General features: G+C 47.9%; 234 protein-coding genes, 3 tRNA genes and 34 pseudogenes (3 of these 271 cut by a window edge). 117 read left to right on the forward strand and 154 right to left on the reverse strand.

Annotated elements, in window-relative coordinates:
- Positions 1–38, reverse strand: partial view of a hypothetical protein gene (locus GKO28_RS00320; RefSeq protein WP_247646231.1) — the 5' end (the start) only. Its footprint begins 361 nt before the window's first position; 38 of the gene's 399 nt are visible here — the first part of the coding sequence; it begins with the start codon at positions 36–38; its stop codon lies off the left edge, out of view.
- Positions 1–249, reverse strand: partial view of a helix-turn-helix domain-containing protein gene (locus tag GKO28_RS22065; protein WP_307838917.1) — the 5' portion only. The gene continues 3 nt to the left of window position 1, outside the view; 249 of the gene's 252 nt are visible here — the first part of the coding sequence; its start codon is at positions 247–249; its stop codon lies beyond the left edge, outside the window. The genes GKO28_RS00320 and GKO28_RS22065 overlap by 41 nt, the downstream gene beginning before the upstream one ends.
- A gap of 109 nt (positions 250–358) precedes the next feature.
- Between GKO28_RS22065 and GKO28_RS00325 the strand changes: the two genes are divergently transcribed.
- From GKO28_RS00325 to GKO28_RS00375, 12 genes are all read left to right on the forward strand, one after another.
- Positions 359–1,639, forward strand: coding sequence for an NAD(P)/FAD-dependent oxidoreductase (locus tag GKO28_RS00325; RefSeq protein ID WP_182074985.1), 1,281 nt, complete (start codon positions 359–361; stop codon positions 1,637–1,639).
- Positions 1,636–2,451 (forward strand): DUF1365 domain-containing protein, encoded by an 816-nt coding sequence (locus GKO28_RS00330; RefSeq protein ID WP_182074986.1) that lies wholly within the window; start codon positions 1,636–1,638, stop codon positions 2,449–2,451. Before GKO28_RS00325 ends, GKO28_RS00330 begins: the two co-directional genes overlap by 4 nt.
- Positions 2,448–3,659: a cyclopropane-fatty-acyl-phospholipid synthase family protein gene (locus GKO28_RS00335; protein WP_182074987.1), complete on the forward strand. Its 1,212-nt coding sequence runs from the start codon at positions 2,448–2,450 to the stop codon at positions 3,657–3,659. Before GKO28_RS00330 ends, GKO28_RS00335 begins: the two co-directional genes overlap by 4 nt.
- Before the next feature lie 4 nt (positions 3,660–3,663).
- On the forward strand, positions 3,664–4,197 hold the full coding sequence (locus tag GKO28_RS00340) for a chalcone isomerase family protein (RefSeq protein WP_182074988.1): 534 nt from the start codon (positions 3,664–3,666) through the stop codon (positions 4,195–4,197).
- Positions 4,194–5,153 carry an MFS transporter gene (locus tag GKO28_RS00345; RefSeq protein WP_282099182.1) on the forward strand — a complete coding sequence of 320 codons (960 nt, stop codon included), beginning with the start codon at positions 4,194–4,196 and terminating at the stop codon, positions 5,151–5,153. Before GKO28_RS00340 ends, GKO28_RS00345 begins: the two co-directional genes overlap by 4 nt.
- Positions 5,101–5,478: a hypothetical protein gene (locus tag GKO28_RS20790; protein ID WP_282099183.1), complete on the forward strand. Its 378-nt coding sequence runs from the start codon at positions 5,101–5,103 to the stop codon at positions 5,476–5,478. The genes GKO28_RS00345 and GKO28_RS20790 overlap by 53 nt, the downstream gene beginning before the upstream one ends.
- On the forward strand, positions 5,475–5,999 hold the full coding sequence (locus GKO28_RS00350) for a DUF3833 domain-containing protein (protein WP_182074989.1): 525 nt from the start codon (positions 5,475–5,477) through the stop codon (positions 5,997–5,999). Before GKO28_RS20790 ends, GKO28_RS00350 begins: the two co-directional genes overlap by 4 nt.
- A 2-nt stretch (positions 6,000–6,001) precedes the next feature.
- Positions 6,002–6,784: an SDR family NAD(P)-dependent oxidoreductase gene (locus GKO28_RS00355; RefSeq protein ID WP_182074990.1), complete on the forward strand. Its 783-nt coding sequence runs from the start codon at positions 6,002–6,004 to the stop codon at positions 6,782–6,784.
- Positions 6,781–7,206 (forward strand): nuclear transport factor 2 family protein, encoded by a 426-nt coding sequence (locus GKO28_RS00360; RefSeq protein ID WP_182074991.1) that lies wholly within the window; start codon positions 6,781–6,783, stop codon positions 7,204–7,206. The genes GKO28_RS00355 and GKO28_RS00360 overlap by 4 nt, the downstream gene beginning before the upstream one ends.
- A gap of 117 nt (positions 7,207–7,323) precedes the next feature.
- Complete coding sequence (locus tag GKO28_RS00365) at positions 7,324–7,752, forward strand: response regulator (RefSeq protein ID WP_182074992.1); 429 nt, start codon at positions 7,324–7,326, stop codon at positions 7,750–7,752.
- Positions 7,753–7,825: 73 nt separating this feature from the next.
- Positions 7,826–8,347 (forward strand): tetratricopeptide repeat protein, encoded by a 522-nt coding sequence (locus GKO28_RS00370; protein WP_247646653.1) that lies wholly within the window; start codon positions 7,826–7,828, stop codon positions 8,345–8,347.
- 91 nt (positions 8,348–8,438) lie between these two features.
- A complete protein-coding gene (locus tag GKO28_RS00375) occupies positions 8,439–8,939 on the forward strand; it encodes a hypothetical protein (RefSeq protein WP_182074994.1) in 501 nt (166 codons plus the stop codon).
- A gap of 3 nt (positions 8,940–8,942) precedes the next feature.
- On the opposite strand, the pseudogene ybaK reads toward GKO28_RS00375, so the two are convergent.
- Positions 8,943–9,427: pseudogene (gene ybaK, locus GKO28_RS00380) on the reverse strand (Cys-tRNA(Pro) deacylase).
- Between the two features lie 63 nt (positions 9,428–9,490).
- On the opposite strand from ybaK, the gene GKO28_RS20795 reads away from it, so the two are divergent.
- The 5 genes and pseudogenes from GKO28_RS20795 to GKO28_RS00390 all read left to right on the forward strand — a co-directional run bounded on the left by GKO28_RS20795 (position 9,491) and on the right by GKO28_RS00390 (position 12,543).
- On the forward strand, positions 9,491–10,102 hold the full coding sequence (locus GKO28_RS20795; RefSeq protein WP_282099184.1) for a protein adenylyltransferase SelO family protein: 612 nt from the start codon (positions 9,491–9,493) through the stop codon (positions 10,100–10,102).
- The gene (locus GKO28_RS20800; protein WP_282099185.1) at positions 10,086–10,310 is read left to right on the forward strand and encodes a protein adenylyltransferase SelO family protein; all 225 of its coding nucleotides are present in this window, start codon (positions 10,086–10,088) and stop codon (positions 10,308–10,310) included. The genes GKO28_RS20795 and GKO28_RS20800 overlap by 17 nt, the downstream gene beginning before the upstream one ends.
- A complete protein-coding gene (locus tag GKO28_RS20805) occupies positions 10,279–10,626 on the forward strand; it encodes a protein adenylyltransferase SelO family protein (protein ID WP_282099186.1) in 348 nt (115 codons plus the stop codon). Before GKO28_RS20800 ends, GKO28_RS20805 begins: the two co-directional genes overlap by 32 nt.
- Positions 10,623–10,958, forward strand: a complete 336-nt coding sequence (locus tag GKO28_RS20810) for a protein adenylyltransferase SelO family protein (RefSeq protein WP_282099187.1) — start codon at positions 10,623–10,625, stop codon at positions 10,956–10,958. Before GKO28_RS20805 ends, GKO28_RS20810 begins: the two co-directional genes overlap by 4 nt.
- Before the next feature lie 255 nt (positions 10,959–11,213).
- Positions 11,214–12,543 (forward strand): annotated as a pseudogene (locus GKO28_RS00390) (inorganic phosphate transporter).
- A 106-nt stretch (positions 12,544–12,649) separates the two neighbouring features.
- On the opposite strand, the gene GKO28_RS00395 reads toward GKO28_RS00390, so the two are convergent.
- The 14 genes from GKO28_RS00395 to gluQRS all read right to left on the reverse strand — a co-directional run bounded on the left by GKO28_RS00395 (position 12,650) and on the right by gluQRS (position 27,103).
- Positions 12,650–13,822 (reverse strand): O-succinylhomoserine sulfhydrylase, encoded by a 1,173-nt coding sequence (locus GKO28_RS00395; RefSeq protein WP_182074995.1) that lies wholly within the window; start codon positions 13,820–13,822, stop codon positions 12,650–12,652.
- 91 nt (positions 13,823–13,913) lie between these two features.
- Positions 13,914–15,458, reverse strand: a complete 1,545-nt coding sequence (gene purF / locus GKO28_RS00400) for an amidophosphoribosyltransferase (RefSeq protein WP_182074996.1) — start codon at positions 15,456–15,458, stop codon at positions 13,914–13,916.
- A gap of 37 nt (positions 15,459–15,495) precedes the next feature.
- Positions 15,496–15,987 carry a CvpA family protein gene (locus GKO28_RS00405; protein ID WP_182074997.1) on the reverse strand — a complete coding sequence of 164 codons (492 nt, stop codon included), beginning with the start codon at positions 15,985–15,987 and terminating at the stop codon, positions 15,496–15,498.
- Positions 15,987–16,775, reverse strand: a complete 789-nt coding sequence (locus GKO28_RS20815; RefSeq protein WP_182074998.1) for an SPOR domain-containing protein — start codon at positions 16,773–16,775, stop codon at positions 15,987–15,989. The genes GKO28_RS00405 and GKO28_RS20815 overlap by 1 nt, the downstream gene beginning before the upstream one ends.
- A 15-nt stretch (positions 16,776–16,790) precedes the next feature.
- Complete coding sequence (locus GKO28_RS22070) at positions 16,791–17,330, reverse strand: glutamate ligase domain-containing protein (protein ID WP_307838918.1); 540 nt, start codon at positions 17,328–17,330, stop codon at positions 16,791–16,793.
- Positions 17,300–18,073 (reverse strand): Mur ligase family protein, encoded by a 774-nt coding sequence (locus GKO28_RS22075; protein ID WP_307838919.1) that lies wholly within the window; start codon positions 18,071–18,073, stop codon positions 17,300–17,302. Before GKO28_RS22075 ends, GKO28_RS22070 begins: the two co-directional genes overlap by 31 nt.
- Positions 18,074–18,940: an acetyl-CoA carboxylase, carboxyltransferase subunit beta gene (gene accD / locus GKO28_RS00420; RefSeq protein WP_173533911.1), complete on the reverse strand. Its 867-nt coding sequence runs from the start codon at positions 18,938–18,940 to the stop codon at positions 18,074–18,076.
- A gap of 21 nt (positions 18,941–18,961) precedes the next feature.
- Complete coding sequence (gene trpA / locus GKO28_RS00425; RefSeq protein WP_182074999.1) at positions 18,962–19,765, reverse strand: tryptophan synthase subunit alpha; 804 nt, start codon at positions 19,763–19,765, stop codon at positions 18,962–18,964.
- Between the two features lie 61 nt (positions 19,766–19,826).
- On the reverse strand, positions 19,827–21,032 hold the full coding sequence (trpB, locus tag GKO28_RS00430) for a tryptophan synthase subunit beta (RefSeq protein ID WP_182075000.1): 1,206 nt from the start codon (positions 21,030–21,032) through the stop codon (positions 19,827–19,829).
- 32 nt (positions 21,033–21,064) lie between these two features.
- A complete protein-coding gene (locus GKO28_RS00435; protein ID WP_182075001.1) occupies positions 21,065–21,682 on the reverse strand; it encodes a phosphoribosylanthranilate isomerase in 618 nt (205 codons plus the stop codon).
- A gap of 19 nt (positions 21,683–21,701) precedes the next feature.
- Positions 21,702–22,493, reverse strand: coding sequence for a tRNA pseudouridine(38-40) synthase TruA (gene truA, locus GKO28_RS00440; protein WP_203563800.1), 792 nt, complete (start codon positions 22,491–22,493; stop codon positions 21,702–21,704).
- Positions 22,484–22,966, reverse strand: a complete 483-nt coding sequence (locus GKO28_RS00445; protein ID WP_203563801.1) for a hypothetical protein — start codon at positions 22,964–22,966, stop codon at positions 22,484–22,486. The genes truA and GKO28_RS00445 overlap by 10 nt, the downstream gene beginning before the upstream one ends.
- Positions 22,967–23,136: 170 nt before the next feature.
- Entirely contained in the window at positions 23,137–25,962 is a 2,826-nt protein-coding gene (locus GKO28_RS00450; RefSeq protein ID WP_203563802.1) for a FimV/HubP family polar landmark protein, read from the reverse strand.
- Between the two features lie 178 nt (positions 25,963–26,140).
- Positions 26,141–27,103 (reverse strand): tRNA glutamyl-Q(34) synthetase GluQRS, encoded by a 963-nt coding sequence (gene gluQRS / locus GKO28_RS00455; protein WP_182075003.1) that lies wholly within the window; start codon positions 27,101–27,103, stop codon positions 26,141–26,143.
- A gap of 71 nt (positions 27,104–27,174) precedes the next feature.
- On the opposite strand from gluQRS, the gene fdxA reads away from it, so the two are divergent.
- From fdxA to rplI, 5 genes and pseudogenes are all read left to right on the forward strand, one after another.
- Complete coding sequence (gene fdxA / locus GKO28_RS00460) at positions 27,175–27,498, forward strand: ferredoxin FdxA (RefSeq protein WP_182075004.1); 324 nt, start codon at positions 27,175–27,177, stop codon at positions 27,496–27,498.
- Between the two features lie 120 nt (positions 27,499–27,618).
- Complete coding sequence (gene rpsF, locus GKO28_RS00465; RefSeq protein ID WP_173533902.1) at positions 27,619–27,984, forward strand: 30S ribosomal protein S6; 366 nt, start codon at positions 27,619–27,621, stop codon at positions 27,982–27,984.
- Between the two features lie 10 nt (positions 27,985–27,994).
- Positions 27,995–28,300 (forward strand): primosomal replication protein N, encoded by a 306-nt coding sequence (priB, locus tag GKO28_RS00470; protein ID WP_282099189.1) that lies wholly within the window; start codon positions 27,995–27,997, stop codon positions 28,298–28,300.
- 9 nt (positions 28,301–28,309) lie between these two features.
- Positions 28,310–28,537, forward strand: coding sequence for a 30S ribosomal protein S18 (gene rpsR / locus GKO28_RS00475; protein ID WP_173533900.1), 228 nt, complete (start codon positions 28,310–28,312; stop codon positions 28,535–28,537).
- 20 nt (positions 28,538–28,557) lie between these two features.
- Positions 28,558–29,011: pseudogene (gene rplI / locus GKO28_RS00480) on the forward strand (50S ribosomal protein L9).
- 51 nt (positions 29,012–29,062) lie between these two features.
- Here rplI and tcdA read toward each other — a convergent pair.
- Together tcdA and phaR are read right to left on the reverse strand one after the other, a co-directional pair.
- Positions 29,063–29,844 (reverse strand): annotated as a pseudogene (gene tcdA / locus GKO28_RS00485) (tRNA cyclic N6-threonylcarbamoyladenosine(37) synthase TcdA).
- A gap of 106 nt (positions 29,845–29,950) precedes the next feature.
- Complete coding sequence (phaR, locus tag GKO28_RS00490; RefSeq protein ID WP_182075006.1) at positions 29,951–30,607, reverse strand: polyhydroxyalkanoate synthesis repressor PhaR; 657 nt, start codon at positions 30,605–30,607, stop codon at positions 29,951–29,953.
- Positions 30,608–30,806: 199 nt separating this feature from the next.
- On the opposite strand from phaR, the gene GKO28_RS00495 reads away from it, so the two are divergent.
- On the forward strand, positions 30,807–31,376 hold the full coding sequence (locus tag GKO28_RS00495; RefSeq protein WP_182075007.1) for a phasin family protein: 570 nt from the start codon (positions 30,807–30,809) through the stop codon (positions 31,374–31,376).
- A gap of 86 nt (positions 31,377–31,462) precedes the next feature.
- On the opposite strand, the pseudogene pnp reads toward GKO28_RS00495, so the two are convergent.
- The 8 genes and pseudogenes from pnp to rimP all read right to left on the reverse strand — a co-directional run bounded on the left by pnp (position 31,463) and on the right by rimP (position 40,368).
- Positions 31,463–33,616: pseudogene (pnp, locus tag GKO28_RS00500) on the reverse strand (polyribonucleotide nucleotidyltransferase).
- 218 nt (positions 33,617–33,834) lie between these two features.
- Positions 33,835–34,104 (reverse strand): 30S ribosomal protein S15, encoded by a 270-nt coding sequence (rpsO, locus tag GKO28_RS00505; protein WP_173533895.1) that lies wholly within the window; start codon positions 34,102–34,104, stop codon positions 33,835–33,837.
- 82 nt (positions 34,105–34,186) lie between these two features.
- A complete protein-coding gene (locus GKO28_RS22080) occupies positions 34,187–34,525 on the reverse strand; it encodes a tRNA pseudouridine(55) synthase TruB (RefSeq protein WP_307838920.1) in 339 nt (112 codons plus the stop codon).
- Positions 34,501–35,100, reverse strand: a complete 600-nt coding sequence (truB, locus tag GKO28_RS00510; RefSeq protein ID WP_307838921.1) for a tRNA pseudouridine(55) synthase TruB — start codon at positions 35,098–35,100, stop codon at positions 34,501–34,503. The genes GKO28_RS22080 and truB overlap by 25 nt, the downstream gene beginning before the upstream one ends.
- A 95-nt stretch (positions 35,101–35,195) precedes the next feature.
- On the reverse strand, positions 35,196–35,471 hold the full coding sequence (gene rbfA / locus GKO28_RS00515; RefSeq protein WP_374220698.1) for a 30S ribosome-binding factor RbfA: 276 nt from the start codon (positions 35,469–35,471) through the stop codon (positions 35,196–35,198).
- A gap of 152 nt (positions 35,472–35,623) precedes the next feature.
- Positions 35,624–38,377 (reverse strand): annotated as a pseudogene (infB, locus tag GKO28_RS00520) (translation initiation factor IF-2).
- Positions 38,378–38,395: 18 nt separating this feature from the next.
- Positions 38,396–39,868 carry a transcription termination factor NusA gene (gene nusA / locus GKO28_RS00525; RefSeq protein WP_173533891.1) on the reverse strand — a complete coding sequence of 491 codons (1,473 nt, stop codon included), beginning with the start codon at positions 39,866–39,868 and terminating at the stop codon, positions 38,396–38,398.
- 64 nt (positions 39,869–39,932) lie between these two features.
- Positions 39,933–40,368 (reverse strand): annotated as a pseudogene (rimP, locus tag GKO28_RS00530) (ribosome maturation factor RimP).
- Between the two features lie 197 nt (positions 40,369–40,565).
- On the opposite strand from rimP, the gene GKO28_RS00535 reads away from it, so the two are divergent.
- From GKO28_RS00535 to GKO28_RS00545, 4 genes are read left to right on the forward strand one after another with little or no spacing between them, the layout of a single operon-like run.
- On the forward strand, positions 40,566–42,227 hold the full coding sequence (locus tag GKO28_RS00535) for an AMP-binding protein (RefSeq protein ID WP_182075008.1): 1,662 nt from the start codon (positions 40,566–40,568) through the stop codon (positions 42,225–42,227).
- Positions 42,228–42,245: 18 nt separating this feature from the next.
- The gene (locus GKO28_RS00540) at positions 42,246–43,148 is read left to right on the forward strand and encodes a PilT/PilU family type 4a pilus ATPase (RefSeq protein ID WP_247646233.1); all 903 of its coding nucleotides are present in this window, start codon (positions 42,246–42,248) and stop codon (positions 43,146–43,148) included.
- Positions 43,114–43,392 carry a hypothetical protein gene (locus tag GKO28_RS18880; RefSeq protein WP_247646235.1) on the forward strand — a complete coding sequence of 93 codons (279 nt, stop codon included), beginning with the start codon at positions 43,114–43,116 and terminating at the stop codon, positions 43,390–43,392. Before GKO28_RS00540 ends, GKO28_RS18880 begins: the two co-directional genes overlap by 35 nt.
- 52 nt (positions 43,393–43,444) lie before the next feature.
- Positions 43,445–43,792, forward strand: a complete 348-nt coding sequence (locus GKO28_RS00545; RefSeq protein WP_203563803.1) for an ArsC family reductase — start codon at positions 43,445–43,447, stop codon at positions 43,790–43,792.
- Between the two features lie 55 nt (positions 43,793–43,847).
- Here GKO28_RS00545 and GKO28_RS00550 read toward each other — a convergent pair whose 3' ends face one another.
- A complete protein-coding gene (locus tag GKO28_RS00550; protein WP_182075010.1) occupies positions 43,848–44,030 on the reverse strand; it encodes a hypothetical protein in 183 nt (60 codons plus the stop codon).
- 189 nt (positions 44,031–44,219) lie between these two features.
- On the reverse strand, positions 44,220–45,002 hold the full coding sequence (locus tag GKO28_RS00555) for an inositol monophosphatase family protein (protein ID WP_173533886.1): 783 nt from the start codon (positions 45,000–45,002) through the stop codon (positions 44,220–44,222).
- Positions 45,003–45,081: 79 nt separating this feature from the next.
- On the opposite strand from GKO28_RS00555, the gene GKO28_RS00560 reads away from it, so the two are divergent.
- The 3 genes from GKO28_RS00560 (at position 45,082) to GKO28_RS00570 (ending at position 47,060) form a co-directional block, all read left to right on the forward strand.
- A complete protein-coding gene (locus tag GKO28_RS00560; RefSeq protein ID WP_247646236.1) occupies positions 45,082–45,858 on the forward strand; it encodes an RNA methyltransferase in 777 nt (258 codons plus the stop codon).
- 54 nt (positions 45,859–45,912) lie between these two features.
- On the forward strand, positions 45,913–46,140 hold the full coding sequence (locus GKO28_RS22540; protein ID WP_182075011.1) for a toxin-activating lysine-acyltransferase: 228 nt from the start codon (positions 45,913–45,915) through the stop codon (positions 46,138–46,140).
- A 344-nt stretch (positions 46,141–46,484) separates the two neighbouring features.
- Entirely contained in the window at positions 46,485–47,060 is a 576-nt protein-coding gene (locus GKO28_RS00570; protein WP_182075013.1) for a hypothetical protein, read from the forward strand.
- A 36-nt stretch (positions 47,061–47,096) separates the two neighbouring features.
- Here the strand turns inward: GKO28_RS00570 and GKO28_RS00575 are convergent, their stop codons facing one another.
- A complete protein-coding gene (locus GKO28_RS00575) occupies positions 47,097–47,453 on the reverse strand; it encodes a carboxymuconolactone decarboxylase family protein (protein ID WP_182075014.1) in 357 nt (118 codons plus the stop codon).
- A gap of 108 nt (positions 47,454–47,561) precedes the next feature.
- A pseudogene (gene dcd / locus GKO28_RS00580) lies at positions 47,562–48,138 on the reverse strand (dCTP deaminase).
- A gap of 236 nt (positions 48,139–48,374) precedes the next feature.
- Between dcd and GKO28_RS00585 the strand changes: the two are divergent.
- Together GKO28_RS00585 and GKO28_RS20820 are read left to right on the forward strand one after the other, a co-directional pair.
- Positions 48,375–48,836, forward strand: a complete 462-nt coding sequence (locus tag GKO28_RS00585; protein WP_182075015.1) for a peroxiredoxin — start codon at positions 48,375–48,377, stop codon at positions 48,834–48,836.
- Between the two features lie 105 nt (positions 48,837–48,941).
- Positions 48,942–50,352 (forward strand): annotated as a pseudogene (locus GKO28_RS20820) (PhoH family protein).
- 78 nt (positions 50,353–50,430) lie between these two features.
- Here the strand turns inward: GKO28_RS20820 and leuB are convergent.
- From leuB to leuC, 6 genes and pseudogenes are all read right to left on the reverse strand, one after another.
- Positions 50,431–51,496, reverse strand: a pseudogene (gene leuB / locus GKO28_RS00595) (3-isopropylmalate dehydrogenase).
- A gap of 83 nt (positions 51,497–51,579) precedes the next feature.
- Positions 51,580–52,062 carry a glucosamine-6-phosphate deaminase gene (locus GKO28_RS00600; RefSeq protein ID WP_203563804.1) on the reverse strand — a complete coding sequence of 161 codons (483 nt, stop codon included), beginning with the start codon at positions 52,060–52,062 and terminating at the stop codon, positions 51,580–51,582.
- On the reverse strand, positions 52,052–52,312 hold the full coding sequence (locus GKO28_RS00605; protein ID WP_203563805.1) for a hypothetical protein: 261 nt from the start codon (positions 52,310–52,312) through the stop codon (positions 52,052–52,054). The genes GKO28_RS00600 and GKO28_RS00605 overlap by 11 nt, the downstream gene beginning before the upstream one ends.
- Positions 52,313–52,552: 240 nt before the next feature.
- A pseudogene (gene leuD, locus GKO28_RS00610) lies at positions 52,553–53,193 on the reverse strand (3-isopropylmalate dehydratase small subunit).
- On the reverse strand, positions 53,190–53,312 hold the full coding sequence (locus GKO28_RS00615) for an entericidin A/B family lipoprotein (RefSeq protein WP_173533878.1): 123 nt from the start codon (positions 53,310–53,312) through the stop codon (positions 53,190–53,192). Before GKO28_RS00615 ends, leuD begins: the two are co-directional and overlap by 4 nt.
- Positions 53,313–53,325: 13 nt before the next feature.
- A pseudogene (gene leuC, locus GKO28_RS00620) lies at positions 53,326–54,740 on the reverse strand (3-isopropylmalate dehydratase large subunit).
- 618 nt (positions 54,741–55,358) lie between these two features.
- Between leuC and GKO28_RS00625 the strand changes: the two are divergent.
- Entirely contained in the window at positions 55,359–55,649 is a 291-nt protein-coding gene (locus GKO28_RS00625) for a DNA-binding transcriptional regulator (protein WP_173533876.1), read from the forward strand.
- On the opposite strand, the gene GKO28_RS00630 is transcribed toward GKO28_RS00625, so the two are convergent.
- Together GKO28_RS00630 and GKO28_RS00635 are read right to left on the reverse strand one after the other, a co-directional pair.
- Positions 55,646–56,515, reverse strand: coding sequence for a radical SAM protein (locus tag GKO28_RS00630; protein WP_182075016.1), 870 nt, complete (start codon positions 56,513–56,515; stop codon positions 55,646–55,648). The two genes, GKO28_RS00625 and GKO28_RS00630, sit on opposite strands and share 4 nt — an antisense overlap.
- Entirely contained in the window at positions 56,505–56,960 is a 456-nt protein-coding gene (locus tag GKO28_RS00635; protein WP_182075017.1) for a universal stress protein, read from the reverse strand. The genes GKO28_RS00630 and GKO28_RS00635 overlap by 11 nt, the downstream gene beginning before the upstream one ends.
- A 108-nt stretch (positions 56,961–57,068) precedes the next feature.
- Between GKO28_RS00635 and GKO28_RS00640 the strand changes: the two genes are divergently transcribed.
- From GKO28_RS00640 to GKO28_RS00655, 4 genes are all read left to right on the forward strand, one after another.
- Positions 57,069–57,503 carry a thioesterase family protein gene (locus GKO28_RS00640; RefSeq protein WP_182075018.1) on the forward strand — a complete coding sequence of 145 codons (435 nt, stop codon included), beginning with the start codon at positions 57,069–57,071 and terminating at the stop codon, positions 57,501–57,503.
- Between the two features lie 2 nt (positions 57,504–57,505).
- On the forward strand, positions 57,506–57,988 hold the full coding sequence (locus GKO28_RS00645; protein WP_247646237.1) for a hypothetical protein: 483 nt from the start codon (positions 57,506–57,508) through the stop codon (positions 57,986–57,988).
- Between the two features lie 159 nt (positions 57,989–58,147).
- Positions 58,148–59,941, forward strand: coding sequence for a methyl-accepting chemotaxis protein (locus tag GKO28_RS00650; protein ID WP_203563806.1), 1,794 nt, complete (start codon positions 58,148–58,150; stop codon positions 59,939–59,941).
- 4 nt (positions 59,942–59,945) lie between these two features.
- On the forward strand, positions 59,946–60,443 hold the full coding sequence (locus tag GKO28_RS00655) for a DNA-deoxyinosine glycosylase (RefSeq protein ID WP_182075019.1): 498 nt from the start codon (positions 59,946–59,948) through the stop codon (positions 60,441–60,443).
- On the opposite strand, the gene GKO28_RS00660 is transcribed toward GKO28_RS00655, so the two are convergent.
- On the reverse strand, positions 60,440–62,125 hold the full coding sequence (locus GKO28_RS00660) for an AarF/ABC1/UbiB kinase family protein (RefSeq protein ID WP_182075020.1): 1,686 nt from the start codon (positions 62,123–62,125) through the stop codon (positions 60,440–60,442). The genes GKO28_RS00655 and GKO28_RS00660 overlap by 4 nt on opposite strands.
- Positions 62,126–62,218: 93 nt before the next feature.
- Here GKO28_RS00660 and GKO28_RS00665 point away from each other — a divergent pair, with 93 nt between their 5' ends.
- Positions 62,219–63,031 carry a C40 family peptidase gene (locus GKO28_RS00665; protein ID WP_182075021.1) on the forward strand — a complete coding sequence of 271 codons (813 nt, stop codon included), beginning with the start codon at positions 62,219–62,221 and terminating at the stop codon, positions 63,029–63,031.
- A gap of 181 nt (positions 63,032–63,212) precedes the next feature.
- Here GKO28_RS00665 and astE read toward each other — a convergent pair whose 3' ends face one another.
- From astE to GKO28_RS22090, 9 genes are all read right to left on the reverse strand, one after another.
- Complete coding sequence (gene astE, locus GKO28_RS00670) at positions 63,213–64,217, reverse strand: succinylglutamate desuccinylase (protein WP_182075022.1); 1,005 nt, start codon at positions 64,215–64,217, stop codon at positions 63,213–63,215.
- A 72-nt stretch (positions 64,218–64,289) separates the two neighbouring features.
- On the reverse strand, positions 64,290–64,562 hold the full coding sequence (locus tag GKO28_RS20825; protein ID WP_282099192.1) for an N-succinylarginine dihydrolase: 273 nt from the start codon (positions 64,560–64,562) through the stop codon (positions 64,290–64,292).
- An 8-nt stretch (positions 64,563–64,570) separates the two neighbouring features.
- Entirely contained in the window at positions 64,571–65,647 is a 1,077-nt protein-coding gene (gene astB, locus GKO28_RS00675; protein WP_282099193.1) for an N-succinylarginine dihydrolase, read from the reverse strand.
- Complete coding sequence (astD, locus tag GKO28_RS00680; RefSeq protein ID WP_182075023.1) at positions 65,644–67,101, reverse strand: succinylglutamate-semialdehyde dehydrogenase; 1,458 nt, start codon at positions 67,099–67,101, stop codon at positions 65,644–65,646. The genes astB and astD overlap by 4 nt, the downstream gene beginning before the upstream one ends.
- A gap of 10 nt (positions 67,102–67,111) precedes the next feature.
- Positions 67,112–68,134 carry an arginine N-succinyltransferase gene (gene astA, locus GKO28_RS00685; RefSeq protein ID WP_182075024.1) on the reverse strand — a complete coding sequence of 341 codons (1,023 nt, stop codon included), beginning with the start codon at positions 68,132–68,134 and terminating at the stop codon, positions 67,112–67,114.
- A 107-nt stretch (positions 68,135–68,241) separates the two neighbouring features.
- Complete coding sequence (locus GKO28_RS18895) at positions 68,242–68,409, reverse strand: NlpC/P60 family protein (protein ID WP_307839067.1); 168 nt, start codon at positions 68,407–68,409, stop codon at positions 68,242–68,244.
- Positions 68,384–68,740 carry a C40 family peptidase gene (locus GKO28_RS00690; RefSeq protein ID WP_247646238.1) on the reverse strand — a complete coding sequence of 119 codons (357 nt, stop codon included), beginning with the start codon at positions 68,738–68,740 and terminating at the stop codon, positions 68,384–68,386. The genes GKO28_RS18895 and GKO28_RS00690 overlap by 26 nt, the downstream gene beginning before the upstream one ends.
- The gene (locus GKO28_RS22085) at positions 68,733–69,260 is read right to left on the reverse strand and encodes a hypothetical protein (protein ID WP_307838922.1); all 528 of its coding nucleotides are present in this window, start codon (positions 69,258–69,260) and stop codon (positions 68,733–68,735) included. Before GKO28_RS22085 ends, GKO28_RS00690 begins: the two co-directional genes overlap by 8 nt.
- Positions 69,238–69,672 (reverse strand): hypothetical protein, encoded by a 435-nt coding sequence (locus GKO28_RS22090; protein WP_307838923.1) that lies wholly within the window; start codon positions 69,670–69,672, stop codon positions 69,238–69,240. The genes GKO28_RS22085 and GKO28_RS22090 overlap by 23 nt, the downstream gene beginning before the upstream one ends.
- A 280-nt stretch (positions 69,673–69,952) precedes the next feature.
- Here GKO28_RS22090 and GKO28_RS00700 point away from each other — a divergent pair, with 280 nt between their 5' ends.
- The 10 genes and pseudogenes from GKO28_RS00700 (at position 69,953) to GKO28_RS00730 (ending at position 77,076) form a co-directional block, all read left to right on the forward strand.
- Positions 69,953–70,888 carry a MoxR family ATPase gene (locus GKO28_RS00700; protein WP_182075025.1) on the forward strand — a complete coding sequence of 312 codons (936 nt, stop codon included), beginning with the start codon at positions 69,953–69,955 and terminating at the stop codon, positions 70,886–70,888.
- Positions 70,885–71,850, forward strand: coding sequence for a DUF58 domain-containing protein (locus GKO28_RS00705; RefSeq protein ID WP_182075026.1), 966 nt, complete (start codon positions 70,885–70,887; stop codon positions 71,848–71,850). Before GKO28_RS00700 ends, GKO28_RS00705 begins: the two co-directional genes overlap by 4 nt.
- Positions 71,847–72,107, forward strand: coding sequence for a transglutaminaseTgpA domain-containing protein (locus tag GKO28_RS20830; protein WP_182075027.1), 261 nt, complete (start codon positions 71,847–71,849; stop codon positions 72,105–72,107). The genes GKO28_RS00705 and GKO28_RS20830 overlap by 4 nt, the downstream gene beginning before the upstream one ends.
- On the forward strand, positions 72,026–72,469 hold the full coding sequence (locus GKO28_RS22545; protein WP_374220752.1) for a DUF3488 domain-containing protein: 444 nt from the start codon (positions 72,026–72,028) through the stop codon (positions 72,467–72,469). The genes GKO28_RS20830 and GKO28_RS22545 overlap by 82 nt, the downstream gene beginning before the upstream one ends.
- Positions 72,361–73,215 (forward strand): annotated as a pseudogene (locus tag GKO28_RS18900) (transglutaminaseTgpA domain-containing protein); the annotation flags it as partial. The gene GKO28_RS22545 and the pseudogene GKO28_RS18900, both read left to right, overlap by 109 nt.
- 289 nt (positions 73,216–73,504) lie before the next feature.
- Positions 73,505–73,780 carry a DUF4129 domain-containing protein gene (locus tag GKO28_RS18905; RefSeq protein ID WP_307839068.1) on the forward strand — a complete coding sequence of 92 codons (276 nt, stop codon included), beginning with the start codon at positions 73,505–73,507 and terminating at the stop codon, positions 73,778–73,780.
- A 115-nt stretch (positions 73,781–73,895) separates the two neighbouring features.
- Complete coding sequence (gene hemH, locus GKO28_RS00720) at positions 73,896–74,564, forward strand: ferrochelatase (protein ID WP_307838924.1); 669 nt, start codon at positions 73,896–73,898, stop codon at positions 74,562–74,564.
- Positions 74,565–74,583: 19 nt separating this feature from the next.
- Positions 74,584–74,805, forward strand: coding sequence for a ferrochelatase (locus tag GKO28_RS22095; protein WP_307838925.1), 222 nt, complete (start codon positions 74,584–74,586; stop codon positions 74,803–74,805).
- A 215-nt stretch (positions 74,806–75,020) separates the two neighbouring features.
- On the forward strand, positions 75,021–75,719 hold the full coding sequence (locus tag GKO28_RS00725) for a response regulator transcription factor (RefSeq protein ID WP_173533858.1): 699 nt from the start codon (positions 75,021–75,023) through the stop codon (positions 75,717–75,719).
- A 22-nt stretch (positions 75,720–75,741) separates the two neighbouring features.
- Positions 75,742–77,076, forward strand: coding sequence for a sensor histidine kinase (locus tag GKO28_RS00730; protein WP_247646240.1), 1,335 nt, complete (start codon positions 75,742–75,744; stop codon positions 77,074–77,076).
- A gap of 114 nt (positions 77,077–77,190) precedes the next feature.
- Here the strand turns inward: GKO28_RS00730 and purU are convergent, their stop codons facing one another.
- Together purU and GKO28_RS00740 are read right to left on the reverse strand one after the other, a co-directional pair.
- Positions 77,191–78,045, reverse strand: coding sequence for a formyltetrahydrofolate deformylase (gene purU, locus GKO28_RS00735; RefSeq protein ID WP_173533856.1), 855 nt, complete (start codon positions 78,043–78,045; stop codon positions 77,191–77,193).
- A gap of 88 nt (positions 78,046–78,133) precedes the next feature.
- Entirely contained in the window at positions 78,134–78,490 is a 357-nt protein-coding gene (locus GKO28_RS00740) for a hypothetical protein (protein ID WP_182075031.1), read from the reverse strand.
- 88 nt (positions 78,491–78,578) lie between these two features.
- Between GKO28_RS00740 and trmL the strand changes: the two genes are divergently transcribed.
- From trmL to GKO28_RS00755, 3 genes and pseudogenes are all read left to right on the forward strand, one after another.
- The gene (gene trmL / locus GKO28_RS00745; RefSeq protein WP_182075032.1) at positions 78,579–79,043 is read left to right on the forward strand and encodes a tRNA (uridine(34)/cytosine(34)/5-carboxymethylaminomethyluridine(34)-2'-O)-methyltransferase TrmL; all 465 of its coding nucleotides are present in this window, start codon (positions 78,579–78,581) and stop codon (positions 79,041–79,043) included.
- 486 nt (positions 79,044–79,529) lie between these two features.
- On the forward strand, positions 79,530–80,348 hold the full coding sequence (gene tpiA / locus GKO28_RS00750) for a triose-phosphate isomerase (RefSeq protein WP_182075033.1): 819 nt from the start codon (positions 79,530–79,532) through the stop codon (positions 80,346–80,348).
- Between the two features lie 18 nt (positions 80,349–80,366).
- Positions 80,367–81,321: pseudogene (locus GKO28_RS00755) on the forward strand (class 1 fructose-bisphosphatase).
- Between the two features lie 63 nt (positions 81,322–81,384).
- On the opposite strand, the gene GKO28_RS00760 reads toward GKO28_RS00755, so the two are convergent.
- The 16 genes and pseudogenes from GKO28_RS00760 to ppsA form a co-directional block, all read right to left on the reverse strand.
- Complete coding sequence (locus GKO28_RS00760) at positions 81,385–81,783, reverse strand: group II truncated hemoglobin (protein WP_182075034.1); 399 nt, start codon at positions 81,781–81,783, stop codon at positions 81,385–81,387.
- Positions 81,776–82,975 (reverse strand): formate-dependent phosphoribosylglycinamide formyltransferase, encoded by a 1,200-nt coding sequence (purT, locus tag GKO28_RS00765; RefSeq protein ID WP_247646241.1) that lies wholly within the window; start codon positions 82,973–82,975, stop codon positions 81,776–81,778. Before purT ends, GKO28_RS00760 begins: the two co-directional genes overlap by 8 nt.
- A gap of 296 nt (positions 82,976–83,271) precedes the next feature.
- Positions 83,272–83,997, reverse strand: a complete 726-nt coding sequence (locus GKO28_RS00770; RefSeq protein WP_182075036.1) for an ABC transporter ATP-binding protein — start codon at positions 83,995–83,997, stop codon at positions 83,272–83,274.
- Positions 83,994–84,764, reverse strand: a complete 771-nt coding sequence (locus GKO28_RS00775) for an ABC transporter ATP-binding protein (RefSeq protein ID WP_173533848.1) — start codon at positions 84,762–84,764, stop codon at positions 83,994–83,996. Before GKO28_RS00775 ends, GKO28_RS00770 begins: the two co-directional genes overlap by 4 nt.
- Positions 84,757–85,926 (reverse strand): ABC transporter ATP-binding protein, encoded by a 1,170-nt coding sequence (locus GKO28_RS00780; RefSeq protein WP_173533847.1) that lies wholly within the window; start codon positions 85,924–85,926, stop codon positions 84,757–84,759. The genes GKO28_RS00775 and GKO28_RS00780 overlap by 8 nt, the downstream gene beginning before the upstream one ends.
- A gap of 14 nt (positions 85,927–85,940) precedes the next feature.
- Positions 85,941–86,870 (reverse strand): branched-chain amino acid ABC transporter permease, encoded by a 930-nt coding sequence (locus GKO28_RS00785; RefSeq protein ID WP_182075037.1) that lies wholly within the window; start codon positions 86,868–86,870, stop codon positions 85,941–85,943.
- Positions 86,871–87,250: 380 nt separating this feature from the next.
- Positions 87,251–88,453, reverse strand: a complete 1,203-nt coding sequence (locus tag GKO28_RS00790) for an aspartate aminotransferase family protein (RefSeq protein ID WP_182075038.1) — start codon at positions 88,451–88,453, stop codon at positions 87,251–87,253.
- A gap of 154 nt (positions 88,454–88,607) precedes the next feature.
- Positions 88,608–89,567: a DUF4434 domain-containing protein gene (locus GKO28_RS00795; RefSeq protein WP_182075039.1), complete on the reverse strand. Its 960-nt coding sequence runs from the start codon at positions 89,565–89,567 to the stop codon at positions 88,608–88,610.
- Positions 89,564–90,121, reverse strand: coding sequence for a hypothetical protein (locus GKO28_RS00800; RefSeq protein WP_182075040.1), 558 nt, complete (start codon positions 90,119–90,121; stop codon positions 89,564–89,566). The genes GKO28_RS00795 and GKO28_RS00800 overlap by 4 nt, the downstream gene beginning before the upstream one ends.
- The gene (locus GKO28_RS00805; protein ID WP_203563808.1) at positions 90,084–91,079 is read right to left on the reverse strand and encodes a hypothetical protein; all 996 of its coding nucleotides are present in this window, start codon (positions 91,077–91,079) and stop codon (positions 90,084–90,086) included. The genes GKO28_RS00800 and GKO28_RS00805 overlap by 38 nt, the downstream gene beginning before the upstream one ends.
- 49 nt (positions 91,080–91,128) lie before the next feature.
- A complete protein-coding gene (locus GKO28_RS00810; RefSeq protein ID WP_203563809.1) occupies positions 91,129–92,040 on the reverse strand; it encodes a hypothetical protein in 912 nt (303 codons plus the stop codon).
- Positions 92,041–92,111: 71 nt separating this feature from the next.
- The gene (locus tag GKO28_RS00815) at positions 92,112–93,476 is read right to left on the reverse strand and encodes a glycosyltransferase (RefSeq protein ID WP_182075043.1); all 1,365 of its coding nucleotides are present in this window, start codon (positions 93,474–93,476) and stop codon (positions 92,112–92,114) included.
- Between the two features lie 12 nt (positions 93,477–93,488).
- Positions 93,489–93,668, reverse strand: a complete 180-nt coding sequence (locus GKO28_RS22550; RefSeq protein WP_374220699.1) for a UDP-N-acetylglucosamine 2-epimerase — start codon at positions 93,666–93,668, stop codon at positions 93,489–93,491.
- Positions 93,628–93,762: a UDP-N-acetylglucosamine 2-epimerase gene (locus GKO28_RS22555; RefSeq protein WP_374220700.1), complete on the reverse strand. Its 135-nt coding sequence runs from the start codon at positions 93,760–93,762 to the stop codon at positions 93,628–93,630. Before GKO28_RS22555 ends, GKO28_RS22550 begins: the two co-directional genes overlap by 41 nt.
- Positions 93,713–94,648: a non-hydrolyzing UDP-N-acetylglucosamine 2-epimerase gene (gene wecB / locus GKO28_RS00820; RefSeq protein WP_374220701.1), complete on the reverse strand. Its 936-nt coding sequence runs from the start codon at positions 94,646–94,648 to the stop codon at positions 93,713–93,715. Before wecB ends, GKO28_RS22555 begins: the two co-directional genes overlap by 50 nt.
- Before the next feature lie 168 nt (positions 94,649–94,816).
- Positions 94,817–97,191, reverse strand: a pseudogene (gene ppsA, locus GKO28_RS00825) (phosphoenolpyruvate synthase).
- A 144-nt stretch (positions 97,192–97,335) separates the two neighbouring features.
- Here ppsA and GKO28_RS00830 point away from each other — a divergent pair.
- From GKO28_RS00830 to GKO28_RS18920, 8 genes are all read left to right on the forward strand, one after another.
- Positions 97,336–98,154, forward strand: coding sequence for a pyruvate, water dikinase regulatory protein (locus GKO28_RS00830; protein WP_182075044.1), 819 nt, complete (start codon positions 97,336–97,338; stop codon positions 98,152–98,154).
- Positions 98,155–98,301: 147 nt separating this feature from the next.
- Positions 98,302–99,021 carry a septum site-determining protein MinC gene (gene minC / locus GKO28_RS00835; RefSeq protein WP_182075045.1) on the forward strand — a complete coding sequence of 240 codons (720 nt, stop codon included), beginning with the start codon at positions 98,302–98,304 and terminating at the stop codon, positions 99,019–99,021.
- A 29-nt stretch (positions 99,022–99,050) separates the two neighbouring features.
- The gene (gene minD, locus GKO28_RS00840) at positions 99,051–99,860 is read left to right on the forward strand and encodes a septum site-determining protein MinD (RefSeq protein WP_173533837.1); all 810 of its coding nucleotides are present in this window, start codon (positions 99,051–99,053) and stop codon (positions 99,858–99,860) included.
- Between the two features lie 3 nt (positions 99,861–99,863).
- A complete protein-coding gene (gene minE, locus GKO28_RS00845; protein WP_182075046.1) occupies positions 99,864–100,127 on the forward strand; it encodes a cell division topological specificity factor MinE in 264 nt (87 codons plus the stop codon).
- A 259-nt stretch (positions 100,128–100,386) separates the two neighbouring features.
- Positions 100,387–101,196: a type I methionyl aminopeptidase gene (gene map / locus GKO28_RS00850; protein WP_182075047.1), complete on the forward strand. Its 810-nt coding sequence runs from the start codon at positions 100,387–100,389 to the stop codon at positions 101,194–101,196.
- Between the two features lie 149 nt (positions 101,197–101,345).
- Positions 101,346–101,594 (forward strand): nucleotidyltransferase domain-containing protein, encoded by a 249-nt coding sequence (locus GKO28_RS18910; protein ID WP_247646242.1) that lies wholly within the window; start codon positions 101,346–101,348, stop codon positions 101,592–101,594.
- Positions 101,595–101,631: 37 nt separating this feature from the next.
- A complete protein-coding gene (locus tag GKO28_RS18915; protein WP_247646244.1) occupies positions 101,632–102,609 on the forward strand; it encodes a hypothetical protein in 978 nt (325 codons plus the stop codon).
- A complete protein-coding gene (locus tag GKO28_RS18920) occupies positions 102,590–103,912 on the forward strand; it encodes an HD domain-containing protein (protein WP_247646246.1) in 1,323 nt (440 codons plus the stop codon). Before GKO28_RS18915 ends, GKO28_RS18920 begins: the two co-directional genes overlap by 20 nt.
- 118 nt (positions 103,913–104,030) lie before the next feature.
- Here GKO28_RS18920 and GKO28_RS00860 read toward each other — a convergent pair whose 3' ends face one another.
- Positions 104,031–104,981, reverse strand: a complete 951-nt coding sequence (locus tag GKO28_RS00860) for a rhodanese-related sulfurtransferase (RefSeq protein WP_182075048.1) — start codon at positions 104,979–104,981, stop codon at positions 104,031–104,033.
- A gap of 250 nt (positions 104,982–105,231) precedes the next feature.
- Here GKO28_RS00860 and GKO28_RS00865 point away from each other — a divergent pair, with 250 nt between their 5' ends.
- The 3 genes from GKO28_RS00865 (at position 105,232) to GKO28_RS00875 (ending at position 106,812) form a co-directional block, all read left to right on the forward strand.
- A complete protein-coding gene (locus GKO28_RS00865; protein ID WP_182075049.1) occupies positions 105,232–106,206 on the forward strand; it encodes a hypothetical protein in 975 nt (324 codons plus the stop codon).
- A 176-nt stretch (positions 106,207–106,382) separates the two neighbouring features.
- A complete protein-coding gene (locus tag GKO28_RS00870) occupies positions 106,383–106,595 on the forward strand; it encodes a hypothetical protein (protein WP_182075051.1) in 213 nt (70 codons plus the stop codon).
- Entirely contained in the window at positions 106,582–106,812 is a 231-nt protein-coding gene (locus GKO28_RS00875; RefSeq protein WP_182075052.1) for a hypothetical protein, read from the forward strand. Before GKO28_RS00870 ends, GKO28_RS00875 begins: the two co-directional genes overlap by 14 nt.
- A 400-nt stretch (positions 106,813–107,212) precedes the next feature.
- On the opposite strand, the gene yegQ is transcribed toward GKO28_RS00875, so the two are convergent.
- The 5 genes and pseudogenes from yegQ to xseB all read right to left on the reverse strand — a co-directional run bounded on the left by yegQ (position 107,213) and on the right by xseB (position 112,572).
- Complete coding sequence (gene yegQ, locus GKO28_RS00880) at positions 107,213–108,598, reverse strand: tRNA 5-hydroxyuridine modification protein YegQ (RefSeq protein WP_182075053.1); 1,386 nt, start codon at positions 108,596–108,598, stop codon at positions 107,213–107,215.
- Positions 108,599–109,115: 517 nt separating this feature from the next.
- The gene (locus GKO28_RS00885) at positions 109,116–109,331 is read right to left on the reverse strand and encodes a (2Fe-2S)-binding protein (protein ID WP_173533830.1); all 216 of its coding nucleotides are present in this window, start codon (positions 109,329–109,331) and stop codon (positions 109,116–109,118) included.
- A 174-nt stretch (positions 109,332–109,505) separates the two neighbouring features.
- A pseudogene (dxs, locus tag GKO28_RS00890) lies at positions 109,506–111,381 on the reverse strand (1-deoxy-D-xylulose-5-phosphate synthase).
- A gap of 40 nt (positions 111,382–111,421) precedes the next feature.
- Positions 111,422–112,327 (reverse strand): annotated as a pseudogene (locus tag GKO28_RS00895) (polyprenyl synthetase family protein).
- Positions 112,327–112,572: an exodeoxyribonuclease VII small subunit gene (xseB, locus tag GKO28_RS00900; protein WP_173533827.1), complete on the reverse strand. Its 246-nt coding sequence runs from the start codon at positions 112,570–112,572 to the stop codon at positions 112,327–112,329. The pseudogene GKO28_RS00895 and the gene xseB overlap by 1 nt, the downstream one beginning before the upstream one ends.
- A gap of 203 nt (positions 112,573–112,775) precedes the next feature.
- Here xseB and GKO28_RS00905 point away from each other — a divergent pair, with 203 nt between their 5' ends.
- The 3 genes from GKO28_RS00905 to GKO28_RS00915 all read left to right on the forward strand — a co-directional run bounded on the left by GKO28_RS00905 (position 112,776) and on the right by GKO28_RS00915 (position 114,646).
- Positions 112,776–113,444: a beta-1,6-N-acetylglucosaminyltransferase gene (locus tag GKO28_RS00905; RefSeq protein WP_182075054.1), complete on the forward strand. Its 669-nt coding sequence runs from the start codon at positions 112,776–112,778 to the stop codon at positions 113,442–113,444.
- The gene (locus tag GKO28_RS00910; protein WP_182075055.1) at positions 113,437–113,631 is read left to right on the forward strand and encodes a hypothetical protein; all 195 of its coding nucleotides are present in this window, start codon (positions 113,437–113,439) and stop codon (positions 113,629–113,631) included. Before GKO28_RS00905 ends, GKO28_RS00910 begins: the two co-directional genes overlap by 8 nt.
- Positions 113,632–113,692: 61 nt before the next feature.
- A complete protein-coding gene (locus GKO28_RS00915) occupies positions 113,693–114,646 on the forward strand; it encodes an SIS domain-containing protein (RefSeq protein WP_182075056.1) in 954 nt (317 codons plus the stop codon).
- Between the two features lie 172 nt (positions 114,647–114,818).
- On the opposite strand, the gene GKO28_RS00920 is transcribed toward GKO28_RS00915, so the two are convergent.
- Positions 114,819–115,565 carry a cytochrome c5 family protein gene (locus GKO28_RS00920; protein WP_182075057.1) on the reverse strand — a complete coding sequence of 249 codons (747 nt, stop codon included), beginning with the start codon at positions 115,563–115,565 and terminating at the stop codon, positions 114,819–114,821.
- A gap of 152 nt (positions 115,566–115,717) precedes the next feature.
- On the opposite strand from GKO28_RS00920, the gene GKO28_RS00925 reads away from it, so the two are divergent.
- From GKO28_RS00925 to GKO28_RS00945, 5 genes are all read left to right on the forward strand, one after another.
- Positions 115,718–115,794 (forward strand) — tRNA-Arg (locus GKO28_RS00925).
- Positions 115,795–116,894: 1,100 nt separating this feature from the next.
- Positions 116,895–117,095, forward strand: coding sequence for a helix-turn-helix domain-containing protein (locus tag GKO28_RS22560; RefSeq protein WP_203563810.1), 201 nt, complete (start codon positions 116,895–116,897; stop codon positions 117,093–117,095).
- Positions 117,096–117,163: 68 nt separating this feature from the next.
- Positions 117,164–117,361 (forward strand): hypothetical protein, encoded by a 198-nt coding sequence (locus GKO28_RS00935; RefSeq protein WP_182075059.1) that lies wholly within the window; start codon positions 117,164–117,166, stop codon positions 117,359–117,361.
- Positions 117,362–117,364: 3 nt separating this feature from the next.
- Positions 117,365–117,892 (forward strand): relaxase/mobilization nuclease domain-containing protein, encoded by a 528-nt coding sequence (locus GKO28_RS22100; RefSeq protein ID WP_182075060.1) that lies wholly within the window; start codon positions 117,365–117,367, stop codon positions 117,890–117,892.
- A 107-nt stretch (positions 117,893–117,999) separates the two neighbouring features.
- The gene (locus GKO28_RS00945; protein ID WP_182075061.1) at positions 118,000–119,358 is read left to right on the forward strand and encodes a hypothetical protein; all 1,359 of its coding nucleotides are present in this window, start codon (positions 118,000–118,002) and stop codon (positions 119,356–119,358) included.
- A gap of 570 nt (positions 119,359–119,928) precedes the next feature.
- On the opposite strand, the gene GKO28_RS00950 is transcribed toward GKO28_RS00945, so the two are convergent.
- The 4 genes from GKO28_RS00950 to GKO28_RS00965 all read right to left on the reverse strand — a co-directional run bounded on the left by GKO28_RS00950 (position 119,929) and on the right by GKO28_RS00965 (position 123,035).
- Complete coding sequence (locus GKO28_RS00950; RefSeq protein WP_182075062.1) at positions 119,929–120,390, reverse strand: Mov34/MPN/PAD-1 family protein; 462 nt, start codon at positions 120,388–120,390, stop codon at positions 119,929–119,931.
- 350 nt (positions 120,391–120,740) lie between these two features.
- On the reverse strand, positions 120,741–122,270 hold the full coding sequence (locus GKO28_RS00955; protein WP_182075063.1) for an IS66 family transposase: 1,530 nt from the start codon (positions 122,268–122,270) through the stop codon (positions 120,741–120,743).
- Between the two features lie 94 nt (positions 122,271–122,364).
- Positions 122,365–122,706: an IS66 family insertion sequence element accessory protein TnpB gene (tnpB, locus tag GKO28_RS00960; protein ID WP_182075064.1), complete on the reverse strand. Its 342-nt coding sequence runs from the start codon at positions 122,704–122,706 to the stop codon at positions 122,365–122,367.
- Positions 122,703–123,035 carry a hypothetical protein gene (locus tag GKO28_RS00965; protein WP_182075065.1) on the reverse strand — a complete coding sequence of 111 codons (333 nt, stop codon included), beginning with the start codon at positions 123,033–123,035 and terminating at the stop codon, positions 122,703–122,705. Before GKO28_RS00965 ends, tnpB (GKO28_RS00960) begins: the two co-directional genes overlap by 4 nt.
- A gap of 281 nt (positions 123,036–123,316) precedes the next feature.
- Between GKO28_RS00965 and GKO28_RS00970 the strand changes: the two genes are divergently transcribed.
- Positions 123,317–123,880, forward strand: coding sequence for a GNAT family N-acetyltransferase (locus GKO28_RS00970; RefSeq protein ID WP_182075066.1), 564 nt, complete (start codon positions 123,317–123,319; stop codon positions 123,878–123,880).
- 260 nt (positions 123,881–124,140) lie between these two features.
- Here the strand turns inward: GKO28_RS00970 and GKO28_RS00975 are convergent, their stop codons facing one another.
- Positions 124,141–125,721 (reverse strand): hypothetical protein, encoded by a 1,581-nt coding sequence (locus tag GKO28_RS00975; protein ID WP_182075067.1) that lies wholly within the window; start codon positions 125,719–125,721, stop codon positions 124,141–124,143.
- A gap of 611 nt (positions 125,722–126,332) precedes the next feature.
- On the opposite strand from GKO28_RS00975, the gene GKO28_RS00980 reads away from it, so the two are divergent.
- The 5 genes from GKO28_RS00980 to GKO28_RS01000 all read left to right on the forward strand — a co-directional run bounded on the left by GKO28_RS00980 (position 126,333) and on the right by GKO28_RS01000 (position 129,546).
- Positions 126,333–126,872, forward strand: a complete 540-nt coding sequence (locus tag GKO28_RS00980) for a hypothetical protein (protein WP_182075068.1) — start codon at positions 126,333–126,335, stop codon at positions 126,870–126,872.
- A 235-nt stretch (positions 126,873–127,107) separates the two neighbouring features.
- Positions 127,108–127,515 carry a hypothetical protein gene (locus GKO28_RS00985; RefSeq protein ID WP_203563811.1) on the forward strand — a complete coding sequence of 136 codons (408 nt, stop codon included), beginning with the start codon at positions 127,108–127,110 and terminating at the stop codon, positions 127,513–127,515.
- A 426-nt stretch (positions 127,516–127,941) separates the two neighbouring features.
- Positions 127,942–128,259, forward strand: a complete 318-nt coding sequence (locus tag GKO28_RS00990) for a hypothetical protein (protein WP_203563812.1) — start codon at positions 127,942–127,944, stop codon at positions 128,257–128,259.
- Between the two features lie 155 nt (positions 128,260–128,414).
- A complete protein-coding gene (locus GKO28_RS00995; RefSeq protein WP_182075070.1) occupies positions 128,415–128,921 on the forward strand; it encodes a DinB family protein in 507 nt (168 codons plus the stop codon).
- Between the two features lie 82 nt (positions 128,922–129,003).
- Positions 129,004–129,546: an NADPH-dependent FMN reductase gene (locus GKO28_RS01000; protein WP_182075071.1), complete on the forward strand. Its 543-nt coding sequence runs from the start codon at positions 129,004–129,006 to the stop codon at positions 129,544–129,546.
- 253 nt (positions 129,547–129,799) lie between these two features.
- Here the strand turns inward: GKO28_RS01000 and GKO28_RS01005 are convergent, their stop codons facing one another.
- Entirely contained in the window at positions 129,800–130,693 is an 894-nt protein-coding gene (locus GKO28_RS01005) for a LysR family transcriptional regulator (RefSeq protein WP_182075072.1), read from the reverse strand.
- 99 nt (positions 130,694–130,792) lie between these two features.
- Here GKO28_RS01005 and GKO28_RS01010 point away from each other — a divergent pair, with 99 nt between their 5' ends.
- Both GKO28_RS01010 and GKO28_RS01015 read left to right on the forward strand, forming a co-directional pair.
- Positions 130,793–131,548, forward strand: a complete 756-nt coding sequence (locus GKO28_RS01010) for an SDR family oxidoreductase (protein WP_182075073.1) — start codon at positions 130,793–130,795, stop codon at positions 131,546–131,548.
- Between the two features lie 188 nt (positions 131,549–131,736).
- Positions 131,737–132,105, forward strand: a complete 369-nt coding sequence (locus GKO28_RS01015; RefSeq protein ID WP_182075074.1) for a putative quinol monooxygenase — start codon at positions 131,737–131,739, stop codon at positions 132,103–132,105.
- Between the two features lie 167 nt (positions 132,106–132,272).
- Here the strand turns inward: GKO28_RS01015 and GKO28_RS22565 are convergent, their stop codons facing one another.
- The 3 genes from GKO28_RS22565 to GKO28_RS01030 are packed head-to-tail and all read right to left on the reverse strand — an operon-like array spanning position 132,273 to position 133,916.
- Positions 132,273–132,650, reverse strand: coding sequence for a pyridoxamine 5'-phosphate oxidase family protein (locus GKO28_RS22565; protein WP_374220702.1), 378 nt, complete (start codon positions 132,648–132,650; stop codon positions 132,273–132,275).
- Positions 132,586–133,290 carry a pyridoxamine 5'-phosphate oxidase family protein gene (locus tag GKO28_RS01025; RefSeq protein ID WP_182075076.1) on the reverse strand — a complete coding sequence of 235 codons (705 nt, stop codon included), beginning with the start codon at positions 133,288–133,290 and terminating at the stop codon, positions 132,586–132,588. Before GKO28_RS01025 ends, GKO28_RS22565 begins: the two co-directional genes overlap by 65 nt.
- Entirely contained in the window at positions 133,287–133,916 is a 630-nt protein-coding gene (locus GKO28_RS01030) for a glutathione S-transferase family protein (RefSeq protein ID WP_182075077.1), read from the reverse strand. The genes GKO28_RS01025 and GKO28_RS01030 overlap by 4 nt, the downstream gene beginning before the upstream one ends.
- Positions 133,917–133,968: 52 nt before the next feature.
- On the opposite strand from GKO28_RS01030, the gene GKO28_RS01035 reads away from it, so the two are divergent.
- Complete coding sequence (locus tag GKO28_RS01035) at positions 133,969–135,000, forward strand: LysR family transcriptional regulator (protein WP_203563813.1); 1,032 nt, start codon at positions 133,969–133,971, stop codon at positions 134,998–135,000.
- Positions 135,001–135,344: 344 nt separating this feature from the next.
- On the opposite strand, the gene GKO28_RS01040 is transcribed toward GKO28_RS01035, so the two are convergent.
- Complete coding sequence (locus tag GKO28_RS01040) at positions 135,345–136,712, reverse strand: tyrosine-type recombinase/integrase (RefSeq protein WP_182075078.1); 1,368 nt, start codon at positions 136,710–136,712, stop codon at positions 135,345–135,347.
- 118 nt (positions 136,713–136,830) lie between these two features.
- Between GKO28_RS01040 and GKO28_RS01045 the strand changes: the two genes are divergently transcribed.
- Entirely contained in the window at positions 136,831–137,100 is a 270-nt protein-coding gene (locus GKO28_RS01045; protein WP_182075079.1) for a hypothetical protein, read from the forward strand.
- A 347-nt stretch (positions 137,101–137,447) separates the two neighbouring features.
- On the opposite strand, the gene crcB is transcribed toward GKO28_RS01045, so the two are convergent.
- From crcB to GKO28_RS01075, 6 genes and pseudogenes are all read right to left on the reverse strand, one after another.
- The gene (gene crcB / locus GKO28_RS01050; RefSeq protein WP_182075080.1) at positions 137,448–137,840 is read right to left on the reverse strand and encodes a fluoride efflux transporter CrcB; all 393 of its coding nucleotides are present in this window, start codon (positions 137,838–137,840) and stop codon (positions 137,448–137,450) included.
- 10 nt (positions 137,841–137,850) lie between these two features.
- The gene (locus GKO28_RS01055; protein WP_203563814.1) at positions 137,851–138,243 is read right to left on the reverse strand and encodes a CrcB family protein; all 393 of its coding nucleotides are present in this window, start codon (positions 138,241–138,243) and stop codon (positions 137,851–137,853) included.
- 193 nt (positions 138,244–138,436) lie between these two features.
- Entirely contained in the window at positions 138,437–138,805 is a 369-nt protein-coding gene (locus GKO28_RS01060) for a YbdD/YjiX family protein (protein ID WP_254456621.1), read from the reverse strand.
- Positions 138,798–140,865: pseudogene (locus tag GKO28_RS01065) on the reverse strand (carbon starvation CstA family protein). The gene GKO28_RS01060 and the pseudogene GKO28_RS01065 overlap by 8 nt, the downstream one beginning before the upstream one ends.
- Positions 140,866–141,222: 357 nt before the next feature.
- Entirely contained in the window at positions 141,223–141,861 is a 639-nt protein-coding gene (gene btsR / locus GKO28_RS01070; protein WP_203563815.1) for a two-component system response regulator BtsR, read from the reverse strand.
- Positions 141,858–143,582 carry a sensor histidine kinase gene (locus tag GKO28_RS01075; RefSeq protein WP_182075081.1) on the reverse strand — a complete coding sequence of 575 codons (1,725 nt, stop codon included), beginning with the start codon at positions 143,580–143,582 and terminating at the stop codon, positions 141,858–141,860. The genes btsR and GKO28_RS01075 overlap by 4 nt, the downstream gene beginning before the upstream one ends.
- A 168-nt stretch (positions 143,583–143,750) precedes the next feature.
- On the opposite strand from GKO28_RS01075, the gene GKO28_RS01080 reads away from it, so the two are divergent.
- Positions 143,751–143,963: a zinc ribbon domain-containing protein gene (locus GKO28_RS01080; RefSeq protein ID WP_182075082.1), complete on the forward strand. Its 213-nt coding sequence runs from the start codon at positions 143,751–143,753 to the stop codon at positions 143,961–143,963.
- A gap of 690 nt (positions 143,964–144,653) precedes the next feature.
- Here the strand turns inward: GKO28_RS01080 and GKO28_RS01085 are convergent.
- Positions 144,654–145,862, reverse strand: coding sequence for an SGNH/GDSL hydrolase family protein (locus GKO28_RS01085; RefSeq protein WP_182075083.1), 1,209 nt, complete (start codon positions 145,860–145,862; stop codon positions 144,654–144,656).
- 533 nt (positions 145,863–146,395) lie between these two features.
- Between GKO28_RS01085 and GKO28_RS01090 the strand changes: the two genes are divergently transcribed.
- Positions 146,396–146,602, forward strand: coding sequence for a hypothetical protein (locus tag GKO28_RS01090; protein WP_182075084.1), 207 nt, complete (start codon positions 146,396–146,398; stop codon positions 146,600–146,602).
- A 189-nt stretch (positions 146,603–146,791) separates the two neighbouring features.
- Here GKO28_RS01090 and GKO28_RS01095 read toward each other — a convergent pair whose 3' ends face one another.
- The 40 genes and pseudogenes from GKO28_RS01095 to tpiA (GKO28_RS01280) all read right to left on the reverse strand — a co-directional run bounded on the left by GKO28_RS01095 (position 146,792) and on the right by tpiA (GKO28_RS01280) (position 179,552).
- Positions 146,792–147,253: a hypothetical protein gene (locus tag GKO28_RS01095; protein ID WP_182075085.1), complete on the reverse strand. Its 462-nt coding sequence runs from the start codon at positions 147,251–147,253 to the stop codon at positions 146,792–146,794.
- Between the two features lie 145 nt (positions 147,254–147,398).
- Positions 147,399–147,617, reverse strand: a pseudogene (locus GKO28_RS22570) (hypothetical protein); the annotation flags it as partial.
- 546 nt (positions 147,618–148,163) lie between these two features.
- Entirely contained in the window at positions 148,164–149,915 is a 1,752-nt protein-coding gene (locus tag GKO28_RS01100; protein ID WP_247646248.1) for a bifunctional UDP-sugar hydrolase/5'-nucleotidase, read from the reverse strand.
- A 324-nt stretch (positions 149,916–150,239) separates the two neighbouring features.
- On the reverse strand, positions 150,240–150,569 hold the full coding sequence (locus tag GKO28_RS20835; RefSeq protein ID WP_203563816.1) for a type I restriction enzyme endonuclease domain-containing protein: 330 nt from the start codon (positions 150,567–150,569) through the stop codon (positions 150,240–150,242).
- Positions 150,550–150,723 carry a type I restriction enzyme endonuclease domain-containing protein gene (locus GKO28_RS20840; RefSeq protein WP_203563817.1) on the reverse strand — a complete coding sequence of 58 codons (174 nt, stop codon included), beginning with the start codon at positions 150,721–150,723 and terminating at the stop codon, positions 150,550–150,552. Before GKO28_RS20840 ends, GKO28_RS20835 begins: the two co-directional genes overlap by 20 nt.
- A gap of 1 nt (position 150,724) precedes the next feature.
- Positions 150,725–150,952 (reverse strand): type I restriction enzyme endonuclease domain-containing protein, encoded by a 228-nt coding sequence (locus tag GKO28_RS20845; RefSeq protein ID WP_203563818.1) that lies wholly within the window; start codon positions 150,950–150,952, stop codon positions 150,725–150,727.
- A 195-nt stretch (positions 150,953–151,147) separates the two neighbouring features.
- Positions 151,148–151,822 carry a hypothetical protein gene (locus GKO28_RS01120; RefSeq protein WP_182075086.1) on the reverse strand — a complete coding sequence of 225 codons (675 nt, stop codon included), beginning with the start codon at positions 151,820–151,822 and terminating at the stop codon, positions 151,148–151,150.
- Positions 151,823–152,153: 331 nt separating this feature from the next.
- Positions 152,154–152,516 carry a DUF4276 family protein gene (locus GKO28_RS01125; RefSeq protein ID WP_182075087.1) on the reverse strand — a complete coding sequence of 121 codons (363 nt, stop codon included), beginning with the start codon at positions 152,514–152,516 and terminating at the stop codon, positions 152,154–152,156.
- Between the two features lie 104 nt (positions 152,517–152,620).
- Entirely contained in the window at positions 152,621–153,097 is a 477-nt protein-coding gene (locus tag GKO28_RS01130) for an AAA family ATPase (protein WP_182077365.1), read from the reverse strand.
- A 106-nt stretch (positions 153,098–153,203) separates the two neighbouring features.
- Positions 153,204–154,736, reverse strand: a complete 1,533-nt coding sequence (locus tag GKO28_RS01135; RefSeq protein WP_182075088.1) for an IS66 family transposase — start codon at positions 154,734–154,736, stop codon at positions 153,204–153,206.
- Between the two features lie 94 nt (positions 154,737–154,830).
- Complete coding sequence (gene tnpB / locus GKO28_RS01140; RefSeq protein WP_182075064.1) at positions 154,831–155,172, reverse strand: IS66 family insertion sequence element accessory protein TnpB; 342 nt, start codon at positions 155,170–155,172, stop codon at positions 154,831–154,833.
- Entirely contained in the window at positions 155,169–155,501 is a 333-nt protein-coding gene (locus GKO28_RS01145) for a hypothetical protein (RefSeq protein ID WP_182075089.1), read from the reverse strand. The genes tnpB (GKO28_RS01140) and GKO28_RS01145 overlap by 4 nt, the downstream gene beginning before the upstream one ends.
- A 171-nt stretch (positions 155,502–155,672) precedes the next feature.
- A tRNA-Pro gene (locus GKO28_RS01150) sits at positions 155,673–155,749 on the reverse strand.
- A 27-nt stretch (positions 155,750–155,776) separates the two neighbouring features.
- On the reverse strand, positions 155,777–156,145 hold the full coding sequence (locus tag GKO28_RS01155) for a MerR family transcriptional regulator (protein WP_182075090.1): 369 nt from the start codon (positions 156,143–156,145) through the stop codon (positions 155,777–155,779).
- Entirely contained in the window at positions 156,111–156,449 is a 339-nt protein-coding gene (locus GKO28_RS01160; protein ID WP_182075091.1) for an integration host factor subunit alpha, read from the reverse strand. The genes GKO28_RS01155 and GKO28_RS01160 overlap by 35 nt, the downstream gene beginning before the upstream one ends.
- Positions 156,449–157,103: pseudogene (locus tag GKO28_RS22575) on the reverse strand (hypothetical protein). The gene GKO28_RS01160 and the pseudogene GKO28_RS22575 overlap by 1 nt, the downstream one beginning before the upstream one ends.
- Positions 156,985–158,805: a phenylalanine--tRNA ligase subunit beta gene (pheT, locus tag GKO28_RS01165; protein ID WP_374220703.1), complete on the reverse strand. Its 1,821-nt coding sequence runs from the start codon at positions 158,803–158,805 to the stop codon at positions 156,985–156,987. The pseudogene GKO28_RS22575 and the gene pheT overlap by 119 nt, the downstream one beginning before the upstream one ends.
- Positions 158,806–158,819: 14 nt before the next feature.
- Positions 158,820–159,815, reverse strand: coding sequence for a phenylalanine--tRNA ligase subunit alpha (gene pheS / locus GKO28_RS01170; RefSeq protein ID WP_182075092.1), 996 nt, complete (start codon positions 159,813–159,815; stop codon positions 158,820–158,822).
- A gap of 140 nt (positions 159,816–159,955) precedes the next feature.
- Positions 159,956–160,315 carry a 50S ribosomal protein L20 gene (gene rplT / locus GKO28_RS01175; protein ID WP_173533779.1) on the reverse strand — a complete coding sequence of 120 codons (360 nt, stop codon included), beginning with the start codon at positions 160,313–160,315 and terminating at the stop codon, positions 159,956–159,958.
- A 16-nt stretch (positions 160,316–160,331) separates the two neighbouring features.
- Positions 160,332–160,529: a 50S ribosomal protein L35 gene (rpmI, locus tag GKO28_RS01180; protein ID WP_173533778.1), complete on the reverse strand. Its 198-nt coding sequence runs from the start codon at positions 160,527–160,529 to the stop codon at positions 160,332–160,334.
- A 149-nt stretch (positions 160,530–160,678) separates the two neighbouring features.
- Complete coding sequence (gene infC / locus GKO28_RS01185; RefSeq protein ID WP_203564288.1) at positions 160,679–161,203, reverse strand: translation initiation factor IF-3; 525 nt, start codon at positions 161,201–161,203, stop codon at positions 160,679–160,681.
- A 48-nt stretch (positions 161,204–161,251) separates the two neighbouring features.
- Positions 161,252–163,163, reverse strand: a pseudogene (gene thrS / locus GKO28_RS01190) (threonine--tRNA ligase).
- A 169-nt stretch (positions 163,164–163,332) separates the two neighbouring features.
- Positions 163,333–163,409 (reverse strand) — tRNA-Val (locus GKO28_RS01195).
- 63 nt (positions 163,410–163,472) lie between these two features.
- The gene (locus GKO28_RS01200; protein WP_307838926.1) at positions 163,473–163,814 is read right to left on the reverse strand and encodes a DUF2818 family protein; all 342 of its coding nucleotides are present in this window, start codon (positions 163,812–163,814) and stop codon (positions 163,473–163,475) included.
- Positions 163,777–165,114 (reverse strand): NADH-quinone oxidoreductase subunit NuoN, encoded by a 1,338-nt coding sequence (gene nuoN / locus GKO28_RS01205; RefSeq protein WP_307838927.1) that lies wholly within the window; start codon positions 165,112–165,114, stop codon positions 163,777–163,779. Before nuoN ends, GKO28_RS01200 begins: the two co-directional genes overlap by 38 nt.
- 152 nt (positions 165,115–165,266) lie before the next feature.
- Positions 165,267–166,772 carry an NADH-quinone oxidoreductase subunit M gene (locus tag GKO28_RS01210; RefSeq protein ID WP_173533774.1) on the reverse strand — a complete coding sequence of 502 codons (1,506 nt, stop codon included), beginning with the start codon at positions 166,770–166,772 and terminating at the stop codon, positions 165,267–165,269.
- A 60-nt stretch (positions 166,773–166,832) separates the two neighbouring features.
- Positions 166,833–168,869 (reverse strand): NADH-quinone oxidoreductase subunit L, encoded by a 2,037-nt coding sequence (gene nuoL, locus GKO28_RS01215; RefSeq protein ID WP_182075095.1) that lies wholly within the window; start codon positions 168,867–168,869, stop codon positions 166,833–166,835.
- A gap of 32 nt (positions 168,870–168,901) precedes the next feature.
- Positions 168,902–169,207 carry an NADH-quinone oxidoreductase subunit NuoK gene (gene nuoK, locus GKO28_RS01220; protein ID WP_173533772.1) on the reverse strand — a complete coding sequence of 102 codons (306 nt, stop codon included), beginning with the start codon at positions 169,205–169,207 and terminating at the stop codon, positions 168,902–168,904.
- Positions 169,208–169,237: 30 nt separating this feature from the next.
- Positions 169,238–169,875 (reverse strand): annotated as a pseudogene (locus GKO28_RS01225) (NADH-quinone oxidoreductase subunit J).
- A gap of 9 nt (positions 169,876–169,884) precedes the next feature.
- A complete protein-coding gene (gene nuoI / locus GKO28_RS01230) occupies positions 169,885–170,376 on the reverse strand; it encodes an NADH-quinone oxidoreductase subunit NuoI (RefSeq protein ID WP_173533770.1) in 492 nt (163 codons plus the stop codon).
- A gap of 18 nt (positions 170,377–170,394) precedes the next feature.
- Positions 170,395–171,438, reverse strand: a complete 1,044-nt coding sequence (nuoH, locus tag GKO28_RS01235) for an NADH-quinone oxidoreductase subunit NuoH (protein WP_173533769.1) — start codon at positions 171,436–171,438, stop codon at positions 170,395–170,397.
- Between the two features lie 11 nt (positions 171,439–171,449).
- Positions 171,450–173,778 (reverse strand): annotated as a pseudogene (nuoG, locus tag GKO28_RS22580) (NADH-quinone oxidoreductase subunit NuoG).
- Positions 173,779–173,839: 61 nt separating this feature from the next.
- Positions 173,840–175,126 (reverse strand): NADH-quinone oxidoreductase subunit NuoF, encoded by a 1,287-nt coding sequence (gene nuoF / locus GKO28_RS01245; protein ID WP_203564289.1) that lies wholly within the window; start codon positions 175,124–175,126, stop codon positions 173,840–173,842.
- Positions 175,126–175,615 (reverse strand): annotated as a pseudogene (nuoE, locus tag GKO28_RS01250) (NADH-quinone oxidoreductase subunit NuoE). The gene nuoF and the pseudogene nuoE overlap by 1 nt, the downstream one beginning before the upstream one ends.
- Positions 175,615–176,871: an NADH-quinone oxidoreductase subunit D gene (locus tag GKO28_RS01255; protein WP_173533765.1), complete on the reverse strand. Its 1,257-nt coding sequence runs from the start codon at positions 176,869–176,871 to the stop codon at positions 175,615–175,617. Before GKO28_RS01255 ends, nuoE begins: the two are co-directional and overlap by 1 nt.
- On the reverse strand, positions 176,861–177,436 hold the full coding sequence (locus GKO28_RS01260; protein ID WP_210768919.1) for an NADH-quinone oxidoreductase subunit C: 576 nt from the start codon (positions 177,434–177,436) through the stop codon (positions 176,861–176,863). The genes GKO28_RS01255 and GKO28_RS01260 overlap by 11 nt, the downstream gene beginning before the upstream one ends.
- Positions 177,437–177,468: 32 nt before the next feature.
- Positions 177,469–177,941 (reverse strand): annotated as a pseudogene (locus GKO28_RS01265) (NADH-quinone oxidoreductase subunit B family protein).
- Positions 177,942–177,946: 5 nt separating this feature from the next.
- Positions 177,947–178,314, reverse strand: a pseudogene (gene ndhC / locus GKO28_RS01270) (NADH-quinone oxidoreductase subunit A).
- Between the two features lie 194 nt (positions 178,315–178,508).
- Complete coding sequence (gene secG / locus GKO28_RS01275) at positions 178,509–178,805, reverse strand: preprotein translocase subunit SecG (RefSeq protein ID WP_182075098.1); 297 nt, start codon at positions 178,803–178,805, stop codon at positions 178,509–178,511.
- Positions 178,806–178,841: 36 nt separating this feature from the next.
- Entirely contained in the window at positions 178,842–179,552 is a 711-nt protein-coding gene (gene tpiA / locus GKO28_RS01280) for a triose-phosphate isomerase (RefSeq protein ID WP_173533760.1), read from the reverse strand.
- A gap of 309 nt (positions 179,553–179,861) precedes the next feature.
- Between tpiA (GKO28_RS01280) and pstS the strand changes: the two genes are divergently transcribed.
- The 7 genes and pseudogenes from pstS to GKO28_RS01305 all read left to right on the forward strand — a co-directional run bounded on the left by pstS (position 179,862) and on the right by GKO28_RS01305 (position 185,393).
- Positions 179,862–180,656 (forward strand): phosphate ABC transporter substrate-binding protein PstS, encoded by a 795-nt coding sequence (gene pstS / locus GKO28_RS01285; RefSeq protein ID WP_307838929.1) that lies wholly within the window; start codon positions 179,862–179,864, stop codon positions 180,654–180,656.
- The gene (locus tag GKO28_RS20850; RefSeq protein ID WP_374220704.1) at positions 180,644–180,904 is read left to right on the forward strand and encodes a hypothetical protein; all 261 of its coding nucleotides are present in this window, start codon (positions 180,644–180,646) and stop codon (positions 180,902–180,904) included. The genes pstS and GKO28_RS20850 overlap by 13 nt, the downstream gene beginning before the upstream one ends.
- A gap of 112 nt (positions 180,905–181,016) precedes the next feature.
- A complete protein-coding gene (locus GKO28_RS22105) occupies positions 181,017–181,499 on the forward strand; it encodes a hypothetical protein (RefSeq protein ID WP_247646255.1) in 483 nt (160 codons plus the stop codon).
- Positions 181,500–181,610: 111 nt separating this feature from the next.
- Positions 181,611–181,973, forward strand: a pseudogene (locus GKO28_RS22110) (ABC transporter permease subunit); the annotation flags it as partial.
- Between the two features lie 9 nt (positions 181,974–181,982).
- Positions 181,983–182,834, forward strand: a complete 852-nt coding sequence (pstA, locus tag GKO28_RS01295; protein WP_182075099.1) for a phosphate ABC transporter permease PstA — start codon at positions 181,983–181,985, stop codon at positions 182,832–182,834.
- Between the two features lie 26 nt (positions 182,835–182,860).
- Positions 182,861–183,630, forward strand: a pseudogene (pstB, locus tag GKO28_RS01300) (phosphate ABC transporter ATP-binding protein PstB).
- 182 nt (positions 183,631–183,812) lie between these two features.
- Positions 183,813–185,393, forward strand: a complete 1,581-nt coding sequence (locus GKO28_RS01305) for a methyl-accepting chemotaxis protein (RefSeq protein WP_182075100.1) — start codon at positions 183,813–183,815, stop codon at positions 185,391–185,393.
- Here GKO28_RS01305 and glmM read toward each other — a convergent pair.
- The 4 genes and pseudogenes from glmM to GKO28_RS01325 all read right to left on the reverse strand — a co-directional run bounded on the left by glmM (position 185,394) and on the right by GKO28_RS01325 (position 190,271).
- Positions 185,394–186,753: pseudogene (glmM, locus tag GKO28_RS01310) on the reverse strand (phosphoglucosamine mutase).
- A 6-nt stretch (positions 186,754–186,759) separates the two neighbouring features.
- Positions 186,760–187,551, reverse strand: coding sequence for a dihydropteroate synthase (gene folP, locus GKO28_RS01315; protein ID WP_182077366.1), 792 nt, complete (start codon positions 187,549–187,551; stop codon positions 186,760–186,762).
- A 126-nt stretch (positions 187,552–187,677) separates the two neighbouring features.
- Positions 187,678–189,594, reverse strand: coding sequence for an ATP-dependent zinc metalloprotease FtsH (gene ftsH / locus GKO28_RS01320; protein WP_173533752.1), 1,917 nt, complete (start codon positions 189,592–189,594; stop codon positions 187,678–187,680).
- 53 nt (positions 189,595–189,647) lie between these two features.
- The gene (locus GKO28_RS01325) at positions 189,648–190,271 is read right to left on the reverse strand and encodes an RlmE family RNA methyltransferase (protein ID WP_173534696.1); all 624 of its coding nucleotides are present in this window, start codon (positions 190,269–190,271) and stop codon (positions 189,648–189,650) included.
- A 41-nt stretch (positions 190,272–190,312) separates the two neighbouring features.
- Here GKO28_RS01325 and yhbY point away from each other — a divergent pair, with 41 nt between their 5' ends.
- Positions 190,313–190,633 carry a ribosome assembly RNA-binding protein YhbY gene (gene yhbY, locus GKO28_RS01330; protein WP_173533751.1) on the forward strand — a complete coding sequence of 107 codons (321 nt, stop codon included), beginning with the start codon at positions 190,313–190,315 and terminating at the stop codon, positions 190,631–190,633.
- 25 nt (positions 190,634–190,658) lie between these two features.
- Here the strand turns inward: yhbY and GKO28_RS01335 are convergent, their stop codons facing one another.
- The 5 genes and pseudogenes from GKO28_RS01335 to GKO28_RS01355 form a co-directional block, all read right to left on the reverse strand.
- A complete protein-coding gene (locus tag GKO28_RS01335; protein WP_173533750.1) occupies positions 190,659–191,093 on the reverse strand; it encodes a DUF4149 domain-containing protein in 435 nt (144 codons plus the stop codon).
- A 70-nt stretch (positions 191,094–191,163) separates the two neighbouring features.
- A complete protein-coding gene (greA, locus tag GKO28_RS01340) occupies positions 191,164–191,646 on the reverse strand; it encodes a transcription elongation factor GreA (protein ID WP_173533749.1) in 483 nt (160 codons plus the stop codon).
- Positions 191,647–191,745: 99 nt separating this feature from the next.
- Positions 191,746–194,968: pseudogene (carB, locus tag GKO28_RS01345) on the reverse strand (carbamoyl-phosphate synthase large subunit).
- 126 nt (positions 194,969–195,094) lie between these two features.
- Positions 195,095–196,268: pseudogene (gene carA / locus GKO28_RS01350) on the reverse strand (glutamine-hydrolyzing carbamoyl-phosphate synthase small subunit).
- Positions 196,269–196,408: 140 nt separating this feature from the next.
- Positions 196,409–196,895: pseudogene (locus GKO28_RS01355) on the reverse strand (glutathione peroxidase).
- Between the two features lie 82 nt (positions 196,896–196,977).
- Between GKO28_RS01355 and GKO28_RS01360 the strand changes: the two are divergent.
- From GKO28_RS01360 to GKO28_RS01375, 4 genes are all read left to right on the forward strand, one after another.
- Positions 196,978–197,985 (forward strand): FIST N-terminal domain-containing protein, encoded by a 1,008-nt coding sequence (locus GKO28_RS01360; protein WP_182075101.1) that lies wholly within the window; start codon positions 196,978–196,980, stop codon positions 197,983–197,985.
- Positions 197,978–198,130, forward strand: coding sequence for a hypothetical protein (locus GKO28_RS01365; protein ID WP_203563820.1), 153 nt, complete (start codon positions 197,978–197,980; stop codon positions 198,128–198,130). Before GKO28_RS01360 ends, GKO28_RS01365 begins: the two co-directional genes overlap by 8 nt.
- Positions 198,120–198,554 (forward strand): DUF1841 family protein, encoded by a 435-nt coding sequence (locus tag GKO28_RS01370; RefSeq protein WP_182075102.1) that lies wholly within the window; start codon positions 198,120–198,122, stop codon positions 198,552–198,554. The genes GKO28_RS01365 and GKO28_RS01370 overlap by 11 nt, the downstream gene beginning before the upstream one ends.
- A gap of 105 nt (positions 198,555–198,659) precedes the next feature.
- Positions 198,660–199,289, forward strand: a complete 630-nt coding sequence (locus GKO28_RS01375; RefSeq protein WP_182075103.1) for a PolC-type DNA polymerase III — start codon at positions 198,660–198,662, stop codon at positions 199,287–199,289.
- A gap of 68 nt (positions 199,290–199,357) precedes the next feature.
- On the opposite strand, the pseudogene putP reads toward GKO28_RS01375, so the two are convergent.
- The 3 genes and pseudogenes from putP to GKO28_RS01390 form a co-directional block, all read right to left on the reverse strand.
- Positions 199,358–200,880: pseudogene (gene putP, locus GKO28_RS01380) on the reverse strand (sodium/proline symporter PutP).
- A 159-nt stretch (positions 200,881–201,039) separates the two neighbouring features.
- A complete protein-coding gene (locus GKO28_RS01385; protein WP_182075104.1) occupies positions 201,040–201,603 on the reverse strand; it encodes a DUF1294 domain-containing protein in 564 nt (187 codons plus the stop codon).
- 140 nt (positions 201,604–201,743) lie between these two features.
- A complete protein-coding gene (locus GKO28_RS01390) occupies positions 201,744–201,959 on the reverse strand; it encodes a DUF1289 domain-containing protein (protein ID WP_173533742.1) in 216 nt (71 codons plus the stop codon).
- 148 nt (positions 201,960–202,107) lie between these two features.
- Here GKO28_RS01390 and GKO28_RS01395 point away from each other — a divergent pair, with 148 nt between their 5' ends.
- The 3 genes from GKO28_RS01395 to GKO28_RS01400 are packed head-to-tail and all read left to right on the forward strand — an operon-like array spanning position 202,108 to position 204,039.
- Positions 202,108–202,656 carry a UDP-2,3-diacylglucosamine diphosphatase gene (locus tag GKO28_RS01395; protein WP_247646256.1) on the forward strand — a complete coding sequence of 183 codons (549 nt, stop codon included), beginning with the start codon at positions 202,108–202,110 and terminating at the stop codon, positions 202,654–202,656.
- Entirely contained in the window at positions 202,640–202,951 is a 312-nt protein-coding gene (locus GKO28_RS18965; protein WP_247646257.1) for a UDP-2,3-diacylglucosamine diphosphatase, read from the forward strand. The genes GKO28_RS01395 and GKO28_RS18965 overlap by 17 nt, the downstream gene beginning before the upstream one ends.
- A gap of 29 nt (positions 202,952–202,980) precedes the next feature.
- Positions 202,981–204,039 (forward strand): glycosyltransferase family 1 protein, encoded by a 1,059-nt coding sequence (locus GKO28_RS01400; RefSeq protein ID WP_182075105.1) that lies wholly within the window; start codon positions 202,981–202,983, stop codon positions 204,037–204,039.
- Between the two features lie 334 nt (positions 204,040–204,373).
- Here GKO28_RS01400 and GKO28_RS01405 read toward each other — a convergent pair whose 3' ends face one another.
- The 6 genes from GKO28_RS01405 to GKO28_RS01430 form a co-directional block, all read right to left on the reverse strand.
- On the reverse strand, positions 204,374–204,970 hold the full coding sequence (locus GKO28_RS01405; protein WP_182075106.1) for a hypothetical protein: 597 nt from the start codon (positions 204,968–204,970) through the stop codon (positions 204,374–204,376).
- Between the two features lie 367 nt (positions 204,971–205,337).
- A complete protein-coding gene (locus tag GKO28_RS01410) occupies positions 205,338–205,811 on the reverse strand; it encodes an OsmC family protein (RefSeq protein WP_182075107.1) in 474 nt (157 codons plus the stop codon).
- A 409-nt stretch (positions 205,812–206,220) separates the two neighbouring features.
- Positions 206,221–206,571: a DUF411 domain-containing protein gene (locus GKO28_RS01415; protein WP_203563821.1), complete on the reverse strand. Its 351-nt coding sequence runs from the start codon at positions 206,569–206,571 to the stop codon at positions 206,221–206,223.
- Between the two features lie 234 nt (positions 206,572–206,805).
- Positions 206,806–208,335, reverse strand: a complete 1,530-nt coding sequence (locus GKO28_RS01420; RefSeq protein ID WP_182075108.1) for a multicopper oxidase family protein — start codon at positions 208,333–208,335, stop codon at positions 206,806–206,808.
- 293 nt (positions 208,336–208,628) lie between these two features.
- Entirely contained in the window at positions 208,629–208,964 is a 336-nt protein-coding gene (locus GKO28_RS01425; protein ID WP_173533736.1) for a hypothetical protein, read from the reverse strand.
- Between the two features lie 91 nt (positions 208,965–209,055).
- Positions 209,056–211,401 carry an extracellular solute-binding protein gene (locus GKO28_RS01430; protein ID WP_182075109.1) on the reverse strand — a complete coding sequence of 782 codons (2,346 nt, stop codon included), beginning with the start codon at positions 211,399–211,401 and terminating at the stop codon, positions 209,056–209,058.
- 241 nt (positions 211,402–211,642) lie between these two features.
- On the opposite strand from GKO28_RS01430, the gene GKO28_RS01435 reads away from it, so the two are divergent.
- The 8 genes from GKO28_RS01435 (at position 211,643) to GKO28_RS20860 (ending at position 217,411) form a co-directional block, all read left to right on the forward strand.
- Positions 211,643–212,455, forward strand: coding sequence for a zinc-dependent peptidase (locus GKO28_RS01435; protein WP_182075110.1), 813 nt, complete (start codon positions 211,643–211,645; stop codon positions 212,453–212,455).
- The gene (locus GKO28_RS01440) at positions 212,452–213,231 is read left to right on the forward strand and encodes a class I SAM-dependent methyltransferase (protein ID WP_182075111.1); all 780 of its coding nucleotides are present in this window, start codon (positions 212,452–212,454) and stop codon (positions 213,229–213,231) included. Before GKO28_RS01435 ends, GKO28_RS01440 begins: the two co-directional genes overlap by 4 nt.
- 82 nt (positions 213,232–213,313) lie before the next feature.
- Positions 213,314–213,727, forward strand: a complete 414-nt coding sequence (locus GKO28_RS01445; protein WP_182075112.1) for a hypothetical protein — start codon at positions 213,314–213,316, stop codon at positions 213,725–213,727.
- A 10-nt stretch (positions 213,728–213,737) separates the two neighbouring features.
- On the forward strand, positions 213,738–214,382 hold the full coding sequence (locus GKO28_RS01450) for a hypothetical protein (protein WP_182075113.1): 645 nt from the start codon (positions 213,738–213,740) through the stop codon (positions 214,380–214,382).
- Positions 214,383–214,435: 53 nt separating this feature from the next.
- The gene (locus GKO28_RS01455; protein ID WP_182075114.1) at positions 214,436–215,029 is read left to right on the forward strand and encodes a TetR/AcrR family transcriptional regulator; all 594 of its coding nucleotides are present in this window, start codon (positions 214,436–214,438) and stop codon (positions 215,027–215,029) included.
- 139 nt (positions 215,030–215,168) lie between these two features.
- Positions 215,169–216,326 (forward strand): iron-containing alcohol dehydrogenase, encoded by a 1,158-nt coding sequence (locus tag GKO28_RS01460; protein ID WP_182075115.1) that lies wholly within the window; start codon positions 215,169–215,171, stop codon positions 216,324–216,326.
- Positions 216,327–216,390: 64 nt separating this feature from the next.
- A complete protein-coding gene (locus tag GKO28_RS01465) occupies positions 216,391–217,269 on the forward strand; it encodes an NADP-dependent oxidoreductase (protein WP_282099194.1) in 879 nt (292 codons plus the stop codon).
- Between the two features lie 4 nt (positions 217,270–217,273).
- The gene (locus GKO28_RS20860) at positions 217,274–217,411 is read left to right on the forward strand and encodes a zinc-binding dehydrogenase (RefSeq protein ID WP_282099195.1); all 138 of its coding nucleotides are present in this window, start codon (positions 217,274–217,276) and stop codon (positions 217,409–217,411) included.
- Positions 217,412–217,537: 126 nt separating this feature from the next.
- On the opposite strand, the gene GKO28_RS01470 is transcribed toward GKO28_RS20860, so the two are convergent.
- On the reverse strand, positions 217,538–217,840 hold the full coding sequence (locus GKO28_RS01470) for a hypothetical protein (RefSeq protein ID WP_182075116.1): 303 nt from the start codon (positions 217,838–217,840) through the stop codon (positions 217,538–217,540).
- Positions 217,819–219,165 carry a methyl-accepting chemotaxis protein gene (locus tag GKO28_RS01475; protein ID WP_182075117.1) on the reverse strand — a complete coding sequence of 449 codons (1,347 nt, stop codon included), beginning with the start codon at positions 219,163–219,165 and terminating at the stop codon, positions 217,819–217,821. The genes GKO28_RS01470 and GKO28_RS01475 overlap by 22 nt, the downstream gene beginning before the upstream one ends.
- A 233-nt stretch (positions 219,166–219,398) precedes the next feature.
- On the opposite strand from GKO28_RS01475, the gene GKO28_RS01480 reads away from it, so the two are divergent.
- From GKO28_RS01480 to GKO28_RS20870, 10 genes and pseudogenes are all read left to right on the forward strand, one after another.
- Positions 219,399–219,548, forward strand: a complete 150-nt coding sequence (locus GKO28_RS01480) for a hypothetical protein (RefSeq protein ID WP_182075118.1) — start codon at positions 219,399–219,401, stop codon at positions 219,546–219,548.
- 293 nt (positions 219,549–219,841) lie between these two features.
- Positions 219,842–220,339, forward strand: a complete 498-nt coding sequence (locus GKO28_RS01485; protein WP_247646662.1) for an isochorismatase family protein — start codon at positions 219,842–219,844, stop codon at positions 220,337–220,339.
- 171 nt (positions 220,340–220,510) lie between these two features.
- A complete protein-coding gene (locus tag GKO28_RS01490) occupies positions 220,511–221,419 on the forward strand; it encodes an EamA family transporter (protein ID WP_182075119.1) in 909 nt (302 codons plus the stop codon).
- Between the two features lie 478 nt (positions 221,420–221,897).
- The gene (locus tag GKO28_RS01495; protein WP_182075120.1) at positions 221,898–222,839 is read left to right on the forward strand and encodes a GlxA family transcriptional regulator; all 942 of its coding nucleotides are present in this window, start codon (positions 221,898–221,900) and stop codon (positions 222,837–222,839) included.
- Between the two features lie 330 nt (positions 222,840–223,169).
- The gene (locus GKO28_RS01500; RefSeq protein WP_247646258.1) at positions 223,170–224,408 is read left to right on the forward strand and encodes a dicarboxylate/amino acid:cation symporter; all 1,239 of its coding nucleotides are present in this window, start codon (positions 223,170–223,172) and stop codon (positions 224,406–224,408) included.
- 205 nt (positions 224,409–224,613) lie between these two features.
- Positions 224,614–225,096, forward strand: a complete 483-nt coding sequence (locus GKO28_RS01505) for a SulP family inorganic anion transporter (RefSeq protein WP_203563822.1) — start codon at positions 224,614–224,616, stop codon at positions 225,094–225,096.
- 134 nt (positions 225,097–225,230) lie between these two features.
- Positions 225,231–226,022, forward strand: a pseudogene (locus GKO28_RS01510) (SulP family inorganic anion transporter); the annotation flags it as partial.
- A 25-nt stretch (positions 226,023–226,047) separates the two neighbouring features.
- Positions 226,048–226,362 carry a sodium-independent anion transporter gene (locus GKO28_RS01515; protein ID WP_182075122.1) on the forward strand — a complete coding sequence of 105 codons (315 nt, stop codon included), beginning with the start codon at positions 226,048–226,050 and terminating at the stop codon, positions 226,360–226,362.
- A 120-nt stretch (positions 226,363–226,482) separates the two neighbouring features.
- Complete coding sequence (locus tag GKO28_RS20865) at positions 226,483–226,803, forward strand: hypothetical protein (protein ID WP_282099196.1); 321 nt, start codon at positions 226,483–226,485, stop codon at positions 226,801–226,803.
- Positions 226,781–227,191, forward strand: a complete 411-nt coding sequence (locus GKO28_RS20870; RefSeq protein ID WP_282099197.1) for a hypothetical protein — start codon at positions 226,781–226,783, stop codon at positions 227,189–227,191. The genes GKO28_RS20865 and GKO28_RS20870 overlap by 23 nt, the downstream gene beginning before the upstream one ends.
- Before the next feature lie 113 nt (positions 227,192–227,304).
- On the opposite strand, the gene GKO28_RS01525 is transcribed toward GKO28_RS20870, so the two are convergent.
- The 3 genes from GKO28_RS01525 to GKO28_RS01535 all read right to left on the reverse strand — a co-directional run bounded on the left by GKO28_RS01525 (position 227,305) and on the right by GKO28_RS01535 (position 228,833).
- Positions 227,305–227,514, reverse strand: a complete 210-nt coding sequence (locus GKO28_RS01525) for a hypothetical protein (protein ID WP_182075123.1) — start codon at positions 227,512–227,514, stop codon at positions 227,305–227,307.
- A gap of 487 nt (positions 227,515–228,001) precedes the next feature.
- On the reverse strand, positions 228,002–228,463 hold the full coding sequence (locus GKO28_RS01530; RefSeq protein WP_182075124.1) for an LEA type 2 family protein: 462 nt from the start codon (positions 228,461–228,463) through the stop codon (positions 228,002–228,004).
- A gap of 58 nt (positions 228,464–228,521) precedes the next feature.
- Positions 228,522–228,833 carry an acyl-CoA thioesterase gene (locus tag GKO28_RS01535; protein ID WP_247646261.1) on the reverse strand — a complete coding sequence of 104 codons (312 nt, stop codon included), beginning with the start codon at positions 228,831–228,833 and terminating at the stop codon, positions 228,522–228,524.
- 272 nt (positions 228,834–229,105) lie between these two features.
- Between GKO28_RS01535 and GKO28_RS01540 the strand changes: the two genes are divergently transcribed.
- Entirely contained in the window at positions 229,106–229,621 is a 516-nt protein-coding gene (locus GKO28_RS01540) for an AsmA family protein (RefSeq protein WP_182075125.1), read from the forward strand.
- Positions 229,587–230,686, forward strand: the 5' portion of a protein-coding gene (locus GKO28_RS20875; protein WP_182075126.1) for an AsmA family protein. Its footprint extends 301 nt past the window's final position; the window shows 1,100 of its 1,401 coding nt (coding positions 1–1,100); its start codon is at positions 229,587–229,589; its stop codon lies beyond the right edge, outside the window. Before GKO28_RS01540 ends, GKO28_RS20875 begins: the two co-directional genes overlap by 35 nt.

Genomic DNA, 230,686 nt, shown 5'->3' on the forward strand with positions numbered 1-230,686 from the left:
TTTAATTGCGCTAAAAAATCGATCGCCCCATCGATCAAACGAATTAAAGCCTCGCCAACTAAATCCTCTTTTGGATTTGAAATGCTTATATAAGCTGGGTTTAGAAATACCGACTGCGTTAGCAACATCGTCCATCGTCATCAAATCGTAACCCTTGGTGCCGAGGATGGCCGTCGTCGCATCCAAAATTGCATTCTCACGCAATTTGAAGGCTTGGTCTTTGAAGCTTAATTTGCTAAAGATACTCATCGGTAAATTTCCGCTACTAATTAGTAGATATTATTTTGAATTAGTAGTAATGTTAGCACTTAAGTAGCAAAACACAAACTACCCATGATGATGAACGGCAGGAAGAACGATGAATTTAACTCGGCAACGCATCGCAGTGATTGGCTCTGGCATCTCCGGCTTAGCCAGCGCTTATTTTTTAAGCCGCAGCCACGATGTGGTGCTATTTGAGGCTGGGCGCTATTTGGGTGGCCACACCAATACGGTCGACATCACTGTTGAAGGACAAACTCACCCTGTTGATACTGGATTTTTGGTATTTAACCAAGCGACGTATCCGAATCTAATCGCTTTGTTTGCTGAGCTGGGGGTCAATACCTACGCAACTGACATGTCGTTTGGCGTATCACTTGATGAAGGCGCACTGGAATGGGCTGGAACGAATCTAAACACCGTCTTTGCGCAACGCCGCCGACTGCTCTCACCATCGTTCATCGGCATGCTGCGCGATATTTTGCGCTTTAATGCGGCCGCCAATGAAAACCTCGCAGCCAGCCTACACAGCAAAGCCACCTTAGGTGAACTTCTAAAAAGCGGCAATTACGGCAATACTTTCCGCGATGCGTATTTATTACCGATGGCTGCGGCCATTTGGTCAAGCTCACCCAATGATATTTTAGAATTCCCCGCCTCGACCTTTTTGCGGTTTTGCCTTAATCACGCGCTACTCCAAGTCAACGATCGGCCGCAATGGCAAACCGTCCAAGGTGGTGCACGAGAATATGTGCGCAAAATCGCCGCCACTTTGACCGACATCCGCCTGCAAACGCCGGTATTGCGCGTCGAGCGCCTCGCCGACGGCGTGCTAGTGCACACCGACATGGGCGCAGAACAATTTGATGCGGTCATCTTTGCTACACACGCCCCCGATACCCTTGCCATGTTAAGTGACGCTAGCGCCGCCGAAACGGCGCTCCTGTCGGCGGTACGTTACCAAGTCAATACAGCCGTCTTGCATACTGACCCACAGCAATTACCCAAACTTAAAAAAGTCTGGTCAGCGTGGAATTACCTTGGCGGCGCTAATGTTGATGGACAACGTCCCGTCTGCGTCAGCTATTTACTCAATCAATTGCAAAATCTGCCTGTTGCAACACCGGTGGTGGTCACCCTCAATCCGTTCACACCGCCAGTACCGGCAACAGTATTAGCGCAGTTTGAATATCAACACCCGGTGTTCGATCACGCGGCGATTGCCGCGCAAGCGCAGTTACACACCATTCAAGGGCAAAATCGCACTTGGTTTGCTGGCGCATGGACCGGCTATGGTTTTCATGAAGACGGCTTGAAATCGGCCTTGCGCGTGGTCGCTGATTTTGACCTCGCCCCAGCTTGGACCACCTTGCCATGAACGCTCCAGCGCAAATCATTCGCGGCCAAGTCATGCACCAGCGTTTACGTCCAGCCCAAAACCGCTTTGTGTATCCCGTATTTTGCCTGCGCCTCAATTTAGCGCGCTTGGGCGATATCAACGTAAGTGGCTTTGGCCTAAATCGCTGGCGGCCCGTGGCGATTTACACCCAAGATTACGGCCCAAAAGATGGCAGCGATTTAGAACAATGGATGCGTGATGTGTTGGCGCAAAATGACATCACGGCGGACGGCGAAATCTGGCTACACACTTTTCCACGCGTTTTTGGTTTTGTATTTAATCCAGTGAGTTTTTGGTATTGCTACGACCGCGAAGGCGGTTTGCGCGCGGTGCTCGCTGAAGTCAACAACACCTTTGGTGAAACGCACCAGTATTTAATTGCAGCCCATGATGAACAATGCATAGAAGCCGATACCCGTCTTGAATGCATCAAAATGATGCACGTATCACCATTTTGCGAAGTGCAAGGCCACTATCAATTTGGCTTTCGCGATACAGCGCAAACCACCTGGGTGGGCATTGATTATTTTGATGTCGACGGCCTACTGATTAAAACCGCCGTCGGCGGCCAACGTACCGATCTCAATCGCCAAACACTGTGGCGCGCACTCTTCGCGCAGCCCTTATTAACACTAGGCGTATTCGCTCGAATTCACTGGCAAGCATTTCATTTATGGCGCAAACGGGTGCCGTTTTTTAGCAAACCCGCCCCGCCAACTATTGAATTGACCACTGCAATCCACCCCATCGCCAACAAAGTCGCCGCGCAAGCATCGGAGCTGACATCATGAATCAAACTCAAGTTATTCAAAGTATTTCGCGCAGCGCGCCGACCGCTGCCAAATTATTTTTAAACTTACTTGGCCGTTTGCAGCATGGCCATTTACAGCTGATCACCCCCGAAGGCACACATCTGATGTTTGGCAACTTGCATCAACCGCCGTCGGCCACCTTGCAAGTGAACGACTGGCGCGCATGCAGCCGCATCTTGCGGGCAGGCGACATTGGCTTTGCCGAGAGCTACGAAGCGGGCTGGATTGATAGCCCTGACCTGACTGCGGTGCTCAATTTGGCACTACGCAATGAAACCGTGCTCGATAAAATGGTATTTGGCGGCAAGCTAGCAACATTGTGGTACCGCATCAAACATTGGCTACGCCCCAATACTCGCCAAGGCAGCCGCCGCAATATTCATGCGCACTACGATATTGGCAATGCTTTTTACCAACGTTGGCTCGATCCAAGCTGGACGTATTCCAGTGCGATTTTTCACGGCGATTACGCGCAATCACTACACAGCGCGCAAATCGCCAAATACCAACGCATTATCGACGTGCTCGGTCTGCGCGCCGGCAGCCGCGTACTGGAAATCGGCTGTGGCTGGGGCGGTTTTGCCGAACATGCGGCAAAACTTGGCATTCAAGTGCACGGCGTCACCATTTCACCAGCGCAACTGGCCATCGCCCAAGAGCGCATCGCAGCGCAAGATTTGGGCGATCTCGCGCAACTGGAAATCTGTGACTACCGCGATTTGCAAGGCGAATACGACGCGATTGTATCGATTGAAATGTTTGAAGCCGTGGGCGAGCGATTCTGGCCGGAATACTTCAAAACCGTCGCCGCACGCCTGAAATCGGGCGGCAAAGCCTTAATCCAAACCATCACGATTAACGAATCGGCGTTTGAGCGCTATCGCAGCAGCACCGACTTTATTCAGCAATATATTTTCCCCGGCGGCATGTTACCTAGCCCGGAGCGCTTTAATCAAAAAGCCAGTCAAGCAGGCCTGTCCACCCTTGATCAATATCACTTTGGCCGCGATTACGCCGAAACCTTGCGCCGCTGGCGCGCCGACTGGGAAGCTGAAAAAGCCGCCATCAGCGCCCAAGGCTTTGATGAAAAATTTATGAAAATTTGGCGGCTGTATTTTGCTTACTGCGAGGCGGGATTTGACGGTAGCAAAACCGATGTCGTGCAATTTTTGCTGAAAAAAGATTAAGGTCATGCTCATCATCAACCGTATTGCCCTATCCGCTTTATTGGCTATGGCCTGCATCGCTATACCTGCACAGGCAGCAGTTTGGCGCGATCATCTACCGCAAGCGCAAGCCATCGGTAGCGGCGATTTGCGCTGGTTTGGCTTGCGGATTTATACCGCCAAATTATGGAGCGAAAAAAAGCCATTTGATTTGAATGCTCCGTTCGCCTTGGAGCTGACGTATCACCGCAATATCAGTCGCGAGCAATTTGTTGAAACCAGCTTGGACGAAATGAAGCGGCTATTTGGTACGCGCTACAGCGCCGACACGCTCAAGCGCTGGGAAGGCGAAATGCAGCGCGCATTTACGGATGTCAAAGCAGGTGATCAGTTGATTGGCGTATTTATCCCCAATGAAGGGGTTCGCTTTTATAGCGGGAGTAAATTACTCACCGACATTCGCAACCCTGAGTTTGCCAAAGCTTTTTTTGCCATTTGGTTTGACGCGCGCAGCAAAGACAAAGATTTGCGCGCGCAATTATTAGGCAATTCACCATGAAAGCCATCAGCCCATTGGCCTACGCCAGCTACGGTTTACTGGGCCTGCCATTGGCGATGGCAGCCTTACCGGTGTACGTACAAATCCCGGCTTTTTACAGTGGCCAACTGGGTTTGGCGCTGGGATTGACCGGCTGGGTGTTATTTTTAGCGCGTTTAGTCGATACCTTTCAAGATCCGCTGCTTGGGCGTTGGATTGACCGACTCAATGGCAATATCAGTACGTGGTTTTGGGGTAGTGCCGCGCTGTTAGCTTTGGCATTTTTAGGTTTATGGCTACCGCCAGTCCCCACTGGCAATACGATGTATCTGGCGCTATGGCTTGCTGCCATGCTGATTGCTGCCTATACCGCGCACAGCATGCTCAATATCGCCTATTTAACTTGGGGCGCACGCATAGATGCCGGCGCATCCACTAGCGATCAAGGATTATTAGGCGCGGCAGCATGGCGCGAAGGCGCTGGCTTGTTGGGCGTGATTTTAGCCAGCGTGATTCCAAGCTGGATCATGAGCCGCCCCGCCGCCGCCGCACTGAACAGCAATTTAAGCTATTACAGCATCGCCTTTGCCGCTATTTTGCTACTGGCCGTATCGGTGCTACTCAAATTTGCCCCCGCATGGCAACGCGCCAAAGGCACTGCAACAGCACCAAGTTGGCGAGCCACTTGGGCTTTGATGAAAGCGCATCAAGGTTTTCGCCAACTGTTGCCACCCTACTTTTTAAATGCGATTTCAGTGGCGATTCCATCGACGTTGGCGCTGTTTTTCATCAACGATAGGCTACAAGCGCCCAGCTACGCGGGCGCATTTTTAGCCAGCTACTTTATCGCCGCCGCGATCGGCTTACCGCTGTGGGTGATGGCCGCCAAAAAAAATCGGCGTTTTATGCGCTTGGCGCTGGGGCATGGTGTTGGCGATTGTGGCATTTTGCTCCGCGGCCACCTTGGGCGCGGGTGACATCATCGCCTATCTCATCGTCTGCATCGCCGCAGGACTAGCGCTGGGCGCTGATTTGGCTTTGCCACCGGTGCTGCTGGCCAAGCTGATCCGCCACGACCACTCACCCGCCAGTTATTTCGGCGTTTGGACCTTACTCGGCAAATTAGCGCTGGCGCTGTCTGGACTGGCCCTTCCGGCACTAGCAGCGCTTGACTATCAACCGGGCAGCCCAGCTGGGCCGGCGTTGGCTTGGGTTTACGCTGGCGTGCCTTGTGCATTCAAATTGGCTGCGTTTTTGTTGCTCACTGGTATCAAAACCGAACCCGCAGGAGTTTCATCATGAAAAAATCCATCATCGCCGCCTTGTGTGGCTTACTGACCGCCTGCGCGTCACCGGATGTGGCGCAATATCAAAAGGCGGAGCCCAAACTCGATTTAGTGCATTACTTTGTCGGCAAAACCGACGCTTGGGGCATGTTTCAAAAACGCAGCGGCGAGGTAGTGAAGCGTTTTCATGTCGAAATCACCGGCACGCACCATAACGGCAAACTGGTGCTTGACGAGCAATTCAAATACGACGATGGCACCACGCAGCAGCGGATTTGGACACTAAGCAAAGCTGCCGATGGTTCTTGGCGCGGCACTGCGGATGATGTGAAAGGTGAAGCGGTTGGCAAAATTGCCGGCAACGCGCTCAATTGGCGCTACACGATGTTTTTACCGGTAGATGGCAAAACCTATGAAGTGCAGTTTGATGATTGGATGCTCCTGATTGACGACAAAGCCATGATCAATCGCGCTAGTATGCAAAAATTTGGCTTTGAGCTTGGCCAAGTGACGCTGTTTTTCAAGAAAAGAGACTAGCCATGTTTGCCCCTTTAAATCATCCGATCAAAGATTGGGCAGGGCAACGCGTCTGGTTGATCGGTGCTTCTAGCGGTATTGGCGCAGCGCTGGCTCAGCACGCTTTGGCTGCAGGCGCATCGGTGATTTTATCGGCGCGCCGTCAGCCGCAACTAGAGCAAGTCGCCCAGCAACACGCCAAAGCAATGATCTTACCGTTTGATGTGCTCGACACCGCTGCATGGCAAAGCAGCTACGGCCAAATTGTCGCCCAATTAGGCGGTGTGGATTTGATCGTCTTTTGCGCAGCCGATTACCGGCCTGAGCGCAGCTGGGACGTCAATCCCGCCACTGCGGCGCAAACTTTACAAACTAATCTTGGCAGCGTTTACAGCGGCTTAGCCACTATTTTGCCCGAACTGATTGCGCGCGGCAGCGGTGGCATTGGCTTAATCGCCAGTGTGGCCGGCTACATGGGTTTGCCCAACGCTAGCGTTTACGGCCCAACTAAAGCGGCAATGATTAATTTGGCCGAAATTTTGTATGGCGATTTGCACCCCAAAGGATTAAATGTCTATCTGATTAATCCTGGCTTTGTGAAAACGCATCTGACCGCTAAAAATGACTTCACTATGCCCGCCTTGCAAACGCCAGAACAAGCCGCCAGCGCGATTTGGCACGGCATCAGCGCAGGGAAATTTGAAATCCATTTCCCATGGCGCTTTACCCAAATATTAAAATTACTGCAACTGCTGCCCTATCGTTGCCGATTTGCACTGCTCTCTCATTTGGTAAAAAACCCATGAACACCTTAATCCCACTTTTAAACTGGTACAGCACGCTGACGCCGCAAACGCTGCAATACGCAGCCCAGTTTTACGCGCCAACGGCACGCTTTAAAGATCCATTTAATGACGTGACGGGGGTGCCTGCGATTGAAGGCATTTTCAAGCACATGTTTGCCACCACCGAAAATCCACGCTTTGTGATTGGCGAACAAATCGCCCAACATCAGCAAGCCTTTGTAACGTGGACCTTTGAATTTAACCTCAATGGCAAGCCCTATCAAATCGTAGGCGGCTCACATTTAGTGTTTAATGACGAGGGTCTGGTCACATTACATCGCGACTATTGGGATGCTGCCGAAGAATTGCTGCAAAAACTTCCCATCGTCGGCGCGCCAATTCGCTGGCTACGCCAACATTTTGCTGTGGTCAGTTCAGATTAATTTGCCGTAGTACTACAACAATCAATGTGCAGTTAAATACTAGAAACACCTGCAAGCCTTGAGCTTAGAGAAAAATAGTCGATAGTAAGCCTACTACAGCTAAAAAGTCAGATCGAAATGGCCGATGATTTCTCTCAAGCGCATGTGCTGATTGCAGATGATGCCCCCACTGTCAGGCAATCACTCCGAATGACATTGGCACAGTGCGGCATTAATCGAGTGGACGCAGCCAGCAGTATTGGCGAAACCCGTCGCCGCTTACGTAACGCGCAATACGATGTCGTTTTATGTGACTACCATTTTGGCGAAGGCATGAATGGGCAAGAACTACTTGAAGAGCTACGTCAAAGCAGCGAATTACCGCTCTACACCATTTGGATCATGATCACCGCCGAAGCTGCGTATGAAAAAGTCGTTGCCGTCGCCGAAATTGGCCCTGATGATTACCTCATCAAACCCTTCACCAGTGCATTACTAACGCAACGCCTTTCGCTGGCGTGGAAGCGCAAACGGTTTTTTAAAGCCAATCTACGACAAAATCAATGAAGATGACATCAGTGGCGCTATTACTGCCGCCAAAGAACTGATCCCCAAGGCCGAAGGCTTTCGCAGCGATTTGATGCGACTACTGTCTAGTTTGTTACTTGAAGCCGGGCAACTCGAACAAGCTCGACTGCTATTTGAAGAAATCCTCAGCCAAAGAATGATTCCTTGGGCCAAGCTGGGGCTTGCCAAAGCGCTAGTGCGCCAAGGCAAAAAAAATCAAGCTGAAGGTGCGCTGCAAGCGGCGATTGTTGAGCATGCTCAGTACGTCGATGCGTACGAAGAACTGGCATCGATGTATATGGCCGATGGCCGGCTAGACCAAGCGATGGCGGTATTTGAAAAATGCCTCGCAATGACACCCAATAATGTCAGCCGTCTGCAAAAAGCGGGCAATTTAGCCAATATGCTGGGCGACTCCGCCAAAGCCAAAAAATTACTCGAGCAAGCCGTTAAATGCGGTGGCAACTCCGCCGCACTCAGCGCCGACACAGTGTTGCAGCTGGCATTGGCCGCCCGGCGAGAAAATAATTCGTCCGATGCAGAAAAATACCTGCGCCTCGTAAAAGAAATCGCCAAAAAAGACCAAACCGTTTAAAAACAAAATCATTGATTTTATTGCTACCTCCATTTACGAAGGCAAACCACAGCTACTCAATGAAATCGAAATTCATTTAAGTCACCCGGAAATGACACAAGAAATCGCCACCAGCTTCATTATGGCGGCGGACTTAATCTGCCCCGCAACCGTAGATGGCGAAACCCCGTCGGGAGATGCTGCACCTTATAAATGGCTACAACATATCAGCCAGCGTTTCATTACCACCCGCCATATCTCCGGCCTACTCGAAAGCGCCGCCAATATGCGGCCAGCATGGAAGGCTTATATCCAACAAATCGGTCAAGACGTTAACGATCTCAATAATCGAGGCGTTCAACACATGCTGAAATCCGAGTTCACCGAAGCCATCGATATTTTACTGCCCGCAGCACAAAGCACCTGCAACAACCGACTGATGCTCTCGACCAGTCATGCCATTGTCAAATATCTTAAAACCAAACCCAATATCGATAAAAAAGAACGTGACGCCTTAATCACCGTTGCCAGTGGCATGATTGAACGCTTAAATGGCCTGATTGATGCCGGCACACAGCACAGTCTTAGCCAAGACGTGCAAACAATTGTTTGACCATTAATTGTGAATGGCCACATCCACCAACTGCGGTTGCAACACCGCAATACAGTCAGCGGGGCTCATCCCCACCAAAAAGCCTCGCCGTCCGCCATTGATGTAAATTTTATCTAAAGCCGCAATCGACTCTTGCAGATAGACCGGCATTTTTTTTCTTCGTTCCAAATGGCGAAGTGCCGCCAACGATAAAGCCACTATGTTTATTGGCCACCTCAGGAACACAAGGATTAATGGCTTTGCAGCCAATAATCCGCGCTAAATTTTTGGTCGACACTTCACAATCACCATGCATCAGCACCACCAGCGCCTGTTTTTTTTTCGTTCTCCATAATCAAGGTTTTGATTACCGCATGTTCTGGTACGCCCAATTCTCGCGCCGAAACTGCAGTCCCACCTTTTTCTTCATAATGATAAAGATGCTCGGTGTAGTTCACTTGATGGGCACGCAAAGCGCGTATCGCCGTTGTGACTGATATTTTTTTCATTCATCATCTAACTCGCTAAACTTGCGGCATAATAACCGACTAAATTACTCAACCATATTCACCATGCCCGCTCAGCTCAAGCACTTGCCAGCAGCACTTCGTTTTCAAGCTTTAGGCACGCCGTTTTATCGCGAAACACCCACTACGCCAATGCCTGAAGCCATCGTCGTGGCATGGAATGCGCCGCTGGCCAGCTCACTGGGCTTGGCACCACAAAATGAACAACTGCAATTAGCTGATTATCTAGTGGGCAATCAAACACCGCAAGACACCACGCCGATTGCCACAGTGTATTCAGGACATCAATTTGGCATCAATGCCGGTCAGTTGGGTGATGGCCGAGCTTTAATCACCGCCGAACTCACCGATCCGCAGCAGCAGGTTTGGGAAGTTCAACTCAAAGGCGCGGGCCCCACGCCGTATTCTCGCCGCGGCGATGGTCGGGCGGTATTGCGCTCAACCATCCGTGAATACTTATGCTGCGAGGCAATGCATGGCCTGGGTATTCCTACAACTCGGGCACTTGGCATCGGCGGTTCATCCCAAACCATTTGGCGAGAAACCCGCGAAACCGCCGCAGTATTGACTCGGCTAGCACCAACCTTGCTTCGTTTTGGCCATTTTGAACATCAGTATTATCGTAATAACCATCGAAGCCTTGCAGCAGCTGGCTGATTGGACTTTGCAATACCACTACCCGGAATGCCAGCGCGCAGCACAGCCCTATCTGGCGATGTTTACTCAGGTCATCGAAAAAACCGCGCGCACCATCGCCCAATGGCAGGCGGTGGGCTTTTGTCACGGGGTGATGAATTCAGACAATATGTCTATCCTTGGCCTCACACTGGATTATGGTCCGTTCGGTTTTTCTCGACGGATTTAACCCCGGCCATATTTGCAATCATTCAGACGACACTGGCCGCTATGCGTACCAGCAACAGCCACAAATCGGGCTCTGGAACTTACATTGCCTTGGGCAAGCATTATTACCTCTGATAGCAAAAACCGACTTATTGGCCGCGCTCAGTCAATATCAAGCGCAATTTGAAACCGCTTTTGCTGAGCAACTACGACAAAAACTTGGACTAACGGTATGGCACGAACCAGACTGGGCTCTAGCGACCGATTTATTTGAATTACTACAAGGCGCGCACACACCGATTGGACTTATTTTTGGCGCACATTATCGCACTGGATGACGCGACAAAACGACGCACAGCTGCGCGATCTTATTTTAGATCGAACCGATTTTGCCGCTTGGCTGGCTCGTTATCGCGAACGCTTAGCACAAGATCCGCAATCGAGTCTTGAACGTAGCCGCGCGATGCTTAGCTACAACCCTAAATTTATCTTACGCAATCATTTAGCAGAAATCGCCATTCGTCAGGCAGAAGACCATCAAGATTTTAGTGAAATTGAGCGTTTGCGTGCCTGCTTAGCGCAGCCTTTTGCTGAGCAGATTGAAAACCATCATTACGCCGATCTACCGCCAGACTGGGCCAGCACGCTGTCAGTGAGCTGTTCTTCGTAACGGCCAGCGGGCATTTTTTTCAGCTTATTCTGATCTAACACCATAAACAAGCCAACGGAATACAACAGATTCTGCGATAATTCGCCGCATCATCTTTTTGTAACAATTGAACCATGCCCGAAATTTTCACTGGTTTAGATACCATTACGGCCATTAGTTTAGCCTTGGGCACTGCTTTTTGTTTTGGCTTACGAATTCATTAATGGTTTTCACGACACCGCCAACGCTGTAGCGACGGTTATTTACACCAAAGCGATGCCAGCGAATTTAGCGGTTATTGCTTCGGGTTGCTTCAACTTTTTGGGTGTCATACTGGGTGGACTTGGCGTCGCTTACGCCATCATCCACTTGCTACCGGTAGAGCTACTGCTGAACGTCAACAGCAGCCATGGTCTCATCATGGTGTTTTTCTTTGCTCTCAGCGGCCATTATTTGGAATTTAGGCACCTGGTATCTGGGCATCCCGGCCTCAAGCTCGCACACGCTGATTGGCTCGATTTTAGGCGTTGGTATTATGTATGCCATTCTCAATGGCAATCATTGGTTACATGGCATCAACACCCAAAAAGCCATCGACATTTTATTGTCATTGCTGATTTCACCAGCGCTCGGCATGATTCTGGCCGGCATCTTGCTGATTGCGCTCAAACGCTATTTTAGCCAGTCACATATGCACCTCACACCCGACGAGCGCAAAGCGATTGATGGCAAAAAGCATCCGCCGTTTTGGACTCGCGTCACACTCATTGCTTCAGCCATGGGTTTAAGTTTTGCGCACGGCTCTAATGACGGACAAAAAGGCATCGGCTTAGTGATGCTGGTGTTGGTAGGCTTAGCGCCGGGCAACTTTGTGCTTGATCGCAGCAGCAGTATTTATGACATTGAGCGCACTCGTGATGCGGCGATTCATATCAAAGACTTTTACCTTAGCCACGCGGATAAAATCAATCAATCGCTGCACTTGGGCCCGATGGATCAGACCTTGCCAGCGCAATTTGAATGCAAGCCGGAAGTGACTTACGCCGCAATTGACTCACTCGACAAGATGCTGGTCAATGTTAAATCCTACAGCGAGCTCACAGCAGAACAACGCATTACCGCTCGCCGGATTTTGCTCTGTGTTGACGATACGGCCAAAAAAGCATCCAAACTACCAATCTGGACCTCGCACGAAAAACACAGCCTCGATAAATTCCGTAAAGACCTCACCGCCACGACCGAATACGCACCGCAGTGGGTCATTATTGCCGTCGCTTTAGCGCTTGGCTTGGGCACGATGGTAGGCTGGAAACGGATTGTCTACACCGTTGGTGAGAAGATCGGCAATAAAGGCATGACGTACTCCCAAGGCAATGCGGCACAAATTACCGCGGCATTAGCCATCGGGATCGCCAGCTGGACAGGCATGCCAGTTTCGACCACGCACATTTTGTCATCGGCGGTTGCCGGTACCATGGTTGCCAATAAGAGCGGTTTGCAATCAAGCACCGTCAAAAACATCGCCATTGCTTGGGTATTAACCCTGCCAGTAACGATCTGTATGTCTGGCGGACTATTCTGGCTCGCCAGCATCATCTTTGCCTAAAAACTGACTGAATCGCCACCCAATAAAAAACCCGCTCAGCGGGTTTTTTATTGGGTATTACCTTGTAAACGACAAACCACAAGTCATACAGAGCAATACCTATAAATCAGAGGCCAGACACTAAATCTTTAATCAAATCATCAATATGCTCTAAGCCCACAGAAATACGTACCATCCCATCTGAAATACCGGCAGCTGCTCGCGCTTCAGGGGTTAAACGGCCATGCGAAGTGGTTGCTGGATGAGTAATCGTGGTTCGAGTATCACCCAGATTAGCCGTTCGACTCATTAGTTGCACCGCATCGATCAAGGCCCACGCCGCCGCTTTGCCAGCTTTTAGCTCAAACGACAACACACCGCCCGCGCCTGTTTGCTGGCGTTGTGCCAAGTCGTATTGCGGGTGAGACGGCAAGCCGGGGTAATAAACTCGTGCAACTTGCGGCTGTACCTCTAACCACTGCGCCAATTTAAGCGCATTTTCACAATGCGCCTTCATCCGCAAACCCAAAGTTTCCAAACCTTTGAGCAATATCCAAGCGTTAAATGCCGACAAAGTAGGCCCAGCCGTGCGTAAAAACAGATAGATCGGCTCAATCAATGCATGGCTACCGACGACCGCGCCACCCAACACCCGCCCCTGCCCATCAATAAATTTGGTCGCTGAATGCACCACCAAATCAGCACCCCACTTCAGTGGCTGCTGCAAAGCTGGCGAGCAAAAGCAGTTATCAACTGCCAACAGCGCACCATGCCGATGGGCAATTTCGGCAATCGCTGCAATATCCGCAATTTCCGTCAGGGGATTATTCGGGGTTTCTAAAAAAAACAACTTGGTATTGGTTTGCGCTGCAGCTTCCCATGCACTCAAATCGGTTTGCGCGGCATAGCTCACCGTAACGCCGAACTTACCCAAATAGGTATTAAATAATTGGATGGTTGCGCCAAATAAGCCACTCGACGCAACGATATGATCACCCGACTTCAGGTGCGCCATACACAAGGCCAAAATCGCACTCATACCCGAAGCAGTTGCCACCGCGCGCTCAGCGCATTCCAATGCGGCTAAGCGCTGCTCAAAGGCCGCCACCGTTGGATTAGTAAACCGCGAATAAATATACCCCGGCATTTGGCCAGTAAACTTCAGTGCAGCTTCTTCTGCTGAGCCAACAACAAAACTTGAAGTCAGATACAAGGCATCCGAATGCTCACCAAACTCAGAGCGCATTGTTCCTGCGCGAACGGCTAATGTTTCGGGGTGAAGCTCATTTAAATTCAGCATAATGATTGACTTAATCCAATAAAAACGACCCAATAAAAACGACGCAATAAAAACGGGAGCTATCGCCCCCGTTGATTTATTTCATATACGATTAAATTAAATTTTGCTCGGCCACACCAATATTCATATCCAAAATCCGGCTATCTGCATCACCATCGGCCGCTTTAGTCGACAATGGCGAAATCCGCTTTGCCTCTAATTCATCCAGGTAGGCATCCGTAATATCACCGGTAATGTATTTACCATCAAAGCATGACGTTTCAAACGCCGTAATTTTGCCACCACTGGCATCAGTACAGGCTTGAATCAAGGCATCTAACTCTTGATAAATCACCGCGTCAGCACCAATTTCTTGCGCAATTTGCACAGCGTCTCGATCAGTCGCAATTAACTCGGCACGTGTTGGCATATCAATGCCATACACATGTGGATATTTCACTGGTGGCGCAGCTGAAGCCAAGTACACTTTATTTGCACCCACGTCACGCACCATTTGCACGATTTCTTTTGACGTCGTACCGCGAACAATCGAGTCATCCACCAGCAAAACATTCTTACCTCGGAACTCAACCGCAATCGGATTGAGCTTTTGGCGCACTGATTTTTTACGGCTCGCTTGTCCCGGCATAATAAAAGTACGGCCGATATAGCGGTTTTTCATGAAGCCTTCACGATACGGCAAGCCCAAAGCATCTGCCAACTGTAGCGCTGCATCACGGCTGGTATCCGGAATCGGGATCACCACATCAATATCCAATGCTGGAACTAGCTTGCGTACTTTATCTGCCAGCTGCTCGCCCATTTTTAAACGCGACTCATGCACCGAAATGCCATCAATCACCGAATCCGGACGGGCAAAGTAAACATGCTCAAAAATACACGGCACCAAGACTGGATTAGGATGACATTGACGGCTAGACAATTGACCATCAAAAGTCACATAAATCGCTTCGCCCGGCGCAACGTCACGCATAAACTTAAAGCCCAGCACATCCAGCGCCACCGATTCACTGGCGACAATGTACTCCATGCCTTCTGGCGTTTCATGGCAACCTAAAGACAAGGGGCGAATGCCATGTGGATCTCGAAATGCCACCATACCAAAGCCCGCGATAATAGCCACGACGGCATACGCGCCTTTGACACGCTTATGCACCGCAGTAATCGCATCAAATACAGTATCGGCATCCAGTTGCGGGCCAGACACGCGGCGCGATAGTTCGTGCGCAAAGACATTACATAGCGCTTCTGAATCCGAATTGGTATTAATGTGCCGCAAATCAGTGCGGTACATATCCTCTTTCAGCTGCTTATCGTTAGTCAAATTGCCGTTATGCGCCAATACAATCCCAAACGGACTATTGACGTAAAACGGCTGCGCCTCGGCCAAACTTGAAGCCGAGCCGGCGGTTGGATAGCGAACATGGCCGATGCCGACATTCCCCATTAAAGAACGCATATTGCGCGTGCGGAACACGTCGCGAACCAGGCCTTGGCCTTTATGCATATGAAGCACTTGCTGTTCAGCAGTGACAATACCGGCGGCATCTTGTCCGCGGTGCTGTAATACCAACAGCCCGTCGTACAACATTTGATTTACCGGAGTTTTAGCGACCACACCTACAATGCCACACATTGGTCAAGATTCCTTGCGTCTACAGCACATTAAAAAATCATTCGAAGTTAATTCGACTAGCAAAAGCAAGTGGCAACCATGGTTTCACCACGAAGGCACTTTGCTCAAATAAGGGACTAAACATTGCATTACGCCACATCGGCTCTTTGGGCAGACTCGTCAAGCCAGCCAGCATCACTAAGGTCAGCATCAATAAAAACCCGCGCATCACCCCAAAACCAGCACCCAAAACCCGATCAATCGGCTTAAATCCAGTCGCTTTGACAAATTGATTGAGCGTGATTCGCACAATGGCAGAAAGCAACCACGTCACAAAAAATAGCGCAATAAATGCCGCTAAATAACGCAGCGCATCCGTCGGAATACTTTCTGGCATCCACAATGCAACCATCGTTGCATAATGCATCGCAACCCAAAAAGCGAAAACCCAAGCCAGCAATGCCAATAACTCTTGCGTTAATCCTCGCATTACCGACAACAAAATCGACAGCCCGACAATGGTCAAAGCAATGTAGTCAAATGCCGTCATTATGGCGCCTTAGCCACTAAGGAACCCGACACGCCCAGATCACGCATGATCTTCAGCCATGCCTTAGCTTTGGCTTCATCATCGGTTGGCCCTACACGAACGCGAGTTAGCGCGCCCTTACTGGTATTAATTTGTTCGCTACTCACTCGAATCCCTGCCGACTTCAACTTCGCCACCATTTGCGCCGCTTTGTCAGCATCGGCATAAGCGCCCACTTGAATAAAATAAGTTTTTTTATCGAGTGGTTTTTCAGCTGGCTGCGAATGGCTGGTTTTTCCCGACAAAATCGCCGCCGGATCGGACTCTATGGCCGCTTTTACCTCAGGCTTTTTCTCTGGCAGTGGTTTTTTCACCAAGGGTGTTGATGTTGGTTTTACCACTTTAGGTTGGGGCGTGGCCGCATGAATCGGCGAAACGCTTGGAGCGGGTGTTACAATTACCGTGGCGACCGGTGTAGCGGTTGCAGCTGCCGCATTCACTGCGACTTGATGATTAACTAATTTGCCCGGCAAAGTCACCGCCGCCACTTGCGAAGCGTCCAATTGCGGTAAGGCCACTTCTGCAACGACCGCTGAAGCGGGAGCAACATCCAGTGGCGCCGTCTGCACAATCGAAGAAAGTGCGGGTGCACTCGAGATAATTTCTACGGGATGATTGTCGATTAAATTTTTGGGCGGTTCACCATCTAATACCGTCCACAAAAAAATCAAGGCAAACACCACTAAGGTAATTGCCCCGACCAAGCGCCGGCGAGCGCGCTTTCTAAGTTGCTGCAGTTCATCACTCACATTTGCCATCGCTATTTATTGCCCACGCGCCACCATGACTTCAGCCACAGTAAAGAAAGATCCAAAGACCAAGATTCTATCAGCTTCAAGCGCATTATTGCAGGCTGATTGATAGGCATCGGCAACTGATTGGTAGCAATTAATTTTGGCTTGCGGGTCAATTTGCAAAATAATTTCCGCCAATGTTGCCCCAGACGCAGCACGCGGCAAATTCGGCGCAGCTAAATGCCAACAATCGACTCGATCAGCCAATATGCTCACTACACCCAAGATATCTTTGTCTTGCATCATTCCCAGCACAGCATGCGTTTTGGGGTGAAAACTCATGCTATCCAAGCAAGACTTTAAAACCAAAGCGGCATGGGGGTTATGCGCTACGTCTAGCACCACCGTTGGCCTTCCGGGCAATACCTGAAAGCGTGCTGGCCATTCGACTTCGAGCAAACCGCGCTTAATATCACCCAACGTTACCGGCAATTGCGCTTGGCATGCATCAAGCACCGCCAAAACTAAACATGCATTATTTAATTGATATTGCCCACGCAGCGCTGGCAAAGGTAAAGCATGTCGGCGCGCGCACCATTTTGCTGCCACCACGACCACTGCTGCCCCTCAAGCTGCATTTGATAACCAAAATCGCGACCAATTAATCGCAGATCAGCGCCGATTTCTGCTGCGAAATCCAGCAATGTCTGCGGCGGCTGAGGATCTGCGCATAACGCAGGCACGCCTGAGCGGTAGACGCCCGCCTTTTCCAGCGCGATTTTCTCACGGGTATCTCCCAAATAACTTTGATGATCAAGACCGACACTCACCACAGCAGAGACGGTTGGTTCGAAAATATTGACGGCGTCTAAACGCCCACCTAAGCCGACCTCCATAATCGCCACATCAACGTCCTGCTCAATAAATTGATGCATGGCGGCCAAGGTGCCAAATTCAAAGTAAGAGAGGCTCGTGCTACCGCGCGCCACTTCAATCGCACGAAAACTCGCCACGATCTCGTCATCAGCGACCGGCTGACCATGAATCGCAATCCGCTCGTTGTAATGCAAAAGATGCGGTGAGGTATAAGTCCCCACCTTATAACCGGCAGCGCGCAGTATCTGCGTCAACATGGCGCAAACTGAGCCTTTGCCGTTGGTACCCGCAATCGTCAGTACTGGAAATTGCGGCTGTAATTGCATTTTATCGCGCACTTGAGTCACCCGACCCAGCCCCATATCGATGGCGATAGGATGCAAGGACTCCAAGTAGCTTAACCATTCGGGCAAGGCATCAGCATTAAACATCGTCATTTAGTTCGCCGCAGGCTGTCGGTTGAGCAAAGTCAGCACATCGGCCAAGCGTTGACGTAATTCACGACGATCAACAATCATGTCAATCGCGCCTTTTTCAAGCAAAAATTCAGAACGCTGAAAGCCTTCAGGCAACGTTTCGCGCACGGTCTGTTCGATCACGCGTGGACCGGCAAAACCAATCAAAGCGCCAGGTTCGGCCATCACCACATCACCCAAAAAGGCAAATGATGCAGAAACGCCGCCCATAGTTGGGTCAGTCAACAAAGAAATAAACGGTAATTTTTTATCAGCCAACTTGGTCAAAATGGCGCTGGTTTTTGCCATTTGCATCAATGAGCTCAAACCTTCTTGCATCCGAGCGCCACCCGAAGCCGACACACAAATAAAAGGCAAGTCATTTTCAATCGCTGCTTTCACGCCACGCACAAAGCGCTCACCCACGACCGAGCCCATTGAGCCACCAATAAACTTAAACTCAAAGGCAGCCACCACCACCGGCACGGTCAAGATTGAACCTTGCATCACCACCATGGCATCATCTTCGCCGGTTGCGGCTTGCGCAGCGCTTAAGCGATCTGGATAGCGTTTGCCATCTTTAAACTTCAAAATATCAACCGGTTTTACTTCGGCACCGATCTCAAACCGACCCTCAGTATCGAGCAACTGATGGAGGCGTTCACGCGCCGGCACCGCATTATGAAAGCCGCACTTAGGGCAAACTTCTAAATTGTTTTCTAGATCTGTGCGATATAACACGGCATTACACGCATTACATTTACTCCACAAACCTTCAGGCACGGCCGATTTACTCGCAGTCGTGCGACTTTGAATTTTCGGCGGCAATAATTTTTGTAACCAACTCATTGAACAACTCCTTAAACCTACTTAGCGACGGGCGCTATCCATTGCACTACGCACTTCAGATAAGAATGTACGTAAACGCTCAGCTAAACCCACTTCGCCTAACTCAACTTCTTGAACTAACCGTGAGCCGATCACCACTGCATCAGCAACTTGCGCTACAGCTTGCGCAGTCTGCGCATCACGAATACCAAAACCCACCCCAATTGGGATAGAAATAAACTGTTTTAATATCGCCAGTTTAGCAGCGACATCGGCAACATCTAAATTCGCCGAACCCGTCACGCCCTTGAGCGAAACATAATAAACATAACCACTAGCCAACTCAGCCACTGCCTTCACTCGCGACTCTGGCGTGGTTGGAGCCAACAAGAAAATCGGGTCCAAACCCTGCGCTTTAAATACTTTAGCTGATTCCAACGCCTCCTCAGGAGGCATATCTACGGTTAACACGCCATCAACGCCAGCGGCAACGGCAGCACGAGCAAAAAGGTCATAGCCCATGGCTTCAACTGGATTGGCATAGCCCATCAATACCACTGGCGTCATGGCATTATTTTGTCGAAACTGCGCCACCAATTCCAACACCCGCCGCAACGACACTTTATGCAATAAGGCGCGTTCAGAAGCACGTTGAATCACCGGACCATCGGCCATTGGATCAGAAAAAGGCACGCCCAGCTCAATCACATCGGCACCGCCATCGACTAAGGCGTGCATTAATTCAACGGTCACCTCTGGGTTAGGATCGCCAGCAGTAATAAATGGGATCAGCGCAGAACGATTTTGCGCAGCCAATTGTTGCATCACACTTTGAATACGAGACATAGGTATCTTTACCGCTTCATTGATTGACAATAGCTGGCGAGACATACCCCGCCATACAAAATTACAGTTGAATGCCGCTCATTTTAGCAATCGTTGGAATATCTTTATCACCACGACCCGAGAGATTCACCAATATCACCTCGTCTTTACGCATGGTCTTTGCCATTTTTGCCGCTTGCGCCAAGGCGTGACTCGACTCTAAAGCAGGGATAATCCCCTCGTAACGGCACAAATCATGAAATGCCGCCAAGGCTTCATCATCATTAATCGCAACGTATTCGGCGCGACCGATATCTTTTAAATGGCTATGCTCAGGCCCAACGCCTGGATAATCCAAACCTGCTGAAATCGAATGTGTTTCGCTGATTTGGCCATCTGGATCTTGCATTAAATAAGATCGCTGACCATGCAATACGCCATTCTTTGCATTCGATGTTAATGGTGCCGCATGACGACCCGTTTCAACACCATCACCCCCCGCCTCAACACCAATCAAACGTACGTTTGGCACATCAATGTAGGGATGGAAAATACCAATCGCATTCGAGCCCCCCCCCACACAAGCCAATACCGCATCAGGTTGACGGCCGATCATTTCTTGCATTTGTACTTTGCATTCTTCACCGATTACCACTTGAAAATCACGAACCAGCTGCGGATAAGGGTGTGGGCCTGCGGCAGTACCAATGATGTAATACGTTGAATCAACATTGGTTACCCAATCACGCATGGCTTCATTCATGGCGTCTTTTAAAGTCTTCGTGCCCGAAGTGACCGGCACCACCGTTGCACCGAGCAATTTCATTCGATAGACATTGGGCGCTTGGCGAACAACGTCTTCTGCGCCCATATACACCACGCATTCCATGCCGTAACGCGCAGCGACGGTTGCCGATGCAACGCCATGCTGACCTGCGCCCGTCTCAGCAATCACGCGCTTTTTGCCCATGCGCTTGGCCAATAGAGCCTGGCCAATGGTGTTATTGACTTTGTGCGCACCGGTGTGGTTTAGATCTTCGCGTTTCAAATAAATTTGCGCGCCACCTAATGCCTCAGACCAGCGCTCCGCATGGTAAACCGGGCTCGGACGACCAACATAGTGCTTTAAGACGTAGCGATATTCATCCATAAACGCGGGGTCTTGGATGGCTTTTTCGAACTCGACTCGCAATTCTTCCAAAGCGGGCATTAAAGTTTCAGCGACATAAATGCCACCATGAGGACCAAAGTGACCACGTACATCGGGCTGCTGATAAATTTCGCTCATGACTCTCTCACATAAACTTTAAAGCAGATTAATTAAATAACGGCACGAATAAATGACTCAACCAACACTAAATCTTTAACACCTTTAGAACGCTCAACACCACTGGACACATCAACTGCCCAAGGCTGCACACAGGCAATCGCAGTCGCGACATTCTCTGGATGCAAACCGCCCGACAAAATTAATGGCAATGGCCAATCGCTTGGCAAGGCTTGCCAATCAAAACTCTCCCCGGTGCCTCCGGGCACACCATCCACCCATGCATCGAGCAAAATACCTCGGCACAAGGGTGAAATATAACGCGAGGTGTATTCTATCAAATTTATGTCAGGTTTTACCCTAAGTGCTTTGATAAAGGGGCGATCAAATTGCACACAAAACGCTAAATCTTCATCGCCGTGAAATTGCAGCAAGTCTAGCGGCACACTTTCTAACACGGCACTGACGTTTTCCGCCGTTTCGTTGACAAAAAGTCCTACAGAAGAAACAAAGGCAGGTAATGCCGCAACAATTTCTGCCGCCAATGGCACAGAAACATGCCTCGGACTTGGCGGATAAAATACCAAACCGATGGCGTCAGCACCCAATAGCGCCACCTGACGCGCCGTAGCGACATCCCGCAATCCGCAAATTTTTATTCGAGTTCGCATCAAAAAGCCTTGTTGCTCATTAAATCATTCCGTAGCGATACTCTGGCAGAGAAGCCAATTCGAACTCAGCAGGATAGCTCACACCTGTCAAATAAAGGCCATCAGGCATAAATGTCGGCGGTGCAGACGTTCTGTTTTTTTGTGCCAATAACCAGCCCATCCATTCTGCAGAAGCCTTGCCTTTACCAACGTAGAGCAGCGCACCCATGATATTTCGGACCATATGATGCAAAAATGCGGTCGCAGAGAAATCGACGCACAGCATATTGCCATGCTCGGTAATTTGAATATTTTGTAAGTACTTAATCGGAGATAGAGCTTGACATTCAGCAGCCCGAAAACTACTAAAATCATGCTCGCCCAACAAAAACTGCGCCGCAGCGCGCATCTCTGCGACATCCAGATCGTAATGCACCCAGCCAACTCGCCCAGCTTGCAAACTAGGACGGATAGGGTGACGCAATAAGAGATAGCGATAATGACGTGCGGTGGCAACAAATCGGGCATGAAAATGCTCAGGCACTTCTTGCGCCCAAAGCACTGAGATACCTGCGGGTAAAAAACTATTTACACCGCGTACCCATGCGGTAATTGGACGCGGAGCATCACTATCAAAATGTGCAATTTGCCGTGTAGCATGAACGCCAGCATCAGTACGACCTGCCGCATGCATCCGAATTGGATGCCCGGCCATCCTACCAATTGCGCGCTCCATCTCGCCTTGGATTGTATCCATCTGAGGCTGCACCTGCCAGCCACTAAAATCACGACCATCATACTCAATCGCTATGGCAAATCGTTTCAACGCCAAAACCCGTCCATCCCCAAAAAAATAGAATACAAAACCAGAGCAGCTTGCCCAAACAACCAACCCAATTGCAGTCGATTGATCGGAATATACGACAACTCTATGGTGTGGAATGCTGCTGGCTGCGGCTGCAAAATCAGCGACAATAAAGCCTTAAATCCGAGCTTGGACTCCAGCAAGGATTCAGCCACTTGCAATGTTAAAGCAAAACGGACAGCAAATCGCACCCGTGCATTAGAAAAGTACTGCAAAGGGTATAAAAAGAGGTAAAAAGAGGAGAAAACCTCATTGCTTGTTAATCTTTTGAGCAGGATTTGCAAGCTGGCAGCAACAACTAGCAGCCTTGCAACTTGATCAAGCCCCAAGCTTAAACCAATATCGGTAGGCGACAACACGCCCAGCCAAATATAGCGACCCGGCGTACTCCAACCATAAACCAGCACGGTAATGAGTAAGAGCCACTTTAATTTTGACAAGCTCCGCTGCAATCGTTGCCGAGCATATTGCGCAGCGACAAGCACGACAACCAGAGCCAAAAACCAAAGATAATGGCGCTCAAGCCATGGCAGCAACAATAGCAACCACAACCAAAGCGCCAAAAAATTCACTGGATGTAAATTCAGGATTAATTCCAGATTCTAACAGTTTACAAATCAGCCAAAAGTGACTGGGCTAAACTCTGCTGCTGTGCACTTCCTTCTTGCAATGCCTCTTGAAGGATCTCTCGAGCACCCTCCACGTCACCCATATCAATATAAGCACGAGCCAAATCAATCTTTGTTTGCACCGGATCATCTGCAGAGAAATCCATTTCACTCGACGTTGCAGCTTCTTCCAAGCTCAAGCTAATATCATCCAACGCAATATTTTCAGTCAGGTCGGCATTCAACGGCTCGTTAGCAGAGGCCACATCCAACTCGGAACCGACTGGCACGGCCAAATCAAAATTGAAATCCAAACCCATCTCGTTTTCTGGCTCAGCACCACCCACCTCTGAAATGCTTTCAGAAAGCGGGTCAGAAAGACCTAATTCAGGCAAGCTTTCCTCAGGCATCGCCAAATCAAAAGCTGATGCTGGCGCACTTAAATCGGCGTCTAGATCCAAAGAATTCGCCAAGGCGTCAAAATTTGACAAATCAAACTCGGCATCGACATCGGCACTAGGAGAATCAGCAAAATCAAATTCAGCCAACTCATCCAGATCCGATAGCGTCTCCTCCATCGAGACGGTCTCTACAGGCAACTCAATCGGCAAGTCCAGTGCCATCATTTCACCAGCCAACGGCGACTCGCCTACCTCTACAATAGGCTCAATCGTTGGCGCTTGGACTTCTTCCATCCCAAAATCGGTGCCAACCGATTCTAACGTTGCACTCTCTGCAAGATCGAAAGATAAATCCCGATCCAAGTCCAGATCAGTACCAGCTAAGCCTTCAACAAACTCAGACTCCAAATCAGCCTCTTCAACTGGCAAATCAACAATTGGCGCTTGATCTTCAGAAAAATCGGCTTCAGCACGATCAACTGCAGGCGACTCTAAATCCAATTCAAAATCCAAGTGCTGATTCGCCACTTCAGCCACGGAGACAACGGCAGCACCACCCATAACAGCAGCAGCGACAGCCCGAGTATCAATGACCTCACTTTGCTGATACAAAGGATTTTCAGGATCAATCTCGCCGCCGGTTTGCGCCACGCGATCCCAGTGCTCACCCTTGCCACCTGTCATGGCGAACAATGCTGAGGCATGCTCTTCGTAAGAGATTAAGTCTTTTCGAGCGGCATAAATATCCAGCAACTTCATGCGGATTTCATGCCGCGAAGGATCTTTATTTAACGCATCTTTTAAGATTTCTTCTGCCTGCGCATCTCGGCCATACGCCATATACACTTCGGCCTCGGCAATTGGATCAACCTCATCAGTATCAATCGTCCCTAAGCCTTGTCGACTAAAATCAGTAAGGAACGAATTTTCGGTAGATTGGGTGCTAATCACTCCGCCCCCTGTGCTTCCCAATACCGTATTGGCCTTTAAATCACCACCCGTAATAATGCTATCTTCAAACACATTAGGGCGCTGACGTCGCCGTACCATCCACAAACCACCAACACCCAACAACACGGCCAAAGCGCCGCCACCCAATGCCAGCGGATTTTCAAATAGACTAGCCACGAAGCCAGTTTCCTCTGGCACGTCAGCTACGACTTCAACGCGTTTTTTGGTTTTGACCGCTGGCGCACTAGCAACATGACTCGCCACAACCGCACTCGCGCCCGTTGCCGGTGCTGGGGCCTCAATTTGCGAAGAGGCCGAAGCAACTGAAGCCTCAGCAACAGCCTCCGCACTAGCAACATCACTGGCCTTAGCCTTCATTGCAATTAAACGCTCCATATCACTGACGTTTTTCTGCAACTCCGCGACACGCTGATTCGCTTCATTCAGCGCTTTTTGCCGTGCGGCCACCTCTTCTTCTAAAGCCTGAACCTTGGCCAAATCACCTGATTTCTTAGCTAAATCAACCGCTTTGGATAGCTTCAAGACATCTTTATTTTTATCAACTGCACCTGCACCTTGATCTTCGACCTGAGTAACGATCTTGCCGCCAGCCGATTGCGCCGCCAGATCCCGTGCCGAAGATTTTGCGGCGAGATCACCCAGCTTACTCCGGTATTCATTCCAATTTTCGGCCTGTACTTTAACTTCTTTGCTGGCCTGCTGAGCACTCAGCGCCTTTAACTCGGCCACGGGCGGCACTCGCAAAATCTTGCCCCGTTTCAACCGATTCATATTGCCATCAAAAGCGTCAGGATTATTACGATACAAGCCAACCAAGACCTGATCCAAACTCACACCACTCGGCTGCACTGCCCTCGCTACGCCCGATAGCGTATCGCCGCCTTTTGTCTTATACGACTCAACATCACGTACCTCTACCGAAGACTCAGTAGATCGTGCATTTTCATTCAAAGGGGCTGATTGAGACTGACTTGGCTTGGCTTTAATCACACCAGCACTACGCACGCCGGGCAAAGCACTCGCAGCAAATTTGGTCGATGCCGTCGGCGAATAACCAGCTGGATCAATCAATGCAGTGTACTCTCGCTGAATACGGCCAGAAGCCCAATTCAGTTCCAATAAAAAATCAAGATAAGGCTCAGAAATCGCTTGCGATGACTTAACTGCAACATAGTGCTGACCATTGCCTCGCTTCTCAATATTAAAACGCAGCCCTAAAGCCCCTGATGGGTAAGCAATTTGCGCATTCGAAAAAGCCTCAGGCGAAGCCAAGCTCACCACCAATGAATCGGCTTCGCCCGGCAAAACTGAAACCAAATCAATCTCTCCACGAAAAGGCTGCCCCAAGCCGGATAAAACATTCAGTCGACCCAAACCCGCTGCATTAACAAACCAAGGTAACGCAGCCATCGTCACGGCCAGTACGCATGTTTTAAATCGTGGCGTCTTAAGCACAAGCAATCTCCCAATCGCGATCATTCTAAATTTTACTTCATTCTTATCTTGATTATATTCAATCAATAACAAACACGAATCAAGTACAAAGCTTTCAAATTAAGACAGCGTAATTTAATAGCCGTCAAATGATACATATTATTTACAAAAACTTTCTCGATAATACTAACAATTCAATCTAGAACAGAATTTTATATTCATTTTTTTGTTCGAGCGTAACAGACACGCTACGTTTTTTAGGGATTTTTGCCAGATCCCAAGCAGAAAACGCCCAAAGCCATAAATTTTTTAAATCGGCGCTTTGTAATTCGACAGGGGGCTGCTGACCCAAAAAATCAAGACATTGCCATAACTGCAAAACTTCTTTCTCCACCTGCAAGGAAGGCGCTTTATTTTGCTTACTTAGCTTCTCTCCGATCAAATCAGCAAGCACCGGAATATGTGCGTATTTTACAGAGGGCAAATTAAGTCCTTGCTGCAATGCAATTTGTCGAGGGCTTGAATCCAACAAGTCAGCACCCCGCACCACATGCGTCACCCCTGAAGCAGCATCATCGACGACAACAGCCAACTGATACGCCCAACAACCATCAGCACGGCGCAAAACAAAATCACCGACATCCCTTGCCAAATTTTGAATCTGCCATCCTTGAATCTCATCCAAGAACAAATAATTCCTATTTTCTGTTCGCATACGCCAAGAATGCGCGCCTCTTTTTTTTGTAACGTCAAGCCGACACGTACCCGGATAAACAACGCCATCTACACCGAGCCGAGCATGAAGCGCAATTTTTCTCCTAGAACAAAAGCAAGGGTATACATGCCCACCACCAATTAAATCAGAAAGTGCGGCACTATACATCTCATATTGACTTGATTGATACAAGACAGGACCATCCCACTCAAATCCGAATCGCAGCAATGTATTCACAATCGAGTCAGCAGCGCCAACCTCAACTCTCCCTCGATCTACATCCTCTATTCGCAATAACCATCGTCCAGAATGAGCTCTCGCCTCCAAGTAACTGGCAGTAGCTGCCAACAAAGAACCCATATGCAAGTATCCAGTAGGACTGGGTGCAAAACGCCCAACATATGGAGAAACAACAACGTCTGAATGATCACTTTGACTAAAACCCATGATTAACCAGTTAAGACCACAGTCTGCTAAAATAGTGACATTTTTACAGTCGACACAAAAAAGGACAAGCGATGACTTACGTTGTGACCGATGCCTGCGTGAAATGCAAATACACAGACTGCGTTGATGTATGCCCAGTAGATTGCTTTCGTGAAGGCCCAAACTTTCTCGTCATTGATCCAGACGAATGCATCGATTGCACACTGTGCGTAGCAGAATGCCCTGTCGAAGCCATTTACGCAGAAGACGACGTCCCCGCAGAAATGCACGACTTCATCGCACTCAATGCAGAGCTGGCAAAAACATGGCCAACAATAGTTGAGAAAAAAGAACCGCTCGACGACCATGCAACATGGGCTGCCATCAGTGGAAAAATCAATAAAATCGAACGTTGATACATATTCGTTCCATATAAAACTTGCCTAAATCTCAAAAAAGAGCTAAATTCATTGGTTCTACAACCTTGCCTAAAACCGTGGTCGCTAGCGGTAGGCTGTAACCCGTAAGGAGACTTCATGCGACATTATGAAATCGTATTTATCGTACACCCTGATCAAAGCGAACAAGTTCCAGCAATGATCGAGCGTTACAAAGCCCTGATTACTGCAGGTGCAGGCTCAATTCACCGCCTGGAAGACTGGGGCCGTCGTCAATTGGCTTACCCAATCCAAAAGATTCACAAAGCTCATTATGTAATGATGAACATCGAGTGCAGCCAAGCAACTTTGGATGAAATCGAGCACGCATTCAAATTCAATGACGCAGTTTTACGTCACTTGACACTAAAAACTGATGTTGCTGCAACCGAAGCTTCGCCAATGATGAAAGAAGAAAAATCTAAATCATTGTCACAAGCTGCTGGTGAAGGCCTAGCCGCTTAATTCGGCTAAATTGAACTTACGAAACCGAGTACTAATCGAAGGTTTTTTGATTAGCGATTCAAGTTTACGCAACACACCAGCAGGTATTCCTGTGATTGAAGGGCGGATACTCCACCAATCATCACAAATGCAGCTTGGCAGTGCTCGCAAAATTGAATGTGAAATTCCTTTTTTAGCCCTGGGCGACATCGCGCAAGCAATTGCCAATCTTGCCCCAGAACAAAAGCTAAAATGCAAAGGATTTCTCGCAGCGAAAAGCCAACGTTTTCGACATGCTCTGGTTTTGCATATTGATGCATTTGAACTTTTGAATTGAGGAAATCTCATGTCTCGCAATCTTTTCAAGCGGAAGAAATTCTGCCGCTTCTCTGCCGAAGGCATTTCGCACGTTGATTACAAAGACGTTGCCTTGCTTAAAGACTTTATCTCTGAAAACGGCAAGATTATTCCTGCACGTATCACTGGTACTAAAGCTAAATACCAACGTCAATTGTCGACTGCCATCAAATTGGCTCGCTTTTTGGCTTTGTTGCCGTACACTGACCAACACTAATCGAGCAAGGAGAACTTAACATGCAAATTATCCTACTCGAAAAAGTAGCAAACCTAGGTACATTGGGCGATGTAGTTAAAGTGAAAAGACGGTTACGCACGTAACTTCTTGATCCCACAAGGCAAAGCAAAACGCGCAAATGCAGCTAACTTAGCTGAATTTGAAGCTCGCCGTGCTGAGTTGGAAGTTAAACAAGCAGAAATCTTGGCTCAAGCACAAGCTCGTGCCGCTCAACTAGAAGGCGCAACCTTCACTATCGGCCAAAAAGCCGGTGTTGATGGCCGTTTGTTTGGCTCAGTAACGACTCAAGATATCGCTGATGCAATTGCTGCAACGGGTATCGAAATCAAGAAATTTGAAGTGCGTTTACCAGAAGGCCCATTCAAGGCTATCGGTGAATACGAAGTGGCATTAGCATTACACCACGACGTTGTAAGCACAATTAAATTAGTTGTTGTTGGTGAAGCTGCTTAATTAGCCTCAACAAGATGACACTAAAAAAGCCATGGATAACCATGGCTTTTTTTATTTTGCCAAAGCTTTTAACACCCTAGAAACTGCAACCAAACCAAATGTTGCCGTCACCGTCATTACCGCCCCAAATCCACCTTCGCAATCTAAACGCACCCCTTCACCAGCCTGAGGCTTAATTGCACATACCGAGCCATCAGCTTGTGGATAGACCAATTGTTCAGTCGAATACACACACTCAATCCCGAATTTTTTTCCCCTGCTTCGGAAACTGATAATCACGACGCAACAAACTACGCACCTTAGATGCCAAGGGGTCTTGTAACGTCCGACTTAAATCATCGACTGTAATTTGCGTCGGATCAATTTGACCTCCCGCCCCACCAACAGTAATCAGCTTTACTTTATTACGCCGACACCACGCGATCAAAGCGGCCTTGGTTTTAACGCTATCAATGCAATCGATAACGAAATCAAATTTCCCTGCCAAATATTCAGCAAAATTTTCTGTAGAAATAAAGTCTTCTATCTGCACAACATTCATTTCTGGATTGATTGCCAACATTCGTTCCGCTAGCACAGCGACTTTCATCCGGCCAAATTCGCCCGTCAAAGCTGGCAACTGCCGATTAGTGTTGGATATGCAAATGTTATCCAAATCAATCAAAGTCACCTGTCCAACACCAGAGCGCGCCAAAGCTTCTGCGGACCAAGAACCAACACCACCAACACCAATCACACAAACCCGAGCAGAATGAAACTTCACCCAAACTATCAGCGCCATACAAACGTGCAATACCAGCAAATCGCCGAAGATACAATTCCGACATAGCCATAATACATTCCCTCAAAAAACAACACAGCCCCACATGAGGCTGCGTTTAAACGTTAATTATTTTTTACTCTAACTTTTTTATGTTGAGGTTTTATCCCGCAACGATGTCATGCCTTAGGTGCCGCTTTACGCCGAACAGTAGGCTTTTTAATCACTTCATCTGCCGCAGGTGCCATCGCATCTGGGGGCGCTGTAGGTTGCACATCATCCACATCCGCACGCTGAGGGCCGCCGGGCATGCCAAAACCTGTGAAGAGATTTTTTGCACGATCTTGAAGCTGCTGCTGCATATCAACAAACATCGTAGTACTACTTTCCAAATAGTTTCCCATCATGTTTTGTATCGCCGGGCCTTGGAACTTCATAAACTCACCCCACAAATTATGATTACTAAACAGTGGATTATCAGCCAGCGTCGTTGATTTAGCTTGATCTTGCAATCGCCCCTGCATTTCAGCAAATAGCTGCATGTTTTTTTCTAGATAATTCCCCATCAGCCCCTGCATTGCATGACCATAAAAACGGATGATTTGGGTCAGAACATCATAAGAAAACATAGGCATACCACCAGCCTCTTCCTCCAAAATAATTTGAAGCAAAACACTGCGTGTTAGATCTTCACTGGTCTTCGCATCAACAATGGAAATATCCGTCCCATCTAGCACCAGCTGCTTAACATCCGCTAGCGTGATATAGCTACTGGTATGGGTGTCGTATAAACGACGATTTGGATACTTCTTAATGACACGCTTTTCGACACTCATTGACTCAACCCTCGAAAAATTGAACTACTCACCACACCAACAGAGAATAGCCCTGTGCAGAGACAGGCGCAACATGATGCACTGCACAAAATTATATTGACAACAATAAAAAGCTCTTCCAAAATGAATGCGTATTGTGCACTGCAGCAATTACCAGCTTGCGTCTGGTTTAGCCCGTTACCATTCAGGAGAATTTAGCATGACAACAGCACAGCAACAACTAAACGACTTTGCAACCGAACAACTGGAAACAGTATTGCGTTTCGCGCGCATATCAATTGATACCGCCGATCGTCTTGTTCAATTACAGATTGAAACCGCAAAAAATACGCTAGAAGAAAGTGCTCGTAATGTAAAACAATTTAGCACATTTAAAGATGCACAAACTGCATTTTCTAACCAACAAAAGCTCTCTGAAGCTGCGATTGAACAATCGCTCGCTTATGGCAAAAATTTATATGAAATCGCTTCTCAATCCCAGACTGAATTTAGCAAACTAATTGATGAGCGCAGTGTATTTTTCAACAAGAATGTTGTTTCTGGCTTAGATCGTTTTGTTAAATCAGCACCTGCCGGGACTGACGTTGCCGTAGCTGCAGTAAAATCAACAGTACAAGCCACTGCTGCTGCAGTAGACAGCATGACCAAAGCTGCCAAACAAGTTGCAGACTTCGCCGACGCCTCTGTAAAAGCTGCATCAACAGCCACTGCAGACGCGGTAAAAACTGCCAGCAAAAAAACCAACAGCGCAGGCTCTACAGCTCAATAACAGCTCAAATACAACCCAAACAAACGGGCACTTAAAAGTGCCCGTTTTTTATTTATTGAAGCGCCTTCGGCGCCTCACTCTTACTCTTACTCTGGCGTTGATTCAGTCACAACTTCCACCACTGTAGGCGCAGCAACGGCAGCTTCATCATTCAAAACAGCCTTGATTGACAAACGAATACGACCTTTTTCGTCTTGCTCAATCACTTTAACACGAACAATTTCACCTTCTTTTAGGTAATCGCCCACGTTATTGATACGCTCATTCGCGATTTGACTAATGTGTACTAAACCATCCTTACCAGGCATGATTGAAACAATCGCACCCACGTTTTTATCCAAAATCTTAACGACTGGACCTTCGTAGATACGACCAATTTCAACTTCAGCAGTAATTTCCTCAATACGACGACGCGCTTCAGCCGCACCTTCTGCCGAAACAGAAGCAATCGTAATTGTGCCATCTTCAGTAATGTCGATTTGCGTGCCAGTTTCTTCAGTCAACGCACGAATAACCGAACCACCTTTACCAATCACATCACGGATTTTTTCTGGATTGATTTTCATGGTGTAAAGACGTGGCGCATGCTCGCTCACTTCTTCACGGGCTCCATCAAGAGCACCTTTCATGATGCCGATGATGTGAACACGACCTTCTTTGGCTTGATCAAGCGCAACGCGCATGATCTCTTTAGTGATACCGGTGATTTTGATGTCCATTTGCAGCGCAGTGATACCGTTTTCTGTACCTGCAACTTTAAAGTCCATATCACCAAGGTGATCTTCGTCACCCAAGATATCAGACAATACGGCGAATGCATTACCTTCTTTAATCAAACCCATTGCGATACCCGCAACATGGTTCTTCATCGGCACACCCGCATCCATCAATGCCAAGCAACCACCGCAAACCGAAGCCATTGAAGATGAGCCATTTGATTCCGTGATTTCAGACACAACGCGCATTGAATACGCGAAGTCTTCTTTGTTTGGCAGCATTGCAATCAAAGCACGTTTAGCTAAACGGCCATGACCGATTTCGCGACGCTTTGGCACACCAACACGACCCGTTTCGCCTGTCGAATATGGTGGGAAATTGTAATGCAGCATGAAGTTATCGGTATAACCACCATGCAATGCATCAATTTTCTGCTCGTCCAGCTTAGTACCCAAAGTTGCCGCAGCAATGGCTTGAGTTTACCACGAGTAAACAATACCGAACCGTGTGCGCGTGGCAATACGCCAGTGCGAATCGAGATCGGGCGTACAGTGCGCGTATCACGACCATCGATACGTGGCTCACCCGCAAGGATTTGGCCACGAACGATTTCGCCTTCTAAGCCTTTGAAGATGCCTTTGATTTCATTAGCCGCTAAAGTCCCTGTTTCTTCAGTAATCAGCGCGTCTTTAACCAAAGCCCAAGTTTCATTGATTTTTTGTGTACGAGCTTGTTTTTGACGTAGTTTAAAGCCTTGCGCCAAGCCTTCAGCAGCAATACTACGAACTTGTGCAATCAATTCTTCATTAGCAACAGGTGCAGTCCAGTCAAACAATTCTGGGTTAACTTCATCCGCCAATTCATTGATTGCGTTAATAGCCACTTGCATTTGCTCGTGGCCAAATACCACCGCACCCAACATCACACTTTCTGACAATTCGTTAGCTTCAGACTCAACCATCAATACCGCTTGGCTGGTACCAGCAACCACTAAGTCCATTTGGCTGTCTTTCATTTCAGACATCGCTGGACACAATACGTATTCGCCATTGATATAACCGACGCGCGCTGCGCCAATAGGGCCATCAAAAGGCACGCCAGATAATGTCAATGCAGCAGAAGCACCGATCATTGCGGCGATATCAGAATCAACTTCAGGATTAATCGACATCACCGTTGCGATAATTTGGATGTCGTTAAAGAAACCTTCAGGGAACAACGGACGAATCGGACGATCGATCAAACGGCTCGTCAATACTTCTTTCTCCGATGGTTTACCTTCACGTTTGAAGAAACCACCAGGGATTTTACCTGCAGCGTAAGTACGCTCTTGGTAATCAACAGTCAACGGGAAAAAATCTTGCCCAGGTTTTACCGAGCGGGCAGCAACGACAGTCACTAATACAGATGTACCATCCACATCCACCATCACGGCGCCAGTAGCTTGACGAGCAATTTCACCAGTTTCGATAGTGACGGTTATTTTTGCCAAAAGCAAAAGATTTAGTAAATTTATTGAACACTCGTTGTCCTTTTCACAATGTTTGCCAACGATCTTGGCGAGAGAAACTTCCGCTGCGATGGGATCGACGGCTACTTTTAGCCTGCACATCGCCGATTCCGGCACAACCTAACTCTACTCTGCCGCCGGAATCGCTATTGGGCAGAATAAAGCTTTAAAACATAAAGAGCATAAAGAAAAAAGTCGCAATCGGTTGACTGCGACTTTTGTCGTTAGGTCTTACTTACGTAGACCCAATGCAGCGATCAAGCTGCGATAGCTATCGTTGTTCGTGCGTTTGAGATAGTCCAACAAACGACGACGACGAGAAACCATAGCCAAAAGACCACGACGTGAGTGATGATCTTTCTTGTGTGTTTTAAAATGCTCAGTCAAATCATTGATACGAGCAGTCAACAAAGCAACTTGAACTTCAGAAGAACCAGTATCACCTTCCGCATGTTGGAATTTTTTTACTAATTCAGCTTTTTGAGCAACAGAAACAGACATTCAACTTCTCCAAAAAATCATCTAACGATGATTAGACAAGCATAGATTGAGTCTTACAACCCATTCCAGCTCCATTAACCTCCTACCCCACATGGGTAGAAAGCAGTCGTTTGGGTCGCAGCACGCCATCAGCGCCCACTTCACCCAAACCGATAAACACAGGATTATCCGACTTTTCGCTAAGTCCGTAAAGCCTTAACTCACCCTGCGGCGAATTGACCAAATCCAAAATAGGCATACCATTGCGCATGAGTGCAGTTTGTGACCGATTGAGTTGCACACTTGGCAACTCAATAATAAGTTGCTCAGCGGGTAGTAAGTTCTCTTCGCGAAGTGGCATATCCATCGCAATGTACTCATCCAAGGTAATGGCATCTTCGAGCTTAAAACCACCCGTCAAAGTTCGACGCAATCCAGACAAATAAGCACCACAACCCAAAGCATTACCGATATCTTCGGCCAACACTCGGATATATACGTTCCTTTGGAACACAACACATCAACCACCAACACAGGCGCATCATACGAAACGACGTTGATTTCATAAATCGTAATGGGGCGAGATTTTCGCTCCAAAACAACGCCTTCACGGGCATATTCATACAGCGCTTTGCCAGCAACCTTGAGCGCTGAATACATCGGGGGAGTTTGTTCAATTGGCCCGGTAAACTGAGCCAAAATCGGCATGATTTCTGCCAAATCCGCAGGGGCTACGCCTGTCTCGCTAATCTCACCTTCGCCATCTAGCGTTGTTGACATCTGCCCAAAGCGGATCGTTGCGCGATAACCCTTGTCGGCATCAAGCATACGCTGAGCAAACTTAGTCGCCTCACCAAAACAGAGTGGCAACAAACCCGTTGCAAAAGGATCTAACACTCCAGTATGACCGCCCTTTTCTGCCTGTAACAACCAACGGCATTTAAGCAAAGCGCCATTACTCGAAAATCCAAACGGCTTGTCTAGCAATAAAACACCATCAATTTTACGCTTGGCCATCTTCTTCTGGCGCTTTCGGCAATGCATTAGCCTGATCAATTTTTTGCGTTAAATTCATGCCGTACTCAATGGATTCATCATACTCAAAATGCAACTCAGGCATTTTTATACAAAGAAAATCCACGCGCGATTTGCGCACGTAAAAAGCCTTTGGTACCTTCAAGCAAACGAGCGATTTCTGGACGATGACTCACGTCACCCAAAAAAGTATAAAACACTTTGGCGTGCGAATAATCACGCGAAACTTCAACGTCAGTCACCGTGATGAGTGACGCCAGCGGATGATCCAACTCGGCACGAATCACCGTTGCCAAATCGCGTTGAATTTGCTGAGCAACACGGTCAGCACGAGTAAATTGTTTATTAGCCATAGTCTCTGTGAGGAGGACGGTGCGAGGAGTGAGGTGAATAACCGCTCAACACCTAGTTAATTTAAAGCAAAAAAGCGCAAGCACCACCTTGGGCTTGCGCTATTGCGTCGGAGTGAGAACACCTCACACCTCACTCCGAACACCTTATATCATCACAGCGTACGAGCAACCTCTACCACTTCAAAGACTTCCAACTGGTCGCCCAATTGAATATCGTTAAAGTTTTTTCAACTGCAAGCCACATTCAAAACCAGCTTTCACTTCTTTAGCTTCATCTTTAAAGCGTTTGAGATTTTCCAGCTCGCCTTGATGGATTACCAAGTTGTTACGCAAGACACGAACACCTGCCGTACGTTTAACAACACCTTCCATCACCAAGCAACCTGCAATCGTACCCACTTTAGAGACGGCAAAGACCTGACGAATTTCAACCAGACCAATGATCGACTCACGACGCTCTGGTGCCAACATACCCGACAAGGCCGCCTTCACATCATCTACCGCATCATATAAATAATGTTGTAGTAACGCAAATCAACGCCTTCAGCCTCAGCCAATTTACGCGCAGCCGCATCAGCACGGGTATTAAAGCCAATAATGACCGCTTTAGAAGCCAGAGCCAAATTCACATCTGACTCAGAGATACCACCTACAGCACTGTGCAAGATTTGTACCCGCACTTCACTGGTAGATAGTTTCTGCAAGCTTTGTGACAAGGCCTCTGAAGAACCCTGAACGTCAGCTTTAATAATGATTGGCAAGTTTTGAACATTGCCTTCCGCCATTTGCGCAAACATGTTCTCAAGCTTAGATGCTTGTTGACGAGCAAATTTCACATCACGGTATTTACCTTGACGGAACATCGCAATTTCACGCGCTTTTTTCTCGTCAGCCAATACCATGGCATCAACACCGGCAGATGGCACTTCCGACAAACCAAGAATTTCAACAGGCATTGATGGGCCTGCTTCAGTAATTGGCTTACCATTTTCATCCAACATCGCACGAATACGGCCATAAACCTGACCAGCCAGGACAGTATCACCTTTGCGTAAAGTACCAGACTGAACCAGCATTGAAGCAACCGGACCACGACCTTTATCCAAGCGAGCTTCGATAATAATCCCTTTAGCAGGACCATCCACTGGCGCCGTCAACTCAAGCACTTCAGCTTGCAACAGAATTGCATCCAGCAACTCATCAATCCCTAAGCCTTTCTTCGCTGATACATGAACGAATTGAGTATCACCACCCCAATCTTCCGGCACCACTTCTTGCGCCACCATTTCTTGGCGAATACGCTCGAAATTAGCTTCTGGCTTATCAATCTTATTCACGGCAACAACGATAGGCACACCAGCTGCTTTCGCGTGGTGAATGGCTTCAATCGTTTGCGGCATTACGCCGTCATCGGCAGCAACCACCAACACCACGATATCCGTCAATTGAGCACCACGGGCACGCATTGAAGTAAATGCTTCGTGACCTGGGGTATCGAGGAAGGTAATCATGCCCTTACCCGTTTCAACGTGATACGCACCAATGTGCTGAGTAATACCACCCGCTTCGCCCGAAGCGACTTTTGCGCGACGAATATAATCGAGCAAAGAAGTTTTACCATGGTCAACGTGACCCATCACTGTCACAACTGGCGCGCGCGGCGTTGATGCATGATCAGTTTTAGCTTCTTCATCCAAATAGATATCTGGATCATCCAATTTCGCAGCAACTGGTGTATGGCCCATTTCTTCAACAATAATCATTGCTGTTTCTTGGTCTAGCACCTGATTGATGGTAACCATCATGCCCATTTTCATCAACGCTTTAACCACTTCAACGCCCTTAACGGCCATTTTGTGGGCCAAATCGGCAACTGAAATCGTTTCTGGCACGTCCACTTCACGCGCTACAGGCTCAGTCGGTGCCACAAATGCATGGGCATTATCCGCTTGCTGCTGAGCATGGTTCTTCTTGCCACCTTTTTTAGACTTCCAATCATTACCCGTATCACCGCCACGAGTTTTGATGCCCTTCTTCTGACGACCATCATTCCAGCCGCCTTTTTCATCTTTCTTCGGCGCCGCGCCAGCAGGTTTTTTATCTGCTGGTTTAGCCGCCGCAGCCGCTGCAGGCGCAGCTTTTTCTGGGGCATGAATTGGTGTTTCTTTCGGACGACGGAAATCGACACGCGCACCAACACGTGGCGCTTCGTGGCCCGGCTTGATGTGCGGTTTCACTGCAGGCTTGGCCGCTTCAGGCGCTTTAGCTGGCGCCTTTTCTGCCGGCTTAGCTTGCTGTACCTGTGGTTTAACCGCAGGCGCAGGCGCCGCAACAGGAGCTGGCGCCGCCACAACTTCAGCTACCGGAGCAGCAGGAGCCACCATTTCGGCAGGCTTTTGATTGCGATTTTGCTTAGCTTGCATTTCGGCCGCTTGGCGAGCGTACAATTCATTTTGGCGGCTCGCTTCCGCCTCACGACGTTGGCGTTGAGCCTCATCAATCACCGAAACTGGCGCGGCAACTGGCGCAGCCACTTTAGGCGCTACAGGTGCTGGCGCTGGCGCGGCAACCGGTGCCGGTGCGGCAACTGGCGCAACTACTTCAGGTGTTGCAGATGTCTCAACAACACGCTTTTTACGCACTTCAACTTGAATCGTTTTTGACTTGCCCGTCGCATCAGTTTTACGAATTTCAGTCGTTTCTTTACGCGCCAATGTTACTTTCGGCTTATCACCGCCTTGACCATGTTTTTGTTTCAGATGACCGAGCAAAAGCTGTTTATCATCCGAACTTAATACGTCATCGGCATTGTTTTTGTTCACGCCAGCTGCTTTCAATTGTTCGATAAGCTCTTGTGTTGGCATTTTTAATTCGGCAGCAAACTGGCTGACTTTGGGTTCACTCATTGATTACTCTCCCGCGCCTTAGGCGAACAAATGTTCGCGCGCTTTCATGATCAGTTGTTTAGCGGTTTCTGCGTCGATACCAGTCATTTCGGTTAATTCATCGACCGCCAAATCTGCTAGATCGTCACGGGTATGTATATCGTTCTCAGCCAATACAGTAGCCAATTCCGAGGTCATACCCTCCAGCGTCTTCAGGTCTTCGGACTGATGCTCTAGCTTTTCTTCACGCGCAATAGCTTGAGTTAACAAGGCATCACGAGCACGAGAGCGCAGTTCGTTTACGGTTTCTTCATCAAACGCTTCGATTTCCAGCATTTCATTCAGTGGCACATAGGCCACCTCTTCTAATGTATTGAAGCCTTCTTGCACCAAGACATCAGCTACATCTTCATCAATATCCAGCGCCTGAATAAACAAAGCGCGAATCTTAGTGAATTCTTCTTCGTGTTTTTGCTCTGCTTCATCAACGGTCATGATGTTGAGTTTCCAACCAGTTAACTCAGCCGCTAATTTCACATTTTGGCCGCCACGACCAATGGCCATCGCCAAATTATCTTCATCGACCACGACATCCATACTGTGGGTGTCTTCGTCCAAAATAATTGAGCTCACTTCAGCAGGTGACAAGGCATTAATCGCAAACTGGGCAGCATCAGCCGACCATAAAACGATATCTACACGCTCACCGGCCAATTCATTACTAACCGCATTAACCCGTGTACCACGCACACCGATACAAGTGCCTTGTGGATCAACACGTTGATCGTTGGATTTAACGGCAATTTTAGCGCGCATCCCTGGATCACGTGCCACACCTTTTAGCTCGATCAAATTATTTTCAATTTCTGGCACTTCAAGTTCAAACAATTTTGCCATAAATTCTGGCGCAATCCGCGACAAGACCAATTGCGGACCACGGCCATTGCGATCAATACGCAATAGAAACGCTTTAACGCGATCACCGACGCGCAAGTTTTCTTTTGGAATCATCTGATCGCGCGGCAAAATAGCTTCAAGCTTACCGAGTTCAAGAATGGCATTGCCACGCTCAATCCGCTTGATGCTACCTGAAACAATATGTTCACGACGTTGCAAGAAATCATTCAAATTTTGTTCGCGTTCAGCATCACGGATTTTTTGCAAAATCACTTGCTTGGCCGCTTGTGCGCCAATACGACCGAACTCAATCGGCTCTAACTCGACTTCCCATACATCACCCACCGACAAATCGGCACTGTATTCTGGGGCGTCAGTAATCGCGATTTGACGCGACGGTTCTTCGTGGTCGTTATCTTCAACCACGTCCCATACGCGAAAGCTACGATAAGCACCGGTGTGACGGTCAATTGAAACGCGAATCTCAACTTCTTCTTCGTAACGTTTTTTGGTTGCAGAAGCGAGCGCCAACTCAAGCGCACCAAACACAACTTCTTTTTCCACGTTTTTTTCGTGCGCAAGTGCTTCGACCAGCACTAGAATTTCACGATTCATAAATTAGTCCTCCGGCATAGAACAAAAGCCAAATTAACAGTATTTGCCAAATGGGTGGCGCAATTTAAAACTGCGGTTCGATCCGAACGCGATCAATCGACGCCAAAGGTAATTTCAACACTTCGCCCGTCACATCAATCACAACGTGATCATCCACCAAACCTAATAACTTGCCGATGAGATTTCGGCGACGATCAGGCAAGGGCAACCGTAGTTTTACCTTCACCATCTCACCGGCAAATCGCTCAAAATCCGCCGGTTTTTTTAATGAGGCGATCCAATCCCGGTGAAGACACCTCGAGGCGCTCATGGGGGATGTTTTCAACCATAAATAAACGCAACAAGTGATTACTCACTGCCACGCAGTCATCAATAGTTACGCCACCGTCTTTGTCGATAAAAATGCGCAATAAACCTTTTTCGCCCATTTCAAAATCGACTAATTCGTACCCTAAACCCGGCAAGGTATTGTCCAACACAGATTGCAGATTGGCCGCCATACTCTTCTTCTCAAAGCTACAAACAAAAAATGGGCTGCAATTCCTGCGCGCCCATTTGAAAGCACTCCCGTCGTTTTTTACGGGATTTTCCTGATTCTAACAGAAAAGATAAGCTGGCGAAATACTCCTCACACAAAGATGCACTTGTCTCACCGGTGCCTTTGCCCATAAAGTAAGGCCATAACGGAGACAAATAAATGACCAAGCCTTGGCTAGCCAGCTATCAAGCAGGTGTTCCACACAACGTAAATCTGAATGAATTTGCGTCAATTCCAGAAGTAATGCAGCAAAGTGTGCTCAAATACCGCGATCGACCCGCCTTTATCAACATGGGAAAATCGATCACCTACGGTGAATTAGACCAACTTTCAATTCAGTTTGCAGCGTATCTACAACAAACATTAAAACTACCATTTGGTACTCGCATCGCCGTCATGATGCCTAATTTGCTGCAATATCCGGTCGCAATTTTTGGCATTTTACGTGCGGGCTACGTCGTCGTAAACGTTAATCCGCTCTACACTCCGCGCGAATTACAACACCAACTCAATGATTCCGGCGCAGAAGCCATTTTAATTTTGGCCAATTTTGCCCACACGCTAGAAAAAATCATCAGCAACACGGCCATCAAAACCACCATCATTACCGAGATCGGCGATTTATTAGGTTTTCCCAAAGGCTTACTCGTCAACAGCGTGGTCCGCTACGTGAAAAAAATGGTGCCGAGCTATACACTACCTGGGCATACCACGTTCAATAAGGTCTTAAAACAAGGGCAGAGCAATACCCTGCAGTCCGTTCCATTGACTCATGATGACATCGCCTTTTTACAATACACCGGCGGCACCACCGGCGTCGCTAAAGGCGCCATGCTCACGCACGGCAACATCGTTGCCAACATGCAGCAAGCGCACGCATGGATTAGCCCTGTTGTGACCGAAGGGCAAGAAATGATCGTTACGGCACTGCCGCTTTATCACATCTTCTCACTGACAGCCAATTGCATGGTGTTTAGTAAAATTGGCGCCACCAATTTACTCATCACCAACCCACGCGACATTCCTGACTTCATCAAAACACTAGGGAAATACCCAGTAACCTGCATTACGGGTGTCAATACCTTATTTAACGCGCTACTCAACAACCCTGAATTTGCCAAGCTCAACTTTAGCAATTGGAAACTCGCCCTCGGCGGCGGCATGGCGGTACAACAACATGCCGTAGCAGATAAATGGCAAAAAATCACCAAAGTCCCTTTGGTTGAGGCCTACGGATTAACCGAAACTTCGCCTGCTGCCATGATGAACCCGATGAACACTTTGGAATTCAATGGCATGATTGGGCTACCGATTCCAATGACTGATGCTGTCATTCGTGATGACGCGGGCGCGGAAGTGCCTGTGGGCGAGCGTGGCGAGCTCTATATTCGCGGCCCTCAAGTCATGAAAGGCTACTGGCAACGCCCTGAAGACACCGCCGATATTTTAGGTGCCGATGGCTTTTTGGCGACAGGCGACATCGCCGTCATGAAACCGAGCGTTTTTTTCCAAATCGTCGACCGTAAAAAAGACATGATTTTAGTTTCGGGCTTTAATGTCTACCCGAACGAAATTGAAGACGTCGTCGCCAACCACCCTGGCGTACTCGAAGTGGCCTGCATCGGTGTAGCCGACGAAAAAACGGGGGAAGCTATCAAACTGGTGATTGTCAAAAAAGACCCCAATTTGACGCCAGAAGAAATCATTGAGTTTTGTCGTGGACAGCTGACCAATTACAAAGTACCGCGAATTATTGCATTTAGCGATAGCTTACCTAAATCAAATGTGGGTAAAATTTTACGTCGCGAATTGCGTAATTAATCAACCAAGGATCTCAAGATGAATTTATTGCCGTTTTTTAAGCTAATGGCTGAACGTAGTGCATCCGATCTGTTTTTAGCTGCCGATTCGGCAATTGTGATTAAAATTCAAGGCACTTGCCACCCGGTTAACAATCAAATTCTCAGCGCAGAGCATGTGAAGCAACTCGCTTATCAACTGATGGGCGAAGCCCGCATCGCCACTTTTGAGCGTGAATTAGAAATGAATTTTGCCTATCCCGTGGCAGGGATTGGCAATTTTCGGGTTAATGTTTTCAAAAGCCGCGGCACTGTTGCCCTTGTTGCACGCTTTATCAAACCCAAAGCCGATACGCTCGAAGAGCTATTTATGCCCGAAGTGCTTAAATCACTCATCATGGAAAAGCGCGGTATTATTTTAGTGGTTGGCGCCACCGGCTCAGGCAAATCATCCACTGTTTCGGCCATGCTTGAATACCGCAACGAGCATCACAGCGGGCACATCCTCACCATGGAAGACCCGATCGAATTTATCTATAGCCATAAAAAATCACTCGTTAATCAGCGCGAAGTGGGCACCGATACGCACAGCTATGATGACGCACTACGTAATGCCATGCGCGAAGCACCCAATGTATTGATGATTGGCGAAATTCGCGACCAAGCGACGATGACTTATGCCATGCAATACGCTCAAGCCGGCCATTTATGCATCTCCACCTTGCATGCCAACAATAGTTACCATTCTTTAAGTCGGATTGTTAACTTCTATCCGCAAGAAGCACGTGAGTCATTGCTGTATGACTTATCCACCTCACTGCGAGCGATTGTTTCGCAACGTTTGGTGCGCTGCAAAGACAGCGGCAAACTCAAACCCGCCGTCGAAGTCATGCTCAACACCAATCGAATTGCCGAGCTCATTAAAAAACGGCGAACTCTCTGAAATCAAAGAAGCGATGGAGCAATCCCTATCCGAAGGATCGCAAACCTTTGAGCAATCGCTGTATCGCATGTATCGCAATAACGAAATCGAGCTAGACGAAGCGCTTCGCAACGCCGACTCGGCCAGCAACCTCTCATGGATGGTGAATAACGCGCAATCGGTGCAAGAACAAGAAGCCAGCAAAAAAGCCACGAACAATCAAGCCGACGAGCCGGATGTAAGCTTTGATATTTCACTACACTAAGCGCCGCACTTCAACAACAAGGTCGCTGCGGCGGCCTTTTTCTATGGAAAAAATGATGAAACTCTACGGAATTCCTAACTGTGACACCGTCAAAAAAGCGCGGGTTTGGCTCACTGAAAATAACTTTGACTACGAATGGTACGACTTTAAAAAAAACGTTTTAAGCCCCGCACTCATTGAAGATTGGATTGCCAATTGTGGCTGGGAAGTATTAGTCAATCGCCAAGGCACCACTTGGCGCAAACTCGACGAAGCCAGCAAAGCGAGCGTCATAGATGCCGCCAGTGCCACCACCCTGATGTTAGCCAATCCATCGGTCATCAAGCGGCCGGTTCTCGATGACAACGGAAAAATCATCGTTGGCTTTAAACCTGAAACCTACAGCGCCTTGCTTTTATAAAGGTATATGATTTAAAGCCACAATCAATATAGCATAGATCGACATACCGATATAACTACTTGGTTTCTGCCTCAATTTTATTGAGTTGATCCCCCGCTTGTTGCTCAACCATACTGGCCACTGCGTGAGTTTTCTGCAAAGCCTCACGCCGTGGTTCAGCATTTTTTTCGCCTGGCACGGACTGAGTAGGCCCACAACCCACCAACAAGACCACGCCCCACAAGATGATATTTTTCATTTTTACGCCTTAACGAAAACTTCAATCCATTCAGTATCTACGAAGAAAACCGTCAACATCGACTTTTTTATTCCCATTAATCACAAGCCCAACGCCAGATAGCAAAACGGGCCCTCCATAGAGAACCCGTTTAAAATTTGGCGCTAGTCTAGCAAGCCTTAAGGCAAGAAGACCTTTACTGCGTCAGGCTTACTTCAAATGACCGCGAATCAACGATAACATTTGGCCAAATACGCGTGGTGTACCGCAAAGTACATCACCAGAAACCAAGAATTTTTCTTCGCCATTGAGGTCGGTCACCAAACCACCAGCCTCTTGCACCAACAAAGTACCTGCAGCAATATCAACCAACTTCAAGTCAAATTCAAAGAAGCCATCAAAACGACCACAAGCCACATAAGCCAAATCCAAAGCCGCAGCGCCCGGACGACGTACGCCAGCCGCTTTTTGTGCCATATCGCGGAAAATATTCAGGTAGTTTTCTAAATTATTGAACTTGGTATACGGAAAGCCAGTCCCAACCAATGCATCAGATAATTCACGCACTTTTGAAACGCGGATACGACGGTCATTCAAGAATGCACCAACACCACGGGTCGCAGTGAACAAATCATTGCGGTTTGGATCATAAACTACGGCTTGTGTGATCACGCCTTTATGCTCAAGCGCGATAGAAATGGCGTATTGTGGGAAGCCATGCAAGAAATTTGTAGTACCATCAAGTGGATCGATAATCCAAACGTATTCAGAGTTACCGCGGCTACCCGACTCCTCTGCTAGAATCGCGTGATTTGGGTAGGCCTCTAAAATAGTATCGATAATGGCTTGTTCTGCTGCACGATCAACCTCAGAAACAAAATCATTATGACCTTTTTTTTCTGGGGTAATTAAGTCTAAATTATTCGACGCACGTTGAATAACGGTGGCGGCGCGACGCGCAGCGCGCACCGCAGTGTTCAGCATTGGATGCATGACTTCTCACTATTAAAAAAGATCAGATATATTAAGGACGCATTCTACCCGTCTCACGCGAAAGTATAAACCCGATTATATGAATAAAGAATCAAATCAAATGAATGAAACCGCTTGCTTATCCAACATCCGTGTTGTTTTATCGCACACCAGCCACCCCGGAAACATTGGTTCAACGGCTCGCGCCATGAAAACCATGGGCTTAACCCAACTCTATTTGATTAACCCCAAAGAGTTCCCTTCTGAGGTGGCCGACGCCCTCGCCTCAAGTGCCCGCGACATTTTGGCCAACGCCAAAGTAGTCTCTTCAATGGCCGAAGCGCTAGAAGGCACCACTTTACAAGTGGCAATGACCGCCCGCCGTCGCGAGCTATCGCAACCGCTGCAAACCCCGCGCCAGCTCACACCTGAATTAGTCCAAGCGGCCAGAACTGGCGCTTCAGTGGCACTGGTCTTTGGCGCAGAAACCAGTGGCTTAACGATTGCCGAACTTGAGCAATGCAATCGCCGCGTAACCATTCCAACTAACCCAGACTATTCCAGCTTAAATTTATCGCAAGCGGTACAAATCTTGGCCTACGAATTGCGTACGGCCTGTTTTGACGAAGGCTATGACGACATTCGTTACCTAGAAGAAAATCGCGAACGCGCCCCACATCAGGCGGTAGAGCTATTTTTTGAGCATTTCGAAGAAGTATTATTAACCATCGGCTTTTTGAAACCCAATGCGCCAAAACGGCTAATGCCGCGTTTACGTCGTTTATTTGTGCGAGCTCAAATGGAGCGCGAAGAACTCGACATTATGCGCGGCATTTTGCGTGCCGCGAGTGAATTCAAAACCGAGAAAAAAGACTAAGCCCCGGTAGTTACAAACAAAAAAAAAACACGACACCATCATCCAATCTGGGTCGTGTGTTTTTATAAAACCAGCAAAATCTACAGAGCATTGCTCTGTAAGCCTCTACAGGGCAATATCCAACTAGAACCACGCAAATGGAAAGATGGCGAGCATTTGTGGTCGGTCGATATTGTGACGCCGTTTAGGCTGAGGGAAGAAATGTTTTCCGATCTGAAACAGAACGTTTTTCAAAAAAACGTCGTACGCCATTTTAATGGTGAAGCTGTTGTTAAATTTTAATGTAAAGATAAATCATGCTTAATTGTCTTCAACATAAAACATTAATTGCCCTATTCGTTATTCCATTGGCTATGCCCTGCAAATGCAGAGCGCGAGGCAATCAAAAGGTATCCAAATCAAAAGGCAGAAGACTTTACTTGCACGTATCGACAGAAACATAAAGGTGAAGTTTACAACAAAGATATATAATATCTGGGCTGTGAATGAAAATTTCGCTACGACATTTGGTATGCCAAAAGAATTTATTAGTCAAGAATTAGTCGGTATTGAGGCTGCAGCTTTCCGTATCGAACCAAGTGGTTTTTTTTTCTTGCGGCTGGGGGCGCAATGCAAATGCATGTAAAATGGAAGACCGCTGTGTACTTGATATTTATATCGATGAAAATAAATTGAAGTTGCCATGGGCTACTAATAGTCAGTCCGGATCCAATCCCGCAAGAACTTCGTTAAGATGGTTATCTACATATTCAGATGGGGGTATTAAAGCCAGTATTTTGCCCGAAATGATCACAGTAGAAAGTACATTTGGAGTGAAAGCATTTATGGATCCAGTCACTAGATATGAATTGGGTTTTTATGATTCTGGGAATTCGGATAAAGAATACAGCGAGCTGGATTATATTTATGGCAGGTTTATGCCAATTTCAAACTACCAAAGAAATACTATTGAAGGATTAACTTTATTGTCTTTTGATCGGGCTTGCTTAAAAGGTAGTGAAAAACATCCGTCAAAATTTGTTTTACGTACTGTGCAAAATGGTACGAATGATCCAGCGAGGGAGTTTCCTCCCAAGGTTTATTTTAAATTTTTGGTTGGTTTTGGATTTGAGCAAAGAATACGCCAAGTATTGGATCAGCATGGTGAAATGAATAGCAAACTGTATCAACAATACTGGCAAAATCGGAGTGAAAAACAATGAATTTTCAACGTGATGCAGAACTAGCTAAATTAGCGATTATTCTGCAGCTTTTTCACCGCCATACTCTTCAAAAGCGATCAAAGCTTCGGCGCCCGTCATCACGCTAGGACCACCGCCCATATAAATCGCCACTTGCAGCATTTCCATAAATTCAGCACGCGTCACACCAAGCTTGACACAAGCTTGGGCATGAAAACCTAAGCAACCTTGGCAGCGCGCCGCAATGGCAATACTCATCGCCATTAACTCTTTGTGTTTTTTACTTAAAGCGCCTTCAGTGTGCGTCGCCTTAGCGGTCTGCATAAAGCCTTGCTGAATTTCGGGAATCTCTTTGGCAAACTGGCGCAATTTACCACTGATGCTTTGCACTAAATCACGATAATTTTCTGTCATCTCTACACCATTTATAATATAAATTTATATAATAATATTATGTATTATATTTCAGGCAAAAGCAAACAGGCCTCCGAAGAGGCCTGCTTAAAGACGATTTAGCGCAAATTAAGTTCTTGGCAACGTCACACCGACCTGCCCTTGATACTTTCCTTGACGATCACCGTAGCTGGTTTCGCAAACATCATCGGCATCCGCTTCAAAAGAACAACACTTGCGCCACACCTTCATTAGCGTAAATCTTGGCAGGCAATGGCGTGGTATTAGAGAATTCTAAAGTTACATAGCCTTCCCACTCCGGCTCAAATGGCGTCACATTCACAATAATGCCGCAGCGTGCATAGGTGGATTTACCCAAGCAAATGGTCAGTGCATTACGTGGGATACGGAAATATTCAACCGTGCGCGCCAGCGCAAATGAGTTTGGCGGAATAATGCAGTATCCCTTGCCTGAAACGTCAACAAAACTGCCTTCATCAAAATTCTTTGGATCAACGATCGTCGAATTGATGTTGGTAAACACTTTAAACTCATCCGCACAGCGAATATCGTAGCCATAGCTTGAAGTGCCGTACGATACAATACGCTCACCATTCACTTCTTTGACCTGACCCGGAACAAACGGCTCAATCATGCCGTGTTCTTGTGCCATTTTGCGTATCCATTTATCCGACTTAATGCTCATAGTGTGTACTCATTGTAATTGGTGCAGGTTTGTCACAACTCTGTCATTGAGATGTGACCATCATTGACCATATTGTAACGGTATTAAGGGGTATCGCTAAGGGCTTCTGCTCAGCCATGCGACTTAATTGTGCCACTTCGGCATTTTTTTGTATTTTACGCTCGCAAACCTTGCTCTAATACCTAGGATTGCCGACAATAAAGTAAGCATCATTCATCAACCCTGCGGAGTAATTCATGAGTTTAAGCCCTTGCCCAACCCTAGCACTTGCGGGTACTGGCAATGTCGTATTTGATACTGCAAATCTAAGCAATCAGCGCTTCGTATTGTTTTTTTACCCCAAAGACAGCACCCCCGGCTGCACCACCGAAACCAGCGATTTTCGCGATTTATACCCACAATTTTTAGCCGCCAATTGCGCTATTTTTGGCCTAAGTCGTGACAGCCTAAAAAGCCATGAAAACTTCAAAACCAAATTAGCCCTGCCTTTTGAGCTAATTTCTGACCCCGATGAAATCGCTTGCGAGGCATTTGGCGTCATGAAACTCAAAAACATGTATGGCAAGCAAGTGCGTGGCATTGAACGCAGCACGTTTGTGATTCAAAACGGCATCATTATTCAAGAATGGCGCGGCGTTAAAGTCCCCAATCATGCTGCGCAAGTTTTGGCATTTGTGCAAAGCTTGCCCACCACGTAATACCAGCAGCGGCCAGATGGCCGCTTTTTTTCAACCCACTTAGCACGACCAAGCTCTCTTCAACACTTATCCTAAAAATTAGTTTCTCACAACCAGGAGTGCATCATGGCCGCCCGTAAACGTAAAGCCCCCAGTGACCGCAAGCTCTTTGTACTGGATACCAATGTGTTGATGCATGACCCCACCTCGATTTTCCGTTTTCAAGAACACGATGTATTTGTTCCCATGATGACGCTTGAAGAACTCGATTCCAACAAAAAAGGCTTAACCGAAGTTGCGCGAAACGCGAGGCAAGCCAGCCGCTTTATGGAAGAACTCGTCGCCGGCATGGAGCACAATTTGCATGATGGTGTTTCTCTGTCCGCCACCAGCAAAGAACAAGCCACTGGCCGCTTTATTTTTACAAACAGAAGCCATTACCAGCGTTTTACCGGCACAACTACCAATGGGTAAAGCCGACAATCAAATTTTAGGCGTAGTGCACCATTTGCAGCAGATGTACCCCAACCGGCAAGTCATCTTGGTGTCCAAAGACATCAATATGCGTATCAAAGCTCGTACTCTGGGACTGGCAACCGAAGATTACTTTAATGACAAAGTACTCGAAGACACTGACCTACTTTACAACGGCATGCGCGAAATTGATCAGCCATTTTGGGAGCGCAACAGCAAAGACCTACAAAGCTGGCAAGAAGGTAATCGTAGCTACTGGAAAATCAAAGGTCCTGACGTGATTGACCTGTATGTCAATCAGTTGCTATTTCAATCTGGCGAAACGCCGATGCAGGCGCGAGTGATTAGCATCGAAGGCAAAACCGCAGTCCTCGAAAGCCTAAAAGATTATGGACACAGCAAAAATGCCATTTGGGGGATTGCCGCACGAAATCGTGAGCAAAATTTCGCCCTAAACCTACTAATGAACCCCGACATTGACTTCATTTCTTTACTGGGACAAGCCGGCACAGGGAAAACCTTGCTCACGCTGGCTGCGGGTTTAGCACAAACCCTAGAATCCAAAATTTACACCGAAATCATCATGACCCGCGTAACGGTGCCAGTCGGTGAAGACATTGGATTTTTACCCGGCACCGAAGAAGAAAAGATGATGCCGTGGATGGGGGCACTTGAGGATAATCTAGATGTGCTCAACCAAACAGACGCCGAAGCGGGCGACTGGGGGCGCGCAGCAACGCGCGACTTAATTCGTTCGCGCATCAAAGTAAAATCACTTAACTTTATGCGTGGCCGTACATTCCTTAAAAAATTCCTCATCATCGACGAGGCACAAAATCTAACTTCAAAACAAATGAAGACCCTAATCACCCGCGCGGGCCCTGGCACCAAAGTGGTTTGCCTGGGCAATATCAGTCAAATTGATACGCCATACTTAACCGAAGGCTCATCAGGCTTAACCTTTGTCGTTGATCGCTTTAAAGGCTGGGGGCACTCAGGGCACATCACCTTAACCCGAGGCGAACGCTCACGTTTGGCCGACTATGCCGCCGAGATGCTCTAATTAGCTGGTGTTTACCGCAATAAAAAAGCCCCATCGCAATTTGCGACGGGGCTTTAAAATCAATCGAAAAACTATTAATTACAAAGCAGCCACGACCGCGTCACCCATTGCTGAGCACGAAACACGTGTGGTACCTGCCTCAAAAATATCACCAGTACGCAGGCCTTGTGCTAACACCTTTTTAACTGCATTTTCTACGCGCAGCGCCGCTACTTCATTGTTAAATGGTATAGCGCAGCATCATTGCCACCGACAAAATCGTCGCCAATGGATTAGCAATGTCTTTGCCCGCGATATCCGGCGCAGAGCCATGGCTTGGCTCGTACAAGCCTTTATTGTTGGCATCAAGCGATGCGCTTGGCAACATACCAATCGAACCGGTTAACATCGATGCTTCATCTGACAAAATATCACCAAAGATATTGCCAGTAACGATCACGTCAAATTGCTTGGGTGCCTTCACCAATTGCATCGCCGCGTTGTCAACCAACATATGGCTGAGCTCAACGTCTGGATATTCTTTGGCCATGTCGGTCATGATTTCTTTCCAGAATTCAGTTGTTTCCAGCACATTGGCTTTATCCACTGAACACAATTTTTTGCCCCGTTTTTGCGCGGCTTGGAAAGCCACATGACCAATGCGGCGAATTTCGCTTTCAGCGTACAACATCGTGTTAAAGCCTTCGCGCTCACCGGCTTCATTCACGCGAATACCGCGTGGCTGGCCAAAATAAATATCGCCAGTCAATTCACGCACAATCAAAATATCCAAGCCTGAAACGACTTCAGGCTTTAAGGTCGACGCATTGGCCAACTCTGGATACAAAATGGCAGGGCGCAAATTAGCAAACAGATTCAAATCTTTGCGAATCGCCAGCAAACCGCGCTCAGGGCGCAGTGGACGATCCAATGTGTCGTATTGCGGCCCACCCACAGCGCCAAGCAAAATCGCATCCGCTTCACGGGCTAACTTTTGCGTGAACTCTGGATACGGTGAACCGTATTGATCATAAGCGGCGCCGCCAAGAGGCGCTTCTTGTAACTCTAAATCTAAGCCATCATTTTTTAAAACAGTGAGCACTTTTTTAGCTTGCGCTACGATTTCAGGACCAATGCCATCGCCGGGTAAGATCAATACTTTCATGCTGTTCTCGCGGTATTTTGTTTTTTAATATTTAAACGTAGAAAAAGAGGGGCTAGCCCCTCTTTTTAATTCATTCGAAACAATTAATACGATACTTTGTAGTTCACATCGCAGTCGGTCATAACAATGACGCGTGGGTGCGTTTGCAACAAAGATGCCGGCACTTGGGTGGTGATAGGACCATTGAGTGTGCGATCTAAGATCTCAGCCTTCTCTTGGCCTTTAACGACCAACAAAATCACTTTAGCTTGCATAATCGAGCCCATACCCATCGTTACTGCTTGAGTTGGTACTTCATCGATATGATTAAAGAAACGCTTATTGGCTTCACGGGTTTCTTCTTTTAATGTGACTTGATAAGTACCACGTGACAATTGGCTATCTGGCTCATTAAAACCAATATGACCATTACCACCGATACCCAATAATTGCAGATCAACTGGACCTTGTTCGAACATCATTTTGTCATACAGACGGCATTCAGCATCAATATCAGCCGCATTGCCATTTGGCACATGCGTGTTCGCGACTTGAATATCAATATGATCAAATAGATTACGCTGCATGAAATTGCGGTAGCTTTTCTTGATGCGTTACTGGCAAGCCAACATATTCATCCAAATTAAATGTTTTGGCTTGCGCAAAACTCACCAAGCCAGCTTGATAAGTTTTAACGATTTCTTGATACAAACCCACTGGCGTACCGCCTGTTGCCATACCCAATACTGCATTTGGCTTTGCACGCACCATAGCAATAATTAAATCTGCTGCTGCACGATCTAAATCGCTTTGATTTTTAAATTTATGCAAGATCATTGATTTTCTTTCCAAAATTAATTTTGACTCTAAAAGGATACGATAAAATTCGAATAACAATATTGATTCAGTCTAAATAAATACCAATCAACAAGTCCGAATTAAATATTGCGTTTACGACTGACTCATCATGATGTGCTAGGCCACCTACCTGATCGATTTTATATCGACATCAGCACCACAAATCCATCCGCCATACGTTGACACGCGCCATTTTACTAGCGCGCCAGCGCTCAATAGTTATTTAACAAACAGCCACGGCTGCGCCATTTCATGCTGGGTTTCAAACGCCTTAATTTTGTCGCTATGAGCCAATGTCAGGCCGATTTCGTCCAAACCATTGAGCAAACAATGCTTACGATGCTCAGTCACGTCAAATGCAAACACTTGACCACTGGGCGTAGTGATCGTTTGTTCAAGCAAATCAATTTTTAAGCGATAACCTTCAGTTTTGGCTTCGGCAAATAATTGCTCAATGACAGCCGCAGGCTGCACAATCGGCAACAAGCCATTTTTAAAGCAATTATTAAAGAAAATATCGGCAAAACTTGGCGCAATCAGCGCACAAAAACCGAAATCTTCAATCGCCCAAGGTGCGTGTTCACGTGATGAACCGCAGCCAAAATTGTCACGCGCCAACAGTACTTGAGCACCTTGATTACGCGACAGATTCAACTCAAATTCAGGGTTCAATTTGCGCTGGCTGTTATCCATCCCTGGCTCGCCGTGATCCAGATAACGCCACTCATCAAACAAGTTTGGGCCAAAGCCCAGAACGCTTAATGGATTTCAAAAAATTGCTTTGGAATGATCGCGTCGGTATCGACATTAGCGCGATCCATTGCACAGACCAAACCATCGAGTTTAGTAAATGGCTTCATTTTGTTGCCGCCTTATCAATTTCATTACCGACTTTTTTCAAGTCTTTGCCAAAGCCCGACACCGTATTGCATGCCGTTAACGTAAACAATATCAACAACAGGCTTGCGAATAGTTTCATTACACGCCACTCCTTATTGCAAAGAGAAGGTGCGAATATCAACAAAATGACCGGCAATCGCTGCCGCGGCAGCCATTTCAGGACTCACCAGATGCGTACGACCACCCTGCCCTTGACGACCTTCAAAGTTACGATTTGACGTTGACGCGCAACGCTCACCCGACTCCAAACGGTCAGCATTCATCGCCAAACACATCGAACAACCCGGCTCACGCCACTCGAAACCAGCCGCGATAAAGATTTTGTCCAGCCCTTCAGCTTCAGCTTGCGCTTTGACTAAACCAGAACCAGGCACAATCAGCACCAACTTCACGCTATCGGCTTTCTTTTTGCCGGCAACAACGCCCGCTGCAGCACGTAAGTCTTCAATCCGACTATTGGTACAGGAACCGATAAAGACTTTATCAATTTTAATATCCGTGAGCGGGGTATTGGCTTCTAAGCCCCATATATTGCAGGGCGCGCGCGTAACTACCCTGACGTGTTGCATCTGATTCTTGTGCAGGATCGGGTACTTTACCAGAGACACCGAGCACTTGTTCAGGCGACGTACCCCAAGTGATTTGCGGCTCAATATCAGCGGCCTGTAATACCACTGTTGCGTCAAACACCGCACCTTCGTCAGAAACGAGGTTTTTCCAATTTTCAACGGCGGCATCCCATTGCGCATCTGTCGGCGCAAAAGGACGACCCTTTAAGTAATCAAAGGTTTTCTGATCCGCGGCGACCATGCCTGCACGCGCACCGGCTTCAATTGCCATATTGCACAAAGTCATACGGCCTTCGATCGACAAAGCACGAATCGCTTCGCCACCAAATTCAATCGCAAAGCCCGTACCACCGGCAGTACCAATCTTGCCAATAATCGCCAAAGCAATGTCTTTGGCCGTTACGCCACGGCCAACTTGACCGTCGACCCGAACCAGCATCGCTTTAGATTTTTTTTGCGACCAAGGTTTGCGTAGCAAGTACATGCTCAACTTCTGAAGTGCCAATGCCATGCGCCAACGCCGCAAATGCGCCATGGGTTGACGTATGGCTATCACCACAAACGACTGTCATACCCGGCAGCGTCGCACCATTTTCTGGGCCAACGACGTGCACAATGCCTTGACGCAAATCTTTAAATGGAAAATAAGCCAACGCGCCATATTCTTTAATATTGGCGTCCAGCGTTTCAACCTGTAAGCGAGAAATCGGATCTTGAATGCCTTTTTCCCATTCATTGGTTGGCGTATTGTGATCCGCCGTCGCAACGACAGAAGAATTACGCCATGGTTGGCGATTGGCCAATTTCAAGCCTTCAAAAGCTTGTGGGCTCGTCACTTCATGAACCAAATGACGGTCAATATAGATTAAGCAAGTACCGTCGGCTTCTTCATGCACAACGTGGGACTGCCAAAGTTTGTCGTAGAGCGTTTGAGCCATAACAATCATCGCAAAAGAGACTATCGGGGAACTCCCGAAGTTAGCACAGAAGGCATATTGCGACAAGCCGCAATACCCTATTTACCCAACACTAATTCTTGCTCGAAGGGCAGGATTGAGTCATTTTAAAGCAACCCAACCGCCTAAAAATGACAGCAGGCCGAAAGAATTATTCGCCGATACTCAACAAGGGCATGCACGCATAAATTGCATCGCAATGTGCGCCTACCTAAGCAGCTAAAAACAGCAGCAAAACAGCGCCTGAATGGCCATTTTTGTAGGATTCACGCAACATCACGCACCGAACGAGAACCAAAACGCGCCGCCACGCTGCACTAAAATTCACCAATCATTGCGATTTATCGTTGCAAAAAAGTCGCGTAAAACACACCGTATTGCCCACAAGCACATGCACTACCAGTCTAAGAGGGCAATACATCACATAACTGACAAAATGCGCCACCACTTTTTAACTGAAATAGGCTGCATAACAAAATTATTCATTTTGCGCGAGTAAATAAGACACCATTAGTCATATGGAATAGTGCCGTGTTTCTCACTTTGATGACTTATATGATGAAAGAAAATCTAATCATCATGCAATACAAAGGACCCAACATGACCAAGAAATTCAGCCCGCGCGATATCCGTAAACAATTGGGCATGAACCAGCAAGACTTCTGGAGTCAAATTGGTGTAACGCAAAGTGGCGGCTCGCGCTACGAGAGTGGTCGCAACATGCCTAAACCAGTGGCCGAATTATTACGCGTCGTTCACATCGAAGGCATTGATCTAGCCAAACTACGCAAAGAAGAAATTAAAGTATTAGAACTTTTACGCAGCGAACGTCCGGAACTGATGGATGAATTACTGCAAAAAGCCCAACAAAGTGAAGCAGCAAGTCACTAAGCTGCCAGCTTAACTGACAAACCTAATGATGTAATTCGTTCGGCCAAGCGTTGCATCCACTCTGTGGGTGCGGCGCTCAGCTGCGCCGCCTCTGCCTGCATCGAAGTGCGAGCAATCCCATAGAGCAACACCCCTTCCAGCTTCACACCTGCCTCAATTTGCTGCGCCAAAAACGTTAAATAAGCCTGCAGCTCAACTTCCGAGGGCAACTGGCCATCCACCGCAAACATGCACGTCTGTATCCATGTTGGACACAAAGCCGCTGCCTGCGCCAAGCGCCGCATTACTTGCTGCCGATTCAAACGAATTTGATTGACCCATGCAAAATCATCTTGCGGCGCACGATCGACCTTAAACCAAACCTCTCCGCGCAACGATGCCATGGTTTTAAGCGCCAGCTGTACACTGGCCTTATCCAGCTGACTACCATTGGTAATCAGCACCACTTTGATTTGCCCGCGCAAGGAAAAACGATCTAAGGCCCGCTCAACAATCGCGACACATTCGGCAAACTGCCCCGAAGTCGTTGGCTCGCCATTACCTGAAAATGCAATGTCATTGAGTCGACGCACACCATCTGGGACTGCTCGATTCATAAAATCGCCGTTAACAACATCCCCGAGCATCAAATCCAATTCAAACTCTAACTGCGGCAATGCAATTTCTGGCGCAGAACCTCTTTGCAAATCAGGCACTTGGCAATACACGCAGCGCCAATTACAGGCGTTATTTGGGTTTAAATTGATACCCACCGAAACCCCGCCAGCACGACGCGACACCACCGGATAAACATAAGTCAAGCCTGCAATATCTCGCCGATGATCATTCACCTGTAGCGGTGCAATCCATTGTGTTTTAAACGACATGCTCAGGCGCTCTCACCAACAAAACTGGCGTTTTTGCATAGCGAAGCACGCCTTCAGCCACACTACCAAGCAGCAAATGCGTCAAGCCGCCATAACCATGCGTACCCATGACCAGCAATTCGGCATGCCATTTCTCACCTTCATCGACAATCGTACGCGCGATTTGTCCGCCCCAGATTTCAAGCAAGGCCACGTCAACCGTCAAACCCAGTGCACGGAGCTCTTCAGCTCTAGAGTCAAGCAATGCTTGCCCGCCAACCCGAAGCGAAGCCTGTAATTGCGGCACATCCAAAAATTCATTGGCACTCCAAGCAAACTGCGCCAGATCAATCACATGAATCAGCCGAAGTACCGCCCGTTGTTCACCGGCAAGACGCTTTGCTTCTTCTAGCGCCGCAGCACTGGTATCACTATGATCGACTGGCACTAAGATACGTTGATACATAGGGCAAACTCCTCCAAAATAACTACTTTAGTCTTACAGGACAAAGCTTATTGCGGCAATGTGCTGACGCGCTTAAACTCAAAGCTACATCAATACTTAAAACTAACTATGCCACGAATTAAACTCGACTTACCAGAGTGCAATCTATTTCAGTGCAATATTACGGTTCGAATTACCGATATTAACTACGGCCAGCATTTAGCACATGATGCCTTACTGGGCTTACTACACGAAGCAAGGTTGCAATGGCTCGTTCATCTGGGGTATCACAGTGAAGTTGACATCGGTGGTGCAGGTTTAATTTTAAGTGATGTTGCCGTTATTTTTTTACACGAGGCCTTTTATGGTGACGTGTTGCAGATTCGCCTTGGGATTGACGAAATCAGTCAAACTCGGTTTGAACTTTATTATGATGTAAGCACCCAAGCACAGCCAATTGCTAAAGCAAAAACAACCATGGCCTGTTTTAGCTATACCGAACGAAAAATCATGTCCTTGCCGGCTCTTTTTCGGCAGGCGATCAAAAGTCAGGAGCAACAATAGAAATGAAAAAATACCCTAGCAATAGCCCAGAAGCCATGGCACGTATCTTGGTCATGCAGATGATGTGTGATGGTAGTTTTGACCCAGAAGAAATCGAAGAGCTAGAGCATTTACGCGCTTATGAGATTCTTGGCATTACCCGCAAAGGTTTCATTCAAGTATTACAAGCCTATTGCGCTGACATCAGCGATGAAGCCGATGAAAACGGACAAATTCGCTTAATTGACAAGCAACGCATTGATGATTTACTTGAAACCATTGATGAGCCACAAAAACGTTTGCAACTGGCGGCGCTGGCGCTCGACATCGCCAAATCAGACCAAGAAATTTGCGACGCTGAATTGGCGGTATTTAGCCGCATGCTCAAAAAAATGGCATTTATCGCTCGACGATTTAGCCATCGCTTTTGGCGAATAAACCCGCTAATTGCACAAGCTGTACATGACACGACACCACGTTGCTTAAGCTTTATGTCTTTCCAATAACGTCGGTATACTCAATGTACACCTTGGCAACAGCAAAAAATTGCCAGCTCAAGCCAACAAACACCAAGCTCTACAGACTGCTTGGCTTGAGTAATCAACAACCCGCACCACACCGTGGCGCGCACCCTAAAATAATAAAAATACCACGACAGGTACGCCATGAGCTGGGTTATTGACTTACATACCGCACTGGAACGCAGATTCATTTCAACGCTGGCTAAGAAATTTGCTTTTATTGGCTTATTTTTAATCTTTCCAATATTACTCCTGATTGCCAGTCACCGACTTGAATCCAAACTCAGCGCCACGCTCGCGCAACTCGCTCCGGCTACCAGTCAATTGATACTACAAGAAATCCAGCATTTGCAATGGTTTGCCATCGCCTGCACCGCCCTTACTGTATTACTCTGCGCCATTGAAATTACTTATTTTCATTTTTGGATTACCAAACCGGTACAACGCATCGATCAAGTCTTTGATGAAGCGGCCAGTCACGAAGGCGATCTTTCAAAGGATATTCCGGCCCCCTACTCCGATGAAATCAGCCAACTCGCGCTCACCTGCAACCGCTTTTTAAGTAAACAACGCGACATCATTGCCAATGTCCAAACTATGACGGTTGGCATGGCGCTTGAGGCGGCTAAATCACAAAAAAACATCAAAGATTCAGCCTCGGCCACCGCCCAACAAGATACGCTAGCCAGAAATGTGGTCAACGCCAGCAATGCAACCACCGAAGGCATTAACCACGTCTCGCACCGCACCGGTGAGATTTCGCAAACAACGGCACAAAATTTGCAAATGGCGCGACAATCCTCAGCCGAACTACAAGACGTCACCACGCGTATTAATGCGATCACCCATAAAATTGCCTCTTTCAACCACACCGTTGACGGATTAAATCAACGTTCAGCCAGCATCAAAACCATTGTTGATTTGATCAAAGAAATTGCCGGACAAACCAATTTATTAGCGCTCAATGCCGCCATTGAAGCCGCACGCGCCGGTGAACAAGGTCGTGGCTTTGCGGTTGTTGCCGATGAAGTGCGTAAATTGGCAGAAAAAGTTGGCGTCGCAACCGATGAAATATCCAACGATATCGACAATATGCTCAGCCAAGTGGCTGAGACCTTGGCCGAAACCGCCATGATTACGACGGATGCCAACCTAACCCGTGAAGCGGTTGCAAAAGCATCAATGCAATTTGCACAATTGATGCAAGATTTTGAAATGACCGCGCAAGCCTTATCTGGCATTGCACAGACCCTCGAAAGCTTCACCAGCGCCAATAATTTGGTGAATGCCAACGTTTCAGAAATTCACCAATTATCACTCGGGGTGAATGAAAAAATGGGGCGATCAGCGCAATCTTCTTTTGATGTGGCGCAAGCGGCAGAAAAAGTCCAAGCCATGATTGGCCGTTTTACCGTAGGGCAAGGCGCGCTGGATTCCAGCATCTCATCGGTATGCCAATACCGCGATCGGATTGCCGCCCAAATTGAGGCACTGCATCAGCGTGGCATCAATGTGTTTGACCACAACTACCGCCCCTTACCCAATACCCAACCACAAAAATACCAGACCGAATACAACGCGCACTTTGTGTCTGACATTCAACCACTTTACGATGAACTCGCCAAAACCGCGCCTGGCGGGCGCTTTGTTTTGGCCGTTGACTGCAATGGCTACGCGCCGACCCACAATAGCTGGTATGCCAAAGCGCTAACCGGAGAGAGTGCCATCGACTTAATTGAGAGCCGTCACCAACGTATTTTTAACGATCCCGCTGGGCTACGTGCCGCACGCAATACCGAACGCTTTTTATTGCAAACCTATGTTCGCGATACCGGTGAAATCATGACTGAAATCGACGTGCCGATCACTGTCAATGGTCGACACTGGGGTGGATTGCGCCTAGGGTTTGATGGTAATGCGATTTTAACCAACGCCTAAATGCATGTCTGAGCTACAAAAATCTAGCTTCAACGCGATATTTGATGCCAATAGCCGCATCTTAATTTTAGGCAGTTTGCCAGGCGACGCCTCGCTCAATGCAGGGCATTACTATGCACATCCAAGAAATGCCTTTTGGCCGATAATCAGCCAATTGATTGCCGTCGACTTAACACAACGTCCATTTGCTGAACGCTACCCCCTTATTCAGCAATATGGCATTGCGCTCTGGGATGTGGTGCAACAAGCAAACCGTGTTGGCAGCCTTGATACTGCGATCCAAACACCACAATTGAACCCACTTGACGCGTGGTGTAGAGCGCAACCTCAACTGCAGTTAGTGGCCTTTAATGGCCAAGCTGCGGCCAAATACGGCAGCAAACTCATTCCGGGGTATATTGAGCAACTCGTTTTACCGTCTAGCAGCCCTGCGCATACCCTTAATGTTAGTCATAAGACCGAAGCTTGGCTCGCCGCGCTGAGGCCTTATTTAAAAACTTAACGCTCGTCTTTACCAGAAGCCCAAATCGCAAACATCAGCCAAATTGCATTAACCAAGGCGACAACAAACCCTAAAAATCCCAGTAACGGCATCCCCAACAAAGTGGGCCCCGTCTTAATCGTCATGGCAATCGATGAGCCAATAATCAATGCGCCAGTCACAATGCCCATTGTCAACCGATTGGCACTTTTAGCCAGCAAACTGCCAAAACGATCTAAGCGTTTTAAGTCCAAATCCACCTTCAAACTACCACGCCGAGCTTGCTTGATCAGTTTACCAATATCACTGGGCAAACCGGACAACACACTGAAGGCTTCAAACACATTGTCTTTGCCGGTTTTAAGCCAAGCTTTGGGGCTCAAGCGCTCAAGAATGACTTCTTTTACAAATGGCGTTAGATGCGGCACCATTTTAAAATCAGGATCAAGCTGGCGCCCCAAACCTTCCAAGGTGATCAGCGCTTTAAATAACAGGGTTAAATCCGACGGCAATGTGATTTCATGGTCGCGCATAATGACGGCAACATCGTTGAGCATATGTCCAAACGGAACGTCTTTTAGCGGCAGATTCTCGTAATTAAACATAAAATCGGCAATATCACTGGCCAATTTAGTCTCATAAACTAAAGTGTCACCGGTCCATTCGAGCAATACATTTAAAATGCCATGCTCATCACGTTGCGATAAAGCGGCCAATAAATCGACAATTTGATCTCGCCGTGGCCGTGGCAAACGGCCAACCATACCAAAATCAAGAAATGCAATCCGGTTGCCCGGCAAATACTTCACATTGCCAGGATGTGGGTCCGCATGAAAATAACCATCGATCAATACCATTTTAAGCACTGCATCAGCACCACGGGCAGCCAATACCGTTCTATCCATACCTGCAGCATCGACTGCCGCTAAATCATTGCCCGCGATCCCGCCGATATAACTTTGTACATTCAAACTCTCGCCAGTCCATTGCCACCAAATGCGTGGAATCTCAATTTCATCATGCCCAGCAAAATTTTGTACAAAGCGCTCTAAATTACGCGCTTCGGTCGACAAATTCAGCTCTCGACGCAGCGACTTGGCAAATTCATCCACAATCCGCACCGGCTGATAACGCCGCAAATCTGGAAACTCAAATTCAGCCAAGCTGGCAATGTGCCGCAAAATACGTAAATCGGCTTCAATTTTTGGAATAATTCCCGGCCGGCGAATCTTTAACACGACCTCGGTGCCATCTTGCAACTGCGCCCGATGCACCTGAGCGATGGATGCCGAGCCCACTGGAATGGGATCTAAAGCTTTAAAAATCGCATGCGGATCATCGCCTAACAACTGCTGTAATTCGGGCAATAAAATGGCAAAATCCAACGGTGGTACTTCACTTTGTAATTTTTCAAATTCAGCAATCCAATCGGGGGTAAACATATCCACCCGCGTGGCTAAAACCTGACCCAATTTAATAAATGTAGGGCCCAATTGCTCTAACGCTTTTCGTACCCTCACCGCCGGCTCAAGTAATTCAATTTCATGCTCACCGGGCAAATGCAAAGCATCGCTAGCGCGTTCTATTCCTTTGTTCAAGCCCAATTTTTGCACCAAATTGCCAAGGCCATAACGAATCAAAATCGCTACAATCTCTCTCACTCGAGGTAAATCTCTGACAACAGTGAACGTTTCTTTCAGCATTCAGTCCTATTTCCTTAAATGAAACCAATAAAATTCGGATTATTTCAATTTTATGCTTTACAGCCCGATTCCACATCCGTACAGTTCCTGCCCATGAAATGGATCATCATTCTCACCACACTATTTAGCCTGAGCGCACTCCCTGTCTACGCCGACGAGGAGATGCCCGTTGGCGAAGTTGCGACCCCAAGTAGCTGGGGCGCTAACAAACCAAGTAGTAATACCGCCAGCAAAGCCAAACGCAATAAAAAATCCGCTGAGAAACAAGCTGACTATACACCGGCTCAGGATTTACTTTTATCTGCAATGAGCTTAATTGGTGTGAAATATACCTGGGGCGGCGACACACCTGAATCGGGGCTCGATTGCAGCGGATTTATTCGCTATGTTTTTCAAAACTCGATGAATTTAACCTTGCCGCGCACCGCCTTTGAAATGGCGCAAAAAGGTAAAACCATCGATAAATCAGAATTAAAACCGGGTGACTTGGTTTTTTTCAATACACTAGGCAGAACGTTCTCTCACGTTGGCATTTACCTAGGCGACAATCGATTCATTCATTCACCCCGTGCAGGGCGCAGCGTCGAAGTGGCCAATATGGGCATTAACTATTGGACCACGCGCTTTACTGGTGCGCGTCGAATGGCCGACGCGGGCAATTCTGAAGGCTTAAATGTAAATGCCATGCTGGCGGCCAGCAGTAATGAAAACAAACGCAGCGCCGTGGCGACTTCATCGGCCAGCAGTAGCAGTAAACGAGTTTGTAAAAAAGTGACCACCGGCAAAGGTAAAAACAAAAAAACGGTGACGCAATGCGCAACTGTTACCAGTAAGCCAAGTACAGTACAAACGCGTAAATCGACAAAACACACAAAAAAGTGCCACGACGAGTCGCAAAGTAAGTAGTAAAAAAGTAACTGCCAACAAAAATGTGGCGAAAAAACCGGCGAATAAAACCCGCGCGCAAAGTCGCGCCAAAAACCAGCACTGCAAAACCTAAAGCAACGACTCAAACTAAAAAATAATCACTTATTTTTAGCCAATAAAAAAGCCATTCAACGAATGGCTTTTTTATATTGCGCGAAATTTAAATATCAAAATCTTTTGCTGGCACAATCACCAAGCCCGCACGCAAACCCGGTGGTACATCGGGATTAGGGAAAATAATCCGTGCGTTAGCTTCTTCAATAATAAATTGCTCGCCCTGATCTTCCGCCAACACCAAACCTTGCGCCAAGGGCGTAAAGTTATCCGTTTTGCCATCAATGGCAAATTTAAAATCATTGGTTTTCTTCATTACTTCACGCGAAACACGGAAAACTTGCACCTGTTCCGGCACTAAATCTGGCGTAGGCAACTCACCTTGAATTAATTGCTGCAAATAGGCAGCCATTTTAGATAAGTCGATCTGCTGGTTCTCTCCAAACGGGCGAGCACTTCCCAATTCAATGGTAAAGGCCGCAGCATTACAATGGCGGCTGGAAAAAAACGAAAAGGTACTCGACACCGTCGATTGCAATAACACCGTATCGACCCCTGCCAATGACAAGCGCGCAATTTCAACGGTCGAGAACGTATTTCCAGGTTTAGGTAGTGGGTAAATTGCAAATTTTTCAATCAAAGAACCGTGAATCGCCGTATGTAAATCGTAATGAAACCTTGGTTTTTTCGCTTGCGCATTGGCTTGAAAAAACCGCATTACATGCATTTCTAGCATTGCAGCGCGCCTTTTCTCAATGCCGTCTTCAACCTCTGGCGTGCGAGAAAACAATCGATTCATGTCTTCTTCAACAAAACGATGACCTAAACGCAAAGCCGCCACATTGCCAAAAATAAACAGCACACGTGCGCGCACCTTAATTGCGCCCAGCATGATTTGCTCAATCAATTGGTCGACCAATTCAACCGGCGCGGTCTCATTCCCATGGATGCCGCAGGAAATCACCAGATCCAATGCCGTATTATCGATGTCTTGCGGCTCGAATCGAATCACCCCCTCATCCATCACCTGTACGCCAGCCCCTGTCGGCAAGCAGTACGGCAAGGCGATGGTGGTATTTCCTGATAATGTTTCTTGTAAAAAACGACTCATTTGCACTTAACCCAAGGGAAATCGATAATGGTGAGCTAATTTTAGCAGGATCAGCCCATGACACGGGCGTTCTTAAACATCCACGCCTTGCATCTGAAACGGATAAATCGACCCTAATTGCAAAATCTGCGTCAATTCATCCAATGCGCTACGCACTTCAATTAAAAAACTCGGATCAAGCAAATCAGCTTCAACTAAACGATCACGGTAATGCCGCTCAACCCACTGCGTCAGCCGTGCATACAGTGCATCATTCATCCACACCCCAGCATTGACCGCGTTGGCTTCAACTTCATTTAAAGCGACCCGCAGCCGCAAACACGCTGGGCCGCCACCATTTTGCATGCTTTGCTTTAAGTCATAGACCAACACAACTCATCAATTGGCCCATTACTCGCTTGCAATGCTTGTAGATAAGCCCACACCGCTGGCGTATTACGGCACTCCTCAGGCACAACGAGGCGCTGCCTGCCATCGGGCTTAGCCAATAGTTGGCTATTAAACAAATACGACTTCACCGCGTCAGCCACGCTCACTACATCACGGGACACTTCGATAATGTGTAATTGGCCAGCCATTTTGGCCGTTAACTCGGCATACACTTGATCAGACGCTAAAAACGCATCTTGATGGCAAAACAACACGTTTTGATTGCCAACCGCAATTACATCGTTATGAAACACCCCGGCATCAATCACTGCGGGGTTTTGCTGCGCCAACACCGTGTGGCTGGCCGCTAAACCATGACGACGAATCACCGCTTCGCTCGCCTCTCGAGTTTGTCTGGCCGGATAGTGCTGCGGCGCAATCTGCCCTCCCCAGTGCTGACGGCCATAAACAAACAACTCGACGCCTTGCTCGGCATAGTCATGACACAGCCGAGTATGATTGGCAGCACCTTCATCGCCGAACGCCGCAAGCATCGGCAAAGCATCGTGCACCATAAAATGCTGTGGGTGCGCAAAAATACTTTTTAGCGTGCGGGCGGTTTGTTTGTGCTCGATGGCGCGGTGAAATTTATTTTGTAAGTTCGCCACCGTAAAATGCACCCGGCCATCTTGCGTATCGGCGGATGGACTCACTGTCGCTGCATTGGCGGTCCACATGGAAGACGCTGAACTCAACGCAGACAAAAACCCCGAAGGGGTATTGCTCATGGCTGCAATGATTTCAGCATCGCTACCCGTATACCCTAGATCACGTAACATCCACAACGCTGGCCGCTCTTGCGGTGGCAATACGCCTTGGCGATAGCCTAAATCGGCCAAGGCTTTCATTTTGGCCAAGCCTTGCAATGCCGCTTCGCGGGGATTGGCCGCTTGATTGGCGTTACCCGTTGACGCCACATTGCCAAACGAGTGACCACCGTAATGATGCGTTGGCCCCACCAAACCATCAAAATTGGCTTCAAATGCCCGTACTGAATTCATAAAGTCATCCCCACTGGCAACTGAGCCGGCAATTGCAATTGCTCAGCCTCGATCGAGGCCACCGGATAAGCGCAATAATCGGCAGCATAATACGCACTCGCGCGATGATTACCCGACGCGCCAATACCACCAAATGGCGCAGCACTGGATGCGCCGGTCAGCGGTTTATTCCAATTCACAATCCCAGCGCGCGACGCACGCCAAAAATATTCATATTGCGAGCGCGAATCGGACAACAAACCGGCTGCCAGACCAAACTGCGTGCGATTAGCCAGCACCAGCGCCTGATCAAAATCGGTATAACGCTGCACTTGCAGCAAAGGGCCAAAATATTCTTCATCCGGCAAATCAGCCAAACCGGTGACATCCAAGATGCCTGGCGACAATAAAGCGGTATTGGCTATCAATCGTTGCATGGCCAATAAAGTGTGCGCGCCTTGGGCTTGCAAACGCTGCTGCGCCGCCAGCATGGCATCGGCCGCCGCCAGCGAAATCACCGCGCCCATAAAGGGCTGGGCTGGCGCATCCCAAGTGCCAACTTGTAAAGCGGCGGTCACCGTAATCAAGCGAGCAATAAACGCATCACCCCACGCACCAACCGGCAATAGCAAACGCCGCGCGCAAGTACAACGTTGACCCGCAGAAATAAACGCCGACTGAATCACATGGTGGATTGCCGCATCAACGTCACTGACTTCCTCCACCACCAATGGATTATTGCCGCCCATTTCTAGCGCCAAAATTTTATGTGGCGCACCCGCAAATTGGCGATGCAAGGCATAACCAGTGTGTGCACTACCGGTAAAGTACAAACCATCTAAATCAGCATTGGCCGCCAGAGTAACGCCCGTTTCACGCCCGCCTTGCACCACATTCAGTACCCCTGCTGGCAAACCTGCTGCAATCCATAACTCAGCGGTTTTTTGCGCGGTCATCGGTGCCAATTCAGACGGTTTAAATACCACGCAATTGCCAGCCAGCAGCGCCGGCACAATGTGGCCATTGGGTAAATGACCAGGGAAATTATACGGGCCAAATACCGCCACCACGCCATGCGGCCGATGGCGTAACACCGCTTGCGCATCGCCTTGCTGCGCCTCTTTATAACCGGTTCGCTCATCGTAACTTTTGATCGAAATCTCGATTTTATTGACCATGGTTGCCACTTCAGTCAATGCTTCCCAACGCGGCTTTCCCGTTTCAATGCCAATCACATCGGCCAAACTAGCTTGATTGGCTTTTAATAACTCAGCAAAGTTGCGAATTAACGCCGCACGCTCGGCAAATTGCAGATCACGCCAAGCAATAAACGCGGCACGAGCGGCACATACCGCCTCCTTCACGTCATCGTCATTGGCAGCTGCACCTTGCCAAACAATGTCTTGCGTTACTGGATTGCGCGAAGAAAAAACCTCACCACGGCCAGACAGCCAATGCCCATGAATTAATTGCATACTTTTTCCTTTAAACCTTTGCGGACAAAGGCACAGCACGAACAGTAGCGTCATGCGTTAAATTTAAGCGTGTTAATACTTCGCTCGTCAGCGGCAAGATGCCATCTTGTGGTAAGGACACCGCTAAAGTAACTCTAAAATCAGTCAGGCTTCGATTGCTGACTAACCAAACTGAGCCATCCACCGGCTCCGTAGCGACGGGCAAAACGGGAAATACGGCACTGTCTTTGATGGCACGAATATCGGCCAAGCTGCATTCCAAGCTTGGACCGGCATCAAAAATATCGACATAGCCTTGATAACGAAAGCCTTCGGACTCCAGCAAAGCGCGTGCCGGTTCCGTGGCCGGATGCACGTGCCCCAAGGCCGCCCGAGCTTCATCAGATAAGAAACAGGTATAGATTGGATGTTTAGGCATCAATTCTGCAATAAACGATTTGCTGCCGACGTAAGACAGAAAATCCGCTTTAGCAAAATCCATCGTAAAAAAATGCCGGCCTAAACTTTCCCAAAATGGCGAACGCCCGGTTTCATCAGAAACGCCGCGCATTTCAGCGATCACTCGCTCTGAAAATCGATCAGGAAACTCGGCCATAAACAAAAATCGACTTTTCGACAGCAAAGCGCCATTACCATCGCGGCGATACGTTGGCTTTAAAAATAAAGAGCACAACTCGCTTGAACCGGTTAAGTCGGAAGTTAAAAATAGCGTCGGCAGTTGCTTATAAATCTGCATTTCGCGTGATGCATGCACCGAAAGACCCACTCGGTAGTTGTACCAAGTGTCGTGCATGCCCAAAGCAGCTTCAACGCCGCAAATACCGACGATTTGTTGGCTATCATCGTCTTCAAGCACGAATAAATAACTGGCGTCAGCCAAGTCAAGTTGACCATGCAGACTTAAATTACTGGTTTGAATGCGCGCACTTAAGCGCTCAGGATTGGGCTGTAACGTTGTAACGCCTACACCCGCGGTCGCTGCCAAAGCAAGGAGCGCCTCTAGATCTGCGGGGACGATCGGGCGTATTAACATGGTCTTCAACTAAAAATGGAATATAACCAATGTAGCAAAGTGTTGAAAAACCGCGTATCGGTACTATCCCCATTCAAGCGGGATGCAGCGAGCTCTTTACGGCTGACCTACATCAAGGTGCGCGCCCCTTCAAAGCGCGGCGCAAAGTAAACATTTTTCAATGATTCGATCCGGACTCGACCATTACTCGACGGCGCATGAATAAATTTTTCATCGCCAAGGTAGATACCAACGTGGGAAAACGAGCGATCAGTAGTTTTTAAAAAACACCAAATCCCCCGCCTGCATTTCTGACTGGCTCACCGGTCGTGATGCCGCCGCCATCGCCGCTGCCGTACGTGGCAGCGTAACACCGAGAGCATTTTTATACACCAGCAAGACTAATCCACTGCAATCTAAACCCGCTTCTGGATTAATACCACCAAACTGATATTGCGTTTCCAATAAGCCCAAGGCATACATCACCACTTCGCGACCAGCACCATCGGCTTTAATATTAGACAGCGAGGGTATAGGCTTGGCGGGCTTATTTTTTGCTGGTTTGGTGGAAGTACACCCAGTGAGTATAAAAAGCCCACACAGCAAAGTGATCGTAAACTTAATCATCCACTAATACTCGCACGTGCTCAGTGACGCTGCGCGCCAAGGCAGATAAGTCATAACCGCCTTCGAGCATCGACACGATGCGCTGCTCACTGTAGCGCGCGGCGACTTTCATTAATTGCTGCGTCACCCAAGCATAATCGGCTTCAACTAAGCCCATCGAGCCCATTTCATCTTCCAGATGCGCATCAAAACCAGCCGAGATCAAAATCAGTTGCGGTTGATATTCATTTAATAGAGGTAACCATTGCTGGGTGACCACTTCACGAAATTCCGCACTTTTGGTCGCTCGTGGCATCGCAATATTGTGCATATTGTCCGCCATCGGCACATCCCCTGAATAAGGAAAAAACGGGTGCTGAAAAATACTCACCATCAAAGCGCGAGGCTCATCCCATAAACAGTCTTCAGTGCCATTACCGTGGTGCACATCAAAATCAACAATCGCCACGCGCTCCAAACCATAAGCGGCAATTGCATGCTTGGCGGCAATCGCAACATTACTTAAAAAAACAAAATCCAAAAGCTTTTTCTTTTTCTGCGTGATGCCCCGGTGGACGAATCGCACAAAATGCATTTTGTGCCTTACCTTGCATCACCAAATCCACCGCTTGAATCCCGGCGCCTGCACCATGGTAAGCTGCGTTCAAGGTGTAGGGATTTAACACCGTGTCAGGCTCTAAATGCACATGCCCTTGCGCTGGACTGGCAACAGCTAAACGATCTAAATACGCCGCCGGATGCACCCGCAGCAATTGTTCTCGCGTTGCCGCTTGCGCCGTGACATGCAATAAATAATCCCAAATACCCGCCGCGATCAAGCGGTCTTGAATCGCCGCCAAACGCTCAGGACATTCAGGATGACCTTGCCCCATTTCATGCATCACACACGATGGATGACTAATATATGCAGTTGCACCACAGGAACCGACCACAGAAATTGCCCCTTGTTGACTATATTCATATTGCTTTTGATATGAAAACCCAATGCTGATTACATAGATTTATGTTTACTCAACATGTTCTTTATCGTTGATTCTGCACAACCAAGAAAACTTGCAACATCTTCAATCTTCGCGTCATTCATACGAATTTCTAACGCCAGCTTAAAACCAATCTTTTTCAGCCTACCCAGCTCGTCACCGCCTGACTTAGTACTTGCTCAATAGACATGTTTATTGTTAAGTTTACGCTGCACAGCACAAGAGGGAAAGAATGACACCATCAACACCGCCACGCCTGTTGCAGCAACTCCACGCTGCCGAGCAGCAATTAAATCAAATTATCCTGGGCAAGCCGCACACCATTCGGCTTGCGTTAACGTGTATTTTGGCCCAAGGCCACTTATTAATTGAAGACATCCCCGGCGTTGGCAAAACCACCTTAGCCCATGCTTTAGCCCGAGTTTTAGGTTTGGCATTTGCACGCATTCAATTTACCAGCGACTTACTGCCTGCCGATTTACTCGGGGTTTCAGTGTATGAGCGTCACGAAGCACGGTTTCAGTTTCATCCCGGCCCGATTTTTACTCAAATCTTGTTGGCCGATGAAATCAACCGCGCTACCGCCAAAACGCAATCGGCCTTACTCGAAGCGATGGCCGAGCGCCAAGTCACTTTGGATGGCGAAACCCATTTACTCCCCACGCCGTTCTTTGTGATTGCAACACAAAATCCACAACAACAAATCGGTACTTTCCCTTTACCCGAATCGCAACTCGATCGATTTTTATTGCGCATTGAGCTGGGTTATCCGAGCCCCGCCGCCGAGCGCGCCTTACTCGAGGGCCTAGATCGACAAGTTTTACTCCAACAAACAGCTGCCTTACTCAACGCAGAGCAGCTCATCGCCGCGCAAGCTGCGATACAACAAATTACTGCCTCACCAGCACTACTGGATTATATTCAGGCACTGATTGCACACTCACGCCGCGACACTCAATTTGTATATGGCCTATCGCCGCGAGCCGCATTAGGCTTAGTTCACGCCAGCAAAGCTTGGGCATGGCTCAATGGCCGCAATATGGTGCTGCCCGATGATGTACAGCAAGTTTTTGTCGCCGTTGCTGGCCATCGTTTAATCTCAAAACAAAGCCATCGCAATGACTTTGCCGCGGTTCAGCAACTTTTAGCGCAGGTCGCAATTCCTTGATTAAATCCACTATCAATCGGCCGTGGCAACGCTGGATCAATCGCCGTCACCCCGCACACAGTGGCCAACAAGAAATCCGCCATCAGCAGCTCTATATATTGCCGACTCGCTACGGCTGTGCATTTAGCTTTATGGTACTGACACTGCTTGTTGGCGCATTAAATTATCAACTCAACCTGGGTTTACTGTTTGCCTTTTTACTCATTGGCATTGGCCAAACCATGATGCTCAAATCGTACGCCAATCTACTTGCCCTTCGATTGGAAGTACTCCCAATATCCGCCGTTTTTGCTGGGGAACATGCGGCCGTTTTAATTCGTTTTGAAAACAAAAAAGACATTACGCGCAGCCAATTGCATGTTTCTTGCCGCGACAGCGCCATTGCGACACTGAGCAACCTGCCGCCGTGGGCGACACAAGACGTCACTTTACGACTGCCATGCCCGCAACGCGGCGCAGTCACCCTGCCGCGCTTACGTCTAGAGTCAACTCAACCGATGGCCTTGTTTCGTTGCTGGAGCTTCCTGAATAGCCCGCAATCACTATGGGTTTATCCCGCACCGGAAGAAAACCCACCGCCACCACCGCTCGGACATCATCGATCGACCGGACAAACTTTATCCAACGCCCATGGCCACGATGAGTTTAATGGTTTGCGTGTATTTCAACGCGGAGACGCCAAGCATGCCATTGCGTGGAAACACAGCGCGCATGGCGAGCAATTGCTGGTGAAGCACTTTCAATCCCCTACCGGGGAAAGCCGCTATTTTCACTGGGATGATGTGCAAGATTTAGAACTTGAACTGGCTTTAAGTCGACTTTGTGCTTGGATTTTAGCCGCCCAAGAACGTGGCCAAGATTATGGGCTTAAGCTACCCAATGCGCACTTTGCCCCAGCATTAGGCGCAATTCATCAGCAGCGCTGCTTATTGGCACTCGCGCAATTTACGCCCCCACGATGAGCCGCCAACTGACACCGCCAGAACAACAGCAACTTGGCGTGCTGATGCTCTTCGTTTGCCTGCCGCATCTGATCATGCAAAACCCATGGCTATCTGGTTTGCTCGGTTTGGCACTACTGACTTATTGTGGATTAAGCCCCCAACGGCGAACGCAAATACCGCGCCACTTGAGCTTATTACTGGCAATTTTAAGCTTGCTCCTCGTTTATCAAGCCCATCAAAGCCTCATGGGCGCGAAGGTGGGATTGCCGTATTGATTGCGCTGTGCATTAGCAAACTGTATGAAACACGCACCGTCCGCGATGCCCATGCCATGTTATTGCTGGCGTTTTTTGCGACAGGGATCAGTTTTTTACACGGGCAAGCGCCTTGGCAAGCGGCATTGGCTGGCTTGGCCTTAGTCGCAACCGTTTGCATTGCACTGCGCTTAGAAAACAATGTACTAACCCTAGGTATATCTATCAAGGCAGCGGTAAAAATATGTTTACAGGCAATACCCCTTGCCGCCTTATTGTTTTTGTTTTATTCCCTCGACTACCGGCTCCGCTTTGGAGTTTGCCCAACGAGACTGCCGCTCGCACCGGTCTATCTGGGGACAAGATGTCGCCGGGCAGCTTAAATCAATTAATCCAAGATAATCGCATCGCCTTTCGTGCTGAATTTAACGGCATGGCACCACGCCAAGATCAACTGTATTGGCGTGGCCCGGTGTTCAATCAGTTCGATGGCCAATACTGGCTACCCGCCACGGCAAACTCGAGCAAGCCACCACAAATCATCGCACGCGGTCCTCAAGTTAACTACAGCATCACCTTAGAGCCGAATCAACAAAACTGGTTACTGGCATTGGATCTACCTACTCAGTTCCCACAAACTGCAATGTTGAACTCACAATTGCAATTAATCCAACGCAGCCCGATCAATCAAAGACTGCGCTACAGCGCCAGTAGCACCTTGCACTGGCAAACCTTGGGTGACACTGGCATCGCAGCGGCCCTGCAGCTGCCACCGTCACTGAACCCAAAAACAATCTCCCTCGCGCAACGCTGGCAACAACAAGCCCCTGCACAACGCGTTCAATCGGGCTTGCAATGGCTAAAAACCCAGCATTTTAGTTACACGCTAACGCCGCCATTGCTACAAAAAAAAGATCGGATTGATGAGTTTTTATTTGAATCAAAACAGGGCTATTGCGAACATTACGCCAGTGCTTTTGCCGTACTCATGCGGGCCGCAAACGTGCCTGCACGTATCGTGACCGGCTATCAAGGCGGCCAGTTCAATCCCAATGGTAATTACTACATGATTCGACAAGCCGATGCCCACGCTTGGGTTGAGGTTTGGCTAACAGAGCAAGGTTGGCAGCGCGTAGATCCTACCTTTGTGGTTTCACCCACACGCATCGAAAATGGTTTCGAAAGCCGCTTTGCGCCTCGCTGGCAAAATGATGCGCTGCCAATGCTATTTAGTCGCGACGCAACATTCATCAAATCCATGCGACTGCATCTCGATGCGTGGGTGAATCATTGGAATCAATGGGTCATTGCGTATGACAGCCAACGCCAATTGAATTTACTTCAGCGGCTAGGCATTAAAGAATTTCTCTCTTGGCTATTCTTACTTTATTTAAGCGGTGGATTACTACTTATTCTTGGTGGGTTTTTATTTTTATTTTTTACATCGCAATCCAGCGCAACCGACCGATGTTGCCCATCAATTATTTGCGCGCTATTGCAAAAAATTACACCGCTTTCAACTTTACAAAGCACCGCATGAAACGGCCAGCCAGTTTGCCGCACGCTGCCAAACAGCACGCCCCGAATTGGCGGCCAGTATGATTGAGATCACCAACCTCTATCTGGCCGCGCGTTATGCGCAAGACAGCAGCGCATTAGCGCAATTAAAAATCGCCATTAAACGTTTTGCTTAATTCAAACAGATCGATTTATGATGGCCGAACCCTCATCCACTCATTCTCATTTAAAACTATGGCTCGCTTTTTAACTGAACCGCAATTCGCACATCAAAATCCAGCCAAAATTGGCGTGCTTTTAATCAACCTAGGCACACCAGAAGCCCCTACCGCCCAAGCTGTACGCCCTTACTTAAGACAGTTTCTATCTGACCCGCGCGTGGTTGAAATTCCTAAAGCCATTTGGTGGTGCATTCTCAACGGCATTATTTTGACGACTCGCCCGAAAAAAAGTGCTGAAAAATACGCCAGCATTTGGACTAAAGAAGGCTCGCCACTCAAAGTCTGGACCATCAAACAGGCCAAACTACTTAAAGGGCAACTTGGCGAAGCGTTTCCAGGGCAGCTGGTTGTTGACTACGCAATGCGCTACGGCTCGCCTTCAATCGAAAGTCAAATCAGCAAATTAAAAGCACTCAATTGCCAAAAAATCATTATCGTTCCGATGTATCCACAATATGCCGCCAGCACCACCGCGAGTGTGAATGATGAGGTTTACCGGGTATTACAAAAAACCCGTTTTCAACCGGCCATCCGCACTGTGGCGCCTTACTATGACCATCCTCGCTATATCGCAGCCTTAGCCGCGCAAGTTCGTCAGCATTGGCAAGCCAACGGCAAGGGTGAGCACTTACTAATGAGTTTTCATGGGGTGCCGCGCGCTACACACTCGACAAAGGCGATCCTTATCACTGCCATGCACTCAAAACCGGCCGACTACTGGCTGAGGCACTTGATTTAAATCCCACACAATATACGGTGTGTCTTTTCAATCTCGCTTTGGCAAAGCCGAATGGCTTAAACCGTACACTAGCCAAGTAATACAGCAGCTTGGCCAGAAACAGTTATCACAGCTCGATGTAATCTGCCCCGGATTTGTCGCCGACTGCTTAGAAACACTGGAAGAAATTGCCATCGAAGGCCGGCATGACTACCTACAAGCGGGGGGGAAAAAACTATCAATTCATCCCTTGCCTGAATGATCATGCTGAATGGATTTCTACGCTCGAAGAATTGGTTCGCACCGAGCTGACAGGCTGGCTGACAAACGGCAAAGCTGAAAAAAGAAATATAGATGAATTAAATCAATCACTTAATAGATGTAAGACCATAAAACACAACAAATTGAACTTGGGGATTTTAGAAATTAACGCTACACTCTGCGGTAAGCTTAATCTTACAAAAGGGGATATACCCAATGGCCACTAAACTATTCTTAGCTGAAGACGACCTGATCTTAGCCGACGCGCTAAAATCAAGTCTTTCGCAAGCAGACTTTCAATGCGACTGCGTGAATGATGGCGCATTAGCATTACAAATTTTACTTCACAACGACTACGATGCCGTTGTCTTAGATATCGGTCTGCCAAATATGGACGGTCTGACTGTACTGCGTAATGTTCGTCAGCATAAGCCTTCTTTGCCAATTTTGATTCTAACCGCACTAGATGGTTTAGATGAACGCGTTGCAGGCTTGGATGCAGGTGCCGATGATTACTTGGCAAAACCATTTGAGTTTTCTGAATTAGAAGCTCGTTTACGCGCCCTGTTACGCCGCAGCCAAATTTTGCCGCAGTCAGTACAGCAATTGGGTAATTTACGCCTTGATCGCGCTGGTCAACGTGCATGGTGCAATGATACGCCGCTTGATTTGTCAGCTCGTGAATTAACCGTACTCGAAATCTTGATGTCAAACATCGACCGCGTAGTGACTAAAGAGCAAATCGTTAGCGAATTAGGCAATGAAAACGCTGAAGTTGGCCTCAATGCAATTGAAGTTTACGTGCATCGCTTACGTAAAAAATTAGATCCAGCTGGCGTGGTAATACGTACGATTCGTGGTTTGGGTTATTTACTTGAAAAGCAGCAAGTCATTCCTACTGATGCGACTAACTAAAACTTCGCTACGACAACAATTATTGTTGTGGCTTTTACTGCCCCAGCTGGTATTTTGCCTTGCTGGGGCAGCACTTTTTTTATCAATTACTTTGCACTATGCCGACAATGCAATTGATAAACGATTAATCAAATCGGCCAATGCCGTAGCTAAACTCATCCAACACCAACCGCAGATTGGCCCGGAACTCAGCAGCAAAATTATCGCAACCATTGATTCACTGGATGATTTGGAAATTTATTCCATCCATGACAGCAATCAGCGCTTAATTGCTGGTCGAGCGGAAATCGCCCTACCCCAAACGCATCAACCGCAAAATGATCCGTTCTTTTATTACCAAACAATAGACGGTCAAAAATACCGCGTACTTTTGCAAAAAAGTGCGCCGCATTCGGATAGAACAATACAAATTGCGTTTAATCTACATGACCGTGATGTTTATACGCGTAATATTTTCCTCTCGACTGCAATCCCTCTACTCTTACTCATTATCCTCACGATTTTCTTTGTCTGGTGGGGGATCGGCCTAGGATTACGACCTTTAGCACAGTTGCAATCGATGATGGAATTACGTAAGCCACAAGACTTGTCGCCATTGGCATTGCAAGATGCGCCACGCGAACTGAACGCCTTGTCCGCTGCATTAAATCATTTATTGGCAACCACCGAAGCCAGTATTGACCGGCAACGCCGATTTATTGCCGATGCGGCACATCAATTACGTACCCCACTGGCAGGACTAAAATCGCAAACTGAATTGGCCATGCGTGAAAATTCGCCTGAAGGTCTACGCGAACGACTCAATATGGTGCATACCAGTGCCACGCGAAGCATTCATTTGGTCAATCAACTTTTGACCTTAGCTCGCTCTGAGCCTGGCAGCCAAACTAGCATCCCTAAAGTACACATGGATTTGGCGAAAATCATTCGTGATTTAACTGCTGAACTCGTACCACGCGCTTTAGCCGCTCGGATTGATCTAGGTTGCGATTGCTTTGTGCAAGACGCGCCACTGCATGGCAACTCAGCGCTTCTAAGAGAAATGTTTATTAACTTGGTGGAAAACGCCATTAAATACATTCCTCGCGATGGTAGCGTCACCGTTCGACTCACAGAAGATGAAAAGAACTACATCGTTGATGTCGAAGATAATGGACCCGGTATTCCTGACAGCGATAAAGCTCGGGTGTTTGAGCGTTTTTATCGCCGAGAGCAAACTGGCAATGGTTGTGGACTTGGGATGGCGATTGTACGAGAAATTGCAGAACGCCACGCTGGTAGCGTGCAATTACTCGACGCGGAACCACATGGTTTAATTGTGCATGTGGTATTGCCAAAAACAGAGCTAAATACCTAGCACTACATGCAATACCCACGTGTTTTTAAATTACGCCGACTGCCGGCCATAAAAAAGTCCCGCATCTAAAAGCGGGACTTTTTTATGGTTTAATACAAAGCCAGTATGGTGTCATCAATCAAAAATAACCGTTTTATTTGAATACACCAAAACACGATGTTGCAAATGCCAACGCACCGCACGTGATAAGACCACGCGCTCTAAATCACGACCTTGTTGAATCAATGCTTCAACATCATCTCGATGCGAAATACGATTCACATCTTGCTCAATAATTGGACCATCATCGAGCACTTCGGTCACATAATGGCTGGTCGCACCAATTAACTTAACCCCACGAGCAAACGCACGATGGTAAGGCTTTGCGCCATCAAAAGCCGGCAAGAAACTATGATGAATATTGATTATGCGCTGCGGGAATTGCGCAGTAAAGTCATGGCTTAACACTTGCATATATCGCGCCAGCACAATCAGATCAATTTCTTTTTCATGCAGCAATGCCGTTTGCGCGGCCTCTGCAGCTGCTTTATTGTCTTTACCAACAGCAATTACATGGTATTCAATACCATAAAAATCGGCTAAAGCTCGGCAATCTTCGTGATTTGAAATAATCAGTGGAATTTCACAATTAAATTCGCCACTTTTATGTCGATGCAATAAATCGACCAAGCAATGATCATATTTCGATACAAAAATAGCGACTTTTTGTGGACGATTCGATAAAGAAACTTTCCACGTCATTTGAAAACGATCAGCAATCGGCTGAAATGCCGCTGCAAAAGCTTTCATATCTAAAGTAAAGTCAGCTAAATCCCATTCGATACGCATCAAAAACAAACCATCAGTATTGTCTTGATGTTGATCGGAATGAACAATATTGGCGTTATAGGTATACAAAAAGTTAGCGATCGCGGCAGACAGACCTTTTCGATCTGGGCAACTGATCAGTAGTGTCGCGGTATGTGTCATTCGGCATCATCTTGGATAAAGTTATGGCTTCATTCTAACAGCACCTATCCACAGAAAACAGCCGCGTCAGTCCAAGTATTGCCTTTAATCAGCCGTGAAGCGTATTTTTCACCGTTGTACGCTGCGCCTTTGCCAATAGAATGCCATCCAGTAAAAACTGTTCAAATGGCGGACTAAAACCATACGACGGCAAAGCCGTCGACCAGCGAAACCCCGTTGGGCTTTTCAAGTCGACCACCAAGGCCAATGAATGGGCAAACAATGCGGCATAGATCGCCCGCCCAAAGCCAGCACACCGCGCAGGGCTATAAAATAAGCCGCTTGGCGCTAAGATTGGATGATCTAAAACACGAAACGCCAAAGCCATCGTCTGTTCTGGTGATAAACTCGCTTCTTTGGCAACTTTAGCTACTGCACAGAGTAACTCTTGCGGTACGATATCCATTGATATTCCTTCGCAGCTACACTGTTTCAGCTTAGCTGGAACGATTCGGTCCACCTTTTCTTTTACCCACCATTCATCAGCTGACATCATGTTTAATATTGTTTTGTTTCAACCTGAAATCCCACCCAATACCGGCAACGTCATTCGTTTAGCGGCCAATACCGGCTGCATTTTGCATTTGGTTAAACCACTGGGCTTTCCTTTGGATGACACCAAAATGAAGCGCGCGGGATTGGATTATCATGAGTACGCCAATATGCTGGTTCATGAAGACTGGGATGCCTGTGTCGCGCATTTAGCCGGCCAGCGCTTTTTTGCTGCCACCACCAAAGGCTCACAACGCTTTGACTTATTGCAATATGAGCCGGGCGATGTTTTTGTATTTGGACCAGAAACACGTGGATTACCTGCCGATTTATTACAAACTTTTGCTTCCGATCGTCGCATTCGCGTCCCAATGCAGCCAGACAATCGCAGTCTGAATTTATCCAACTCGGTTGCGATCACCATTTATGAAGCATGGCGTCAAAACGGCTTTATTGGCGGCGCATAGAGTAATACCAATTTAAAAAGACGATGAATAAATCAGGCTTGTTCGACATCGAAAATGATCAATCGACCACGCCGCGAGCAAGCTCTGATTTGCCAAATAAAAATCAATTTCTCCTTTTAAATCAGCACAAAAACACCAAACCAGCCCACTCAAACATAGCAACTCAGTTACTAACCAAAACAGCAGACCCCCTCACAAGCCTAATACCACTAGCTCTGAATATGCGCTAAGCACCAAGGGGATTTACCTAGTGCTGTTGTACCCAATACGGATTTCCCCAGCTTTCTTCAATAGGGTTGCGGGTCTATTCTTGCATTGCCGAAGGATGAAATCGACATTCAGGACCCTACACCGACTAGCGATATTTGCTTAATCGTTTAGGTGCATTCAGTTGAACGCCTCTGGCATCGATTTTGCAACTTAAACAGAAATAATCGATTGATTACGAGCCCATACCACTGATTGATGCCCGCGAAGGAGTCCGATATGCTTTGGAATACCGCACCACACAACCGCCAAAAACTAGCCATAGCACGCCGTAATAAATTGGTCGTCGCCAATTGGAAAATGTATGGCAGTCTTGCGCTGTGCAGAGAAACCATCAATCAACTCAATCACATCATTCAGCCCGGCGCTGACCTCATTATTAGTCCTCCCGCACCTTATTTAAGTGAGCTAGGTCGCCTTGCGCAAAAAACCGGCATTCATTGCTGCGGACAAGACGTCGCAGCACAACAAAATGGCGCGCGCACCGGAGAATGGTCTGCCACGATGCTGGCGGAACTGGGCTGCCATCATGCGATTGTTGGCCACTCGGAGCGTCGCCAACATCACCGCGAAGATAACGTACTGATTGCGGCCAAAGCACAAGCATGTATTGATGCCGGCATCACGCCGATTGTTTGTATTGGCGAAACCTTAGACGAGCGCAATGCAGGCCAACTTGAACGCGTTCTCGGCCAGCAATTGGACGCACTACTAGCCACTTCGGGCTGGCGAGAAGCCATTATTGCCTACGAACCCGTTTGGGCCATTGGTACCGGCAAAGTAGCCACCCCGGCGATTGCCCAAGCCGCGCATCAATTTATCCGTGAATACCTCGCCAAAACCGATGCCGATGCCGCAGAGGAAATGATGTTACTGTATGGTGGCAGCGTCAAAGCCGACAATGCCACTGCTTTATTTGCCATGCCCGATATTGACGGCGGCTTAATTGGCAGCGCTTCGCTGGAAGTGCATTCTTTAGTGCGCATTTATCAAGCGGCCAGCCTGACTAGCCGTGCCGCAGCACAAATGACTTTATAAGTTTTATAAGGAAGCTTCATGACAGTGCCACTCTCCACTTGGTTACAAACACAGCATAGCGACATGCGTCAGATGCTCGGCAATATTGCTGGTGCTTGTAAAGTGATTAGCAATGCGGTTGCACGTGCGGCGTTATCTGGCGCACAGGGCGACGCAGGCAGTGGCAATATCCAAGGGGAAGAAACAAAAAAAACTCGACATCATCAGCAATGACATCATGCTCAACTGGGCGGGCGCTTGCGGACATTTTTCCGCCATGGCCTCCGAAGAGCTCGACACCATCGTGCAATGCAATCCACAAGGCCGCTACTTGCTGGTGTTTGATCCGCTGGACGGCTCGTCCAATGTCGACGTCAATATCTCAGTGGGTAGTATTTTCTCTATTTTGCGCGCGCCCAAGCAAACCCCAACCGAGGCTGATTTTTTACAAGCGGGTCGCCAGCAAATTGCCGCAGGTTATGCCTTATATGGCTCATCCACCATGCTGGTCATCACCACAGGTACCGGCGTGCATGGTTTTACTTTAGACCGTGAAATTGGCGAATTTGTTTTAACTCATCCTGAATTAACCATCCCGAACGACACCCGAGAATTTGCCATTAACGCCTCAAACTCGCGTTTTTGGGAGGCACCCGTTGCGCGTTATATTGATGAATGTGTTGCCGGCAAATCAGGCCCGCGCGGCGAAAATTTCAATATGCGCTGGGTGGCCTCAATGGTTGCCGAAGTGCATCGCATTTTGATTCGTGGCGGGGTATTTTTATACCCGAAAGACAGCGCCAAACCCAATGGAAAACTACGCCTGTTGTACGAAGCCAATCCAATGGCGATGATTGTTGAGCAAGCCGGTGGCGCCAGTAGCACCGGACAACAACTGACTTTAGACGTGCAACCAAGCCAGCTGCATCAACGCGTACCGGTTATGCTGGGTTCTAAAAATGAAGTCGCCCGTTTAATTCGTTACCACGAATAAAAAATAAGGGTATTTAACTGCAAGCCATATTCATGAATGCCTACAGATAAATACCCAGATATTTTACTGATTTCGCATGAAATCAGCGGTTTTCATAAACGCCTCTTCCAAGTGCTCGCGTAAATCGTTACTCATCGGCACTTCGGCCAAAGCCTGCAACATACACAACATCCATTGATCGCGCTCGGCCTCACCAATGGCAAACGGCATATGCCGCCCGCGCAAACGTGGATGACCATACTTTTCAATAAATAATTGCGGCCCACCGAGCCAGCCCGACAAAAAATCATAAAATCGTTCACGAATCTGTGTGGTATCCGCATGATGCATCGCATGCACCCCTGCCGCACGTGGATCGCTCGCCATAATGTCGTAAAAGCGATCAACCAGTTGCCGCAAAATCGCCGGACCACCCAGTAACTCATACGGTGTCATCGCCTGCACTGCTGCGCTGTCAGTCATGATTCACCTCAACGGGTTGCACACAACTAGCGGCTAATTTGGCGCGCTGCCGCGCTTGCTCTACATCCACGCCACTGGCGAGCGCCACCCCCATTCTGCGGCGAACAAAGGCTTCAGGCTTGCCAAACAAACGCACATCGGCCGTCGGCACGGCCATAGCCTGCGCCACACCATCAAATGCAACACCTACGGCATCAACGCCACCATAAATCACGGCACTTGCAGCTGACGAACGTAAACTCACATCCACTGGCAAGCCTAAAATCGCCCGCGCGTGCAATTCAAATTCTGAATATTGCTGACTTTGCAGTGTGACCAAACCGGTATCATGCGGTCGTGGACTGACTTCACTAAACCACACCGCATCGCCCTTCACAAAAAGCTCAACGCCAAACAAACCACGACCACCCAAGGCGGTAGTTACTTTTTCGGCGATGTCTTGCGCTCGAGATAGCGCCAACGCCGACATCGCTTGTGGCTGCCAGCTTTCAACATAATCACCACTCACTTGCACATGGCCAATCGGCTGGCAAAACTGCGTTTCAACCTCACCACTAACGGCGATTGCGCGTACCGTCAGCAGTGTAATTTCATAATCAAAATCAACAAAACCCTCAACAATCACGCGGCCATTTTTGACTCGCCCCCCACTGGCGGCATAGTCCCAAGCCGTCACGATATCTGCTGGCGTTTTGAGCAATGATTGCCCTTTACCACTAGACGACATAACGGGTTTAACCAAGCACGGAAAGCCGATTTCAGCCACCGCCGTTTGCAACTGCGCCAAGCTGTCGGCAAATCGGTATGACGACGTTGCCAAGCCTAAATCTTCTGCCGCTAAGCGGCGAATACCTTCGCGATTCATCGTTAAATGCGTCGCTCGCGCCGTTGGAATCACCGTCGCCAAACCTTCCGCCTCAATCGCCAACAAAGCGTCCGTCGCAATCGCTTCGATTTCCGGCACAATCCAGTGCGGCCGCTCTAACGCCACCACGGCACGCAGCGCTTGACCATCGGTCATATCGATCACATGACTGCGATGCGCCACTTGCATGCCGGGTGCATTGGCATAGCGATCCACCGCGATGACTTCAACCCCTAAGCGCTGAAATGCAATAATCACTTCCTTACCCAATTCACCCGCACCCAATAACATGACCTTGCTGGCGCTTGGCGTTAATGCCGTACCCATTCTCATCTCATTCCCTTTTTTTGCTGCGCGAACGGATCGCTTGATTAAATTCAGTTTTTTGCTGGCGACTCACCCTGCGAGCTTACCATCACCGCGACATTTGGTTTTAACCAACCAAGCACACTATTTACGTTCATTCTCCAAGCTCGCTCGCTTTCGGCAACTGAGCTACACCAGACCTACTAAGCATAGGTATCAATCGCTAGCCTAATTAATTAAAACCTTACCGAGCAATACCTACTGGCAACAAAAAATCCCAGCCGCAGCTGGGATTGATTCAAAGCACCTTCAACGTATTATTCACCCAGATACGCTTGCTGAACTTTTTCATTGGCAAGTAAAGCGGCAGCATCATCGCTAAAAGTGACTTTGCCCGATTCCATCACATAGCCACGATTCGCGGTTTGCAATGCTAACTTGGCATTTTGTTCCACCAGCAACATCGTCACGCCTTCAGCCGCCACCATGCGAATAATCTCAAAGATTTTTTGCACAATAATCGGTGCCAAACCCATCGACGGCTCATCGAGCAACAACAACTTAGGTCGGCTCATTAAAGCGCGCCCCATCGCCACCATTTGCTGCTCACCACCAGAAAGCGTGCCTGCTAGCTGCTTATAACGCTCTTTGACGCGTGGAAACAATTGATAAACACGCTCTAAGTCATTGGCCATTTGCGCCTTATCATCGCGCCAATAGGCCCCCATCAGCAGGTTTTCTTCCACCGTCAAGCGGCCAAAAATACCTCGACCTTCTGGCACCATCACCAAACCATGCCGCACATAATCATGCGCTTCGATTTTGGCTGTCGATTGATTTTTAAATAAAATCTCACCTGCGGCCGGCTTAACCATGCCCATTAAAGTTTTCAAGGTGGTGGTTTTACCCGCACCATTGGCGCCAATTAAAGCCACCAATTCGCCTTCTTTGACTTCAAGATTAATGCCTTTTACCGCATGAATCCCACCATAAGCGACCTTTAAATCTTTAACTTCTAATAATGTGTTCGCTGACGCTGTCATTCTGGTGCCACCCCTAAATACGCTTCGATCACTTTTGGATCGTTTTTAACGAGCTCAGGAATCCCCTCAGCAATTTTTTTGCCGTAATCGAGCACCGCAATCCGATCGCACAATCCCATCATTAATTTCACATCATGCTCAATCAATAAAATGGTGACGCCATCATCACGGATTTTTTCCATGAGTTTTTTTAAATCATCGGTCTCTTTCGGATTCATCCCCGCCGCTGGCTCATCAAGCGCCAATAGTTGCGGGTTAGTCGCCAAGGCGCGTGCAATTTCCAAGCGCCGTTGATCGCCGTACGATAAATTACGCGCCAACTCATCGGCTCTATCGGCAATACCAACATAAGCGAGTAAAGTTTCGGCTTTAAGCGTAATCGCCGCCTCTTCAGCACGTGCTTTCGGTGGCCGAAATACCGCACCAATCACGCCGGTGTGGGTTCGAACATGTTGGCCGACCATGACGTTTTCTAAGGCCGTCATATTGGCAAACAAACGGATATTCTGAAATGTTCGCGCAATACCCGCCTCAACCACGACATTGGGTTTTTTGCGAAATAAATCTTTACCGTTAAAAGTGAATTGCCCTTCATCTGGCTGATATAAACCCGTCAGCACATTAAATAGCGTGGTTTTACCCGCCCCATTGGGGCCAATCAAACCGTAAATCTCACCTTTATTAATCGACAACGCCACGCCAGATAATGCATGCAATCCACCAAAGCGCTTATTGATGCCACTGATACTTAATAAAACCTCAGTCATGATTGCGCTCCGCGTCTTGCAAACTGTCTTTTTCTTGTTGCGAAATGGTTTTCGTTTTTGGGGCCAACTCAGCTCGGCGCTGTTTCGATGGCCACAGGCCAGCAGGCCTAACCAGCATAATCACAATCATTGCCAAACCAAAAATCAACATCCGTAAGTTTTCTGGATCAACCACCTTGCGACCCACTAGCGCTTGCTGCAATGGATTAATCACATCACGCAAAATTTCTGGCGTAATCGAGACAATCACCGCACCTAAAATCACCCCAGGAATATTGCCCATCCCGCCCAAGACCACCATTGCCAATACCATGATCGATTCCATCAAGGTAAACGACTCGGGTGATACAAAACCTTGGAAGCTGGCAAATAAAGCACCGGCTACACCACCAAAGCTAGCACCCATGGCAAACGCCAATAGTTTAACGTTCCGAGTATTAATCCCCATCGCATTCGCCGCGATTTCATCTTCACGAATCGCCACCCATGCACGGCCAATACGCGAGCGTTGCAAACGTTTAGACACAAAAATAATGAGGAAACACATCGCAAGAATCAGGTAGTAATACAAATGAATTTTTTCGAAACTAAGCCCGAAAAACTCAATTGGACGACCCAAATCGTAGCCAGCAAATTGCACGGCAGGAATATTATTAATCCCTTGTGGGCCATTGGTGATATTGATCGGACGATCTAAGTTATTCATGAAAATCCGAATAATTTCACCAAAACCCAAGGTCACAATGGCTAAATAATCACCACGTAATTTCAATGTTGGCGAACCCAACAACACGCCAAATATCCCCGCAACAGCTGCAGCGATCAACATCATGACAAAGAAATTAGGTTGAAATAGCCATTCTGGGATCACCGCCTGCAAATGCGGTGAATTAAGTAAGGCAAAGGTATAAGCGCCTACAGCATAAAAAGCGATATAACCCAGATCCAGCAAACCCGCGTAACCCACCACAATATTGAGCCCTAAAGCCAACATAATGTAGAGCAAAGCAAAATCCACGGCTCTAAGCCATGAATTACCACTTTCAAAAAAATGCCCTAATACCCACGGCAAAATGGCTAACACTATGGCAAAAACGCCCAGCACCAGCGTGGTTTTTAAGTTATTGGCACGAAATTCGGCGCTATTTATTGTATTTGTCATCTCTTCACCTCGGCTTAAGCACGTTCTGCAACGCGTTCACCCATCAAACCTGAAGGACGGAACACCAAGACTAGAATCAACACCACAAAAGCTAAAATATCTTTGTAATTACTGCCGAGCACGCCGCCAGTTAAATCACCCAAATAACCAGCACCCAAGCTTTCAATCACACCCAGTAATAAGCCGCCCAGTACCGCGCCACCTAAATTACCAATGCCACCGAGCACTGCCGCAGTAAAGGCCTTCAAGCCGATCATAAAGCCCATATAAGCGTGCGCTTGATCATAATTGGCCGCAACCATCACGCCAGCCATCGCCCCCAAAGCGGAACCAATTACAAACGTCATTGAAATAATATGATTGACATTTACCCCCATTAATTTTGCAACTTCTGGGTTTTGTGCCGTTGCGCGCATCGCGCGGCCCATTTTGGTTTTTTCAATCAGAAAATACATGCCCGCCATCAGTAGCAAAGTCAAAACCACAATCGCCACTTGAACTTGCGTAATCGAAGCGCCACCAATGCTATACACCTCAGTCGGCAAAATCGCTGGGAACGGACGATAGTTACGGCCCCAAATCAGCATCGCCAATTGTTGTAACACAATCGACACACCAATCGCAGTAATCAACGGCGCTAGGCGAGGAGCACGGCGTAAAGGCCGATAGGCTACTTTTTCAATGGTGTACCCAAGCACCATCGACACCGGTATCGCCATCAGTAAGCCAACCAATAAAAGCGCTGGCCCCGATAAATTAAAATGATGACCCAATAAGAAATTGATGCAGGTGATTGTCACCATTGCGCCAATCATCACCACTTCACCATGCGCGAAATTAATCAATTGCATGATGCCGTACACCATGGTGTACCCCAAAGCAATCAGCGCATAAATGCTGCCGATTACCAACCCATTAATAATTTGTTGGAGAAAAATATCCACTGCAGGCCCGTCCCTAAAAAGACTATTCGTACAACGAAACTACTGCTTCGCCGTTTTATTGATCCACTGCTACGTATCAGTAACCCTCAAATCTTACCGTAACAGTTTATAAATGTGAAAATTACCTGTTTGTGGTGGCGCGGAATACTGCGGTTTTCCCTAGCTCGGCATTCTTACAGGTTATTACGTGTTTGTTATTAATTACGTCATCATATTTATTTATCCACAAACCATCGATTTTTTGGGGTATACCTATGCAAGCTAATATTTATAAAGTCAACCACGATATACACCTTAAAAACTTCAATCCACAATCACAAAGAATCCACATAAAAAAAACCGCCCATCGGGCGGTTGAGGTTCAAATCAGTAATGCCGTTCTATGCAACAAACTGCGCAATGGCCATTTCAAGTCGTGCTAAGCCTGTTGTAATCTCTTCATCATTCACCACCAAAGAAGGCGCAAAACGAATCACATTCGGCCCCGCCATCAACACCATCACGCCATTTTGCGCGGCAATATTCAAAATTTCTTTCGCGCGGTCTTGATACGCTTCAGTTAAAACTGCGCCAATTAACAAGCCAAGACCACGGACCTGACTAAACACGGGGTACTTCGCATTGATTGCGTGAATGCCGTCAACAAACTGTGCGTGCTTGGTTTTAACGCCAGCAAGAACTTCAGGCGTGTTAATCACATCAATTACTGCGCCTGCAACAGCACAAGCCAATGGATTACCACCATATGTCGTACCGTGTGTGCCAGCAACGAGGTATTTAGCAATCTCAGCCGTAGTCAGCATCGCGCCAATTGGAAAACCACCACCTAAGCTTTTCGCACTGCTCAAAATATCTGGTACCACGCCGTATTCTTGATAGGCAAACAAACTGCCCGAACGTCCCATTCCTGACTGCACTTCATCAAAAATCAAATACGCGTTGTGCTGAGTACATAAATCACGCACGCCTTGCAAAAAGGCCGCATCGGCAGGCACAACACCGCCCTCGCCTTGAATTGGCTCTAAAATCACACATGCGGTGTCGTCATCAATCAAGGCTTTAAACGCTTCTAAATTATTGTATTCAAAGTATTCAATGCCGGCGGGCTTAGGGCCAAAACCGTCTGAATACTTAGGCTGACCACCCACACACACAGTAAAAAAGGTTCGGCCATGAAAGCTACTGAGCGCCGAAATCACTTTATTTTTTTGCTCACCAAAACGCTCAATCGCCGCACGGCGAGCTAATTTAAGCGCCGCCTCATTGGCCTCAGCACCTGAATTACAAAAAAACACTTTATCGGCAAATGTGGCATCGACTAATTTTTGGGCCAACTCAAGCGCCGGCTCGTTAGTAAACACGTTCGAGACATGCCACAGTTGATTGGCCTGCTTGGTTAAAGCGCCAACCAATGCCGGGTGGCAATGGCCCAAAGAATTCACGGCAATACCACCGGCAAAGTCGATATATTCTTTACCCGATTGATCCCAAACACGGCTGGCCTCACCACGGACAGGTATAAATGCAGCGGGCGCATAATTGGGCACCATGTACTGATCAAATGCAGCGCGGGTCAAAGCCATAGCAGTCTTCCTTTTAAAGTCAAATCAACAATGGCTCGATAATAAACTAAGACGATGGCAGCAGCCTATTCGGGGTAAACACTTAATCAGAAATACTGTGTTTTTATCTGAGTACAATCACACAGAGTGCGTAATTTATAAATGGCCTAGCGTTTTAATCACGATGATATGGCCCATGCAATGGCTCAGTTTTACACCCCGTATTTGGAATGCCAAACAATGATTCGCTCAATTGATTCAGCGAGAAATACACCGTTGGTGACGCCCCCGTTGCAGCACACCAAACGGCTTTTCTTTGCTGGATTTCAGATAAATTAGCCGGACAAAACCGCTGCGCCTTCGGGCTATTTTTCTCGGTAAACACTTCTAAAATGCCACTCCACTGCTGACGCGGCAACGCGGCACTTACCGCGCTGAGATAAGACGCCGTTGCCGGTTGCGGTTTACGCAATACACCCTGCCCCCCTTGCACCATCCATTGAATGCCCGTTTGCTGCTGTAATGAGCGCAGCATTTCTGCGTATTCTTTCGGTGTACTAAAACCACCAAAAAAAGAACTCGCATACACCGGCAGATCAGGGCGCAACGCCTTTAAATCTCGCGAAATGGCTTGATAATGCCGCACCAACATCGCTTGTCTAGCCGGCGTTCGCCAATTCAAATCATCAATTTCTTCAGGCAAATACCAGCCAACTATTTTCACCTTCGATTGCGCAATAATTTTTTTAGCTTCAGCAAGACTAAAGTCGCGCAAAACTGACAAATAAGCATCTAGCTCATCATCAGGTAAATTTAAGGCATTAAAAAAACCAGGGTCTGAATACAAACCCATAATGTAACTGCGCCGCGCAGGGCTAAGCAGTCGATTTTGCAGCCACCCCGAGCCATCACTGGGCCAAAATTCAGTTTGGCCATTGCGACTCCATTGCAGCAATACCACATTAAAACCCAAGGCATCCAGCTGTCGATTAATCCGCCGAGCATTGTCGACCGTCACTTCAGATTGGCTCTGCCAAGGTTGCAAAATCACGGTTTTAAGAACTGTATCTTGGCAAGGATTAGCCAGCAAGACCGAACTCAACCCCCACGCCGCAACTGCCCATATCCATTTCAATGTGAAACTCTCCAGTTAAATAAAACGGCAAACCGGTCATCACTATTGCCGCCAATAGCCTGCCGAACTTCCAATGCAATTCTTTGTTGTAGATCAGGGGCTCGCCAAGGATCACCACCAAACCAGCTCACCACAGCCAAGCCAACCCCAATATCGAATCGACTCACCGTCGCATGTTGTGCATTATCGGTATTCATCGCCGCCATGCTATTGATGTAAGGCATTAAAGAGGTTTTACCGGCGTCACTTAAACGATAATGTTCGCCAACTTCAGCCAAAGCGGTTAAATAATAGCTATTAGCGCGCACCAAGCCTGCCGCATCGCCATACACGGTCAGCGAAGTCCATTGCGATTTAACTGGCTGCCAATCGGTATTGATGGAGTGCGAGCCAGACAATCGCAACATCATATCTTGGCTATAAGGTGCGCCTTGTCGATAAATCCATTCAGCCGAGCCGATCAATACATAGTCGCTTAATAAGCGCTGACGAACCCCAATACCTAAATTGGCATTGTCATTTAACAACTGTAACGATTGATCTTGCAAACTCACATCGCTTCGAGCAAAACACCGTCGTTGGGCGTGCGACATCGAGCAAGGAGTCAAGTCGATACGCCACTTCCGCATTTAAAAAACCGCCATATTGGGCAAATTGCACCGGACTACTAATAAGCTGGCCATCAGGCCCCTGATTCAAACGCACCTGCGCTCCCAAAGACCAACTCCACCGGTCTTCTAAAGTTTGTACATTGCGTTGCCAGCCAAACAACTGCGTTTGCATTGCGGACTCATCTAAGCCTAATCGAGTTTGAATCTCGGCTTGGTGATCAATACTTAAACGTAAATCCGCAATGGCCAATTCAGTTTGCCCCAAGGCCATTTCAAGCTGCGCAATTTCAGGGCTGAGCTCTTTCCGATTGGCATCCTGCGCCAAAGCGGCACGAAACAAGGCCAAGGCTTGCTCTGCTTTGCCTTGGCCCTTCAACCAAAAACCATATTCGGCCAAAATTTGTGGATTGTTCGGTGCCAACTGAGCGGCCTTTGCCAATGCCGCACCTTGTTGCTCATGACGTTGCAATTGCCGCAAAAACCCAGCATATTCATACCACAACAAGGCATTGGGCTTCGCGGCTAAGGCTTGCTGGTAAGCGGCATCGGCAGCTTCAAGATCTGCCTGCTGACGCGCTTGCCTTGCGTGCTCCAATGCCAGCTCACCCGGCGGGAAATAATCAGGGTAATGTGCCGCAATATCCGAACTGACCGCCAAATCAAAATGCTGCAGTGCAATTTTTGCCAATTTACGCGCCTGCGCCTCATTCATTTCCAATTGCAATCGTTGATCTAATCGATGCATTCCCTGCGCGAAATCACCACTGGCCAGCAACGCCTCGCCCTCACCTTGCATAGCGGGGATTGATGAATGGCCTTTTTGCTCACTCAGGTGATTTGCCGCCGCAAAATATGCCGCCGCTTGCGCGTAATTGCGTTGACTACAGTAGGCAGCCGCCATCTGAGCGCGCTCAGTCGTTTGGCTGGGCAAGTCTGAAACCGGGGTTTCTTTAATTAACAAGGGGCAGTTTTTTTTCTTGCAGTAAATTACTCACCACCTCAGCTAAAGCTGGGGTATACAAATGAGCTTGTCGTAGCTGGCTCAGTTGAAGTTGCAGTGTTTTATATTGTTGCTTTGCAATCAAAGCTGAAAAATCATTGGTAATTTTTTGTTCACGCTGTGCGATAGGCAGTGCCGCATATGGAAACACTGCAGACGCAACGGGCGTGCGCGCTGCGGGCTTGCTGCGCTGTGCGGTTTGCTGCGTTATCTTTGGTTTCATCGCGGCAGTCATTGCGGGTATGGCCGAGGGCACGAGCTGCGCAGAAAAAGTCGGGTTTGACTTCGCCGATTGCAATACCACCTCGGCCTGTACCAGTAAGGCACGTGGCAATGGAATCTGATATTTGGCGATCTGCGACAAAGCCTGTTGAATGCGATTGACACTCCCTTGCCGTAGCGCAGCATTAAGCCATACCTCAGCCGCTTTTTTACGTGACGTAGCAGACAACGCTGAGCGCTTTAACGCCTCGGAGGCCGCGTTCATCACCGTCAGATCATCTTGTTTTAAATAAGCGGACCACGCCTGCAGTAGATAGCCCATGCCATCATTGGGCGCTCGACGCAACCAGTCTTTGGATAAGTGATCCAAGCAGGGTGTATCTTTTTGTCGTGAACACACATCGGCCAAAAACAAGGTGGTTTTGCGTCGACTCGGGGCAATTTTATACACTTCTTCAAGCAACTGATGCGCACCGGCGTAATCACCTTTTGCCAAACGCTGATAGGCTTTCTCCATCCGTGGATAGCTTCTGAATTCACGCCATTCATCCCCAAACCAATTGGCCTCTGCCATCGGACTAACACCCAACAACAACAGCCAAGCGGATGAATACATAAATCGCTTATTGTTTCGCATCATGCTCTCCTGCATGCAAGTCAGGAAAATCGTGGCTGGTTTTATCCCACTGCACTGCCCGACCGGTTTTATTGCTATGTCGAACTTGCGAAAACGCCCGAAAAAAAAGCCGCAATATTAACCACATTCCCCACTACCATCCGTGGAATCGACTGCATGCCTTGCCAAAACCCAAAATACCGCCGGGTAAAAATAAACCGCTGCGCCACCCGATTCAGCATAAAGAAAAAATTAATCCCCACCAATATCCACAAACTACTACTGGACTCAATCAGCTCAGGAAAAGTCCACCACTCGGGATTGGCCACATGGTGCAGCCACGCCTGAAAAACCGTCAGCACAATCACATAGCCCATCAGCAAAGAAGGAAACGCAATCACGCTTTTTCGATCGCGTGCCAACATATATTTCATCAGGGGTTTACCGCTCCAGCCTAGATTTTTATAGCCTTGGAAGACAATACCCACGATCCATCTAGATTTTTGCCGAATCGCTTGCCAAAGATGATTGGGAAAATACTCTTGCACACAGATCATATCGTGCACACCACGACGACCATACCAAGCAGGAGGCGCCCCTTTAAACTGCACATGGTAGTGCATCATCATTTCTCGAGCGCCAACCTCATGCAGTCGAAAGCCGATTTCATAATCTTCGGTTAGCGTGCCAGTATCAAACACCACTCCGCCGTTAATCTCCGAGAGTAAACCCAAGGCTTTGCGACTAAATGCCGTACCCACACCCGCACTGGGCACTTGGCCGGTGAGTAATTGCCGCACCAAAATATCTTTGCCATGCCACTCCGCAAATTCATCCACGTAATGATTACCCACAACATCTTTCCAAGGGCGCGCCAAGGGCATGACCGGCAGCTGCACCAAGTCAAACTGCGGCACCAAGCGATTAAACGCCCGTAACTCCAAAGGATGAATAATGTCTTCCGCATCGTGATACGCCACACAGGTAAAGTGAATCTGCTCACGTGCTTCCATCTCAGTAATAAACGCGACAATATTGTTCAAGCAATCGGCTTTGGTGGTCGGGCCAGGATCGCGCGTCACGACTTTATGCACATTGGGATATTTTTTTGCCACCAAATCGACTTCGGCCTGCGTCTCCAAATCGTTGGGATAGGTGCCAACAAAAATATGATAATTGTCGTAGTCAAACGTCCTCGCAGCATAATCGGCCATTCGCTGAATCACCGGCGCTTCATGCCAAGCCGGAATCATAATGGCAATCGCTTGCTGCTCATCTTGATACAAATCATCGGCAAATTCTGGCAGGTATTCACTTCTACGCCATGATTTTCGGTGCTTAAATCGCCATACCCAGTAGTAACAGTCGATAAAGAAATCATCGAGCGAGCTTAAAAAAATCACCACAATACCGAGCCGCAACAGCAAAGAAATTAAAAAACCAATATGCCGCCAAAACATCCAGCCAACTCATCAACCGCCCTCCCAAGCGCAAATTAAATCGACAATCCGCGCTGCCGCATTCCCATCACCATACGGATTGCCCGCCTGAGCCATCGCCTGATACACCTCAGGCTCGTCGAGCAACTGGCTCACTGCTTGCACAATGTGTTCACCATTGGTACCCACTAACTTGGCCGTCCCAGCATCCACCGCCCTCTGGGCGCTCAGTGGTTTCGCGCATCACCAACACCGGCTTACCTAAAGTGGGCGCTTCCTCTTGAATGCCGCCGCTGTCGGTGAGCACGAGAAAAGATTGTTTTTAATAAATACACAAAGGGTAAATAAGTCTGCGGATCAATCAAATGCACATTCGAGCATGATTGCAAAATTTCATTCACCGGCGCTTGCACTTGTGGATTTAAATGCACTGGGTACACAATTTGCACATCATCACGCAGTGCTAACTGGCGCAGCGCCTGACAAATATGCACAAAGCCATCGCCAAAATTTTCGCGCCGATGGCCAGTGACTAAAATGAGTTTTTTGCTTGGATCTAAAAAAGGAAAACCTGCGGCGAGTGATGCAGCCAAGTCGGCATCACGGTCAATCTGTTGACTCACTTGCAATAAGGCATCAAGTACCGTATTGCCGGTAATAAACACTGAAGCCGGTGCAACGCCGGCCTGCAGTAAATTATTGGCCGCCGTGGCGGTTGGTGCAAAATGCAGCGCGGCAAATAAACCCACCACCGAGCGATTGAGCTCTTCAGGCCACGGCGCATATAAATTGCCTGTTCTCAGGCCCGCTTCCACATGCCCAACGGGAATATGCTGATAAAACGCGGCGAGTCCCGCTGCCAGTGTGGTCGTGGTATCGCCATGCACCAACACTAAATCCGGCTGATAGTCGACTAACACATCGCGCACGCCTTGCAATGCCCGCGCAGTCAAATCAGTCAGATTTTGCCCAGGCTGCATTAAATTCAAATCATAATCAGCCTGCAAACCAAATAAACGCATTACCTGATCAAGCATTTCACGATGCTGTGCCGTCACACACACTCGGCATTCAATTTCGCTATTGGCCTGCAAAGCCAAAACCAGCGGGGCCATCTTAATGGCCTCCGGCCGAGTACCAAAAACGCAGAGCACTTTCTTTTTTTGCTGTTCTGATTGACGATGTAAGCTCATCACTTGTCTACCATGAATTAAATGTGTAAATACATTTTAGTTTAAGTAAGTAAAGTATCCGGACTCATTTCAGCAAAATTATTCACGCTGCCTCGCAGCAAAAAAAATACCGGCAGCGCAACGCTTGCCGGTATTTATAGGAAAAAACAAATCAATCACTACGCCAAACTAAGCTTTGCCGCCATTGGCCAAGAACAACCAAGTTTCAATCACAGTGTCCGGATTGAGCGAAATCGTTTCAATCCCTTCTTCAACTAACCATTGGGCAAAGTCAGGATGATCTGACGGGCCTTGACCACAAATCCCCACGTATTTACCCAATTTACGGCAAGCTTTAATCGACATCGACAGCATCGCTTTCACCGCCTCATTACGCTCATCAAAGCTAGTTGAAACTGGGCCGCCAGAATCGCGATCAATCCCCAGCGTCAATTGCGTCATATCGTTTGAGCCAATCGAGAAGCCATCAAAGTACTGCAAAAATTGCTCGGCTAAGACGGCATTGGCCGGAATTTCACACATCATAATCACGCGCAGACCGTTCTCACCGCGTTTTAAACCATTGCGTTCCAGCAACTCAATCACACACTCCGCTTCGTTTAGCGTGCGCACGAATGGAATCATCACTTCAACATTGGTCAGGCCCATCACATCGCGGACTTTTTTCACCGCGCGGCATTCCAATTCAAAACAATCACGGAACGATTTATCGACATAACGGGCCGCACCGCGAAAGCCAATCATTGGATTTTCTTCGTGTGGCTCATACTCAGCACCACCGAGCAAATTGGCATATTCATTCGATTTAAAATCAGACAATCGCACAATGACTTTTTTCGGATAAAACGCTGCACCTAAAGTTGCAATCCCTTCGGCAATCTTATCGATATAAAAATCAATCGCCGAGCGATAGCCTGCGATGCGTTCTTCAACTTGTGATTTCAGCGGTTCGGCCAAATTAGGGTAAGCCAGCAGCGCTTTGGGATGAATCCCGATCATGCGATTAATAATGAATTCCAAACGCGCTAAACCCACGCCTTCGTTTGGCAACTGGCAGAAGTCAAACGCCAGCTCTGGATTACCCACATTCATCATGATTTTAACCGGCGCTTCAGGCAAACTTTGCAGCGCCACGTCCAATCGTTCAAATTTCAACAAGCCTTCATACACAAAGCCGGCATCGCCTTCCGAGCACGACACAGTCACTTCATCGCCCTCTTTAAGCATTTGCGTTGCATCACCACAACCGACCACCGCTGGAATACCCAACTCACGGGCGATAATGGCCGCGTGGCAAGTACGGCCGCCACGATTGGTTACAATCGCCGCTGCCCGCTTCATCACCGGTTCCCAATCTGGATCGGTCATATCCGATACCAAAACGTCGCCAGCTTGCACTCGATCCATTTCGGACACATCGCGAATAATCCGCACGGTGCCTTTTGACCAATTTTCTGACCAATTGCCCGGCCCTCAGTCATGATCCGACTGGTTTCTAGCATCCGAAACTTGGTGAGTTTATCTGAACCTGACTCTTGTGATTTCACCGTTTCTGGACGCGCTTGCAAGATATACAGCTGGCCATCAACGCCATCACGGCCCCATTCCACATCCATTGGACGGCCATAATGCTGCTCGATAATCACCGCATAACGCGCCAATTCTTCCACTTCGGCATCAGTAATCGAGAATTGATGACGTAGCTCTTTAGGTACCGGCACAGTGCGAACTGACTTACCCGCCACCGACTCGGCATCAAATTCCATTTTCAGTGCCTTACCACCCAAATGGCGGCGCACAATCGCTGGGCGACCCGCTGCCAAGGTGGGTTTATGCACAAAAAACTCATCGGGATTCACCGCGCCTTGCACCACGGTTTCACCTAAGCCATAGGAGGCGGTAACAAACACCACCTGATCAAAACCCGATTCGGTATCAATGGTAAAGAGTACCCCTGCCGCGCCCTTATCCGAGCGCACCATGCGCTGAATACCTGCCGACAGTGCCACAATTTTATGATCAAAACCTTTATGCACCCGATACGCAATCGCTCTATCGTTATATAAAGAAGCAAACACATGCTTCATCGCATCCACCACATTTTGGTAGCCGACGATATTCAAAAAGGTTTCTTGCTGACCGGCAAAAGACGCATCCGGTAAATCTTCTGCTGTTGCGGAAGAGCGAACCGCGACGGTGACATTGTCACCCAACCGCGCATAGTGCTCGGCCATTTCGGCCTCAAGTTGGGCTGGCAAAGGGGTGGCCATAATCCACTCACGAATTTGCTTACCGACCACCGCCAATTGCTTAACATCATCCACATCTAAAGTGCTGAGGATTTCATCAATTTGCTCAGCCAAACCGTTTTGCGCCAAAAAAATTCGATAAGCTTCTGCGGTGGTTGCAAAACCACCAGGCACGCGTACGCCTTTCTCGCTAAGCTGCGAAATCATTTCGCCCAATGAAGCATTTTTCCCACCAACTTTCTCTACGTCATTCATGCGTAGCTGGGCAAAATCAAGTACGTATTTTTCAGTCATCTGGCGTGGCCCTTAACAATTAAAGAATGCTGCATTGCAAAAATCCCCTCAAGTTTAGCTTTTTAGTCGCGAAAGCCAAGTCAGGAAATACCTTTACTGGTTTTCCTGATCATTGCACGTTATCCTGCTGCAAAGGGGGGTTATATGCGCCGAACAGCTTTTTTTGTCTCTGATCGAACAGGGATTACTGCCGAGATTTTAGGGCATTCATTGCTATCACAATTTGAAGATGTTGACTTCAACCGAATCACCTTGCCATTTGTTGACACCATGGCCAAAGCCGAACAAGTGGCCTTGGATATCCGCCGCCACGCTGTGGTCGATGGCTGTCGGCCCTTAGTTTTTAGCACCATTGTTGATCCCATTTTGCGTGAGAAAATTCACGTCGAAGACGCATTAACCGTTGATTTTCTAGAACAATTTATCGGGCCGCTCGAAGAAGAACTGGGCATCGAGTCAACTCATACCATTGGCCGCTCGCACTCAATCGGCAATTTTGAAGAATACAAAAATCGAATTGACGCGGTTAATTTTTCAATCAATCACGATGACGGCATCATGCCGCGCGACTTGGCCGAAGCCGACTTGATTTTAGTGGGCGTTTCTCGCTCCGGCAAAACTCCCACTTGTCTTTACCTCGCCTTACAATTTGGGATTAAAGCGGCCAACTACCCACTCACACCAGAAGACTTCGGCCAACACACTTTGCCGCGCCTTTTGTTGCCATATCGACACAAATTATTTGGCCTTACAATTGAGCCAGAACGCTTACAACAAATTCGCGAAGAAAGAAAACCCGATAGCCGTTACTGCTCAATTGAAACCTGTCAGTTTGAAGTCGCCGAAGCCGAAGCACTCTTGCGCCACGTAGGTGTCCCCTACCTCAACACCACGCGCATGTCGATTGAAGAGCTTTCAACCACCATCATGCATCGCACTGGCATCAAGCGCCGTACGTTCTAAACCGTCATCATTACGGCGTAAATTCGTGATCAATCGTGGTTTTGTCATGAATTTACGGTGTATTGATTACGAAAGTCGCAAACTCAGCTTCCTAGTGGGGTACTGAGACGGTAAACTGCGATCTTTCGCTGTTGTGACCATAGCACCATGACCAGTTTTGCTTACGCCGACGATCCGGCGCCCGTATTTGAGTTTAAAAGCACCACCACCAAACTCACCGCCTTTGTGCCTAGCTCACTCGAGCCAGAAAAATTAATTTTGGCCCTCCAAGAGCAGCTTGGTGATGGCGAACATTTCTTATCGAACGAGCAAATCGCCATTGATTTTAGCTTGCTCAAATCGATTCCTTCAGCGATAGAAATCGCCGCCCTCGTCAATGTGTTACGCCAATTTCAGCTCAAGCCGATTGCAGCCCAGGGCGGCTCAATCGATCAGCAAGTTGCCGCACAAGAAGCGGGGCTGGTCATCTTACAAGACAGCGGCATTACTCCCGCAGCAGCACCGATTGTAGAAACCATAGCTGCGCCATCAGCGATGATTATTGACCGTCCGGTTAGGACTGGTCAGCAAGTGTATGCCAAAGGCGGCGATTTAATCGTTTTGGCCTTGGTTTCACACGGTGCCGAAGTGATTGCCGATGGCAATATTCATGTTTACGCCCCACTGCGTGGTCGAGCGCTCGCGGGCGCTCGCGGCAACACCGAGGCACGCATTTTTACCACCTGCATGGAAGCCGAGCTAGTGTCGATTGCCGGCGTTTATCGCTCACTCGACGCCGACCTGCCGGACTCAATTGCGGGCAAGCCAAGCCAAATTTTCCTCGATCAAGACAAACTCGTGATCGAAGCACTCAGCCAAACCAATTAACTAAATTTAAATTATTCCAGGGGATTTCCGTGGCGAAAATCGTTGTAGTAACTTCAGGCAAAGGCGGCGTAGGCAAAACCACCACCAGCGCCAGCTTTGCTTCTGGCCTTGCTTTGCGTGGATTTAAAACTGCCGTCATCGACTTTGATGTGGGCTTACGTAATCTTGATTTGATCATGGGTTGCGAGCGCCGTGTGGTGTATGACTTTGTTAACGTCATTCAAGGCGAAGCCAATCTGCGCCAAGCGCTGATTAAAGACAAAAATTGCGACAATCTTTACGTTTTGCCAGCCTCGCAAACGCGCGACAAAGATGCGCTCTCTAAAGAAGGCGTAGAAAAAGTACTCAAAGAGCTCGAGCATGATGGTTTTGATTACATCATTTGCGACAGCCCGGCCGGCATCGAAACGGGTGCGTTTTTGGCCTTGTACTTTGCCGACGAAGCGATTGTGGTCACCAATCCAGAAGTCTCCTCCGTGCGCGACTCAGATCGCATCATCGGTATTTTGGATGCCAAATCAAAACGCGCCGAAGACGGCGGCTCAGTAAAAACGCATTTACTGATTACCCGCTACAGCCCAGCACGTGTAGAAAGCGGCGAAATGCTGTCGCTAGACGACGTGCAACATCTGCTGCGCATTCCATTGATCGGCATCGTGCCAGAATCGGAAGCGGTATTACAAGCTTCAAACTCGGGCACCCCCGCGATCCATAATGCCGGCACCGATGTATCAGAAGCGTATAAAGACGTTGTTGCACGCTTTCTTGGCGAGACCAAGCCAATGCGTTTTGTTGAAGTACCAAAGGCACCGTTCTGGAAACGGTTGTTTGGAGGTTAATTGATGTCTATTTTGAGTTATTTTTTTGGCGAAAAGAAAAAAACCGCCAACGTCGCACGTGAACGCCTACAAATCATTCTGGCGCACGAGCGCAGTAGCATCAACAGTACGCCAGATTATTTGCCGCAATTACAGCGCGAATTATTAGAAGTCATTTCTAAATACGTGGCCATCAATCCAGAAGACATTCAAATCCAACTGGAACGTAAAGATGATTTTGAAGTACTGGAATTGAACATCGTATTACCTGAGCACAAAGTAAAGTAATTCAGAACGCTAGAGCACATTGGATCAGAGCGCAGCGAGTAGTCCACCGCCAGCCCGTACCGTCCCCAATGTGCCCTTCTGACTACCCGATCAAACCCAGCTTACGCTGGGTTTTTTTATCGCTACCGCCCCCATGCGTATTGTTAACCAACAGCGCGGGTATGGACTGCAATCCGCAGCGGCGCGGGCAATGTTATACTTGCGTTAAATCAAACTCATCTCGCGTGGCGTTAGCGGCGCGAAGCAACTCAAGGCTTGTATGACAATTACCATTAAAACTGCCGAAGAAATTGAAAAAATGCGCGTTGCTGGCCGTCTTGGCAGCGAAGTGCTCGACTACATCACCCCATTTATTCAACCGGGCGTCACGACCGAAGAAATTGATCGTTTATGCTATGAATACATGGTCAATGTGCAGGGTACTATCCCCGCGCCATTAAATTACTGCCCACCTGGCTATATACCCTACCCGAAATCAATTTGTACTTCGGTCAATAATGTTATCTGCCACGGCATTCCAAACAGCAAGCCACTTAAAAATGGCGACGTGGTCAATCTAGACATTACCGTGATCAAAGACGGCTACCACGGCGACAATAGCCGTATGTATATGGTCGGTGACAATGTCGCCACCCACGCCAAGCGTTTGTCACAAATCACTTTTGACTGCATGTGGATTGGCATTGATCAAGTCAAACCCGGCGCTCGCTTAGGCGATATTGGCGCAGCAATTCAAAAATACGCCGAAAAAGCCGGTTATTCCGTGGTACGTGAATTTTGTGGCCACGGCATTGGTGCGGTATTTCATGAAGAGCCGCAAGTTTTGCACTATGGCAAAGCTGGCACCGGCGTCGAGCTAAAACCGGGGATGATTTTCACCATTGAGCCAATGATTAACGCCGGCAAACGTGAAATCAAACAAATGAGCGATGGCTGGACGATTGTGACTAAAGATCGCAGCTTATCCGCACAATGGGAACACACAGTGCTGGTCACCGAAACCGGTTACGAGGTATTGACCGTATCGGCTGGCACGCCGCCGCGCCCAGAGAAATACCTACTCGCTTAATTCTAAACGCCCTCAATTGAGGGCGTTTTTAAATCAAAAAACCATCCTGATTCATCACGCCTGCGCCCGCCTTTATTTAAAGGCAATACAGCGCGTGCGTGCCTTGCAATATCAGGCATTCACAGTATTGTCGTTTGGAGTTTATCGTCATGCGTTCGGTCAGTGCGATTCGTGAATCTTATGCCCTTGCTAAACTCGCGCTGCGCGAGCGTTTTTCTGAACCTACCAAAGCCGCACCACTACTGAATTCTCTCTCGAACCTCACCGACGCCACCTTGATCGAGCTATGGGATAGGCATGAATTTAATAGCGATGTATTGCTCTGTGCCGTCGGTGGTTACGGACGTGGCGAGCTATACCCTTATTCAGACATCGATTTATTGATTTTTACTGCCTGAGCAGCCCAGTGCGGGCCTACTGGAAAAACTCGAAGTCTTGGTTGGCGAGCTATGGGATATTGGCATCGAGGTCGGCCATTCGGTACGAACCACCACCGACTGCCTGTATGAAGCCGAGCAGGACATCACCGTGCAAACCGCCCTACTTGAAACCCGGCCGCTCACTGGCGATCGGCAGCGTTTTCATGATTTTATGGATACGGTGCATCGCCACATCGACCCGAAAGAATTTTTTGAAGCCAAATTGATCGAGCAACAAGCGCGCTACGGCCGCTTTCAAAACGCCACTTACAAACTTGAACCCAACATCAAAGAAGCCCCTGGCGGCCTGCGTGATTTACACCTAATTGGCTGGATTGCCGCCAGCCAACGCCTTGGCCGCGACTGGCATGCCTTGGCGGCGCTGAGCATGCTCACGCCTGAGGAAAACCGTAAACTGTGCGAAGCCGAGCGCGTGCTACGCACCTATCGCATTGCCCTACACTGGCGCGCCAAACGCCGTGAAGATCGGATTTTATTTGATTACCAGCATGCACTGGCCAAAGACTTTGGTTTTGATGACGTCTCCACCGCAGGCCGAATCACTCAGCGCGCCAGCGAAGCCTTTATGGCTGAATATTATTTGGCGGCGCGCATCATCACCCAATTGGTACCGGTATTGGTGCACGCTTTACGGCAAAGAATCTATTCCTACCTCAGCAATACCACGCCGATCAATGCGGATTTTTATATTCGCGATGGCTTGCTGGCGATTTACGACCCCGAATTATTTAACAAAAATCCATCGGCAATTTTGGCGCTGTTTTTGCATTTAGAACAACGCCGCGAAGCCAGCGATATTGCCCCAGAGACCTTACGCGCCCTGTGGCATGCACGTGATTTGATTAACGATGATTTTTTGCACAACCCGCACAATAAGCAACTATTTATCGCGCTATTTAGAGAGCCGCGCGGCTTAACGCGCGTACTGCGGCGCATGAATCAATACGCGCGTTTTGGGCCGCTACATCCCTGAATTTGGCGATATTGTTGGCCGCATGCAACATGATTTATTTCATGTGTATACCGTCGACGAACATATTTTGATGGTGCTACGTAATATGCGCCGCTTTGCCGTCCCGGCGTTCACCCATGAATACCCGCTATGCTCGCGTTTGATCGAAGAATTTGCCCACCCTGAAGTGCTGTATTTAGCTGCACTATTTCATGATATTGGCAAAGGCCGTGGCGGCGACCATTCGCAACTGGGCGAAACCATTACCCGCGAATGGTGCGAGCGCCACCCCTTGCCCGCTGCCGACACCGATTTGATTGTTTGGCTGGTGCGACACCACCTAACCATGTCGTCAGTCGCGCAAAAACAAGACGTGTACGATCCCGACGTCATCACCGAATTTGCCGCCTTAGTGGGCGACGAGCGCCACTTGAATGCCCTGTATTTGCTGACAGTGGCCGATATTCGCGGCACCAGCCCTAAAGTTTGGAACGCATGGAAAGCCAAATTACTTGAAGATTTATTTAAAGGCACGCAGCGCTTTTTAAACCAGCAAAGTGACCATTCATGGTTGAGCGAGCGGCAAGAAGAAGCATTGCGACTGTTGCGACTGTATGGTTTACGCAATGACGCGCACGATCCATTCTGGCGCTTACTCGACACGGTGTATTTCTTGCGCCACGACGCACGCGATATTGCTTGGCATACGCGCATGTTGTTTGCCCGCACGCATAGCGATGAGATCCAAGTGCGCGCCAAACTCTCCGAGTCCGGCGAAGGCTTGCAAGTCTTGGTCTACGGCCCCGATCAAGCCGATTTATTTGTGCATATTTGCAGCTTTTTTGAACGCGCTGGCTATTCGATTTTTGACGCGCAAATCCACACCACGCACCACGGCTATGCGCTCGATACGTTCTACGTATTCATTCCCGATAGTCAGCATATTTCCTATCGCGATTTAATTAATTACGTTGAATTTGAGCTCAGCGAAGTGCTCAATCAACGCAAACCGGCGCCGGCCAAACTGAGCGGGCGTATTTCACGCCAGCAAAAACACTTCCCAGTGAAAACGCACGTGCAAATTCGGCCCGATGAAAAAGGCAAATACTCGATTTTATCGGTGGTGGCTGGCGATCGACCGGGCCTGCTCTCGACCATTGCGCGCATTTTGGCGGCCAATCGCATCGAGATTCAGTCAGCCAAAATCATGACCTTGGGCGAGCGCGCCGAAGATAATTTTTTAATCTCCGGCCGCGTGCTTAGCGACGCTAAATTTGTACTGCAGCTAGAAAATGACCTACTCCAAACACTGAGCGAAAAATAAGGGTATTGCCACGCAATCAACATCAAATATTGATTAAGTGGCAATACCCTAAAGCTTAATAGTCTGTTGCTACGCCAGATCGCTCATCAGCAAGCTAGCGATTTACGCCGCATGGCAATTAACGTGACGAGGTCTTTTTAATGACTCGACCCAGTGGATTGGGTTGATTGCGTTTTTTTGCTAACTCAATTTGCTTTTGCCGTTCGAGCGCGCCGCTGCGGGTTTTTTCGCTGAGATTGTCAAAGCAATGTGGGCAGCTTACGCCAGCCACATAATGCGGCGATAGGCGCTGCTCTTTCGATACCGGCTGGCGGCAAGCGTGGCACAACTCAAAATCACCTTCGCTCAAATCGTGGCGCACCGTTACGCGGTTGTCGAACACAAAGCAGTCACCCTTCCATAGCGTCTTTTCTTGCGGCACTTCTTCGAGGTATTTCAAAATCCCACCTTTTAAGTGGTAGACCTCTGCAAATCCTTCACCCAGCATATAGCTCGATGCTTTCTCGCAGCGAATGCCGCCAGTGCAAAACATCGCCACTTTTTTGTGTACCGCAGGGTCGAAATGTTCTTTTACGTAATCGGGAAATTCGCGGAATGTTTCGGTTTTCGGGTCAATTGCCCGCTCGAACGTGCCAATCGCCACTTCGTAATCATTACGGGTATCAATCACCAGCACTTCGGGATCGGAAATAATCGCATTCCAATCTTTGGGCTCAACATAGGTGCCGACGGCTTTATTTGGATCAACACCGGGCACACCCAAGGTAACGATTTCTTTTTTTAGTTTTACTTTGGTACGCAAAAATGGCTGCTCAGCGCAATACGATTCTTTGTGATCCACAGCCGCCAAGCGCGGATCTGAGCGCAGCCACGCCAGCAAGCCATCAATCCCCGCGCGCGTTCCCGCCACCGTGCCGTTAATCCCTTCATCGGCCAGCAGTAAGGTGCCATGCACGTCTAAATCGAGCATCGTTTGCAACAGTGGCTCGCGCAATTGAACGTAGTCGCTGAGCGTGACAAATTGATACAGCGCCGCAACAACAATCGCGCCTTCGTTTTGATTCGACATGATTTCTCCAAGTGGTCACCCGCGTAAAGGGCGGACCGGATTTTTTATTCTGGGTGCGGATTTTACCTGAGCTGGGGCAGGATAAGCAGCGGAGAAATAAACATATTTATGGGAGAGTTAAAGCAGTCGCGTAACAACATTGCAGTGAGCTCCGCACATACAAACAAAAACTTTCTTTAAAATTATTTAATTTGTAAATAAATACCATTTTCTGCCGATAGCCTGTTTATCATCGACCTCGACCCTCGCCATGACCACGATCTCTAATGCAACGATTGCCCTTCAGCAAAACGACCTTTGGGCAGAGGTCAAACGCGAGCCCAGCAGCATCGAGTCGCCGCCATCCTTAGTAAGGACTCCGTCAACGACGGTGACACTGACAGACAAAAATTTAATCGACACGGATTTTTACTCCCAACTAGAGCAGCGTATCGCCAATAACGCGCAGCAGAAATGGGAACTCCCCCTGAGCGATTACGCTAGCAATCTAATGGCGAGAAACTTTAACGGCCACAGCAACGCCAACCGCTTTTTAGGCTTAAGTGGCGCAATGCTCGAGCGCTTTAAATCCCCACCGGCCGACTTTAAACAATCCGTAACCGAAATCGGCCCACAAGCGAACAAAGCGGCGTCTGAGCTTGAAAAAGGGACCATCAGCTTAAACATCAAGACGCGCTCAGGCGTCAGCATTGAACTTAAACTATCCAACCAAGGCGATCAATTAGCGGCAGAAGTCAAAACAAATGGCGAATTAACCGCCGCAGAGCAAACAGCAATAAGCCAACTGGCAAAAGGGTTTGAAACAACCATTCAAAACCTATTGGCAGAGCCACCTCGCGCTGAGATTGACGCACTCATGAAATTTGACGTCACTCAATTGGCGACCTTAGATTTAACCACCAATTTCGCTAATAAAAACGGCGAAACAATGGCGTTTAAATTGCATACCGATGAACGTCAACGAGAAATTCAGCTACAAACCCCACAAGGGAAGATGAGCGTCAATGTCAATTTTCAACAAGCGGCGGCGCTAGGTAATGCGCAGCAGCGAGAAAAAGCCATCAGTCAATATCTCACACAATTTGATCATGCTGGTGAGCGCGGCAAACCAAACGCCGAAATGTTATCGCTATTTAAAACCGTTTTTTCTGGGCTACACAAAAAATTACCCCACCGATGCCATTGCGCCATTGAATGCACCGACTCAAGCCAAGGCGCTAAATGACGACTTAGAGCAAGCGGTTTTGACCGGCCTCGGTGATTTCCAAGCCGATTTAACGATGAAGCCAACCTCGCCGAACCCAAGAAAACCATTAGAAATGGATCACTTTAGCTTTCAGCTAAAGCAAAAAAACCAGCATCCTTGGCAAGACATCCATCACTCAGCAACAAGACGCACAATTGAGTGCTAGCCGCCACGAAGCACTCAACACCAGCACTCAACCACGGCTAGATACAACAAAAGAATCACAAAATTATGTGTATAAAACCATTCAAGACCACGCCAGTAGTACTGTTGATGTTCAATTTGATAACCATCAGCAATTAAAATCGGCAAAATTAGAAAAATCCGCACAGCAATCAACGCATACCCTGCGTTATGAAAATGGATAAACTGACAAAAGAAACACGCGTACCAGAACAAGCACATTTCATTCAAGATTTACTCACCACAATGAATTCACTGCAAAAGCGTTCAAACGACAGTGAAACCGACCTGCTCTTGAGAAAACAAAAATTAGGCGAGCTCAATGAAATGATTTTTCTAAATGCCGATCCATTCCGCTTGGCAAAAACCAAGCCAATTCAAGCATTCCAACGTCAAAATTGAAACTAAATCCCACAAAATCACACCCTATTCATTTCTACCACGTACGGCGCAATGCTGTAGGGTGCTGATGAGCGTAGCGAATCGCGCCATTGCGATATTTATTTACGGCTAATTCGGCGCAATTCGTTGCGCTCATTGTCACCCTACGGCAGATTTAACTCTGCGTAATCGGAGACTGCATCCATGCGTACGATTACGCTTCGCCAATCGCACCTACGACGTTTTGGCATAGGGTATTTTCATCAAAATATTAAAATCCAAAGCCCACAAAGCAATACCCCGTAGGGTGTGCAAATGCCGCCGGCGTTTGCGCACAGAGTCGTGATGCGAGCCATCACAACGCACCTATCCGCGTGCGCAAATGCGCACCCTACAAAAAAGCCGCTTTTCAGCGGCTTTTTTAACAATCAAAATCCCCACAATTAAAAAACAAGCGGGCAATCAATGCATTGGCGTATTTGGCATCGAGCGGAATGGCGGCTTTGGCGCCGCTACCGAGAGCGGATTCCACCAAAGCGCCGTTTTTACCACGGATTTGCTCGAGTTTAACGATGACATTACCGCTTGGATGAATGATTTCCAGCGAATCGCCAACTGAGAATTGTTTTTTCACTTCAATCTCTGCCCAGCCGTCTTGGATATTGAGCACTTCGCCAACGTATTGGCTGCGGTGTGCTTTGGAATGGCCATCAAGGTAGTTTTGCGCTTCGTGCGTGGTGTGGCGCTGGTAAAAGCCGTCGGTATAGCCGCGATTAGCCAAACCATCCAAATCAGCGAGCAAGGCGGGGTTAAATGGTCGACCAGCCACCGCGTCGTCAATGGCTTGACGATACACTTGGGCGGTGCGCGCCACGTAATATAGCGACTTGGTACGGCCTTCGATTTTAAGTGAATCGATACCCATTTTCACCAGACGCTCGATATGCTGCACCGCGCGCAAGTCTTTACTGTTCATGATGTACGTGCCGTGTTCGTCTTCGACAATTGGCATTAACTCGCCCGGACGATTGGCTTCTTCGATCAAATAGGTTTTGTCGGCCAATGGATGGCGCTCTTGGCCGCCACAGGCGGAGAACACTTGATTGGCGTCATTCATCGCTTTATTAAAGTCAAATTGAATGATTTGCTCTTTGGGCTGAACATCACCGGCGTCATCTGGATTGGTGTCGTGCGTTTTGTAGTCCCAACGGCAGGCATTGGTACACGTGCCTTGATTTGGGTCGCGGTGATTGAAATACCCCGACAATAGGCAACGGCCGGAATATGCAATACACAGCGCGCCGTGTACGAACACTTCCAGTTCCATATCTGGGCACAGTTGGCGAATTTCTTCGATTTCATCCAAGGACAATTCACGCGACAAAATCACGCGCTCTAGGCCCATTGATTTCCAAAATTTCACGCCAGCGTAATTCACCGTATTGGCCTGTACCGACAAATGAATCACTTGTTCTGGCCATTTTTCACGCACCATCATAATCAAGCCCGGATCAGCCATGATCAGCGCATCTGGCTTCATCGCAATCACCGGCTCCATATCCGCCAAATAGGTTTTCACTTTGGCGTTGTGCGGCAAGATATTGCTGGCGACAAAGAATTTTTTGCCACGGGCGTGGGCTTCTTCAATCCCTTGACCAATTTGCTCCAATTTAAAATCATTATTACGCGCGCGCAGGCTGTAGCGCGGTTGACCGGCGTAAACCGCGTCGGCGCCAAAGTCATAAGCGGCACTCATTTTTTCGAGCGTACCGGCGGGCAATAAGAGTTCAGGTGCTTTTAAGGTCATGGTGGGTGCGTGTGTTCAAACTAAGAAAGGCGGGCATTATACCGCAAATACGCTGCACAAAAAACAAGCAATATTAAATAAATGAACGAAATCAGTAGCTTGCCGATATTACCCACAGCTAACTCACACGCTATGCTTTTTTTACGGGGATAAACTGGCAAATTGCGGGAGAAGTGCTAATTACAACAAAATTTGCCGAATTCAAGCTGTGATTTGAATTTTTTTGCCTATTTTTTAATCGACAAACAAAATCAGTAACAAAACAGTCACTTAGGCAAGCTATCCACAGCCTGTACACATGACTATCCATCTAGCCTGTGAATGAGTACCACACACTGATTAAAATTTAATCAGTGTGTATTTTCCCTATAGTTTCAAGTGCCTAGCCAACTTACTCACAGCCAGCTCACAGACTTAGCCAAGCGGTATGGGGAAAACCATGATGGCCACCGTGGATAACAAAAACCGAGCATTTAGCTCGGTTTAGTCAAGGCGATATTGCGGCGCAGCGGCGGTTTTAGGCAAAGCCCAGACCCGACAACGGCACATGCTGCTGCTCGGCCTGTTCAGCAAGTGCTGCTTTTAAAACTTGTTTGGCGCAGCGCGCACATTTGCCGCAGCACGTAGCGACCTCGGTCACCTGTCGCAACTGGGCAAAGGTACGAACCCCTTGCTGCGCGACAGCGCGATTAATCGCTTTATCACTCACATTGTTGCAAACACAAACAATCATAATGAGAACCTTATCAATAACTATTCTCATTATCATAAAAAACTTTATAACTGCCAAGTACTTTTTTCAGTCGCAGGCCATTTCACAGCACAAGTCATCCCCTCGCCAGCATTTTCCACAATAAAAAAGCCGCCCATAGGGGCGGCAGTTTATGCAAACAACAACATTACATACTTACAGCGCAGTCAATCGCTGCTCAATACTGGCAACAATACCGGCACCATCCAAACCACAATCCGCCAGAATTTGTTTTTGCTCGCCATGCTCTACATAGCTATCGGGCAAGCCCAATTGCAATACGGCACGAGAAACACCTTGCGCGGCCAAGCACTCCAACACCGCACTCCCCGCGCCGCCCATAATGGCGTTGTCTTCCACCGTTACCAGCAGATCATGCGAAGCGGCCAGCGCCAGAACCAACTCGGTATCGAGCGGTTTAACAAAGCGCATATTGGCCACCGTTGCATCCAATGCTTCAGCGGCAGCCAGCGCGGGCTCCAGCACAGCGCCAAACGCCAAAATTGCCACGCGTCGCGTTGTTGTTGCCGTGCCTTGCCGCGAGCGGCGAATTTCGCCCTTGCCCCAAGGCAATGCGTGCATCTCAGACTCAACCGTCACCCCTAAACCACTACCGCGCGGATAACGCACGGCGGCTGGGCCAGCATATTGATACGCGGTATAGAGCATTTGCCGACATTCGTTTTCATCGCCGGGCGCTAAAATCGCCAGATTTGGAATGCAGCGCATAAATGACAAATCAAAACTACCGGCATGCGTTGGACCATCGGCCCCGACCAAACCGGCGCGATCAATCGCAAAAGTAACGTCTAAATTTTGCAATGCCACATCATGAATCAATTGATCATAAGCGCGCTGCAAAAAGGTCGAATAAATCGCTACCACCGGCTTTAAGCCCTCACAGGCTAAACCCGCGGCAAAAGTCACCGCGTGCTGTTCGGCAATGCCCACATCAAAATAGCGATTTGGATATTCAGCATGAAAGCGCACCATGCCCGAGCCTTCACGCATTGCCGGTGTAATCCCCACCAATTGCTCGTCTTGCGCGGCCATATCGCACAGCCAGTCGCCAAACACTTGGGTAAATGTGGGTTTACTCACCTTGCTGCTACAAACGCCATCGTGCTGATTAAACGGTGCTACAGCGTGATATTTCACCGGATCGGCCACCGCCAACTTGTAACCATTGCCTTTTTTGGTCACCACATGCAAAAACTGCGGGCCTTTAAGCTGCTTGATATTGGATAAGGTGGCAACCAGCGTTTCCATATCATGGCCATCAATTGGGCCAATATAGTTAAAGCCAATTTCCTCAAATAAAGTGCCGGGCGTTAAAAAGCCCTTGACGCTTTCTTCGCCTTTTTTGGCAAATTCTTTCAGCGGCGGCACCGCATCCAGCACTTTGCCAGACGCATTGCGAATGCCGTTATAAAACTTACCCGACAATAATTTGGCTAAATAATTATTAAACGCGCCGACATTGGGTGAAATCGACATTTCGTTGTCGTTTAAAATCACCAATAAATCGACGTCGTCGCGATGACCCGCATTAAACAAGGCCTCAATCGCCTGCCCAGCCGTCATCGAGCCGTCGCCAATCACTGCAATCGCTTTGCGTTTTTCGCCTTTAATCAACGCGGCTTCCGCCATGCCCAACGCCGCACCAATCGAGGTTGAAGAATGCCCAACGCCAAACGTGTCGTATTCGCTTTCTTCGCGCTTGGGAAAGCCTGCCAAACCGCCTTTTTGCCGCATCGTCAGCATGCGGTTTTTGCGCCCAGTCAGGATTTTATGCGGATAGCTTTGATGACCAACGTCCCACACCAAACGATCGTGCGGGGTGTCAAACACATAATGCAGCGCAACGGTTAACTCCACCGCGCCTAAAATTAGAGGCAAAATGTCCACCGGTATGACTCACCGAATCCAGCAAATAACTACGTAATTGCTGAGCGAGCGCAGGCAATTCTTTGCGATCAAGTTGGCGTAAATCAGCGGGTATTTCTATGGTATCAAGCAAAGGATAATTCATGTGTACCTTGCTTTGCCGGGGTATCCCCCTGCAAGCCCTGTTAGTATTTTCTATCAACAATATACCCAGCAAGGGCACTTAATATATTGGCTCTTTCCCCAAAGGGCGCTAATGACGCCAAGGCCGAGGCTTTCAGTTCGGCCGCTTTTTCTTTGGCGCCTTTTAGCCCCAGCAAAGCCACATAGGTGGGTTTATTATTGCGGCATCTTTACCTGCTGTTTTACCCAAGGTGGCCGAATCCGCCTCACAATCCAAAATATCGTCAACCACTTGAAACGCCAGACCAATGCATTTGGCGTAATGATCGAGCGCCTCGCGCTGCTCACTGGTGAGTGGCGTACCGCAGTAAGAACCCAACAATACCGCAGCACGAATCAAGGCGCCGGTTTTCAAAATATGCATCATTTCCAGTTGCGGCAAAGTCAGCGTTTGCCCAACGCTATATAAATCAATACCTTGCCCGCCACACATACCCAAACTACCCGATGCGCTCGCTAAGATACGAATCATTTGTAATTGATCTGCCGTATTGTCGGCCAAGCGATGATTGGCCAGCACTTCAAACGCCGCCGCTTGCAAAGCATCGCCCGCCAAGAGCGCAGTCGCCTCACCGTAAGCCACATGCACTGTTGGCTTACCTCGACGCAACACGTCGTTATCCATAGCCGGCATATCGTCATGCACTAAGGAATAAGCATGAATAAATTCCAAGGCGCAGCCGGCATACTGCAAGCGCTCAACCGGCGCATCAACCAGCGAACCGGCGGCAAACACCAATAAAGGCCGCACTCGCTTGCCGCCATCAAGCACGCTGTAACGCATCGCGTCGTGCAAGCGTTCGGGCAAATGATTGCTCGATGGCAATACCCGCGATAGCGCGCGCTCCCATTTGCGCCTGAACGTCTTCCATCCAGAGTTTAAAATCAGTCGCTACCGTTTTGCTCATTATTCTGTCCCCATCTTTGGCATCGGTTTGAGCTCTCCACCTTCTAAGAGGCGAACTTGCTGCTCTGCCGCGCTTAATTTGCTTTCGCAAAAGCGCAATAATTCAGTACCACGGCTAAATGCCAACAAACTGGCATCGAGTGCTTGTCCACCCGCTTCCATTTGGGCAATGAGAGCCTCTAACTCGGCCAAGCCTTGTTCAAAGTTATCGGGTAAATTCGCCGATTTCGCTGCTGCTTTTGCCATCAGTTTGAGCCCAAAATAAAAAGTATTTCACACAAAAACACACGAATAAGCGCAGTCAGCCGCCCCATTCGCGCAAGGGGCTTATTGTACCCTTGCCATCGAGCTGAAAACAGTCATTAAAGCCGCAAAACCGTCGTCAGCACCGCTCAACAAGCCAAGACTGTTAGAATAGAGACACTTTAAACCGTGTTTTTGCGTAAAAAATGACCACCATTGCTTACTTTATTCTGGCCCACGCCCATCCCGAACAAATTTCACGCTTGGTTCAGCAACTTAATACCCCGCATTCACGGTTTTATATTCACATCGACGCCAATACACCTGATGCAATATTCACCGCACTCCAAAGCCAACTCTCGGCGCTAGAGAATATTCACTTTATTGAACGCCAAGCCTGCCGCTGGGGCGGGTTTTCATTGGTCGATGCCAGCCTAAGGCTGATGGCAGCCGCTAACAAAGACGGTTTTGACTGGGGGGTATTACTCTCTGGGCAAGATTACCCAATTCATAGCAATCAATACATCGAAGAAACCTTAGCACGTAGCCCCTACCTTGGCTTGATTGACATCAAGCCTGCACCAGAGTTCGACATTGCTTATCGCTATCGCGCATGGCACTTTGAAACCCTCAACGGCACGCGCACAAATAAAGCACTGCAAAAAATACAGCGCTTAAGCCGAAAAATCGGCATTGAACGTGCTTTGCCCGCGCCGATTTCGCAAGTGTATGCCGGCTCTCAATGGTGGACACTCAGCCATACCGCCTGCCAAACCGTACTCGACTTTGTGGCAAAGCAGCCGCAGGTGGTGGATTTTTTCCGCCATACCCTCATCCCTGATGAGATGTTTTTTCCAAACCATTTTAATGAATAGCCCACTGGCCGAGCAGCTATCTAGCGATGCGCGGCGTTATTTAGAATGGGATGAAGGCGCATGGTCGCCCCGCCTACTCAAGCCTGAAAACATCAGCCAACTTCGGGGCAGCAAGGCTTTATTCGCCCGAAAATTTGCCGCAGATTCTGCCAGCAGCCAAGCACTGCTTGCGCTGCATCGCCAATAAAACACGCTAATACTCGGTGCGTTCACTAAGATAAAGACTCTAGTACAGCACAAAGTACGTCATGTCGATCACCACCCTCGATTTAAATCGGCCTCACAACTACAACGCTGAGCACAACTGGATTCACCAAGCCATCAGTGAACAAACCGCACTCTGCGCCGAACTGATTGACCGCGCCAAAGCCAACACGCTAGCGCCTTGGCTACAACAGCCCGAGCGCTTTGCCGACACCCAAGCGGTGTTACTGATTGCCAGTGGCTCGAGCTTTCATGCGGCACAAGTTGCTCGCTTTTGGATTGAAAGCCTTGCACATCTTCCTACTCAAGTTGAATTAGCCAGCGAGTTTTGCTATCAACATTTACTCTCTCGCCCTCACACACTGGTGATTATCCTTGCCGAATCAGGCGAAGCCGCCGACACTTTAGCCGCGCTCAAATACGCACAACAACTGGACTACCCGCTGACGATCGCCATCGGCCATCATGCCGACAGCACGCTGATGCAGCAGGCTCAATGGCAATTAGTGCTGGATGTTGGCGAGCAACACAGCCGCATTGCCACCAAAACATTTTGCGCCCAACTGCTGGGCTTATTTTTAATTACGCTAACACTGTCCCAATCACAAAACCAAGCCATACCCGGCGATATCGACGCCGAGCTTGCCGCCCTGCCTTACGCAATCGCACAAGTTTTAAACCTCGCGCCACAACTCAAACAATGGGCGCAATGCCTGCAGCAATCATCCGCGATTTTCATCACCGCACGACAAAATTACACGCCTATTGCCAGCGAAGGCGCACTCAAATTCAAAGCCATGGCGCATCGCTTGGCCGAGGCTTGCTCTTGTGGCGAACTCAAGCATGGCATTGCCAGCCTTGCCACGCAAAAAATCGCTCTAATTGCCTGCTTGCCGTGGGATAGTGTGGCCGAAAAGAATTTGGCTGACTTACGTCAGTTTTCACCACCATCACTGCGCTATTTTTGTTTTAAGCGACACCCCACTCACCAAAATTAACGGTCTCAACTCGATTGTAATGCCAGACAAACTCAATCACCTTAACCCGCTGCTGTACGCCATCGCTCTACAACTCCTCGCCTACTACACCAGCACCACAAGTGATTCATTTGAGCAAAGCATAAAAAAAGCCACATCAAAAGATGTGGCTTGATCGGCAGAGTTCGACTAATTATTTTGAAGCATTAATCAAATACAAAGCAGCAGCATTAAATTCAGCATCTGAACCGCTATAACCGCCCTTCGGTGGCATTGCATTCAAACCCTTAGTTGCAATTGCGATTGCATTATCAACGCCGTCTTTCAAACGTGGTGCCCAAGCGGCTTTATCGCCAAATTTAGGCGCACCAGCCACACCAGTGTCGTGGCAAGCCATACAAACGCTAGCGTAAATTTCTTTGCCTTTTACGTTTGGATCAATCGTTGCCGCAGCACCAGCAGCCACTTTAGGCTCTTCAAACTTCGCACCCGCTGCATTACCCATAAAGGCCACGGCACGCGCCACTTCTTCATCCGTTAACGCTGGATCACCACCCTTCGCAGGCATCGCGTTAAACCCAACCACGGCATGCTTCACCAAAGTCGCAAAACCTTGACCGATTCGCGTAGACCAAGCTGCTGCATCACCAAATTTAGGTGCGCCAGCCAAGCCAGCGCCATGACAGGAAATACATACGGCCTCATAAACAGCCTTGCCTGAGCGAGAACCAATCGGCGTACTATCGACAATTTTGACAACGCCGACAGGTTGTAAGCGTGCGGCGACGGCCTCATTAGTCATCGTTGAGCTTGCCATATTCATCGACATACCCGAAGTAAATAGTTTGATTACCAAGTAAACAAACAGAGGTACGCCAATTAAAGCCGCCAGAATCATTCCGACAACGCTTTTAGACGCAGATGCGTTGGAACCGCTCATGCTGTCATCCCTTTCTTGAAATTGTTAAATTAATTGGCTGTATCGCCTTTATGGCTGACAATTATACCGACAACATCGAAACAACAAAATACTATTCACCAACTGACTAGACGCGAACGCAAATAGCCGTTATCATCGCTCCCCTAATCAAAGCGCCCGTAGCTCAGTTGGATAGAGTATCAGTTTCCGAAACTGAGGGTCACAGGTTCGATTCCTGTCGGGCGCACCAATAAAATCAACGACTTAGCACAAAATCTCAATTCAAGAAAACACAACAAAGCCGATTTATAGTGCCAGCTATAGTACCAGTTTTCAAAAATCACCTCCACATTGCACACCACCTAAAATAAACACTTCCTAAGTACCAATATTGCTACAGTGTGGAGTCGGCACGCTTGCTAAACAACCACAAAACAACAAATACACGCCTCAAACAGCAACCTTGTTCAAATCGCCACAACCACATTCCAGCGTAAAAACAAGAAGCCAACCCAGAAAAACACAACAGAACAAGCTGGCAGTAAATCAGAGACCCCGTATCTACTCAACCTCAGATTTTGCTGTGATATCTTTGCCTGCGCGGTCACGTCTGCGCTGCTGGCCTAAATAACTTGCCAATAAATTTGGTACCCACGCGATGGGCCATCTCGCTATCAGCCCCCATGGTCGGACTTATTCCACCAAAGCTGATCAGACTGAGCCGTTTGGCTGCACACTGTTCATATGTTCATACAATCTACTTACGCAATCATCGGCTTTTATAAAAAAGAGCCACCAAGGGCTGGCGACCATTTCCGAAGCATGACGTCACTCATGCAGGCTCAAGAGAGTCATTTGCCCCTTGGCATTTATCCGCAAGGGCTGCTCGCCCCCCTTCTACCCACTACCACCATCAACAAACACTAGGTATTCAAGCGGAATCGCCCGCAAATTTTTGCGAATAAAAGTGACGTTATTCTCCAACACTGCCATGGTATTGCTCCAAAAGTAAGGTTTTCAAACACTTTGGCCAGCATACCCTCCAAATTTTAATCGAAAAAATCCCCCGCCCAGCAATGACGCACCGATAAAGACAGCCAATGATCCCGTGCAAAATTAATGACCATATACTTTCTATTAATAAAATTTATTCAATAAAATCAACAAGATAAATAAAATAAATAACCAATTAATTAGTTATTTTATTTATAGTAAAAATTAAACATAAGTAAAACCCAAAAGACCAACAATAAAATAAAAATCCATGTTCAACGCCGAGCCCTTGAATTTAAATTTAATTAAATATAAATTATGTTTGTGATTATTTACAAACACAGGGATGAAACCAGCATGAGTAGAATTATTAGATTCGCAGAAGCCGCCAAGATATTTGGGGTATCACACTCGACGCTTTACCGACTGAGGAAAGCTGATAATTTCCCACCATTAATAAAGGTGACGCCAAATGGGCGTGCATCAGGATTTTTCGAGGACCAGCTCGAGGAATACCTATTAAAAATAAAAATTGAAACAAACAATCATCAAGAATAATCTAAAAACCATTCAAATGGAGAATAAAAAAATGGACAAGAAAATCACATTCCGTTTGCAAAAAAAAAATGCACGCCAGCTTAGTCACGTTGGCAAAAAATAGAAAAGTACCAATCTCTAGTTTGATGCGAGAAATAGTCAGCGAATCAGAAAACATCATCCAGCATCTGCAAGATCAGACCAATGTTTTCAAAAATGAAATAAAAAAATTACAAGGCACAATAGAAGAAAAAAACCAAGAGATTCAACAGCTGAAATCGAGGTGAAAAGTGAATATAAAAATAATTCACGTCCCTACATTACTCTTAAATAATCCAAGAGATCTTATTCAGTACTTAGCGAAGAATACTGATCTCAGTCTATCTCAAGACATTTGCGACTTAAGAATTCTAAACGGGTTAACCAGCAACATACCATACGAGATCGGTGAGTTTTGTCGAGAAATTAAAAGGGCCAGAAATAACTCAAAACCGCTACTTCACCTTGTAATTAGCTTTAGCTCTAGCGAATATGCGAGCAGATTTGAAATTGAAATAGTAATTAATAAAATTCTGACAGGACTTGGAATTAACAAAAATCGTGTTATTTATTGCCCACATTTCGATACTGAAAACCTACACTTACACATTGCAATATCTCGCGTAAACCCTGAATCTGGAAATATGGTAAAAATTAATAACGGATTTACCAAAAAAGGATTTAGACGCGTTATAGATCAGATTTCAGCTGAATTTGGTTGGACGAGCGAAACTAAAAGCAGAACTGCATTCGATGGAATAAAAAATTCAATACGATAAAAAATCAGTACAAATTATAAAAAGCCCAAAAAAATTAAACGAAATTTTAAAACTAGCTTATATAAATTCAGAATACTGGAAAGACTTTCATTTAGAATTACTTAAAAGTGGACCTAGAATTTTACCGTGCGATAAAAATGGGTTGCTTTATTATTTTAATAGCGTATTTTTCTTCGAGAAAGAATTACCAAAAACCTTTAAATCTTTACAATTTAATTAAAAAATTTGGCCCATACGAGGAACTAAATTATGAATTCGAAACCAGAAAATTCCAGTTACACGCTTCACATTTTGGGATCAGAAAAGACATCAGTTTGTCATCACGACTGCAAGAATGCCCACATTTTTTCGACCGAAGATCTGCGTCCAATCGTATTTTGCCTAATTCTACAAAGCGTCATCGACTTCAAAATTCCCCTATGCGATGGGAACACGAAAATCAATCTGCTCAATCAGAAACAATCCGACGCGATAGAAAAATAGCTGAACAAATTTACAAAAATCTAAAAAATAACAAAGATATTTCACTCCTGTATCGGCTTGGCAGCAACCCAGATCTACTTAAACTTGATCCTGAAAATTTAACTAGCGGCAGAATAGAAAATTTCTTAAGAAAATCTAGGCTCGTCAATAGATCGATTGAATTTCACCTACAATTTGGTAACTCGAAGTGGCTTTATTTTCGACTAAACGACGAAGCATTCACAGAGTTAGGGAAGCTGCCTTTACTGCTAATTAGTGGACGTATCAATGATGAAATATTTGCGGCAATAAATATCGCACCGATTTTAGATCAGTTTCTAGCGAACTCAACGCTTGCAGCAATAGCACTATCGGAATTGATCCATGAAGTAATTAACATTGACCGATTTGCTCGTCAAGAAGTTGGATTATTAATATACACGAAGGATCAAAAACAATTACCCATAAAAAAACATGTCGACAAAGGAATTAGCGCTGAATTTTTACAAAAAATATCTCGTAAAATTGAAGACAACATCAATAACAATAAAGGGTTAGATCGTTACGAAATAAAAATATTTTTACTCAATGCTAGAAGACATTTTATAAGCCACCAGGTGCATTTTACCAGGGAGCTTTATTTGTTTTTTTATATTGGCGTAAAAAAGTTTGGCGATCAATTGTGTAGAAAATCTTTAACGAACGCATTTGCTGATATTGCCGAAAATCATGGCTATTCCTATGATGAAGTACAGAATATGGTTTTAAATTTTGATTGTTGTCTTAAAAACCAGCCAAAAAAAAATAGTATTGGGAATACAAAAACAAAGTATGTAGATAAACCCGATTTAGCCGAAAAGTACGCCGCCTCAATGTTATCTTGCGATATCGCATGCTTAATGGAGCCTGATCATTACTGGACGCCACATCTATTGCCCGCTCGACCGCCGAAAGACTTGCACCTAATGCCGACGGAATTGGCAATTTCGTTATCAAGCCCCTAGGGCCTACTTTGCAATGGTCTCACGAAGTGAGGTTCGCACCGATTCAAGGCAAGATTGATTACAAAAAACCACCTTACGCATTAAATATAAATAATTAACCCAAATGCTGTGATAAATACACATTTAAATATTGTGAATAAAATCACACGTTGTTCATAAATTATTTGTTTAGCAAAAGGTACTATCATATGCTGACAGAATATCAATAACGACAATAGGGAGTGGACTTAAGATGACTCAATTTGTTTACGGAAAAGACACTATTGATTTCTATTCATTTTCTGGCGAAGTTTTGTCCCCTAGTACAGACATTACAGGTACCACTTTTTGGATTAGGACAGATGAGCCCGAGGAAATACAAGTTTCGTTACCAGGTTCTGTACGATTACGCGAAGGGCACCAAATAACACTGATTAGAGCGCGCATCACTAAGCATTCGAGGTGGGGCTATACGGGGCGTAAGTGCAATCCACCCAAGCTAACAAAAATAAATAAAGTGTGTGCTTGCTTTAGCTTATTTAAAGTAAAGCACTAGACATTCGGGCTTTATTGGAAGGTCGAAGATTCATTCTAAATTTTATTAAGTGGAACAATCGTATCTGCAATCTTTTTTGCAGCCCATATTTCTTCTCGCCCAACGATGACCAAAAGCATTTGTTCCGAATCAACAAGGTGCCGTCGCCAGCTACTTAAATCTTTCGCCGAAGGAGAAGGTTGGTCCTCCGGATGAGTATGCCACTCACCCAAATACTGAAGCGTTCCCGAAGATTGAGCGAATGCCTTATCAACAGCAATTTGGTGATGAGGTCCTTGCCTGTCGACTGAGAATCGACTCCGAATATCCCCTTCACCAGGTTCTGAAATATCCTGAATAACTAAATGTGGCCCTCGTCGTTCACCGATAAGCACTCCAGCTGCTTCTTTGCTATTCCAATATAGCTGGCGATGCGCTAGCAATCGAATTACAACGCTGGGCATGATCACCAGCAAACACTCGTTGCTATCTTTAAAAGTTAGCTCAGAATCAACCATGGCAGATCTCGCATTTAGGCTGACGTGATAAGTGGCGTGATGCCCTTGATCGGCTACCGTCAAACATGTGTTCGCTATAGGTCCAAGGTCTTCCTGATTCTAAAGTAGCAAGTACGGCTTCTTGCATCATACTGGCAGTAATCACGCTAACCGCAGCATCATAAGGCGTATACGTACTACCACAACTGATGTGTCGTTCTGATTTGTGATCAATGCCTTTAAAACGCAAATCAACGCCTTCTCGATTATAGAAAGAAGGATCTGCCTGCAAGCACCCATAGCAACAACTGCCATCATCAACAATCACCTTCGATGATCGTAAGCGCTCAGCCGCTCCACCACTTTGAAGCTTATTTTTCTGTTAGCGCTCGTAGCGGTAGTAATTCGTCGACGCGGCTGTTTGGCCAAGTGGGGAGTTTTTCTAGGGTGTCGGTGAGCCAGGCCATCGGGTCTAGGTCGTTGAGTTTGGCGGTGCCCAGCAGCGTTTGAATCGCGGCAGCGCGTTGGCCGGCACGTTCACTGCCCGCAAATAACCAGTTCTTTTTGCCAATCGCAATCGGCCGAATACTGTTTTCGACCGGATTGTTATCGATTGGCGCGATGCCGCTTTGGGCGTAGCGTTCAAGCGCGGCCCAACGCCGTTGGCTGTAAATGATCGCTTTAGCCAAGGCGCTATTGGGCGCAACTTTGCCGCCGGTTTCATCCAGCCAAATCTTGAATTCGAGCAGTTTAGGTTGCGCTACTTGCTGACGTAGCGCCAAGCGTTGCTCGGGGTTTAGGTCTTTGGCTTGCGCTTCCAGTGCATACAATTCGCCAATCCGGCGTAACGCCTCAAACGCCACGGGGCTGCCGTTGGCTTGATGCAATTCGAAGAATTTGCGCCGTGCGTGCGCCCAACAACCAAGCTCAATCACGCCGGTTTTGAACAGCGCTTTGTAGCCGCCGTAATCGTCGACCATCAGTTGACCTTGCCAATCGGCGAGGAAATCGCGGACGTGTTGACCCGAGCGACCGCCTTGGTAGTCGAACAAAATAATCGGCGCACTGCCACTCAAGGGCGTATTGCGATACGCCCATAAATACGCGGTTTTGGTTTTGCCTTTGCCCGGATCAAGCTGTTTGACTGGGGTTTCATCGGCATGCAGCACCGTTTCGCCTTTCAATCGTTCACGCAATCGATCCGCCAGCGGCTGCAACCACCAACCAACGGTGCCAACCCAACTGGCCAGCGTGCTTTCTGCTAACGGCACTTCGCTGCGTTCGGCAATTTGCCGTAACCGATATAGCGGCAAATGATCGACGTATTTGCTGACCATCACCCAGGCCAAAGTGGCCGCAGTGGGTAAACCACCGTGAATGATCGCCGCTGGAATCGGCGCAGCGGTCATCGTTTGGCAGCTGCGGCAGGCGTATTGCGGGCGAATGTGGCGCAACACGCTAAACACCGCCGGTTGCACATGCAGTTGCTCGCTGATGTCTTCGCCGACTTTAACTAAACCCTGACCGCATTGGCCGCAGCTGCACGACTCAGGTTCATGAACCATATCAGTACGCGGCAAATGTGCCGGTAAGGCTTGGCGACCTGCGCGAATGCGCGGCTTTTTATCACTGACTTCGGGATTGGTTTGGGCTTGCTCGGCGGCGAGTTTGGCTTCCAGCGCGGCCATATCGGCATCGAGCGCTTCTTCAAACAAATCCCGCTGCTCGCTACTCATCACCTCGGTTTTAGCGCCATAACGCATTCGGCGCAGATAGGCCAATTCCATCGTTAGGGATTCGATGCTGGTGGCTTGGGATTTCACCAATTCAGACTGCGCCAAAATCGCCGCGCGGACTGCGGCGGGCAGGTTTGAATTGGCGAGTTCTTGAGCGAGATCCATGTGTTAATTTTACAGGGTATTGCCATAAGAATTATATATTACATGCTGTATAGGGCAATACTGCGAGAACTATTTTATCCATCCTCATCGTGAATTAGTAGGCGTATTCTGGTAGCGGTGGCGGCGCGAGTCGTTGCCAATCGACCCCACTCACCAACCATTGCCACTGCGCCGCATCCAGCGTAAAGATCACATCGCCCGCTTGCGGCCAAACAAACCGACCTTGATGCAAACGCCGCTGTGCCAACCACACACCGGTGCGATCCCACAGCAACACCTTCAAGCGATTACTGCGCTGATTGCGAAACGCATACGCCGCACCTTCGACGGGTGAACGCTGCAAACTGGCGTGAATCTTGGCCGACAAACCCTCGATACCGAGGCGCATATCGACCGGTTCGACGATCAATTGCAGCGAAGTGAATGGCGGCATCATGCCAAACCGCGCAATAACGCCGCGACCCAAGCCGGATCGGTCGCCGCAGGCAAAGTCAGGGTTACGCCGGAGGGGAAATTCAACTGCAACTGCACCGCAACGGGTGCGGGCCATTGTGCGGGCACGATGCTTGAAGCCGATGGTTTCGGGGCGATCTGCGGTTCGGTGATTGCAGCTGAAGATGCGTCGGCAGATTCGAGGCGGCTACGGCGCAGCCAACTGGAAAAAGTAGTGCGTTTAAGCTGGTGCACTCGGACAAACTCGGCTTGAGTTAAACCACTAGTCTGCCAACGTTGAACCCATTGCAAAGCATCAATCCACCGTACCATGCTGCGCTCCCAAAAATCAAAAGCGCAGCATGCCTGAATTAAAACGACAATTGAGGTGGAACGGCTGAGCCCTTACTTTCTTCGCCTACAGCATGCAACTTACTTTTTCGTCAGCTACGACGCACGGTGACAATGAGCGGTCAGGTGACGGTAGTAGGTCAGAAGCGGTCTATCAAGAATGCGTCGCATAGCTGACATTGGCTCTATCCGTATTGTTAGCAATGACTCGGACGTTTCTGCTCGTGAATAACTGTTAGCCGGCTTAAGGCATGGAAACTCGAATGTCATTTGAACTACGTATTGCTTGTGAGGCCGACGCAAAAGAAATTACAGCTCTCGTGAATAGAGCCTACCGCCCCTCTCCGCAAGATGCTGGCTGGACACACGAGGCAGATCTGGTTGCTGGTGAAAGAACTTCCCCTGAGCAACTTCTTTCTCTATTTCATGAGCAGTCTACGATTCTGCTCTTGTGTCTCGGGCCAAAGATTGTCGCATGTGTACATGTGCAAGGAGGCCAGTCTGGCGCTTACATTGGCATGCTGACAACCAATCCCACCATGCAGGGCCGGGGTCTCGGCAAGCAAATGCTTCTCCATGCAGAGGCATACGCCACAGAGCATTTCGAGGCGTCGATATTCAAAATGTCGGTTCTATCTTCTCGACCAGAACTCTTGGCATTCTACGAGCGGCGTGGTTATGTTCCGACCGGGGAGATAGAGGAATATCCCTTGTCGGCTGGTGTCGGTCAGCCAATTGTCGCGGGCATACATGTCCTATCACTTGCAAAGACGGCGGCTAACCCATTATTTCACCGGATCTGCGCTAAAAACCGCGCATGCCTGTGAATTCAGACATTCCTGAGCGTCCACACTTTCCAAAGCTGACAATGACAGCTTTGGCCGATCTGTCGATGGCGACGCGTGAAAAACGAAAGGCCGCAATCCATCAGATTGCGGCCTTCAATCTTTTGATTTGTGTCAGTACTCCTCGGCCTTAACGGACTGCCCAGGCTCTCTTTGCAGAAGGACAAAATCTGTGTGCCACTACATTTCCAAAACGCCACAATATAGGCCACGCTACAGACATGCACACAATAGTAATTAAATTATGGACGCATTTGTTCAAATATATACCCACATACAAAGCCATCCACAGGAAGTAATTCAATTTTAAGCAAATCCCCTTCTTTGATTTGCATAATTTTTTCAGCCATTTTTATTGTTGTGTTTTCTACGAAGAACGTAACAGGAGGAATTTGTTGTTCAACTCCAAATATTTTGTATGGCTCAGAACCCTCTTGCACCATCCTTATTGACTGAGGCTCACCGGATAATAAAATTGATTGAATTGCATTGAAGTCACTTCCTGCAGTCAATGTAAATGATACGGGTTCTTTTAGCTGATCAGCGGACATACGATAACTGCCTTCAATTATCATAACCAGATCATTCAATTTCCTATAATCTTCTTCGCTAAATGTAAACAACTGAGAAAATAAAATATCTATTTTTAATGCTCTGGAAATTTTCCGACACATCGCAGTATATCGAAGTAATGCACCAATGTTCTGTACTACTTCCCACCTGCTAGCGTTCGTGCTTGCACCTTTCAATATTTTTGAACCATTTATTTCTAGAGAGATATTTAGCGCCCACCCCTTAACCAACCTATAGAAAAAATCATTAATCTCATCAAAATGAGAAAGTTCGCAGACATTTCTACCCTCCCACTGATCAAATTTTAATATTATATTTATAGAAGCAGGCACTGATTCTTCATCGACGCTTTTACTCATGGTAAAAGCAAAGAAATCACTACAACACTCGCCTGAATAAGAGAATGACTTACTACCCAAAGTAACCAAGCCGTTAATATTGTTGAATGGCTCAAATCCTCCATTGCCATCACTGAGCCATAACTTTACAACAGCAGGGGTTTTTTGAGCCATAATTGTCAATACACCACTACCAGTCATGATCTTTTCAAAAAGTTGCGAGCCTTGAAACTTGATATATTCAGATGGAATTTCGAAATCTAGGCCATGCTCAATTAGTTGCATATGCCGATCTATATATCCAGCGTCACTGGGCACCATTACCTTCATTGATAATGAAACGGGCTCTCTCGCATGCAAGACAATCGACGTACGTCCTTTTTGATATGCAGTTTCTACATGGAAACGTGGATCAAGCTGCTCCAACACCCTTGCACTGCTTTCATGCATACTGGCAATCCCATGGGGAATAAAGTGATTAGCCTTACCTGTCAACCCTTGAACTAAAATATCTACGGCGTCACTCGTTCTTGGTGCTGCTCGCCCTAAGGCAATCTTTGCGGCTTCTTCCGCGTCCTGCTTCCAGCCGTATAAGATACCCTCAACATAAATGTCAGGCTCGCTATCAATTTTCTTGTGGCAAAGACGGCATAACCAAATTCCATTTGCAAAAGATCGTCGCTGCAAATCAGTCATGAATTCTTTGTAGCGTGGACCGCCCTCGGAAGCGGCGCAAATATGCGCTCCTTCGCCAACATTATGGATTTCGTCATTTCCTCGTGGAGCTATCGTTTGAATTCTACAATCGGGATTCGAGCAATAATTATTTACACGTGATCGAAGCCGCTCAATCACATCCTTGGTAAAGTCAGCCTGCTTACGTCCTTTTATTTTGTTTGTTTTGCTTTGCATGAGAGGATGCCTATCAATATTTTTGAATTATTATCTGTTTACTTCAGAAAGATAAAACTAATTTTGGAAATATCATACAGTTACTTGTTCTTACCACTGAGAATTGTGTATTCATGAAATGTTGCATTTATGATTGGGTTGCCTTGGCAAACTGAGGCGATTCATAGCCCTCTTCGGGTCTGCCCGATGTTTTATGGTAATCCGGACATAATCCATCGATATGATGAAAGTCCGCAAAGGCCGAAATGTCGATGCCAAAGGGTAAAAAATGAGAGGCCGCAAACCATCAGGTTGCAGCCTTCAATATTTTTGACTTGTGCCAGTGCTGTTCGGCCAAATCCGCCTGTCGTTCACATCGATGGCATTGGCTGCTAGCGGCAGCAAAGCTGACACTCAACGCGCCTCGCCGCGCGTTGTGGTAATGCCTAAATCGCCGAATCTCGCGCAGCACATTCAGCCAGTGTGGCTGCAGTCCCATCTGGCTGTGTAGTTTCAGGCACGATCACTTCCGAATGTTTGAAAATCAATGGGAAACATGCGTAACATGCTGAGTTATACACACAGAAAAAATAGACATATACCTCTGTAGGATTATATTTTAAGTTAGGCCGATGAAGAAAACCTCACCTCTAAAGCTCTCCGCCTTTTTTGTGCCATTCATTATAACTTGCTTACTTTCGTTCCTTTCGGCAATCGGTGTTGTTCGTGCCAAAGAATTACTAGGGGAACAACTAGTTCCCAATACGTTTGAACTATTTGCGTATATTTCCTTAATCTTTACTGGCTTGGCAGGCGCCTTCCATCCAAAAGCCAAGACTCTTTTGTGCTCCGCATCGAAGGGCATCGGAATATGTATAACAAACCTCGCCTTTGGGGCTTCCGGAGCCTTGGTTGGATGGGGCTTCGGCCTTTTGATAGCTACGGCACCAAGTTCAAGCCCCCAGCAACTCGTTTCCCGGATTGGACTTGTGAGTTTCATGGCGCTAATTACCATCGTTCCCGCCTGGGCCTTTGAGCAAATAATGTCGGCTCGGTCTGAAAATGAAAAAAATCTCTTCCGCCCGGAAACCTACAACTTGGCATTCCGGTTGTTAATGCTTGTTGTTTCTTGCACTGGTGTCTATGGTTTTTACAAATTCTGGTGGGCCTAACTCCTCGCTGAAGCCAACGCCCAAAAGCTACGCTTTTGGGCTCCCTCCGCTATGCTCCGGCGTGGCATAGCTCAAACGTTAGACCTTCAAGAAAATCCCATGAATTTAATTGATGAATGTACGCTGCTTGGCGCATCAATACTTTCCGCACAGAAGCTTGAGTTCGCTTTGTATGGAATAGTTTCACACTTGTCGCACCTGCCAGAAGCACAGAAAGAGAAACGTTTCCGGGATTTTGACACCAGAAAAATTTTTGCGTGGAAATGTAGAAGACCTAAAAGCAACTTTTGGGCAGTTGGAAGCAGCATTTGGTGACAAACTATTGATTAGCACCAGCGAGTTAAAAGAATTCATACGTGATCGAAATTTAATTGCTCATAACTACTGGCGTCTGACAAAATCAAATGTCAAAGATTGTGAGAGGCTATCCGATCCAGAGGCATTTCTTACAGGGTTTCTTGGTCGCTGTGATCAATGGGCAAGTATTATCAGGGGACTGCTTTACGTGCTTATGGAAGCTACCGCTAAGAAAGAGGACCGACTCTCAGAGATCAATTTTAGCGAGCAGCAACAGAACGATATTAAATCGTTTTACTCTCATGCAGAAATTCGCCATATGCCTCAAACAGGAAAGCCGGCCTAACATAGCGCTCAACCCTGTTCGCTTCGCTTACTGGACGCTGCGCGATAAAGCCGCGCAGCGCCGATTACTGTAATGGCACAGTGATTTTGTCTATCGACACATAGATTTTTAGCGGCAGCTTTGACCGAGCAGCATGAGTTTTCATCCCAAATAACTAAGGCCGCAACCTGATGGTTTGCGGCCTTTCATTTTTCATTTGTCGGCATCGACACTTCGGCCTAAGCGGTCACTGATGTGCTTCTACATCCACATAGATCAACTTACATTTGCGTCAGCTACGGCATCAGCCGACAATATCCTGTCAGCTGACGGTAGTCGGCCAGAAGCAGACTTGCATCTTTAAATCGAGAAAAATTCTACATGGAGCCTTAATGAAAATTGAAAGACCCGGAATAATTTTATTTACTGAAAAGTATGAGCAATGTGTTGAGTTTTATAAAAAAAACTGTTGGCTTACCCTTCTTATATGACAAAGATGGATTAACATGCTTTGACTTTGGTGGCGCTTATCTGATGATCGAGTCAGGCTACAAAGTAGAGACGATAAGAGATATTACTTCTACACAGACCATCATTCGATTTAATGTAAAGGATGTGAAAAACACAGCTAATGTGCTTATATCCAGAGGAGTTCATGTTGAGATACATGAATTTGAATGGGGTATTGTCGGCAATTTCCAAGATCCAGATAGCAATTGGTGCCAACTTAAAGATCAAACGCCAAACTTTGTGGTAACCCCATAATTAAAGCTAATGTGGTGTTAATTTTTAGAAGCTTGTGAGCTTCTGCTCTGGGTCGAGTGCAGTAGCTCAAGACGGCCAGAAGCAGCCCCTAGTGTATTAAGGCGAATTACAAAATAATTAATTAATTTAAATAAAAATTTAAAGCTGAGATGAGAATGAGCAATACTAGTCTACTTAAATCATTATTTAAGTACAAAGCATGGGCAAATGAAGAGTTATTCAGTTCACTACAACAATTAGATGAGAACACCCACCAAGCTGAACTACACGCGGCCATTCGAACTCTCAATCATATTTATGTCGTAGACCGATTGTTCGTCGCTAATTTGCAGGGGACACTTCACGAATATACTGCAACAAATACGACTGAGACGCCTAATTTGAATTCGCTGCTTACTTCTGTTCGTAATACTGACCTTTGGTATATTGAATATACAGAGAAAATAAGCGAGCCGGAATTGAATGAGGTTGTTAATTTCACTTTTGTTGATGGTGATTTGGGCAGCATGTCTCGCGAGGAAATGCTTGCCCATATTGTCACACACGGCAGTTATCATCGTGGTGCAGTGGGACGCATACTGGCTCAATTGTCAGTCGCTCCTCCTCGGGATATTTATTCAAGATTTCTTCATGCTTCAGAGCCAAATCGCAGAAGTAATTAACTACTCAAATTGCCCAATAGCGGAAGCCCCAGTGTGAATATCTTCTACACAATTGTTAACGACGTTTTTGATGAGGCTCTTTATGAAAAAAAACATTGAACTCGTCGCCATATCTGGCAGCCTTCGTGCTGCTTCCTGTAATTCAGCATTGCTGCGAGCAGTCAAAGCGATCTCACCTATACATATTCAAGTATCATTTTTTGAGAAAATGGCTTTCATTCCACCATTTAACCCAGATCTAGATATTGATGAATTTCCATTACTTGTGCAATTACGCGATCAAATTATTGCGGCGGATGGTGTATTAATTGCAAGTCCTGAGTATGCTCACGGAATTAGTGGTGTGATGAAAAATTTGCTTGATTGGATGGTCAATACGCCAGCGTTTGTGAATAAACCCGTAGCAATTTTAAATGCAGCCCCCCGCGCTCATCATGCCTTAGACTCACTCAAAGAAGTCTTAACTATGATGTCAGCTAATTTGCTTTGTGAGGCGTCGATTACTGTTCCTGTTATTGGTGAAATAAAAACGACTGAAGCAATTCTCCGTACCCCACTTATTTGCATGGATATACTCAAATCCTTAGCCTCATTTTCAGAACTTGACCCCGCTATTGTCGAATAATTAAAGTCTAAGAGTATCTGCAATGGTCGAACAACTCTGGCACAAATCCAAAATAGTGAAGGCCGCAACCTGATGGTTTGCTGCCTTTCGGTTTGTAGCTTCAGCATCAACAAATCGGCCAAAACTGGCTACGAAATTAGAGGCGATTCACCTAAATTCTTTAGCTCTCTTCTGAAATGGCTATCTCAAGCGTCATTTTTGTTAGGTTTTTTCCCAAGCTTTCGTGTCTAAAAATCACTCTTTGTTCAATGTTCTAGCAATTCGCAGTCCACCTGAAAAAATCAATAACCGCCCGCAAAGCGGCGGGCATATTGCGGCTACTTGGATAATAGAAATAAAAATATTCTGGCGCAGGCGCCCAAGCGCTGAGTATGTATTGCAACTGCCCGGCCTGAACCAGCGGCGCAAGCATTTCGTCATAGCAATAACAAATTCCCGCGCCATCAACAGCGGCGCGCAATAGCAAGGACAAGTCATCGCTGATTACCGTGCCCTGAGTTGCTACGGTGAATACTTGTTCTTCCTTAGCAAACTCCCACTGATAATGCACCCCACTGGGAAAACGAATTTGCAAACACTGATGTCCCAATAAATCTGCCGGCGTTGCAGGTTGACCGTAAGTGGCCAGATAAGCGGGCGCTGCTGCCACACTAAAACGAATTGCTTTACCCAACCGCACCGCAATCATGTCTTGCTGTACGCGCTCTCCGAAACGAATCCCTGCATCAAATCGCTCTGCCACAATATCAACCAAAGCATCGTTGCAGACAATTTCGAGCTCAATCTCTGGATATTGCTGTCTAAATTCAGCAAGTTTGGGGGCTAATCGCAATTGTGCAGCGGCACGCGGTACATTTAGTTTTACTCTGCCTGCGGGATGTTGCCGAACGTCATTCAAACCCTCTATCGCATCCGCAATCTCGCCCAATGCAGGGTTTAAGCGCAACAGCAATTGCTCTCCAGCTTGAGTCGGGCTCACGCTGCGCGTGGTGCGATTAAGCAATCGCACGCCCAAGGCTTGTTCTAATTTGCGCACAGTGTGGCTCAGTGCCGACGGCGTCAGCTGCAATTCTTGCGCCGCTTGGCGAAAACTGCCGCATTGAGCCACGCGCACAAAGGCGTTTAAATCATTCAGGTCGGTTTTCATTGCTGAGAAATATTCAATAGTGTTGTGAGTATTAGCTAGATTGTTACATCAATCAAAAGATTGCAATACTGCTGTTTTCAATTTCTCAGTGGTCACAACATGAATTCAGCTTTCCACAACAAAACCATTCTCGTCACCGGTGCATCTTCTGGGATTGGTTTCGCCAGCGCTCAAGCCTTTTTAGCGCAAGGTGCCAAACGCGTATATATGACTGGTCGCGACGCCAATAAGCTCACCACTGCGGTTGCCGCATTGGGTGAAAACGCGATTGGCGTCGTTACCGACGTGGCCGATTTGGCGCAAATCGAGCAACTTAAAACGGCGATTGCTGAGCACGGCGACACACTTGACGTTATTTTTGCCAACGCGGGTGTGGCGCATTACAACCACCTAGGCGCAACCAATGTGGCAGATTTCGACACGCTATTCGATACCAATGTAAAAGGCTTGTTCTTCACCGTGCAAACACTGCTGCCGTTATTAAAACAAGGCGGAAATATTGTGCTGAATGCCTCAATGACCAGCAATAAAGGTTCAGCTAATTTAAGCGTCTACAGTGCATCAAAAGCAGCGGTGCGCTCGTTTGCCCGCTCGTGGGCGAATGATTTAAAAGATAGGAAAATTCGGGTGAATGCAATCAGCCCTGGCGTAACTCGAACGCCGATCATGGAGGTTATGAACTTAAGCGAGGCTGACATTGACCAGTTTGCCGCGTATTTAGTCGACGCAGCCCCCGCAGGCAGAATGGCACAATCGGATGAAATTGCTACTGCGGTCACCTTTTTGGCTTCCAACGCGGCGAGTTATATCAACGGCATCGAGCTTACTGTTGACGGTGGATTGACGCAGATTTAAGGCGCGCAAAATACGTCCGCATTTTCAAATGCAAAACCTGCTGCAATATCTCCACCAAAAGCATTGAGCTTCGCCACCGCTTATTCCGCGATTAGTTGAGATAGACGTTAATATATTGGCTTCATATCTCAGCCATCCGTTTTATAGGCGTTAAGCAAGCTCAATGACTCCGCAGAGGAAACACAAAGATGTTCACAACCGGGTACTACATCACCGCAGAGCTGAGAGTCAAAGACAGCAACCAAATTCAAATCACAAAACACGCGCTGATGACGCTTTGCGAAAAAACGCTAACTGAACCGGGGTGCTCAATGTTCACTCTTCATCACGACCCATCAACACCAACTCGCTTTCTACTCTGGGAACGCTTTGATGATGAAGCCGCTTTCAAAGCCCATTTTGCAATGCCTCACACGCTAGAGTATGTTGCGCAAGATTTGACCGAAGTGGTTCAGTTTTTCCAAACAAATACGGCACAACAAGACAAGCTATCAGGTAATCCCCCAGAAATTAACAGTCAATTAGAAGATAACCTTCACAAACAACAGGTAACTTGAGTGACTACAAAGGCCGAGCAGAACTAGCATGAACACTGAACGCGAAAGGCCGAAACCAGATGAATTGCGGCCTTTCGATTTTATAGCTTCGGCATCGACACCTCGGCCATAGCAGACATTTTTCCCCGTTGGCAATCATTGATGATGTGCTTGGCTTTGACTATTAGTTAGTTGTTCGTGAACAACCAGTCGCCAGTGCTGGAGAGAAATGGAGAATCCGACGTTAAATTGAAAGACCAAGGAAGCCGTTGAAAGATCCGTATTACTTTTTCCACTTGAAACAGAATAAGTCGTTCAGCACCTTTGAATCCAGCCAGTTCCGGGCCATTCTGAATAATGGTGCAGTTTCCCGCGATATACAGCAAATTTCCACATTCAAAATCAGGAAACAGCAATCCAGCCCGTGGGTTGATTAATACGTTACCGAGAGTGTTAAAGAAACCGTTCCCCACAAAATCCGGCCAAACCAATGTTTGGCTGCTAAACCACCCGAACAAATCCAGGTTTTCCTCCTCGGTGTGATACATCCGTGCCATATGGCGCATCAATCTGTTGATCTATCCCCTGAGCATGAGTGGCAATAAAAAAGGTATCAGCACGCTGAATCAAAGACGTAGCTTCTGAGTCAAGTTGAGCCAATACATCTGATGTCCGCACGATTAGTGAATTTATCTGTTTGCCAAATTCGCGTTGTTGAATGTATTTTGGGCAATTGCCAAAGCTTTGCATAACTTCAATGCAAAACCCATGCGAATCTAGCTCCGAGACAACTCCATTTAACCGATTACGTCGCCGAGTATCCAATTCAATGCCAAGTAAACCGATCGAACACCCAACCGTCAATGCACCACAGAGCGGTTCGTCAATCCCAGGGAGCGAGCCTACATATAGATGAGCATCATCCAATGCACGAACAAACCCAGGAACTCCAGTCAATATAGTACCCCAAGGTTGACCGTCCTGATCTAACGCGCTAATCACCACAAAGTGCAGTTGGCTATAGAATAACTGGTGTTGTTCTAGCATATGTCTGCGTATGCCTTTACGCCCACTACGCTCAATCTGATCACGAACCCCGGCCACGATTTGCAACTGTTGTTCACCCAGATGAAACGGGGAGTTACATGAATCTTCTGTTTGTTCTGGATCATGTACATCATGAGGATGATTGGCAATAGAACTCATTGCATTAAGCCCACTTTACTCGCTGGCATAGGTACAAAGCCTGGCCACTGTTCAATACGTGCTAGCCATGCTCTTACGGCAGGATAAGCTTGTAACGAGACATTACCTTCTGGCGCGCAAGCGATGTAACTGTAGCAAGCAACGTCGGCAATTGATGGCTGTTCGCTATCCAAATATGGCATCTTTATCAATTCTTTTTCCAAAATGGCACACAACGAATCGCTTTGAGCAATTAGCGTTGTGGCATCAAGCTTGGCACCAAATAATGTAATCTTTCGGGCCGCAGCGGGACCGTAGGCAATGGGGCCTGCTGCAATTGATAACCACCGTTGAACTCGGGCCAACTTAACAGCATCCGTAGGCACCCAATTGTCTTTCCCATATCGGTTTGCAAGATACACCAGTATGGCATTGGAGTCCGACAGGATAACGCCCTGATCATCAATGACAGGCACCTGACCAAAGAGATTAAGCTTTAAGAAGTCGGAGCTTCGATGCTCTCCTACAGCAAGGTTGATTTCAACGATTTCATATGGCAATGCCAGTAGATTCAGCATCAGCTCAACTCGGTGGCAATGCCCAGACAAGTGAAAACGGTAAAAATGAATAGGTTGAGCAATAAGCATGGCAAAGTTCTTCGATGTGGGAGAGATACTGCATTGTCAAACAATCCAATAGATGAATAAATTAGTTAAAATTGATTTGTTTTATCCGAAATATGGATTAATAAGGCTCGATCACAACACCTGCAAAGAAAGTGGAACTATGGATAAATTACGTGCGATTCAGACTTTTGTTGCTATCGCAGAACAAGGTAGCCTGTCCAAGGCTGCGCAAGTGCTTAACTCTTCTTTGCCCGCGACGGTTCGCAATCTTGCCGCTTTGGAAGAAAATTTGGGTGTACGCTTGCTCAATCGTACGACGAGGCGACAAGCACTAACAGAAGAAGGCAAGGAGTACCTGTTATCTTGCCGAGACATTCTTAACACCATCAAGCAGGCAGAACTTCGTCTGCATGCCCAGCAAGATGAACCGAGTGGTCTCTTGGTGATTACTGCTTCCGTGCTTTTTGGACAGTTTTTTGTCTCGCCAGTCTTAACCCGTTTTCTGCAGCACTACCCTAAAGTGCAATGCCGATTGCTTTTGCTTGATCGAATCGTAAACATGCACGAAGAAGGGATCGATCTTGGTATTCGCATTGGGGCACTTGAAGAGTCAAACTTGATTGCTCAACAAGTTGGGCAAGTTCGCCGTATCGTTGTTGCTAGCCCAAGCTACTTGCATCAACATGGGGTACCTCAAAACTTGGCAGATCTTGCGTATGCCAATTGCGTTATTTTCTCTGGGAATGGACGAAGACATTGGTTATTTCAGGAGCAAGGGAGAGAAAAACAAATTCAGGTAAGTGGTAATTTGGAATGTAACCATGGCATACCTGCCATTGATGCTTGTATTTCTGGAGTGGGCATTGGTCAGTTTCTGTCTTATCAAGTCGCAGACCATCTTGCAGCAGGACGGCTGAAAGAAATACTACAACCATTTGCATTGCCAGCCCAACCAATAAGCATTGTTTACCCTCATGCGGGACTACTCCCTAGCCGAATCCGAACGTTTATCCAGTGGATCAAGCAAGATTTTGCTGATAAAGATTCTTTGACCCCAACTCATGCTCGCCCGCTTTTGTGCGTTCACGAGAATCTGAAGCCATAGACAAAACTCAGCTACAGTGAAATGATCAATACTGCACCTAAGAAGTGTTGCCGACTTGGTTTACGAGAGACCGCTTTGGCCGAACAGCTGAACTACCCAGCTGTTGGCTAAAAGACCGAAAATTGAAGCTAAGCAGACGCTGGAAACAGTGTGAAATTGAGATCAATTATTGTAGAAAACTCGAGAATTCATTAGCCTAGAAAAAAATTCCTACCACACCAGTACGGGGATTAAATTTTCCATATCGATAATTTATTTGGAATTTTATTGAAAAATAAATTCACCACTGTAACTCGATGCCATGATGTAAACCCAGTTAGTTCAACTAGTCATATCACAGCAATTTATGCGCGTTTCAACACCAGCACGTTATCAGCGATATGATTGGGAACAACCCCAGATTCACACCCAGCTAATGCAGCACCCCATTGATCGAGAGCCGCGCAACGCTCCTCCCATCTTGAAAAGCGTACATACTTATCGGTTTCGCCATGTTGGGCTTTTTGTGAATGCGCCAGAACCCGCTTCACAACATCCCAATCTGCCCCCGTTAGTTCCATCAAACGCGTTGCGGTCGTTCGACGCAAGTCATACAGCGTCCAACGACCACCGGATAGGTTGTATAGGTCGTACTGGCTACGCGCCCGACTTTTCGTCATCCGCTTGGCAAAATCTTCATCGGCATAATGCTGTCGAGTGGTGATGTCGGTCGAGACGTTACTGCGCAACACATGCGACGCAGCTTTAATCGGAGCAGGAAATACAAAATCATTAGTGCGGATAGATTGCATTTGTAGTATTTGCAGAAAAGCAAAATCACTCAAATGAACATGGTGCATTTTGTGTTTTTTCATTGAACCCGTCGGATAAATCACCATCCGTCGCTCCATTGAAACCCAATCCCAGCGCAGCTTAACCGCCTGCGATGCACGAACCCCTGTTGCCAGCATGTAACGAACAATACACTTCCCCGTTATGGCCTGTGCCGACTCGGGTAGCTTCTTATGCAATAGCTCAGTTAATTCACCAAACTGGAGCGCCCGTCCGGCCTTATCTTCTTCACCGTCTTGACCAATGACCTCATCGCCGTGCTTGGCAATAAAATCATTCGCGTTAAAGTTTTCGGGGCGCTGGTCTTCGGTAATCTTGGTTTTTCGTGCCGGCTTTTTAAACAATCTTAATTTGTGATCTTCGGCAACCAACCCACGCTCTACGCCCCAGTGGATAAGCTGAACCAGCAAACCAAGAGCATCACGCGCCGTATTCGCCTTACCATTTGCCACCGCAGCATCATACGCTGCCATCACCGCATTTTTGCTAGCATCTTCAATGGGCTTGTCACCAATGGCAGGTGCTAAATAACAACGCCAATGCGAGCGGCGAACTTGTCGAGAATGCGGGTCTATCGTTAGGCCGTGCGAACTATCCCAGCGTGTATACAAGTCATTCATGGTTAAGCGACGCGCTTCAGCTAGTTCATTTTTGGCCGACGTTTCCGTGACGATACGCTCCACTGGATCACCATTCATCCAGCCAACAACACGCACGCCATTCAATGAATATCTAAAACGCCAATAGCGCCCCGATTTAGTGATGAGTAATTGCAGTCCATCACCATCATTCAAGATTAGCTCAGCACCCAGATCATCTTCATCCAACTTATCAGGCGCTGATTTCACGTCAGTTTCATAGCTCAACAAATTTTTAGCCATTTTAACCGCCACTTGATTCTATAGTGCCAGCTATAGTACCAGCTTCATAAAAAACCAAGAAGAGTCACAGAATACAACCAAGGCATTAACACTTGATTTAATTAGGTTTTTACACATTATGACTCGCTATGATTTCCTAGAGAATTATATTCCGAAACTGAGTGTCACAGGTTCGATTCCTGTCGGGCGCACCAATCAAATCAACGACTTAGCCCAAAACAAACTCAAAAACCACGGCACTAAGCCCGTTTACCGCCTCCTGCAGACTTCCAGCTTTATATTTTTTTACCGGCACACCAAAAAGAGACAGCTAAGCAAAATACACGGCAACAATCTTCGCTTTGCTACCTTTTTTAGCCGTTCACCGGCAAAAACCATAAAAACTTAAGCATTCCCAACTCCGCCACAACAACTAGACTCACCAAATGCTTACTACACGACACCAGTAACACAACATCGTCGCCTTTATCAGCCCAACAAAAGCACCATCGCAAAGTGTTTCGCGCGTCATCACAACAAACACATTACTGCGCACAAATTAATCTTACACATCAGCCAAATCCAAGGTCCTACGGACTCAGGCACCCGCGCAAGCCACGACTTAAACTCGCCCTTCTGTAGCAATGCTTGCGCCTTAATTGCGGCTTTAAAGCAACAAAACCACATCACCAACGCCATCAAAACAGACCAACAATGGCCTAGCCCTCTTTCAACCAACCACCACTTCGATTAGTTTTAGATTGCGCTGTTTGCTTGCGTTTTTTGCGCCAAATACAAACCCAGCATCACCATAGCAAATCCCAAGACCACGCTTAACAACAAATACGCGCAAGCCATTAGCCATTCACCCGGCGTTTTAAGCATGGTTAATGAGCCATAAATATAACTAGAAAACGTCGACATTCCACCCATAATGCCGGTGCCGACCATGGTATGCACGTGATGGTGAATCATCACGCGGCGATGAAAACTAGTAGAAAGGCCCAGTAAAAAACTGGCCAACATATTGGCAATAAAAATATCCAATGGAAAACCGCCTGCTACCGGAGGAATCAGCAGCATAATAAATTCTCGGCACATTGCGCCAAAGGCACCACCGACAAAAATCAAAATAATCCAATTGGCCACAGAGTCACTCCTAACGGGACAACAGCGCCAGCCAAGCGCCCAAGATAGCGGCCAATAGCCCAGCAAACACCGATAACAACAAATAAACAATGGCCATCTTCACTTGGCCTGAATCAGTCAATTTTGCGGCATCCAATTGCATACTACTAAACGTGGTAAACCCACCCAAAGCGCCCGTCAGCACGCCAGCATTGAGTGGCGTACCAAAACGCTCGCGCCAATCAATTGAAAACAAAATCGACAAATAGGCAATCACAAACGCGCCACTCACATTAATTAAAAATGTCCCCCACGGAAAAACCCCGTGATAACGCTCGCCAAACCAAAGCCCGACGCGCCAACGCGCTAACGAGCCCAAACCGCCGCCCAAGCCCACCCACATCACATCCAATGCTGAGACCATCGCCCACCTCCTGAATCACCTTGAAACCCAAGCCAGCTAGGTCACGCTTTAACATAGCCGATATTGCTCGCCCTTCGCCCCATTGATGCCGGCCGATACAAAAACCGCGCACAAAAAAAACAGCACTTCAAGTCAAAGCCTAGCGACTCCAACTTGAAATGCTGTCTATTAATTTACTTCTAAGTTACATCAATCAACAAGGGCACTTATTGACATTGCCCGCACCCGGAAAACGAGCATCAAGACAATAGCGATAAAATGCTTCTCGACTTAATGGCTCTGCACCAGGGTGCTGGCGGCGCATATGATCATAATAATATTCATAATCATGAATCCCCACCATTAAACGACAAGTTTGCACCACTTTTTGCGCGGTATCCTTCAATCCCGTCAACCAGTTAGAGCCCAAACTAAAGCGGCGAAAGTCCTCTGGCGACATCAAAACACCGTACGGATTGGTTAACCGCTGTTCGGCCACGTAGCGGTCATACTCATCCTGAAACACTTCATCACTCACCACCGGCGCTTTGGTGGCGGGCAATAAAAAACTTAAATCAAGCACGACCAGCCTCAACGCTGACTTCACCACCGATTTCATTCACTGTCGGCTTAGCATGGCCAAATGCTTTCCGAGCGTGAACAATTGTTGCAATCAACATTGTCACCGCCACCAACATAAAGAAGGCACACAAACCGGCGTTAATTTGATTGTTGAACACAATGCGCTCCATATCGGCAATGCTTTTTGCTGGGGCTAACAAGGTACCGTCCGCAATAGCACCCTTAAAGCGGTTGGCTTGTGCCAAGAAACCGATTTTTGGGTTTTCATGAAATATTTTTTGCCAACCCGCCGTCATCGACGTAATAAACAACCACGTTGTCGGCAACAGCGTCACCCAGATATAGCGCTCTTTTTTCATCTTAAACAGCACGACCGTACCCAACAACAAGGCCATCGATGCAAGCATTTGATTACCAATCCCAAACAGTGGCCATAGCGTATTAATCCCACCCAACGGATCAGTCACGCCTTGGTACACAAAAAAGCCCCAGCCCGATACCGCAACGGCGGTACCCAACATATTACCAACCCAAGAATTGCTTTTTGCCACGCCCGGAACAAATACACCCACAGTGTCTTGCACCATAAAGCGGCAAGCACGGGTACCGGCATCCACTGCAGTCAAAATAAACAGCGCTTCAAACAAGATGGCAAAGTGATACCAGAACGACATCATGGCTTTGCTACCAAAGATATCGGAAATGATGTGTGCCATACCCACTGCAAACGTCGGAGCACCACCAGCACGTGACAAGATGGAATGCTCGCCAACGTCTTTGGCCCATTTGCGTCAGAATTTCAGGAGTAACTACAAAGCCCCAGCTATTAATTGCCGTTGAAGCCGATTCCACCGTTGTGCCAATTAAAGCCGCCGGCGAATTCATCGCAAAATACACCCCAGGTTCAAGCACCGAAGCGCAGATCAAAGCCATAATGGCAACGAATGACTCGCACAACATCGAGCCATAACCAATCACGCGCATATGACTTTCTTTTTCGATCAGCTTTGGCGTAGTGCCTGATGAAACCAAGGCATGGAAACCAGAAATCGCACCGCAGGCAATGGTAATAAACAAGAACGGGAACAAAGAACCCGAGAACACCGGACCTGAACCATCAATAAACTTAGTGACAGCAGGCATTTTTAGCTCAGGTGCAGCAAAAATAATCCCCACGGCCAAACCGGCAATCACACCAATTTTTAAGAAGGTCGACAAATAATCGCGTGGTGCTAATAGCAACCAAACTGGCAATGCCGAAGCTACAAAACCATAGATCACTAAGGCAACAGTCAACTGCGGGCCAGTCATGGTAAAGAATGGGCCCCAGAAAGCATGCGCGGCAATATTTTCACCGAACACGATCGCCGCCATCATCAACACAAAACCAATGACCGAAATCTCACCAATACGCCCCGGGCGTAGGTAGCGCATATACACGCCCATAAACAAGGCGATAGGAATCGTTGCGGCAATCGAGAACACACCCCATGGGCTTTCTGCCAAGGCTTTAATCACCACCAAAGCCAAAGCGGACAAGATGATAATCATCACGCCCAAAGCGCCGACCATCACAATAAAGCCTGGCACTACACCTAGCTCTTGCTTCGCCATTTCGCCAAGCGAGCGGCCATCGCGGCGTGTCGAAATAAACAAAATCAAGAAATCTTGCACCGCGCCCGCCAGCATCACGCCGACCAAGATCCAGATTGTGCCCGGCAAGAAACCCATTTGCGCCGCCAAAATTGGCCCCACCAAAGGACCAGCACCGGCAATTGCCGCAAAGTGGTGACCAAACAACACCCACTTATTGGTCGGCACATAATCGAGTCCGTCATTGCGACGCACTGCCGGCGTTAACCGACGATCATCCAACTCAAAAACGCGCTCGGCGATAAATTTTGAATAAAACCGATAGGCAATGCTGTAACAAGAGATAGCGACCAGCACCAGCCAAACTGCGTTGACGTGCTCTCCGCGCGATAAGGCCAGCATGGCAAAAGAGAATGCGCCAACCAGCGCAACCGCCATCCATACCCCCCACTGCTTGATTGAGTTCATTTCGATCTCATTAATGAGTTTATGACACGCCAATACTAAAACAGCCCTTACCGCCAGTGGCGATCAAACTCAGTGAGTGGTAACGAGCGAAATTAAGCGGTGTGAATATTTACTTTAGCGGCGACATGGTACTGGAAGTTGGGGATTGGAAGTTGGGGATTGGAAGTTGGGGATTGGGGATTGGGGATTGGCAGGTATATCGCCAAGCATTTTATCAGTCAACGCCTAGCGATATATACCTTTATTGAGTGCATTGATGGCACCGCCTTAAGCTAAAGCAAAACCCCCAACTGCGCTTTCAGCGGTTTTAAGAACCGACGACTCACTGGCACATTTAATCCGGCACGCGTAATCACCTCACCGCCACCGGTCTCGCCCAAAACAATCTGAGCTACTTTTTTCGGGATGCACCAGATATTGCCGATGGCAACGCAGCAAGCCGGTTTTTTCTTCCAAAACTTTCAACGTCAGCTCAGTAAAATGCTCTGCACCATCTTGCGTCACCAAATACACGCCAGATAAACGCGCTACAACGTAATCGACCTCATCGAGCGGCAATAATAAGATCCGATCATGCCGATGACACGGCAATTGTCTGAGTGCTTGCCGAGGCGCAATTAAATTGTAATCCGGTGCCGCGCCATTTTGCTTACTTAAGCGCGCCAAGGTTTTATTCAACCGGCTAGCTAGCACTGGTTTCAGCAAATAATCAAAAGCGTGCTCTTCAAACGCTTTCACGGCATGTTCGTCAAACGCCGTCACAAATACGATCTGCGGTATTTTATCGGGGTCGAGCATACCTACCAATTCCAAGCCAGAAATCCTGGGCATTTGAATATCCAAAAACACCACATCTGGGCGCAAACGATAAATCATTTGCATCGCCTCGATGGCATTACTCGCCTCCCCCACCACGTCAATGCCGGCGTCCTCGAGTAAACAGCGCAACTCATCACGCGCCAACGGCTCATCATCAACCAATAAAGCTTGAATCACAATTCCTCCACCGCCAACAATTCATCAACCACCAAAGGCAAACTTAAACTAATCCGAGTAAATTGCTCAGGCACGTGCGCTATGCTCAAGCCGTACTCTGGACCAAACTGCGCTTTTAAGCGTCGATCCACCAAGCTCATCCCCATACCATCACTACTTCTTCCCAAGGCATTAAAAAGACCGGCATTGTCTTCAACGTGTAGCAGCAAGGTATTACCCCGACTCGCGGGCTCAGCGTAAAGGCGTATTTTTCCTATCCCGAGCAGCTGCGACGTACCATGCTTAATCGCATTTTCAACCAAGGGTTGCAATGAAAACGCCGGCAAGCCCACTTGACTAAATTGCGAGTCAATCTCGACACTAACCTGCAAACGCTCAGCAAAGCGCGCCAATTCAATTTGCAAATAGGCATTCACATGTTCGATTTCATCGGCCAATGTGGCAGTGCCATCGGGGCGTTTGAGATTTTTGCGAAAAAAAGTCGATAAATGCTGCACCAAAATTCGCGCGCGCGCCGGATCAATCCGAATCACCGCATTTAAGGTATTCAGTGCATTAAATAAAAAATGCGGATTCACTTGCGCATGCAGTAGTTTAATTTCGGTCTGCGCCAGCAAAGCACGCTGCGTCTCGATCCGACCGGTGAGAATTTGCCGCGATAATAGTTTGGCAATGCCCTCACCCAAGGTTCGGTTGAGTTTGGCAAACAACCGCCCCTTGGGCTCATACAGCTTAATGGTACCGATGACTTGATCATCCGCGTCTTGCAATGGAATCACCAAGGTCGAACCAAGGCGACACTCGGGATGAATCGAGCATTTATACGCAATCTCATTGCCATCGGCGTACACCACCCGATTGTCACGAATCGCGTCTTGCGTATGCTTGGAGGTAATCGGGGTGCCGGGCAAATGATGATCAGAACCCGCGCCAGTAAACGCCAGCAATTTTTCTCTATCGGTAATCGCCACCGCACCAACGCCGGTTTCTTCGGAAATAATCTGCGCCACGCGCATTGAATTAGCTTCGTTAAAGCTAGTACGAAACAAACCCTCAGTTCTGGCCGCAATCCGCAGCGCTCTTGCGGAAAAAGCACTCGAATACTGCTCGGCCATTGCCCGCCGATCGAGCAATAAGCGCATAAACATGGCCGCCCCGACACTATTGGCAATCAGCATCGGTAAGGCCACGCTATTGACCACACCATACGCCACTGAATACGGCCGAGTAGTAGCAGCCAGGATAATCATCATTTGCATCATTTCAGCCAGCAAAGTCACCACCCCGACCAAGACTGGCTGAAACAATAAATCAACCCGAGCACGGCTAATTAAAGCGCGATGCACCAAGCCGCCAAGCAAACCTTCGCAAATTGTTGAAATCATACAGGCTAAATCAGTGGGGCCACCGAGTGAGTAGCGATGCAGCCCGCCAGTAAACCCCACCGCCAACCCGACTGAAGGGCCGCCCAATAAGCCGCCCAACACGGCACCGATGGCACGGATATTGGCAATCGAGTCATCGACCTTGAGCCCCAAATACGTGCCAAGGACACAAAACCCAGAAAACACCAAATAACATGTCAGTTTATGCGGCAAGCGAATAGTGACTTGCATCAAGGGCGTAAACAATGGCGTGCGCGCCAACAACCAAGCAATCACCATAAAAATGCAGGTTTGCTGGAGTAATTGCAAAACAAGGGAGAGTTGCTGCGACAACATGGTGGCTTTAAAACAGTGGGGTAATCAGTGCTTATAACGGATCGAATGCGCGGTGCCTATTCAAGCTTTCCCGATCTAGTCAATATCCGTCACACTCGCTAGTTTGTCAGCGACTAAGGTAGAATCCGTCAGTAATTCGAAATCAACGCGCCAAGCAAAGAGAAAACCATGCCCATCTACGCCTATCGCTGTGCCGCCTGCGCGCACTATGGTGAACACTTACAAAAACTCAGCGACCCCGCACTCACTCAATGCCCAGCGTGTGCCGCAACCGAATACCAAAAGCAGCTCAGCGCCGTTGGCGTGCAAATTAAAGGCGCGGCGGCAACCAGCTCTGCCACTCCCACGCCACATCACTGCGGGCCAGGCTGCCAGCACTAATGTGGACCTACTAACTTAACTACTTTATTGCGTCATCACCTGAACTACCGAGCCAATTCTTTCGATTTAATCGGGCACTTGTTATGCTGACTCACGTGGCGTTTAGCGCCACTACAAGTACATATAACCTACACCTAATGCGGTGTGAGACCGATGCGTATTTTTACCTTATTCCTCACCATCTAAGTATGCCAACCAAAGTTCAATCCAGAACGGTGGCTGCGGCACAGTATGTTGAGTGAGGGAGAGAGTTTTCTACTTCGTGATACGACATGATGCTTTCCAAAAAATAAAGACCAGCTCGCCAAGATCCTCCTTATGCTGCAACGCAACATTGATAAAAATCAAGGCTTAAGCCATCAACCCCTCTGTTTCCGACAAAATACCGCCCCTGCTTAGCGCCAAAAAACCCACGTAATTACGACGTAATATTTCGCGGCCCACACCATCAGCCACTGAGGTATTATTTACCCGCACACCACCAAAGCTGTGCCGCAAGATGAAGGGGTAGATGATGCAATTCGCTCATGGCCCAATTTTACCGGCAGCACCAGCCAAGCTACTTGCCGTCTTTAGGCAAATTAATCGCTACCCATGCCAAGGCAAAGATACAACCCTAATTAAACAGAATTCTAAACAAAAAAACCACGTCAAGCCTTGAGCCTAACGCGGTTTTTTATACGCAAAAAATTACTTAACGTAACCCGCCGCAATAGCCGCAGCGGCGGCAGCTTTACCCCAAGCAGTGTGCCCAGCGACCGAGGGATGAACACCATCGGCAAACAGATAATTAATATCTGCATTCACGGCAACCAAGGTTTTAGGATTACATGTCAATGCAGAGACTTTAGTTGGATCGACAGTTGGAGGTAAAGGTGTAGCTGAAGGCGTTGCATCATTATTACACGCCATGGCGCTTGTATTAACCAAGCCAAAACTTGCCGGGCTAGAAATGGCCGTAGCCACCAATCCAGCAGTGTTATAAATCAGTACTTGCTTCGCGGCGATTTCGTTCGCTAAGCCCGCTGCAACCGCTTGGTTGTACGCAGTAGAAATCGAAGTGGCCAAACCTTTTAACGGCGTCGGTGCGAACTGTGGCGTCACCCCCAAATCTGGCATATTGGCATACACCACCTTGGTCGCGCCCATTGCAACCAGTGTTTTTACTTGAGTGACCATGGCTAATGCATTCTTGCTAATTTCAGTCGGAGCCGTCGCTGGGTCGATTTTACCTTCGGCAACACCACCTAAGAAAGCAAAGAAATCATTCGGGCCACCTTGAATCAATACCAGCTGGGTCGGATTGAAGCCTATACGCGCCGCTTTGTATTTGGCAATTTGGCCTTTAATCGATAATGCGGTCGCCGATTGATACGTAACGCCAGGCGCCACTGTAATCACGCCATTACTAATAGATTGACCTTTGGCATTGACCGTGAGCTCAGTTTCAATTCTTGCACCACCCTCGGCATAAGCCGTACCACCAAAATCATAAATCTTACCCATAGAACCAGCTGTACCGACAGGAGCACCAGTCGCTGGATTAATGCCACTAAAATTCACTAAACGATTTGGAATGAGATATAAACCATATTCATTTGCCAGCACTTCAGTCCAAACAACACCCGGAGTGGCCTGGTCTGGCTTACCGTCTACTTTTAAGATGGGCTTAGTCGTAAATCGCAAGCCCAATGGCTGATCATTCGTCGTATCGGCATCGGCTGTAGTCGGGTTATACGTACCCACATCACTAAGGCTATCACCAAAGGAAACAATTTCTTTAATATTGCGGGTGTCCGGTGGGATGCTGACATCTCCGCCGCCACCACATGCGGCAAGTAAAGAGGTCAGCAACAAAACAGCAAGTGGGCAACTAGCCCGTGGCAGCGAAATATTCATGTAAATCTCCCGTCTTGTTATGGTTTACCGCAACCCAAAGCCCGATGCTCTGTCGTTGAGAAACAAGCTTCATGCTACGAATCAAACTCATGTTTAACAAGCCTAGGGCAATCCCTAGGTCGGCTAAAAAAAATTCAACACAAAACAAAAGACAGTTTTAAGTAAGAAAATGCAATCTTTCGTGACAATAACGAATCAGCGCAAGATTGGCCTGTTTAGCCAATTCATTGCTTCTAAAAAGTACAATTTACTTCGACAACACCTTACCAACCCGGAAAAACTTACAGCAACAGACAACAAAAATAAAATATTTCAGCAACCTAGAGGATAGAATGCGCGCCAATAATGTATTTAAAAAACGACAACCAAGTAAAACTCGCCCACTTAAAGTGGATCCAGATTAGATAAATATAATTTTTATAGCGAGTTAAAGCGATACTCGCCCTTCCAAAGCAGATAACAGAAAGTCATGCTGAATTTATTTTTTATTTTGCCAAAACACATTCTGTACTTACTGGAGGGGCTCATGCCTGTTGCAACAGGCTATTTTGTTTTTTTTTTGGGCTTGGCTTTTCAACGGCATGGGCAATGCATTAGAGTATGCCCGCGTTGCGATGGATTTAGGTGCTATCGAAAAAATGCATCAGACTTTTGAAACAACAGCACATTTGACAATCAATGAACTCAGTATTGACGTAACCATAACCGCCGAGTTTTTCTTTTTTACACCACAACTTTGAAGTTACCGAAAGAAATATATTTCAGCACGCGCCGAAACCACAACAATGCGACAACTTATCGCGCAGACCGAAGGGCGCTGCGTCTTAACAATTGCCAAATTTTAAGACAACATCACGATCACACCTGCCTTGACCGACTAGCTCAGAATAAACAGCAATTGACGTTGGCCACAGCCTGATAATTTTCGCTCATTCGCTTGTTCCGTCTTTTTTAGCACGCAATTTACCGGCTAGCTTAAGTCCGTCACGAAAATTCAAACTCATCAAGCTCAGTTGCACTAGACCTGCGCATAATTCAATCACCTGCACCACGTAAAACAGCGTATCAAACTGGCCCACAGCAGACTTACTGTAAAGGTATAGAGCTGACGGTATCATCACCAATAATCCGGTGAGGGCGATGTAGCGCATACGCATCTTCTTTTGATCGACTAAGCGCCCTTTACGTTGTTTGCCTAATGCAAACCCTGATGCACCTGTAATCGCCATCACGCTCACAAGCACTGCTAAGCCATACATTGCAATAGCATGCTTAACGACCACTACCGCAGCATTGTCGAGGAATACTTCGGCGACTAGGCTTGAAGTCCAGAAGATGGCAATACAAAGCATGGCGATGCTAGCAGCGATTGCATGGATGCTCGATTTCATATCACGCTCCTCAAAAGATAAATGGAAAATTAAGGCGATAGTAAAGCGTACTATATAATGTGAACAGCAATCTCTAGTTTATTGAAAAAAACCTTTCAGCCAAATTAGATGCCCAGTCGTATTGTAAGTGCATTGCTTGTCCAAATTAATTACGTACAGCAGCAAGCGAAGGTGGCGTGGAGGTCTGTACCTCAAGCCCCCACTCGTAAACCCAAGCCTCTTCATACGCCTTGGTACATATAAACACCGCCAAACAGCCTGCGAGTGAGTCTTGTTTGCGCAGCTTTTCAGCGGAGCGAGCGCTGTAGGAGCTGATGGTTTCACCCAGTTCTTGCTCGGCATAGATCACTTGACCAAAGCTGCGCGAACATAGGACGTGCTATTTGTCGGCGTCGACTCTTCCAGTTCAATACTGGTGATGCCACGTAGCTCATATACAGTGCGTTGCACGACAATGCTCTATCGTTGGCGTTGCTGACCATTAAATCAACAATACTATGTATGTCTTCTTGAGTCATTCGATCAGAGATTTTCCGACCAATACCCCAACCTGATGTTTTTTTCTGTTGAAACGCAGCAATATCTCCTGAAGCCGATTCCAGCTTCCGTGCCAATACAAAATACCGACTCTCTGGAATAGGATTTTTAACTAAGCATTAATATTATGAAAAATGGCCACTGACAACAGTAAAGCAGCAGCTCATCGTTATTGCGTGGACGGACATTGTCTCAAACCTTGGCATCCATATCTCCCTCGTTACCCTTCAAATGCTTTCAAGTTGCTGTCGGCTCGTCGGCATCCTAGCCACAATGTGCTGTGGCGACTATTCATGAAGTCATATGCATTCCCAACTCAGCAAAAAAAAAAGCCGCCAAGAAATCTGAGCGGCTTTTAACGAATTAAGCAGGTTTACTTCATTTTCACCACGCGATTAAGTGCTGGCACAGCAAGGTTAGGATTGGCTTTGATATACGCCTCGAACGCATCAACATCTTGTGCACCGCCAAGGATATTCGTACCTTTGGTCAGCACAGTAAAACCATCGCCACCGGACGCAAGATAATTATTCACCGTCACTCGGTAATTGAGCACACTGGAAATCGCCACCCCATTGAGCTTGATGCTGGCAGCATCGACTTTTTGCCCCGCCGCCAGCGTTGAATCCCAGCTGTAAGTGAAGCCATTGGAGACCAGCAAAATACGGTTAAATGGCTGATTGTTGCTGTAGCCTATAAATTGCTGTTCGAGCATTTCCTTGATTTGTGCACCATTGAGTGTCATCGACACCAAAGTATTGCCAAAAGGTTGCACGGTGAAGAGCTGGCCATAAGTCACTTGCGAGGCAACTGGTATTAAATCAGCACGCACGCCGCCCGGATTCATAAACGCAATTTGCGCTGCGCCCATGTTGGCGGGTGTGGTGGCGGCTAATTGCGAATCAGCAATCACATCGCCCAAGGTACTTTCACCGGCGGGATTGGTGATTTTTAGCAAAGAACCGGCAATCGTACCCACTATGCGATTTTCCAGTGGTGTAACCAGTGCATCGTATTTGCTGATGATTGCAGTTTGTACAGCGTCTTTAGCGACATCATTCGTTACGACGATGTTTTTCGCCGATGATTTAATCACATCGCGAGTTTTAGGATCTAATGTCAGATCGATCTCAGAAATAACTCGGCCATATTGATTGGCGCTGGTGACCAATTTGCCATTAATTTGGCAGTTATACGCTTGGTGGGTGTGGCCAGAAACCACGGCATCAACCGCCGGATCAAGGCGTTTCACGATGTCGACAATTGCGCCGGATACGCCTTTGCATTCATTCAAATTGCCAAGCTGCGTGCCACCTTCGTGCACCAACACCACCATCGCCTCGATGCCTTGTGCTTTGAGCTTAGGCACCAATGCGTTGACCGTATCGGCTTCATCTTTAAATGTTAAGCCTGCCACGCCTGATGGCGTCACAATGCTCGGTGTGTTTTTGAGCGTCATGCCAATAAATGCAACTTTAACGCCGCTAAATTCTTTGATTTGATACTCGGGAAAGAGCGTTTTGCCGGTGCTGCTATCAACTACATTCGCGGCTAAAAACTTAAACTTTGCGCCGCCAAATGTGGCTCCTGCTTTACAGCCATCGCTTGGATGGCAACCGCCGCTTTGCATTCGCAATAGCTCGGTGCTGCCTTCGTCAAATTCATGATTGCCAACCGCGTTGAGCTCCAAACCCATTTCATTCATGGATTCAATCGTTGGTTCGTCGTGAAATAGCGCTGACAATAGCGGGCTAGCGCCAATTAAATCGCCGGCGGAAACAATAATATTGTTTGGATTTTTGGCTTTTAGCGTTTTTAGCCATGTTGCTAGATATTCGCTGCCGCCTGCGGCGAGCTTGATGGTTTTAGTTGCGTCAGCAGGGTCGGGAATCGTTACTGTGCCACCGGGTTTTAGATTGCCGTGAAAATCATTAATCGCCAGCATTTTAACTTCAATCGGCGCCGTATTAACCACCGGGTTGGGCGTCGGTGTTGCAGAAGCAGGCGTTGATGCGGCTGGTGTTGTTAGCGTCGGATCAGTGAACGAGCCGCCACCACAAGCGGTTAAAAATAGCGGCATGGCACAAATTGCCACTACCGCTTGAACAGAAGCACGAATTTTCATTGTATTCACCTCGTAGAAAATGAGGCGAGCATATGCTTACATTCTTTCCGTTTAGATACGGCAAGGTGAAACTTTTGTTAAGCAGTTTTTGAAACTGGCGGCCTCGTGAGGCAAGCAATCAAAACAAAGCAGTGAGTAGCAGTAGAATGAATGACACAGCAAAGACTTGTTTTGCTTAAGTCAATTACTTTCAGGCAAGATGGCGTTTTGCGCGGCAACCCTGCGCCTAATTAGGTGTCGACCTTGAACGCAAGGATGAATCATTCCCTTGCAAAAAATGTGCTCACGCTAAAACGAGCTTAATTTAATCAAATCATTGATTACTCACGCCCACTCCGCACTCAATGCCTCAGCTTGTTGCAGCATAGTCTGAATTGCATCCTCCTGAAAATCAGGTGGATAGCCATATTTACGCAAAATGCGTTTCACCATGATGCGTAATTTGGCGCGAAAGCTTTCTCGTTGCGACCAATCCACGCTGATATTTTTTCGCAGGTTTTCAGTGAGTTCATGCGCGATGCGTTTAAGCGTTTCGTCCGGCAGTTCTCGCACCGCCGATTCATTATTGGCGAGCGCGTCGTAAAATTTCACTTCGTCCTCAGACAATCCCAAGGACTCACCGCGACCAGCCGCTTCACGGAATTTTTTGGCCATGGCGACCAGTTCTTCCATCAACTTGCGCGGTTTCAATACTGCGGTTTTGATAGCGCTTCACCACATCGGTCAGCAGCTCAGAGAACTTGCGCTGCTGAACCACGTTACTGGCAAACTTGGATTTGATTTCGCCTTCCAGCAAGCGTTCAAGCAACTCAACGGCGAGATTTTTTCTCAGGCAGGTTGCGAACCTCGGCCAAGAAATCATCATCGAGCAAACCAATATTGGGTTTATCCAAACCCACCGCATCAAAAATATCGACCACTTGATCCGAAGCAACAGCTTGCCCAATAGTTTGCCGGATGGCTTGCTCGCATTCATCATCGGTACGCTTTTTCGCACTCAAGTCACGCTTAATCAGCAATATTTTACCCAGTTTCAACGAGCCAGCTCAATGCTTCTTGTTCTAATTGGTCTTCGGTCATTCACACCTCCCAGCGTTTCCCGATTTGGGCAGCAGCCTGCTGCCTAAATTGCCACCTAATATGTCGAAATAAATCGTTAAAATCGACACATCAAAAAAAACGTGTTTAAAAGTCACGTATAAATCGACCCGTTTACTCGATTACTTAGGCAATCAGCCTTCGTCCGCAATGAAGCTTTCGGCATAGATGGCCGATTTAGCACGGTGAAGTTGCTTAAAGCGCAGCATCAATTCCTCGCATTGCGCCGCTGTTGCACCGGCATATTCACGCACCCATGAGCAAAAAAATGCTTCAAATGGCCAAAAATAAGCACCGCCGCGCACACTGCGTATCGTGTCGTTGATTTTCATATCAAAGCCAGCCGCTTCATGCTCTGGATTAGGCAGGCAACCATTCATATGAAAGGCATAGTCACAATCATGCGCCACTTCATTGATATGCGTTTGCGCGCTGCGGTCAACGCCAGCCACAAAGCAATAACTTTTATCACGCTGCAAAATTCGCGCAACCGCAGCATCTGCGTCCGCTGTATTAAGCCAATTTACATCTTGGTTAATCCACAGCAGCAAATTCACCAGCCGCTCATAAAACTGTTTCAGTAGCGTCTCGCCATCGCCTTTTTTAATACCCCAAAACACCATCGCAAAACGCGTTTCGCGTTCCATCACGATAAACACATTCTGCCGCGCCAACTTAATCGTATGCACCTGCCACACCCACGCCCCAGCCGCTTCGGGAGCAGGCGCAGCTTCTAGCCACGATTTAACCAAACCCTTTTGGGTGGTTTCTAACGCCTCAGCGGCGGATTTTGAACAATAAAATTGCATACATACCCTACTTAAATGAGCTCCTGCCTGTGCACATTCATTCTCTAGTCATCACGATCAGCAATAGACTCATGGCAATTGCTCAGCAGCCTGCTGACCAATTAGAACGTGTCGATGAATCGATATTTTCAGCATTAACTCTTCAACTAAATACTTGGGAAGCCTGTTTGCGTTAAAAAACTTTATTCCTATAGAAACAACGACTTGCGGATAGCCTACTAAGTGCAAGCGATTTACATTAAAACACTTATTTCCAGCAGGGGAGATCATGGGCATCTAGTGTTTATGCTTGATGCGGAATTATCCACAGTATCTGCCCCACACTGATTCGTTAATCGAATAGCGACTCTAAACGGCTCAGCCATCCATCAAAGCGCGGACATTCCGAACGGATGGCAGCAAGTCCTGCTAGCTCAACAATATCGGGACCGAGCAGCTTTTTGTCATAAACCGCAAACAAACTTTTCATTCGATGTGAAGGGCTGGTTTGTGAACTATCGTTGACCAGCTCAGACGAGCGGCAACGGCGAACGGCTTCTTGCATATTGGCTAAGGTGACCGCGCTTCCCTGCAGCCAGTTTACCGCTTGTTCTGGTAGTGAAAATAGTAAGGCTTCGAACTCATAGCGTTGCACATAGGGAATAAATCGAGCCTGCTGCTCTTGACTGACCAAAGCAAGAATCGCAGCCTCCAACTCATCGATTGATCGATTCTAGCGGCCTTTGAACTTCATAAAAGTCATACATCGAACTCACTACATCAAAACTGCCCAACATGGCGGGCAGTGCATGTCGGATTTTATCGAGGCTGACATTGCCCGCAGGTCAACCCCTGTCGCCGAAATATCAAAGGCTGCAAAATGTGGCCGCGATACCCGACTAACGAACTCGCGTTCGGTCGCGCCTTCTGCGCTGATGCCCAGACAAACCATTCTGGCCTCCCTCCGAATACATTGATTTCCCAGATTTCGCCTAGCTTGTATTGCTCCAACCAGCTTTCTACTTCATTTGCCTCTAATCGTCTGAATCGGGACTGATTGTCGATTGGATCAACCACTACCATGTCCTGCCATTCAAATTGATTCGCCAAAGTCACCGACTGTGTGGAAGCAATAATCTGCGTTTTATCACTGGCCGAGCGCATCATTGCCGCCAGTAATTGCATCGAAAATGGATGCAAACCCAGCTCTGGCTCATCCAGCAAAATCATCGTCGGCAATTTCAGTTGTAGTAGTAGCGTGGTCAGGCAAATAAATCGCAATGTGCCATCCGATATCTGCTGCCGACCAGAGGGCTTTTGGGATGTCTTGGAACATGTTTAATTATTCTTTATGACGCCCCCCACCTAACGTAAGCGCTCAGCCGCTCCACCACTTTGAAGCTTATTTTTCTGTTAGCGCTCGTAGCGGTAGTAATTCGTCGATGCGGCTGTTTGGCCAAGTGGGGAGTTTTTCTAGGGTGTCGGTGAGCCAGGCCATCGGGTCTAGGTCGTTGAGTTTGGCGGTGCCCAGCAGCGTTTGAATCGCGGCAGCGCGTTGGCCGGCACGTTCACTGCCCGCAAATAACCAGTTCTTTTTGCCAATCGCAATCGGCCGAATACTGTTTTCGACCGGATTGTTATCGATTGGCGCGATGCCGCTTTGGGCGTAGCGTTCAAGCGCGGCCCAACGCCGTTGGCTGTAAATGATCGCTTTAGCCAGGGCGCTATTGGGCGCGACTTTGCTACCGGTTTCATCCAACCAAATCTTGAATTCGAGCAGTTTAGGCTGCGCGGCTTGCTGGCGTAGCGCTCGGCGTTGTTCGAGGGTTAAATCTTTAGCCTGCGCTTCCAGCGCATACAAATCGCCAATTCGACGCAATGCTTCTGCGGCAATCGGGCTGCCGTTGGCTTGATGCAATTCGAAGAATTTGCGCCGTGCGTGCGCCCAACAACCAAGCTCAATCACGCCGGTTTTGAACAGCGCTTTGTAGCCGCCGTAATCGTCGACCATCAGTTGACCTTGCCAATCGGCGAGGAAATCGCGGACGTGTTGACCCGAGCGACCGCCTTGGTAGTCGAACAAAATAATCGGCGCACTGCCACTCAAGGGCGTATTGCGATACGCCCATAAATACGCGGTTTTGGTTTTGCCTTTGCCCGGATCAAGCTGTTTGACTGGGGTTTCATCGGCATGCAGCACCGTTTCGCCTTTCAATCGTTCACGCAATCGATCCGCCAGCGGCTGCAACCACCAACCAACGGTGCCAACCCAACTGGCCAGCGTGCTTTCTGCTAACGGCACTTCGCTGCGTTCGGCAATTTGCCGTAACCGATATAGCGGCAAATGATCGACGTATTTGCTGACCATCACCCAGGCCAAAGTGGCCGCAGTGGGTAAACCACCGTGAATGATCGCCGCTGGAATCGGCGCAGCGGTCATCGTTTGGCAGCTGCGGCAGGCGTATTGCGGGCGAATGTGGCGCAACACGCTAAACACCGCCGGTTGCACATGCAGTTGCTCGCTGATGTCTTCGCCGACTTTAACTAAACCCTGACCGCATTGGCCGCAGCTGCACGACTCAGGTTCATGAACCATATCAGTACGCGGCAAATGTGCCGGTAAGGCTTGGCGACCTGCGCGAATGCGCGGCTTTTTATCACTGACTTCGGGATTGGTTTGGGCTTGCTCGGCGGCGAGTTTGGCTTCCAGCGCGGCCATATCGGCATCGAGCGCTTCTTCAAACAAATCCCGCTGCTCGCTACTACTCATCACCTCGGTTTTAGCGCCATAACGCATTCGGCGCAGATAGGCCAATTCCATCGTTAGGGATTCGATGCTGGTGGCTTGGGATTTCACCAATTCAGACTGCGCCAAAATCGCCGCGCGGACTGCGGCGGGCAGGTTTGAATTGGCGAGTTCTTGAGCGAGATCCATGTGTTAATTTTACAGGGTATTGCCATAAGAATTATATATTACATGCTGTATAGGGCAATACTGCGAGAACTATTTTATCCATCCTCATCGTGAATTAGTAGGCGTATTCTGGTAGCGGTGGCGGCGCGAGTCGTTGCCAATCGACCCCACTCACCAACCATTGCCACTGCGCCGCATCCAGCGTAAAGATCACATCGCCCGCTTGCGGCCAAACAAACCGACCTTGATGCAAACGCCGCTGTGCCAACCACACACCGGTGCGATCCCACAGCAACACCTTCAAGCGATTACTGCGCTGATTGCGAAACGCATACGCCGCACCTTCGACGGGTGAACGCTGCAAACTGGCGTGAATCTTGGCCGACAAACCCTCGATACCGAGGCGCATATCGACCGGTTCGACGATCAATTGCAGCGAAGTGAATGGCGGCATCATGCCAAACCGCGCAATAACGCCGCGACCCAAGCCGGATCGGTCGCCGCAGGCAAAGTCAGGGTTACGCCGGAGGGGAAATTCAACTGCAACTGCGCCGCAACGGGTACGGGCCATTGTGCGGGCACGATGCTTGAAGCCGATGGTTTCGGGGCGATCTGCGGTTCGGTGATTGCAGCTGAAGATGCGTCGGCAGATTCGAGGCGGCTACGGCGCAGCCAACTGGAAAAAGTAGTGCGTTTAAGCTGGTGCACTCGGACAAACTCGGCTTGAGTTAAACCACTAGTCTGCCAACGTTGAACCCATTGCAAAGCATCAATCCACCGTACCATGCTGCGCTCCCAAAAATCAAAAGCGCAGCATGCCTGAATTAAAACGACAATTGAGGTGGAACGGCTGAGCCCTTACCACCTAACCATGCCTGTAACCATACATAAACGCACAAAACTGGCACATAGAAAAAATGGGCTACAACCGAAAAGTTGTAAACCCATTGATTTTATTGGTCGGAATAGCGGGATTCGAACTCGCGACCCCTTGGACCCCATCCAAGTGCGCTACCAGGCTGCGCCATATTCCGAGAGGCCGTATATTAACTCAAACAAACTTACTGTTCAAGCCATGCCAGCAAATCCTCTAACTCATGGCGAACTTCGGTCAAACTGACTTCACCACCACCAAAGTCGCCAACTTCAGCCATTGATACGCCCAATTGATTACGCGCTCCACTAATGGTAAATCCTTGCTCATAAAGCAAAGATCGAATTCGTCGAACTAGCAGCACCTCATGGTGCTGATAGTAGCGTCGATTACCACGCCGTTTTACCGGTTTAAGTTGCGTAAACTCTTGCTCCCAATACCGCAAAACATGTGGTTTTACACCACATAATTCGCTAACTTCACCAATGGTGAAGTAGCGTTTTGCTGGAATTGATGGCAGATCACTGGTTGGAATAACGCTGCTGGAGCTTTGCATAGTGGATTTCGACCATTCCCTTCAGCTTTTGACTTGCATGAAATGTAACCACGCGCCGCGCAGAAATTGGGATTTCTTCGCCGGTTTTAGGGTTACGTCCTGGACGTTGCGGTTTATCACGGAGTTGAAAATTGCCAAAGCCAGATAATTTGACGGTATCGCCTTCTGATAATGAAGCACGAACTTCATCAAAAAAAGATTCCACCATATCTTTGGCTTCGCGTTTATTCAAACCCACCTTGTCGAATAACATATCGGCAAGATCTGCTTTTGTCAGTGTTAATGTGCTTGTTTCGTACTGCATTATGCTCTCAAGATCGCGCCGCATTCCTCTGCCTTCTGGAGTAATTTTGCTACTGCTATATCGATTTCTTCGTCGGTCAAAGTTTTTAAAGTGTCTTGCAGTAAGATTTTGAATGCAAGACTCTTTTTGCCATCTGGCAAAACCCTTACCTCGGTAAACATCGAAAACTTCTACTGATGAAATAATAGGTAATTTTAAACTTTCAAATGCTAACAGCAAGGTACCTACTGCAAGGGACTCATCCATTAACAATGCCAAATCTCGACGTACGATTTGAAATTTAGCGATTGATTCCGCTTGCAACTTCGTCACTTGCGTCAATGCTGCTACTGAAAGCTCAAAAACAACCGGCGCAAAGGCTAAGCCATACGACTGTACCCATTGCGGGTGTACTTCCCCTAGCACACCAATGACTTCGCCATCCAACACCACTTCAGCGGAACGACCAGGGTGAAGCGCAGGATGATTCACTCGACGATATTGAGCAACCCGTGGTGCAAGTAGTGCTTCCACATCGGCTTTTATATCATAGAAATCAACACGTTCTTTCGCTACACCCCATTGCTCGGCAAAACGATGGCCCCATGCTAACGCAGCAATTCGTTCTGGTTGTTGATGTGCCGCAACGCCTTGAAAGACAACGAGCAACTTCAAACAAACGAACTCGGTCTTGTTTTCGATTTAAATTGTGTTGCAAGCCTGCGACTAAACCACCAATCAGGGTTGAGCGCATCACGCTCATTTGGCTGGCAATTGGATTCATCAAGCGAATGGGTGCGCTATTTGCTGCAAAATCTGTTTCCCATTTTTCTTCCACAAAAGCGTAAGAAATGGTTTCTTGATAATTACGCGAAGCTAAAATCGATTTTAGAACATTCTTGCTACGGCGATCACCCGCTTGCGGCAACATGCTCATCCGCGCTAACGATGGACTCACTGGAATATTGTCATAGCCAAAAACACGCGCTACTTCTTCGATCAGGTCTTCTTCGATTTCAATATCAAAGCGATACGATGGCGGCGTTACAGTAATCACGTCTGCAGCCAATTCACATACTAAACCAAGGCCTTGTAACATCGCCATAATTTCAGCGGCAGGCAAGCTAATGCCGAGCACTTTAGCCACACGGCTCACGCGCAATGCAACGGGTAGACGAGCTGGTAACGTGGTTAATTGTTCCGTCACAGGGCCAACTTGACCGCCACAAATTTCGACGACCAATTGCGTAGCACGCTCCAGCGCTTCGCGTACATTGCCAAAATCAATACCACGCTCAAAACGGTGACTCGAATCCGAAGAAAAGCCAAAGCGACGTGCTTTACCTGCAATAACCTCAGGCGCAAAAAAAGCCGACTCTAAGAAAATATCTTGGGTGCTTTCCGTCACGCTCGACGCCAATCCGCCCATGATGCCGGCCAGAGCCAACACTTCATGATCATCGGCAATAACGAGCAAGTCGTCAGTCAGCATCAATTCTTTTTCATTTAGCAAGGTGATGGACTCACCCGCTTTAGCAAAACGCACTTGTACGCCACCTGACAACTTAGCGGCGTCAAACGCGTGCATTGGCTGACCAAGCTCGAGCAAAACGTAATTTGTAATATCAACAATCGCCGAGATCGAACGAATACCCGAGCGCTCCAACCGTTGCTTCATCCAATCGGGTGTTGTCGCAGCCTGGTTGATACCTTGAATAAGACGGCCCGCATAACGAGGGCAAGCCGCTTCTGCGTTCAATGCAACAGTAATTGCAGCATCTGTACTCATCGCTGCCGTTTCAATTACAACAGGGCTTAAGCTTGACTTGGTTAATGCTGCGACTTCACGTGCAATACCACGAATCGACAAGCAATCTGTACGATTTGGTGTGAGCTTTAAGGTCAGCAAACGATCATCAAGCGCCAAATATTCACGAATCGACATACCCACTGGGGCATCGCTTGGCAGAACATATAAACCATCAATGTCCGAAGCAATACCCATCTCATCACCCGAGCACAGCATGCCCGATGACTCAATGCCGCGAACTTTGGCTTTTTTAATTTTAAAGTTGCCCGGCAATACCGCACCGATACGGGCACATGGCACTTTTAAACCCGCAGCGACATTGGGTGCGCCACAAACGATTTGCAGTGGCTCTGCTTCACCCACATTGACGCTACATACATTTAAACGATCGGCATCAGGATGCTTGGTTACACTCAGTACTTCAGCGACAAAAACATCGGAAAATGCCGGTGCTGCTGCTTCATTTTCTTCGACTTCCAGACCTGCCATCGTCAATAAATGCGCAAGTTCGTCTGAATTGAGCGCTGGATTAACCCAGCTACGCAGCCATTGTTCTGAAAATTGCATGATTGATGCTCCGCTTATTTGAATTGGGACAAGAAAGACACGTCGTTTTCAAAAAACAACCGCAAATCATTCACGCCGTAGTACAGCATCGCAAATCGATCCAAACCAATACCAAAAGCAAAACCGGTATATTTTTCTGAATCAATATTCACACTTTTTAAAACATTCGGATGCACCATGCCGCAACCGCCCACTTCCATCCAGCCTTTCGACCATTTCACATCGATTTCTGCTGAGGGCTCAGTAAATGGAAAGAAAGAAGGACGGAAACGAACTTCCAGATCATCGCGCTCGAAAAAGCGACGTAAAAAGTCAACGATTACACTCTTTAAATCAGCAAAAGAGACCCCCTCTTCTACCCACAAACCTTCCATTTGATGGAACATCGGCGAATGGGTTGCATCAGAGTCCACACGATAAACGCGGCCTGGCGCAATAATCTTAATCGGCGGCTCATTATCTAACATGTAACGAACTTGAATCGGGCTCGTATGCGTGCGCAATACCAAAGGCTCACCTTCACTTTCAATATAAAAAGTGTCCTGCATCGCGCGTGCAGGATGATTTTTTGGAATATTGAGTGCTTCGAAATTATGAAAATCATTTTCAATTTCGGGGCCATCTGCGACAGCAAAACCCATGCTACCGAACAAAGCCTCAATTCGCTGCTGTACTAACGTGACTGGATGCAAGCCACCTTTAGCATGCCCACGACCGGGCAACGAGACATCCAAAGCTTCGGCTGCGAGTTGTGCTGCCAATTTTTCTGCAGCAATACCATCACGCTTCGCGTTCAAAGCGGCTTCAAAAGCTTGCTTGGTTTGATTGACTTGAGCGCCAAATGCTTTTTTTTCATCAGCAGGCATTGCGGCCAGCAGTTTCATCAAGGCGGTGATCTGACCTTGTTTTCCGATGTAATGCGCTTTGACAATTTCGAGTTCAACTGGATCATTTGTCGCATCAAGTGCGGCCAAACCAGCGTCAAGCAAGGCTTGCATATTTGCAACCATGTTTTAGGCCCGATAAGTAGTGAGGAGAGAAAAAGCTAAATTAAATAAGCGATACAGCCCATTAAATTTAATTTTTTCACGAAAAAACAAGTGAATAAAAAAGGGAGGCTGAAAGCCTCCCTCATTACCGGCAGTACCGATTAAGCAGTCAGGCTTGCTTTAGCTTGTTCAACAAACGCAGCAAAAGCTGGCTTGTCAAAGATTGCCATGTCGGCCAAAACTTTACGGTCAACTTCAATACCGGCTTTTTTCAAGCCATTCATGAAGCGGCTGTATGCCAGACCACACTCACGGGAAGCAGCGTTGATACGTGCAATCCAGAGTTGACGGAACTGACGTTTTTTCTGACGACGGTCACGGTATGCATATTGACCTGCCTTCATTACCGCTTGTTTAGCGATACGATAGACATTTTTACGACGACCACGATAGCCTTTAGCCAGGGCTAAGACTTTCTTATGACGAGCTCGAGCGGTGACACCACGTTTAACGCGAGGCATATTTTATCTCCTAGGGTTAAGCGTAAGGCATCATTGCACGAACGGACTTCATATTGGTTGCATCAACCATAGAAGTGCCGCGCAATTGGCGCTTAGTTTTAGTCGTTTTCTTGGTCAAGATGTGGCGTTTGAAAGCGTGACTACGCTTAACACCACCACCGCCAAGTACTTTGAAGCGCTTTTTAGCACTACTCTTGGTTTTCATTTTAGGCATTACTTACTCCAACTAGCCTTAGCTCAAATGAGCTTATTAGATTAGGCAAAAGGGCGTCTACTGTTGCCAGTAGAACTTAATACCCGTCACCCCACCGCGACTACCAGCCAATAACTACATTGGCTTTAACAGGTGTAGTCGCCAACCCGTTATACTTTTTTCTTAGGTCCAAGCATCATCACCATCTGGCGACCTTCTAGCTTAGGATATTGCTCAACTACCGCCAATTCAGCCAAGTCAGCTTCAACTCGTTTAAGTTGTGCCATACCAATTTCTTGGTGAGCCATTTCACGACCACGGAACCGTAAAGTAAATTTGCATTTGTCGCCTTCATTTAAGAAGCGAATTGCACCACGCAATTTAACTTGGTAATCGTTTTCATCCGTGCTCGGGCGCAGTTTAATTTCTTTAACCTGTACCTGCTTTTGCTTGAGCTTGGCAGCGTGCTTTTTCTTAGCCTCTTCGTACCGGAATTTACCGTAATCCATTAATCGGCAAACCGGTGGCTGAGCATTTGGCGCGATCTCTACCAGATCTACCTCTGCCTCTTCAGCCAGTTGAAGGGCTTGATTCAGGGAGACGATACCAAGTTGTTCGCCTTCCACACCTTGCAAACGAATTTCACGCGCGGTGATTTCACCATTAATACGCGGGCCTTTATCTTGAGCAGCTATTGTTATTACTCCAAGTCATTCAAAAACAAAACCGTGCACCTGCAAGTGTTAAACCTTAGGCAAATCAGCTTTTACCAGCGCAACCAGCGCTTCCACTGTCATTTGCCCTAAGTCTTCACCACTGCGGTTACGCACGGCCACCAAACCTGCATCACGCTCCTTATCCCCTACGATGAGCTGATAAGGAAGACGTTGCAAGCTATGTTCGCGGATTTTATAGGTAATCTTCTCATTTCTCAAGTCCACTGATGCACGAAGTCCACTTTGATTCAATAAATCAGCAGTTTTTTTGCGCATATTCACGTTGCGACTCAGAAATATTCATCACCACCAGCTGAACTGGGGCCAACCAAGCCGGAAATGCACCCGCGTGGTTTTCAATCAAGATACCAATAAAACGCTCTAAAGAACCAAGTACTGCGCGATGCAGCATAATCGGGCGATGCTTAGCATTATCTTCGCCGACATATTCAGCGCCCAAACGCTCAGGTAAATTTGGGTCGATTTGCAAAGTACCACATTGCCACAATCGGCCCAAGCAATCCTTTAATGTAAATTCAATTTTAGGACCGTAAAATGCGCCTTCACCAGGCAGATACTCAAAGGCCAAGCCTTTTGAGTCTAACGCCGCAGCCAAAGCCGCTTCTGCACGATCCCAAGACGCTTCAGTACCAATTCGTTTTTCAGGGCGAGTTGAAAGCTTGACCAAAATATCATCAAAGCCAAAGTCTGCATAAACTTCTTTGAGCAAATCAATAAATGCGGCCGCCTCTTGCTGAACCTGATCTTCAGTACAGAAGATATGTGCATCATCTTGCACGAAACCACGCACCCGCATAATGCCATGCAAAGAGCCTGAGGGTTCATTGCGATGACAAGAACCAAACTCTCCGCGTAACGCAACGGCAAATCACGATAAGAGCGCAAACCTTGATTAAAGACTTGTACGTGCCCTGGGCAATTCATCGGCTTAATCGCGTAGTCGCGCTTTTCAGACTCGGTAGTAAACATCCCGTCGTGATAGTTTTCCCAGTGGCCTGATTTTTCCCACAACGTGCGATCCATCACCATCGGCGTACGGATCTCCTGATAGCCATGGCGATTTAATTTGGCACGCATATATTGCTCAATAATCTGCCAAAGTGTCCAACCCTTAGGGTGCCCAAAACACCATACCTGGCGCTTCATCTTGCATATGGAACAAATCAAGCAACTTACCTAACTTACGATGATCACGCTTCTCTGCTTCTTCGAGCATGTGGATGTATTGCGCTAGATCTTCCTTTTTAGCAAAGGCGGTGCCATATACCCGTGTTAGCATTTCATTCTTACTATCGCCACGCCAATATGCACCGGCCACTTTCATCAGCTTAAATACTTTCAACTTGCCGGTTGATGGTACGTGAGGGCCACGACAAAGATCAGTAAAATCGCCTTCACGATACAAGCTTAAAACTTGATCCGCAGGGATTGACTCAATAATTTCAGCTTTGTAATTTTCGCCAATGCCTTTAAAATAAGTTATCGCATCATCGCGACTTAACTCATAACGCTCAACTTGAATATCTTTTTTGACCAACTCGGTCATTTTCTTTTCGATTGCAGCCAAATCATCCAATGTAAATGGACGTTCATAAGCAAAATCATAATAAAAACCGTTTTCAATCACCGGGCCAATTGTGACCTGTGCGCTCGGATAGAGCTGCTTCACGGCGTAGGCCAACAAATGCGCAGTCGAGTGACGAATCACCTCAAGCCCTTCTGCATCTTTGTCCGTAATGATATGTAGTGATGCATCTTGCTCCATCACATAACGCGTATCAACCAACTGGCCATCCACCTTGCCAGCCAACGCGGCACGAGCCAATCCAGGGGAAATGCTATGTGCTACGTCGTCATATACAGATACTGCCGCATCATATTGACGCACTGAACCATCAGGAAGTGTAATCGCTGGCATATTCATCGCCTAAGTCAGTTACTCGGTAAGCCGAGACAATATATTATTCAAAAAAACCAAAAAAAAAGTGCGGCCTAGCCGCACTTTTATATCCAAATCTACGTACGGCTACCCAATTATAAAACAGGGCGTCGTGGTAACGAGCTGCATAGATTTGATCTCGAATTATTGGTAGGCACGATTGGATTCGAACCAACTACCTCTTCCATGTCAAGGAAGCGCTCTAACCAGATGAGCTACGCGCCTAAAGATGCAACATAATAAATATCATTTAACGTTTTGGCAAGCAAAGAACCATATTATTTATGACTAAATGCCTGGTTTGCGCCAAAAATAACGCCAAACAAAACCTGGCCAAGCAAAAACCACAAACAGCGCAAAAGTACTCACATAAAACGGCCAGTTTTGTGAGTGCACTGAGCTGATACGTGACTCTAAAAGATAAGCGACCCCTGCCAATAACGTATATAAAACGCTAAGCTCGAATAGACGCCAGCCAAAGGATTTGGCACCAGCCTTAACTCTCCAAAAAAAGAACAATTTTTCAGAGAAAAAAGGCAGGTTAGCTGCCAAAGCAGCCAACCCAACAATTAACAAAAAGTTTTGCATTACATTAGTATGGTAGCGAAGTAAATGATTGTGACACGGCATCTGAAAGTAAGTTCATCAGGCGATCAGGCATAAACCCAAGCACAAGCAGTAACAAACAATTGATCGACAATACAAGCTTTGCGTCACTACCAGCAACCAATGGCGACTGATCAACCGCATCATCAAAGTACATTACTTTAACAATACGCAGATAATAAAACGCACCAATCAGCGAAAACACCACCGCAATGACTGCCAATGGCACCAAGCCCATATTCACCACAACATTCAAGATGGCTAACTTAGCAAAGAAGCCCAAGAAAATAGGAATACCGGCCATAGAGAACATGGTAAACAACATCATTGCCGCAAACCATGGACTGCGCTGGTTTAAGCCTTTCAAGTCTTCGATCTGATCCGCTTCAAAGCCTTGTCGAGACAACAGCATAATGATACCAAACGCTGCAGCACTCATTAACACATAAGAAACGACATAGAAAAACGACGCTGAATAACCCGCAGGACTCGCCACCAACAGACCAAGCAAGACAAAGCCCATATGTGAAATGGTCGAATAGCCAAGCATTCGCTTAATATTGGTTTGAGAAATTGCCGTGATATTACCTAAGCCCATCGACAATACCGCCAACACCATCAACATGCCACGCCAATCTGGAGCAAAGCCTTCTAAAGCCTGCGCCAAAATACGCAAAGTAAACACAAACACGGCGGCCTTAGGAGCCGATGCAATCAGTTGAGTAATCGGCGTTGGCGCCCCCTGATAGACATCAGGGACCCACATATGAAATGGCACAGCACCAAATTTAAAGCCCAAGCCTGTAACAATAAATACAATGCCAAAAACCGCCAACAAATTATTTGCTTGCCCCGTCTGGATCGCATGCGAAACAGCAAAAATATCGAGTGAACCGGTAGAACCATATAACATCGATACACCATACAACAGCATACCCGAAGCCAAAGCACCCAAAACGAAGTACTTCATCGCGGCTTCAGTCGAAGCAAATGATTCACGATTTAAAGCGACCAAGGCATACACCGACAAAGACATTAATTCCAGGCCAACATACAGAGCCAAGAAATTAACCGATGATGCCATCACCATCATTCCCAATAATGAGAACAAGGTGAGGGTAAATAATTCACCGCGAAACAAGCCACGCGCCATTGCATAGCTACGACCATAGATCAGCACTAAAGCCACACCGACAATCATTGCCAATTTTGCAAAATCTGCGATTGGATCAACTAAATACAAGCCATTAAATGCGAGACGCGAATGCGGCTCATGTCCCATCAGCACCAAGGCAAAAGTGATCGCCAAAGTAGTCAAGGTCATTACATAAGTCAGATGCCGTTTGGCATCACTAATAAAAAGGTCAAGCAAAAAGAATGGCGCAAGTTGCACACAGAAGGAAAATTTCTGGTGCCGCCACCCATGCATTAAGACTGGTCCAGGTCATGGTTCTAGCCTATTTCTTATAATAAGGATTAATTAAGCTTGGTCTGTGAAGCTTGCCAAATCAGATCATTCACTGACTGGTGCATCACCTCGGTAAACGGCGCTGGATATAAACCCATTCCTAATACGGCGATGGCTAACACCGCTAGAATTAAAAATTCACGTTTATTGACATCCTTAAGCTCAGCTACATTTTGATTTGCAACTTCGCCAAAAATCACGCGCTTATACATCCAAAGTGTGTAGGCAGCACCAAAAATCAGCGTGGTTGCGCCTGCCAAGGCGTACCAGAAATTAACCTGAACCGCACCCAACACCACCATAAACTCGCCAACAAAGCCCGATGTCGCAGGTAAGCCAGAATTAGCCATTGCAAACAACATCATGAACGAGGCAAAAATCGGCATTTTATTAGCAACACCACCGTAATCGGCAATTTTTCGGCTATGTACGCGGTCGTACATCACACCGATACAGAAGAACATCGCAGCAGAAACAAAACCGTGAGAAATCATCTGAACTAAAGCGCCTTCAACGGCCCAAGAGTTCAATTCACGGCCAGTTAGTCCGCCAAACATAAAGAATCCGAGCGTTACAAAACCCATATGAGAGATCGATGAGTAAGCAACCAACTTTTTCATATCCGTCTGAACCAAAGCCACCATACCGATGTATACAACTGCAACCAGTGATAGCGCAATCATTAGCCATGCATACTCCCGCGAAGCATCAGGCAGAATCGGCAAGACAAATCGCAAGAAACCGTAAGCACCCAGTTTCAAAGTAATTGCAGCCAACACCATCGAACCGCCTGTTGGCGCCTCAACGTGAGCGTCTGGCAACCAAGTATGCACTGGCCACATTGGTACTTTCACGGCAAAGGCAAAAAAGAATGCGATCAACAGCATGGTTTGCGCGCCCATTGTCAACGGCAAGCGTTGGAATGCTGCAATCTCAAAACTACCACCGCTTTGATAATACAGATAAATAAACGCAACCAAAGTCAACAAAGAACCCAGCAAGGTATACAAGAAGAACTTAACCGATGCATACACACGACGAGCACCACCCCATACACCAATAATCAGGTACATCGGGATGAGCATGGCTTCAAAGAAGGCATAAAACAAAATGGCATCCATGGCGGCAAATGCGCCATTGATCAAACCAGACATGATCAAAAATGCAGCCATGTATTGCGCTACACGCTTTTGAATCACTTGCCAGCCAGCCAATACCACCAATAAAGTGGTAAAACTATTCAAAATCACAAACAGCATAGACAAACCATCTACGCCGAGGTGATAGTTAATATTCAAGCTTTCAACCCACGGCTTCATTTCCGTGAATTGCATACCGCCGTGAAACGTATCAAAGCCAGTGTAAAGCGGAATCGTAACCAAAAAAGAAACCAAAGCGCCCATCAGCGCCAGCCAGCGCGCTGCGGGAGCATTTTTATCGCTACCCGTAGCAAGCACAATCAAACCTGCCACAATGGGCAGCCAGATTGCAAGGCTGAGGAGATTACCCGTCATATTTAACCTACTTGTTATGTATTAAATCTGTCGTCATCAAAAAAAGCGAAACAACACCAATCACTGCAAAGTGAGTACGCCACCCAACCACCAAGTCATCAGCAGCAAGGCGCCAATAATCATTGCAAAAGCGTAATGGTAGATGTATCCAGTTTGCAGGCGACGAATAAGACCTGAGAACACGCCAACAAGCTTTGCTGTCCCATTCACCAACAGACCATCAATCAACAATGTATCACCCACTTTCCAGAGCACAGTACCCAGTGCGCGAGCACCCGCGGTAAACACATTGATGTACAAATGATCCATGTAATACTTTTCTTCAAGCAGCAGTTTTCTAACGCCAATTGCAGTAAAGAATCGATCACATGCGGCAGGAAGTTGCGGTGCCTTCAAATAGAACAGCCATGCAGCTGCAACACCAGCAAAAGCCAACCAAAATGGTAATGTGACAAACGCGTGAGTCGCCATACCCATCGCATCGTGCGCATGGTGAACCACCGCTTCCATGGCTGGGTGAGCTTCAAGATTAACCGTCAGCACATCTTTAAAGAAATCACCGGCCAACATCGGGCTAATTGCGATATACCCAACAATTACTGAAGGAATCGCTAGCAAAATTAATGGCAAGGTAACAACCCATGGCGACTCGTGCGGTTTGTCATTCGGCCCCAAACCGTGGTGATGATCGTGATCATCATGGCCATGGTGCGCATCTTTCTTTTGCATCCACTGCTCTTTGCCGTGGAAAACCAAGAAATACATACGGAATGAATAAAATGCCGTAACAAACACACCAGCAACGACAGCAAAATACGCAAACCCAGCGCCAGGTAATTTAGAAGCTTCAACCGCAAGAATAATTGAATCTTTTGAATAGAAGCCCGAGAAAAATGGCGTGCCAATCAACGCTAATGAGCCAATTAACGACGTGATCCAAGTGATCGGCATATATTTACGCAAGCCACCCATATTGCGAATATCTTGATCATGGTGCATGCCCATAATCACCGAGCCCGCAGCAAGGAATAACAAAGCCTTAAAGAAGGCGTGCGTCATCAAGTGCATTAACGCCACTGAGTACGCCGAAACACCCAAGGCCACCGTCATATAACCCAACTGCGACAAAGTTGAATAAGCAACAACTCGCTTAATGTCGTTCTGGATAATCCCAAGGAAACCCATAAATAGCGCAGTAATTGCACCAATCACCAACACGAAATTAAGTGCGGTATCTGACATCTCGAATAACGGAGACATCCGTGAAACCATAAAGATACCCGCAGTAACCATCGTTGCGGCATGGATCAGCGCTGAAATTGGTGTCGGGCCTTCCATTGAATCTGGCAACCAAACATGCAGCGGAAACTGCGCCGATTTACCCATTGCACCAATGAACAGCAAGATGCAAGTCACTGTCATCAATGACCATGGCGTACCAGCAAACAAACTAATCGTCGCATCTTTAAGCTCAGGCGCTTTTGCAAACACTTCGGCGTAATCCAAAGTACCAAAATGAGCCAATACCAAGCCGATTCCAAGCAAGAAACCTAAGTCACCCACACGATTAACCAAAAAGGCTTTCAAGTTTGCAAATGTAGCTGTTGGGCGTTTAAACCAAAAACCAATCAACAGATACGACACTAAACCCACTGCTTCCCAGCCAAAAAACAGCTGCACAAAGTTATTACTCATAACGAGCATTAACATCGAGAAAGTAAACAATGAGATATAACTAAAAAAGCGCTGATAACCAGGGTCATCTTGCATATAGCCAATCGTGTAGATATGCACCATCAGCGATACAAAGGTAACTACACACATCATCATCATTGCGGTGAGATTATCAACTAAAAAGCCGATATTCAAATCCACGCCATTGACTGAAAGCCATGTGTAGAGATTGCCATTAAACGACTCGCCGCCATTGAGCAAATAATTTAAGGTGTATGCCGACAAAGCAAACGATGTTGCAACGCCTGCAATCGTTGCAATATGTGCCGCTCGACGACCAATCGCCCAGCCAAAAAGACCAGCGATTAGCGAGCCCAATAAAGGCGCTAGCGGTATAAGCAGATAAATCGATTTCATATCCATTGGTATTATTGTCCGATTCTATGTTGTCCGGTTTAACCCTTCAGGCTATCCAAATCTTCGACGTTAATCGACCGTAAATTACGGAAGAGCACCACCAAGATAGCGAGGCCAATAGCCGATTCGGCTGCAGCAACGGTTAGGATAAAGAAGACGAAAATCTGGCCACCGGTATCGCCTAAAAACTGCGAAAACGCGATGAAATTCATATTCACGGACAACAACATCAATTCGATTGCCATGAGCAATACGATTAGATTTTTGCGGTTCATGAAAATGCCAAACACGCTGATCGCAAACATAATTGCGCCCAGCACAAGGTAATGAGTCAGTGTAAGCACATATCCTCCCTAAACTCTTATCTAGGCCAATTAGGCTGCAGGTTGATCGGTAGACTGGGCATCACTTGCCGAATCTTTTGGCTCAGACGCCATTTTTACAATCCGTAAGCGATCGTCGCGTTTTACACGAACTTGCTCACCCGGATTGATATACTTGGTGTTCTTACGCTTGCGTAATGTCAGAGCAATCGCTGCAATCATCCCAACCAACAACAACACTGCCGACAACTGGAACGGTAAGAAATACTGGGTATAAATTAACATGCCCAATGTTTCAGCTGATGCAGTGTTAAAGCTTGGTTCAAGCAAACGTGACTCATCAATTTGTGCTGCACGATGTGACAAAATCAGCACCATTTCAACCAACATAATGATTGCAACGGTACCTGCCACCGGTAAAAACTTCCAAAAGCTCTTGCGTAACGCTTCAAAGTTAATATCCAGCATCATCACCACAAACAAGAAACAACACCATTACCGCACCGACATAAATCACAATCAGTGAAACAGCCAAAAACTCAGCTTTAATCAGCATCCACATATACGGCGCTATTAAAGAATGACAATACCAAATAGAGCACGGCATGGACTGGATTCTTAGCTGTAATCACTCGAAATGCGGCAAAAATCAGCACTGCAGCAAAGATATAAAAAAGCGCTAAAGTCATATTTTATTCCTAGCGATACTTAGCATCAGCAGCTTTGCGTTCAGCGATTTCAGCTTCGTATTTATCACCGACTGCCAACAACATTGGCTTGGTGTAATACAAATCGCCACGTTTTTCACCGTGATATTCATAAATATGCGTTTCTACAATCGCATCAACCGGACAGGCTTCTTCACAAAAACCGCAAAAAATACACTTAGTCAGGTCAATATCATAACGGCTGGTACGACGAGTTTTATCGTCAGGACGCGCCTCTGATTCAATCGTAATCGCCATAGCCGGGCAAACCGCTTCACACAATTTGCAAGCAATACAACGCTCTTCGCCATTGGCGTAGCGGCGCTGGGCATGTAAGCCACGAAAACGCGGGCTATACGGTGTTTTTTCCTCAGGAAATTGCACTGTAATCTTCCGCTGGAAAAAGTGACGACCCGTTAATAACAAGCCCTTCACCAATTCAACCAGCAAGAAGGTTTTAAAGAAATATAAAATTTTATCCATGGCGTAAGTCCTTTTCCATTACCAGATCGACCAAGGGGTCTGCATCCAAGCACCCACCAAGACAATCCAAACCAAAGTTACTGGAATAAAGATCTTCCAACCTAGGCGCATTAATTGATCGTAACGATAACGCGGAAATGTTGCGCGGAACCACAAGAAGCAGAACAGCAAGAATGCAACTTTCAACACCCACCACAGCGGGCTAGCCGCGCCAAGAACAGGAATTGACGCAGGGAATGGTGATAACCAACCACCCAAGAACATCACCGAAGCCATCGCTGAAATCAAAATCATATTGGCGTATTCAGCCAAGAAGAACAGCGCAAAACCCATGCCCGAATACTCAACCATGTGTCCAGCAACAATTTCAGACTCACCTTCAGTCACGTCAAATGGTGCCCGGTTAGTTTCGGCAACACCGGCGATGAAGTACACAACAAACAGAGGTAACAGCGGGATCAAATTCCAAGATAAGATCGAGCCACCAGCCATACCTTGACCTTGCTGCTCAACAATTGCGGTGAGGTTCAAACTACCTGAAACCATAATCACGCCAACCAACGCAAAACCCATTGCCAACTCGTAAGAGATCACTTGAGCAGCTGCACGCATACCACCCAAGAAAGCATATTTCGAATTAGATGCCCATCCTGCCAAGATCACACCGTAAACACCCATTGATGTAATGGCCATCACGTAGAGTAAACCTACGTTGACATCAGCCAATACATACCCAGGGTAAAACGGTACAACAGCCCATGCGCCTAGCGCAGGAACCAATACCATGATGGGTGCTAAAAAGAACAGCTTCTTATCAGCAGCGCTAGGTGCAATAATTTCTTTTAACAATAGCTTTACGCCATCAGCAACCGGTTGCAGCAAACCGAAAGGACCAACCCGATTAGGGCCAATCCGAATTTGCATAAAACCGATTACTTTACGTTCTGCCAACGTTAAATAAGCCACCGCTCCCATAATGGGCGCCACAATCAAAATAATCTTGAGTAGTGTCCAAACGACAAAAGCAATGTCATAACCCAAATAACTTTGTAGAAATTCCATGTTCTGCCCCCTTAAGCCTTCAGCACTTCAACAGCGCCAACCATATCACCCAAATTACGAGTTAATGGATGCGAAGCAGCAACGCGAATTACATCGTTAAGTAAGCCATCATCAAGCGCCACCAACAATGTGGCACTACCCTGCTCTTGCTGAACAATGGCTTGACCATCAACAACCAAGCCCAATTTAGCCAGTGTCGCAGCATTAACACGTAAAGTGCTGGCGAGCAAAGCGTCTTGTGTTGCTTGTAAACTTGGCGAACGACGAACAATGGAATCAACCTGATACAAAGGCACTTCGCCTAAGCGAACTAAACCCTGTGCAGATTGTGTACGCACAGCATGTGTACTCACTACGGCATTACTTAAACGTGGCGCAATTTCACCAGCCAAGGCTTCATCGCGAATTTCTTCTGATGAGTTGTATTCAAAACCAGAGAATCCAAATAGATTGCCTAGCACTCGGAATACTTTCCACGCTGGACGCGTCTCGCCCAATGGCCGCACTACACCATTAAAGCTTTGTGCTTTACCTTCCATATTCACGAACGTACCTGATGTTTCGCTAAATGGAGAGATCGGCAAAATCACATCGGCATAATCCATTGCACAGCTTTGGAATGGTGACATGACAACCACCATCTCGGCATTTTTTGCTGCGGCCAAAAGCATGAGCGCCGTTGTGTGCATCATATTCAGGCTCAACACCTAAAAATACATACGCTTTTTTCGCATCTGCTAATGAACCAGCACCAAAAACATCCGCTCCGAGATCCGCACCCACTAATTGCGCACCAACACTGTTGGCAGCCATGGCCGGCACACCCAATGTCGCGCCAGTCAACACTGCTAACGCAGTGGCAGCAGCGTAAATTTCAGCATAACGCGCATTCGTTTGGGCGACATTACCCAATAAAATAGCGGTTTTGGCTTTACCATCAAAACTCAAAGCAATCGCACGTGCCGCATCAGAAACTTGCACACTAGACAAATCAATATCATTCGGTACTGGCAACGATTTCAATTCAACAAATGCTTGAATCACTTGCAACAAGCCTTCAACCAATTGGTCAGGGCGGACAACAACTTCGCCAACTAGCTTGGTCAACATTTCATCTGAGTGTGGATTTACAGCGGATAGCTGCAAACCTTTTTTCACTGATTGACGTAAACGCTGCGCCAGTAACGGCTGCTCTTTACGCAATGTGGAACCCACTAACAAAATGGCTTCATTTTGTGACAGCTCAAGCAATGACTGACCCAACCATTGAGCGCCTTGCGTTTTAAGCGAGAAATCAGCACTACGAGCAAATGCCTGTACCGACTCCACACCTAAACCTGCCATCACTTTACGCAGCGCAAATAACTCTTCAACCGTAGCGTTTGGCGACGCAACAGCGGCAACACTGTCTTTACCGTGCTCAGCAATCACTTGCTTTTAAACCATTCGCAACGTATTCAAGTGCAGTTTGCCAATCGGTCTCTTGCCAAACACCGCCTTGCTTGAGCATCGGCTTAGTGAGTCGCTCTTCAGAATTCAAAGCTTCGTATGAATAGCGATCGCGATCTGATAACCAACATTCATTGATTGCCTCATTTTCCAACGGCAACACACACGCATTACTTTGTTGTTCTTAACTTGTACGACCAAGTTAGAACCCAAACCATCGTGTGCACTCACCGATTTACGACGAGACAATTCCCACGTGCGCGCAGTGTAACGGAACGGCTTGCTAGTTAAAGCGCCAACCGGACACAAATCGATCACGTTGCCAGAAATCTCTGAATTCACCGTTTTGCCAATAAATGGCATTACTTCGGTAAATTCTCCGCGATTGGCCATGCCTAATTCTTGGAAGCCGGCGATTTCTTCAGTAAACCGAACGCAACGGCTGCAATGAATACAGCGTGTCATATCCGTTGAAATCAAAGGTCCAAGATCTTTATTGGCAACGACACGCTTTTCTTCTGCGTATTCAGAACCAGTTTGGCCATAGCCAACAGCCAGGTCTTGCAACTGACATTCGCCACCTTGATCACAAATTGGACAATCCAATGGGTGATTAATCAGCAAAAATTCCATTACCCCTTTCTGTGCGGTAACCGCTTGATCAGAATGGGTCCAAACTTTCATGCCATCAGTAACAGGTGTTGCACAGGCCGGCAAAGGCTTAGGTGCTTTTTCAACCTGAACTAGACACATACGGCAGCTTGCGGCAATTGAGAGTTTCTTGTGATAGCAAAAATGTGGAATGTGCACACCAATAGAATTGGCTGCGTCCATCACAGTGCTACCACCAGGGACTGTCAATTTTTTACCGTCGATTTCGATTTCCAACATGCTCGACTCGATTCAAAGGCAATAATTCAAAAGAAAACTCGACTAATTACAGACGACCCAATTACAAAGGCTTGGATGACTGAGATTGATTAATCAAATCCTCGAATTCATGGCGGAAGTGTTTCAACATTCCACGCACAGGGAAAACTGCAGCATCACCTAGCGCACAAATTGTGCGGCCAGCGATGTTATCACCAACACGCGATAGTAAATCGAGGTCTTCCATACGACCTTCGCCATGCGCGATACGATGTACCACACGATACAACCAGCCAGTACCTTCACGGCAAGGTGTGCATTGACCACATGATTCTTCGTGATAGAAATACGACAATCGCTCTAATGCGCTCACCATACTGACTGTTTCATCCATCACGATCACCGCACCAGACCCCAACATTGAGCCGGCCTTAGCGATAGAATCGTAATCCATCGTACATTGCATCATGATGTCAGCAGGTAATACTGGCGCAGAAGAGCCACCAGGAATAACCGCTTTCAATTTTTTGCCATCACGCATGCCGCCACACATTTCCAATAATTCAGAAAATGGCGTACCAAGTGGAATCTCATAATTACCCGGGCGATTAACATGACCAGAAACCGAGAATAATTTAGTGCCACCGTTATTGGGTTTACCTAGCTCAAGGAATTTCTGGCCGCCTTCGCGGATAATGTACGGTACCGAGGCAAATGTTTCGGTGTTATTAATCGTTGTTGGCTTGCCGTAGAGACCATAAGAAGCAGGAAACGGTGGCTTAAAGCGCGGCTGTCCTTTTTTACCTTCCAATGATTCAAGCAATGCAGTTTCTTCACCACAGATATAGGCGCCATAACCATGATGCGCATGCAGCTGGAAACTAAAGTCAGAGCCCAAAATGTTATCGCCTAAAAAGCCTGCAGCACGTGCTTGCTCAAGTGCGATTTCAAAACGCTCATAGGCTTCAAAGATTTCGCCATGGATATAGTTATACCCAACAGAAATACCCATAGCGTAAGCACCAATAATCATGCCTTCAATCAGAGCATGTGGGTTATACACTTGAATATCGAGATCTTTAAAGGTACCAGGCTCACCTTCATCGGTATTGCATACCAAATATTTTTGGCCTGGAAAACTGCGCGGCATGAAAGACCACTTCAGCCCAGTAGGGAAACCTGCACCGCCACGGCCGCGCAAGCCTGAAGTTTTCATTTCAGCAATGACTTCATCTTGAGTGATTTTGTCATTAATGATTTTTTTCAACGCCGCATAACCGCCACGCTTAACATATTCGTCAAGGTGCCAGCAATTTGGATCTTCAAATTCGACGCCCTCGAACACGACGCCTTTTACATAGACGGTCATTATTCGAGCTCCGCCAGTTTTTTTATCAATGGCTTCTGGCGTCATGTGATTACACATGCTGTGGTTATTCACCAACATTACAGGTGCATAACCACAGGCCCCCATGCATTCACCTTCTTTTAAAGTGAACTTACCATCGGCAGTTGTTTCATTAAAACCAATACCCAACTTTTGTTTCAAATATTCAGCTGTGGTATAGCCACCCGACAAAGCACAGGGTAAATTTGTACAAACCGTAAGCTTGTACTTACCAACTGGCTTCATGTCGTACATATTATAAAAAGTCGCTACTTCATAAGCGGCGAGCGGTGCAATATTTAAATAAATCGCAATCGCTTCAACCAACTCATTAGATAAAGAACGCTTTTCAACCTGAGCAATTCGTAAAGCGCCCATCACCGCAGAACGCGATTGTTCTGCTGGGTATTTAGCCACTTCACGATCAATTTGCTTAATTGAATCTACGGAAAGAAGATTGTGTAAAGACATTAGCGATCAATCTCCCCAAATACGATATCTTGTGTACCAATAATTGCCACCACGTCAGAGATCATATGTCCTCGTGACATTTCGTCTAAACCAGACAAATGCACATAACCAGGCGCTCTGATTTTCATTCGATATGGTTTATTTGCACCATCGGAAACCATGTAAATACCAAACTCACCTTTTGGATGCTCAATTGCGGCATACGCCTCACCTTCAGGCACATGCATACCTTCAGTGAACAATTTAAAGTGGTGAATCAAGTCTTCCATATTCGACTTCATTCCCTCGCGAGAAGGCGGAGCCACTTTATGGTTAGTCGTGATGACCGGACCTGGATTTTCTTTTAGCCACTGCACGCATTGCTTAATGATACGGTTTGATTGACGCATTTCTTCAACGCGAACCAAATAACGATCATAGCAATCTCCGTTTTTGCCGACTGGAATATCAAAATCCATCTTGTCGTACACTTCATACGGTTGCTTCTTACGCAAATCCCACTCAACGCCAGAACCGCGCAACATCGCACCGGTAAAGCCTAACGCCAATGCACGCTCAGGCGAAACAACACCGATACCTACCGTACGTTGCTTCCAAATACGATTGTCTGTTAGCAGCGTTTCGTACTCATCAACATATTTCGGGAATCGATTAGTAAAGTCTTCGATAAAATCAAGCAAGCTGCCTTCGCGATTTGAATTCATACGCTTGATTGCTGCAGCATTGCGAATTTTAGACGCTTGATATTTTGGCATTTCATCTGGCAAGTCGCGATACACGCCACCTGGTCGATAATATGCCGCATGCATCCGAGCACCAGAAACGGCCTCGTAGCAGTCCATCAAATCTTCACGCTCACGGAAAGCGTAAAGGAAAATAGTCATTGCACCACAGTCAATACCATGCGCACCAATCCACAACAAATGATTCAAAATCCGCGTAATTTCGTCGAACATGACGCGAATATATTGAGCTCGAATTGGCACATCTAAATTGAGTAGCTTCTCAATGGCCATACAGTAAGCATGCTCATTAGACATCATTGACACATAGTCAAGACGATCCATATAGGGCAATGACTGGATGTAAGTTTTACTTTCGGCTAATTTCTCAGTACCACGATGCAAGAGACCAATGTGCGGATCAGCACGCTCAACCACTTCACCATCTAACTCCAGCACCAAACGCAATACACCATGCGCTGCCGGATGTTGTGGACCAAAATTTAATGTGTAATTACGGATTTCAGCAGCCACCGTAGTTCTCCTCGCGGATAATGCGCGGTGTTATTTCACGCGGCTCGATGGTTACAGCTTGATAGATCACACGTGCCTGCTCTGCGTCATAACGCATTTCAACAAAACCAGACAATGGGAAATCTTTTCGGAAGGGATGCCCTACAAAGCCATAATCCGTCAACAAGCGTCGCAGATCTGGATGGCCTTGATAAATGATACCGTACAAGTCGAATGATTCGCGCTCAAACCAATTGATCGCAGGCCAAACATCAACTACGGAATTCACCACTGGAAAGGCATCATCAGTACAAAAAACTCGTACGCGTAAGCGCACATTATATTTGTACGACAGCAAATGGTAAACCGTCGCAAAGCGAGCGCCCTCCCATACCCCATCTTTGTAGGTACTATAATCAATACCACAGGCATCAATTAATTGCTCAAATTGCAGTTGTGGATCATCACGTAGCAATAAAGCCACTTCAGACCACAAACTTGCTGGCACTTCTAGCGTCACTTCATCCAGCGCGGTTTTCAGCGAAGCAATTTTTGCCTCACCCAAAACAGCACGCAGACTACCCATGAGCGTTTCTAACTTATTCGCCACAGTTCACCTCACGAGCGCGCAATGGTATTGGTACGCTTAATCTTGTTTTGCAGCTGAATAATGCCGTACAAGAGCGCTTCAGCTGTCGGAGGACAGCCAGGAACATAAACATCAACCGGCACAATGCGATCACAACCACGCACAACAGAATATGAGTAGTGATAATAACCACCCCCATTGGCGCAGGACCCCATTGAAATAACCCAGCGCGGCTCTGGCATCTGATCGTAAACTTTACGTAAAGCAGGTGCCATTTTGTTGCATAAGGTTCCTGCCACAATCATTAAGTCCGATTGCCGTGGCGAAGGACGAAAAACACAACACCAAAGCGATCCAAGTCATAACGTGCAGCGCCCGCATGCATCATTTCAACAGCACAGCAGGCCAAACCAAATGTCATTGGCCACAACGAGCCCGTACGAGCACTATTGATGACCATATCCACCGTCGTGGTAACAAACCCTTTTTCTTGCGATTCCATTTGTCTCACTCCCACTCTAGAGCGCCCTTCATCCATTCGTAGACGAAGCCGACCACCAGAATGGCCAAGAAAATCATCATCGACAAAAAGCCGAACATCCCTAATTCTTTAAGCACAACGGCCCAAGGAACTAAAAATGCAACTTCCAAATCAAACAAGTAAACAAAATGGCCACCAAGTAATAACGCACATCAAATTGCATGCGCGCATCTTCGAATGCTTCAAAACCACATTCGTAAGGTGAGTTTTTTGCTGTATCTGGCCGAGCCGTTCCCAAAACCTTACTCACCCCGTAGCCCAGCACTAGTGGAACAACACCCACCAGTAAACCAACCAACAGAAAAAGCAGGATGGGGAAATAGTTTTGCAGCATGAAAATCCCCAGTTCAGAGTATTACAAAAAGACTAGACAGCTTATTGTTATTTTTATTACATAGAAACGCTGGGATTTCCCAGCGTATTTGAAGCACTAAGTCAGCAAACTCTCAACATCAAAGTTGCCAAACTTAGTATATACCGACAAAACCACATGCAATGACATGGATTTAGTCAGGAATTTTTTGCCCTTCAACTTGAGATGCGACTGCAGCAGGCTGAACTGTAGACATAATTGAGGCAGTTTTGTTTTGGTGCGGTCAATAAAACCAAGGCCATCGACGTAACAAAAAAAACTGTTGCACAAATGCCAGTACTGCGGCTTAAAAAGTTAGCTGAGCCACTCGAACCAAACACACTACCGGCCGATCCGCTACCAAATGCAGCCCCCATATCAGCACCTTTGCCATGCTGCATCAACACCAACACAATGACAGCGATAGCAGAAATCACATTTACGGTAAGCACTAAACTGGTAATAAAGTCCATTATTTTCTCATTTCAAGAGCGACGTGAATTGTACCATCAGCGCGCCGCTTTGCAAATCTCTACAAATTCGAAGGCGGAGAGTGCCGCACCCCCCACCAACACCCCATCGACATGCTGCACAGCCAAAATTGACTCTGCATTATTCGACTTCACACTGCCGCCATAGAGAACCTTAACCCGTTCATCTAGTTGATTTTTAATCAATGCATGCATCGGTGAAATCTGCTCACTGGAGGCAACCATGCCACTACCTACAGCCCAAGATGGCTCGTATGCCACAGCATACAATCCAACTGGTAAATTTTGTAATACCTGTAACTGAGCCGCAACAACTTCCTCTGCGCGACCTTCACGTCGCTGCTCTGCGGACTCACCCACACAGTAAATCCCAAACAAGCCGGCATCTAGAGCAGCGCGCATTTTAACACCAGCTTGCTCTGTCGTCTCACCAAATAATCGCCGACGCTCAGAATGACCAACAATCACCATCTCACAGCCGATATCAGCCAACATGCCCGACGACACCTCACCCGTATATGCCCCGATGTGATACTGACTCACGTCTTGAGCCCCACACTGCACATGGGTATTGTGAAGAATCTGCCTTGCCAACATGACATAAGGATATGGAACACAAACTCCCACATTGGCCTGCAGCTTAGCTTGGGCAATCTCCCCCAAAACCGACTTAACCTGACCAATACTGCCATGCAGCTTCCAATTACCCACCACCAGTTGCTTTGCCATATTTACTTTATCCCTATCAACAATAGAAATGGTAACGTTCCCAACCAATCAACGTCAAACGCTAAAGCCCAAACCCGCAAACATCGTCAAGACATGCATGGATAAATTCTTAAACCCAAGCATTTAAATTAATGCACCCATCCCCTACATACGCTCAGCTTCACTGCAAAACCCAAGGCCTTTAAATATCAAATTCTTCGCAATACTTCAGAGCATGGATTTTTGTAATAATTCGGAAACAATAAACGATTACGATGCGGCTTGTTCAATACATACACACTCAGACAAACCCAAGGGATTTAACTGATTATGACTCTAGTTCACAAAATGCTCGTTACCGCAGGTTTGACTGCTGGTCTTTTTAGCCAAGTCATTGCCGCAGATATTACTGGTGCAGGTGCTACCTTTCCGTATCCGCTCTATGCAAAATGGGCCGAGATGTACAAAGCAAAAACCGGCAACGGCATGAACTACCAATCTATCGGCTCTGGCGGTGGCATCAAACAAATTCAAGCAAAGACGGTTGATTTTGGTGCTTCAGACATGCCACTCAAACCTGCCGAACTAGATAAAGACGGCTTAATTCAATTCCCGACCGTATTGGGTGGTGTTGTTCCTGTTGTGAACATTGCCGGTATTGCTCCGGGTCAATTAAAACTATCGGCCGCCTTGCTAAGCGACATTTACCTCGGCAAAGTAAAAAAATGGAATGATCCAGCTGTAGCCGCACTCAATCCTGGCGTCGCCCTGCCAGCACAAAACATTACAGTTGTACGCCGTTCCGACGGATCTGGCACCACCTTCCTCTTTACCAACTATCTATCGCAAGTTTCGCCAGAATGGAAAGAAAAAGTAGGCTCAAATAGTTCAGTGCAATGGCCAGCAGGTGTGGGCGGCAAAGGCAATGAAGGCGTAGCCAATTACGTGCAACGTATTAAAGGGGCCATTGGCTACGTTGAGTTTGTTTACGCCAAACAAAACAAACTATCACACACACACAACTATCGAATAGCTCGGGCGCATTTGTTCAACCTTCAGAAGAGTCATTTAAAGCTGCGGCTGCCAGTGCCGACTGGAAAAACGCAACGGGCATGTTCCTTGTAACAACCAATGCGCCAGGCAAAGAGGCATGGCCTATTGCTAGCCCAACGTTCATTTTGATGCACAAAAAACAAGACAAACCAACCCAAGGCGTAGAAGTACTTAAATTCTTCGATTGGGCTTATGGCGCGGACGCAGACAAAGTTGCTCTTGAACTGGACTACATCCCAATGCCAGACAATGTCGTTGCGATGATCAAGTCAAACTGGAAAACACAATTGAACGACGGAAAAAATTCAATCTGGAAATAATTCCCCCGATTGAATTGCGCAGAGATACAATTCGCGCGCAGAAAACAAGCACACTGCCCGATAAGTAGTGTGCTTGTTAGTTTCTAAGTTTTGGAGGACCGGAGAATTACTGATGTCTAATATGTCGCAACGGATGAAAATACAACGACTGCAAGATGCATTCTTTGTCAATAGCACCCGTTTCTTTGCTTTCTTTGTGCTTGCTCTATTGAGCGGCATTATTATTTCTTTGCTCTATGGCGCCCTACCTAGCATCAAAGCCTTTGGTCTTGGCTTTATCTCTTCAAGCGACTGGAACCCTGTAACCGACCAATTTGGCGCTTGGCCTTCGATTCGTGGCACATTAATTTCCTCAGTCATTGCCTTGGTTGTTGCTGTACCGATCAGCTTTGGCATTGCTATTTTTCTTACCGAGCTCTCACCGGTTTGGTTACGTCGTCCACTGGGCATTTGTATTGAATTACTCGCTGGCGTGCCGTCGATTATTTACGGCATGTGGGTCTCTTTTTGTATTTGCACCGTTATTTGCCGACCATGTCCAACCCTGGATTACCGAAGTCACCGCAGGTGTACCTATTTTAGGCCCTTTATTTGACGGCCCTCCTATGGGTATTGGTATGTTTACCGGTGGCTTAATCTTATCGATTATGGTCATCCCTTTTGTCACCTCGGTTATGCGAGACGTCTTTGAAGTGTACCGCCACTTCTTAAAGAATCGGCATACGGTCTTGGTGGCACGACTTGGGAAGTCGTCTGGAATATCGTCGTTCCCTATACCAAAACGGGGATTATTGGCGGCATTATGCTTGGCCTCGGCCGCGCACTTGGCGAAACGATGGCGATTACCTTTGTGATTGGTAATTCAATGAATGACATGAATTCACTCTTCGATCCTGCCACGACCATTTCAGCCACACTGGCCAATGAATTTACCGAAGCACATGGTGAACTTTACACCTCATCACTGATTGAACTGGGCCTCTTACTGTTCTTCATTACCTTTGTTGTGTTAGTCCTTTCTAAACTGCTCCTCTTGCGCCTAAACCGCAATGAAGGCTCACATTCTTAAGGATCGGTCATGATTAATTTAAACCCTAGCCTTTACCTGCGTCGTCGCCTCGTTAACAACGTCAGCCTGATCCTCTCAATGATTGCCATGGCCTTTGGTTTGTTTTGGCTATTTTGGATTATGTACACCCTGTTTTCTAACGGGATTGCAGGCCTAACATTGCAAACATTTACCCAAACAACTCCAGCACCTGGCAGTCAAGGCGGTTTGGCAAATGCAATTTTGGGCAGCTTGCAGATGTCCGCAGTGGGCGTATTGATTGGTACGCCGATCGGTATTTTGGCGGGCACCTATCTGGCCGAATTTGGTAACAAAGGCTGGTTGGCACCAACAACACGTTTTATCAACGACATCTTGCTGTCTGCGCCATCGATTGTTATTGGCCTGTTTGTATTTGAAATTTACGTCACGCAAGTGGGGCATTTTTCAGGATGGGCTGGCTCATTTGCCTTGGCCATCTTGGTTATTCCAGTGGTACTTAGAACCACAGAGAACATGCTGCTGTTAGTACCGACCGCCATGCGCGAAGCGGCCTACGCCCTTGGTGCACCACAATGGAAAATGGTGTTATTTGTTACATTAAAAGCAGCAAAATCAGGTGTGGCGACAGGCATTTTGCTGGCCATTGCTCGCATTTTGGGCGAAACCGCACCGCTGTTATTTACCGCACTGAACAACCAGTTCTATTCAAACATGAATCAACCCATGGCGAACTTACCCGTGGTTATTTTCCAATTTGCGATGAGTCCTTACGCAGAATGGCATCAATTAGCTTGGGCAGGCGCACTGTTAATTGGCCTGTTTGTTCTCGGCATGAATATTATTGCCCGCGTCATTCTTCGCCAACCGAAACAACACTAATTTAGACTTTGAACGGACAATCATTCATGAGCACTCAACATAAAGCTGGCTTGACAGTCAAAAATTTGAATTTTTACTACGGCAACTTTCACGCACTTAAAAACATCAATTTGGAAATTTTAGCCGGCAAAGTGACCGCATTTATTGGCCCTTCTGGCTGCGGCAAGTCGACCTTATTACGCACTTTCAATCGCATGTATGACCTTTATCCAAAATTGCGTGCCGAAGGTGAAATCATTCTCAACGGGCAAAATATATTTTAGAGTCTAGCGTTGACTTGAATATGCTGCGTGCCAAAGTCGGCATGGTTTTTCAAAAACCAACCCCATTTCCGATGTCGATTTATGACAACGTTGCATTCGGCGTTAAGCTCTATGAAACACTCAGCAAATCAGAAATGGATGATCGCATTGAATGGGCGCTCACTAAAGCCGCGCTGTGGAACGAAGTTAAAGACAAGCTTAAGCAATCAGGCCTCGGTCTTTCTGGCGGTCAGCAGCAACGTCTTTGCATCGCCCGCGCCGTTGCCGTAAAACCTGAGATTCTGTTGCTCGACGAACCCACTTCGGCACTGGATCCAATCTCAACCGCGCACGTTGAAGAACTCATTCATGAGCTCAAAAAAGACTACACCATCGCCATTGTGACGCACAATATGCAGCAAGCTGCACGTATTTCTGATTACACGGCGTATATGTACTTGGGTGAAATGATCGAAATGGGCGAAACCGATACGATCTTTACCGCACCAAAAGTAAAAGCGACTGAAGACTACATTACAGGTAAGTTTGGTTAAGCCATCATCCGTCATCAAAAAGGCCGCTTATGCGGCCTTTTTTGTTGGGTATATGGATGCAGCGCTTTATTTACGAGGCCTACATACAAATACCTATGCACTAAGCATGTATTTGTCATTTTAGTGTAACAGCAGCGACTTATGCTACGTGACCCTCACGCCAGAACACCGAAGCCCGTTACATGAAGATTGCCACACAGCTTAAATACGTTAGTACCATCACCTTGGCCGCACTCATCACTGCGGCGCTCATCTGCAGCTGGAAACTACACACCCTTAGATTGCATTTTTTAGAAAACCAACAAAAACAAACCAGTATTGCTCAACTCGCGCAAATGAAATCAAGCATGCTCACACTATCACGGCTCGACGTCATGGCGCCTGATGCTGAGCCACAATTACAGCAAGCCGAACAGCAAATCCACAGCCTACAACAAGCATTAACGCCGACCCTCACACCGATTCAACAGCAATCTTTGCAGCAAGCACTCAAGCAAAATTGGCAGCGCTATCTAACTCAATTTCGCAGCGCAATTAAAATTGCTGAAACCAGCCCTGAAGATGCCATCACAATGCCAGAACAATTGTATCGAAATGATTTGTCGCCATTGCTTGAACAGATCAGCCAATTAATGGGGCAAATTGTGAGTGATGCACAGCACAGCGAAACCACCATCCAGCAAGATATTCAGCAACTCATCTGGGGCGTACTCATTCCAATTGGCGGCGCAGGGTTGATTATCATTATTTCTCAACTGGGCTTTGCCAAGCGCTTGCAAAGTACTTTACACAAAATGGGATTAATTGCCCAACGACTGCACGAAGGTGAAATCACATTGCGCATGCCTGAAAGTCGTGACGAACTTGGCCAATTGAGCCTCGCCATCAACCAATTTCTACAGCAACTTCAGCAAGTGCTTACGCAAGCGAGTATTGCGGCCACAGCAACTCGAGCTGACACCCACCGAATCAGCGATTTATCGAATGCAGTTAGCCAAAATACGCACGATCAATCACTGCAATTAGATGATATTCGGCACGCCAGTACCACGCTCAGCAGTGCAATTGCGCATGTTGGCACATTGGCTGCGCAAGCTGCAAATACCGCGCAATCTTCATTCGCCGCAACGAGCAATGCGGATCAAGCGGGGCAAATTACACTCAACAACCTCTCGGCTTTATCTTCGCATTTTGCACAAGTCGAGGCTGAAATGCAGACACTGGCGCGTTCATTTAGTGAAATAGTGACGGCCAGCGCCACAATCAAAGATATTGCCGATCAGACTAATTTATTGGCTCTGAATGCCGCTATTGAAGCAGCACGTGCTGGTGAATCTGGTCGAGGATTTGCTGTGGTTGCCGATGAAGTTCGTAAATTGGCGCAACACACCACGGCATCCACTCGCAACATCCAAGACATCCTCAAAAAAACACAAACCAATACCAGTGTAACGAGTCATGCCATCAGTGCGGCGAGTTTATGCTTGGGGCAATTTAGCGAACACGGTCAGACGGTGTCACGCTCCCTATCGCAAATTCGCAACGAAAGTGAAGGCGTCGCCAATATGATGGAGTCAATCGCCGTCGCTGTTGATCAGCAAACGGCAGCAGCGCAGGCCATTGCTGAGCAAGTTAGTGCAATCAGCACCGGGCTTAATCACACGCACAATGACAGTCAGGCAATCAAACAGGAAATGGCAGAATTGGCAGATGTGGCCAATGAACTTGAAAGATCAATGGCCACATTTCGAACGTCGACGTAATTACTCTTGTGCTTCAGCCTGAACGACTGCGGCGATTTTATCAGCCCACTCTCGCGCGATAACTGGGTCGACATGCTCAACCATCACACGCACCACTGGCTCTGTGCCTGACGGGCGCAGCAATACGCGCCCATCATTACCCATCGCCGCTTCCGCAACAGCAACGGCCTCAGCAATGCTCTCAGAAGCGTGACAATCAAAACCTTTCGCAATGCGAACGTTTTTCAGCACTTGCTCAGATAGCGACAAATCTTTGCAAAAGCCCGCCAAGGTTTGATTGCTTTCTTGTAGCGCCTGCAAAATTTGCAAGGCAGAAACAATGCCATCGCCCGTTGAATGCTTATCTAAACACAATAAATGCCCAGAACCTTCACCACCGACCAGCCAGTTATTCAACTTCAATTGTTCCATCACATAACGATCACCGACTTTCGCTCGGACAAAGCCAATTCCTTTAGCTTTCAGCGCATTTTCAACGCCCAAATTCGTCATCAAAGTACCCACAACGCCAGCACCTAAAGTACCTTTTTGCTGACGATGGCTCGCTAACACATAGAGCAATTGATCGCCATCGACGATGGTGCCATCGCGATCGACCATAATCAGCCGATCGCCATCACCATCGAGCGCGATACCGAAATGCGCACCTTCAGACAATACTTTGAGGCGTAGCGTTTCTGGATGTGTTGCACCGACTTCATCATTGATGTTGAAACCATCTGGTTTCACGCCAATGCTAATCACTTCGGCGCCCAGCTCATGAAATACATGCGGTGCGATGTGATACGTTGCGCCATGCGCGCAGTCAACCACCAATTTCAAACCACGTAAATCGAGCTCGTTAGGAAAGGTTGATTTACAAAACTCAATATAACGACCAGCGGCATCGTCAATCCGCTTAGATTTACCAATTTGCTTTGATTGAACACAGTGCTGGATTTCTTCAATTGCAGCTTCAATCGCGAGTTCAACGTCATCAGGGAGTTTCTCTCCTGATGCGCTAAAGAATTTAATCCCATTGTCGTGATAAGGATTATGCGACGCAGAAATAACCCACCCCTGCCGACAAACGCAGCGCACGGGTCAAATAAGCGATACCCGGTGTTGGCAAAGGACCAGTTAAGTACACATCAACGCCGGCGGCATTAAAGCCCGCTTGCAATGCAGCTTCAAGCATATAGCCAGAAACGCGCGTATCTTTTCCGATCAATACGGCGGCATGCTCACTGCTTTTACGTGTGCTATTTGCGGCAAATACCTTCCCAGCAGCAAACCCTAGTTTCATCGCAAAATCAGGCGTAATCGGATATTCACCCACTAAGCCCCGCACCCCATCTGTACCAAAAAATTTACGCGCCATAATGCCCTACCTATTTTGTAATAAGATTATTTTAATGCTTTCCCACAATTTTAAAGCATCCACCGTTTCCCTTACGTCATGCACACGCACAATGGCAGCACCTTTCTGCACCGCAAGCAATGCCGCAACGACACTGGCCTGTACACGACCAGAAACGGCATAGCCGGTAATTTCACCCAACATTTTCTTTCTCGAAACGCCCACCAGCAAAGGCAGTGATAATTGCGTGCACAATAAATCTAGCGATTGAAACAGCGCCACATTATGCGCCAAGCTTTTGCCAAAACCAAAACCAGGATCAAATACGATACGTTCAGCAGCAATGCCTGCACTCATCGCCAATGCAATTCGCTGCTGCAAGTAAAGCCCAACTTCGGCAACAACGTCTTCATACACCGGCGAATCTTGCATGGTCTGCGGCTCACCTTGCTTATGCATCAAACAAACACCAACCTGACTTGCTGCCAGTACATCCATCGCCCCACTACCCTCTAGAGCACTAATATCATTCACCAAATCTACGCCAGCATCAATTGCAGCCCGCATCACCTCAGGTTTACGGGTGTCAATTGACAACGGCACATTTAAGCTACTCAGCGCCTGCAGCACTGGAATCACCCGGCGAATTTCTTCTTCAACAGGAACCAAAGCGGCACCTGGGCGCGTTGACTCGCCACCAATATCTAATATATCAGCACCGTCTTTCAATAAGCGCTCAGCATGCGCCACTGCATGGACCAAGGTATCGTATTGCCCACCATCGACAAATGAATCAGGGGTCACATTCACAATACCCATCACCCAAGGACGATCCAAGGCCAACTTAAACCGGCCACAGGAAAAATATATTTCATCGGCACTCCCAATCAACAAAAAAAGGCGGCCAAGGCCGCCTTTAAAATCAGACAATAAATCTATGCAGCATTAAGCTTCAGTTGCTGGCGTAGTCGTTACTTCTTGACCACCTTGGGTAGCATCGCCACCCGTTACTGCGACAGTTACGCGTGGTGGTGGCAAGCTTTTAGGCGGACGCGGTTCACGACCAGCCATAATATCCAACACTTGCTCACGATCAATCGTTTCCCACTCCATCAAAGCATTGGTCATCGCTTCAACTTTATCGCGGTTTTCTTCAAGAATTTTCTCTGCAACGGCATACTGCTCATCAATAATTCGGCGAATCTCTGCATCAACCTGCTGCATCGTAGCTTCTGACATATTTTTATGTGTCGTCACTGAACGACCTAAAAACACCTCGCCTTCATTATCGCCATAAACCATTGGGCCTAATTTCTCAGTCATCCCGTAGCGAGTCACCATATCACGCGCCATACCGGTGGCACGCTCAAAGTCATTCGACGCACCAGTCGAAATACGATGAATAAATAAGTCTTCCGCAACACGACCACCAAACAAAATCGCCAAACGATTCAGCATTTGATCTTTATACAGAGAAAAACTATCACGCTCAGGCAGTTGCCAAGTCAAACCTAAAGCTCGACCGCGTGGCATGATGGTCACTTTATGCACCGGATCAGTACCCGGCAGCATTTCAGCAACGACCGCATGACCTGATTCGTGATACGCCGTTGCACGACGATCTTCTTCAGTCATAACCATGCTACGACGCTCTGGACCCATGTAAATTTTGTCTTTTGCTGACTCAAAGTCGGCCATATCAACCAAGCGCTTGGCGCGTCGTGCTGCAAACAGCGCGGCTTCATTGACCAAGTTAGCCAAATCAGCACCCGACATGCCTGGTGTACCGCGAGCAATAATCGATGCATCAACATCATTCGCGATCGGCACTTTACGCATATGAACCGCAAGAATCTGCTCACGGCCACGGATATCCGGCAAAGATACGGTAACTTGTCGGTCAAAACGACCTGGACGCAATAAAGCAGGATCAAGTACATCGGGACGATTGGTTGCCGCAATGACGATAATGCCAGAATTGCCTTCAAAGCCGTCCATTTCAACCAGCATTTGGTTTAATGTTTGCTCTCGCTCATCATTGCCGCCACCCATACCCGCACCGCGCTGACGACCTACCGCATCAATTTCATCGATAAAGATGATACACGGCGCATTTTTCTTGGCGTTTTCAAACATATCGCGAACGCGTGCGGCACCGACACCGACAAACATTTCAACGAAATCAGAACCCGAAATCGAGAAAAATGGCACTTTTGCTTCACCAGCAATCGCTTTGGCCAGCAAGGTTTTACCTGTACCTGGAGAACCTACCAGCAAGATTCCGCAAGGCATGCGTCCACCCAAACTTTGATACTTGCTTGGATCACGCAAATAATCAACGATTTCAGAGACTTCTTCTTTGGCTTCGTCGCAACCGGCAACATCCGCAAAAGTCACCGAATTATTGTTTTCATCCAGCATTTTGGCTTTTGATTTACCAAAACTAAAAGCACCGCCTTTACCGCCGCCTTGCATCTTATTCATAAAGAAGATCCAAACGCCGATCAGCAACAACATTGGCGCCCAATTGACAAGCAAACTCATCAATAGACCCTGCTCTTCTTCGGCCTTGGCAGAAAACTTCACATTATATTTAATTAGCGTATCAACCAAACGGTAATCAAATGGCGCCAAGGTGGAATAACCGGCCCCATCGGCTTTTTTACCGCGAATCAATTGACCACGTAAAGGATTACCTTCGATTTCAGCACTAGCAATACGGCCTTGCTCAACATCCGTCATAAACTGCGAATACGGTATTTGAGTCGAGCCATCTTGATGCTTAGAAAATTGATTAAATACCGTCATCAGCACTAAGCCAACGACGAGCCAAATGGCGATATTCTTGCCGAGATTATTCAAGGCTTTGCTCCTGAGTTTCCCAAAACGAGGGATGATGAAAACATTTTACCTGTTTAGGACTTTTTTTGTTTACCCAATAAATAGACTTCGGGACTACGATCACGTGAAGCCTTTGGTTTTCGAGTCACAACCGACGCAAAAGTTTCACGCATCGCACTCATATACTCGGTAAATCCATAGCCTTGAAACACTTTAACCAATAAATGACCGCCGGGCTTCAATTGTTCACGTGCAAATTCCAAAGCCAGCTCGCACAAATACATACTACGAGCCTGATCCGTATCGGCATTACCCGTTATATTGGGGGCAATATCACAAATGACAAGGTCTAACTGGCGGCCATTTAGCAAAGCGCTAAACTCAGCCAAGACTTCATCCTCACGAAAATCGCCTTGTACAAATTCAACGCCACGAATCGGATCCATTTCTAAAATATCTAGCGCAAACACACGCCCATGCGGCCCGACTTTTTTAGCCGCAACTTGACACCAACTGCCTGGCGCAGCACCCAAGTCGGCCACCCAAATACCGGGCTTAAGTAATTTATCTTTCTCATCAATTTCGATGAGCTTATAAGCAGCACGTGCACGATAGCCATCTTTTTTGGCCATCTGTACATAGTGGTCATTAACATGCTCTTGTAGCCATACATTACTGGAATTAGAACGAGCCATCAGGTAAACTATCCGGTTATTTCAAGGTTTTTAAGGTTAATCTCATGCTACAACTCACTGCAGATCAATGCCGACATTTGCGTAGCTTAGCGCACCATCTCAATCCGGTCGTGATGATTGGTAGCTCAGGCTTGACCGACGCTGTGATGCGCGAAATTGCGGTCAATTTAGATGCGCACGAGCTAATTAAGGTTCGCGTATTGGGCGACGATCGCGAAGCGCGGGTTCAGTTTATGGAAAAAATCTGTGCTGATCTTGGTGCTTGCCCAGTGCAACACTTAGGCAAACTGCTGCTTATTTTCCGCCCAAGCAATACTGACAAACCGAAAATCTTACTGCCTAAGCCAAAAAAGGTAGCAAAATAAAACAGGGGCGGCCTAGCCGCCCTTTTTAATGCTCGCTAGACCATATATACACTAGGCCAAAAATGCTCTGCATTAAATAAATCAAACTTGAAATGGTATGCCACTGCGCCAAACCACCACCAAACATACCCTCTGCGGCATTACTTACCACGGGCTTTAATTCGGCGATCAACGGAAAAATCGCAAACTGATTAATCAGTGTACACAGCAACATACTCAAAATCAGCCACAACCGCAGACTTTTAAATGCGCTAAGGCCATTAAACCAAATCTGCCAGATCGCCAAAAATACTCCAGCAACGATCCCGATCCAGCCAATCACATAAAACAACTTCCCCGCCACCATCCCGGCGACGGCTTTATCTAAACTGGTGAATAAGGCGGGCGCAACGACCATGCCGATAATCCACATCCCACCAATCCAAAGGGTGGTCAGTACATTCTTTAGTCCATTAGCCATGACGTATATATGAATGGCGCATCGGTGTGCAATAAGCCTCACACATATACCCACCCTATCTCCGCGTAGTTTAGATGTATTTTACTGCTAAAATTTCATACTCACGAATGCCACCCGGCGCCATCACTTCAGCCACATCTTCGGCATATTTACCAATCAAAGCACGCGCAATCGGGCTTGATACGGAGATTTTACCGGCTTTAATATCCGCCTCATCATCACCAACAATTTGGTAAGTCACTTCAGCTTCACTTTCCAAATCTTGCAGCAAAATCGTTGCGCCAAACACAATGCGACCTTCGGCGGTTTCTTCCAAATCTTTTGGATTAATAATTTGTCCATTGGACAACTTCGCTTCCAACTCAGCAATACGCCCTTCAACAAAGCCTTGCTTTTCTTTGGCCGCATCATACTCGGCATTTTCTGACAAATCGCCATGCGAGCGCGCTTCAGCGATCGCAGCAATCACAGTCGGACGCTCTACACTTTTTAAGTGCGCCAACTCAACTTTAAGCCTTTCAGCACCAACCACTGTGAGTGGGACCTTAACCATACTTTTTCTCCACTTAGTAATGACATCGCCACCACCAATAAAAACAAGAGCCGCCATCCCAGTCTGGAACGGCGGCTTCACTTGAAGTGCAATACGTTATCAGTTATTTAACTGCAGATGCAAGTCTTGTAAACTATAAACGTTCAATTCTTTCATATCACGAATCCCCACGCAGGCCGCTTTTGCACCAGCAATGGTCGTGAATACCGGCAACTTGGCTTTCAGCGCCTCATGACGAATCGAGTAACTATCTTGAATCGCCTGGCGACGCTCATCGACAGTATTAAAGATCATACCAACCTGACCATTAACGATCATATCAACGACATGCGGACGACCTTCAGTCACCTTATTCACTGCAGTTACCGCCACACCCGCAGCGGCAATCACAGCAGCAGTACCCTTAGTTGCCAACACCTTAAAGCCAAGTTTGGCCAAAATGGTGGCGCATTCAAATCGCTGCAGGTTTATCACCTTCGCGCACCGAAATAAACACACTACCTTGTGTCGGCAATACCACACCTGCTGCCAATTGTGACTTCACAAACGCTTCAGCAAAAGTCGTACCCACGCCCATGACTTCGCCGGTTGACTTCATTTCTGGACCCAAAATTGAATCCACGCCAGGGAATTTTGCGAATGGGAATACCGCTTCTTTCACCGAGTAGTACGGTGGAATCACTTCAACCGTCACGCCTTGCGACACCAAAGATTGGCCCACCATACAACGCGCAGCCACTTTTGCTAACGCCACGCTAGTGGCTTTGGATACGTATGGCACGGTACGTGAAGCACGTGGATTCACTTCCAACACAAACACCTTGGCTTCATCACCCTTACCTTGAATCGCAAATTGCACATTCATCAAACCAACAACGTTCAAGCCTTTGGCCATCAACACGGTTTGACGACGCAATTCGTCTTGCAATTCTTTCGAGAGCGAATACGGTGGCAATGAGCATGCCGAGTCACCGGAGTGAACGCCCGCTTGTTCGATATGCTCCATGATGCCGCCGATGATGACATCGGTACCATCAGAAATGGCATCCACATCCACTTCAATCGCGTCGTTCAAGAAGCGATCAAGCAGCACAGGAGAATCATTCGATACTTTGACCGCTTCGCGCATATAGCGCTCAAGATCTTTATCTGAATGCACGATTTCCATCGCGCGGCCACCCAATACATACGATGGACGAACCACCAATGGATAACCCAACTCACGTGCCAAATGCAAGGCATCTTGCTCAGTACGTGCTGTCGCGTTAGGCGGTTGACGCAATTGCAAGTCTTGCAATAGTTTTTGGAAACGCTCGCGATCTTCCGCTGCGTCGATCATGTCTGGGCTGGTACCGACAATTGGCACACCGTTCGCTTCTAAAGCGCGCGCCAATTTCAATGGCGTTTGACCACCGTACTGCACAATCACGCCAAATGGTTTTTCAACCGCAACGATTTCAAGCACGTCTTCTAGCGTTAATGGCTCGAAATACAAACGATCTGACGTATCGTAATCGGTTGAAACTGTTTCTGGATTGCAATTGACCATAATGGTTTCGTAACCATCTTCGCGCAAAGCCAGTGCAGCGTGAACGCAGCAATAGTCAAACTCGATACCTTGACCAATGCGGTTCGGGCCACCGCCCAAAATCATCACTTTCTTTTTGTCCGTCGGCGCTGCTTCGCACTCTTCTTCGTAAGTCGAATACATATACGCTGTATCGCTCGCAAATTCAGCGGCACAAGTATCTACACGCTTATACACTGGACGAACACCAAATGCGTGACGCGCTTTACGCACCGCATTTTGATCGCAACCGAGCAAAGTACCCAAACGGCGATCCGAGAAACCTTTGCGTTTTAATTTGCGGAATTCAGCTTTAGTCAGGCTATCCACCGAACGACCACGCAAAGCCGCTTCATCATTGAGCAAATCTTCGATTTGCACCAAGAACCACGGGTCAATTTTTGAAATTTCATGAATTTCAGCCATCGACAAACCAACGCGGAAGGCATCAGCCACATACCACAGACGCTCTGGACCTGGCGTTGCGATTTCTGATTCGATTTTCATACGATCAGTGCAAATTTCGTCAAAACCTGACATGCCAGTTTCAAGACCACGCAAGGCTTTTTGCAATGATTCTTGTTGGGTGCGGCCAATGGCCATCACTTCACCCACCGACTTCATTTGTGTCGTTAGGCGATCATTGGCTTGCGGGAATTTCTCGAACGCGAAACGTGGGATTTTAGTCACCACGTAATCGATTGAAGGCTCAAACGACGCTGGCGTTTTGCCACCCGTAATTTCGTTTTTAAGCTCATCCAGCGTGTAACCCACAGCCAATTTGGCGGCGACTTTCGCAATCGGAAAGCCGGTTGCTTTTGACGCCAACGCGCTTGAGCGCGAAACACGTGGGTTCATTTCGATCACGATCAAACGGCCATCAGCAGGATTAACCGAGAATTGCACGTTCGAGCCGCCGGTATCCACGCCGATTTCACGCAATACCGCAATCGATGCATTACGCATGATTTGGTATTCTTTGTCAGTCAGCGTTTGTGCTGGCGCAACCGTGATTGAGTCACCGGTATGCACACCCATTGGGTCTAAGTTTTCAATCGAGCAGATGATGATGCAGTTGTCGTTCTTATCACGAACCACTTCCATTTCATATTCTTTCCAGCCCAAGAGCGATTCTTCAATCAACAATTCTTTGGTTGGCGAGAGGTCAAGACCTCGAGTACAGATCTCGATAAATTCTTGCATATTGTAGGCAATACCACCGCCCGAGCCACCCATCGTGAACGACGGACGAATAATCGTCGGAAAGCCCACTTGCGCTTGCACCGCCAATGATTCTTCTAAGCTATGCGCAATCCCTGAACGCGCCGAACCCAGACCAATCTTATCCATCGCCACTTTAAATTTTTGACGATCTTCCGCTTTGTCGATGGCTTCTGGTGTTGCGCCAATCAATTCAACTTTGTATTTGTCGAGCACGCCGTGGTGCCACAAATCGAGCGCACAGTTCAGCGCTGTTTGGCCGCCCATCGTCGGCAAGATCGCATCTGGGCGCTCTTTGTCGATGATTTTTTCTACAACTTGCCATGTAATCGGCTCGATGTAAGTCACATCGGCCATATTCGGGTCGGTCATGATGGTGGCAGGATTGCTATTCACCAAAATAACTTTGTAACCCTCTTCGCGCAGCGCTTTACAAGCTTGCGCGCCAGAGTAGTCAAATTCACACGCTTGGCCGATCACAATCGGGCCAGCGCCAATAATCAATATGCTTTTAAGGTCGGTACGTTTTGGCATTGTGCTGTCAGGTTTGCGCGTTAAAAGGTGGTTTTCACCTCAACTTTTAATCGCGCAACACCTAGCTCCTTTATTAACTACGTGGATTAATCAGTTTGATTGAGCAGGCTTACTCGGCAACGCCACTTAAGCCTTACGCTCTGCCATTTGCGCAATAAACTTATCAAACAAGTACGCCACATCGTGTGGACCTGGGCTGGCTTCTGGGTGGCCTTGGAATGAAAATGCCGGCGTATCGGTCAATTCAATCCCTTGCACCGTGCCGTCAAACAACGAACGATGCGTTACGCGAACGTTAGCCGGCAAGCTGGTTTCATCCACTTGAAAGCCATGATTCTGACTGGTAATCATCACATGCTTGCTATCCAAATCTTGCACTGGATGGTTGGCACCGTGGTGACCAAATTTCATTTTGCTGGTTTTACCGCCAGCGGCCAAACCGAGCAACTGATGGCCCAAGCAAATACCAAAAATCGGTAGTTTTTTTGGCCAACAAGGTTTGAATCGCGCTAATGGCGTAATCACATGGCTCAGGATCGCCAGGGCCGTTCGACAAGAACACGCCGTCTGGATTGAGCGCCAACACGTCAGCCGCTGGCGTTTGCGCTGGTACCACAGTCAGTTTGCAACCACGTTCAGCCAACATACGCAGGATATTGTGTTTCACACCGTAGTCATAAGCGACCACGTGAAAACGTGGATTCGATTGCACGGTATAACCAACGCCTAATTTCCATTCGGCAGTTGACCATTCAAAGGCTTTCTCGCATGTCACCACTTTGGCTAAGTCTTGGCCGGCCATTGAGCCAAACGATTTGGCTTTAGCGACGGCCGCAGCTTCATCGATATTTTCGCCAGTCACGATGCAACCTGGCTGAGCGCCTTTCTCACGCAAAATACGGGTTAATTTACGGGTATCGATATCAGCAATAGCCACGACGTTGTTTTGCTTGAGATACTCCCCCAAGCTCATTGTCGAGCGAAAGTTTGAATGCAGCAGAGGTAGATCGCGAATAATCAAGCCTTCAGCAAAAACTGCGCGGCTTTCAGCGTCTTCTGGGTTAACACCGTAATTACCAATGTGTGGGTAAGTCAGCGTAACAATCTGCTTGGTATAAGAAGGATCAGTTAAGATTTCTTGATAACCCGTCATTGAGGTATTAAATACCACCTCACCAAGGGTTTCACCATCAGAACCAATAGAAATTCCATGAAAAATAGTGCCATCGGCAAGGGCCAAAATGGCAGGGCTAGCGGCTGGCGTGGGAACTGTCGTAGACACGGGGCGGCTCCAGGGCATTGCGCCCAATAAGTCAAAATCGGTGGCGTAGGCGTAGAAAAACGGGATAAGGTTGCCCCACCCCGTTTCACACATACAAAATTGGCCGAATTCTACCCTAAAAGCCCTTTCCCATCAATGCCAATCAATTCGCCGCACGCTTATTTACCAAGCAAGCTTTCAACTTGCGCCACCAAAGCGCTGACTTTTTGATGCGGCGCAAATCGCCCCACCACGCGCCCTTCGCGATCGACTAAAAACTTGGTAAAATTCCAATGAATCCGACCTAAACGCAAAAAAACCAGCTTGTTGCTGCTTTAAGTAAGTAAACAAGGGTTCAGCCCGAGGGCCATTGACTTCAATCTTGGCAAACATCGGAAAATCGGCCGCAAAGCGCAATTGGCAAAACTGGGCAATCTCAGTGGCACTACCGGGCTCTTGCCCGCCAAACTGATTACACGGAAAGCCCAGCACCAGCAAACCGCGCTCACGATACTGCTGATAGAGCTGCTGCAAATCGGCATATTGCGGCGTAAACCCACAGGCACTGGCCACATTCACAATCAGCAACACTTGCCCACGAAAATCCGCCATCGGCTGCACTTGACCTGACAACGTTGTGACAGAAAAATCATAAATACTTTGCATGGCTTACTCGTTTATTCTTATTGCGTGTATTGTCGCTGGACTTAAACTCAGCCCCAGCTCATATCGCCACCAAGGACGACCTATGCACATTGCCAGTGGCTACGCTCACGGCCCACGGCCCACGCCGCAAGTGGCGATTGCCGCAGTCAGCGCGGCCATGGCACGCGGCGGACTCAGCCAAGCGGGCTCAATTTATTTGTTTTTATCGATGCACTTTCAGCACGATATCAGCAATTGCTTACGAGCGGTCACGCAAGTGACTGGCAGCTTTGACATTTTTGGCGCCAGTGCCGCTGGCGTATTTAGTGATCAAGATTGGTCGCTCGACGCTCCCGCTGCTGCCGCGCTGGTGCTACCCGCGCAAATGCAGCGCCCGAGCAGTAGCGATTATTTTTCATTGGCCGCACCGAACACCATCAATTCGCAATGGCTCAATCAAGGCGGTCGGCGCTTTGGCGGCATTGCTGGGGACGCCACCGGTCAAGGCGCTTACGCCATCTGGCAACAAGGCCGCCCGCACACTGGATTTATCCAAACCCCGCTCACCCCTCGCGACATCATCGTCTCGCAAGGCTTTCAAGCACTCAGCCCGTTTTATACCATCACCGCCAGCAACGGGCTGATGCTCGACAGCCTTGAGCATCAGCCGGCTTATCTCACCCTCAAACCTTGGCTAAACCTACACCCCTTACACCACCTAATGGCGGGCCTGAACGACGGCACTCACACCACATGGATCCCCGTAATTGGGGTGGATGAGCGCAAACAATCGGTCATGCTCGCGCATGCCGCACCACCCGCGATGCAATTGTGTTGGGGGCACTTTGACAGCCAATCGGCCAGCCATGACCTAGGGCTCCAATTGATGCGGCGCCTAGCCGGCAAACCACAACCCAAATGGGCTTTAATCATTTCAGGCCACCGCCGGGTGATTGCCGGCAATGGTTTACACGAACCCGATTGGTCGGCGATTCGCTGCGCCTTACCGGGCGTACCCTTTGCTGGATTTTACGGCAATGGCCAGATTGTACCGCTCGCCAAAAGCAACCAAGTAGTTGACAATAGCGTGGTCATTGCACTTTTTGACTAAACCAACCCAGCAAACCCAACCCACAATGCAAAGCAATATTGGCCCAAGCCGATTGACTGCGAGCAACTACAGCCAGCTAAGCCGTGTTGCTACGCCGGCTTTGCAATTGCAAACTAAAGACCCTGATCAACGCTATGTTATTTAATCCCAGCCGCGACGAAGCGCGCCGTTTTTTTATTCAAACCTGGCAAAAACACCTACAAAACCAAGCGCTCGCTGACTTAGAAGCGGTACTGGTTGATGTTTTGATGGCGCACCCGGAATACCACAACTATTTGAGCATTGATTATCTTGATCACGATTGGCCGCCCGAGCATGGCGACACCAATCCTTTCTTGCATCTGAGCTTGCATCTGGCGCTGGCCGAGCAACTCTCAATCGATCAACCCGCTGGCGTGCGGCAACTATACCAACAACTGCATCAGCAACAAGGCGACGCGCATAAAGCACTACACATCATGCTCGACTGTCTAGCCGAAATGATCTGGCAAGCGCAGCGCAACCAAACGCAGCCCGATCCCGCGATTTACCTTGCCGGCATTCGCCGTCACCTTGGCGTATTCCAATAAGCAGGTATATGTCTGCAAATTAATCCCATCAAAAAATCGCAGGCATATACCCACTCACCTCACATTGATTCCACATTAATTCAGTCAGCACCGAACAAGGACTTCATGCTCAATTCCCCTCTTGTGGTTTTAGACTTTGAAACCACCGGCCTATCCCCTGCGATGGGCGCACGCATTACTGAAGTCGCCGCACTGCGCGTGATCAACGGCAAGGTGGTGGATAAATTGGTAACGCTAGTCAATTGCGGCGTGCGCATTCCGCGCGAAATTACACAAATCACCGGCATCACGCAGGCCATGGTCAATGCCGCCCCACAAGCCCGCGAGGTCGTACCAGCGCTGATTGACTTTATCGGCAACGATGCGCTGGCGGCACACAACGCCAGCTTTGATCAAAAGTTCCTGCTGGCCGAAAGCCAACACCTTGGTCTGACGCCGCGCCATTCACAACTGGTTTGCTCGCTCCTGCTGTCGCGCCGAGTATTGCCGCAGATGCACAGCCACAAACTGGGCGAACTGGCCAAAGCACTCAACATTCACTTTAACGGCAACGCCCACCGCGCCGAAGCCGACGCCGAAGTCACCGTTGCGCTCATCACGCACCTATTAAAAACCCTGCGCCAGCAACATGGCTGCCAGCAGATTGACACTGAGCTGCTAGTGCAAATCAACAAACAAGTCGCCGCCAAAGTGGCGCAATTTTTAAAAACCCGCGCATCCAACACCAACCATTAAGCACCAACACAAACATCGCGCACAAAAAAAGCGGCCTACTGGCCGCTGTTTAAATACCACTTAATACTTTAAGCGCCATCACGGCTTTGCCGCATAATGGCATTCACCGCCGCAAAACCCGCACGCATTTCTGCCGAAACCGGCTGGCCTAGTTTACTCACCAAGATCACCGCAAAAGTAGACAACACAAAGCCGGGAACAATTTCATACAAACCGAACCAAGCATATTGCTTCCAAATCAACACCGTGAGCGCGCCAACAATAATCCCAGCCAAAGCGCCATTACGCGTCATGCCTTGCCACAATAACGACAAAATAATCACTGGCCCAAATGCCGCGCCAAAACCAGCCCAAGCATAACTCACCATTTTTAACACTTGGCTATTTGGATTGGACGCCAAAATAATCGCCACCAAGGAAATCAGCAGCACCATGGCGCGACCAAACCACACCAATTCATTTTGCGAAGCTTGTTTACGTAAAAAGCTCTTATAAATATCTTCGGTCAGGGCACTCGAACACACCAATAGTTGGCACGACAACGTACTCATCACCGCCGCCAATATCGACGCTAAAAACAAACCCGCCAACCATGGATTAAATAATTGCTTGGCCAATTCAATAAACACCGTTTCAGGCTGAGCATTCACACCCAGCGCCATCGTTGGATGTTGTGCAAAATAAGCAAAACCAAAAAACCCCACGCCAACCGCACCCAATAAACACAAAAACATCCACGTCATACTGATACGGCGCGCTTGTGGAATCACGTCCACCGATTCCGCGGCCATAAATCGCACCAAAATATGCGGTTGGCCAAAGTAACCCAAACCCCAAGCCAGCAAAGAAATTAGCGCCACCGCATCCAAAGAGCCCCAAATATCCAAATGCTTAGGACTCACCATCGCAATATGTGCCACACCCGCCGAAAAACCGCCGTCCGAGTAAATCACCATCATCGGCACTAAAATCAAGGCCGTAATCATCAATGAGGCTTGAATCGTATCGGTCCAACTCACCGCCAAAAAAACCACCAATTAACACATAAGAAATCGTCGCCGCAGCACCGACCCACAACGCAGTTTCATACGATAAACCAAACATATTCTCAAACAGTCTCGCCCCAGCCACGACACCCGAAGCGCAATACAGCGTAAAGAACACCAAAATCACCACCGCCGTCACAATCCGCAACATATGGCTTTTTGTCTTCAAAGCGATTGCTCAGATAGTCAGGTAAAGTCAATGCATTACCGCATTGCTCGGTATAGGCTCGCAACCTAGCTGCAACAAAGCGCCAATTTAAATACGCCCCAATCAGCAAACCAATTGCAATCCAAGCCTCAGACAAACCCACCAAAAAAATAGCCCCTGGCAAGCCCATTAACAGCCAGCCACTCATATCAGACGCCCCTGCCGACAGCGCCGTGACAAAGCTACCTAAACTTCGTCCACCTAAAATGTAATCCGATAAATTATTGGTTGCACGATATCCCAACCAGCCAATCGCCAGCATGCCCACCAAATAAACCGTAAACGTCACCAAGGTTGGTGTATTTGCAATAATCAAAACGAACTCCCCTTTATGCATGTACAAAAAAATCAGACTAATCCACCACTCCACATAGCCGCCCCCGACCATTAAAGTGCCGTCATAAAACGGGTATTAGCCCTACTGCTGCGGCTTTTACATCCGCATTAAAACCAATGCGCCACACTCGAGATCATGACCTCACTCAAGCCGACGAGGTTAATCAACATACTCAAGCAAAACATCACTCGAAAAATACCTTTTTTGGGTTTTGTGTCGATACACTTGCTGCGCAGCCCATGCGCCCGGCCAGCCACCCAATGTGGCAATAAAATGCAGCACCGCCTCAGGAATACGCCAAGCACCACGGGCTGCCTGCTTTTTATCCAAAGCATACAGCGCAAAACTCGCTGCGCTCATCACCACAAATAGCGACAACAACACCCAGCGCAGCGGCGACCAGACCAGCAACAGCAGTGTGATCGGCATCAATCCCATCGCCAAATAATCCACCCAATCAAAACGCGACGCCTTAGCCTCAACCGCCTTAGCCTCACGCCGCGCTTGGTTTTTCGCCAACTGCTCAGCACTGCTGGCCGCCATTTGCGCGCGCGAGCGGCCTTGCTTATCTTTACCTACGGTAAAAAATATCGTGTCACCAATACGCGGCTGATGAATGCCACCGCGCTTAAGAGTACTGATATGCACAAAATATCGCTCACCATTGGCGACCTCGATAAAGCCAAAGTCTTTCTTCCATTGTCGCAACTTACCGTTTTGCATCCTTCATCCCTTTGCTGTTTTTGGCGTTAACGCCTTTTTAATTGTATGCCGCGACCTAACTTGAACATGCTTAGGGCTTACTGACAACGCTCAACGCGCTCTAGCGCACTGATTTCGAGCTTGAGCGTCGTAAAAAAACGTCACTTACCGCGCAACTGCCAAGGCGGCACCTGCCCTTTATCCGCCCAATATTGCTCCAAACGCTGCCAGATCGGTTCTTTCTCCGCCTCGCTGAGCATCACCCAATGCGCCACTTCCAGCATGGTTCTCTGACAACCTTGGCAAACATCATCGCCCATTCCCGTTGAGCATACGGCGACACACGGGGTATCGGGGCGCTCTTTTGCCTCATTCATTACAGTCTCTTTCTTGAAAATTAATTAAAAAATAAAAACAAGCGCAATACATGAAAATAAAACGTCTTATTAGCTTCATTTTACCGTCGCACTATTGTCATATTTGATCCGCATGATGGCTCACGAACCCTCAGCGGAGTGCATACCGATGGCATCTGAACTGCGTTTTCGTAGCATCTGGATTTCCGACCTGCATTTGGGCACCGCAGGCTGCCAAGCCGATTATCTCTTAGATTTCTTAAAGCACACCGAATCGGAGCAATTATATCTAGTCGGCGACATTATTGATGGCTGGGCCATGCAGCGCAGCTGGTATTGGCAACAAAGCCACAACGATGTAATTCAAAAAATCCTGCGCAAAGCGCGTAAAGGCACACTAGTCACCTACATCCCCGGCAACCACGACGCGGGCGCACGGCAATTTATCGGCTTGTTATTTGGCGACATCCGCATCGAAAACGAAGTCATTCACACCATGGCCAACGGCAAACGCTTTTTGGTGATTCATGGCGATCAATTTGATGGCGTTATTCAATGCGCGCGCTGGCTGGCGATGGTGGGCGACCATGCTTATGAAATCACCCTCAAGCTCAACCGCTGGTTCAATCATTTGCGGGCGCGCTTGGGTTTGAGCTATTGGTCTTTATCGCAATACCTCAAACACAAAGTCAAAAAAAGCGGTGCATTTTGTCGATAATTTTGAGCACGCACTGGCCAACGAAGCCAAAAAACGCGGTCTGGATGGCGTGATTTGTGGGCATATCCACCATGCCGAAATCCGCACTATCGATGGCATTGAATACTGCAACGATGGCGACTGGGTCGAGAGCCTGAGCGCCTTAGTCGAAATGCCCAACGGAGAACTTAAGATTATTCGCTGGCAAAAAAAATACGCTGAGGCCCACGCCGAAATCAGCAAATTATACCAAAGCAATACCGCCCTCTCGCCGATCACGGCGCGCACCAACACCAATCCAACCACGCCCCACTAATCACCCTTTACTCAATAAGGAATCAAAGCATGAAGATTTTAATCGTCACCGATGCTTGGGAACCGCAAGTTAATGGCGTGGTTCGCACGCTCAAACAAACCACGGCTGAGCTCAAAAAAATGGGGCATACCGTTGAGCTACTCACGCCGCTGGAATTTAAAACCATTCCTTGCCCGACTTATCCCGACATTCGCCTGTCGATTTTACCCGGCCGCAAAGTCAATCAGCGCATTAGCGACTTTGCCCCCGACGCGATACATATCGCCACCGAAGGCCCGCTGGGCATGGCCGCCCGCGCCTATAGCCTAAAGCATCAGCTACCTTACACCACGGCGTATCACTCGCGCTTTCCGGAATACGTTCAGCTGCGTTTTGGCATTCCATTGGGCGTCACTTACGCTTGGCTGCGCCGTTTTCATAATGCCGCCCAAGCCGTGATGGCCCCAACGCAAGTGGTGGTCAAAGATCTTACCGAGCGCGGCATCAAAAACGTCGTCATGTGGTCGCGTGGCGTGGATTTAGAGGTATTCAAACCCGGTCGGCGCGATAAACTGCATTCGCGCACGCCGATTTTTGTCTACGTTGGCCGCGTTGCCGTAGAGAAAAATGTCGAAGCCTTTTTAGAATTAGACTTACCCGGCAGCAAATGGGTGGTCGGCGATGGCCCAGCCGCTGCGGGACTCAAATCCAAATTTGGCGAACAAAAAAACATTCATTGGTTAGGCGTACTCAATCAAGCTGAATTGGCCGAAGTGTATAGCAGCGCCGATGTGTTTGTATTCCCCAGCAAAACCGACACTTTTGGCCTGGTATTGCTCGAGGCAATGGCCTGCGGTTGCCCTGTAGCGGCATACCCCGTAACAGGGCCAATTGATGTGATTGGCAGCGATGGCCCGGGCGCTTTAAACGAAAACCTACACGAAGCCTGTATTGCAGCACTGCGGATTGATCGCAATGAAGTGCGCCGCTTCGCCGAGCGCTATTCATGGGCCGCGGCCAGTCGGCAGTTTTTATCGCACCTGCATCCATTCACACCCACCGCGCAAGCAGAGCTACGCCTGATTGAACAAGGGGCGATTGGCGAATAAACCACCCTCAATCACGCGCAATATCTCACTGAAAAAAGCTTTTTGACGCAGAAACGCGGAGTAAACCGATTCAAACATCAACCAGTTAGCGATTTAAGGTTTGAATTGGTTTTACTCTGCGTCTCTGCGTTGGCTTTTCAATTTAAAACTTACCGTAAGGCTTCAAGCGAGGCACGGCGTAAGGCGTAATCGCCGCAGGCATTACGCCGCATGGCTTACATATCATTCGGGGCAATCAAAGGGGTCTAACTCGATTAATTTCTAGTTTTCCGTGGAATTAATCGAGTCTGATCCTTTTAATTCACTTAATTTAGGTCACGCATGCTTGTAAATATTAAGCTGTAGTATTTATCCCTTCTGGGGTTAAATAATCAGCAGAAAACAGAAGCATTGCTTCTCGGTAATAGTTTTGATTGGTACTAACGTAAGTTTTTTTGTCTTTGTCTATTTTCTCTAGAAAATCCATAAACTTAACCTGCCCATCCATTTTGTCATGCAAGTTACCGTACCATTTTGAGCTCCCGTCTCCTCCTGTGTACCAAGTGTTACTGTAATTATATGCAATCCCATTGTTAATGGTGTCGGCTAACGACTTTATAGTTGATGATGCATTTATTTTTTCTTCTAGTTGTGATCTTTCTTTTTCTTTTAGATCGGTTGATATTATTTTTATACTTCCATTTTCTGTAATAAAGTCCCATTTCTTGTTTATCATTTCAGGATTCGTTTTTTCTATGTTTTTCTTAAATGATTTTATTTGTGTTTGTAGCGACTCCATTGCATCGCCAGCTTTGTTTAGTTGATTTGAGGCATATATAAAATCGTGACCATCTTTGCCCTTCTTTGTTTCGTCTGTTCTATTGTTACCATCCAGAATTATGACTTCGTCTCTTAGAGTAATTAATGGTGGCAGTGTTGATGTAATGTTCATTTTTCTTCCTTTTATAGATATAGGATGCGAGCGCACTCGCATCCTATATTTTCAGAAATCAATGGGGTCAGACTCGATTGATTTCTATTTTTCCGTGGAATCAATCGACTCTGACCCCTTTGATTCACGAGTCATCTAAAATAATGACTTCATCTCGCAGCGTCATCAGCGGTGGCAATGTGGAATTTATCATGATTGACCTTTGTTTAGTTGTAGTGAGCAATACAGCAACACAGATTAATTATCTAGAACTTGCCTAACTAATGTCTCTTTGCAAATGTGTATATAGTCAATGGCGTTGTTAATTATTTAAATCAATGGGGTCAGACTCGATTGATTCGGTCAAAGCCCACAAGTAATGCACTTGCTAAGCGTCTGGATATATTGGCTCTAGACGAACCTCGGTTTTAATCGAGTTTGCGATAAAACAGGCTTCGTGTGCTTGGTGGTGCATGTTATTAATTTGATCTTGTGTTGGTAATGTCTCGCCAGAAAACACGACCTCAGGTTTAAGTGTGACAACTGACATGGCCACTTTACCGTCTAGATTTTTTGCCATTACGCCAATTGCTTTATCAAAATAACGGTCAACACAAAATTTTTGTTTCGCGGCAATGGAGAGAAACCAAAGCATATGACAGCTAGAAATAGAAGATATAAATGCTTCTTCTGGGTCAATCGCAGCGGCATCAGACATTGGAATTGGTACTACATGCGGCGATGAAGAGCCTGCCACCTCGATACCACCGTCAAAACGAAGCAAATGTTTTCGGCTATACCTATTGTCAATAAAATCTTGTCCGTTCCGCGCCCAAATAACTTCACTGCTGTGCTCTGACATTAACGGCTCTTTAAATTAATGTTTAGACTGAGATAATACGTTTGTTTTACTAAACGAAAAAGCTTCATGGCAGCAGGTGTTGGTTTTTGCAGTTTGACTTCAATTAATACTTAAAAACGATATAGCCGTATTGGGCGGGTCGCGACCCGCGCTGAACTGCATTCGTGATGGCGGAGTATTGTGGCGGGTTACGCCTTCGGCTAACCCGCCCTACAATATTGATGTATTTAATTGCAGCCCTTTACCTGCAAGGGGTGCGTGGCAATACATCAACATGATGTGGTTGATCGTTCGGCAGGAGCTCAACACCATAGACATTCAAGCGATGCGTTCGCTACACCCACCAACAAAAAGCCCTCGTTGATTACGAGGGCTTTTTTAAGCGGAATTTCAAAAATTTACGGGTAAATTAAAACTTACCGTAAGGCTTTAAGCTGCCGTCTTTACCAATAATTTCGACCGCAATGGTGCCGACTTTATAGTCGCCCATGCCCGGTGATGTGGCGGGCATGCCCGATACCGTAATGCCTTTGGCGTTGGGTTTTTCTTTGAGCAATTTACGAATCGCATTGGCTGGCACATGGCCTTCAATGGCATAGCCTTGCATCACAATCGTGTGGCAACTTTGGGCAATGTCGGTGCCGTATTGCTGCTTCACGCTTTGCATGTCCTGACGCACTACTTCTTTAATATCAAAGCCAGCTTCACGCAAATATTTCGCGTGCTCACCGCAGCAGCCGCAATACGGGTCTTTATACATAGTGCCTGCTGGCAAAAGCCGCTAGCGCCAAGGTGGGGGCAAATAAAACTGCACTCAAAATTGCTTTTAAAGACATGGTATTTCCTTTGTTCTTTTACGGTTCACCGCCTTGGTGCCAGCTCTGGCTACACGCCAAGGCGCTGAATTAATCTATTAATCTAAGTCACTGGGCAACCGTTTTCGCGCAAGGCAAAGCAACGCTGCACCAGAACTTTTGCCTGACTACTTATTGAATTATTTAATCAGCACCTGCGCCATCATGCCCTGCCCTTCATGCTCCAAAATATGGCAGTGGAACATGCGCAGGCCTTTATCGTGCTGCACCATTTTGAGCCGAACTTTTTCATACGGCCGTAAATTAATGGTGTCTTGCAAAGCGCGATACGGCGCATCTTGACGCTTACCATTGAGCTCGCTATCGAGCAGCATAAATTGCGTGCCATGAATATGAAACGGATGATCCATGTGCGAGTTATTAAATACTTCCCACACTTCAACGTCGTTCACTTTGCTGACTAAATCGTTGCGATTCATATCGTAGCTTTTGCCGTTGATCAAAAACGCCATGCTATGCACGCCGTTGTCCATACTCATAGTTTCGCTAAACTCGACTTTTTTCATTGCCACGGCGCGGCCAAAATCAGCGATTTTTCGTAAGGTCGCCGGTACTTTGGGCGTTGGCCCTGCGGTGAATTGCAGCGTGGCCAAAACGCGCTCAACTTCTGGCGCGACCTTGCCCATTTTTTCGCGGTTATACACCAAGGCTTTGAGTGTGGTTTTGGCACTGCTACCGTCACCGACAATCAATTCTGCGCGCTGGCCGGGCACCAACAGCAGCAATTCTTCCACCACGCGTGGTTTTTCCAGCAAACCACCGTCGCTGCCGACCACGGTGATTTTTTGCCCCGGAATGGCCAAGCGCAAATAGCGCGCGCTGCAAGCATTCCACACCCGCACCCGCTGACGGCCAGCAATGGTTATCACCGGCTCACGCTGACCATTGACCAACGCAAACTGCCCTTCGCGGCCATTCATCCAGTCGTTGGCGGTGTTATCTGGAATCGAGGCATCGGCCGCCAATTTAAGGTCAGAAATCACCCAATGCTGCTCGGCAAATCCCGCCAAAGGATCGGTTTTGCTGCGCACAATAAATAAACCGGCCAAACCGCGATACACCTGCTCAGGCGTGTCGCCATGCGGATGCGGGTGATACCAATACGTACCAGCGCAGTTTTTTGGCAATTTAAAGCGATACACATGCTCACCGCCCGCCGGCACTACATCATGCGGATTGCCGTCTTGCTCTGGCGGCACCGGCATGCCGTGCCAATGAATCGTTGATGCTTGCGCCAACTGATTCACAAAGCGAATCTCCACTTCGTCGCCTTCAAACGCTTCAATCAAGGGGCCGGGCACTTGGCCGTTATACAACCACATGGGTGTTTTTTTACCGGGCACTAACTCCACTTCATGCGCGGCAGCGGTCAGCGTGGCGGCCATTTTATTGGCGCTGCTGCTGTTTAAAACTTTTAATGCCTGTAATGGCTGGCCCGCGGGCAAGGCCGACTCGGGCAACAAGGGCATCTCGGCCACGGTTTTTAACGGTTGCGGCATAGCGGCTGCGCTGCCATGTGTACCATGACCATGATGCGCAGAATGATCCATTGCTGGATCGATTGCTGGATCCATAGCGGCCCAAGCGGTTGGCAAGCACAGCAAAGCACCGCTGGCGGTAGAGCTAAATAAAAACTGACGTCGATTCATAAACCACCTCTAAAACACAGACTGAGCAAACAGCGGCTCAATTCACAATAGACTGGGGTATTGCCATGCAATTAATTATTTATAAAGCATAGAAAGCAATACATATTGAATTAACTGACGTTAAATGGACTATTGCTGCCGCGCGGCGGCATTCAACCGAATCACGCCCGCCAAACATGCGCGGCGCTAGCGGCAAAACTCAAAGCCATTTAAATCAGTAAACACGAATGACAACTGCAGCGATACCCAGCTTTATTCAGAGCAATAAAGCGAGGGCAGCGCCTAAGTCGCGCCTAAGCGCGCAGTAGAGGAGGAGGTAATAACGGCGGCCGATTTAAACCGACCTGCATAATGGCATCATGACTATTTTGAATCGTTCCGGCCAATGCCAACTGCGCTTGCGGCAGTAGCATCGGCAATGCCGCAGCACAGGCGCCGCAATGACTCATTTTGGCATTACTCGCCGCGTGATCATGCTGCCCTTGCTGGCATTCTGTTTTTGCGAGCGTCTCAATCACCGCGTTATGGCACAGCACTGCGCCAGCCGACGGCAACTGCTTGGCCGCCGCCACATTTAGTGACAGCACCAGCGAAATCAATAGCAAAAAGAAGCAGCGGAACTTAAGCATTTTTTGATCTTACACTGCGCCTTGATTTGACGGCAAGGCGCAGACCGACAAATCCAGGCGAACTCACAACTATTACCGCCAGCAGCAAATACTACGCCGTGCGCCGTGTGGCATCGTGCAATCGCCGCGCCGCGTCTTGCGGGCTCATATTGCTGTTTTTCCAGAACGCATCCACCGCATCAAACAAGGCGCCACGTACACTGTCTTGCACCGCCATATTGTGCGCCCATGACGGCAGCAACACTTGCTTACTCGCCGCACTGGCAAACTCACGCGCCGACTGTTTGGCGTAATCGTCAAAGCGGCTCATATTCACATCGATGCGGGCGGGGATATTGCCTTTATACAAATTAAACACTTCCTGCCCTTCGCTACTCATTAAGAGCGACACAAAATCTTGCTGCGCAGCAGCCAAACGCGGATCGTTTTGTTTGAACATCAATAAAGTATCGGCCGCAAAGCTGTACTCGCCGTTTTGCGTTGGCGCGGGCAGGCACAAATAATCCATGCCTTGCACTTTACCGGCTTGGGCAAATTCGCCCTTGGCCCAATCGCCCATTAATTGCATTGCCGCCCGGCCATTAATCACGTCCGCCGTGGCCAAATTCCACTCGCGCCCAGCCGCATCGGGCGTGCAATACGGTTTTAATTTACGCAATGTTTCAAGACAGCGAATCATCACCGGCCCGGTCAATGCCGCCGAATCGAGCTGGCAAAACGCCGATTGGTAAAACGATGCGCCGCCCAAACCGCAAGTAATCGCCTCAAACAAAGTGGCGATTTGCCAAGCCTGCTCACCGACAGCCAGCATCGGCGTACCCAGTTGGCGCAGTTTTTCGGCCAGCACAAAAAATTCATCCCAAGTTTTGGGCGGCTGCGCGCCAGCGCGCTTGAGCACACTGGCATTCATCCACATCACATTCACCCGCGCCACCCCCAAGGGCACCGCCACATATTGGCCATTGGCCTGCATCATTTTATCCAGCACCGCCGGTAAAATTCGACGCCAATCTTGTTGCGTAGCAACGGCATTGAGATCGGCCAAACCACCGTCTTTGGCCCAGTTTTGAATTTTCACCCCACCAATGGCAGCCGCAGTTGGCGGATTGCCGATCGTGATACGCGATTTAATCATCGCCGCAGAATGATCCCCCGCCACATCCGCCCAATGATGGCCTTGCTGATTAAGTAGCGCCTTGATTTCCGATACCGCGCGCGCTTCGCTGGAAGCTGCCCAGCTATGAAACACCTCAATATCGGCCAGCTTGAATTGCCCGACCGACTTCAATAGCCGTTTGGCGCGCTCATCCAAATGCTTCAAGGTGTTGCTGGCTTGCTGCAACGCCGAATCGGTGGCTTGCGTCATGACATCCAGCCGTTCGGCCGAGCTGGCTAAGGTATGCGTAGCGGAAGATTGCTCTTGCGTTGATTCGGCAATTTGCCGCACCGCCGTCACCACGCTACCCATGTGTTCACGAATCCCCAACATATGCCCACGTGCGTCTTCGGCCATGGTGACACTGTGCGCCACGCGATTGGCAGTCAGCGCCATATTGCCCACGGCACTTTGGGTTTCGCGGCCCACTGATTCGATTTTATGCGCGATTTCTACCGTGGCATTACTGGTGCGCTCGGCCAATTTACGCACTTCATCGGCCACCACTGCAAAGCCACGCCCCATATCACCGGCGCGCGCCGCTTCAATCGCGGCGTTCAGCGCCAATAAATTGGTTTGATCGGCAATGTCTTTAATCACGCCCACAATACCGCTAATTTCTTGCGAGCTGGCCCCCAAGCCATCCATCGTTTGCGTTAACGCCACCACCGCCTCAGACACTTTGCCAACTTCTTCCGAGACGCGCAGCACCGAATCGGCACTGTCGCTCGATAACTGCTGCGTTTGCTCAACCACATGATCCATATCGCGGGCATGATCGGCGATGTGGTTAATGCTGACGGTGATTTGCTCCACCGTCGCCGCCGATGAAGCGGCATGATCAGACTGCGTTCGCGTGTCTTTACCCATTTGCGCCGTCACGGCGGTGAGCTCGGACAAACCCAGAGCCAGCCCTTCCATTTCGCGCTGCACATCGCGTAGCGTGCGCTGCACTTTATCGGTGGAAAGTTTATACGCTTTGGCCAATTGCGCTACTTCAGCGTCACCCTTTTCAGGTAATCGCGCACTAAAATCAGCAGTATCGCTGGCATGTTGGCGCATTAAGTCACTCATTTGCACCAAAGGCGTAAACAAGCGTTGCAAGCCAAAAAACAATACCGCCAGTAAAGCCAACCCACCCAGCACCATGATTAAGGTCACAGAAAAAAACAATGCATTGACCGCAGCATCTTTACTTTGCCCGACTAGCCACAACAAACCCAACATCACCAAACCGTAAACCACAGCAACAGCGGCAATGACATGATTGCGATTTAACATCGTGCAAACTCCCCTAAAACATGGCTTATATCAATCTACTTCGGCACATTACATCGCGCTCCGTAGTGGATTTGTCAGCAAATCTCATTAGTCGTTGATAATACAAGTACTTTTCTTACGAACACAGTAGTCATTAGTGACTGTTGTATTTCAATAAACACCAAGCCCGCGACAAATTAGACTGCGCAACTTGAATTGCGCGGTGCGAGACCCATTTGTTGATGACGATCTAAGGAAAATCATGCTCAACTACTTTCGTCGCAAACGCCGTGATCATTGGCTCGCCCAGCACCCGATTGACGATGCTTTGTGGTTGCCTGCCACCACCATGCCGGTGCTAAAAAACCTCAGCGTGAATGAATTAGCGCGCCTGCGTGAACTCGCCGCGTGGTTTTTACACACCAAGGTCATCCAAGCCAGCGAAGGTATTGAATTTTCGGACCCGATGCGCGTGATTTTGGCGGCGCAAGCGGTGCTGCCGATTTTAAATCTGGGTTTTGAAGCGTATGACGATTGGCAGGAAATCATTATTTACCCGCGCCCGTTTTACGCCGACCACCGCCACGTTGACGCCATAGGCGTGGTGCACGAAGGTGAGCAATTGCTCGCCGGCCAAGCGCGCGGCGATGGGCCGGTACTGTTTTCGTGGAACGACGTGATGAATGGGCCGCATTTAGATGGCTGGAATGTCGTCATTCACGAATTAGCGCATAAACTCGACATGAAAAACGGCGGCAACGCCAATGGTTATCCAGCGCTGCACGCCGGCATGAGCGAAGCGGCATGGCAAAACGCATTTACCGCCGCCTTTGCCGACTTAACTACCAAAGCGGATGCTGGCGAGCACTCGGACATCGATCTGTATGCCGCCACCAATCCGGCGGAGTGCTTTGCGGTACTCAGTGAAGTATTTTTTGAAGCGTCGCAAATCCTCCAAGCGCACTACCCCGATGTTTACACCCAAATGGTGCTGTTTTATAAACAAGACACCGCCCAAAGGCTGAGCCCCAGCCCTTACCGCCCAATCTCCCAATACAGTGAACCCAGCGCATGATCGGCCTACGCCACACCGCCCCAATCGACATCATCCACCAAGCACAACAACTGGGTATTGCCCTGTGGGACACCATACCCGAAGACGCTACGCATATACTGCAATGGAATACCGACCGGCTCGAGCTGCTTTCTATTCATGACAAAGCCATTGTTTGCGTTGACTTTGTTAAAGGCGCGGCAGCGCATCGTCGCCAATTTGGCGGTGGCCGTGGGCAACCGGTTGCCAAAGCCGTCGGCATTAAGGGCGAATATATTCCGCGTATTTTGGACGCCACCGCTGGCCTTGGCGGCGACGCCTATGTGCTAGCGAGTTTAGGCTGCAGCATGACGCTAATCGAGCGCACGCCGATTGCGTATTTACTGCTCAGTGACGGCCTAAAGCGCGCCGCAGCGGATGCCCAAACCGCCGAGATCGCTGCCAGAATGACGCTGCATTTTGGCGACGGCCGTGAATGGCTGACTGAGCGCGCGCAAGGCTTAGGGCCGCTGGCCGAGCAAGACTTTGACGTAGTGTATCTAGACCCGATGTTTCCAGAACCCGGCAAACGCGCCAAATCCAAAAAAAGCATGGCCGCTTTTCAAACGCTGATCGGTGGCGACGAAGACGCCGATGCACTCTTAGCCCCTGCGCGCCTGATCGCTAAAAAACGCATCATCGTCAAACGCCCCCGCCTCGCCCCACTGATGGCCGGCGCTCGGCCTGACTTTGTTTTTGACGGCGAAAGCACACGGTTTGATGGCTACCTGCCTGCAACTGGGATTCAAAAAGATTAATTCATCGGCATTGTGCTTTGAGATTTTCTGGTATTGATTTTGCTTTCAAACAAAGTAATCAATCACATTGCTAAAGTTGAAAATGATGCAAATCTCAAGCAGCATGCCCTTCCAAATCCTTCCGCAAGCACAAAGACCGCATATTCCTTATCTGCCAGATGCGCCGAATAGTAACTCCGCCCAGTATGATTTGAACCATGTCACTTCCGCTGAAGCGGCAAAAATTGCCACCGATTTATATAACGATGGAAAACTGAGTCTGCATGAGATGGGACTCATCCTGCATGCCCGCCTAGACATCAATGAAGACGGTTCAGATCGAAAATCAAATCCCGCCACACAACAAACTTGGGACTTGATCGGGCACATGGAAATGGCGATTGAATCATGCCGCTCCCGACTCGATGAGCAAGGCGTAAAAACATATCAACGTATTCTCGATGTTTTAACTCAAACCGCCGCCGAACCAGGCCGCAAACTAAAAACTCAAGCCTGAGGAAAGCCGCATGTCGATTCCTGCCATTAGTAGCAATAACACGGTTAGCGGCGTAAAACCCGATCACAAAAACCACACAGACTTCATTTCAGCGGAACAATATCCCGCCTATTCAAAAGGAAAATGGGCTGCTATCGGCTATCGAGTCAGCGATGCCTACATTCAGTATGAAATCAATTTCCCCTTGAATCATCCACAAGGCGGAGATCAATTATTCCCCGACGAATGGGAACTAAAATATGGCGCAAAAAATATCGGACATGGCAGCTACGATGCCAGCGGCAAAATTGGCTCTATCACCTCTGCACTCGCAGGGTTAGGAGCAGAAGCTACGCCTCACTCATCATCAAGCTTTAAGCTCCACGCCATCACCGCCAAAGAAATGCGCTCTTTTTTTGCGGCTTTGCACCAAGAAGGCAAAATTGACAGCGATACTTTAGAACAAGGGCAAATGCTGTATTCATTCCAACTAGGCGTTGACGTACTAAACCGGCAAGAGGCTGAGAAAAATGGGCACCCTTATGTGAGCGCTTTAGATACAAAGCGCTTCGATCTATTTGACCACTTGGAAAAAACCATCATCAGCTTTGAATCCAGCAATCAAAATCGCGCGGCGCATAGAGTGCGCCAACTTTTGACTGACATCATGCGATAAATGACCCAGCAACCCAACTAGACGACCGGTCTAGTCTGGTGTAGGATGCACTCATGACTTCTGAACACATCGACGTACGTCAGCATATTTTGGATACCGCCAAGCCGATTATTCTCGGCAAGGGGTTTTCGGCTGTCGGTTTGACTGAGATTTTAACTGCTGCCGCCGTACCCAAAGGCTCGTTTTACCATTACTTCAAATCCAAAGAAGCATTTGGCGAAGCTTTGCTGGAGGATTATTTTGCCAATTACTGCCAGCGCTTGGATGAGATTTTTAATGCCCAAGGCTCAAACGCTGGCGAGCGAATGTTGGCGTACTGGGGCAGTTGGCTAGAAACCCAAAGCTGCGACGACCGCGATGGGCAATGCCTCACCGTAAAATTGGCCGCCGAAGTGTCGGATTTATCTGAAAGCATGCGCGGCAGTTTAGTGCGTGGCACTCAGCAATTATTAGCCCGTATTGCTCAGTGTTTAAGCGAGGGCGAGCAAGATGGCTCAATACCCCCCTTTGCCAGCACTGAACAAACGGCACTGCATTTATACGAAATTTGGTTGGGCGCGACTTTGCTCACCAAAATTCGCCGCGATCGCAGCGCGCTCGAGGGCGCAATGCAAAGCACGCGAGATATTTTAAGCCTGCGTGAATGACGCACTATTTTCACCCACGCGGCAGCCAATGCTGTTTTGCCGCGTGGCATTTTATTGATCACCCGACTTTAAGATAAATCGCCGCCGCGATTTATTTTTTAATTACCAACTAGACGACTGGTCTAATAAAGGCTTTATCATGACTAATTTTGAATTTTTTAATCCGACTAAAATCGTTTTTGGCACCAACACCATTAGCCAACTCGATCAACTGGTTCCGGCCAACGCCCGCGTGATGATTTTGCTCGGCGGCGAAAGCGCCCGCAAAAACGGCACCTTGGCCGAAGTCAAAGCCGCGCTGGGCGCTCGTGAAGTGCACGAATTTAACGGCATTGAGCCTAATCCGTCGTATGAAACACTGATGCAAGCGGTAGAGATGATTCGTGCCGAAAAACTCGATTTTCTGCTGGCAGTGGGCGGCGGCTCAGTGATTGATGGCACTAAATTTATCGCCGCAGCAGTACCTTTTGTTGGCGAACCTTGGGATATCTTGACCCACTTTGGTGGCAACATTCAAAGCGCCTTGCCTTTTGGTACCGTGTTAACGTTACCTGCCACCGGCTCAGAAATGAATCATGGCGCGGTGATTACGCAAAAAGCCACGCAAACCAAATTGCCATTTATGAATCCTTTGGTATTCCCACAATTTTCGATTCTAGATCCAAGCAAAACCTTCACCTTGCCAGAGCGCCAAATCGCCAACGGCGTGGTCGATGCTTTTGTTCATACCATTGAGCAATACCTCACTTACCCCGTTAATGGCATGGTGCAAGATCGCTACGCCGAAGGCCTATTACAAACCTTGATTGAAATCGGCCCTAAAGTATTGGCCAGCCCACAAGACTACGATTTACGCGCCAATTTAATGTGGGCTGCAACCCAAGCACTCAATGGCTTAATCGGTGCGGGCGTGCCACAAGATTGGTCAACGCATATGATCGGCCACGAACTCACAGCCCTTTTTGATATCGATCACGCCCGCACATTGGCAATCGTCTTGCCGGCCAGCTTAATGCTACGCAGCGAAAGTAAACGCGAAAAACTGTTGCAATACGCCGACCGCGTTTGGCATCTACACCACGGCAGTGAAGACGAGCGCATCGCCGCCGCGATTGAAAAAACCCGTGATTTCTTTGCAGCCATGGGCATCAAAACCAAATTATCGGATTACGACTTAGGCCCAGCCGCCATCGACGCCGTCATTAAGCAGCTCGAAGCCCACGGCATGACGCAATTGGGTGAACGCCAAGATGTAACGCTTGAAGTCAGTCGCGACATTTTAACTGCCGCACTATAAACCAAGCCTTCGCCCCGGGCCACGTTGCCACCGACTGGCCCGTTTTAACCTTCAAGGAAGCCCAATGAGCATGAATCGCCAAATCGTTTTAAATTCCCGCCCTGTGGGCGCGCCAACGCCCGCCGACTTTCGCTTAATCGAATCGGCGATACCAACGCCAGCGGCGGGTGAAATCCTGCTTCGCACCACGTATCTGTCGCTAGACCCTTACATGCGTGGCCGCATGAGCGATGCCCCCTCTTACGCGCCACCAGTTGCGCTCAATGACGTGATGGTCGGCGGCACGATTGCCCGCGTTGCAGCTTCTAATAACCCGCAATTTAAAGTCGGTGACTTAGTGCTCAGCTATAGCGGTTGGCAAGACTACGCGATTTCCAACGGTGAGGGCGTCAATATCTTACCGTTGGAAATGGCACAGCCTTCGATGGCGCTTGGCGTACTGGGTATGCCTGGCTTTACCGCCTATATGGGCTTACTCGATATTGGCCAACCCAAAGCAGGCGACACCGTGGTGGTGGCGGCGGCGAGTGGTGCAGTAGGCGCGATTGTTGGCCAAATTGCGAAGCTAAAAGGCTGCCGCGTGATCGGCATTGCCGGCGGCAAAGACAAATGTGACTACGTCACCAATGAATTGGGTTTTGATCTTTGCATCGATCGCAAAGACGCCGATTTTGCCGCACAATTGGCCGCAGCCTGCTCATCTGGGATTGATGTGTATTTTGAAAGTGTCGGCGGCGCGGTGTTTGATGCCGTCTTGCCGCTACTGAATGTCGGCGCGCGAATTCCAGTTTGCGGTTTAATTGCGCATTACAACGACAGCCAATTACCAGCAGGGCCAGATCGACTCGGCTTATTGATGGGTACGCTATTAAAAAAACGCATCAAGATGCAAGGCTTTATTATTTTTGATGATTACGGCCATCGTTACGGCGAATTTTTTTAGCGCCATGAGTCAATGGCTAAGCGAAGGAAAAATCAAATTTAAAGAAGACCTAGTGCACGGCCTTGAAAACGCCCCCGAAGCCTTTATGGGCTTACTTGAAGGCAAAAACTTCGGCAAACTCGTCGTTCGCGTCGAGAAATAATCCGCGCAAAGCCAGCAATGGCTGCGGCAATAAAAAAACCCGCCCGACTGCGCTAAGCACATCGGGCGGGTTTTTATTTGGCTGTAGGTATATCCCTCTGCGCTTTATCGCCATTGCACTACAAAGCTATACCTTAAATTGCTCAACACGACCATTGAGCTCCAGCACCAGCGCTTTAAGCTGGCGAACTGAATTGGCGGCGCCGCCCACTTCGCGAGCATTGTTTTCTGCCATGCTCGAAATATCCTCCACATTACGCGCAATATGCTGCGTGGCACGGCTTTGCTCTTGCGTGGCGCTGGAGATCTCGCCCACCAAAGGCCCCACTTGCGCCGAATGCTGATCTAATTGCTCAACCAACTGATCGGCTTGTTGAGCCAATTGCGCACCCTGCCTTGCGCGCTGACTCACGCTTTCGATATTACCCACCACACATTTTGCGTTTCTTGCTGAATCATGTGGATGGTTTCGGTGATTTGCTGCGTCGATTGCCCTGTTCGCTCGGCCAGTTTACGTACTTCATCGGCAACCACCGCAAAACCTCGACCGGTTTCTCCAGCGCGCGCCGCTTCAATGGCGGCATTCAGTGCCAATAAATTGGTTTGATCGGCGATTTCGCGAATCACGCCAACGATTTCGGAAATCTGCAAAGAGCGCTGCCCCATGCTATGCACCGCGCCAGCCGAAGAATCAATGTCATTGGCAATTTGATGCATTTCTTCAGCAGCAGCCTTCACCGCTTGTCGGCCGTGGCCAGCCAATTCACGTAATTCTCGCGTTACATCGGCGGTGCCACACACATTGGCAGCCACTTGATCAATGCTGGTACTGATTTGCTCAATCGCCACCGTCACCGAGGCCGCAGCGCGATGCTGCGCCACCGAGCCCTGCTCAACAGCTTGTGATGCATTGACCAATTCATCCGTGGTTTGTGATACCTGTTGAGTGGCACTAGACACACGCATTAATAATTGCTGCAAGCTGGCAATTAAAGCGTTAAAGGTATCGGCGATTTCGGCCAGATCCCGATTGCCGCTGATTTTTACGCGGCGCGTTAAATCGCCACTGGCGGCAATTTGCTGCATCGCTACGCGCAACGTATCTAATGGCGCGGTAATACTGTGGGCAATCCACAGCGAGGCTAGCAATAATACGCCAGCCACAAGCACTAAAGCCCCGCCCAAAAATAAAGCTCGCTGCTTAAAAATCGCATCCAAATCGTCAATATAAATCCCCGAAGCAATCACCCAACCCCAAGGCTGAAACAGTTTAGCGGTGGAAATTTTAGCCACTGGCGTGTCTTGCCCGGGCTTAGGCCATAGATAACGTACAAATTGCGCGTTGCCACTTTGCGCTGCTTTGACTAATTCAACAACAATCGGCACGCCATTTTTGTCTTTTAACCCGGATAAGTCCTTGCCGGTGAGCTCAGGCTTAATCGGATGCTGCACCATATGATATTGCGGATCATAAATGCTGAAATAATTGTCTGTGTCATAGCGCAGGTCTTTTAACGCGGCTTTGGCTTGTGCTTGCGCGGCTTCTTTTGACAGGCTGCCATTTTTTTCAAGCTGGCCATAATGCTCGATCACGCTATGGCCGAGCTCAATCAGGCTTAAAGTCTTTGCCGCCCGATCTTCGAGCATGGATTGTCGACTCGATAACAGCATCGCCAACCCAATACCCAGTACACCCAGCAATGCCAAACTCGTTAGCAGCCATAATTTATGTTTAATTCTTAAAGCGATACCCATTGAATTCACTCCATCACATCAGACCAGCTTCACCATAGCTGACTTAATGTGAAATCTTCGTGAATTTTATTGGTCTAAACAGCTATTCGGTTAGTTAACTATTCGCCCCTGCAGACGTTTGGCAACGCCACCATTGAGAGGTCCTCGCTGGCCCATTTATTTTTGTAACGGCGTTGGAACTTCGCTCATTGCGCCAGCTCTACTGGATGCGAACAACATCAATGGCGTTTTCAATGAGCACCGCTGAAATTGTATTGTATGGAATGGGCGCAGCCTGCTCGATTTCGTTTTGCCAAATGCTGCTGGCGCGGCAAGATCGTATTGAATTGATTTTTATGGGCACCTGCAGCGGATTACTGCTGGTTGGTGGCATCGCTGTTTAATGATACGGCTTTATCGCTGAGCTAACGGCACTGCGATAAAGCCAGCCCTCTCATTGACGCACCGCCAAGCTGCAATCACTACATACCCTCAACCGAATCAAATCGCGCTACATTCTGTCCTGTTTTGTCCCCCATCTTGTCGTTTCTTGCGCTCACTTTAGCCAATGCCTTGTTTTACAATGCTTCTGTCGCTTTCAAAATCAGCCAGCAAATCGCTAAAGGGTAAAAAATGTCCAGATCCGCACTGCTTGTTATTGATGTTCAGCAATCCTTTTTACAAGCCCCCTACTTTAATGCCAGCGATATGCCGCTGTATCAAGCCAAGCAGATCGAGCTCATTACGGCGTGTCAGCGCCAGCACATTCCGGTCATTCGAATTTTTCACGTTGAAAAAAACCGGTCATTTTTCAAAAGCATCCGGTTGGGTCAAGCCGATGGATTTCTTACCACCGCACCACGGTCTGGTGTTTGAAAAAACCGTGCATAACGCGCTGCTTGGCTCGGGACTACACGAATACCTACAACAACAAGGCATCCAGCATTTAATCATCAGCGGCATCCGCACCGAGCAATGTTGCGAAACAACGGCACGCGTGGGGTCTGATTTAGGCTACCAAATTGATTTTGTCACCGAGGCCACGTTAACTTTTGCCATGCAACACGCCAATGGGCAAAGCTTTAGCGCCAACGAGATTAAAACGCATACCGAGCTGGTGTTAAGTGGCCGATTTGCCCGAATTTGCAGTATTGAGCAACTTGTCGCCAGCTGGCCGGCGCTCGCTCTCGCCTAAAACCCAACGCCGATGGTGCACCAAAAAACCAAAAAAATGGGGGTATAGGCTGCTGAGATTGGGATAATTTACGCTACAGCGCAATACATCAAAATCGGCTTTAGATTTAAACTAGTGTGCTTACCACGCTTAAGCACACTGCAATCAGTGTGCTCTACAAGGAAACCCACCATGCCGGCTCGTGACCTCCTGCTCGCTCTCGTCGTTGTTTTAACGTGGGGCTTTAATTTTGTCATTATCAAATGGGGCTTGGTGGGTTTACCGCCGCTACTGTTGGCCAGTTTGCGTTTTGCCGCAACTGTATTTCCTGCGGTGTTTTTCTTACGTCGTCCTAATCTGCCGTGGCGCTATTTAATTGTTTACGGCCTGACTTGGGGGCTGTGTCAGCTGGGGTTTTTATTCTCGGCCATGGCCAACGGCATGCCAGCGGGCTTGGCGTCAGTGGTGTTGCAATCACAAGCTTTTTTTACGCTGATTTTTGCCGCCGTATTCTTAAAAGAATCCTTCAAGCACAGCCAACTCATTGGCCTATTGATCGCTGGCATTGGCTTGTGGCTGATTGGCAGCAGCCACGGCCAAAGCATGACTTTGCTTGGGTTTATCATGACACTGCTAGGCGCTGCAGGTTGGGCCATGGGCAATGTGATTTTGAAGCAATGCACACAAAAAGGCCTGCAATTTGATGTATTGGCCTTTATGGTTTGGGCCTCGATTGCGCCGTTGATTGCTTTTGTTGGCTTGAGTTTATGGCTAGAAGGCCCACAAGAAATCATGACTGCCTTGCAGCATTTCTCAATGCAGTCGTTGCTGGCGGTACTGTATCAAGCCATTTTTGCCGCCCTACTCGGGATGAGTTTGTGGAATTTACTGCTTAAACGCCACCCAACCAATCTGGTTGCGCCCTTTAGTTTACTGGTGCCTTGGGTGGGCTTAAGCGCAGCCGCACTGCTACTGAACGAGCAATTACTACCACAGCAATGGTGGGGTGCGTTGCTGTTGATGACCGGCTTGGTGATTAATATTTTTGGCGGGCAAATTCGCCAACTGTGGCAAGCACGCAAACTGGCGACTCAAAGCTAACGCCGCCTTTGACGCTACGGTGCTGCTGCGCAGCATGCTCAGCAACGTCGCGTCAACACCTCATCAGCGAGTCAATCCAGCGTTATCAGCACCTTGACCCAGCTTAATTCATGCATAATTTATGTCTGCGTCTGCACTTTAGTCCATGACGCCGCGCTGACTAGGGTCTGTTGGCGTTTGGTTTGCCGACCGCGTTTGCGCGGATTTTGACCTGAGGCAAGGCACAAAGCGCGCAGCGTAGTCATTCTACGCCAGCGCTTTGTAACGCAGCATCAGGCTGACTTTATCTTAAAAAAGCCGCCGCCAAACCGAGTTGTTATATACAAAATCAGGCTGGGCGCTTTTCGCGGCGACTCTGTGTTGTAGCAAGCTCACATAGAATGACTATGCATCGCTTACTACGCCTTGATTCGCCGCGAAAAACGCGTAAGCAGCGGCGGGAAACCAAACGTCAACAGACCCTAACCAAAGGCCTTGCATGCTCGATTTATATTTTGTGTTGACCCCGCAATTTATGCTGTTGGATTTGGCTGGCCCAGCTGAAGCGTTTCAAATTGCTGCGCTGCATGGCGCGCAATATCGGCTCAATCTGGTCTCGCCCTTAACTGAACTCACTTCCTCAGTGGGACTAAAACAGCACCAGCTCGCACCATTACCGACGCCGATTCCAACGGGCGCAACGGTGATTTTAATTGGCGCACAAAATTCGCTGGTCAATCTCAAAAACGTTGAGTCCACGCAAGTGGTCACTTGGCTACGCCAGCATTTTGATGCTCAACAACATCAGCTGGCCTGCGTGTGCTCCGGCACCATGCTCGCGGCAGAAGCCGGTTTACTCGATGGTCGGCAATGCACCACCCACCATGAAATCATTGATCGCTTACGGCAAACCGCGCCGTTAGCGCTGGTTCACGATGATCGTTTATTCGTGCAAGACGGCCCGGTGGCCACCAGCGCGGGAATTTGCTCAGGGATTGATTTGGCGCTGCATTTAATTGAGCAAGACGCTGGCCCCTTGATCGCCCAAAGCGTCGCGCGCGAAATGGTGGTTTGGCTACGCCGTAGCGGTCAAGACCCACAGCTTTCGCCTTGGCTTGCGCATCGCAATCATTTGCACCCGATGGTGCATAAAGCGCAAGACTTAATCAGCCGCCAAGTCACTGAGCGCTTAACGCTGGCGCAAATTGCCGCGCATGTGCACACCAGTAGCCGCAATTTAGCGCGTTTATTTTTGCAGCACTGCGGTATTACGCCGCATCAATATCAGCTGGATATTCGCATCGCTACCGCTCGCCAATTATTGCAGCAACCGCAGTTATCCATTGAGCGCATTGCCGAGCAAGCGGGGTTTGCCTCGACCCGCGATTTTCGCCGCGTTTGGCAACAACAAACCGGCAAACTGCCCAGCGAAAGCCGCTAAGCGCAATCGCACCCCCCTGTTATTCCACACCCTGACAACTACCTCTTTGTTGATAGGCTTGCGCCGTAAATGCCTGCCGTCACGCCAGCGCCAGCACAGCGGCTAAATCTAGCTAGCCAATGCCAAATAGCCTATCTAAAAAATCAGCAGTATTTCTATCAAGCCATTGATAATCAACATATCAATGGCAATACCCCTATAGAAAACTCGAAAAATCCACGATGTATTTGCTCACAAAATGAATGTTAATATAATTCACAAAACCGTGCCAGCTATTGTTTTACAGGGGCAAAATAAGCAATGCTCGCGACAATTGCTTAGGAGAAAGAATTGTTATCACAAAAAAAATCATGGCCGATGTGGCTAAAAATTATGCTGGCGCTCGTCCTTGGTGTTATCGCAGGTTTGGTCGGTGGTGAGTGGATTAAGCAACTCAAACCGATTGGTGACATCTTTTTAGCCTTGCTAAAAATGACCGTGGTGCCCGTTATTTTTGTGTCTTTAGTTTGCGGTATTACCGCACTGAAAGACTTAAGCAAGATGGGTCGCGTTGCGGCAAAAACGCTGTTGATTTACGCCGTTACCATGGGTATTGCGGCAGCCATTGCGATGCTGTTGTCGATGACCTTTGGCATTGGCTCGGGCATGAGCGCCATGCTGCATGGCGTGACCGCGCCAGAAATGCAAAAAACATCCTTGCTCGACACCATGATGGGGATTTTTCCTGACAATCCATTTAAAGCTTTTGCCGAAGGGCAAGTGCTACCGATTATTGTGTTTGCCATCTTTTTTGGGATTGCGATCAATAAAGCCGGTACTGCGGGTGAGCCGGTGCAACGCCTATTTGTCGCACTCAATGAAGTGGTGTTTAAGCTGATCTTGATGGTGCTGTCTTTTGCGCCTTACGGTGTGTTTGCACTGATCGCTTATGTGACCGCCGACAATGGTTTTCGCGTCTTAGGCGAATTAGCCTCACTGGTTGGCGTGATTTACCTATCGTGTATGTTAATGCTGGTGGTGGTTTTTCCGCTGTTATTGCGCATTTTTGTGCTGCCAGCGTGGCCGTTTATTCGCAAAATGCTTCCGGTGCAGCTGTTTGCGTATTCCACCGCATCGAGCAATGCCACTTTGCCACTCAATATGGAAACCTGTGAGCATCAATTGGGTGTGCATAACTCAATTGCCTCATTCGTGCTGCCTTTAGGTGCCACGGTGAATATGAATGGCTTGGCAACGTATTTGGGCGCAGTGGCGATTTTTGCTGCCAACGCTGTTGGCATTGAGTTGACCTTACTGCAAATGGTCACCGTGATTGTCACCACCGTATTGGCGGCGATTGGCGCGGCAGGCGTACCCGGCACTGGCTTGATCGTAATGAGTTTGGTGCTCACTTCGGTCGGTCTGCCACTCGAAGTGGTGGCCGCGATTGCCGCAGTGGATCGTATTATCGACATGATGAATACCGCGACCAACGTCTCTGGTGACTCGCTGGCGGCCGTATTGGTAGCGCGCGCGGAAGGTGAGTTGGATCTCGCGACGTATCGTAATTTAGCTAACGACACCGAATAATCATTCAATCTGCGCCCTTGCTTGGGCCGCAGCCCCATCAAGTCCAATCGGATTTGATGGGGCAATCCCCGCAGCACACCCCGCCTTAAGCTTTAGTTACACACAACACCGACCAATCCACCCAAAAACTTACACAAAATATCAAGCAGGGCCACTTGCGTGTAAAATCATGCCTTCACCGCGCTGATTTTGGACTACGACATTCATGCTGGCTTTTCATTTTGTTTCTCGCTGGCTTACGCAAACCATACCCGGTATCACCTTGCTGCGCCATTACCCCAAAGCATGGTGGCAATATGATTGGCGCGCAGGGATTTCTGTTGCCGCAGTGGCCATCCCCGTTGGCGTGGCTTACGCCCAATTAGCCGGAATGAGCCCCGTAGCGGGTTTATACGCCAGCATTTTACCGCTGCTCGCGTATGCGCTATTTGGTTCATCCCGCCAACTGATCGTGGGGCCAGACGCCGCAACTTGCGCCATGATTTTCTCGACCCTCGCGCCCATTGCCGCAGGGGACGCTACGCTCTATGTGTCTTTATCAGTGAGCTTGGCCTTACTCACCGGCTTGTTTTGCCTGATTGCCAGTCGTTTTCGCTTGGGTTTTTTAGCTGATTTTTTATCGCCACCCATTTTGGCGGGCTTTTTAAATGGCGTTGCCATCAGCATTGTTTGTTGCTCAGTTGGGTAAAGTATTTGGTTTTGACTTTAGCGACAACGGCTTAATTGAGCGGCTGCTTGAATTACCCAGCAAAATTTTTGAATCGCACCCCATCACCAGCGCAATCGGCCTTGCTACCTTGCTAATACAGCAAGTGGCGCGCGCGCGTGTTACCGGGCTTGCCATCGGCCTTGGTGGCCATGGTGGCAGCCGGTTTAATCGTTTTTGTTTTCCGTTTGGATCAACACGGCGTCAGTGTGATCGGCGCTTTACCCGCCGGCTTACCCAAAGTGCATTGGCCGGTGCTACCCTACTCACAACTTGGCGAGTTACTCGGCGCGGCCGCCGGTTTAGCTTTAATTAGCTTTAGCAGCGCCATGCTCACCGCACGCAGCTTTGCCGCCAAAAACCGTTATGACATCGACGCCGATCGTGAATTTACTGCACTGGGCATGGCCAATATTGCCGCTGGTTTTTCCCAGGGCTTTGCCATTAGCGGCGCGGATTCCAGAACCGCAGTCAATGACGCCATGGGTGGCAAAAGCCAAATGGTCAGCATTGTTGCGGCGCTGACTATTGCCATTGCCATGCTGCTCCTTACGCCCGCTTTGTACTTTGTACCGATTGCGGCGCTGGGCGCGGTGCTGATTACAGCGTCTTTAGGGCTAATGAATTTTGCTAGCATTCAACACTTTCGCTTACTTGGGCGCGGCGAATGGCTGATTGCGATTGTGACCTTAATCGGCGTAGCCTGCGTTGGCGTAATGCAAGGCATGCTATTTGCCGTTTTATTATCCACATTACGGCTGTTAATTCATCTTGCCCGCCCGCACGAAGCGCGGCTGGGGGTGTACCCCACAGGACAATCGTTTCATGATTTAAAGCATCACCCCGACGCGCAAGAAATTGAAGGTTTGTTGGTCTATCGGTTTGAGTCGCCGCTGAATTTTTTTTAATGCTAATTTTTTCCGTCAACGCGTCTTGTCCTTAGTCGACGGCAACCCAAGTCCGCTGAAATGGGTGGTGATTGATGTAACCACGATTTCACAAATTGATGCTGCGGGTGAGCAAGCCATGTGGCAATTGCAGCAAGCACTAGCCGAGCGCGAAATCCGCCTGGCTTTAGCCGGACGCAAGCGCCAAATTGAACGCCGTGCCCAAATGCAAGGCCAGCTTGAACGCGTTAAGCGAGACTTTTTATTGTTTTCTACACTCAAGCGAGCGCGTATTGCTTATGAAAACGACTTGCAAGCGCAACATGATTTAAATCATCGCCCCGAGGGAGCCGCACCATGAGTAAAAAAAATCCAAGTTCTAACACGCAAACCGCTGATGAAGTAGTCAGCCACAAACCAGCATTATCAGAAAAAAACCTATCAGACTGAACTGCGCAAACTGCATATTGAGCTGGTCAAGATGCAACGCTGGATACAAGAGCGCGGGCTCAAAGTGTGCATCGTGTTTGAAGGGCGCGATGGTGCGGGCAAAGGCGGAACGATTAAAGCGCTGACTGAGCGCGTGAGCCCACGCACCTTTCGCGTCGTAGCATTGCCAGCGCCCACCGACCGCGAAAAAACCCAGATGTATTTGCAACGCTACGTGGCGCATTTACCTGCCGCTGGCGAAGTGGTTATTTTTGATCGCAGCTGGTACAACCGCGCTGGGGTTGAACGAGTAATGGGTTTTTGTACCCCAGAGCAATCTGAGGCATTTTTTGGCGGGCGCACCGCAGTTTGAAAAAGCCATGATTGATTCTGGGATTATCTTGCTCAAATACTGGCTGGAAGTCACCCCCGAAGAGCAAGAACGGCGCTTACGCGATCGCATCGACGACGGGCGTAAAACATGGAAGCTCTCGCCCATGGACATTTTGTCGTTTAACCGTTGGGACGACTACACCACCGCCCGCGACGAGATGTTTAAATACACCGACACCGAGTTTTCACCGTGGTTTATCGCCCATTCCGAGGATAAAAAACGCGTGCGACTCAATGTGCTCAGTCATATTCTGGCGCATGTGCCGTATAAGGACTTGCCACAAGAAAAAGTAAAACTACCAAAAAGAAAAATCAAAGTCCGCAGCAATACCGAGCATCCACTACGCATCGTGCCGGAAAAATTTTAATCGCACCGACAAAAACACCCCGGATTGCACTGCCATTCTTTGGCTAGGCAATACGGGGTGCTAGCGATCTTCTCCATCGCCGAAATCCCAATCATCGCGGTGCGCTATTGCGATTAGGTTTTTTTGCGCTTGAGTTTTTCTAGCTCGGCCTTGGCAATGTGCCGCTCGGCTGCCGCTTGCCGCTCTTTAAGCGACTTGGCTTTTTTCCACGCATTTAAAGCTAAAATCCGCTCGGCCTCGGTATTGTCGTCTTCAATATGCCCCGCCGCCTGATGATCTTGCTTTAAACGTTTGGCCTCTTGTTTGGCTTGATTGATTCCCATTTGCCACTCCAATGAAAGTACAACGGTATCTGAATGCAGGCTGTTATGGGTATAGCCCACATCTAAATACCCAACAAGATAAGGCGGATTTAAGTGCCTGCGGCACATTGTTTTACAGTCGCAGTCCGCGACGGGGACCCCATTTTCTTTGACTCGCCAAAGAAAATGGGGGAAAAGAAAGGCGACCCGAGCGCGCCCAGCTCCGCTGTGCCCTCGATTGTCGTGAGCCAAACGATAAACCGTTTGTCTCTCTCCTCACTCGGTGCGCTTAAACGGGATTTTAAGCCCCCAGCTCGACGAGCGCGGCACAGCATCAAATCTGCGCACCACCCCAATGAAAGCGGTATCTGAATACAGGCTATTATTGATATAGCCCAGACCAAAATACCCAACAAGACCAGACTCAAAGACGTGCGATGTTTTAAAGCACCAGCGGTAAAGCAAAAAAACGCAGCAGCTCGACCGGCACGTTGTCATCACTCAACCGTTACTTCGCGACTGCTGCCCCGAGGCTGGACAACTCCCCTTGCCGATTAAAGCTAATGCCACCGGGTACTAAGGGAACAAATAACTGCCCAGAAACCGTATACGCCAGCGATTTATTTTGGATGGCTTTAATTTGCTTCCAAATATTGCTCAGATTGGTGGTTACATTCACTTTAACCACCGTCTCACCCAAGCGCGGCAAAGTCACTTTTTGATTTGAAACCCCTGTCGCAAATGGCTGACCATTCACATCAAGCTTCATTTTCAAACCATCAATCGGCAAAGCCATATCGTTCGGATTGGTCACGCGCAAAGACACCACAAATTTTTGCTCCAACAAGCCCAAATCTAGCACTTCTAAACCGGCTAGATTCACTTGTGGTTTTTCAAAATTAACGATGCCGCTACACGCGCTCAGCAAACTCAAGACCAAAACACCAGCTACTCGCTGCAACCACGTCATACCCATTCACTCGTTGCCAGTAAAACCTGATTAAAACGCTCAAACAATTCGCCTTCGATCAACAGCGCGCCTCTTTGCTCTGGGTGAATGACGGCAAAGCTAATGTCGGCCTCGGCCACCACTTTGCCATTGTCTTTACGCACAATACGCTGATGAATTTGCCTTCACGTGGCAATAATTCGGCCAAGCGCGTTTCAATCAGCAACTGATCGCCCATCGTAGCGGCGCGGATATAACGAATATCCACACGGCTCACCACCAAGGCCATTTTTTGCGCCATAAACCAAGACAAATCGCCGTACTCTTCCATCAAGCCCCAGCGCGCTTCTTCCAAAAATTCTAAAATAACGCGCGTTATTGACGTGCCCATACAAATCCAAATGAAACCCATGCACTTTGATGGGGGTGAGATGCGCCATAACCAACACTCCTAGTAGGAATTTAAATCGTTCATTCGTAAAAAATTACGCCCTCGCTAAATCAGAGGAAATCTTGCCATTGATCGCTATTTTGCACGGTATTTAGATAAAAAACAGTTATCTAGAACATGCTATGTACTATTATTTTTGCCGCAGTGCTTTTGTTTGCGCCGGTTCTTGTGGATAATCGCCCAATCTTCGTTTTACTCCTTCATTTGACGACATGGATTGGCGCCATTCTCGCTCTTTGCGAATTAGTTTTTTGCTCGTCCTTACTCTTACGGCCTTGCTGGGCATTTTGCCGTACTTTTTATCGTCAGACCTCGTTCGCGATCAATTGATATCAGCAGTCCAGCGAGATACCGAGCGTAAGCTCGACATTCGTGGCAGCGCCCATATGGTGCTGCTACCGCGTCCGGCTGTGCTGATTAAAAACGCCACCCTCACCGAACCAAAGTCAGATACGGTTTTTGCGCATGCCGACGCCATTAAAGTGGTGTTTCGCCTATGGCCTTTAATTAGCGAAGGCAAAGCCGTCGTCAATAGTATTGAAGTTGAAAAGCCCGAGTTGACGATTATTCGCCACGATGACGGCACGTATAATTTTGAAGATTTACTACAAAGCAAAGGCAAGCAAATTCATTTGGCCTTAGATCGGTTTAGTTTTTCGGATGCGCAACTGGCTTGGCAAGATGATTTAGTCAATGAAAACACTGCATTTAAGTCAGCTCAATCTTGAACTGGACAATCTGACCGACCCCAAAAAAGGCGACTTAAGCCTAGACGGGCAAATTTACCTCAATGACAACGGCGAAGCAGCACGTTGGCGCGGCAAAGTGCAAGGCTCGGCGGCGATGCGTTATGTTGAGCAAGAGCGGCGATTACATATTGCCGACATTAAAGTGGCACTCACGCAAGAAGGCGCCAGCGATGCGGGGCTTAAAGTTAGCAATACCCAGCTACAAATCACCGGCAATTTAAATTATGGCTGGGATCCACTCCGACTCGCCGGTGGGGATTTAAAGCTCACTGGATCGGCCAATCGTGCTGGGCAGCTATGGAAAACCACGCTGGACGTGCCCGAAATTCAGCTCACCGAAAACGCATTGGCGCTCAATCGCTTGCAGTTTGATATTGAGATGCAAGACAAAGACGCTAAATTTAGCGCCTCGGCCACGGTGCCAACCCTCAGCGGCGCACAACGACATTTTTTACAAAGTAATGCTGCCAAAATCAGCGTTAAATTCAATAGCCCAGAACAAAATCTGGATGTCGTATTTAGTACCCCGCTGGCCATTGAGCGCGGCAATTTAACCCGATTATCTAACTACCGACTCACCGGTAGCTACACCAATCGCAGCTTGCCACGCGGCGCGATTCGCTTGGATTTAACCGGCAAGGGTGATATTGATTTACACAATGAATTGATCAATCTCGACAGCAATGGCACGCTAGATTACGAGCCATTGCACGCGCAAATAGGTATGGAAAGTTTTGTTGATCCGCAATTTCGGATCAACATGAGTCTGGCCAAATTTGATTTAACGCCCTATTTACCCGCAGTAGCGGCGGGCGCAAAAAAAAGCGCGCAAAACAATAAATTTGATTTGTGGTGGCTAGAAAAATTTAATGCTATTGGCTCAATCAAAATTGGTGAGCTGGTACTGAATAATTTGCACGTTGACGACTTAGACCTCACCTTAATTGCGCGCAAAAATCGTCTGGTGCTCGATCCTTTATCGGCCACGCTCTACGAAGGCCAATTAGCGGGTCGGGTTGAAATTAATTCAACGCAAGCGGTGCC

Source organism: Deefgea sp. CFH1-16, assembly GCF_016881365.1.
GTDB lineage: Bacteria > Pseudomonadota > Gammaproteobacteria > Burkholderiales > Chitinibacteraceae > Deefgea.

Coding starts and splice junctions, on each gene's coding strand:
- GKO28_RS00325 (WP_182074985.1), top strand. CDS start 359: ATGAATTTAACTCGGCAACGCATCGCAGTGATTGGCTCTGGCATCTCC.
- GKO28_RS00330 (WP_182074986.1), top strand. CDS start 1,636: ATGAACGCTCCAGCGCAAATCATTCGCGGCCAAGTCATGCACCAGCGT.
- GKO28_RS00335 (WP_182074987.1), top strand. CDS start 2,448: ATGAATCAAACTCAAGTTATTCAAAGTATTTCGCGCAGCGCGCCGACC.
- GKO28_RS00340 (WP_182074988.1), top strand. CDS start 3,664: ATGCTCATCATCAACCGTATTGCCCTATCCGCTTTATTGGCTATGGCC.
- GKO28_RS00345 (WP_282099182.1), top strand. CDS start 4,194: ATGAAAGCCATCAGCCCATTGGCCTACGCCAGCTACGGTTTACTGGGC.
- GKO28_RS20790 (WP_282099183.1), top strand. CDS start 5,101: ATGGTGTTGGCGATTGTGGCATTTTGCTCCGCGGCCACCTTGGGCGCG.
- GKO28_RS00350 (WP_182074989.1), top strand. CDS start 5,475: ATGAAAAAATCCATCATCGCCGCCTTGTGTGGCTTACTGACCGCCTGC.
- GKO28_RS00355 (WP_182074990.1), top strand. CDS start 6,002: ATGTTTGCCCCTTTAAATCATCCGATCAAAGATTGGGCAGGGCAACGC.
- GKO28_RS00360 (WP_182074991.1), top strand. CDS start 6,781: ATGAACACCTTAATCCCACTTTTAAACTGGTACAGCACGCTGACGCCG.
- GKO28_RS00365 (WP_182074992.1), top strand. CDS start 7,324: ATGGCCGATGATTTCTCTCAAGCGCATGTGCTGATTGCAGATGATGCC.
- GKO28_RS00370 (WP_247646653.1), top strand. CDS start 7,826: ATGCGACTACTGTCTAGTTTGTTACTTGAAGCCGGGCAACTCGAACAA.
- GKO28_RS00375 (WP_182074994.1), top strand. CDS start 8,439: ATGACACAAGAAATCGCCACCAGCTTCATTATGGCGGCGGACTTAATC.
- GKO28_RS20795 (WP_282099184.1), top strand. CDS start 9,491: ATGCCCGCTCAGCTCAAGCACTTGCCAGCAGCACTTCGTTTTCAAGCT.
- GKO28_RS20805 (WP_282099186.1), top strand. CDS start 10,279: ATGGTCCGTTCGGTTTTTCTCGACGGATTTAACCCCGGCCATATTTGC.
- GKO28_RS20810 (WP_282099187.1), top strand. CDS start 10,623: ATGACGCGACAAAACGACGCACAGCTGCGCGATCTTATTTTAGATCGA.
- GKO28_RS00395 (WP_182074995.1), bottom strand. CDS start 13,822: ATGCTGAATTTAAATGAGCTTCACCCCGAAACATTAGCCGTTCGCGCA.
- purF (WP_182074996.1), bottom strand. CDS start 15,458: ATGTGTGGCATTGTAGGTGTGGTCGCTAAAACTCCGGTAAATCAAATG.
- GKO28_RS00405 (WP_182074997.1), bottom strand. CDS start 15,987: ATGACGGCATTTGACTACATTGCTTTGACCATTGTCGGGCTGTCGATT.
- GKO28_RS22075 (WP_307838919.1), bottom strand. CDS start 18,073: ATGACGATGTTTAATGCTGATGCCTTGCCCGAATGGTTAAGCTACTTG.
- accD (WP_173533911.1), bottom strand. CDS start 18,940: ATGAGTTGGTTACAAAAATTATTGCCGCCGAAAATTCAAAGTCGCACG.
- trpA (WP_182074999.1), bottom strand. CDS start 19,765: ATGTCTCGTATTCAAAGTGTGATGCAACAATTGGCTGCGCAAAATCGT.
- trpB (WP_182075000.1), bottom strand. CDS start 21,032: ATGAGCGAAATTTATCAGCAGCCCGATGTACGTGGTCACTTTGGTCCT.
- GKO28_RS00435 (WP_182075001.1), bottom strand. CDS start 21,682: ATGCGAACTCGAATAAAAATTTGCGGATTGCGGGATGTCGCTACGGCG.
- gluQRS (WP_182075003.1), bottom strand. CDS start 27,103: ATGGGTTTTAGTCAAAGTGATCATTCAGACGTTGTTGTTTCTCCATAT.
- fdxA (WP_182075004.1), top strand. CDS start 27,175: ATGACTTACGTTGTGACCGATGCCTGCGTGAAATGCAAATACACAGAC.
- rpsF (WP_173533902.1), top strand. CDS start 27,619: ATGCGACATTATGAAATCGTATTTATCGTACACCCTGATCAAAGCGAA.
- rpsR (WP_173533900.1), top strand. CDS start 28,310: ATGTCTCGCAATCTTTTCAAGCGGAAGAAATTCTGCCGCTTCTCTGCC.
- phaR (WP_182075006.1), bottom strand. CDS start 30,607: ATGAGTGTCGAAAAGCGTGTCATTAAGAAGTATCCAAATCGTCGTTTA.
- GKO28_RS00495 (WP_182075007.1), top strand. CDS start 30,807: ATGACAACAGCACAGCAACAACTAAACGACTTTGCAACCGAACAACTG.
- rpsO (WP_173533895.1), bottom strand. CDS start 34,104: ATGTCTGTTTCTGTTGCTCAAAAAGCTGAATTAGTAAAAAAATTCCAA.
- truB (WP_307838921.1), bottom strand. CDS start 35,100: ATGGCCAAGCGTAAAATTGATGGTGTTTTATTGCTAGACAAGCCGTTT.
- rbfA (WP_374220698.1), bottom strand. CDS start 35,471: ATGGCTAATAAACAATTTACTCGTGCTGACCGTGTTGCTCAGCAAATT.
- nusA (WP_173533891.1), bottom strand. CDS start 39,868: ATGAATCGTGAAATTCTAGTGCTGGTCGAAGCACTTGCGCACGAAAAA.
- GKO28_RS00535 (WP_182075008.1), top strand. CDS start 40,566: ATGACCAAGCCTTGGCTAGCCAGCTATCAAGCAGGTGTTCCACACAAC.
- GKO28_RS00540 (WP_247646233.1), top strand. CDS start 42,246: ATGAATTTATTGCCGTTTTTTAAGCTAATGGCTGAACGTAGTGCATCC.
- GKO28_RS00545 (WP_203563803.1), top strand. CDS start 43,445: ATGATGAAACTCTACGGAATTCCTAACTGTGACACCGTCAAAAAAGCG.
- GKO28_RS00550 (WP_182075010.1), bottom strand. CDS start 44,030: ATGAAAAATATCATCTTGTGGGGCGTGGTCTTGTTGGTGGGTTGTGGG.
- GKO28_RS00555 (WP_173533886.1), bottom strand. CDS start 45,002: ATGCATCCAATGCTGAACACTGCGGTGCGCGCTGCGCGTCGCGCCGCC.
- GKO28_RS00560 (WP_247646236.1), top strand. CDS start 45,082: ATGAATAAAGAATCAAATCAAATGAATGAAACCGCTTGCTTATCCAAC.
- GKO28_RS00570 (WP_182075013.1), top strand. CDS start 46,485: ATGGAAGACCGCTGTGTACTTGATATTTATATCGATGAAAATAAATTG.
- GKO28_RS00575 (WP_182075014.1), bottom strand. CDS start 47,453: ATGACAGAAAATTATCGTGATTTAGTGCAAAGCATCAGTGGTAAATTG.
- GKO28_RS00585 (WP_182075015.1), top strand. CDS start 48,375: ATGAGTTTAAGCCCTTGCCCAACCCTAGCACTTGCGGGTACTGGCAAT.
- GKO28_RS00600 (WP_203563804.1), bottom strand. CDS start 52,062: ATGCAGCGTAATCTATTTGATCATATTGATATTCAAGTCGCGAACACG.
- GKO28_RS00605 (WP_203563805.1), bottom strand. CDS start 52,312: ATGATCTTGCATAAATTTAAAAATCAAAGCGATTTAGATCGTGCAGCA.
- GKO28_RS00615 (WP_173533878.1), bottom strand. CDS start 53,312: ATGAAACTATTCGCAAGCCTGTTGTTGATATTGTTTACGTTAACGGCA.
- GKO28_RS00625 (WP_173533876.1), top strand. CDS start 55,359: ATGACCAAGAAATTCAGCCCGCGCGATATCCGTAAACAATTGGGCATG.
- GKO28_RS00630 (WP_182075016.1), bottom strand. CDS start 56,515: ATGTCGTTTAAAACACAATGGATTGCACCGCTACAGGTGAATGATCAT.
- GKO28_RS00635 (WP_182075017.1), bottom strand. CDS start 56,960: ATGTATCAACGTATCTTAGTGCCAGTCGATCATAGTGATACCAGTGCT.
- GKO28_RS00640 (WP_182075018.1), top strand. CDS start 57,069: ATGCCACGAATTAAACTCGACTTACCAGAGTGCAATCTATTTCAGTGC.
- GKO28_RS00645 (WP_247646237.1), top strand. CDS start 57,506: ATGAAAAAATACCCTAGCAATAGCCCAGAAGCCATGGCACGTATCTTG.
- GKO28_RS00650 (WP_203563806.1), top strand. CDS start 58,148: ATGAGCTGGGTTATTGACTTACATACCGCACTGGAACGCAGATTCATT.
- GKO28_RS00655 (WP_182075019.1), top strand. CDS start 59,946: ATGTCTGAGCTACAAAAATCTAGCTTCAACGCGATATTTGATGCCAAT.
- GKO28_RS00660 (WP_182075020.1), bottom strand. CDS start 62,125: ATGCTGAAAGAAACGTTCACTGTTGTCAGAGATTTACCTCGAGTGAGA.
- GKO28_RS00665 (WP_182075021.1), top strand. CDS start 62,219: ATGAAATGGATCATCATTCTCACCACACTATTTAGCCTGAGCGCACTC.
- astE (WP_182075022.1), bottom strand. CDS start 64,217: ATGAGTCGTTTTTTACAAGAAACATTATCAGGAAATACCACCATCGCC.
- GKO28_RS20825 (WP_282099192.1), bottom strand. CDS start 64,562: ATGCAAAATGGTGGCGGCCCAGCGTGTTTGCGGCTGCGGGTCGCTTTA.
- astB (WP_282099193.1), bottom strand. CDS start 65,647: ATGAATTCAGTACGGGCATTTGAAGCCAATTTTGATGGTTTGGTGGGG.
- astD (WP_182075023.1), bottom strand. CDS start 67,101: ATGCAATTAATTCATGGGCATTGGCTGTCTGGCCGTGGTGAGGTTTTT.
- astA (WP_182075024.1), bottom strand. CDS start 68,134: ATGTTAATACGCCCGATCGTCCCCGCAGATCTAGAGGCGCTCCTTGCT.
- GKO28_RS00690 (WP_247646238.1), bottom strand. CDS start 68,740: ATGATTAAGTTTACGATCACTTTGCTGTGTGGGCTTTTTATACTCACT.
- GKO28_RS00700 (WP_182075025.1), top strand. CDS start 69,953: ATGACACCATCAACACCGCCACGCCTGTTGCAGCAACTCCACGCTGCC.
- GKO28_RS20830 (WP_182075027.1), top strand. CDS start 71,847: ATGAGCCGCCAACTGACACCGCCAGAACAACAGCAACTTGGCGTGCTG.
- GKO28_RS00725 (WP_173533858.1), top strand. CDS start 75,021: ATGGCCACTAAACTATTCTTAGCTGAAGACGACCTGATCTTAGCCGAC.
- purU (WP_173533856.1), bottom strand. CDS start 78,045: ATGACACATACCGCGACACTACTGATCAGTTGCCCAGATCGAAAAGGT.
- GKO28_RS00740 (WP_182075031.1), bottom strand. CDS start 78,490: ATGGATATCGTACCGCAAGAGTTACTCTGTGCAGTAGCTAAAGTTGCC.
- trmL (WP_182075032.1), top strand. CDS start 78,579: ATGTTTAATATTGTTTTGTTTCAACCTGAAATCCCACCCAATACCGGC.
- tpiA (WP_182075033.1), top strand. CDS start 79,530: ATGCTTTGGAATACCGCACCACACAACCGCCAAAAACTAGCCATAGCA.
- GKO28_RS00760 (WP_182075034.1), bottom strand. CDS start 81,783: ATGACTGACAGCGCAGCAGTGCAGGCGATGACACCGTATGAGTTACTG.
- purT (WP_247646241.1), bottom strand. CDS start 82,975: ATGGGTACGGCATTAACGCCAAGCGCCAGCAAGGTCATGTTATTGGGT.
- GKO28_RS00770 (WP_182075036.1), bottom strand. CDS start 83,997: ATGACAGCGTCAGCGAACACATTATTAGAAGTTAAAGATTTAAAGGTC.
- GKO28_RS00775 (WP_173533848.1), bottom strand. CDS start 84,764: ATGACTGAGGTTTTATTAAGTATCAGTGGCATCAATAAGCGCTTTGGT.
- GKO28_RS00780 (WP_173533847.1), bottom strand. CDS start 85,926: ATGACAAATACAATAAATAGCGCCGAATTTCGTGCCAATAACTTAAAA.
- GKO28_RS00790 (WP_182075038.1), bottom strand. CDS start 88,453: ATGGCTTTGACCCGCGCTGCATTTGATCAGTACATGGTGCCCAATTAT.
- GKO28_RS00805 (WP_203563808.1), bottom strand. CDS start 91,079: ATGGCGGCTGCCTACTGTAGTCAACGCAATTACGCGCAAGCGGCGGCA.
- GKO28_RS00810 (WP_203563809.1), bottom strand. CDS start 92,040: ATGATGCGAAACAATAAGCGATTTATGTATTCATCCGCTTGGCTGTTG.
- GKO28_RS00815 (WP_182075043.1), bottom strand. CDS start 93,476: ATGTTTTGGCGGCATATTGGTTTTTTAATTTCTTTGCTGTTGCGGCTC.
- wecB (WP_374220701.1), bottom strand. CDS start 94,648: ATGAGCTTACATCGTCAATCAGAACAGCAAAAAAAGAAAGTGCTCTGC.
- GKO28_RS00830 (WP_182075044.1), top strand. CDS start 97,336: ATGCGCCGAACAGCTTTTTTTGTCTCTGATCGAACAGGGATTACTGCC.
- minC (WP_182075045.1), top strand. CDS start 98,302: ATGACCAGTTTTGCTTACGCCGACGATCCGGCGCCCGTATTTGAGTTT.
- minE (WP_182075046.1), top strand. CDS start 99,864: ATGTCTATTTTGAGTTATTTTTTTGGCGAAAAGAAAAAAACCGCCAAC.
- map (WP_182075047.1), top strand. CDS start 100,387: ATGACAATTACCATTAAAACTGCCGAAGAAATTGAAAAAATGCGCGTT.
- GKO28_RS18910 (WP_247646242.1), top strand. CDS start 101,346: ATGCGTTCGGTCAGTGCGATTCGTGAATCTTATGCCCTTGCTAAACTC.
- GKO28_RS00860 (WP_182075048.1), bottom strand. CDS start 104,981: ATGTCGAATCAAAACGAAGGCGCGATTGTTGTTGCGGCGCTGTATCAA.
- GKO28_RS00865 (WP_182075049.1), top strand. CDS start 105,232: ATGACCACGATCTCTAATGCAACGATTGCCCTTCAGCAAAACGACCTT.
- GKO28_RS00875 (WP_182075052.1), top strand. CDS start 106,582: ATGAAAATGGATAAACTGACAAAAGAAACACGCGTACCAGAACAAGCA.
- yegQ (WP_182075053.1), bottom strand. CDS start 108,598: ATGACCTTAAAAGCACCTGAACTCTTATTGCCCGCCGGTACGCTCGAA.
- GKO28_RS00885 (WP_173533830.1), bottom strand. CDS start 109,331: ATGATTGTTTGTGTTTGCAACAATGTGAGTGATAAAGCGATTAATCGC.
- xseB (WP_173533827.1), bottom strand. CDS start 112,572: ATGGCAAAAGCAGCAGCGAAATCGGCGAATTTACCCGATAACTTTGAA.
- GKO28_RS00905 (WP_182075054.1), top strand. CDS start 112,776: ATGACCACCATTGCTTACTTTATTCTGGCCCACGCCCATCCCGAACAA.
- GKO28_RS00910 (WP_182075055.1), top strand. CDS start 113,437: ATGAATAGCCCACTGGCCGAGCAGCTATCTAGCGATGCGCGGCGTTAT.
- GKO28_RS00915 (WP_182075056.1), top strand. CDS start 113,693: ATGTCGATCACCACCCTCGATTTAAATCGGCCTCACAACTACAACGCT.
- GKO28_RS00920 (WP_182075057.1), bottom strand. CDS start 115,565: ATGAGCGGTTCCAACGCATCTGCGTCTAAAAGCGTTGTCGGAATGATT.
- GKO28_RS22560 (WP_203563810.1), top strand. CDS start 116,895: ATGAGTAGAATTATTAGATTCGCAGAAGCCGCCAAGATATTTGGGGTA.
- GKO28_RS00935 (WP_182075059.1), top strand. CDS start 117,164: ATGCACGCCAGCTTAGTCACGTTGGCAAAAAATAGAAAAGTACCAATC.
- GKO28_RS00950 (WP_182075062.1), bottom strand. CDS start 120,390: ATGGTTGATTCTGAGCTAACTTTTAAAGATAGCAACGAGTGTTTGCTG.
- GKO28_RS00955 (WP_182075063.1), bottom strand. CDS start 122,270: ATGGATCTCGCTCAAGAACTCGCCAATTCAAACCTGCCCGCCGCAGTC.
- tnpB (WP_182075064.1), bottom strand. CDS start 122,706: ATGATGCCGCCATTCACTTCGCTGCAATTGATCGTCGAACCGGTCGAT.
- GKO28_RS00965 (WP_182075065.1), bottom strand. CDS start 123,035: ATGGTACGGTGGATTGATGCTTTGCAATGGGTTCAACGTTGGCAGACT.
- GKO28_RS00970 (WP_182075066.1), top strand. CDS start 123,317: ATGTCATTTGAACTACGTATTGCTTGTGAGGCCGACGCAAAAGAAATT.
- GKO28_RS00975 (WP_182075067.1), bottom strand. CDS start 125,721: ATGCAAAGCAAAACAAACAAAATAAAAGGACGTAAGCAGGCTGACTTT.
- GKO28_RS00980 (WP_182075068.1), top strand. CDS start 126,333: ATGAAGAAAACCTCACCTCTAAAGCTCTCCGCCTTTTTTGTGCCATTC.
- GKO28_RS00995 (WP_182075070.1), top strand. CDS start 128,415: ATGAGCAATACTAGTCTACTTAAATCATTATTTAAGTACAAAGCATGG.
- GKO28_RS01000 (WP_182075071.1), top strand. CDS start 129,004: ATGAAAAAAAACATTGAACTCGTCGCCATATCTGGCAGCCTTCGTGCT.
- GKO28_RS01005 (WP_182075072.1), bottom strand. CDS start 130,693: ATGAAAACCGACCTGAATGATTTAAACGCCTTTGTGCGCGTGGCTCAA.
- GKO28_RS01010 (WP_182075073.1), top strand. CDS start 130,793: ATGAATTCAGCTTTCCACAACAAAACCATTCTCGTCACCGGTGCATCT.
- GKO28_RS01015 (WP_182075074.1), top strand. CDS start 131,737: ATGTTCACAACCGGGTACTACATCACCGCAGAGCTGAGAGTCAAAGAC.
- GKO28_RS22565 (WP_374220702.1), bottom strand. CDS start 132,650: ATGCGCCATATGGCACGGATGTATCACACCGAGGAGGAAAACCTGGAT.
- GKO28_RS01025 (WP_182075076.1), bottom strand. CDS start 133,290: ATGAGTTCTATTGCCAATCATCCTCATGATGTACATGATCCAGAACAA.
- GKO28_RS01030 (WP_182075077.1), bottom strand. CDS start 133,916: ATGCTTATTGCTCAACCTATTCATTTTTACCGTTTTCACTTGTCTGGG.
- GKO28_RS01035 (WP_203563813.1), top strand. CDS start 133,969: ATGAATAAATTAGTTAAAATTGATTTGTTTTATCCGAAATATGGATTA.
- GKO28_RS01040 (WP_182075078.1), bottom strand. CDS start 136,712: ATGGCTAAAAATTTGTTGAGCTATGAAACTGACGTGAAATCAGCGCCT.
- GKO28_RS01045 (WP_182075079.1), top strand. CDS start 136,831: ATGACTCGCTATGATTTCCTAGAGAATTATATTCCGAAACTGAGTGTC.
- GKO28_RS01055 (WP_203563814.1), bottom strand. CDS start 138,243: ATGGTCTCAGCATTGGATGTGATGTGGGTGGGCTTGGGCGGCGGTTTG.
- GKO28_RS01075 (WP_182075081.1), bottom strand. CDS start 143,582: ATGTTGTCGCAGCAACTCTCCCTTGTTTTGCAATTACTCCAGCAAACC.
- GKO28_RS01080 (WP_182075082.1), top strand. CDS start 143,751: ATGCCCATCTACGCCTATCGCTGTGCCGCCTGCGCGCACTATGGTGAA.
- GKO28_RS01085 (WP_182075083.1), bottom strand. CDS start 145,862: ATGAATATTTCGCTGCCACGGGCTAGTTGCCCACTTGCTGTTTTGTTG.
- GKO28_RS01095 (WP_182075085.1), bottom strand. CDS start 147,253: ATGAAATCGAGCATCCATGCAATCGCTGCTAGCATCGCCATGCTTTGT.
- GKO28_RS01100 (WP_247646248.1), bottom strand. CDS start 149,915: ATGAAAATTCGTGCTTCTGTTCAAGCGGTAGTGGCAATTTGTGCCATG.
- GKO28_RS20835 (WP_203563816.1), bottom strand. CDS start 150,569: ATGGCCAAAAAATTCCGTGAAGCGGCTGGTCGCGGTGAGTCCTTGGGA.
- GKO28_RS01120 (WP_182075086.1), bottom strand. CDS start 151,822: ATGCAATTTTATTGTTCAAAATCCGCCGCTGAGGCGTTAGAAACCACC.
- GKO28_RS01135 (WP_182075088.1), bottom strand. CDS start 154,736: ATGGATCTCGCTCAAGAACTCGCCAATTCAAACCTGCCCGCCGCAGTC.
- tnpB (WP_182075064.1), bottom strand. CDS start 155,172: ATGATGCCGCCATTCACTTCGCTGCAATTGATCGTCGAACCGGTCGAT.
- GKO28_RS01145 (WP_182075089.1), bottom strand. CDS start 155,501: ATGGTACGGTGGATTGATGCTTTGCAATGGGTTCAACGTTGGCAGACT.
- GKO28_RS01155 (WP_182075090.1), bottom strand. CDS start 156,145: ATGCAAAGCTCCAGCAGCGTTATTCCAACCAGTGATCTGCCATCAATT.
- GKO28_RS01160 (WP_182075091.1), bottom strand. CDS start 156,449: ATGCAGTACGAAACAAGCACATTAACACTGACAAAAGCAGATCTTGCC.
- pheT (WP_374220703.1), bottom strand. CDS start 158,805: ATGCAATTTTCAGAACAATGGCTGCGTAGCTGGGTTAATCCAGCGCTC.
- pheS (WP_182075092.1), bottom strand. CDS start 159,815: ATGGTTGCAAATATGCAAGCCTTGCTTGACGCTGGTTTGGCCGCACTT.
- rplT (WP_173533779.1), bottom strand. CDS start 160,315: ATGCCTCGCGTTAAACGTGGTGTCACCGCTCGAGCTCGTCATAAGAAA.
- rpmI (WP_173533778.1), bottom strand. CDS start 160,529: ATGCCTAAAATGAAAACCAAGAGTAGTGCTAAAAAGCGCTTCAAAGTA.
- GKO28_RS01200 (WP_307838926.1), bottom strand. CDS start 163,814: ATGCCGTGTCACAATCATTTACTTCGCTACCATACTAATGTAATGCAA.
- nuoN (WP_307838927.1), bottom strand. CDS start 165,114: ATGACCTTGACTACTTTGGCGATCACTTTTGCCTTGGTGCTGATGGGA.
- GKO28_RS01210 (WP_173533774.1), bottom strand. CDS start 166,772: ATGACGGGTAATCTCCTCAGCCTTGCAATCTGGCTGCCCATTGTGGCA.
- nuoL (WP_182075095.1), bottom strand. CDS start 168,869: ATGGATATGAAATCGATTTATCTGCTTATACCGCTAGCGCCTTTATTG.
- nuoI (WP_173533770.1), bottom strand. CDS start 170,376: ATGGATAAAATTTTATATTTCTTTAAAACCTTCTTGCTGGTTGAATTG.
- nuoH (WP_173533769.1), bottom strand. CDS start 171,438: ATGGAATTTCTACAAAGTTATTTGGGTTATGACATTGCTTTTGTCGTT.
- nuoF (WP_203564289.1), bottom strand. CDS start 175,126: ATGACCGTCTATGTAAAAGGCGTCGTGTTCGAGGGCGTCGAATTTGAA.
- GKO28_RS01260 (WP_210768919.1), bottom strand. CDS start 177,436: ATGGGTAGTCTGCGTGCTGTTTTGGGTGAGGCAAAAATTGCTTCGCTG.
- secG (WP_182075098.1), bottom strand. CDS start 178,805: ATGGACTTTATTACCAGTTTAGTGCTTACCGTAAATGTGATTTCTGCT.
- tpiA (WP_173533760.1), bottom strand. CDS start 179,552: ATGGCAAAGCAACTGGTGGTGGGTAATTGGAAGCTGCATGGCAGTATT.
- pstS (WP_307838929.1), top strand. CDS start 179,862: ATGACTCTAGTTCACAAAATGCTCGTTACCGCAGGTTTGACTGCTGGT.
- GKO28_RS20850 (WP_374220704.1), top strand. CDS start 180,644: ATGTTCCTTGTAACAACCAATGCGCCAGGCAAAGAGGCATGGCCTATT.
- GKO28_RS22105 (WP_247646255.1), top strand. CDS start 181,017: ATGTCTAATATGTCGCAACGGATGAAAATACAACGACTGCAAGATGCA.
- pstA (WP_182075099.1), top strand. CDS start 181,983: ATGATTAATTTAAACCCTAGCCTTTACCTGCGTCGTCGCCTCGTTAAC.
- GKO28_RS01305 (WP_182075100.1), top strand. CDS start 183,813: ATGAAGATTGCCACACAGCTTAAATACGTTAGTACCATCACCTTGGCC.
- folP (WP_182077366.1), bottom strand. CDS start 187,551: ATGGGTATTGTGAATGTGACCCCTGATTCATTTGTCGATGGTGGGCAA.
- yhbY (WP_173533751.1), top strand. CDS start 190,313: ATGCTACAACTCACTGCAGATCAATGCCGACATTTGCGTAGCTTAGCG.
- GKO28_RS01335 (WP_173533750.1), bottom strand. CDS start 191,093: ATGGCTAATGGACTAAAGAATGTACTGACCACCCTTTGGATTGGTGGG.
- greA (WP_173533749.1), bottom strand. CDS start 191,646: ATGGTTAAGGTCCCACTCACAGTGGTTGGTGCTGAAAGGCTTAAAGTT.
- GKO28_RS01360 (WP_182075101.1), top strand. CDS start 196,978: ATGCACATTGCCAGTGGCTACGCTCACGGCCCACGGCCCACGCCGCAA.
- GKO28_RS01370 (WP_182075102.1), top strand. CDS start 198,120: ATGTTATTTAATCCCAGCCGCGACGAAGCGCGCCGTTTTTTTATTCAA.
- GKO28_RS01375 (WP_182075103.1), top strand. CDS start 198,660: ATGCTCAATTCCCCTCTTGTGGTTTTAGACTTTGAAACCACCGGCCTA.
- GKO28_RS01385 (WP_182075104.1), bottom strand. CDS start 201,603: ATGCAAAACGGTAAGTTGCGACAATGGAAGAAAGACTTTGGCTTTATC.
- GKO28_RS01390 (WP_173533742.1), bottom strand. CDS start 201,959: ATGAATGAGGCAAAAGAGCGCCCCGATACCCCGTGTGTCGCCGTATGC.
- GKO28_RS01395 (WP_247646256.1), top strand. CDS start 202,108: ATGGCATCTGAACTGCGTTTTCGTAGCATCTGGATTTCCGACCTGCAT.
- GKO28_RS01400 (WP_182075105.1), top strand. CDS start 202,981: ATGAAGATTTTAATCGTCACCGATGCTTGGGAACCGCAAGTTAATGGC.
- GKO28_RS01405 (WP_182075106.1), bottom strand. CDS start 204,970: ATGAACATTACATCAACACTGCCACCATTAATTACTCTAAGAGACGAA.
- GKO28_RS01410 (WP_182075107.1), bottom strand. CDS start 205,811: ATGTCAGAGCACAGCAGTGAAGTTATTTGGGCGCGGAACGGACAAGAT.
- GKO28_RS01415 (WP_203563821.1), bottom strand. CDS start 206,571: ATGTATAAAGACCCGTATTGCGGCTGCTGCGGTGAGCACGCGAAATAT.
- GKO28_RS01420 (WP_182075108.1), bottom strand. CDS start 208,335: ATGAATCGACGTCAGTTTTTATTTAGCTCTACCGCCAGCGGTGCTTTG.
- GKO28_RS01425 (WP_173533736.1), bottom strand. CDS start 208,964: ATGCTTAAGTTCCGCTGCTTCTTTTTGCTATTGATTTCGCTGGTGCTG.
- GKO28_RS01430 (WP_182075109.1), bottom strand. CDS start 211,401: ATGTTAAATCGCAATCATGTCATTGCCGCTGTTGCTGTGGTTTACGGT.
- GKO28_RS01435 (WP_182075110.1), top strand. CDS start 211,643: ATGCTCAACTACTTTCGTCGCAAACGCCGTGATCATTGGCTCGCCCAG.
- GKO28_RS01440 (WP_182075111.1), top strand. CDS start 212,452: ATGATCGGCCTACGCCACACCGCCCCAATCGACATCATCCACCAAGCA.
- GKO28_RS01445 (WP_182075112.1), top strand. CDS start 213,314: ATGATGCAAATCTCAAGCAGCATGCCCTTCCAAATCCTTCCGCAAGCA.
- GKO28_RS01450 (WP_182075113.1), top strand. CDS start 213,738: ATGTCGATTCCTGCCATTAGTAGCAATAACACGGTTAGCGGCGTAAAA.
- GKO28_RS01455 (WP_182075114.1), top strand. CDS start 214,436: ATGACTTCTGAACACATCGACGTACGTCAGCATATTTTGGATACCGCC.
- GKO28_RS01460 (WP_182075115.1), top strand. CDS start 215,169: ATGACTAATTTTGAATTTTTTAATCCGACTAAAATCGTTTTTGGCACC.
- GKO28_RS01465 (WP_282099194.1), top strand. CDS start 216,391: ATGAGCATGAATCGCCAAATCGTTTTAAATTCCCGCCCTGTGGGCGCG.
- GKO28_RS20860 (WP_282099195.1), top strand. CDS start 217,274: ATGAGTCAATGGCTAAGCGAAGGAAAAATCAAATTTAAAGAAGACCTA.
- GKO28_RS01475 (WP_182075117.1), bottom strand. CDS start 219,165: ATGGGTATCGCTTTAAGAATTAAACATAAATTATGGCTGCTAACGAGT.
- GKO28_RS01480 (WP_182075118.1), top strand. CDS start 219,399: ATGAGCACCGCTGAAATTGTATTGTATGGAATGGGCGCAGCCTGCTCG.
- GKO28_RS01485 (WP_247646662.1), top strand. CDS start 219,842: ATGCCAGCGATATGCCGCTGTATCAAGCCAAGCAGATCGAGCTCATTA.
- GKO28_RS01490 (WP_182075119.1), top strand. CDS start 220,511: ATGCCGGCTCGTGACCTCCTGCTCGCTCTCGTCGTTGTTTTAACGTGG.
- GKO28_RS01495 (WP_182075120.1), top strand. CDS start 221,898: ATGCTCGATTTATATTTTGTGTTGACCCCGCAATTTATGCTGTTGGAT.
- GKO28_RS01505 (WP_203563822.1), top strand. CDS start 224,614: ATGCTGGCTTTTCATTTTGTTTCTCGCTGGCTTACGCAAACCATACCC.
- GKO28_RS20865 (WP_282099196.1), top strand. CDS start 226,483: ATGCAACGCTGGATACAAGAGCGCGGGCTCAAAGTGTGCATCGTGTTT.
- GKO28_RS01525 (WP_182075123.1), bottom strand. CDS start 227,514: ATGGGAATCAATCAAGCCAAACAAGAGGCCAAACGTTTAAAGCAAGAT.
- GKO28_RS01530 (WP_182075124.1), bottom strand. CDS start 228,463: ATGACGTGGTTGCAGCGAGTAGCTGGTGTTTTGGTCTTGAGTTTGCTG.
- GKO28_RS01535 (WP_247646261.1), bottom strand. CDS start 228,833: ATGGGCACGTCAATAACGCGCGTTATTTTAGAATTTTTGGAAGAAGCG.
- GKO28_RS01540 (WP_182075125.1), top strand. CDS start 229,106: ATGGATTGGCGCCATTCTCGCTCTTTGCGAATTAGTTTTTTGCTCGTC.